Origin of the sequence: Streptomyces araujoniae (assembly GCF_050871195.1) — a bacterium.
Taxonomy (GTDB): Bacteria; Actinomycetota; Actinomycetes; order Streptomycetales; family Streptomycetaceae; genus Streptomyces; species Streptomyces bacillaris.
Genome location: NZ_CP194070.1, coordinates 852069 through 1082754, shown reverse-complemented (window position 1 = coordinate 1082754; position 230686 = coordinate 852069). Strand labels below are relative to the sequence as shown.

Below are 230686 nucleotides of genomic sequence, written 5' to 3'. Positions count from 1 at the left end.
AGCAGCCGGAGGCCGCGGCTCCGGTGGAGTCCGTGGAGCCGGTGCCGGTCGTGGAGGCTGAGCCTGAGGTGGAGGTGGAGGCCGAGGCCCAGGTGGAGCCGGAGCCCGTCGCTCAGCAGCCGGTCGCGGCCGAGGCGCCCGCAGAGCCGGTGCAGCCCGAGGCCCCGGTGGAGGCTCCGGTGGAGCCCGAGGTGATCGAGCCGGAGGCAGCCGCTCCTGCCGCGCCGGAGCAGCCGGTGGAGGGGGAACAGCAGCTGGACGAGCCGTTCGTCGGTCCCGAGGCTGTGGCCGGGGCCGGGGCCGAAGCAGAGATCCAGCCTGAGGCGAAGGTTCAGCCTGAGGCGGAGATTCAGCCCGAGGCTGTGGCCGGGGCCGAGCCGGTACAGCAGACGGCCCCTGAGGGAGCCCTCCCGGCGGAGACGGCCCCCGCAGAAGCCGAAGCAGAAACGGTCGTCCCCGAGGCGCCCACCGAGGCACCCGACGCCGAGACCCCGGCAGAGGCGGCGGTTCCGGCCGGGCTGCCCGCCGAGGCACCGGTGGAGACGCCCGAGGCGCCGCCCGTCCCGGCGGATGCGGCAGCCCCGGAGTCCCCGGCCCCGGCGGCCGAGGAGAGCCCGGAGCCCGGGCCGGCCACGGAGACCGGTGAGGCCCCCGTGGCTGAGGCCGCCCCCGAGGCCGGGGAGCCCGCGGTCACGGTGGAGCCGGTGGCGGAGGTCCAGGCTCCCGTCGCCCCCGTCCCCGTGCAGGCGGCTGCCGCCGAGCCCGCCCCGCAGCCCGGGGAGGCACCGGAAGCAGCGGCTCCGGAAGAGTCGGAACCGGCGACGGCGCAGCCCGCCGAGGCGCCGGCGGAGCCCGTACGGCCGACTCCGCCCCCGGCCGCCACCACCCCGGCGCCGGAGCCCGAGGCAGAGGACGGGACGGGCCCCGAGGTCATCGAGACCCCGGATCTGGCCGAGGAGCCGGTCGAACAGCCGGTGGCGGAGGCGGCCCCCGAGGAGCCCTTCACCCCGCCCGCGCCCGGCTACGACGACGCCGAGCGCGAAGCGGTGCTGCGGGTCATGCGCGAGCGCCGGGACATCCGCAACGGCTTCCGCAGCGACCCGATCCCGCACGAGGTCCTGCTCCGGGTGCTGGAGGCGGCCCACACCGCGCCCAGCGTGGGCCACTCGCAGCCCTGGGACTTCGTCGTCATCCGGTCCGCCGAGACGCGCCGTTCGATGCACGAACTGGCCCAGCGCCAGCGTGACGCCTATGCCAAGTCGCTCCCCAAGGGCAGGGCGAAGCAGTTCAAGGAACTGAAGATCGAGGCGATTCTCGACACCCCGGTCAACATCGTCGTCACCGCCGACCCGACCCGGGGCGGCCGGCACACCCTGGGCCGCCACACGCAGCCGCAGATGGCCCCCTACTCCTCGGCGCTGGCGGTGGAGAACCTGTGGCTGGCCGCCCGTGCGGAGGGCCTGGGCGTCGGCTGGGTGAGCTTCTTCGACGAGCGGGAGATGGTCCGCGCGCTCGGCCTGCCCGAGCACCTGCAAGTGGTCGCGTACCTCTGTGTCGGTTACGTCGACGAGTTCCCCGAGGAGCCCGAGCTGATGCAGGCGGGCTGGTCCAAGCGCCGCCCGCTCTCCTGGGTCGTCCACGAGGAGACGTACGGCCGGCGCGCGCTGCCCGGCGAGGAGCCGCACGACCTGCTCCAGGAGACCATCTCCGCCATCCGCCCGCTGGACGCCAAGGCGCTCGGGGAGGCGTGGGAGCGGCAGAAGCGGATGACGAAGCCCGCCGGTGCGCTCGGCATGCTGGAGATCATCTCCGCGCAGCTCTCCGGCCTCTCCCGGATGTGCCCGCCGCCGATCCCGGAGCCCGCGGCGGTCGCGATCTTCGCCGGTGACCACGGGGTGCACGCCCAGGGCGTCACGGCGTGGCCGCAGGAGGTCACCGCCCAGATGGTCGCGAACTTCCTGGGCGGGGGAGCGGTCTGCAACGCGTTCGCCGCGCAGGTCGGGGCGGAGGTCTGCGTCGTCGACGTCGGCGTCGCCACGGACCTGCCCGCGACCCCGGGCCTGCTGCCGCGCAAGGTGCGCAAGGGCACCGCGGACTTCACCACGGGCCCCGCCCTCACCCGGGAGGACGTCCTCGCCGCGATCGAGGTGGGCATCGAGACCGCCCGGGACCTGGTGGCGGCGGGCAACAAGGCGCTGCTCACCGGTGAGATGGGCATCGCGAACACCACCGCGTCGGCCGCGCTGATCTGCGTCTACACCGGGATCGACGCGTCCGAGGTGACCGGCCGGGGGACCGGCATCAACGACGAGATGCACGCCCGCAAGGTCGATGTCGTACGCCGTGCCCTCGACCTCCACCAGCCGGACCCCGCCGACCCGATCGGCGTCCTCGCGGCGGTCGGCGGCCTGGAGCACGCGGCGATGGTGGGCTTCCTCCTCGGCGGAGCCTCCCTGCGTACGCCGGTGGTCCTGGACGGCGTGAGCGCGGGCGCGGCGGCCCTGGTCGCCCGCGCCATCGCCCCCGAGGCCCTCGCGGCCTGCATCGCCGGGCACCGCAGCGCGGAACCCGGCCATGTGGCGGCCCTCAACAAGCTGGGCCTGCGCCCGCTGGTCGACCTGGACCTCCGCCTCGGCGAGGGCACGGGCGCGCTGCTGGCGCTCCCGATCGTGCAGAGCGCGGCACGGGCGATGCACGAGGTGGCGACGTTCGACGCGGCCGGAGTGACGGAGAAGTAGGCCGATCAGCCTCTCCGGCGTGTGAGGAGCGGGGTCCGGGGCGCCGCCCCGAACCCCGGCTCGTCCGCGCCCTTCCCGCGCATGCCGACAGTGCGGGGTCCGGGGCGGCGCCCCGCTTCCGGGAGGCGGCGGGCAGCGGGCCGGCCCGCCGCGGGTCCCCGCGCAGCCCCCGCCCCTCCCGGCGCCCGCACGCCCACGGCCCCCGCCCCCGGGCCCCGCCCCCCACCACCCCGTATCCTTTCCCCGACCCGGCAACCCCTACTTCCGCACGTCACAGCCGCTCCACAGTCGCAGCGGCCGCTACGCAGCACCCCGCCCGAGGAGCCCGCACCGCCATGGCCGAGCACGCAGACCACGCAGGTCACCCGGAGAGCGCCGGTCACGCCGAAAGCGCCGAAGGCGTCGCCGGTACCGGTCGCACCGAGAACGCCGACCACCCCGCGTACCCCGTAGGCCTGCGTCTTCACGGCCGCCGCACCGTGGTCATCGGCGGCGGCCAGGTCGCCCAGCGCCGGCTGCCGCAGCTCATCGCCACCGGGGCCGACATCACGCTGGTCTCCCCGTCCGCCACCCCCTCCGTCGAGGCCATGGCGGACGCGGGCGAGATCCGCTGGGAGCGCCGCCGCTACCAGGACGGCGACCTCGCGGACACCTGGTACGCCTTGGTCGCCTCCTCCGACACCGCCGCCAACGACGCGGCCTCCGCCGAGGCCGAGCGCACCCGCACCTGGTGCGTCCGGGCCGACGACGCCGAGGCCGCGACCGCCTGGACCCCGGCCACCGGCCGCATCGACAACATCACCGTCGCCGTCCTGAACGCCACCCCCCAGGGCCGCGACCCGCGCCACTCCGCCGCCCTCCGCGACGCCATCGTCGAGGGCCTGCGCGACGGCACCCTCGCCGCCCCGCACCACCGCACCCGCACCCCCGGCGTGGCCCTGGTCGGCGGCGGCCCCGGCGACCCGGACCTGATCACGGTGCGCGGCCGCCGCCTCCTCGCCGAGGCCGACGTGGTCATCGCGGACCGCCTCGGCCCCCGCGACCTGCTCGACGAACTCCCGCCGCACGTCGAGGTGATCGACGCGGCGAAGATCCCGTACGGGCGGTACATGGCCCAGGAGGCGATCAACCAGGCGCTGATCGAGCACGCCAGGGCGGGCAAGGCCGTCGTCCGGCTGAAGGGCGGCGACCCGTTCGTCTTCGGCCGGGGCATGGAGGAGGCCCAGGCGCTCGCCGCCGAGGGCATCCCCTGCACGGTCGTCCCCGGCATCTCCAGCACCATCTCGGTCCCCGGTGCGGCCGGTATCCCGGTCACCCACCGGGGGGTGGCCCATGAGTTCACCGTGGTCAGCGGCCATGTCGCCCCCGAGGACCCGCGCTCGCTGGTCGACTGGGCGGCCATCGCCCGGCTGCGCGGCACCCTCGTCCTGCTGATGGCGGTCGACAAGATCGGCGCCATCGCCGCCGCCCTGATCACCCACGGCAAGGACCCGGCCACCCCGGTCGCTCTGGTCCAGGAGGGCACCACCGCGGCCCAGCGCCGGGTGGACGCGACCCTCGCGGACGTCGGGGAGCGAGCGGTCGCCGAGGAGGTGCGCCCGCCCGCCGTGATCGTCATCGGCGACGTCGTCGCGGTGGGCCCGGACTCGGCACCCCCGTCGGACGACCCGTCGGCCGACTGAATCCGACCCCCACCGAGTAACCCGCGGTTACGCATCCCACCGCGGGCGTTGGCACCGCAGACCGGACAAGGCAGTATCACCCTGTGGCAGATCTCATCACCGTCGACGACCCCGACGACCCGCGCCTGAGCGACTACACCGGCCTGACCGACGTCGAGCTGCGGAGACGCCGCGAACCCGCCGAGGGCCTCTTCATCGCGGAGGGCGAGAAGGTCATCAGGCGAGCCCGGCACGCCGGGTACGAGATGCGCTCGATGCTGCTCTCCGCCAAGTGGGTCGATGTCATGCGGGACGTCATCGACGAGGTTCCGGCCCCGGTGTACGCGGTCGCGCCCGAGCTGGCCGAACGCGTCACCGGCTACCACGTCCACCGGGGGGCGCTCGCCTCCATGCAGCGCAAGCCGCTGCCCACCGCCGAGGAACTCCTCACCACCGCCCGCCGGATGGTGGTGATGGAGTCGGTCAACGACCACACCAACATCGGTGCGATCTTCCGCAGCGCGGCGGCCCTCGGCATGGACGCCGTCCTCCTCTCGCCGGACTGCGCGGACCCGCTCTACCGCCGCTCGGTCAAGGTCTCGATGGGCGCGGTCTTCTCCGTCCCGTACGCACGCCTCGAAGCCTGGCCCAAGGGGCTGGAGACCGTACGGGAGGCGGGCTTCCGGCTCCTCGCCCTCACCCCCGACGCCAAGGCCACCAGCATCGACGAGGCGGCCCCGCACCGGCTGGAGCGGGTGGCGCTGATGCTGGGCGCGGAGGGCGAGGGGCTCTCCACGAAGGCACTGGTGGCGGCCGACGAGTGGGTCCGCATCCCGATGGCGCACGGTGTCGACTCGCTGAACGTCGGTGCGGCGGCCGCGGTGGCCTTCTACGCGGTGGCGACGGGCCGTCCGGAGAGCTGAGACACCGGCACGGGACGGGCGCCGGAAGGACGGGGACAGCGGTACGGGACGCGAGCCGGAGCCCCCGGTACGACGAAGGCCGCCCCCGGACCCGGGCACCCGCTCTCCCTACACCCCCTGAGCGGACACCGGCACCTGCGCCTGTCCCCGCGTCAGCACCTGCTCCGGCGCACGTTCCCGTTCCCGCTCCTGCTCCGGCGCGCGCTCCCGCTTCCGCTCCTGCGACACGCTGACGGCATGCCCGCTCCCGCCGCCCAGTCCACGCGCCGGCCCCTGGCACCCCTGGGCCGCCGCGATCCCGAGGGCCACCAGCAGCGTCACCACCACGAAGACCACCAGCCGCTGGCGGAGCAGCCGCGGATTGGCCGGACGGCGTCCCGCCGACGTGGTACGGGCCCCGGGCCGGGTGCCCGGCCGTCCGCTGGTCGTGCTGCCCGGCCGCTTCCCGGAACCCGTGGTGCCGCGCGGCCGCTGCGGCCGGGACCCACCGGTGCGCGGCGCCCCCGAACGCGAGGGACCGGGGCGGCGGCCCTGCTGCGGGCGGCCGGCCGAGGACGGGCCTTCGGCGCGGCGGGTCTGCTGCTCGGTGTACGGGCCGTCGAGACGGCCGGTGGGCCGGTCCGCGTCCTGGGCCGAGCGCTGGACGGGGGGCCGCCCCTCGTGGAGGCCCTGGGCCTCGCGCGCCGCGATCTCCTTGAGCCGCATGGAGAGTTGGAGCGTGCTCGGCCGCTCCTCCGGGTCCTTGGCGAGGCAGGCGCGGATCAGGGGGGCCAGCGCGTCGTGCACCCCGTGGAGCTGCGCCTCCTCGTGCACGACGCGGTAGAGCATCACCTCGGAACTGCCGTGCCCGAAGGGGGAGTCGGCCATCGCCGCGTAGGCCAGGGTGGCACCGAGCGAGAAGACGTCCGTCGCAGGGGTCACCGCCGCGCCCCGGACCTGCTCGGGCGCGAGGAAGCCGGGCGATCCCACCGCCGTACCGACATGGGTCAGCGTGCTGGCCCCGGTCGCCCAGGCGATGCCGAAGTCGATGATGCGGGGGCCCTTGGGGGAGAGCAGGATGTTCGACGGCTTCAGGTCCCGGTGGACCACCCCGGCCTCGTGCACCGCGACCAGGCCCTCGGAGAGCGCCGCACCGATCGAGGCCACCTCGGCGGCGGACAGGGGCCCCTCCTCGGCCACCTTGTCGTGCAGCGAGGGGCCGGGGACGTACTGCGTGGCGAACCACGGGCGGTCGGCCTCCAGATCGGCGGCGACCAGCCGGGCCGTACAGCCACCGCGGATCCGCCGCGCCGCCGACACCTCGCGGGCGAACCGCGAACGGAACTCCTGGTCCTCGGCCAGGTCGGGCCGGATCACCTTGAGCGCCACCCGCTGACCGCGCCGGTCGGAGCCGAGGTAGACCACCCCCATGCCGCCGGCGCCGAGCCGTCGGTGCAGCCGGAACGAGCCGACGAGACGCGGGTCCTCGCGCCGGAGCCGCATCATCGCCATCGTCTGCCCATCCCCGCTGCCTGGTCCGCCTGACGAGGCACAGCTTACGTACCCCGCGCCCGGTGCGCTCAGAGGCCGCGCCCTCGCCGGGGATTCGATTGTCCGTGCCCGGCGGGAGAGGTGAAGGCCGGTCAGGGAGCGGCGGTTCCGGGTCCGTCGGCCCGAGCGGGGCGACAAGGGCCTTTCGAACAAGGGGTGTTGTATCAAGCCATCATGGCCGGTATAGGTCTGCCGGAGGGGGTGGGGTCATCGGCCGCGGGCCCACGACGACGGCTCCGGGAGGGCGCCGCGGAGCACCACACACCCTCCGAAGGAGGGTGCCCGGAGTGAGTGAAGTCACCCGCCGGGAGCCTCCCCCGGGGCGGTTTCCCCCTCCGTCCCCTCCGGGATGACCCCAAGGCCGGCCGGCCCGTCTCCACCCAGGGGAGTACGCGGACGGGTGACGGCTCATCCTCCGGGAGGCCCGGGATTGGGTACGCGGGCATGACGCCCGGTGCCCGCCGGTTACCTAATGTTGAGGTCAAGCGGCGGGCGCAGCACTCGTCCCCCGAGGTCACACGCCCGTCGCTCCCCATCAGGTCAGGAGAGGAACCATGTCGGACACGGCAACGCGGACCATGATCCGCACGCAGGGACGCAAGGCCTACGCCGCGTTCGGCGCCCGCCCGTCCGGCACGCGCCACCCCTTGGTGGCGACGGCCATGGTCCTTCCCCTGGCGGCCCTGCTCGCGGTCGTCTTCGGCGGCTGGGACGCGGTGGTCACACAGGCGTCGTCCGTGGCGGTGATGCTGGGGCGCTGAGCGGCGCCCAGGGTCCGGAAGAGCGGTCCGGACCCGGGTATCGGGCCAATAGCCCCGTGGGGACGGGGGTGCGGCGGACGGCAGCGTTTGTCCGGTCAGCTGGGGAGCTGACCGGACATCGCGCTGTCAGGGCCGGTTCCGCCGGGCGGACGCCCCGTTCCGCCCGCCGGACAGCCCGGCTCCGGCAGCCGGGCGGCCCTGCATCTCCTGCCGGGCAGCTCCGCTTTGTTCCGCCTGGTTGGGACTGCGCCTCCTGCCGGGGAGCCCTGCTTCTGTAGGCGTGCGGCCCTGGGCCTCCCGCCAGGCTGCGCCCCGTCTCCCGTCGGGCGGTCCTGCGCCTCCCGACGGGCGGTCCCGCGTCTCCCGGCGGGCGGTCCCGCCCCCCGTCGGGAGACCCGCGCCGGCGGTACGGGCCGCCCACCCCGGCCGTACGCACCTCACCTCACCCCACCTCACCCGGCGCCTCTACCGGCCTCCACCCCGCCTGCAGCGTACGCTCGACCGGTGACCGGCGGCAGGGCCGGGCCCGACCGACGCCGGGGGAACCGTTGCGTACCACCTCGCCCTCGACCTCAGACGACCGCGAACCCCCGTCCCCCGGAGCGGCGTCCCCTGGACCGGCGTCCCCCGGGGCAGGGCCCCCGGAGCCCCCGGCCCCCGCTCCGACTCCAGAACCCTCCACGCCCACCCCCACCCCCGCCCCCGTGATCCGCGAACTGGGCCTCCTCGCGCACCGTCTCCACCACCCGCCCGGCGCCCCCGGCGGCAGCTCCTGCGCCTGCGAGCCGCCGCGGCTTCTGGCGGACCGGGCGGACGGCACCGTCGTCCGCAGCGGGCCGGTCGTCGCCAAGGCGCACGCCGCGGACAGCGACCGCGAGGCCCTGGCGGCCCGGCTCGCCCTGGCCGCCGCGCCGCAGCTGACCGGCATCCTCCTCGCACCGCTCACCGCACCCGGCCCGGCCGGTACGGCGGAGACCGCCTCCCGGCCCGTCACCTTCTGGCCGTACGGAGCCCCCGTCGACCCCAAGGCTCCGCACGCCGCCCCCTGGTCCGGGGCCGCGACCCTCCTCGCCCGACTCCACCGGACCGTCCCGTCCCTGCCGGCCCCGCTCCCGCCGATGCGCGGTCCGGTCAAGGCGGCCCGGGCGGTCGCGCGGATGAACGCCGCACTGCCCGGGGGCGGCGCGACCCTCCCCGTACGGGCCGCGTGGTGTGCCCTGCCGGGGTGGGCCCGGGGCGAGGCCGCGCCCCCTGCCGGGCGGGCGCGCTTCCTCTGCCACGGAGACCTGCACCTCGGGCAGCTCGTGCGCCACCCCGCCCCGGACGGGCCCTGGCTGCTCATCGACGTGGACGACGCGGGGTGGGGCGACCCGGCCTGGGACCTGGCCCGGCCCGCCGCCTGGTACGCGGCCGGGGTGCTGGCCCCCGAGGACTGGCTGCTGTTCCTGGAGGCCTACCGGTCCGCCGGGGGACCCGCGGTGCCGGCCGAGGGCGACCCCTGGCCGCGACTCGACGTCCCCGCCCGCGCGCTGACGGTCCAGACGGCCGCCGTCGCCCTCGCCAAGTGCGCCGCGGAGGGGCGGGAGCCGGACGAGATGGAACAGCTGATGATCGATTCCTGTGCCCGAATCGCTACGTTCCCACCCGAGTTGGCGGCCGGGTCCGCGTCGTAGGCTGAACCGACCGCGGCCGGACGGGCATTCCGGCGGCGGCACGACGAGGGCGAGGAGCCGAGCCGAATGATGCAGTGCCCCAAGTGTCACGCGCAGATGCACACGTACAACCGCAACGGCGTCCAGATCGAGCAGTGCAGCGGCTGCCGGGGGATATTCCTCGACTACGGCGAGCTGGAGTCGCTGACCCGCCTGGAGTCGCAGTGGGCCCAGCAGGCCCCGCCCCCGCCGCCCGCCCCGCAGCAGCCCTACCCGCAGGCGGCCCCTCCCGTCCACGGCCCCGCCTGGGGCGCCCCGCAGCACGGTGCCGGTTACGGCGGGCACTACGGCCACCGCCGTCAGAAGGGCTTCGGCCGGATGCTCTTCTCGTCCTGACCGGCCACCGGCACGACGGAAGAACCCCCGGTCGTGGAGACGACCGGGGGTTCTCGGTGGTGCGCGATACTGGGATTGAACCAGTGACCTCTTCCGTGTCAGGGAAGCGCTCTCCCGCTGAGCTAATCGCGCGGGAATGACTCTGTGCGTACCGCTGTGTACTGCGTGCGCGATACTGGGATTGAACCAGTGACCTCTTCCGTGTCAGGGAAGCGCTCTCCCGCTGAGCTAATCGCGCGGGTGATCCTTACGGACCGGTGATCCTTGCGGATCAGTGGACGATACTGGGATTGAACCAGTGACCTCTTCCGTGTCAGGGAAGCGCTCTCCCGCTGAGCTAATCGTCCTTGGAGGTGGAGACGGGATTTGAACCCGTGTAGACGGCTTTGCAGGCCGTTGCCTCGCCTCTCGGCCACTCCACCAGGGATGGGAGTCCGGGAAGAACCCCCACCTTCTGCGAGCGGACGACCAGGTTCGAACTGGCGACCTCAACCTTGGCAAGGTTGCGCTCTACCAACTGAGCTACGTCCGCTTGTCTTTCCCGTTCCGCTTGCGCGTCCCGGCGACGTGTTGAACTCTAGCGGATTCCCGGGCCAGTACAAAAACGCGTTTGCGCAGATGGTCGCCGTACCGCCGCCGTCCGCCGCCGTGCCTTCGCCCCGACGCAGGTCACCGCGGGCGGTCCTAGACTCAGCAGAGTGTTCCCCCTCGCTCCCATGGCCCGCTTCGGCGGCCTCGTCGCCTCCGGTCTCCAGGACGTGACCAACGATCCCGCCGCTCTCGACTCGTCCGGCTTCTGGGCGGTCTGCGCGGATTTCGAGGGCCGTACGGTCTGCGCCCGCTTCTCCTCCGTACGCAGGGAGGAGGTGCCCGCCCCCGTGCCCGGAGCCTGGCGTGGGCCCGGGGGCGGGGAGTGGACGACCTCGCTGGACCGTGACGCCTACACGGCGGGGGTACGGCGGATCCGTGAACACATCGCGGCGGGCGAGGTCTACCAGGCCAATCTCTGCCGCGTCCTCTCCGCCCCGCTGCCCGAGGCCGAGCCCGGCCGGGCCGACGTGGACGCCCTGACCGCCCTGCTCGCGCGCGGCAACCCGGCACCGTACGCAGGAACGATCCGCCTCCCCGGCCACGGGGTGGAGGTCGCCACCGCGTCCCCGGAGCTGTTCCTGCGCCGGAACGGGCGGACCGTCGAGTCCGGGCCGATCAAGGGGACCGGGCGGACCGAGGCGGACCTGCTGGAGAAGGACCACGCCGAGAACGTGATGATCGTGGACCTGGTCCGCAACGACCTGGGCCGGGTCTGCGCCACCGGCAGCGTCACCGTCCCCGACCTCTGCGTGGTCGAGAAGCACCCGGGCCTCGTCCACCTCGTCTCCACCGTGCGCGGCGAACTGGCCGAGGGCGCGGGGTGGCCGGAGCTGCTCGCGGCGGCCTTTCCGCCCGGCTCCGTCACCGGCGCGCCGAAGTCCAGCGCGCTGCGGATCATCGAGGAGCTGGAGCGGTCCCCGCGCGGGCCGTACTGCGGTGCGGTCGGCTGGGTCGACGCCGACCGGGGGACGGCCTCCCTGGCCGTGGGCATAAGGACCTTCTGGATCGACCGGTCCGGCCCCGGGCCGCTTCTGCGGTTCGGGACGGGGGCCGGGATCACCTGGGGCTCCGACCCGGAGCGGGAGTGGGACGAGACCGAGCTGAAGGCGTCGCGGCTGCTGGCTGTAGCGTCGGGCACGTTCGAGCAGACCGGGTTCGGGCAGACAGGAAGGACCACGTCATGAGGATCTGGGTCAACGGCGGACTGCGGGACGCCGACGACGCCCGGCTGTCGGTGCTCGACCACGGGCTGACCGTGGGCGACGGCATCTTCGAGACGGTCCGCACCACCGGGGGCAGGCCCTTCGCGCTCACCCGCCACCTCGACCGCCTCACCCGCTCCGCGCGCGGCCTCGGCCTGCCCGCCCCGGACCTGGACGAGATCCGCCGGGCCGTGACGGCGGTCGTCGACGCCAACCCCGTCCCCCTCGGGCGGCTGCGGATCACCTACACCGGCGGCCTCTCCCCGCTCGGCTCCGACCGGGGCACCGCGGGGCCCAGCCTCGTCGTCGCGCTGGACGGGGTGAGCCGCCGCCCGGACACCACCGCGGTGATCACGGTCCCCTGGACCCGTAACGAACGCGGCGCGCTCACCGGGCTCAAGACCACCTCGTACGCGGAGAACGTCGTCGCCCTCGCCCGGGCCCGCGAGCGGGGCGCCTCCGAGGCGCTCTTCCCGAACACGGCCGGCCGGCTCTGCGAGGGGACCGGCTCCAACGTGTTCGTCGTGCTGGACGGCAGGATCCACACCCCGCCGGTCGCCTCCGGGTGCCTCGCCGGGATCACCCGCGCCCTGGCCGTGGAGTGGACCGGCGCCGAGGAGAGCGATCTGCCGATGGAGGTGCTGGCCGAGGCCGACGAGATCTTCCTGACCTCCACGCTCCGCGACATCCAGGCCGTGCACCGCGTGGACGACCGGGAACTGGCGCCGGAGCCCGGGCCGGTGACGGCGAAGGCCATGCGGATCTTCGACGAGCGGGCCGGGAACGACCTCGATCCGTAGGCCCGCCTCGCCCGTGGAACCTGGCCCGCGAGCCCCGACACGCGGCCCTGATGAGCCGGCCCGGCCGGTAGGCCCTTTCCGGTCGGGCCGGAAAAGCGCGTGACGTGCGCCCGTCCAGGGGATACAAACCCTTGGTGACCACGACACTCCGGCCGTCCGGGCCGCTTCAGGAAGGCGCCGCCGGGGCGCGGGCGCGCAGCTACGACGTCTGCGACAACGGCCTGCCCGTCGGCGCCGTATCGATCAGCACGGACGACGCGTTCGGCGCCTCGGCCGGGGTGGTGCGCTCCCTGAACGTCGACGAGGCGCGGCGTCGGCGCGGCCGGGGCACCATCGCCGTGCTCGCGGCCGAGGAGGTGCTGCGCGGGTGGGGCTGCACCCATGTGCGGACCGAGATCCCGGCCGAGAACGAGCCCGCCCGGCGGCTGGCGGCCGCCCTCGGCTACACCGAACGCAGCCGCAACATGGTCAAGACCCTCGGCCCGGAGAGCGTCCCGCTCCCCGAAGGGCTCGGCTCGCGCCCGATGAGCGAGCAGGAGTACGCGGAGTGGCTGGGCGAGGCGGTGCGCTCGTACGCCCAGGAATGGGTCGACCGGGGCGTGCCGCCCGAGCACGCCCGGCTCAAGTCCGAGGCCGACCACGCGGGGAACCTCCCGGACGGGCTGGCCACCGAGAACGTACGGTTCCGGGTGCTCGTCCACGGAGGCGCGGTGGTCGGCCACGTCTGGCTGGCCCTGCGGGAGCTGGAGCCGGGCCGGACCGCCGGGTTCGTCTTCGACGTCGAGGTGCGCGAGGAGCACCGGGGCCGCGGCTTCGGGCGGGCCCTGATGCTTCTGGCCGGGGACGAGACCCGCTCCTGGGGCCACGACCACCTCGGCCTGCACGTCTTCGCCGCCAACACCCCCGCGCTGCGCCTGTACGAGTCCCTCGGCTACGCGACGACGCGGTACAACCTGGCGAAGGCGCTGTAGCCGCTGCGGCCGGACGGCGGTGGCAGGGCGTACGGCGGAGCGCCTCCGGCCGGGGCGGCGGAGGGGCGGTGCGCAGCCGGGCTGCGGCGCGGCGGGGGTGGGGCGGTACGGCGCGGAGCCGGGGCGTCCGGCGTCAGCCCCGGTCGGCCAGGAGCCGGTCGACGATCTCCTCGATCCGCCCGCGCAGCCCCTCCTGGCTCGTGCCGCCGTCCAGCCGCTCGTCACCGACCACATAGGTGGGCGTGCCGGTGACCCCGATCGCCTTGCCCTCGGCCTGGTCGGCGTCGACGATCAGCAGGTGGCGGCCGTCGATGAGCGCGGTGTCGAACTCCTCCGCGTCCAGGCCCAGCTCACGCGCCACGTCGAGCAGCACCGGCTCACCGCCCTTGCCGAGGTCCTCGGTCCTGGCGAGCAGCGCCTCGATGTACGGCCAGTCCTGCCCCTGGGCGGCGGCCTCCTCGGCGGCCTGCGCGGCGGCGTAGGCGTACTTGTGCTTCTCCAGCGGGAAGTGCCGCAGCCGGATGTCGACACGGTCGCCGTACCGGGCGCGCAGGGCGCGGACGTCACCGAGGGCCCGGTGGCAGTCGGGGCATTGGAGGTCGCACCAGACGTCGAGGACGACCGGTGCCGCGGGGGTGGAATCGCTCATGCGGCCAGTCTTCCAGGCCGGGCCGACAACTCCCCATCCGCACCCGGGGCCGAGGGCCGTGACCGGCACCTGCGGAGGAGCCCGGCCCTGAAATGTCCCTGAAGTGGACCGGCGCCGTGGCCCCGGAGCCGGTCGTCGGTGCAGGATGGAAGGGACGTTTCCCCACGCGGCTGGAGGCCCCGATGCTTGCCGAGACCATCTGTTCCGCGGCGTCGGCGGCAGGCCTGGGCATCGCCGCGATCACCGCCTACCGCAAACGGTTCCTCACCGCGGCCAGGATCGCCGCCTACTCCCTCGTCCCGCTCGGGCTGGTCCTGACCGGGGTCGTCGCGTGGGTCTCGGGCATCGCGTTCAAGCCGAGCGTCTGGATCGGCTTCGGTGTGCTCGGCCTCTCCTGGCTGCTCTTCATGACCACCCGGGCGATCGAGCGCCGCAGCGGTACGACGCGCGCCGAGCGCAGGGCCGCACGCGCCGCCGAGCACGACGAGGCCGTCGCCCCGGGCGCCTCCACGCCCTCGCTCGGCGCGGGCTCCACCGCGGGCCAGGCCCGGCCGGCGGCCGGGGGAGCGGCGGCGAAGCCGAAGAGGCGGCAGGAGGCCGCGGCTCCCGCCGACGACTTCAGCGACATCGAGGCGATCCTCAAGAAGCACGGCATCTGAGACACGGCATCCGGAGCGGGCCGTTTCCGCGGCGGAGGCCCGAATGCCTGACGGCATCTCGGACGCCGGAGCGAATCCTGAGCACCACGGGACGGTGAACTCCCGCGGAAAGGGGGCAGGTTGATCGCCAACCGGGTCCCGGGTGCGTCATGATCGCCCCGAAATGGTGGACACATCCCGGGGCGAAGTCCCCGCACCCATGGCCGACCCCGCCGAAGAGCCCCGTGGCTGCCTCTTCGCGCTCTCCCAGCCACCCCTGATGATCTTCCTCACGGTGATCGGGAGCCTGCTGCTGATGGCGGCGCTGCACGACCTCTTCCTGTTATGAACCGGCCTCCCGGCGGCGGGCCCGGTAGGCGGCGACGTGGAGCCGGTTGCCGCAGGTGCGGCTGGAGCAGTAGCGGCGGGAGCGGTTGCGCGAGAGATCGACGAAGGCGCGGCCGCAGCCGGGCGCCTCGCACCGCCGCAGCCGCTCCTGCTCGCCGGCCACGATGATGAAGGCCAGGGCCATGCCGCAGTCGGCCGCGAGATGGTCGGCGAGCGAGGCGTCCGGCGCGAAGTAGTGCACATGCCAGTCGTAGCCGTCGTGGTCGGTGAGCTGGGGCGTGGTCCCGGCCGCGGCGACGAGCCGGTTGACCAGGTCGGCGGCGGTACGGGCGTCGGATGCGGCGAAGACCTCCGCGAACCGGCTCCGGACGTCCCGTACGGCTCCGAGGTCCTTCTCGCCGAGGGCGCCGACGCCGCTGATCTGGTGCTTCTCGGCGAAGGCGTACAGCGCCGCGACATCGTCGAGCCCGTCCTCCGGGCCGTCCACGAGTCCGTCCGCCGGGCCGTCCTCGGGCGGCTCGCTCTCCGGTGCGGTGTTCACCAGATCGACCACCGTGTCGAGGGCGATCCGGGTGTCGTGGGGGATCAGCACGCTTCGCTCCCTGGCCTCCGGCAGACGGGCGCCTGCCGATGGCGGCTGACTCTACTGGCTTGCCCGCCCCCGTTCCCCGGCCCGGTGCGGACCCGCGGGGGAGCGGGCACGCCCGCCGGACCCCGGGGCGCACGCCCGGGCGCCGCCGCCGCGGTGGGTTCCGCGGCGACGGCGCCTGGGTCAGCCCTATGCGGTTGTCCGCGCGACGCCGTCTCCCCGAGTCGGACGGCGTCGGCAGTTCTCGGCCTGGCTAGCTCTCGGCCAGGATGTGGGAGAGTTCCGTGTCGAGGTCGAAGTGCCGATGCTCGGTGCCGGGCGGAACCGCGGCGTCGGTTCTTTTCAGAAACGACTCCAGGGCTCGCGCCGGAGCCTCGAGCAGGGCTTCGCCCTCCGGGGAACTCAGTGCGATGCAGACGACGCCTTGGCCGTGACTCCGGGATGGCCAGACGCGGACGTCTCCGGTGCCGGTGGGCCGGTGCAGCCCCTCGGCAAGGAGGTCACGGGCGAAAACCCACTCGACCGTCTCCTCCGCTCCGGTGTGGAAGGTGGCGTGCACGGCATAGGGATCGGCCGTGTCATACCGCAGGCCCGCGGGAACAGGCAGTGAGGACTCGCTCGACACAACGAGGCGCAGGTGCAGCTCGCAGCTGACCGTGGTGTTCATAAGCGCCAGGGCCTTTCGCTCAGTGTGCGCTCGGGGATTCGCACGTCGGCGAAATCGACATGCCACCTACGGTGGCGTTGTAAACCCCTCTGACCCATTTGTGATGCTTCGGGTCCCTCGTCCAGCGGTGTGTAACTTTGAGTCATGCGTCCATTCAAGTGAAGGTGACGGTTCGGGTAGGTTGAGCTTCATGAACGCGGAGAGTGACGAGCGGACCGGGACCGCCGAACAGGCGGTCGCGGCCTCCGCCCCGGGGGGCACGGGCAAGGCGGAACGGGAGCTGGGATCGCGGGCGCCGGGCTTCATCAAGGCGTCGAGGCCGCTCCACCTGAGCTGGCAGGTCGGCGTCTTCGTCGTCGGCCTGGGCGTGGTCGTGGCCGGCGTGCTGATGCTGGTGCTGCCGGGGCCCGGCTGGCTGGTGATCTTCGGTGGCATGGCGATCTGGGCGACCGAGTTCGTCTGGGCCCAGCTGGTCCTGCGCTGGACGAAGCGCAAGGTCACCGAGGCCGCCCAGCGGGCCCTCGACCCCAAGGTCCGGCGGCGCAACATCATCCTCACCACCGTGGGCCTGGTGATCATGGCCGTGCTGGTCGGGATCTACGTCTGGAAGTTCGGGCTCGTCCTGCCGTGGACCATCGACGAGTAGCGCGCGGAAGCGGCGCCGGGGCGGTCGGGACCACCGCTGACATGGGGTAATGTTTGCCGTGCGCCCGGGCGATTAGCTCAGTGGGAGAGCGCTTCGTTCACACCGAAGAGGTCACTGGTTCGAACCCAGTATCGCCCACCCGGACAACGGCCCCCGAGACTTTCCGAAGTCTCGGGGGCCGTTGCGTTGCCCGCCCCCCCGTCGCACGGGGGGGGGCGGGCAACAGGGGCTCACCGCATCCGGCCCAGCACGTCCTTCAGCCTCCGCGCGTCCCGCAGCCGCTGCTCGTACGTGGCACCCACGGCCAGCAACAGCATTCCGGCCAGCGCCGGGGGCAGCCAGCGCGGCAGCGCACCGGCCACCTGGACGACGTACGGGGCCAGCTCGTGCAGGGTGACCAGGGCCAGGACGGCGCCGCCGAGCAGCAGCGGAGCCTGGACCCGGTACTTCGCCCCCAGCAGCGTGATCACCAGCGCCGCCACGCCCAGCAGCAGCGGCCGCTGCCAGTCGGGGTCGCCCCAGGCCACGGCCAGGCTCGGCAGCAGCGTCGCCGCGAGCCCCGGCCCGTACGCCGTCCAGGAGGACGCCTCGGGGTCCTTGCGCCGGCGCAGGACGCCGATCACCAGGGCGGGGACGGTCACGGGCAGGGTGTACGCCTCCGGGGCCGACACGTCCGACGCCGCCAGCCGCACCCAGGTCGCCGTCACGAACAGCACCGCCGCCAGGTATCCCGCCACGGGCCGCCGCTCCGGGCGCACCGCCGCCCCGGCCGCCAGCACCCCGCACAGGGCGAGCACCAGGGCCAGGAACGGCGCCCGGGGCACCGCGAGACCGATGGCCGCCAGCGCGCCCAGCCCGCCGGCCAGCTCCACCGGCAGCGCCACCGGGTGGTTCCGCAGCCGGGCCCCCAGCAGCACCGTCACCGCGGGCACCACGAGCAGCAGCGGGGCCGCCTCGTGCGGGGCGAGCCCCAGGGACCCGGCCACGCACCCGGTCAGGGCCGTGCCCCACACCACCGCGGCCACCGCGAGCACGGCCCGCTCCACCACCGGGCGCATCCGCAGCGCCGCCCCGGCGAAGAGCACCACCAGCGCCCCGAGCACCGCGTACGTCGCCCCCTCCGCCGCCAGCGACAGCAGCCCCAGGCTCACCGCCCCGCCGACCGCCAGCACCAGCGCGGTCACCGCCACGGCGGACGGACCGCGTCGGCCCGTCGCGCCACCGGGGCCGGCACCGGCACCCGCTGTCCCGGCGTACGGCTCCGAGCCACCCGCCGCCCCGCCGGGACCCGCACCCGAGCCGGAACCGGCACCAGGAACACCAGTACCGGCACCGGCCGCACCGGAACCGGCCCCAGCCATCCCCGCGCCCCGGCCGGCACCCAGTACCGCCACCGTCAGCAGCCCCGCCACGAGCACCGTCTCCAACGCCACCGCGACCGGGTACGGAACCCCCAGGGTCGCCGCCGCCAGCAGCACGGCGCCCCAGCCGAGGGCCAGCGCCCCCGCGCCCGCCGCGTCGCGCGCCTTCACGCCCGGGGCGGCCAGCGGAGCGGCGAGCCGCACCAGCGTCGGCCACCAGCGGTACGCGGCGCCCAGGCCTCCGGCCACCACCGCGAGGGCCAGTGGGGCCGCGGCCTGCTCCGGCCACGCCATCGCCTCGCCCAGCGCACCCCGGAACCCGTCCGGCGCCCCCGCCCACACCCCGGCCACCAGCTGGACCGGTCCCAGCAGCACCGCCGCGACCCCGGGCAGCGCCCACACCAGCGCACCGGCCACCACCGCACCCGACGCCAGCAGCACCCCGCGCCCGGCGGCGCGCGGCACCCGTACCCGTACGACGGAGAGCAGGGCCAGCCCGCAGAGCAGATACACCGGCACGTGCCACGCGCCCGGCACCGCCGCCCGCAGCACCCCGCCGGCCGCCGCCACCCCAGCCAGACCGGCCACCGCGCCGCCCAGCCGCGCGTAGCCGCCCGGGGCCCGCCATGCCCCGGCCAGCGCCGCCGCGGCGGCCGTCAGCAGCAGCAGGCCCGGCAGGACCGCGCCGAGCGTGCCGTCGGCCGTCAGTGACTCGCCGAGCCCCGTGAGCAGCGCGGCGGACCCCGTCACCGCCAGGCCGATGCCCGCCGTGACCCGTACGCCGAGACCCTTGCCCCACAGGACGATCGCCCCGTCCAGCACGGCCGTCGCCAGCAGCGCCCAGCCGACCACGAGCGCCGGCGCCCCGGCCGCCCCGGCGCCCAGCAGCAGCGGCCACTGGACGAAGAACACGGCGGCGGGCAGCGGCAGGTGCAGCTTGCCCAGCGACAGGCCGTAGGCCGTCCAGAGGGCCGCGAGCACCGCCGATGCGATGGCCGTGAACGTGAGCCCGTCGGCGTCCGGTGTCGCCACCGCGTGGATCGCGTACGCGTCCAGGAGCGTCAGCACCAGGGCGAGCGCGGCCAGCGCCTCCGCCGTGGCCGCAAGCTTCCGGCGCAGCAGGAGCGCGGGGGCCGCGAGGGCGGCCGCGGTCACCAGCGCCAGGACGGCCGCCCGGCCGCCGATGCCCATCGAGCCCCAGCTGACCAGGGTGAACGCGACGGCCGCGACCGTCAGCAGCAGCCCGCCCAGCGTCAGGAGCACGTTCTGCGCGCTGCGCGGCGTGGAGGGCTTCGCGGCCGTCGGGGCGGCCCCCCACGGCTGAGCAGGGGCCCAGCCGTGGCCCAGGGGCGGGGTGCTCCAGCGCGGGGCGTCCGGAGCCGTCGGCCGCAACGCGGCGACCAGCCAGGCGCGGCGGGTCAGCAACTGGGCGCGGCGGGCGTCGAGCTGGGCCAGTTCTCGGTCGAGGAGCGCCAGTTCCTCGGCGGGCGGCGGCACGTGTTCCATGTACGGGAGTGTGGCCCCGGCCCCCGGCCTCGTACATGCGCTCGGATACTCAGTTTCCGCGTTTCCGCGCCTGTGTACGTCCCCCGGCCGGCTCCTGGGCCGCGCGGGCGGAAGCGGTTTGAACGAAGCCCGCCGAGGCCTGTATGGTTCAACCCGTTCCCGGGCGATTAGCTCAGTGGGAGAGCGCTTCGTTCACACCGAAGAGGTCACTGGTTCGAACCCAGTATCGCCCACCGGGGAAAGCCGGTCCGCCAGCATCACGGCGGACCGGCTTTCGCATGTCCGGGCCGTCGGCCGGTTACGCGGCGGCGGGCAGCGCCGGGCGCAGCGGCCACGCCGGATCCACCGCCTCCGGGGTCCCGCTCTTGGTGAACCACGCCTCCAGGCCGCGCGCCTGGGCCGCGTGCCAGGTCGCCTGGAGGGTGTGCAGCTCGGCGGGGGAGAGCCGCTCCAGCCGCGAGGAGAAGCGCCGGCATATCGCCCGCACGAGAAGCAGGGAGGCCGTGGCGTCGGCCGCCGCGTCGTGGGCGCCGTCGAGCGGCACCTCGTACAGCTCGCACAGATCCTTGAGCGTGCGGCGGCCCTTGCGGTAGCGGTCCAGGTGCTTGTCCAGCACCCGGGGGTCGATCACGCGCAGCGGCACGTCCGCCAGGTACCCCGCCATCGACGAGGCGCGGTGCCGCTTCAGTTCGCGGTCCAGCAGGGTCAGGTCGAACGGCGCGTTCATCACGACCAGCGGCCGGCCCGTCGCGCAGCTCTCGGCCAGCGAACGGGCGACCTCGTCCACCACCGGCGCGGGCCAGCGGCCGTTGCGCTGCAGATGATCGTCCGTCAGACCGTGGATCTCGGTGGCCCCCACGGGCACCGGGATGCCCGGGTTGACCAGCCAGCGGGTGGTGCGGACGCGCCCGCCCGTCGTGTCCTGCGCGACGAGAGCGGCCGAAACGATCCGGTCCTGCTCGACGTCCACGCCTGTCGTCTCCGTGTCAAAAGCGGCCAGCGGCCCTTCGAACCAGTGCATCATCCCCGAACTCCTCGCACCTGCACGGCAGATGGAATGATTCCTCTGCCCGATATCGGTGATACCCGTGCCGTTTGCCTGATACGCCGTTTGCGGGCGTTCTCCTGCGGTGACAACACAGGTGAGGGGCAGGGGAGTTGCATCCCGGCCGTCTCCGGCGCACTTCTTCCCGGCGCCGTCTCCCTCCTCCGTCCTCTCCGACCTCGTTCCCGATCTCCCACCTCTGACGGCACGTCCGGAAGGCAACGGAGCCATGGCGCTCGCACAGCCCGACCCCGGGGGGCCGCCCGCCCGCGCCGAAGGGTTCGGGCCGGTGGAACGGCGCACCGCACCGCTGCGCGGCTCCCTCGCCACCACCGCCTGTATGGAGACCCTCCAGGTGGGCTATCTGCACGCCGTCGCCGCCGCGGCGGGCTGCTCGCTCTCCCAGCCCTTCCCCGACAACGGCATCGACTGGCACGTCAGCCACGGCGCCGCCGCCCACACCGTCGACGACGAAGTGACCATCAAGGTGCAGCTCAAGTGCACCTACCAGATACCGCCGCACCCGGCGGGCGGGGCGTTCTCCTTCACCCTCGACAACGCCCATCTCGTCAAGCTGGCCCGCACCCCGGTCGCGGTCCACAAGATCCTGGTGGTGATGATCGTGCCGCGCAGCCAGGACGAGTGGCTGCGCGCCGGGCCCGGCAGCCTTGACCTGCGGCACTGCTGCTACTGGACCAACCTGGCCGGCCACGCGGTGACGGGCCGGTACCGGACCACCGTGCGTATTCCGACCTCACGGGTCTTCGACGACCGCGCACTCTGCGACATCATGGCCCGGGTCGGGGCCGGAGGGAGACCCTGATGCACCGGTCGACGGACGAACCCCGGGGCCCGGTGGAGCTGCCCGGCGCCCGGTCGCATCCGGCCATGAGCAGGGAGTACGCCGACCCGGGCGGCGAGGGGAACCCGCTCCCGGACCCGGCCGTGCTCACCGCGCTCCTGGACCGGTACGGCTGGCAGCGGCGCGGCGGGGCGGCCGGGCGCTACAGCCGCTGGTCCCCGCCCGGCACGACCGCCGGCGCCGGCCTGCTCGTCCCGGAGAACGCGGCCTTCCCCGATGCCGACGACCTGCTCTCCGAGGCGCTCACCGCGCTCTCGCGCAGCGCCGCGCCCTCCGCCCGGGACGTCCTGGTGGCCCTGGCGGTGCCCAGCGACGAGATCCGCTGGTGGCGGGAGGTCCCCGAGACGGCGGCCGGGGCGGCGGGCGCCTCCGGGTGGGCGGAGGCGGAGGAGCTGCGCTCGGCGGCCCGGCAGATCCTCCTCGCCGGGGCGCTCGCGGCACGCGGCCGGGCCGGATACCACGGGGCCCGCCGCCGCGCGAAGGCCCGCGCGGCGGCGGACTCCGCTCTCATCGGGCCCGCGCCGGGCGGCCGCCGGATCACCGCGTTCGTCCCCGTCGACTCCGGGCGGGCCGTCGCCGTCCAGCTCTGCCACGCCCTGCACGCCACCCGGGAGGCGGTGGACTACCAGCGGGCGACCGGGGGCATGGAGGCGTTCGACAGCGCGGTGGCGGCGGGGGTCAGCCGGGAGCTGACCGAGGCGCTGGTGGCCCTGGTGCGCGGCACCGAGGGGGCCGGGATCGATGTGCGGTGGGCGCCCGCCGCCGGCACCCCGGACGGCTGCCCGGCCCGCCCCGCGCCCGTCGAGTTCTCCCCGGGCGACCTGCCCGCCCTGCGCTCCGCCGGGGCCCGCTACCTGCGCGAGGAGCCCGCCGTCCCGGTCCGGATCACCGGCGCGGTGGTCCGGCTGCGCCGCTCGGGGCCGCGCGGACCCGGGATCGTACGGCTGCGGGTGCTCGCGGGGGCGGAGGTCGCGCACGTGCGGGTGGAGCTGGACGAGGAGGCGTACCGCATCGCGGGCCACGCCCACCTGGTCGGGCTGCCGCTGCGGGTGGAGGGACGTCTTGAGCGGCGCGGCGGCTTCCGGCGGCTCACCGGGGCCTCGCAGGTCGCGCCCGTCCAGGTCGACGAGGCGGAGCGGGACCGGCTGATGAAGGCGCTCCAGGAGAACGTGGACTTCTTCGAGGAGGCGTGCGCGGGGGAGGAGCCGTAGGGCGGCCCGGAAGGCGTTCGCATCGGGGGCTGAGGGCTCGGTACGATTCGTCTTGCATTGCCAGATCAAGGCAGGCATCCCCCTCAGTCAGGAGAGACCGGTGTCAGACGTCCGTGTGATCATCCAACGCGATTCCGAGCGGGAAGAGCACGTGGTGACGACGGGCACGACCGCCGGTGAGCTCTTCCCCGGTCAGCGCACCGTCGTCGCCGCGCGCGTCGGCGGCGAGCTGAAGGACCTCTCGTACGTGCTCCAGGACGGAGAGAGCGTCGAGCCCGTGGAGATCTCCTCCCCGGACGGCCTCGACATCCTGCGCCACTCCACCGCGCACGTCATGGCCCAGGCCGTGCAGGAGCTGTTCCCCGAGGCCAAGCTCGGCATCGGCCCGCCGGTCAAGGACGGCTTCTACTACGACTTCGACGTCGAGAAGCCGTTCACCCCCGAGGACCTCAAGGCCGTCGAGAAGAAGATGCAGGAGATCCAGAAGCGGGGCCAGAAGTTCTCCCGCCGCGTGGTCTCCGACGAGGACGCCCGCGAGGAGCTGGCCGACGAGCCGTACAAGCTGGAGCTGATCGGCATCAAGGGCTCCGCCTCCTCCGAGGACGGCGCGAACGTCGAGGTGGGCGGCGGCGAGCTGACCATCTACGACAACCTGGACGCCAAGACCGGTGAGCTGTGCTGGAAGGACCTCTGCCGGGGTCCGCACCTGCCGACCACCCGGTTCATCCCGGCGTTCAAGCTGATGCGGAACGCGGCGGCGTACTGGCGCGGCAGCGAGAAGAACCCGATGCTCCAGCGCATCTACGGCACCGCCTGGCCCACCAAGGACGAGCTGAAGGCGCACCTGGAGTTCCTGGAGGAGGCCGCCAAGCGCGACCACCGCAAGCTCGGCAACGAGCTGGACCTCTTCTCCTTCCCCGACCAGATCGGCCCCGGTCTCGCGGTCTTCCACCCCAAGGGGGGTGTCATCCGCCGGGCCATGGAGGACTACTCGCGCCGCCGGCACGAGGAGGAGGGCTACGAGTTCGTCTACAGCCCGCACGCCACCAAGGGCAAGCTCTTCGAGCAGTCCGGCCACCTGGACTGGTACGCCGACGGCATGTACCCGCCCATGCAGCTCGACGACGGGGTGGACTACTACCTCAAGCCGATGAACTGCCCGATGCACAACCTGATCTTCGACGCGCGCGGCCGCTCCTACCGCGAACTGCCGCTGCGCCTCTTCGAGTTCGGCACGGTGTACCGGTACGAGAAGTCGGGCGTCGTGCACGGCCTGACCCGCTCGCGCGGCTTCACGCAGGACGACGCCCACATCTACTGCACCAAGGAGCAGATGGCCCAGGAGCTGGACCGCACGCTCACCTTCGTGCTGAACCTGCTCCGCGACTACGGGCTCACCGACTTCTACCTGGAGCTGTCCACCAAGGACCCGGAGAAGTACGTCGGCTCCGACGAGACCTGGGAGGAGGCCACCGAGACGCTCCGCCAGGTCGCCGAGAAGCAGGGCCTGCCGCTGGTCCCGGACCCGGGCGGCGCCGCGTTCTACGGCCCGAAGATCTCCGTGCAGTGCAAGGACGCCATCGGCCGCACCTGGCAGATGTCGACCGTGCAGCTCGACTTCAACCTGCCGGAGCGCTTCGACCTGGAGTACACCGGCCCGGACGGCTCCAAGCAGCGCCCGGTGATGATCCACCGCGCCCTGTTCGGGTCCATCGAGCGGTTCTTCGCCGTGCTCCTGGAGCACTACGCGGGCGCCTTCCCGGTCTGGCTCGCCCCGGTCCAGGCCGTCGGCATCCCGATCGGTGACACCCACATCCCCTACCTCCAGGAGTTCGCCGCCAAGGCGCGCAAGCAGGGGCTGCGGGTGGACGTGGACGCCTCCTCGGACCGGATGCAGAAGAAGATCCGCAACCAGCAGAAGAACAAGGTCCCGTTCATGATCATCGCCGGTGATGAGGACATGGCCAACGGTGCTGTCTCCTTCCGCTACCGCGACGGTTCGCAGGAGAACGGCGTCCCGGTCGACGAGGCCATCGCCAAGATCGCCAAGGCCGTCGAGGACCGAGTCCAGGTCTGATCCCGCCGCCGGTCGCGGCCCCCGGAGCGCTAACCCCGCTCCGGGGGCCGTTTCTCGTCCTCCCGGGCGAACACCTGGATCAGCCAGGACGAGAACGACCCCGTCACCGCGCCCAGCAGTGCCAGGCCGCACGCCATCAGCCCCGCCGCGACCACCCGCCCCCAGAACGTGACCGGGGTGGCGTCCCCGTAGCCGACCGTCGTGAGCGTCGCGCACGCCCACCACACCGCGTCCCCGAACGTACGGATCGAGGCGCCCGGGGCCCGGTGCTCCAGGTGGTAGACCGCGAGCGAGGCGGCGAAGCCGAGCAGGACGGCGGTCATGCCCGCGTACGCCATCACCCGCGCGTACAGGTCCAGCCGCGGCCGGTCGTGGCGCCGCTGCACCGCCTGGTAGACCTGCACCATCCGCAGCGGTCGCAGCAGCGGCAGGAGGAGGACCGCGGTGTCGAGCCAGTGGACGCGCGGGAAGCGGGAGCGCAGACCGCTGAGCCGCAGCCGCGTCACATAGTCGGCGAGGAAGAGCAGCCAGGTCGACCAGACCAGGGCCAGCGAGATGTCGTGCCACGGCTGGGCGTCGTGCGGGGCCAGCACCCGGACCGCGTACCCGGTGAGGAAGAGCAGCCCCGCGACGAACAGGGGCACCTCCGTGTGCTGCTCCCAGCGGGTCAGCCGCGCGGTCGCCTCGGGGCCGGGTCGGTCGCTCATCGCCTCAGCATCGCGGGCGGGGGAGCGGCGCGGCCCCGGCGACACGGTCCGTGCGGGTGACGCAATATGCTGATCGGCATGACGAGTGAGCCGGAGCAGCAGATCGGCGTGGGGACGCCGGACGCGTTTCAGCGTCTGTGGACACCCCATCGGATGGCGTACATCCAGGGCCAGGACAAGCCGAGCGGCCCGGGGGCCGAGGACGGCTGTCCGTTCTGTTCGATTCCGGCGAAATCCGACGAGGACGGGCTCGTGGTGGCGCGCGGCGAGCGCGTCTACGCGGTGCTGAACCTCTACCCGTACAACGGCGGGCACCTCATGGTCGTCCCCTACCGGCACGTGGCCGACTACACCGAGCTGGACGGTCCGGAGACGGCCGAGCTGGCGGACTTCACCAAGCGGGCGATGGCGGCCCTGCGCGCCGCCTCGGGGGCGCACGGCTTCAACATCGGGATGAACCAGGGTTCGGTCGCCGGGGCCGGGATCGCCGCCCATCTGCACCAGCACCTGGTGCCGCGCTGGGGCGGGGACACCAACTTCATGCCGGTCATCGGCCACACCAAGGTGCTGCCGCAGCTGCTGGGCGACACCCGGAAGATGCTGGCCGACGCCTGGCCGACGGGCTGAGCCCGCGGCCTACGGACGCGGAGGGGGCGGGCGAGCAGTCCCGTACCCGAGGAAGGGCCCCGCCGGTCGTGCCGGCGGGGCCCTTCCCGTTGCGTACGCGCCTTCGCTACGCGTCGTACACGTCGGCCTTGCGCGGGGCCGGGTCCTGGACGAGGCCGCTCAGGACCATCGAGCGGCTGTCGAAGCGCTCGGTGTCCACACCGTTCTCCTGCAGGACGCGCATCGCCGCCGAGTGGACCACCCGCAGCACCGGGGTGGCCGCCCGCATCGCGTCGTCCGCCATGAAGCGGTGGTTCCATGGCTTGGCGGCCCAGGCGTGCCGCAGTCCGAAGGGCTCCGGCAGCACTATCTTGCCGCCCAGGTAGTCCAGGATCGGCGGATACCAGGTGAAGGGCGCCCGCAGCGCCAGCCGGACGACCTCCCGCGCCTCCACGACCGGCAGCTGGATGTCCCGGGTCTCCCAGAACCGCACGGTCTTGTTGACCGTCTTCGTACGGGCGGCGGGCTTGGCGAAGAACAGCCCGTGCACCGGGCCCAGCGCATGGCCGGTGACCTCGATGCGCAGGGTCTCGTGGAGCACGGTGACCGTGATCATCATGGTGATGACCAGCTGGCCGTCCCAGAGCGTGAACTGCACGCCCAGATAGTGCCGGTCGCCGCTGCCGAACTGCTGGTGGTTGCAGATCCGCTGTATCTCGTGCGGCTTCACCTGGAAGGTCGCCACGTCCTCGCCGTCGGGGCGGGAGACGGAGTCGGCGTTCTCCCCGATGGGGGAGACGATCCAGTGCTTCACGGACGGCTTGGGGAAGCCGCCGGTGTTGAGCGGGCCGCGCTCCAGCATCTTCAGCTGGTCGTGGATGATCCGGACCAGGTCCCAGCTGCGGAACTGGTGGATCTCCTTCGTCGGGTCCTTCGGCGTCAGCTCCTCGGCCAGCTGCCAGCTGCCCCACCGGGTGCCCATGCCCAGGATGCCCTTGGGGCCGGCGTAGAAGACCGCGTTGGACTGCTGCTCCGCCGAGAGCTTCTCCAGCCCCTGGCGCAGCGCCTCGCGCGCGGTCTCGTTGGGGTTCTTCGGCACCGCCTCGGGGATCTTGGCGATCACCCCGGTGCCGGAGAGCAGCCCTTCCCAGCGGGCCCGCAGATCCTGGGCGGAGGTCTCCGCGACGCGCTTGGCGAGGAACCAGCCGATCACCGGGGCGACGATCGCCCCCCGGACGTAGAGCGGCCAGAAGCCGTCCGTCGGCAGCTTCCACAGCAGGATCAGCGCGCCCACCCCGAACGCGGCCAGCAGCACCGTGCCGACCGCCCGGAACGCGGCGTCCTTGGACTTGGCGAGCGCGTCCTTGATCCGGAACGCGATGACCCAGAGGATCATCCCCGGCAGGAACAGGAAGCCGAACACCCCGGTGATCAGCGTGAGCCGGGTGTCGCGCGCCTTACGGAGGTTGGTCGCCGAGAGGCAGTGCTCCACCACCGTCTGCGGATCGGTGCCGAAGGACTGGATGAGCGCGGCCCGGGAGCCGCCGAGCATCCGCGTCTGCACGGCCCGGGAGAACGCCTCCCCCAGATTCGGCTTGAAGTAGTCGGACTTGAAGAGCTTGGAGGCGCCCGCCTTCACCGACGACTTGTGCCACTCGCTGTTGGCGTCGAGGATCGCCTCCACCGGACTGTCCCGGTACGCGGCCGAAGCCAGGGCGTTGGTCGCCACCGACTGGCCGCCTGACCCCTGGATCGGGATCTGCGCCCCGGGTGAGAAGTCGAAAACGTCGTTGGCCACTGTGTCTGTCGCCCCCACTCGCCGCACGGTCTGCTCCTGCGGTGTGCCCAACTACCGTACGCGGCATACCTTCTGAGCTGCGACCACAGCGTATCGTCCGCGCCCCCGCACCGCCCGTCACCCGAAAGGACGCGGTCGGTGTTTGCGACAGTGCGCCGGTCACGCGCCGGGTGATCCCCCTCCCCGCTCCGCGCGCACCTTCTCCGCCAACTGCGGTGGCATCGCCTCGAACCGGGCGTGCGTCCGGTCGAACCGGCCGGTGCCATGGGTCAGCGAGCGCAGGTCCAGCGCGTATCTGCCGATCTCCGTCTCCGGCACCTCCGCCCGCACGAGTGTGCGCCCGCCGGGACTCTGCTCGGTGCCCACCACCCGGCCGCGCCGCCCCGACAGATCGCTCACCACCGGTCCCGCATAGTCGTCCGGGACCAGCACGGCGACCTCGCGGACCGGCTCCAGGAGCTGTATCCGGGCATCGGCGGCGGCCTCGCGCAGCGCGAGCGCCCCGGCGGTCCGGAAGGCGGCGTCGGAGGATTCCACCGAGTGGGCCCTGCCGACCAGCACCACGTTCCGTACGTCGGAGGGGTGGCCGGCCGCCGGTACGCCCCCGGCGGCCCCGGGGTGTGCGTGTGCCTTCTCGCCCATGGTGGGCCTCCCGGAGGGTGGCGCGGTGCGGGCGGGGCGACGAGGTGCCGACCGCCCGCGGATGTCCTTCTGCTCGGTTCTTCGAGCTTGGCACCCGGGCGTCGAGGCGTCCATGCGGCCCGCCCCCGGCCGCATCCGGGGGCCGGCCGGTGCGGTGACACCCCAGCCCGCGGGTGCCCGTCCGGTGAAGGGCACCGGTCGTGACTACGATGGGCCAGCCGGTGGCCGATGGGGCCGCTCGGCCAGCCGAACCCTCGGGAAAGCCATGCTGAACAAGTACGCGCGTGCATTTTTCACGCGTGTCCTCACACCGTTCGCCGCCCTGCTGCTCCGCCTCGGGGTCAGCCCCGACGCGGTCACCCTCATCGGCACGGCCGGAGTGATGGCGGGTGCGCTGGTCTTTTTCCCGATGGGGGAGTTCTTCTGGGGCACCATCGTCATCACCCTGTTCGTCTTCTCCGACCTCGTCGACGGCAACATGGCCCGGCAGGCCGGGATCTCCAGCCGGTGGGGTGCCTTCCTCGACTCGACGCTGGACCGGGTCGCGGACGGGGCGATCTTCGCCGGGTTCGCCCTCTGGTACGCGGGCCGGGGTGACGACACCATCCTCTGCGCGGTCGCGATCTTCTGCCTCGCCAGCGGTCAGGTGGTCTCGTACACCAAGGCGCGCGGCGAGTCGATCGGGCTGCCGGTCGCGGTGAACGGACTGGTGGAGCGGGCCGAGCGGCTGGTCATCTCGCTGGTCGCGGCCGGTCTCGCCGGACTGCACAAGTTCGGCGTCCCGCACATCGACATCCTGCTCCCGATCGCGCTCTGGATCGTCGCCGTGGGCTCCCTGGTCACCCTGATCCAGCGCGTGGTCACCGTACGCCGGGAAGCCGCCGAGGCCGATGCCGCCTCCGCCGCCGGCGGACCGGCCGACCGATGAGCGCGATCAAGGGCCGGATCACCGACGGGCTGTACGGGCTCGGCTGGGGCGCGGTCAAGAAGCTGCCCGAACCCGCCGCCGAGGCCCTGTTCCGCACGATCGCGGACCGGGCCTGGAAGCGGCGCGGCAAGAGCGTGCTGCGGCTGGAGTCCAACCTGGCCCGGGTGGTCCCGGACGCCGGCCCGGAGCGGCTGGCGGAGCTGTCCCGGGCCGGGATGCGCTCGTACATGCGCTACTGGATGGAGTCGTTCCGGCTGCCCACCTGGACCCCCGAGCGGATCCGGGCGAGCATCGACGTCACCGACGCCCACCTGCTCACCGAGGGCCTCGACAGCGGGCGCGGGGTCGTCCTGGCCCTGCCGCACCTCGGCAACTGGGACCTGGCCGGCGCCTGGGTCACCACGGACCTGAAGGTCCCCTTCACCACCGTCGCCGAGCGGCTGAAGCCCGAGTCCCTCTACGACCGGTTCGTCGCCTACCGCGAGGGCCTGGGCATGGAGGTGCTGCCGCACAGCGGCGGGGCGGCCTTCGGGACGCTGGCCCGGCGGCTGCGCGCGGGCGGCCTGGTCTGCCTCGTCGCGGACCGGGACCTCTCCGCCTCCGGGGTCGAGGTGTCGTTCTTCGGCGCCACCGCCCGGATGCCGGCCGGGCCCGCCCTGCTCGCCCAGCAGACCGGCGCGCTGCTGCTGCCGGTCATCCTCTGGTACGACGGCACGCCCGTGATGGGCGCCCGCGTCCACCCGGCGGTCGGGGTCCCGGAGGAAGGCACCCGTGCCGAGAAGACGGCGGCCATGACCCAGGCCCTGGCCGACGCCTTCGCCGGGGGCATCGCGGAACACCCGGAGGACTGGCACATGCTCCAGCGCCTCTGGCTGGACGACCTGGAGCCCCGGGGAGAGCGCACGTGAGGACCGATCCCCCGGGCGCGCCCGGCGCAACCGGACTCCGGGGAGAGCACACGAAGAACGGAAGCCGGGGAGAACACACGTGAAGATCGGCATCGTCTGCCCGTACTCCTGGGACGTCCCCGGCGGCGTCCAGTTCCACATCCGGGACCTGGCCGAACACCTCATCGGCCTCGGCCACACCGTCTCCGTCCTGGCCCCGGCCGACGACGAGACCCCGCTGCCGCCCTACGTCGTCTCGGCGGGCCGGGCCGTCCCCGTCCCGTACAACGGCTCCGTCGCCCGGCTGAACTTCGGCTTCCTCTCCGCTGCCCGGGTCCGCCGCTGGCTCCACGACGGCACCTTCGACGTCATCCACATCCACGAGCCGACCTCCCCCTCGCTCGGCCTGCTCGCCTGCTGGTCCGCGCAGGGCCCGATCGTGGCCACCTTCCACACCTCCAACCCGCGCTCCCGGGCCATGATCGCCGCGTACCCGATCCTCCAGCCCGCCCTGGAGAAGATCAGCGCGCGGATCGCGGTGAGCGAGTACGCCCGGCGCACCCTGGTCGAGCACCTGGGCGGGGACGCCGTGGTCATCCCGAACGGCGTCGACGTCGGCTTCTTCGCCAAGGCCGAGCCCAAGCCCGAGTGGCAGGGGCAGACCCTCGGCTTCATCGGCCGCATCGACGAACCCCGCAAGGGCCTCCCCGTCCTGATGAAGGCGCTCCCCGCCATCCTCGCCGCCCGCCCGGAGACCCGGCTGCTGGTCGCGGGGCGCGGGGACGAGGAGGAGGCGGTGGCATCGCTGCCGAAGGAGCTGCGCGGGCGCGTGGAGTTCCTCGGCATGGTCAGCGACGAGGACAAGGCCCGGCTGCTGCGCAGCGTCGATGTGTACGTGGCCCCGAACACGGGCGGCGAGAGCTTCGGCATCATCCTGGTGGAGGCCCTGTCGGCGGGCGCCCCGGTCCTCGCCAGCGACCTGGACGCCTTCGCGCAGGTGCTGGACCAGGGCGCGGCGGGCGACCTCTTCGCCAACGAGGACGCCGACGCGCTGGCCGCCGCCGCGATCCGGCTGCTGGGCGACCCGGAGCGCCGGGCCGGGCTGCGGGAGCGGGGCGAGGCCCACGTACGGCGGTTCGACTGGGCGACCGTGGGGGCCGACATCCTCGCGGTGTACGAGACGGTGACGGACGGAGCCGCCTCGGTCGCGGCGGACGAACGGTCCGGGTTGCGGGCGCGGTTCGGACTGGCGCGCGACTGAGGGCACGGGCCGTGGCGCGGGCTCCGGACCCGGGGGACGGGTTCCCGCGGGGGCCGGGGCGTTGCGCCTCTGCCGGGGCAGAGGCCCGGCCTCCCGTTGAAGGACCGGACCCCGGCGACGGTAGCGTGTGGGTCCGTGACCGTAACCCTCATCGTCTGGATCGTCGTCGCGCTCATCGCGATCGGCGTCTACCTCAGCTGGACCGCCGGCCGCCTGGACCGCCTGCACTCCCGGATCGACGCCGCCCGCGCCGCACTCGACGCCCAACTGCTGCGCCGCGCCTCGGTCACCCAGGAGCTGGCCACCTCCGGCGTCCTGGACCCGGCCGCCTCCATCGTCCTGTACGAGGCCGCCCACGCCGCCCGCCAGGCCGAGGAGGACCAGCGCGAGGTCGCAGAGAGCGAGCTGAGCGCCGCCCTGCGCGCCGTCTTCGGCGAACCGGCCCAGATGGAGGCGGTGAAGGAGGTCCCCGGCGGCCAGGACGCTGCCACCGAACTGGCCGCCGCCGTACGCCGCGTACCGATGGCCCGCCGCTTCCACAACGACTCCGTACGCGCCGCCCGGGCCCTGCGCCGGCACCGCACCGTACGGCTGTTCCGGCTGGCCGGGCACGCGCCCTTCCCGCTCGCCTTCGAGATGGACGACGCCCCTCCGGTGGCCCTCGCGGACCGTCCCGGCGCCTGAGCGGGGAGCGGACAGGGGGGCCAAAACGATCCACAGCCTCCCTATTGGCCCTTGCTGTGGACCGGTGGCACAGCGTTTCCTCGGTGGCGCAGTATCCAGCGTCTTTCATCGAGTGAGGTCCCGTGTCCACGCTTCCCAGCACCCCGCAGTCCGCCGCGTCCCCCGCCACCGGCACCGCCCGCGTCAAGCGCGGTATGGCCGAGCAGCTCAAGGGCGGCGTGATCATGGACGTCGTCGACGCCGAGCAGGCGAAGATCGCCGAGGACGCGGGCGCCGTGGCCGTCATGGCCCTGGAGCGGGTCCCGGCCGACATCCGCAAGGACGGCGGCGTGGCCCGGATGTCCGACCCCAACATGATCGAGGAGATCATCGGGGCCGTCTCCATCCCGGTCATGGCCAAGTCCCGCATCGGCCACTTCGTCGAGGCCCAGGTCCTCCAGTCCCTCGGCGTCGACTACATCGACGAGTCCGAGGTCCTCACCCCGGCCGACGAGGTCAACCACAGCGACAAGTTCGCCTTCACCACCCCCTTCGTCTGCGGCGCCACCAACCTCGGCGAGGCCCTGCGCCGCATCGCCGAGGGCGCGGCCATGATCCGCTCCAAGGGCGAGGCCGGCACCGGCAACGTCGTCGAGGCCGTCCGCCACCTGCGCCAGATCAAGAACGAGATCGCCAGGCTGCGCGGCTTCGACAACAACGAGCTGTACGCCGCCGCCAAGGACCTGCGCGCGCCCTACGAGCTGGTCAAGGAGGTCGCGGAGCTGGGCAAGCTGCCCGTCGTGCTCTTCTCCGCCGGTGGTGTCGCCACCCCGGCCGACGCCGCGCTGATGCGCCAGCTCGGCGCCGAGGGCGTCTTCGTCGGCTCCGGCATCTTCAAGTCCGGCGACCCGGCCAAGCGCGCCGCCGCCATCGTGAAGGCGACCACCTTCTACGACGACCCCAAGGTCATCGCGGACGCCTCCCGTAACCTGGGCGAGGCCATGGTCGGCATCAACTGCGACACCCTCCCCGAGTCCGAGCGCTACGCCAACCGCGGCTGGTAACCACTGATGAGCGACACCCCTGTGATCGGCGTCCTGGCGCTCCAGGGCGACGTACGGGAGCACCTGATCGCCCTGGCCTCGGCGGACGCCCTGGCCAGGCCGGTCCGGCGCCCCGAGGAACTTGCCGAGGTCGACGGCCTGGTCGTCCCGGGCGGCGAGTCGACCACCATGTCCAAGCTGGCCGTCCTCTTCGGCATGATGGAGCCGCTGCGCGAGCGGGTCCGGGCCGGGATGCCCGTCTACGGCACCTGCGCCGGGATGATCCTGCTGGCCGAGAAGATCCTTGACCCCCGCTCGGGCCAGGAGACCGTCGGCGGCATCGACATGATCGTGCGGCGCAACGCCTTCGGCCGGCAGAACGAGTCCTTCGAGGCGGCCGTCGCGGTCTCCGGGATCGAGGGCGGCCCGGTGGAGGGCGTCTTCATCCGCGCCCCCTGGGTGGAGTCCGTCGGGGCCGGGGCCGAGGTCATCGCGGAGCACGGCGGCCACATCGTGGCCGTACGGCAGGGGAACGCCCTGGCCACGTCGTTCCATCCCGAACTGACCGGCGACCACCGTATGCACGCCCTCTTCGTGGACATGGTGCGCGCGGTGAAGTGAGCGGACCCCGGTAGGATCTCTCGGGTTCGACTCGATTTTGGTGACGCGAAGGAGAAGGCAGATGTCCGGCCACTCTAAATGGGCTACGACGAAGCACAAGAAGGCCGTGATTGACGCCAAGCGCGGCAAGCTCTTCGCGAAGCTGATCAAGAACATCGAGGTAGCGGCCCGCTCCGGCGGCGTCGACCCCGATGGCAACCCGACGCTCGTCGACGCCATCCAGAAGGCGAAGAAGAGTTCCGTCCCGAACAAGAACATCGATTCCGCCGTCAAGCGCGGCGGCGGCCTCGAAGCGGGCGGGACCGACTACGAGACGATCATGTACGAGGGGTACGGCCCCAACGGTGTCGCGGTGCTCATCGAGTGCCTCACCGACAACCGCAACCGCGCCGCCTCCGACGTACGTGTCGCGATGACCCGGAACGGCGGCTCGATGGCCGACCCGGGCTCCGTCTCGTACCTCTTCAACCGCAAGGGCGTCGTCATCGTGCCCAAGGGCGAGCTGACCGAGGACGACGTCCTCGGCGCGGTGCTCGACGCGGGAGCGGAGGAGGTCAACGACCTGGGCGAGACCTTCGAGGTGGTCAGCGAGGCCACCGACATGGTCGCGGTGCGCACCGCGCTCCAGGAGGCGGGCATCGACTACGACTCCGCCGAGGCCAACTTCCTGCCGACGATGCAGGTCGAGCTGGACGAAGAGGGCGCGCGCAAGATCTTCAAGCTCATCGACGCGCTGGAGGACAGCGACGACGTGCAGAACGTCTTCGCCAACTTCGACGTGTCCGACGAGGTCATGGAGAAGGTCGACGCCTGAGGCGCGGCCGGCACAGCACGGTACGACGGGCCGACGGGGACACTCCCCGTCGGCCCGTCGTCTTCTGGTTGCGCGGGATTGTCGGTGCGAGCCGATAGCCTGCGGGAACAGATGAACGAGTGGGCGTGGCGAGCGGCGAGGACAGGGGGGCTCCATGCGGGTTCTGGGCATTGACCCGGGACTGACCCGGTGCGGTGTCGGCGTGGTCGAGGGGGTGGCGGGCCGCCCGCTGACCATGCTCGGCGTCGGTGTCGTGCGCACCCCGGCCGACGCGGAGCTGGGCGACCGGCTCGTCGCCGTGGAGCGGGGCATCGAGGCCTGGCTCGACGAGTACGCCCCGGGTTACGTGGCGGTGGAGCGGGTCTTCGCCCAGCACAACGTCCGTACGGTGATGGGCACGGCCCAGGCCAGCGCGGTGGCCATGCTCTGCGCCGCCCGCCGGGGCATCCCGGTCGCCCTGCACACGCCCAGCGAGGTCAAGGCGGCCGTCACCGGCTCCGGCCGCGCGGACAAGGCCCAGGTCGGCGCGATGGTGACCCGGCTGCTGCGGCTGGACGCCCCGCCCAAGCCCGCCGACGCCGCCGACGCCCTGGCCCTGGCCATCTGCCACATCTGGCGGGCCCCCGCGCAGAACAGGCTCCAGCAGGCGGTGGCGGCCCACCGTGCCCCGACGGCGCCCCGCAAGCCCGCCACCCCCCGTACCCCCGGCGCAGCCGCCGCCCCCCGCACCTCCCGCACGCTGAAAGGCCCCGCCGCATGATCGCCTTCGTCTCCGGCCCGGTGGCCGCTCTCGCCCCGACCACGGCCGTCATCGAGGTCGGCGGTGTCGGCATGGCCCTCCAGTGCACCCCGCAGACCCTCGCCGGGCTGCGGATCGGCCAGGAGGCCAGGCTCGCCACCTCGCTCGTCGTCCGGGAGGACTCCCTCACCCTGTACGGCTTCGCGGACGACGACGAGCGGCAGGTCTTCGAGCTGCTCCAGACCGCCAGCGGCGTCGGCCCCCGGCTCGCCCAGGCCATGCTGGCCACCCACAGCCCCGACGCGCTGCGCCTGGCCGTCTCCACCGGCGACGAGAAGGCGCTGACCGCCGTCTCCGGCATCGGCAAGAAGGGCGCCCAGAAGCTGCTGCTGGAGCTGAAGGACCGGCTCGGCGAGCCGGTCGGCGCGCACATCGGCCAGCAGGGCATCGGCACGCCCGCGACCTCCGGCTGGCGCGACCAGCTCCAGGCCGCGCTGATCGGCCTCGGCTACGCGAGCCGCGAGGCCGAGGAGGCCGTGACCGCCGTCGCCCCGCAGGCCGAGGCGGCAGTGGCCGAAGGCGCCGCACCCCCCGTGCCGCAGCTGCTGCGGGCCGCCCTGCAGACTCTCAACCGCGCCCGCTGACCGGCACCGAACCACCGAAGAGGCCCCGAAATGAACTGGGACGAGACCGGACCCGAGACCGACGAGCCGACCGGCCCGGTCTTCGACGACCGGCTGGTCGACGCGGACGCGGACGGCGAGGACACCGCGGTCGAAGCGGCCCTGCGCCCCAAGGACCTGGAGGAGTTCGTCGGCCAGGAGAAGGTCCGCGAACAGCTCGACCTGGTCCTCAAGGCGGCCCGCGCCCGCGGAGCCACCGCCGACCACGTGCTGCTCTCCGGCGCCCCCGGACTCGGCAAGACCACCCTCTCCATGATCATCGCGGCGGAGATGAACGCCCCGATCCGGATCACCTCCGGCCCCGCCATCCAGCACGCCGGCGACCTCGCGGCGATCCTCTCCTCCCTCCAGGAGGGCGAGGTCCTCTTCCTCGACGAGATCCACCGCATGTCCCGGCCCGCCGAGGAGATGCTGTACATGGCCATGGAGGACTTCCGCGTCGACGTCATCGTCGGCAAGGGCCCCGGCGCCACCGCCATCCCCCTCGAACTGCCGCCGTTCACCCTGGTCGGCGCCACCACCCGGGCCGGGCTGCTCCCGCCCCCGCTGCGCGACCGCTTCGGCTTCACCGGGCACATGGAGTTCTACGCCCCCGCCGAGCTGGAGCGCGTCGTCCACCGCTCCGCCCGCCTCCTGGACGTCGGTATCGACGCGGACGGGGCCGCCGAGATCGCCGGACGCTCCCGGGGCACCCCCCGTATCGCCAACCGCCTGCTGCGCCGGGTCCGGGACTACGCCCAGGTCAAGGCCGAGGGTGCGATCGACCGCGAGATCGCCGCCGCGGCCCTCAAGGTGTACGAGGTTGACGCCCGCGGACTCGATCGGCTGGACCGTGCGGTGCTCGGCGCGCTGCTGAAACTCTTCGGCGGCGGGCCGGTCGGCCTCTCCACCCTCGCCGTCGCCGTGGGGGAGGAGCGCGAGACCGTCGAGGAGGTCGCCGAGCCGTTCCTCGTACGGGAAGGGCTGCTGGCCAGGACGCCGCGCGGGCGGGTGGCCACCCCCGCCGCCTGGGCCCACCTGGGACTCGTTCCGCCGTCCCACGGCGTAAAGGGACAACAGGGTCTGTTCGGGGCGTGATACATCACAGGTTGACCCACAGCGGAACCAGGGTGCGATGCTGGGCGTTGTTCCATCGATGCGGACTCATCTAGACTCCGCCGATGCCGCCCTTACAGGTCGGTGTACCCACCCCCGTATATACAGGCCGCATTCCAGCGCGGTCGTGCGAAGGAATTCCCGTCCCGTGGATATCTTGACTCTCCTCCCCTTCATCGTGCTCATCGGGGCCATGTTCCTGATGACCCGCTCCGCCAAGAAGAAGCAGGCGGCGGCCGCGCAGATGCGCAACGACATGCAGCCCGGTACCGGCGTCCGGACGATCGGGGGGATGTACGCCACCGTCAAGGAAGTCCACGACGACACCGTCCTCCTCGAGGTCGCCCCGGGCGTGCACGCGATCTACGCGAAGAACGCGATCGGCGCCGTCCTGGACGACGCGGAGTACAACCGCATCGTCCACGGTGACGACGACCAGCTGGACGCGGACGGCACCGTCGTTCCGGACGACGCCTCCTCGCTCACCGGCGAGCCCGGCGCGGACAAGGCCGACATCGCCAAGATCGACCTGGGCAAGGACGAGGCGGCCGACGACGACGCCGAGTCCAAGGACGACGCGGCGGCCAAGGACGCCAAGGGCGAGGGCAAGGCCGACGGCGAGACCGGCACCAAGTAGTTCTCACACGGTCCCGGGGACGTCGCGCGCCCATCGGCGCGGGGCGTCCCCGGGACCGTCGAGGCCGTCTGGCGGGGGTGGGTCCCCACAACACTTCATGGCCGCCCGGGCGCGTACCCGGCGCAGGGCGGTTGGACAGGGAGAAACGAGAAGGTGGCAGCACCCAAGAAGGGACGAGGGCCGTCCGGCGGTCATGGGAGGCCGGGGCGTGCCCTGGCTCTGATCCTCATCGCCATGGTCGCGCTCACCGGCGGGATGTTCCTGTCCGGACACACCGCCCCCAGGCTGGGCATCGACCTGGCCGGCGGTACGTCGATCACACTCGAGGCACAGAACCAGCCCGGTAAGCCGAACGCGATCAACCCGACCAACATGGACACGGCGGTCGGGATCATCGAGCGGCGCGTCAACGGGCTCGGCGTCTCCGAGGCAGAGGTTCAGACCCAGGGCGATCGCAACATCATCGTCAACATCCCCAAGGGCACGGACTCCAAGCAGGCGCAGCAGCAGGTCGGTACGACCGCGCAGCTGTACTTCCGGCCCGTTCTGACGGTGGCGGCGAGCGGTCCCGCACCCTCCGCCTCCCCGACCCCCTCGGGCAGCGCCACGCCGAGCGGCGAGGCGTCCCCGAAGAGCGAGGACAAGGGCGAGGAGGCCACCGGCGAGGAGGCCACCCCCTCCCCGAGCTCCACCACCCAGGGCCGCGCGGTCACCGGGGCCCTGAAGGCCCCCACGCCGACCCCCACGGGATCCGGTGAGCCCGAGCCGTCCGGCACCCCGGAGGCCACGCCCTCCGCGGACCCGGCGACGGCCAAGCTCCAGGAGGAGTTCGCCAAGCTCGACTGCTCCGACCCCAAGCAGCGGTCCGAGGCGGGCAAGAACGCCAAGGCCACCGACTCCACGGTCGCCTGCGGCTCGAACGTCCCCGGCAGCTACGAGAAGTACATCCTGGGCCCCGCCGAGGTCTCCGGCAGCGACGTCGACGACGCCAAGGCCGCCATCGACCAGCAGACCGGCGAGTGGATCGTGTCGATGGAGTTCACCTCCGCCGGCGCCAAGAAGTTCCAGACGATCACCGGCCGGCTCTCCCAGCAGCAGCCGCCGATGAACCAGTTCGCGATCGTCCTCGACAGCGAGGTCGTCTCCGCTCCCTCGGTGCGCACCGCGCTCAGCAAGAACGCCCAGATCTCCGGCAGCTTCACCCAGCAGTCGGCCGAGGAGCTCGGCAACATCCTCTCCTACGGTGCTCTCCCGCTGACCTTCAAGGAAGCCAGCGTCACCACCGTCACCGCCGCCCTCGGCAGCGAGCAGCTCAAGGGCGGGCTGATCGCCGGTGCCATCGGTCTGCTGCTGGTCGTCATCTACCTGGTGGTCTACTACAGGGGCCTGTCCTTCATCGCGCTCCTGAGCCTCGTGGTCTCCGGTGTGCTGACGTACACGATCATGTCCTTGCTGGGCCCGGCGATCGGCTTCGCGCTGAACCTGCCGGCGGTCTGCGGGGCGATCGTGGCCATCGGCATCACAGCGGACTCGTTCATCGTCTACTTCGAACGTGTCCGCGACGAGATCCGCGAGGGACGCACGCTCCGCCCCGCCATCGAGCGGGCCTGGCCGCGCGCCCGGCGCACCATCCTGGTCTCCGACTTCGTCTCGTTCCTGGCCGCCGCCGTGCTCTTCGTCGTCACTGTCGGCAAGGTGCAGGGCTTCGCGTTCACGCTCGGCCTGACCACGCTGCTCGACGTCGTCGTGGTGTTCTTCTTCACCAAGCCCCTCATGACGCTGATGGGCCGGACGAAGTTCTTCTCCAACGGTGGTGCGTGGTCCGGTCTGGACCCGAAGCGGCTCGGCGCCCAGCCGCCGCTGCGCCGCTCGCGCCGTGTCAACGCCCCCATCGAACCGAAGGAGGCGTGAGATGTCGCGACTCGGCAATCTCGGCGCCCGGCTCTACCGCGGTGAGGTCGGCTACGACTTCATCCGCAACCGCAAGATCTGGTACGGCGTCTCGATCCTGATCACCATCACGGCCATCATCGGCGTGGCGGTGGGCGGTCTCCGCATGGGCATCGAGTTCCAGGGCGGCGCGGTCTTCACGACCGACACCAAGGCCAAGATCTCCACGGCCCAGGCCACCGACGTGGCGACCGAGGCCTCCGGCCACCTGGCCATCGTCCAGGAGCTGGGCAACGGCGGTCTGCGCATCCAGATCACCGAGGTCGACACCGCCAAGGCCAACGAGATCAAGGAGACCCTCTCCGACGAGCTCGGCATCCCCGCCGAGGAGATCAACGCGGACCTGGTCGGCCCCAGCTGGGGTGAGCAGATCGCCAACAAGGCCTGGACCGGTCTCGGGGTCTTCATGGTCCTGGTGGTGATCTATCTGGCCATCGCCTTCGAGTGGCGGATGGCCGTCGCCGCCCTCATCGCGCTGATCCACGACATCACCATCACGGTCGGTGTCTACGCCCTGGTCGGCTTCGAGGTCACCCCGGGTACGGTGATCGGTCTGCTGACCATTCTCGGTTACTCCCTGTACGACACGGTGGTGGTCTTCGACAGCCTCAAGGAGGGCCAGAAGGACATCACCAAGCAGACCCGCTTCACCTACAGCGAGATCGCCAACCGGTCGATCAACAGCACCCTGGTCCGCTCCATCAACACCACCGTGGTGGCGCTGCTGCCGGTGGCCGGGCTGCTCTTCATCGGTGGCGGTGTCTTCGGCGCCGGCATGCTGAACGACATCTCGCTCTCGCTGTTCGTGGGTCTCGCCGCCGGTGCGTACTCCTCGATCTTCATCGCCACCCCGCTCGTCGCCGACCTCAAGGAACGCGACCCGCAGATGAAGGCGCTGAAGAAGCGGATCCTCGCCAAGCGGGCGGCCGCGGCCGCCAAGGGCGAGTCCCCCGAGGACGAGGCTCCCGAGGAGCCGCGCGAGGACGCCGCGACGGCGGGCTCGGCCATCGGCAGCCCCCGCTCGCACGGCCGCACGCCGGGGAAGCGCTGATGACCAGCACCACCGGATCGACCAGGGAGCTGCTGCTCAGCCGGATCCGCGATGTCGCGGACTACCCGAAGCCGGGTGTGGTGTTCAAGGACATCACCCCGCTCCTGGCCGACCCGGTGGCCTTCACGGCGCTCACCGACGCCCTCGCGGAGCTGTGCGTACGGCACGGCGCCACGAAGATCGTCGGCCTGGAGGCCCGCGGCTTCATCCTGGCCGCGCCGGTCGCGGTCCGGGCGGGCCTCGGCTTCGTCCCGGTCCGCAAGGCCGGGAAGCTCCCCGGCGCCACGCTCGCCCAGTCCTACGAGCTGGAGTACGGCAGCGCGGAGATCGAGATCCACGCCGAGGACCTCACCGCCGAGGACCGGATCATGGTCATCGACGACGTCCTCGCCACCGGCGGGACCGCCGAGGCCTCGCTGGAGCTGATCCGGCGGGCCGGTGCCCAGGTCGCGGGCGTCTCGGTCCTCATGGAGCTGGGCTTCCTGGCGGGCCGGGCCCGGCTGGAGCCGGGGCTGCGGGGCGCTCCGCTGGAGGCCCTGATCACGGTCTGAGCACCTCCGTACAGGAAGGGCGGGCACCCGGGAACATCCGGGTGCCCGCCCTTCGTTCTCCAAGCTCTCACCGTCCCCGGGCGAGGACCTGCCGGGGGATCGTTACCATGGGCTCTCCGGGTACCCCGGATCCGCACGAGGAGCGCTCTTGCCAGACGAGGCCCAGTCAGCCGCCGCCCCGCAGCCCGACAAGCCCGCGGCGGCCCCCGCCACGCCCGCGAAGGCCGCGCCCTCGAACGCGCCGAAGCCCGCGCCCCCGGAGCCCGGCGCGTCCTCCGCGCGCCCCTCGGCCGCCGAGCCGTCCGGCCCGTCCGCCGGGAAACCGGCCGGCACCTCCCCGGCCCCCGCGAGCCCGGCCGCCGGGCCGACCGCCAAGCCCTCCGGCACGCCGCCGCCGAAGCCCCCGGCCCCCACCCCGCCGCCGGCCCCCGTGAAGCCCGCCGCCCCGGCCGGATCCGCCTCCCGCTCCGGCGGCTCCTCCAACCGGGTGCGGGCCCGCCTCGCCCGCCTGGGCGTGCAGCGCTCCAGCCCGTACAACCCGGTCCTGGAACCCCTCCTCCGTACGGTCCGGGGCAACGACCCCAAGATCGAGACGGCCACCCTCCGCCAGATCGAGCGCGCCTACCAGGTGGCCGAGCGCTGGCACCGGGGCCAGAAGCGCAAGAGCGGCGACCCGTACATCACCCACCCGCTCGCCGTCACCACGATCCTGGCCGAGCTGGGCATGGATCCGGCCACCCTGATGGCCGGGCTGCTCCACGACACCGTCGAGGACACCGAGTACGGCCTGGACACCCTCAAGCGCGAGTTCGGTGACCAGGTCGCCCTGCTCGTCGACGGCGTCACCAAGCTGGACAAGGTCAAGTTCGGCGAGGCCGCCCAGGCCGAGACCGTACGCAAGATGGTCGTCGCCATGGCCAAGGACCCCCGGGTCCTGGTCATCAAGCTCGCGGACCGCCTGCACAACATGCGCACCATGCGCTATCTCAAGCGGGAGAAGCAGGAGAAGAAGGCCCGCGAGACGCTGGAGATCTACGCCCCGCTGGCGCACCGGCTGGGCATGAACACCATCAAATGGGAGCTGGAGGACCTCGCCTTCGCGATCCTCTACCCCAAGATGTACGACGAGATCGTCCGGCTCGTCGCGGAGCGGGCCCCCAAACGCGACGAGTATCTGGCCATAGTGACCGACGAGGTCCAGGCCGACCTGCGCGCCGCCCGCATCAAGGCCACCGTCACCGGCCGCCCCAAGCACTACTACAGCGTCTACCAGAAGATGATCGTGCGGGGCCGCGACTTCGCGGAGATCTACGACCTGGTGGGCATCCGCGTCCTCGTCGACACCGTCCGCGACTGCTACGCGGCGCTCGGCACCGTCCACGCCCGGTGGAACCCGGTGCCCGGGCGGTTCAAGGACTACATCGCGATGCCCAAGTTCAACATGTACCAGTCGCTGCACACCACGGTGATCGGTCCCAGCGGCAAGCCCGTCGAGCTCCAGATCCGTACGTTCGACATGCACCGCCGCGCCGAGTACGGCATCGCCGCCCACTGGAAGTACAAGCAGGAGGCCGTCGCGGGCGCCTCCAAGGTCCGTACCGACGTCCCCAAGAACACCGGCCGTGGCCAGGACACCGTCAACGACATGGCGTGGCTGCGCCAGCTCCTGGACTGGCAGAAGGAGACCGAGGACCCCAGCGAGTTCCTGGAGTCCCTGCGCTTCGACCTCTCGCGCAACGAGGTCTTCGTCTTCACACCCAAGGGCGACGTGATAGCGCTGCCCGCCGGCGCCACCCCCGTCGACTTCGCGTACGCCGTCCACACCGAGGTCGGCCACCGGACCATAGGAGCACGCGTCAACGGGCGGCTCGTCCCGCTCGAATCGACCCTGGACAACGGCGACCTGGTGGAGGTCTTCACCTCCAAGGCGGCCGGGGCGGGCCCCTCCCGGGACTGGCTCGGCTTCGTCAAGTCACCGCGCGCCCGCAACAAGATCCGCGCCTGGTTCTCCAAGGAGCGCCGTGACGAGGCCATCGAGCAGGGCAAGGACGCCATCGCGCGCGCCATGCGCAAGCAGAACCTGCCGATCCAGCGCATCCTGACCGGCGACTCCCTGGTCACCCTCGCCCACGAGATGCGCTACCCCGACATCTCCTCGCTGTACGCGGCGATCGGTGAGGGCCACGTCGCGGCGGCCGGCGTCGTCCAGAAGCTGGTGCAGGCCCTCGGCGGCCACGACGAGGCCAACGAGGACCTGGCCGAAGCCACCCCGCCCTCGCACGGCGGCCGCAGCAAGCGCCGGGCCAACGCCGACCCCGGCGTCGTCGTCAAGGGCGTCGAGGACGTCTGGGTCAAGCTCGCCCGCTGCTGTACGCCGGTCCCCGGCGACCCGATCATCGGCTTCGTCACCCGGGGCAGCGGCGTCTCCGTGCACCGCGCCGACTGCGTCAACGTGGAGTCGCTCTCCCAGCAGCCCGAGCGGATCCTCGACGTGGAGTGGGCCCCCACCCAGTCCTCGGTCTTCCTGGTCGCCATCCAGGTCGAGGCGCTGGACCGCTCCCGGCTCCTCTCCGACGTCACCCGGATCCTCTCCGACCAGCACGTCAACATCCTGTCGGCGGCCGTCCAGACCTCCCGCGACCGGGTGGCCACCTCCCGCTTCACCTTCGAGATGGGCGACCCCAAGCACCTGGGCCACGTCCTGAAGGCCGTACGCGGCGTGGAGGGCGTCTACGACGTCTACCGGGTCACCTCGGCCCGCAGGCCGTGACAGCGGCGGCGGAAGCCCGCGGGCGGCCGTAGCGGCGGCAACGCGGAAGCCCGCGGGCCGTGACGGCGGCAACGCGGAAGTCCGCGGGCCGTGACAGCGGCAACGGAAGAAGCCCCGGTACGCAGCGCGCGTACCGGGGCTTCTCCACGGGGACGGGGCGTCAGCCGCCGAACTCCTCCAGGCCCTTCAGCGCCTGGTCCAGCAGCGCCTGGCGGCCCTCCAGCTCCCTGGCCAGCTTGTCCGCGCGGGCGTTGTTGCCCTGGGCGCGCGCCGTGTCGATCTGGCCGCGCAGCTTGTCCACCGCCGCCTGGAGCTGACCGGTCAGCCCCTCGGCACGGGCCCGCGCCTCCGGGTTGGTCCGGCGCCACTCGGACTCCTCGGCCTCCTGGAGCGCCCGCTCCACCGCCTGCATCCGGCCCTCGACCTTCGGGCGGGCGTCACGCGGCACGTGGCCGATGGCCTCCCAGCGCTCGTTGAGCCCCCGGAAAGCGGCCCGGGCCGCCTTCAGGTCCTTCACCGGCACCAGCTTCTCGGCCTCGGTGGCGAGCTCCTCCTTCAGCTTGAGGTTCTCGCCCTGCTCGGCGTCGCGCTCCGCGAAGACCTCGCCACGGGCGGCGAAGAACACGTCCTGGGCGCCGCGGAAGCGGTTCCACAGGTCGTCCTCGGCCTCGCGCTGGGCGCGGCCCGCCGCCTTCCACTCGGTCATCAGATCGCGGTAGCGCGCGGCCGTGCCCACCCAGTCCGTCGAACCGGAGAGCGACTCGGCCTCGGTGACCAGCTTCTCCTTGGCCTTGCGGGCCTCCTCGCGCTGGGCGTCCAGCGCGGCGAAGTGGGCCTTGCGCCGCTTGGAGAACGCCGAGCGCGCGTGCGAGAAGCGGTGCCACAGCTCGTCGTCCGACTTGCGGTCCAGACGGGGGAGACCCTTCCAGGTGTCCACCAGCGCCCGCAGCCGTTCACCGGCGGCGCGCCACTGCTCGCTCTTCGCCAGCTCCTCGGCCTCGGCGACCAGCGCCTCCTTGGCCTGCTTGGCCTCGTCGGTCTGCTTGGCCTTGAGGACCTTGCGCTCCTCGCGCCGCGCGTCGACCGTCGTCACGAGCGCGTCCAGCCGCTTGCGCAGCGCGTCCAGGTCGCCCACCGCGTGGTGCTCGTCCACCTGCTGCCGCAGGTGGTCGATCGCGGTCGTCGCGTCCTTCGCCGACAGATCGGTGGTCTTCACCCGCCGTTCGAGGAGGCCGATCTCGACCACAATGCCGTCGTACTTGCGCTCGAAATAGGCCAGAGCCTCTTCAGGCGAACCGGCCTGCCACGATCCGACGACCTGCTCGCCGTCGGCTGTACGCACGTACACGGTGCCCGTCTCATCGACGCGGCCCCACGGGTCGCTGCTCACAGCGCCTCCTCCACCTGATGCCTGCGAGGGGGTTCGCCCCCCGGGCATCGTCCACAGTTTCCTCGGGCGGGCCTCGCCCGCCCTGCACAACGCCAATCTAGGCGACCGGCCACCCGGCTGTCCGCACTCCGCGCGGCCGAAATTCTTCGCTCCCGCCCGGCGGCCCGGGACGCCGTACGCGCCCCGGGGCCGTACGCCCGGATCAGTCCTTCTCGACGGCCGCCTTCTTGATCTCCACGGCCTTCTTCGGCGCACCGTCACCGGCGCCGCCCTCGACACCCGCGGCGCCGACCGTCTCGACGACCTTCAGGGACTCCTTGTCGAGCTTGCCGAACGGGGTGTAGGTCGGGGGCAGCTTGGTGTCCTTGTAGACCAGGAAGAACTGGCTGCCGCCGGAGTCCGGCTGCCCGGTGTTGGCCATCGCCACCGTGCCCGCCGGGAACGTCACCGCACCGTCGTCGCCCGCCTTGCCGAGCGCGGTCAGGTTCTCGTCCGGGATGTTGTAGCCGGGGCCGCCCGTTCCGTCGCCCTTCGGGTCACCGCACTGGAGCACGTAGATGTTCTGCGTGGTGAGGCGGTGGCACTTGGTCCCGTCGAAGTAGCCCTTGTCCGCGAGCGCCTTGAAGGAGTTCGTCGTGTGCGGGGTCTTCGAGGCGTCCATGGCGAACGCTATGTCGCCCTGGCTCGTCCCCAGCGACATCGTGTACGCCGCCTTCTTGTCGATCGTCATCGGCGGCTCGGGCGCCTTGCTCTCGGTCTCCGAGGGCGTCGGCTCCGGGCTCTGGCTCGCGGCCGCCTCGCTCTTGCCGTCCTTGTCGTCGTCCTTGCCCGACAGCATGAACGCGCTCACGCCCACGACGGCGACCACGGCCACCGACGCCGCCACGATCGCGGTGATGCGCCTGGTCCGGCGACGGGCTTCCTCCCGGCGCTTCTGCTGGCGCTCGAACTTCTCCCGGGCGAGCTGCCGCCTCCGCTGTTCGCTGCTGGACACCGGTTGGGCTCCTTGTTACGTCGTGACGTCGGGGACACGTCGGGGGATTCGGGTCTGGACTGCCCGTACCGTATATGGGTTACCTGTGTCATGAGGAGCGCCGGTAGGCTCTGAACTGCTGCGACCCATGCCACCACCGCATCCTCCGGACGAACATTAAGGACGATCGTGCTCATTGCCGGGTTCCCCGCCGGGGCCTGGGGGACCAACTGCTATCTGGTCGCCCCCGCCGCCGGTGAGGAGTGCGTGATCATCGACCCGGGCCACCAGGCCGCCCAGGGCGTCGAGGAGACGCTGAAGAAGCATCGGCTCAAGCCCGTCGCCGTCGTGCTCACCCACGGCCACATCGACCATGTCGCCTCGGTCGTCCCGGTCTGCGGCGCCCATGACGTCCCCGCCTGGATCCACCCCGAGGACCGCTACATGATGAGCGACCCGGAGAAGGCGCTCGGCCGCTCGATCGGGATGCCGCTCATGGGCGAGCTGACCGTGGGGGAGCCGGACGACCTCAAGGAGCTGACCGACGGCTCGAAGCTGGCCCTGGCGGGGCTGGAGTTCGGCGTCTCGCACGCGCCCGGCCATACCAGGGGGTCGGTGACGTTCACGATGCCCGAGGCCGCGGACATCCCGCCGGTCCTCTTCTCGGGCGACCTGCTCTTCGCCGGCTCCGTCGGACGCACCGACCTGCCCGGCGGCGACCACGCCGAGCTGCTGAGGTCACTGGCCCGTGTGTGCCTGCCCCTCGACGACTCGACCGTGGTGCTGTCCGGCCACGGCCCCCAGACGACCATCGGCCGCGAGCGTGCCGCCAACCCGTTCCTGAACGGACTGGACGCGGCGCCGCGCCGAGGACTGTAGACGAGAGACCTATTTACGTGAGCACCTTCCAGGCCCCCAAGGGCACCTACGACCTGATCCCGCCGGACTCCGCGAAGTTCCTGGCGGTGCGCGAGGCCATCTCCGCGCCCCTGCGCGACTCCGGCTACGGCTACATCGAGACGCCCGGCTTCGAGAACGTCGAGCTGTTCGCGCGCGGTGTCGGCGAGTCCACCGACATCGTCACCAAGGAGATGTACACCCTCACCACCAAGGGCGGCGACCAGCTGGCGCTGCGCCCCGAGGGCACCGCGTCCGTCCTGCGCGCGGCCCTGGAGGCCAACCTCCACAAGGCCGGCAACCTCCCCGTCAAGCTCTGGTACTCCGGCTCGTACTACCGCTACGAGCGCCCGCAGAAGGGCCGCTACCGCCACTTCTCGCAGGTGGGCGCCGAGGCCATCGGCACCGAGGACCCGGTCCTGGACGCCGAGCTGATCATCCTGGCCGACCAGGCGTACCGCTCGCTGGGCCTGCGGCAGTTCCGCATCCTGCTGAACTCGCTGGGCGACAAGGAGTGCCGCCCGGTCTACCGCGATGCGCTCCAGACCTTCCTGCGCGACCTCGACCTGGACGAGGAGACCCGCCGCCGCATCGAGATCAACCCGCTGCGCGTCCTGGACGACAAGCGGGCCGACGTGCAGAAGCAGCTCACGGACGCGCCCCGGCTCCGCGACTACCTCTGCGACGCCTGCAAGGCGTACCACGAGGAGGTCCGCGCGCTGCTCACGGCGGCGGGCGTGGTGTACGAGGACGACGAGAAGCTGGTCCGCGGCCTCGACTACTACACCCGCACCACCTTCGAGTTCGTCCACGACGGCCTCGGCTCCCAGTCCGCGGTGGGCGGCGGCGGCCGCTACGACGGCCTCTCCGAGATGATCGGCGGCCCCGCGCTGCCGTCCGTCGGCTGGGCCCTCGGCGTGGACCGCACGGTCCTCGCCCTGGAGGCCGAGGGCGTCGAGCTGGACCTCCCCGTCACCACCAGCGTGTACGCGGTCCCGCTCGGCGACGAGGCCCGCCGGGCGCTCTTCGCGGTCGTCACCGGACTGCGCCGCGCGGGCGTCGCCGCCGACTTCGCCTTCGGCGGCCGGGGCCTCAAGGGCGCGATGAAGAGCGCCAACCGCTCCGGCGCGCGCTACACCCTGGTCGCGGGCGAACGCGATCTGGCCGAGGGCGTGGTCCAGCTCAAGGACATGGAGTCCGGCGAGCAGACGGCGGTGGCGCTCGCGGACGTGGTCGCGGAGCTGACGACCCGGCTCGGCTGAGCAGGCCGGCCGTACGGGGAGGACCCTGCGCGGCCGAGCGGCCGTACGGAGTGGACCCGGCACGGCCGTTGGGAGAGGGCGCGGGCGGGGGGCTTCAGGCCTCCGGTCCGCGCCCTCTCCGTGTGTGCGGGGCCTCCCAAGGCTCCGCGGCCGCCGCCCTCCGGCCGTGGCGGACCTCGCCCGCGTCAACACGGCAGCCGCCGATTCATCCTCGCGCCCGTCCACCCCGGGTTTCGCCGCGCACCCGGGCATCCTGCGGCGGAGGGCGCTTCCCGGCCACCGGTCGTACGCCTTTATGTCCATCGAACGGATGACCCGTCCGGGGGTGCGGCACAATGACCATGCCCGGCTGACCACTCAGTGATGGAACGGCGATATGACGACTGCAGCGGTAGACCACCAGCCCTCATCCGACCAGGAGGAGGACGGCGGCAAGCGCACCTTCGGGGCCGGACGGGGTCTCGCCCTGCTCCTGGTGATCACCGGCGCGGCCGGACTGCTGGCCTCCTGGGTCATCACGATCGACAAGTTCAAGCTGCTGGAGGACCCCTCCTTCACCCCCGGCTGCAGCCTCAACCCGGTCGTCGCGTGCGGCAACATCATGAAGAGCGAGCAGGCCTCGGCCTTCGGGTTCCCCAACCCGATGCTCGGCCTGGTCACGTACGGCATGGTCATCGCCATCGGTATGGGCCTGCTCGCCGGGGCCCGCTACCGCAGCTGGTTCTGGCTCGGCCTCAACGCGGGCACCCTGTTCGGCGTCGGCTTCTGCACCTGGCTCCAGTACCAGTCGCTGTACAACATCAACTCGCTCTGCCTCTGGTGCTGCCTCGCCTGGGTCGCCACGATCATCATGTTCTGCTACGTGACCACGCACAACGTCAAGCACCGCATCCTCCCCGCGCCCGCCTGGCTGCGGAACGGACTGACCGAGTTCCACTGGGTGCCGCCGGTGCTGTGGATCGGGATCATCGGCATGCTGATCCTGACCCGCTGGTGGGACTTCTGGACCAGCTGATCCCGACCGCCGAACCGACGCCCCCGGCCGCCTCTCCGCAGGCGGCCGGGGGCGTTGTCGGTGGGGTCGCATAGGCTTCATGACGTGGAGCCCGACCTCTTTACCGCAGCCGCCGAAGACCGCCAGGAGAAGGACCCGTCCGCCAGCCCCCTCGCTGTCCGGATGCGCCCCCGTGCCCTGGACGAGGTCGTCGGCCAGCAGCATCTGCTCAAGCCGGGCTCGCCGCTCCGCCGACTCGTCGAGGGGAGCGGCGGTCCGGCCGGCGCCTCCTCGGTGATCCTGTGGGGCCCGCCCGGCACCGGGAAGACGACTCTCGCGTATGTGGTCAGCAAGGCCACGAACAAGCGCTTCGTCGAGCTGTCCGCGATCACCGCGGGCGTCAAGGAGGTCCGGGCCGTCATCGAGAGCGCGCGCCGCGCCTCCGGCGGCTTCGGCAAGGAGACCGTCCTCTTCCTGGACGAGATCCACCGCTTCTCCAAGGCCCAGCAGGACTCCCTGCTCCCCGCCGTGGAGAACCGCTGGGTGACCCTGATCGCGGCCACCACGGAGAATCCGTACTTCTCCGTGATCTCGCCGCTGCTCTCACGCTCCCTGCTGCTCACCCTGGAGCCGCTGACCGACGACGACCTGCGCGATCTGGTGCGCCGGGCGCTGACCGACGAGCGCGGCCTCGGCGGGGCGCTCACGCTGCCCGAGGACGCGGAGGCGCATCTGCTGCGCATCGCGGGCGGTGACGCGCGCCGGGTGCTCACGGCTCTGGAGGCGGCGGCCGGTGCGGCGCTCGCCACGCACGAGGCGGAGATCACGCTGGAGACGGTCGAGACCACCGTCGACCGGGCCGCCGTGAAGTACGACCGGGACGGCGACCAGCACTACGACGTGGCCAGCGCGCTCATCAAGTCCATCCGCGGCTCCGACGTGGACGCGGCCCTGCACTATCTGGCCCGGATGATCGAGGCGGGGGAGGACCCCCGGTTCATCGCCCGGCGGCTGATGATCTCGGCCAGCGAGGACATCGGGCTCGCGGACCCCACCGCGCTGCCGACAGCGGTGGCGGCCGCCCAGGCCGTCGCCATGATCGGCTTCCCGGAGGCGGCGCTCACCCTGAGCCACGCCACGATCGCCCTCGCCCTCGCGCCGAAGTCCAACGCGGCGACGCTCGCGATCTTCGCCGCGCAGGAGGACGTGCGGAAGGGGCTCGCCGGCCCCGTCCCGGCCCATCTGCGCGACGGGCACTACAAGGGCGCCGCCAAGCTCGGCCACGCCCAGGGCTATGTCTATCCGCATGACGTCCAGGGCGGTATCGCCGCCCAGCAGTACGCCCCGGACGCGGTCCGCGACCGGCGGTACTACACCCCCACCCGGCACGGCGCCGAGGCGAGGTACGCGGAGGTGGTCGAGCGGGTCCGCGAGCGCCTGGGCCGCCAGGGCGGCGGCCCGGACACGTCGTCCTGAACCACCAGTGCTCCGTCCCGAACCACCCCGGTCCCGTCCGGAACCTGCGTCCCGCCCGGAGCCGCCCGGAGCGCGGTCAGGACGCGGCCGCCTCGAAGAGCGTGTGCATTGCCCGGCGCAGCTCGGTGACGTCCCGTACGGGCTCCGGAAACTCGAAGCGCGCGTCGAAGCACGACCCCTTGTCCTCCACGAAGCGCACCCGCAGCCCGAAGCGGTCCAGGGCCACGGGCACGGCGACCGGCCGGTGCGAGGCGTAGGCGCGGGCCGTGCGCTCCCCGAGCAGCGCGCACAGCGTGCGCATCTGGTCCTCGTGGGCGGCGTGCAGGTGCTGGAGCAGCTCCGCCTCGTGGCAGGCCAGCGGATCGGGGGAGGCGTCCCGGAAGTCCTCCGCGTCGATGTCCTCGGCGCCCCAGAGGTCGTCCACGTACGCCTCGCCGAACTCCAGGCGCAGCATCATCCGGCCGGGCGCCGCGAGCCCGGGTACGGAGGTGAGCCAGCCCGAGATCCAGGCCCGGCCCCGGATGCGGTGCGGTACGGAGACCGGGGCGACATCCGTGATCTCCAGCACGGCGGTCAGCTCGTCGCCCTGCGCGTGCGTCGCGGCCCGGACGGCCGGGGAGTCCGCGGGGAATTCGAGGAACAGATCGCCCTCGGGACCCACGCTCCGCGTGTCCGGCATCAGGGGTTCGGCGCGGGCCAGATCGAGCCCCGGTACGACCAGCAGCGCGGAGCAGGTACTCTGTACGAGAGTTCGTGTGCGCTCGGCTGCTGACGGCATCCGAGTGGTTTCAAGCCCGCTGGGACGCGGCTGACCACGATCAGATCGGCCTTCCGTCGTAGCAGCACCCTCTGAAGAGGTGCTGCCGCTGTCTGTGCTGTCCGTGACGTGAGTGGTGTTCCCAGGGCGAGACATGCGATCTCCTTGAGTAAGGTAAGCCTAACCTAACCTACAACGGAGGTCTGGAGAACGTGCCTAACCAGTCGCGTCCCAAGGTCAAGAAGTCGCGTGCCCTCGGCATCGCCCTGACGCCCAAGGCTGTCAAGTACTTCGAAGCGCGTCCGTACCCGCCGGGCGAGCACGGCCGTGGCCGCAAGCAGAACTCGGACTACAAGGTCCGTCTGCTGGAGAAGCAGCGCCTGCGTGCGCAGTACGACATCAGCGAGCGCCAGATGGCGCGCGCCTACGACCGCGCCAAGAAGGCCGAGGGCAAGACGGGCGAGGCGCTGGTCGTCGAGCTCGAGCGCCGTCTCGACGCCCTGGTCCTGCGTTCGGGCATCGCCCGCACCATCTACCAGGCCCGCCAGATGGTCGTCCACGGCCACATCGAGGTCAACGGCGGCAAGGTCGACAAGCCCTCCTTCCGCGTGCGTCCGGACGACATCGTCCAGGTCCGCGAGCGCAGCCGCTCCAAGGTCCCCTTCCAGGTGGCCCGCGAGGGTGGTTACGACACCGAGGGCGAGACCCCGCGCTACCTCCAGGTGAACCTGAAGGCCCTGGCCTTCCGCCTGGACCGGGACCCGAACCGCAAGGAGATCCCGGTGATCTGCGACGAGCAGCTCGTCGTCGAGTACTACGCCCGCTGATCCAGGCGTAGCCGCTCTCACCAGCGCTCAGGCCCGCCCCTCCCGTGTCATCCGGGAGGCGGCGGGCCTTCGCGTTCCCCCGGGCCCCGCCTCGGAAGCGGCCCCCGGCTCGGACGCGGCCCCCGCCTCGGAAGCGGCCCCCGGCTCGCTCCCGGAGTCCGGCCCGCTCCCGGAACCCGCTTCCGCCCCGGGCGTGTCGCGCCGCTCCCGTACGTCCTCACCGGCCTCGGCCCCGGCCGTCAGGGCCCGCGCCACCGCCGCGCCGCGCTCCAGCCGCCGCCCGGCCCGCACCCCCGCCTCGTACGCCGCGTCCCCCAGCTCACGCCGCACCCGCTGCTCGCACTCCGCGCGCGGCCGGCCGAAGTACACCGAGCCGAAGAGCTGGAGCCCGACCGACGGCCAGATCCGCGCCGCCGCCCCCTGGAGCACCGCGGCCTCCTCGCCGTCGCCCTCCACCGCCGTCACCAGCGCCAGCAGCTCCAGCGAGAGCGCGGTCGAGAGCAGATCGTCGAAGGTCCGGCCGATCACCAGGCACTCCCCGAGCATCCGCCGCGCCTGCTCCGGCCGCCCCCGCCGCAGCGCCGCGTAGGCCAGGACGTAGAGGGCGTACGCCAGCGCCCACCGCTCCCCGTGGTCCTCGCAGACCTCCCGGACCTCCTCGCAGATGGCCGCCGCCGCGTCCGGACCGCCCAGGAACGCCACCGCCATCGCCAGTTCGACCTGGGCCATCAGCACAGCGCTGTTCAGCTCACCGATCTCCCGGTAGCGGCCGAGCGCGTCCCGCAGCAGCTCCTCGGCGCGCGCCGGATCGTCCGTGACGAGCGCCAGGCAGCCCGCGCGGTGGACCGCGTACGCCAGCGCCGTGGAGTCCCCGGACCGCTCGGCCTCCTCCCGGCACTCCTGGAGGGCGGAGACCGCCCCGACCGGGTCCCCCTGGAGCACCGCCACATACCCCAGCACCCACAGCACCTTGAGCCGGGAGGCGTCGTACGGGGTCGGCTCCTCCAGTACGTGCTCCAGCCAGTACCGGCCTTCCGCGGGCCGGCCGCACCCCGCCCAGTAGAACCAGAGCGAGCCCGCCAGGTGCTGGGCGAGGTGCACCTCCTCCAGGCTCTCCATCGAGCACTCCATCGCCCGCCGGAGGTTCGGCAGCTCGCTGTGGATCCGGGCCGCCACCTCCGCCTGGCGCGGTGAGAACCAGTCCAGCTCGCACCAGGTGGCGAGCCCCAGGAACCAGTCCCGGTGGCGCCGCCGCATCCGCCCGGTGTCCCCGGCGGCCGCCAGCCACTCCGCCCCGTACTCGCGCACCGACTCCAGGAGCCGGTAGCGGGTGGTGCCAGCGGTGTCCTCGCGCTCCACCACCGACTGGGCGAGCAGCTCCTCCAGCACGTCGAGCACGGAATCGGCCGGCAGCCCCGCACCGCCGCAGACGTACTCGGCGGCCTCCAGGTCGAACTGCCCGGCGAAGACCGAGAGCCGCGCCCACAGCAACCGCTGCGCGGGCGTGCACAGCTCATGGCTCCAGCCGATCGCCGTACGCAGCGCCCGGTGGCGGGGCGGAGCGCCGCGGCTGCCGCCGGTCAGCAGCCGGAACCGGTCGTCCAGGCGCAGCAGCACCTGCTCGACCGAGAGGGCCCGCAGCCGTCCCGCCGCCAGTTCGAGCGCCAGCGGCACCCCGTCGAGGCGGCGGCACAGCTCCTCCGCCGCCGCCCGGTCCGCCGCCGTCGGCCGCCACTCCGGCCGCACCGCGCGGGCCCGCTCCTCGAACAGCTCCACCGCGTCCGCCTCGCACATAGGCGCGAGGGTGAACGTCACTTCACCGCTCACCAGGAGGGGGCGGCGCCCGGCCGCGAGCACCCGCAGGCCGGGTGCCCGGCGCAGCAACTCCCGTACGAGATCGGCGCAGGCGTCCACCAGGTGCTCGAAGCCGTCCAGCACCAGCAGGGCCCGGCGCCCGCGGAGGTGCTCGACGAGGGCGGCGCGGGGCGGCCTGCTGGTGTGGTCGGTCAGCCCCAGCGCCTCGGCCACGGCGTGTTCCAGCAGCTCGGGGTCGTGCACGGGGGACAGGTCGGTGAGCCAGACCCCGTCGCAGTACCGTTTCTCCAGCAGCGCGGCGACCCTGCTGACACAGCGGGTCTTGCCGACGCCCGCCGCCCCGACGGCGGTGACGAGTCTGGAGTCCTCCAACAGCCCGCGCAGCGCGGCCAGTTCGTCCGTGCGCCCCACGAACCGGTTCAGCTCCGCCGGGACGTTGCCGGCCGGGACGTCACGAGCCGGGGCGGAGGAGAGGGGGCCGGGAGGGTCCGGGTGCGTGGCACGGCGCTGCAGGTGTCGCATGAAACACGCAGAGTACTGACCCCGAAGCTCTCCGTGCAATCGCGTCGGCCGGCTCCCGTCCGTCCCGCCCGGAATGCCCCGGGGCCCGCCGGGAATGCGGTAGGGGAGGAGATGCCCGGCGCGATAGGCTCGTGGGACATGCCCCCGAGGGGGCCGAGCGACGAGCAGAGAGCGGTGCACAGTGTCCGGTGGAGAGGTGGCCGGGATCATCGTGGCCGTCTTCTGGGCGATCCTGGTCTCGTTCCTCGCCGTGGTGCTGGTGAGGCTGGCCCAGACGCTCAGGGCGACCACCAGACTCGTGGCGGAGGTGACCGAACAGGCCGTCCCGCTGCTGAGCGACGCCTCGGCGACGGTCCGGTCCGCGCAGACCCAGCTGGACAAGGTCGACGCCATCGCGAGCGACGTCCAGGAGGTCACCTCCAACGCCTCCGCGCTCTCCACGACCGTCGCCTCCACCTTCGGCGGACCGCTCGTCAAGGTCGCCGCGTTCGGCTACGGCGTCCGGCAGGCCCTCGGCCGCCGCACCGCTCCCGAACCGGAACCGGCCCGGGACCGCTCCTCCGGCCGCCGTACGGTGATCGTCGGCCGGACCGTCCCCTCGGCGCGCGGACGCAAGCGCGACCGCCGAAACCCCCGCGGACAGAAGGACTGATCCAGCGATGTTCCGCCGCACCTTCTGGTTCACCGCCGGCGCAGCCGCCGGTGTCTGGGCCACCACCAAGGTCAACCGCAAGCTCAGGCAGCTGACGCCCGAGAGCCTTGCCGCGCAGGCCGCGGACAAGGCGATCGAGACCGGCCACAAGCTCAAGGACTTCGCCCTCGACGTCCGCGAGAACATGGTCCGGCGCGAAGCCGAACTGGGCGGCGCGCTGGGCCTCGAGGCACCGGTCGACCCCGACCTCCCCGTACAGCGGCACTACGCCGTGGAAGCGTCGGCCGAGTCCGCCGCCCGCCCCGGCACGTACCGCACGCTTCCCTCCCCATCGAACAACCGGAATGAGGACCACTAATGGAGTCGGCTGAAATCCGCCGCCGCTGGCTGAGCTTCTTCGAGGAGCGCGGCCACACCGTCGTGCCTTCGGCGTCGCTCATCGCGGACGACCCGACTCTGCTGCTCGTCCCCGCGGGCATGGTCCCCTTCAAGCCGTACTTCCTCGGTGAGGTCAAGCCGCCCGCCCCGCGCGTCACCAGCGTGCAGAAGTGCGTCCGTACGCCGGACATCGAAGAGGTCGGCAAGACCACCCGCCACGGCACGTTCTTCCAGATGTGCGGGAACTTCTCCTTCGGGGACTACTTCAAGGAAGGCGCCATCCAGCTCGCCTGGGAGGCCCTGACCAACTCTGTCGAGGACGGCGGCTTCGGCCTGGAGCCCGAGAAGCTCTGGATCACGGTCTACCTCGACGACGACGAGGCCGAGGCCATCTGGCGCGACAAGATCGGCGTCCCGGCCGAGCGCATCCAGCGCCTGGGCAAGAAGGACAACTTCTGGTCCATGGGCGTCCCCGGCCCCTGCGGCCCGTGTTCGGAGATCAACTACGACCGCGGCCCCGAGTTCGGCGTCGAGGGCGGCCCGGCCGTCAACGACGAGCGGTACGTGGAGATCTGGAACCTGGTCTTCATGCAGTACGAGCGCGGCGCGGGCGACGGCAAGGAGGACTTCCCGATCCTCGGGGACCTGCCGTCCAAGAACATCGACACCGGTCTCGGCCTGGAACGCCTGGCGATGATCCTCCAGGGCGTACAGAACATGTACGAGACCGACACCCTGCGCGTCGTCATGGACAAGGCCACCGAGCTGACCGGCGTCCGCTACGGCGCCGAGCGGTCCACGGACGTCTCGCTCCGCGTCGTCGCCGACCACATCCGCACGTCGGTGATGCTCATCGGCGACGGTGTCACCCCGGGCAACGAGGGCCGCGGCTACGTGCTGCGCCGCATCATGCGCCGCGCCATCCGCAACATGCGCCTGCTGGGCGCCACCGGCACGGTCGTCAAGGACCTGATCGACGTCGTGATCGACACGATGGGGCAGCAGTACCCGGAGCTGATCACCGACCGCAAGCGCGTCGAGACGGTCGCGCTCGCGGAGGAGGCCGCCTTCCTCAAGGCCCTCAAGGGCGGCACCAACATCCTGGAGACCGCGGTCACCGAGACCAAGGCCGCCGGTGGCAAGGTCCTCGCCGGGGACAAGGCGTTCCTGCTCCACGACACCTGGGGCTTCCCGATCGACCTGACCCTGGAGATGGCCGCCGAGCAGGGGCTCTCCGTGGACGAGGACGGCTTCCGCCGCCTCATGCAGGAGCAGCGCGACAAGGCCAAGGCCGACGCCCGCGCCAAGAAGACCGGTCACGCCGACCTCTCCGCCTACCGCGAGGTCGCGGACACCTCCGGCGCCACCGAGTTCACCGGCTACACCAGCCTGGCCGGTGAGTCGACCATCGTCGGTCTGCTGGTCGACGGCGTGCCCTCGCCCGCCGCCACCGAGGGCGACGAGGTCGAGGTCGTCCTCGACCGCACCCCCTTCTACGCCGAGGGCGGTGGCCAGCTCGCGGACACCGGCCGCATCCGGCTCGACACCGGTGCCGTGATCGAGGTCCGCGACGTCCAGAAGCCGGTCCCCGGCGTCCACGTCCACAAGGGCGTCGTGCAGGTCGGTGAGGTCACGGTCGGGGCCCCCGTCTTCGCCTCCATCGACGCCACCCGCCGCCGGGCCATCGCCCGCGCCCACAGCGCCACCCACCTCACCCACCAGGCGCTGCGCGACGCGCTCGGCCCGACGGCCGCCCAGGCCGGCTCCGAGAACTCGCCGGGCCGCTTCCGCTTCGACTTCGGTTCGCCCGCCGCCGTCCCCGGCACGGTCCTCACCGACGTCGAGCAGCGGATCAACGAGGTCCTCTCGCGCGAACTCGACGTCCAGGCCGAGGTCATGTCGATCGACGAGGCCAAGAAGCAGGGCGCCATCGCGGAGTTCGGCGAGAAGTACGGCGAGCGGGTCCGGGTCGTCACCATCGGCGACTTCTCCAAGGAGCTGTGCGGCGGCACCCACGTCCACAACACCGCCCAGCTCGGCCTGGTCAAGCTGCTCGGCGAGTCCTCCATCGGCTCCGGCGTGCGCCGGATCGAGGCCCTGGTCGGCGTGGACGCGTACAACTTCCTCGCCAAGGAGCACACGGTCGTCGCCCAGCTCCAGGAGCTGGTCAAGGGCCGCCCCGAGGAGCTGCCGGAGAAGATCGCGGGCATGCTCGGCAAGCTGAAGGACGCCGAGAAGGAGATCGAGAAGTTCCGCGCGGAGAAGGTCCTCGCGGCCGCCGCCGGACTGGCCGACTCCGCCAAGGACGTCCGGGGCGTCGCCCTGGTCACCGGCCAGGTCCCCGACGGCACCTCCGCCGACGACCTGCGCAAGCTGGTCCTGGACGTGCGGGGCCGCATCCAGGGCGGCCGCCCGGCCGTCGTGGCCCTGTTCACCACGGCCAACGGCCGCCCGCTCACGGTCATCGCCACCAACGAGGCCGCCCGCGAGCGTGGCCTCAAGGCCGGTGACCTCGTCCGTACGGCCGCCAAGACGCTCGGTGGCGGTGGCGGCGGCAAGCCGGACGTGGCCCAGGGCGGCGGCACGAACCCGGCCGCCATCGGCGACGCCGTCGCCGCCGTCGAACGCCTCGTCACCGAGACCGCGTGACGGACGGGATGACACGGATGCGCCGCGGACGACGGCTCGCCGTCGACGTCGGGGACGCCCGGATCGGGGTCGCCTCGTGCGACCCCGACGGGATCCTGGCCACGCCGGTGGAGACCGTGCCGGGACGCGATGTCCCGGCCGCCCACCGGCGGCTGGCGGCCATCGTCGAGGAGTACGAGCCGATCGAGGTGATCCTCGGTCTGCCCCGCTCCCTCGGCGGCGGCGAGGGACCGGCGGCAGCCAAGGTCCGCGACTTCGCCCAGGTGTTCGCACGTTCGATCGCCCCCGTCCCGGTGCGGCTGGTGGACGAGAGGATGACCACAGTCACGGCCGCCCAGGGCATGCGCGCCTCGGGTGTGAAGTCCAAGAAGGGCCGGTCTGTCATCGACCAGGCTGCCGCTGTGGTGATCCTCCAGAACGCTCTGGAGTCCGAACGGGCGTCAGGCAGTCCCCCGGGAGAGGGCGTCGAAGTGGTTGTCTGATCGCGATACGGTAACGTTCCGCGCGATGCGGCGGTGGATTCGAACAAACACCGCTCAGCGAAGCGAAGAGACGGAACGTCGTCTCGCGGCTCTAGGGGATCGATGACTGAGTATGGCCGGGGCCCCGGCTCCGAACCGTGGCATCCCGAGGACCCCTTGTACGGGGACCAGGGATGGGAAGGCCGGCAGGCCGCCCACGGCCAGGGCCAGTACGGCGACCAGCAGCAGTCCTATCCGCAGGACCCGTACACCCAGCAGCACCAGAACCACCCGCAGCACCAGAACCACCAGCAGTACCCGCAGCAGCCGTCGTACGACCAGCACCAGCAGTACGGGCAGCAGCAGTACGACCCCTCGCACCAGCAGCACCAGCAGTACGGCACGCCGCAGCAGGACCCGTACGGTCAGCAGTCCTACCCCCAGCCGCAGTACGACGGCGGCTGGGACACCGGGCAGGGGACCGCCATGCCGTACGGGGCCGGGCCCCAGGACCCGTACGCCCAGCAGCAGGCGCACGGCTACGGTGAATCGCACGACTACTACGGCACGCCCGACGCCTACCCCCCGCCGCAGCCGCCGGGCCGCCGCGATGCCCCCGGGCAGCAGCAGTCCCCGCAGGCCCAGTCCCAGCAGACCCCCCAGCACGGGCAGCCCGAGCAGCAGGGGAAGCCGTCGACGGACTGGGACCCGGACGAGCCGCAGGAAGAGACGCATCCTTTCTTCACCGGCTCCGACGAACCCGCCGGCCGTGACTCCCGCGAGCCCCGCGACGGCGACGACGACCCGGACGACGACTCCTCGCGCGCCGCGCGCCGCGAGCGCGGCAGCGGGGAGCGCCGGGGCGGCAAGACCAAGAAGAAGAGCCGCAACGGCTGCGCCTGCCTGGTGGTCTCCCTCGTCCTGGTCGGCGGCCTCGGGGGAGTGTCGTACGTCGGCTACAACTTCTGGAAGGACAAGTTCGGCGCCCCGGCCGACTACGCCGGATCGGGCACGGACGAGCAGGTCGAGGTCGAGATCCCCGAGGGGGCGCTCGGCTACGACATCGCCAACATCCTGCGCAAGAAGGGCGTCATCAAGTCCTCCGACGCCTTTGTCGCGGCCCAGAACGACAACCCCAAGGGCAAGTCGATCCAGGCCGGCGTCTACCTCCTCAACAAGGAGATGTCGGGAGCCTCCGCGGTCGCCCTGATGCTCGACAACAAGAGCCAGAACCTCCTGGTGATCCCCGAGGGCACCCGCAACGTCACGGTCTACGAGAAGATCGACGCCCGGCTCGGCCTGGACAAGGGCAGCACGGAGAAGGTGGCCAAGACCAAGGCGGAGTCCCTGGGCCTGCCCGACTGGGTCGAGGACAACCCGGACGTGAAGGATCCGCTGGAGGGCTTCCTGTACCCGGCCGCGTATCCGGTGGCCAAGGGCTCGAAGCCCGAGGACGCGCTGAAGCGGATGGTCACGCGGGCCAACAAGGAGTACGACAAGCTCGACCTGGAGGCGGCCGCCAAGAAGTACCAGCTGGACGGCCCCTGGCAGGTGCTGACGGTGGCGAGTCTGGTGCAGGCGGAGGGTCTCACGCACGACGACTTCCGCAAGATGGCCGAGGTCGTCTACAACCGGCTCAAGCCCGACAACACGGTCACCAACCGCAAGGTCGAGTTCGACTCGTCGTTCAACTACCTCATGAAGCAGAGCAAGATCAAGATCAGCACCAAGGAGATCCGCTCCAACCCGGACCCGTACAACACGTACTACCACACGGGTCTTCCGCCGGGGCCGATCAGCAATCCGGGCGTCGACGCCCTCAAGGCATCGCTCAACCCGACGTCGAACGGCTGGATGTTCTTCATCTCGCTCGACGGCAAGAAGACCGAATTCACGAAGACCATCGACGAGCACGAGAAGCTGAACGACAAGTGGAAGGAGCAGCAGGGACTTGGCTGATATCCGCCGTCGGGCGGCCGTCCTCGGCTCGCCCATCGCCCACTCGCTCTCCCCGGTGCTGCACCGGGCCGCCTACGCCGAACTCGGCCTCGACGACTGGTCCTACGACCGGTTCGAGGTCGACGAGGCGGCGCTGCCCGGCTTCGTCGAGGCGCTGGACCCCGCGTGGGCGGGGCTGTCCCTGACCATGCCGCTCAAGCGGGCGGTCATCCCGCTGCTGGACGGGATCAGCCCGACGGCCGCCTCCGTGGAGGCCGTCAACACGGTCGTGTTCACCGAGGACGGGCGCCGGGTCGGTGACAACACGGACATCCCCGGCATGATCGCCGCCCTGCGCGAGCGCGGTGTCGAGAAGGTCGAGTCCGCCGCGATCCTGGGCGCCGGAGCCACCGCCTCCTCCGCCCTCGCCGCGCTCGCGGTGATCTGCGCCGGACCCGTCACCGCCTACGTACGCAGCAAGGAGCGCGGCGACGAGATGCGCGGCTGGGGGCAGCGGCTCGGCGTGGACGTCCGGGTCGCCGACTGGGCCGACGGCGGACGGGCGCTCGACGCGCCGCTGGTCATCGCCACCACCCCGGCGGGCACCACCGACGCCCTCGCCACCGGCGTGCCGGAGCGGCCGGGCATCCTCTTCGACGTGCTGTACGAGCCCTGGCCGACCCCTCTCGCCGCCGGCTGGTCGGCGCGCGGCGGAGCCGTCGTCGGCGGGCTCGACCTCCTCGTGCATCAGGCGCTGCTCCAGGTCGAGCAGATGACGGGCCTCTCCCCGGCCCCGCTGGCGGCCATGCGGCGGGCCGGGGAAGCGGCGCTCGCGGGGCGCTGACGCATTCGACCTGATGAACAGGCGTCCGGTTGCTGGACCGGCGGCCGGACACCGTCCACAGTCGTGGGAGGATCGACGGCGGCGGGCCGGGGCCGCGCACCCGGCCATGCCGTCGCATTTTTCAGGCGCGAGCATGAGGAGCACCGTTGAGCAGGTTGCGCTGGCTGACCGCAGGCGAGTCGCACGGTCCCGCACTGGTGGCGACGCTGGAGGGCCTTCCCGCCGGCGTCCCGGTGACGACGGAGATGGTCGCCGAGGCGCTCGCCCGGCGACGGCTCGGTTACGGCCGCGGGGCTCGGATGAAGTTCGAGCAGGACGAGGTCACCTTCCTCGGCGGCGTACGCCACGGGCTCACCATGGGCTCCCCGGTCGCCGTCATGGTCGGCAACACCGAGTGGCCCAAGTGGGAACAGGTCATGGCGGCCGACCCGGTCGACCCCGCCGTGCTGGCCGAGTCGGCCCGTAACGCCCCGCTGACCCGGCCTCGCCCCGGCCACGCCGACCTGGCCGGGATGCAGAAGTACGGCTTCGACGAGGCCCGGCCGATCCTGGAGCGCGCCAGCGCCCGGGAGACCGCCGCCCGCGTCGCCCTCGGGGCCGTCGCCCGCTCCTACCTCAAGGAGACGGCGGGCATCGAGATCGTCAGCCATGTCGTCGAGCTGGCCGCCGCGAAGGCGCCGTACGGGGTCTACCCGGTCCCCGCCGACGTGGCGAAGCTGGACGCCGACCCGGTCCGCTGCCTGGACGCCGACGCCTCCAAGGCGATGGTGGCCGAGATCGACCAGGCCCACAAGGACGGCGACACCCTCGGCGGGGTCGTCGAGGTGCTGGCGTACGGCGTGCCCGTCGGACTCGGCTCGCACGTCCACTGGGACCGCCGCCTGGACGCCCGGCTCGCCGCCGCGCTCATGGGCATCCAGGCCATCAAGGGCGTCGAGGTCGGGGACGGCTTCGAGCTGGCCCGGGTCCCCGGCTCGAAGGCGCACGACGAGATCGTCGCCACGGACGAGGGCATCCGGCGCGCCTCCGGGCGCTCCGGCGGCACCGAGGGCGGGCTCACCACCGGTGAACTGCTGCGCGTCCGCGCCGCGATGAAGCCCATCGCCACCGTCCCGCGCGCCCTGGCCACCGTGGACGTCACCACCGGTGAGGCCGCCAAGGCCCACCACCAGCGCTCCGACGTCTGCGCCGTCCCGGCCGCGGGCATCGTCGCGGAGGCGATGGTCGCCCTGGTCCTGGCCGACGCCGTCGCGGAGAAGTTCGGCGGCGACAGCGTGGCCGAGACCCACCGCAACGTGCAGTCGTACCTCGACCACCTCCAGATCCGATGAGCGGCCCCCTGGTCGTCCTCGTCGGCCCCATGGGCGTCGGCAAGTCCACCGTCGGTGAGCTGCTCGCCGCCCGGCTCGGCACCACCTACCGGGACACCGACGCGGACGTCGTCACCGAGGCGGGCAAGCCGATCGCGGAGATCTTCTACGACGAGGGCGAGGAGCACTTCCGGGCCCTGGAGCGCCGGGCGGTCACCGCGGCCGTCGCCGGACACGCGGGCGTCCTCTCCCTCGGGGGCGGGGCCGTCCTGGACGGGGCGACCAGGGAACTGCTGGCCGGCCACCCGGTCGTCTACCTCTCCATGGACGTGGACGAGGCGGTCCGCCGGGTGGGACTGGGCGCCGCCCGCCCCCTCCTGGCCGTCAACCCGCGCCGGCAGTGGCGCGAGCTGATGGACGCCCGCCGCCACCTCTACGAAGAGGTGGCCCGCACGGTCGTCGCCACCGACGACCGCACCCCCGAAGAGGTCGCCCAGGCGATCATCGACGCACTGGAACTGCCGGAGGGCGCAGCCGCCCCCGGCGTGGAGAGCACCGGCATGACGCAGCAGGCCCCCACCCGCATTCAGGTCGCAGGCTCGGCGGGCTCCGACCCGTACGAGGTCCTCGTCGGCCACCAGCTCCTCGGCGAGCTGCCCCAGCTCATCGGCGACCGCGCTAAGCGGGTCGCCGTCCTGCACCCCGAGGCGCTGGCCGAGACCGGTGAGGCGGTCCGCCAGGACCTCGCCGACCAGGGGTACGAGGCCATCGCCATCCAGCTGCCCAACGCGGAGGAGGCCAAGACCGTCGAGGTCGCCGCCTACTGCTGGAAGGCGCTCGGCCAGACCGGCTTCACCCGCACCGACGTGATCGTCGGCATCGGCGGCGGCGCCACCACGGACGTCGCCGGGTTCGTCGCCGCCAGCTGGCTGCGCGGGGTGCGCTGGATCGCGGTCCCCACCACCGTGCTCGGCATGGTCGACGCGGCCGTCGGCGGCAAGACCGGCATCAACACCGCCGAGGGCAAGAACCTGGTCGGCGCCTTCCACCCGCCCGCCGGGGTCCTCTGCGACCTCGCCGCGCTGGAGTCGCTGCCGGTCAACGACTACGTCTCCGGCATGGCCGAGATGATCAAGGCCGGTTTCATCGCGGACCCGGTCATCCTCGACCTGATCGAGTCCGACCCGGAGGCCGCCCGCACGCCCGCCGGGCCGCACACCGCCGAGCTGATCGAGCGCTCCATCCGGGTCAAGGCCGAGGTCGTCTCCAGCGACCTCAAGGAGTCCGGCCTCCGCGAGATCCTCAACTACGGCCACACGCTCGGCCACGCCATCGAGAAGAACGAGCGCTACAAGTGGCGCCACGGCGCCGCCGTCTCCATCGGCATGGTCTTCGCCGCCGAGCTGGGCCGGCTCGCCGGACGCCTCGACGACGCCACCGCCGACCGGCACCGCACCATCCTTCAGTCGGTGGGCCTGCCGCTCACCTACCGCGGCGACCAGTGGCCCAAGCTCCTGGAGAACATGAAGGTCGACAAGAAGTCCCGCGGCGACCTGCTGCGCTTCATCGTCCTGGACGCCCTCGGCAAGCCCACCGTCCTGGAGGGCCCCGACCCGGCCGTGCTGCTCGCCGCCTACGGGGAGGTCTCCGCGTGACCCGCAGGGTCCTCGTCCTCAACGGCCCCAACCTCGGCCGCCTCGGTTCCCGCGAACCCGACGTCTACGGAGCCACCTCCTACGCCGGACTCGTCGAGACCTGCACCGCGCTCGGCAAGGAGCTGGGCTTCGACGTCGACGTACGCGAGACGAACGACGAGGGCGAACTGATCCGCTGGCTCCACGAGGCGGCGGACGGTGCGATCCCGGTCGTCCTCAACCCGGGCGCCTTCACGCACTACTCGTACGGGATGCGGGACGCGGCAGCCCAGCGCACCGCCCCGCTGATCGAGGTGCACATCTCCAACCCGTACGCCCGCGAGGAGTTCCGCCACACCTCGGTGGTCGCCCCGGTGGCCACGGGCACGGTCGCCGGGTTCGGCATCGGCTCCTACCGGCTCGCCCTGCGCGCCCTGGCCGACGAACTGACGGACTGACACTCCCCGGTGCCCACGGGCACTCCGCACCCTCCCGGGCCGTTCCCCCTGAGACGGCCCGGGAAGGTACGGTAGCCGTCCCATCAGCGTCAGTCGCAGTTACGAGACGGAGTGGCCACCGGATGCAGCACCCAGTGGGGGCCCCGCTGCCGCCGCCCCAAGGACCCGGGCACGGTCTGCCGGGCCGGCCGCACCAGGAGCAGCACCCCGGCCCGCCCCCGATACCCCAGCAGCCACCGGTCGCGGGGCAGCCGCCGGTACACGGTCATGGCGCCCAGCCTCCGGCTCCCGGGCAGGTGCCGGGCTCTCCCGCGCCCGGTCAGGCCGTCCCGCCGCCCGCGCCCGGTCAGGCCCCGCAGGGACCGGCCCAGGGTCACCCGTCGCAGCCGCAGGCCCAGCCCTACGGCTGGGGCGGCACCGGGCCCACCCCGCCGCCCTCCGGCGGGCAGGCCACCGGACATGTCCAGCTGCCCCCGGGCGGGCCCGTCCCCCTGCCCGCGCCGCTCGCCGAGCCGGGCACCGGCAGTGCCACGCTCGCCGTGCTGCTGATCGGGCCGGCCGGTGCGGGCAAGACCACCGTGGCCCGGCTCTGGGCGGCCCGCCGCCGGGTGCCCACCGCGCATGTCTCCCTGGACGACGTCCGTGAGTGGGTCTGCTCCGGGTTCGCCGACCCGCAGGCGGGCTGGAACGACCACTCCGAGGCCCAGTACCGGCTGGCCCGCCGCACCTGCGGCTTCGCCGCCCGCAACTTCCTCGCCAACGGCATCTCCTGCATCCTCGACGACGCCGTCTTCCCCGACCGCCCGGTCGTCGGCCTCGGCGGCTGGAAGCGCCATGTGGGCCCCGGACTCCTCCCCGTCGTGCTGCTGCCCGGCCTGGAGGTCGTCCTGGAGCGCAACGCCGCCCGCAGCGGCAACCGCCGCCTCTCCGACGAGGAGGTCGCCCGCATCCACGGCCGGATGGCCGGCTGGTACGGCTCCGGCCTCCCGATCATCGACAACTCGACCTACGACGTCGAGACCACCGCCCGGGTCCTGGACGACGTGCTGGCCCGCTCCATCGCCTCCCCTCCCGCCTGGTAGCGCCCGGCCGGAGCGGCGGGCCCCCGCGCCCGTCCCCCCGGTCGGCTGCGCCGACCGAGCGAGGAGCCGCCCCCGCTCGTACGCTCGGAGCATGTCTGAGGTGCACGCCGTCCGACGCGGGCTGCTCCGCGACCGGTGCGCCGCCGCGGGGTCCGCGGCCGCGCTGGTCTCCCGCCCCGCCAACGTCCGCTATCTCGCGGGCGGAGCGCCCCCCGGGGCCGTGCTGCTGCTCGGCCCCGGCGAGGACGTCCTGCTCTGCCCCCGCGCGCCGAGCGGCGAGTCCGGCCACGGGCGCCCCGACGAGGCGCTCCGGGTCGACGTCCTGCCCGTACCGGACGGGGACCCGGTGGTGGAGGCCGCCGGCCTCGCCGCGTCCTTCGGCGTGGACTCGCTCGCCGTCGAGGAGCACGACCTGACCGTGGCCCGGCACCGGGCCATGGCGACGGCCGCACCGCGCCTGCTCCTGGCCGATCTGGGCTTCACCGTGGAACAGCAGCGGATCGTCAAGGACGAGGAGGAGATCGGCTGTCTGCGGATCGCCGCCGAGATCACCGACCAGGCCCTCGGCGAACTCCTCGAATCGATCCTGGTCGGCCGCACCGAACGCCATCTCGCCCTGGAGCTGGAGCGCCGCCTCGTCGACCACGGGGCGGACGGCCCCGCCTTCGCCACCTCCGTCGCCACCGGCCCCAACTCCGGCCAGGGGCGCCACCGTCCCTCGGACCGGCGGGTGGAGGAGGGCGATTTCCTCTCCGTGCGCCTCGGCGCGAGCTACCACGGCTACCGCTGCGAGATCGGCCGGACCTTCGTCATCGGCACCGCCCCCGCCGACTGGCAGATCGAGCTGTACGACCTCGTTTTCGCCGCTCAGCGGGGAGGCCGGGAGGCCCTCGCACCGGGCGCCGCCTACCGCGAGGTGGACCGCGCGGCCCGTCATCCGCTGGAGTCCGCGGGGTACGGGGAGGGCCTCCAGCCGTGGACCGGACACGGTGTGGGGCTGGAAATCGAGGAGGACCCGCAATTGGCACCGACAGCCATGGGTAAACTGGACGCTTGTGTGCCGGTCACCGTCGAACCGGGGGTCCACCTCCCGGGCCGGGGCGGTGTCCGGATCGATGACACGCTCGTCGTGCGCCCCGAGGCGGACGGCGGACCCGAGCTACTCACCATGACGACCAAGGAACTGCTCGCGCTCTAGCGCGCATCCCCGGTCGTTCCACCAGCTTCAGTCCAGGAGATTCCGCAACCGTGGCTTCCACGAACGACCTCAAGAACGGCCTGGTGCTCAAGCTCGACGGAGGCCAGCTCTGGTCCGTCGTCGAGTTCCAGCACGTCAAGCCCGGCAAGGGCCCCGCCTTCGTGCGCACCAAGCTCAAGAACGTGCTCTCCGGCAAGGTCGTCGACAAGACGTTCAACGCCGGCGTGAAGGTCGAGACGGCCACCATCGACCGCCGCGACATGCAGTTCTCGTACATGGACGGCGAGTACTTCGTCTTCATGGACATGGACACGTACGACCAGCTCATGGTCGACCGCAAGGCCGTCGGCGACGCCGCCAACTTCCTGATCGAGGGCTTCACCGCCTCCGTCGCCCAGTACGAGGGCGAGGTGCTCTACGTCGAGCTGCCCGCCGCCGTCGAGCTGACCATCCAGCACACGGACCCGGGCGTCCAGGGCGACCGCTCCACCGGTGGCACCAAGCCCGCCACCCTGGAGACCGGTTACGAGATCGGCGTGCCGCTCTTCATCACCACCGGCGAGAAGATCAAGGTCGACACCCGCACGGGCGACTACCTCGGCCGGGTGAACAGCTAACCGTGGCCGCCCGGAACAAGGCCCGCAAGCGCGCCTTCCAGATCCTCTTCGAGGCCGACCAGCGCGGCGAGTCCGTGCGCAGCGTCCTCGCGGACTGGGTCCGGCACTCGCGGACCGACGACCGTCAGCCGCCGGTCGGCGAATTCACGATGGAGCTGGTCGAGGGGTACGCGGAGTACGCGGACCGGATCGACGACCTCATCGTCACCTATGCCGTGGACTGGGAGATCGACCGGATGCCGGTCGTCGACCGCAACATCATCCGGCTCGGCGCCTACGAGCTGATCTGGATGGACGAGACCCCGGACGCCGTGGTGATCGACGAGGCGGTCCAGCTCGCCAAGGAGTTCTCCACCGACGACTCCCCGTCGTTCGTGAACGGCCTGCTGGCCCGCTTCAAGGACCTCAAGCCGAACCTCCGCCGGGAGCAGTAGCCCGCCCCGTGCGGGGCGGCTCCGCCACGCGCACGCCACGAAGGGCCCACGGTCAGCCGACCGTGGGCCCTTCGGCACGACGCACTGCCGGGACGACACGAAGACGCCGGGCCGGCGGTAGCCCGAAGGCTTCCGCCGGCCCGGCGGCACGTTTCTGCTGACGGGTCCGGTGCGAGCGGCCGACCCGGACCTCCCGGTCCCGGTCTCAGCTCTCGTCGTGGGAGACCGCGCGGCGCGCGTCCGCGTCCAGCACGCCCCAGCTGATCAGCTGCTCCGTGAGCACGGACGGCGACTGGTCGTAGATCACGGCGAGGGTGCGCAGGTCGTCCTGGCGGATCGAGAGCACCTTGCCGTTGTAGTCACCGCGCTGGCTCTGGATGGTCGCCGCGTAGCGCTGCAGCGGACCGGCCTTCTCCGGCGGGACGTGGGCGAGGCGCTCCAGGTCCAGGACGAGCTTCGGCGGCGGCTCCGCGGCCCCGCCCGGCGTCGTACCGGGCAGCAGCTCCTGCACCGGGACCCCGTAGAAATCCGCCAGCTCGGCGAGGCGCTGCACGGTCACGGCACGGTCGCCGCGCTCGTACGAACCGACCACGACGGCCTTCCAGCGACCCTGTGACTTCTCCTCCACGCCGTGGAGGGAGAGGCCCTGCTGGGTGCGGATGGCACGGAGTTTGGCCCCGAGCTGTTTTGCGTATTCGCTGGACATATGGCTCCCCGGACGCTGGAACAGTGTGCGGCTCCGCCGCGTGGCTGGTAACTCACTGTGAGGTTACGCAGCGTTACTTGGCTGCGTCAAGCCGAATGGGCCGGACCCGGTACCTCCCAGGGGGCGGGTCCAGGGCCTCACACAAGCCCTGATACCGTGGATGACGTAATTTCGACGTCCTTTAAGGTCCGTCCCGTGAGGCGGAGAAGGAGGTCCGTTTCTTATGGACGCACAGCACGACGACACCGGCAACGCGGCACGCCCCGTTCTCGAGGCCCCCGACATCGCCCGTGTTCTGACCCGTATCGCCCACGAGATCGTCGAACGCGCCAAGGGCGCCGACGACGTGGTGCTGCTCGGCATCCCGACGCGGGGCGTCTTCCTCGCCCGCCGCCTCGCCGACAAACTCGAAGAGATCACCGGCCGGAAGATGCCGGTCGGCTCCCTCGACATCACCATGTACCGCGACGACCTGCGGCTGCGCCCCGCCCGGGCCCTGGCCCGTACCGACATCCCCGGCGAGGGCATCGAGGGGAAGCTGGTCGTCCTCGTCGACGACGTGCTCTTCTCCGGCCGCACCATCCGCGCCGCCCTCGACGCGCTCGGCGACATCGGCCGCCCGCGCGCCGTGCAGCTCGCCGTCCTCGTCGACCGCGGCCACCGAGAACTCCCGATCCGCGCCGACTACGTCGGCAAGAACCTCCCCACGTCGCTGCGGGAGACGGTCAAGGTCCAGCTCGCCGAGGAGGACGGCCGCGACGCCGTGCTGCTCGGTGTCCAGCAGGCCGCGCCCGCGGACGAGCAGTAGCCCCACAGCCCGCCGTACGCCCTTCCGGGGGACGTACGAGCCGCTCCTGCGCGCCCGCACGCCTTCAGAACCCTCCTCCAGCCACCGGAGAACCCCAGATGAAGCGCCACCTCATCTCGGCCGCCGACCTCACCCGCGACGACGCCGTCCTGATCCTCGACACCGCCGAGGAGATGGCCCGGGTCGCGGACCGGCCGATCAAGAAGCTCCCGACCCTGCGCGGCCGGACCGTCGTCAACCTCTTCTTCGAGGACTCGACCCGGACCCGCATCTCCTTCGAGGCCGCCGCCAAGCGGCTCTCCGCCGACGTCATCAACTTCTCCGCCAAGGGCTCCTCCGTCTCCAAGGGCGAGTCCCTGAAGGACACCGCGCTGACCCTGGAGGCGATGGGCGCCGACGCCGTCGTCATCCGGCACGGCTCCTCCGGCGCCCCCTACCGGCTCGCCACCTCCGGCTGGATCGACGGAGCCGTGGTCAACGCCGGCGACGGCACCCACGAGCACCCCACCCAGGCCCTGCTGGACGCCTTCACCATGCGCCGCCGCCTCGTCGGGGCCGACGCCGGTCTCGGCCGCGACCTGGAAGGCCGCCGCATCACGATCGTCGGCGACATCCTGCACAGCCGCGTCGCCCGCTCCAACGTCCACCTGCTCACCACCCTGGGCGCCCACGTCACCCTGGTGGCCCCGCCCACCCTGGTGCCCGTCGGCGTCGAACAGTGGCCCTGCGACGTCAGCTACAGCCTGGACGACGTGCTGGCGACCTCCGATGCGGTGATGATGCTGCGTGTGCAGCGCGAACGGATGAACGCCGCCTACTTCCCGACCGAGCGCGAGTACTCCCGCCGCTACGGCCTGGACGGCCTGCGCATGGCCAAGATGCCCGAGCACGCCATCGTCATGCACCCCGGCCCGATGGTCCGCGGCATGGAGATCACCGCCGAGGTCGCCGACTCCGACCGCTGCACGGTCGTCGAGCAGGTCGCCAACGGCGTCTCCATCCGGATGGCCGTCCTCTACCTGCTGCTCGGCGGCTCCGACACCGCCCTGTCGGCCCCCACCCGTCCCGAAGGCTCTGCCCGTACCGAGAGCCCCGCCCGTACCGAGGCCCCCGCCCGTACCGAGGAGACCAAGTAACCATGAGCAAGATCCTTATCCGCGGTGCGCGCATCCTCGGCGGTGAGCCGCAGGACGTGCTGATCGACGGCGAGACCGTCGCCGAGGTCGGCACCGGCATCGAGGCCCCGGACGGCGCCACCGTCGTCGAGGCGGCCGGCCAGATCCTGCTGCCAGGCCTCGTCGACCTCCACACCCACCTGCGCGAGCCCGGCCGCGAGGACTCCGAGACCGTCCTCACCGGCACCAAGGCCGCGGCGGCCGGCGGCTTCACCGCCGTCCACGCCATGGCCAACACCTTCCCCGTGGCCGACACCGCCGGCGTCGTCGAGCAGGTCTGGCGGCTGGGCAAGGAGTCCGGCTACTGCGACGTCCAGCCCGTCGGCGCCGTCACCGTCGGCCTGGAGGGCAAGAAGCTCGCGGAACTCGGCGCGATGCACGACTCGGCCGCGGGGGTGAAGGTCTTCTCCGACGACGGCAAGTGCGTCGACGACGCGGTGATCATGCGCCGCGCCCTGGAGTACGTGAAGGCCTTCGACGGCGTCGTCGCCCAGCACGCCCAGGAGCCCCGCCTCACCGAGGGCGCCCAGATGAACGAGGGCATCGTCTCCGCCGAACTCGGCCTCGGCGGCTGGCCCGCCGTCGCGGAGGAGTCGATCATCGCCCGCGACGTCCTCCTCGCCGCCCACGTCGGCTCCCGCGTCCACATCTGCCACCTCTCCACCGCCGGCTCCGTGGAGATCGTCCGCTGGGCCAAGTCCAAGGGCTGGAACGTCACCGCCGAGGTCACCCCGCACCACCTCCTGCTCACCGACGAGCTGGTCCGCACCTACAACCCGGTCTACAAGGTGAACCCGCCGCTGCGCACCGAGGCCGACGTCATGGCCCTGCGCGAGGCCCTCGCGGACGGCACCATCGACTGCGTCGCCACCGACCACGCCCCGCACCCGCACGAGGACAAGGACTGCGAGTGGGCGGCCGCCGCCATGGGCATGGTGGGCCTGGAGACCGCGCTCTCCGTCGTCCAGCAGACGATGGTGGACACCGGCCTGCTGGACTGGGCGGGCGTCGCGGACCGCATGTCGTTCCGCCCCGCGGTCATCGGCCGGCTCGAAGGACACGGCCGTCCCGTCTCGGCGGGTGAGCCCGCCAACCTCACGCTGGTCGATCCGGCATACCGTGGAGCCGTGGACCCCGCGGGCTTCGCGTCCCGCAGCCGTAACACCCCCTACGAGGGGCGCGAGCTGCCGGGCCGCGTCACCCACACCTTCCTGCGGGGCCGTGCCACGGTCGTCGACGGGAAGCTCGCGTGACAACACTGACCCCCCTGTACCTCCTGGCCGCCGAGCAGAAGTCGGCGGAAGTGACGGACTGGTCCGCCCGCATCGCCTGGGTGATCGGCCTGCTGGTCTTCATCGCCCTGGTCTACTGGCTGATGCGCGAGGGCTGGAAATGGCGCGGACGGCTCCAGTCCGACCTGCCCGAGCCGGCCACCACACCCGAGGGCTTCGCCGATGACGAGATCCTGCTGACGCTGGAGGGGCGCTACCACGCCTCCACCACCGCCGGGCAGTGGCTCGACCGGATCGTCGCGCACGGCCTCGGCACCCGCAGCCGTGCCGAGCTGACGCTGACCGCCCGCGGCCTGGACGTCGTACGCCCCGGCGCGAACGACTTCTTCATCCCGGCCGAGTCCCTGCGCGAGGCCCGCCTCGACAAGGCGCTCGCCGGCAAGGTCCTCCCCGAGGGCGGCCTGCTGATCATCACCTGGGCGCACGGCGAGACCCTGATCGACTCCGGGTTCCGCTCCGACCACGCGGCCGAGCACCAGGCCTGGGTCGACGCCGTCAACAGCCTGGCCGGCGCTCCGGCCGCCACCGAACTCACCAGCACCACGACGGAAGGCACCGCACGATGACCCTCTCCACCCGGGGGGCACAGACCCCCGCCGTACTCGTCCTGGAGGACGGTCGCGCCTTCCGCGGCCGTGCTTATGGGGCTGTGGGGGAGACCTTCGGCGAAGCGGTGTTCTCCACCGGCATGACCGGCTACCAGGAGACGCTGACCGACCCCTCGTACCACCGCCAGGTCGTCGTCATGACGGCCCCGCATGTCGGGAACACGGGCGTCAACGATGAGGATCCGGAGTCGGGTCGTATTTGGGTTTCGGGTTATGTGGTGCGTGATCCTGCGCGTAAGGCGTCCAACTGGCGTGCGCAGCGGTCGCTGGATGAGGAGTTGGCGGCGCAGGGTGTGGTGGGGATCAGTGGTGTCGACACCCGTGCTCTCACCCGCCATTTGCGGGAGCGGGGTGCGATGCGGGTGGGGATCTTCTCCGGGAATGCGATCCCGGATGAGGGCACGCTTTTGGCGAGGGTGCGTCAGGCGCCGGAGATGACCGGCGCCGACCTCTCCGCCGAGGTGGCGACGAAGGAGGCGTATGTCGTCCCCGCGATCGGTACGAAGAGGTTCACCGTCGCCGCGGTGGACCTGGGGATCAAGGGGATGACGCCGCACCGGATGGCGGAGCGGGGTATCGAGGTGCATGTGCTGCCCGCGACCGCCACCCTGGAGGAGGTGTACGCGGTGAAGCCGGACGGCGTGTTCTTCTCCAACGGTCCTGGTGACCCGTCCACCGCCGATCACCCGGTGGCGTTGATGCGGGGCGTCCTTGAGCGGTCGACTCCGCTGTTCGGTATCTGTTTCGGCAATCAGATCCTGGGCCGGGCGCTCGGCTTCGGTACCTACAAGTTGAAGTACGGGCACCGTGGGATCAATCAGCCGGTGCAGGACCGCACCACCGGCAAGGTCGAGGTGACCGCGCACAATCACGGCTTCGCTGTCGACGCCCCGCTGGACCGGGTGTCCGACACGGAGTTCGGCCGTGCTGAGGTGTCCCATGTGTGTCTGAACGACCAGGTGGTGGAGGGGCTGCAGCTGCTGGACCGGCCGGCGTTCAGTGTTCAGTATCACCCCGAGGCGGCGGCCGGTCCGCATGATGCCGCTTACCTGTTCGACCGTTTCGTTTCTCTGATGGAGGGCCAGCGTGCCTAAGCGCTCCGATATCCAGTCCGTCCTGGTCATCGGCTCGGGTCCGATCGTCATCGGCCAGGCCGCCGAGTTCGACTACTCCGGCACCCAGGCCTGCCGGGTGCTGAAGGCCGAGGGGTTGCGGGTCATCCTGGTCAACTCCAACCCGGCCACGATCATGACCGACCCCGAGATCGCGGATGCCACGTATGTGGAGCCGATCACGCCGGAGTTCGTGGAGAAGATCATCGCGAAGGAGCGCCCTGATGCGCTTCTGCCGACCCTGGGTGGCCAGACCGCGCTGAACACGGCGATCTCGATGCATGAGCAGGGTGTGCTGGAGAAGTACGGGGTTGAGCTGATCGGCGCCAATGTGGAGGCGATCAACAAGGGCGAGGACCGCGACCTCTTCAAGGGCGTCGTCGAGGCGGTGAAGGAGAAGATCGGGTACGGGGAGTCCGCCCGGTCGGTGATCTGCCACTCCATGGACGACGTCATCAAGGGTGTCGACACCCTCGGTGGCTACCCGGTCGTCGTCCGCCCCTCCTTCACCATGGGCGGGGCAGGTTCCGGCTTCGCCCACGACGAGGAGGAACTGCGCCGCATCGCCGGCCAGGGCCTCACCTTGTCCCCGACCACGGAGGTGCTGTTGGAGGAGTCGATCCTGGGGTGGAAGGAGTACGAGCTGGAGCTGATGCGCGACAAGAACGACAACGTCGTGGTCGTGTGTTCCATCGAGAACTTCGACCCGATGGGTGTCCACACCGGTGACTCGATCACTGTTGCCCCGGCGATGACGCTCACGGACCGGGAGTACCAGCGGCTGCGGGATGTGGGTATCGCGATCATCCGCGAGGTCGGGGTGGACACGGGTGGCTGCAACATCCAGTTCGCGATCGACCCCACCGATGGGCGGGTCATCGTGATCGAGATGAACCCGCGCGTCTCGCGCTCCTCGGCGCTTGCCTCCAAGGCCACCGGTTTCCCGATCGCCAAGATCGCCGCCAAGCTGGCCGTCGGTTACACGTTGGATGAGATTCCGAACGACATCACGGAGAAGACCCCGGCGTCTTTCGAGCCGACGCTTGACTATGTGGTGGTGAAGGCCCCGCGGTTCGCGTTCGAGAAGTTCCCCTCGGCTGATTCGACGCTGACGACGACGATGAAGTCGGTGGGGGAGGCGATGGCGATCGGCCGGAACTTCACCGAGGCCCTCCAGAAGGCGCTGCGCTCTTTGGAGAAGAAGGGCTCGCAGTTCGCCTTCACCGGGCCGGTGGGGGACAAGGCGGAACTCCTCGCTGAAGCGGTACGTCCCACGGACGGCCGGATCAATACGGTCATGCAGGCGATCCGGGCGGGTGCCACCCAGGAGGAGGTCTTCGACGCGACGAAGATCGACCCCTGGTTCGTCGACCAGCTCTTCCTGATCAAGGAGATCGCCGACGAGCTGGCCGCCGCCGACAAGCTCGGCCCTGAGCTGCTCGCGGAGGCGAAGCGGCACGGGTTCTCCGACGCGCAGATCGGCGAGATCCGCAGCCTGCGCGAGGACGTCGTGCGCGAGGTCCGCCACGCGCTCGGCATCCGACCCGTCTACAAGACGGTCGACACCTGCGCCGCGGAGTTCGCGGCGAGGACGCCGTACTTCTACTCCTCCTACGACGAGGAGAGCGAGGTCGCGCCCCGGACCAAGCCCGCGGTGATCATCCTCGGCTCGGGTCCGAACCGGATCGGGCAGGGCATCGAGTTCGACTACTCCTGTGTCCATGCTTCCTTCGCCCTGTCCGACGCGGGCTTCGAAACGGTGATGGTCAACTGCAACCCGGAGACCGTCTCCACGGACTACGACACCTCCGACCGGCTCTACTTCGAGCCGCTCACCCTGGAGGACGTCCTGGAGATCGTCCACGCCGAATCGCTGGCCGGACCCATCGCCGGCGTCATCGTCCAGCTCGGCGGCCAGACCCCCCTCGGCCTCTCCCAGGCGCTCAAGGACAACGGCGTGCCCGTCGTCGGCACCTCCCCCGAAGCGATCCACGCCGCCGAAGACCGCGGCGCCTTCGGCCAGGTCCTCGCCGAAGCCGGACTGCCCGCGCCCAAGCACGGCACCGCCACCACCTTCGCGGCCGCCAAGGCCATCGCGGACGAGATCGGCTACCCCGTCCTCGTACGCCCCTCCTACGTCCTGGGCGGGCGGGGGATGGAGATCGTGTATGACGAGGCGCGTCTGGAGTCGTACATCGCGGAGTCCACCGAGATCAGCCCCACCCGCCCGGTCCTGGTGGACCGTTTTCTCGACGATGCGATCGAGATCGATGTCGACGCCCTCTACGACGGCACCGAGCTGTACCTCGGCGGTGTGATGGAGCACATCGAGGAGGCCGGGATCCACTCCGGTGACTCGGCCTGCGCCCTGCCGCCGATCACGCTGGGCGGGTTCGACATCAAGCGGCTGCGCGCCTCGACCGAGGCGATCGCCCGGGGGGTGGGGGTGCGCGGGCTGATCAACATCCAGTTCGCCCTGTCCGGGGACATCCTCTACGTCCTGGAGGCCAACCCCCGCGCCTCCCGCACGGTGCCCTTCACCTCCAAGGCCACCGCCGTCCCCCTCGCCAAGGCCGCCGCCCGCATCTCGCTGGGCGCCACCATCGCCGAGCTGCGCACCGAGGGCCTGCTGCCGAAGACGGGTGACGGGGGCACGCTGCCGCTGGACGCGCCGATCTCCGTCAAGGAGGCCGTGATGCCGTGGTCGCGGTTCCGTGACATCCACGGGCGGGGTGTGGACACGGTCCTGGGGCCGGAGATGCGCTCCACCGGTGAGGTCATGGGCATCGACTCCGTCTTCGGCACCGCGTATGCGAAGTCGCAGGCCGGGGCGTACGGGCCGCTTCCCACCCGTGGGCGGGCGTTCATCTCGGTCGCCAACCGGGACAAGCGCTCGATGATCTTCCCGGCCCGTGAGCTCGTCGCGCACGGGTTCGAGCTGATGGCGACCTCGGGGACCGCGGAGGTCCTCAAGCGCAACGGGATCAACGCCACGATCGTGCGCAAGCAGTCCGAGGGCACCGGTCCCAACGGTGAGAAGACGATCGTCCAGCACATCCACGACGGCGAGGTCGACCTCATCGTCAACACCCCCTACGGGACCGGCGGCCGGCTCGACGGGTACGAGATCCGTACCGCGGCCGTGGCCCGCTCCGTGCCGTGCCTGACCACCGTCCAGGCACTCGCCGCGGCCGTCCAGGGCATCGACGCCCTCAACGGCGGCGACGTCGGCGTCCGCTCACTCCAAGAACACGCCGAGCAGCTGACAGCGGCCCGCGACTAGCAGCCCAGCAGGGGGACACCGGAAACGGTGTCCCCCTCTCTGTGAGGACATCTCTCCATGTACAAGTTCTTCTTCCGCCTGGTCTTCAAGCGGATGGATCCCGAGAAGGCCCACTACACCGCCTTCCGCTGGATCTGCCTCGTCGCCCGCATCCCCGTCCTGCGCACCTTCGTCGCCGCCGCTCTCGCCCCCCGCTACAAGGAGCTGCGCACCGAGGCCCTCGGCCTGCGGATGCACGGGCCGTTCGGGCTGGCCGCCGGGTTCGACAAGAACGCGGTCGGGATCGACGGTATGGCGATGCTCGGGTTCGACCACGTCGAGATCGGCACCGTCACCGGCAAGGCACAGCCCGGCAACCCCAAGCAGCGGCTCTTCCGGCTCGTCGCGGACCGGGCGCTGATCAACCGCATGGGCTTCAACAACGAGGGCTCCGCCGCCGTGGCCGCCCGTCTCGCCTCCCGTAACCCGGTCTTCCGCACCACCGTCGGCGTCAACATCGGCAAGACGAAGGTCGTGCCGGAGGCCGAGGCCGCCGCCGACTACGTGAAGTCCACCGAGGCCCTCGCCGCCCACGCGGACTACCTCGTCGTCAACGTCTCCTCGCCCAACACCCCGGGGCTGCGCAACCTCCAGGCCACCGAGTCGCTGCGGCCGCTGCTCACCGCCGTCCGCGAGGCCGCCGACCGTACCGTCACCGACCGCCGCGTCCCGCTGCTCGTCAAGATCGCCCCGGACCTCGCGGACGAGGACGTGGACGCGGTCGCCGACCTCGCCGTGGAGCTGGGTCTCGACGGGATCATCGCCACCAACACCACCATCGCCCGCGAGGGGCTCGGCCTGACGTCCGATCCCGCGCTGGTGGCCGAGACCGGCGGACTCTCCGGCGCGCCCCTCAAGGAGCGCTCCCTGGAGGTCCTGAGCCGTCTGTACGCCCGTGTGGGGACCCGGATCACCCTGGTGGGCGTCGGGGGCGTCGAGAGCGCCGAGGACGCCTGGCAGCGCATCCTGGCCGGGGCCACCCTCGTCCAGGGCTACAGCGCCTTCATCTACGAGGGCCCCTTCTACGCCCGCGCGATCCACAAGGGCCTCGCCGCCCGGCTGGCCGCGTCCCCGTACGCCACCCTCGCCGAGGCCGTCGGCGCCGAGACCCGGAAGAAGGCCGCCCTGTGACCCCCGAACCCTTCGGCGCCCGGCTGCGTCACGCCATGGACACCCGCGGGCCGCTCTGCGTCGGCATCGACCCGCACGCCTCCCTGCTCACCTCCTGGGGGCTGAACGACGACATCGCCGGGCTCGAGCGCTTCACCCGGACCGTCGTGGAGGCGCTGGCCGACCGGGTCGCCGTCCTCAAGCCCCAGTCGGCGTTCTTCGAGCGGTTCGGGTCGCGCGGCATCGCCGTACTGGAGAGGGCCGTCGCGGAGGCGCGGTCCGCCGGGGCGCTGGTCCTGATGGACGCCAAGCGCGGTGACATCGGCTCCACCATGGGGGCGTACGCGGCGACCTACCTGGACCAGGACTCCCCGCTCTTCTCCGACGCCGTCACGGTCTCCCCGTACCTCGGGTTCGGTTCGCTGCGCCCGGCGCTCGACGCGGCCGCCGTCTCCGGCGCGGGCGTCTTCGTCCTCGCGCTCACCTCCAACCCGGAGGGCGCCGAGGTCCAGCGCGCCACCGCCGCCGACGGCCGCTCGCTGGCGCAGCTGATGCTCGACCACATGGCGGCGGAGAACGCGGGCGCGGCCCCGCTCGGGTCGGTCGGCGCGGTGGTCGGGGCGACGCTCGGCGACGCGGGGGTGGACCTGGCGATCAACGGACCGCTCCTCGCGCCCGGCATCGGTGCCCAGGGGGCGACCCCGGCGGACCTTCCGGGGGTGTTCGGGGCGGCGGTCGGCAACGTGGTGCCGAGCGTGAGCCGGGGCGTGCTGCGCCACGGTCCGGACGCGTCAGGGCTGCGCGAAGCAGCCGCGCGGTTCGCGGACGAGGTCCGCGATGCCGTCTCCGGCAGTTGACCCTGGCACGTTTACAGGCTGTTGACGAGTTACTGACGGGAAACCCGGTGGTTATGCGGTAAATGTCCTGGTCGGCCAAGGCTGACCAGGACTTTTCGTCTGTTCTCGCTGACTACGGCGGCCTTGGCCGCTAGTCTCCGTCGAGAGCAGCCGAGCACAGTGTGTTCGTCGCTCACCTGGTGGAGGGCGTCCGGCCTTCCCACCGGTCCGTATCCGACAGATCGACATCCGAGGTGACGTAGGCGTGGCTCTTCCGCCCCTTACCCCTGAACAGCGCGCAGCCGCGCTCGAAAAGGCCGCCGCGGCTCGCCGGGAGCGGGCCGAGGTCAAGAATCGACTCAAGCACTCCGGCGCCTCCCTCCACGAGGTCATCAAGCAGGGCCAGGAGAACGACGTCATCGGGAAGATGAAGGTCTCCGCCCTCCTGGAGTCCCTGCCCGGCGTCGGCAAGGTCCGCGCCAAGCAGATCATGGAGCGTCTCGGCATCTCCGAGAGCCGCCGGGTCCGGGGGCTCGGCTCCAACCAGATCGCGTCCCTGGAGCGCGAGTTCGGCGGCAGCGCCGCCTGACGTTCCGGCCTCCGTTCCGCCCGGCGTTCTCAGGCACCCCTGAGAACCTGGATAATCGGTCCATGGCTGCAACATCCCGGGGGACGTCCCCCGTACCCCCGGACGTCCGTCCGCGGCTGACCGTGCTCTCCGGCCCCTCCGGGGTCGGCAAGAGCACGGTCGTCGCCCACATGCGCTCCGTGCACCCCGAGGTCTGGCTCTCCGTGTCGGCCACGACGCGCAAGCCGCGCCCCGGGGAGCGCAACGGCGTCCACTACTTCTTCGTGGACGACGAGGAGTTCGACAAGCTCATCGCCAACGGTGAGCTGCTGGAGTGGGCCGAGTTCGCGGGCAACCGCTACGGCACGCCGCGCCGGGCGGTGCTCGACCGCCTGGAGGCGGGGGAGCCGGTCCTGCTGGAGATCGACCTCCAGGGCGCCCGGCTGGTCCGGCAGTCGATGGACGACGCGCGCCTGGTCTTCCTGGCCCCGCCGAGCTGGGAGGAGCTGGTCCGCCGGCTCACCGGCCGGGGCACCGAGGCGCCCGAGGTCATCGAGCGCCGGCTCGCCGCCGCCAAGATCGAACTGGCCGCCGAGGCCGAGTTCGATACGACGCTCGTCAACACCTCCGTCGAGGACGTGGCCCGCGAGCTGCTAGCCTTGATGCTTCAGGCTTAGATCTGCGTGATCGTTTCTTGGATCTGCGTGATCGTCCGGACCTCCTGGTCCCGGATCTCCTGATCTTTGATCCACACCCCCTTCGGAAGGCAGAGAGTGTCCTCTTCCATCACCACGCCCGAGGGCATCATCAACCCGCCGATTGATGAGCTCCTCGAGGCCACCGACTCGAAGTACAGCCTGGTCATCTACGCCGCCAAGCGCGCGCGCCAGATCAACGCGTACTACTCGCAGCTCGGTGAGGGTCTCCTCGAGTACGTCGGTCCGCTCGTCGACACCCACGTGCACGAGAAGCCGCTGTCGATCGCGCTCCGCGAGATCAACGCGGGCCTGCTGACCTCGGAGCCCATCGAGGGCCCCGCCCAGTAAGCAGGACGGCACGCACCTCGTTCCACCTCAGGCCCGGCGGCCCGCCCGCCGGGCCTGAGGTGTGTCCGGGGCCGGGTGAACACGCGCGGTGCGGTGAGGCAGCATGGGAGTCACGTTCTTACGTTGCCGAGTGCGGGGAGACGCAGTGGACAAGCCGAAGGTCGTCCTGGGGGTCAGCGGGGGCATCGCCGCCTACAAGGCGTGCGAGCTGCTGCGCCGGCTGACCGAGTCCGGGCACGATGTACGGGTCGTCCCGACCGCCGCCTCGCTGCACTTCGTCGGCGCCGCCACCTGGTCCGCGCTCTCCGGCCACCCCGTCTCCGACCAGGTCTGGGACGACGTCCACGAGGTGCCCCACGTACGGATCGGGCAGGGCGCCGATCTCGTCGTCGTCGCCCCCGCCACCGCCGACATGCTGGCCAAGGCCGCCCACGGGCTCGCCGACGACCTGCTCACCAACACGCTGCTGACCGCCCGCTGTCCGGTGGTCTTCGCCCCCGCCATGCACACCGAGATGTGGGAGCACCCGGCCACCCAGGAGAACGTGGCCACCCTGCGCCGCCGGGGCGCCGTCGTCATCGAGCCCGCCGTCGGGCGCCTCACGGGCGTCGACACCGGCAAGGGCCGGCTGCCCGACCCGGGCGAGATCTTCGAGGTCTGCCGCCGGGTGCTGGCGCGCGGGGTCACCGAGCCCGACCTCGCGGGCCGCCATGTGGTGATCAGCGCGGGCGGCACCCGAGAGCCCCTGGACCCGGTGCGCTACCTGGGCAACCGGTCCTCCGGCAAGCAGGGGTACGCGCTGGCGCGTACCGCCGTGGCCCGGGGCGCCCGCGTCACCCTGATCGAGGCCAACACCCAGCTGCCCGACCCGGCCGGGGCCGATGTCGTACGGGTGGGGACGGCGGTCCAGCTGCGCGAGGCGGTCCTCAAGGCGGCCGCCGACGCGGACGTCGTGGTCATGGCGGCGGCGGTGGCCGACTTCCGGCCCGCCGCGTACGCCCCCGGCAAGATCAAGAAGAAGGACGGCGAGGAGGCGCCCGCCGTCCCCCTGGTCCGCAACCCCGACATCCTCGCCGAGGTCGCCGCCGACCGGGCCCGGCCGGGTCAGCTCGTGGTGGGGTTCGCCGCCGAGACCGACGACGTCCTCGCCAACGGCCGGGCCAAGCTCCGCCGCAAGGGGTGCGACCTGCTCGTGGTCAACGAGGTGGGGGAGCGCAGGACCTTCGGCTCCGAGGAGAACGAGGCGGTCGTCCTCGGGGCGGACGGGACGGAGACCCCGGTGCCGTACGGACCCAAGGAAGCGCTCGCGGACACGGTCTGGGACCTCGTTTCGGGGCGGTTGCGGGAGATGTGACAATCACCCCCTCTCCGGCGAGCCGAAAGGACTCATAACGGGAGGGAACACCCGTCCGAACGGGTGGATTATCCTTCAGGTGTCCGCCGTGTCACGGGCTGTCGCGCTCCAAGGGGCGAGACGGACCCCCCGTCCGCCGGGCGTGACCGATAAACTGGTCGACGGTGTGTGCCGAGCGCAGCTCTCGGACGTACCGCCCATGATCAGCCAGCAGCCGCTGCAACCCCAGGGAGCGATGTGTCCCGCCGTCTCTTCACCTCGGAATCCGTCACCGAGGGTCACCCCGACAAGATCGCTGACCAGATCAGCGACACGATTCTCGACGCGCTCCTGCGCGACGACCCCGCCTCGCGCGTCGCCGTCGAGACCTTGATCACCACCGGTCTGGTGCATGTCGCGGGCGAGGTCACGACCAAGGCCTACGCCGACATCCCCAACCTCGTGCGCAACAAGGTGCTGGAGATCGGCTACGACTCCTCCAAAAAGGGCTTCGACGGTGCCTCCTGCGGCGTCTCCGTCTCCATCGGCGCCCAGTCGCCGGACATCGCCCAGGGTGTCGACACCGCGTACGAGAAGCGGGTCGAGGGCGATGAGGACGAGCTCGACAAGCAGGGCGCCGGCGACCAGGGCCTGATGTTCGGGTACGCCTGCGACGAGACCCCGGAGCTGATGCCGCTCCCGATCCACATCGCGCACCGCCTCTCGCGGCGCCTGTCCGAGGTGCGGAAGAACGGGACCATCCCCTACCTCCGCCCCGACGGCAAGACCCAGGTCACCATCGAGTACGACGGTGACAAGGCGGTCCGCCTGGACACCGTGGTCGTCTCCTCGCAGCACGCCAGCGACATCGACCTGGACTCGCTGCTCGCGCCCGACATCCGCGAGTTCGTCGTCGAGCACGTGCTCGCGCAGCTCGTCGAGGACGGCATCAAGCTGGACACCGAGGGCTACCGCCTCCTGGTGAACCCGACCGGCCGCTTCGAGATCGGCGGCCCGATGGGCGACGCCGGCCTCACCGGCCGCAAGATCATCATCGACACGTACGGCGGCATGGCCCGCCACGGCGGCGGCGCCTTCTCCGGCAAGGACCCGTCCAAGGTCGACCGCTCGGCGGCGTACGCGATGCGCTGGGTGGCGAAGAACGTGGTGGCCGCCGGGCTCGCCACCCGCTGCGAGGTCCAGGTCGCGTACGCGATCGGCAAGGCCGAGCCGGTCGGTCTCTTCGTCGAGACCTTCGGCACCGCCGCCATCGACACGGAGAAGATCGAGAACGCGATCGGTGAGGTCTTCGACCTCCGCCCGGCCGCGATCATCCGCGACCTCGACCTGCTCCGCCCGATCTACGCCCAGACCGCCGCGTACGGGCACTTCGGCCGCGAGCTCCCCGACTTCACCTGGGAGCGCACCGACCGCGTGGACGCGCTGCGCGCGGCCGCCGGTCTGTAAGGGCCGCACGGCGCCAGCAGCGAGCGACAGCGGGGCCCGGACACCGAACGCGGTGGCCGGGCCCCGCTGCTCTGCCCGCCTGCCGCACGCTGTCCGGGGAGCCGACGCTGTCAGTGCCTTCTGGTAGGAATGTGGCTGTGAGCAGCGAGAACGATCGGCCCGCCGACCCGGGCGCCGGGACGGACGGGCCCGGTGCCGGGGCGCCGGAGCAGCTTGCGCTGATCCGGGAGACCGTCCGCCGGGCCAAGGTGCCGCGCGCCAAACCCCGCACCTGGCGGGGGGCCGCGCTGGCCGAGCGGCTGCCCGTCGCCCGGGTGCTGGTCAACAAGGGCGTCCTGCACCTGGACCAGTACTTCGACTACGCGGTCCCGGCGGAGCTGGACGCCGAGGCGCAGCCGGGTGTGCGCGTGCGGGTGCGGTTCGGCGCCGGGCGGCGCAACGTCCAGGGCGGGCGGCGCGAGGGGGGCGGCCTGATCGACGGGTTCATCGTGGAGCGCCGCGCCGAGTCCGACTATCAGGGCGCGCTGGCCGCCCTCGCCTACGTGGTCTCCCCGGAGCCGGTCCTCGGGCCCGAACTGCTCGCCCTCTCACGGGCCGTGGCCGACCGGTACGCGGGCAGCCTCGCGGACGTCCTCCAGCTCGCCGTCCCGCCCCGCAACGGCCGCGCCGAGTCCAAGCCGTCCCCGGAGCCGCTGCCGCCGCCCCCGCCCCCGGAGCCGGGCACCTGGGAGCGGTACGGCCAGGGCCCCGCCTTCCTGCGCGCCCTGGCCGAGGGCGGTGCCCCCCGAGCCGTCTGGACGGCCCTGCCCGGCCCCCACTGGCCCGCCGAGATCGCCCGTGCCGTCGCCGCCACGCTCTCCTCCGGGCGCGGCGCGCTCGTCGTCGTCCCGGACGGGCGGGCCGCGGGGCGCGTCGACGCCGCCCTGACCGAGGTCCTCGGCACCGGCCGGCACGCCCTGCTCACCGCCGACTCCGGCCCCGAGAAGCGCTACCGCCAGTGGCTCGCGGTGCGCCGCGGCTCGGTCCGGGCGGTGGTCGGCACCCGCGCCGCCATGTTCGCCCCCGTCCGGGATCTGGGCCTGGTCGCCGTCTGGGACGACGGGGACTCCAGCCACAGCGACACCAACGCCCCCTTTCCCCACGTCCGCGAGGTGCTTGAGCTGCGCGCCGCCCAGGGCCGGTGCGCCTTCCTGCTCGGCGGGCTCGGCTGCACGGTCGAGGCCGCCCAGCTCGTGGAGAGCGGCTGGGCACTGCCCCTCCTCGCGGACCGGGAGCAGCTGCGGCGGGCCGCGCCCCTGATCCGTACGGTCGGCGACGGCGAGCTGGCCCGGGACGGCGCCGCCCGCTCCGCCCGGCTGCCCAGCCTCGCCTGGCAGACCGTGCGCGAGGGCCTGCGCACCGGCCCGGTCCTGGTCCAGGTCCCCCGCCGGGGGTACGCGCCCCGCCTCGCCTGCGAGCGCTGCCGCACCCCCGCCCGCTGCCGCCACTGCGCCGGGCCCCTGGAGGCCCCGGACCAGCAGGATCTCAACTGCGCCTGGTGCGGGCGGGCCGAGCGCGCCTGGAGTTGCGGGGAGTGCGGTGCGCAGCGCCTGCGGGCCCGGATCGTCGGCGCCCGCCGCACCGCCGAGGAGCTGGGCAGGGCCTTCCCCGCCGTGCCCGTCCGCACCTCGGGGCGTGACCACATCCTGGACGCGGTGCCCGCCGCCCCCGCCCTGGTCGTCTCCACACCCGGCGCCGAGCCCGTAGCCGAGGGCGGCTACGCGGCGGCGCTCCTCCTGGACGGCTGGGCCATGCTCGGCAGGCCCGACCTGCGGGCGGGGGAGGAGGCGCTGCGCCGGTGGACTGCGGCCGGGGCGCTGGTGCGTGGCCAGGACGAGGGCGGCACGGTGGTGATCGTCGCCGAGCCGACGCTGCGCCCGGTGCAGGCCCTGGTCCGCTGGGACCCGGCCGGGTTCGCCCGCCGGGAGCTGGCGGACCGGGCCGAGCTGCGCTTCCCCCCGGTCTCCCGGATGGCCTCGGTGACCGGCCCCGCCGAGGCTCTGGCGACCTTCCTCACCATGGCCGCCCTGCCGCCGGAGGCCGAGCTCCTGGGCCCGGTCCCGGTTCCGTCCGCCGAGCCCGGCCGCCCCCGCCGCCCCTCGGACGCCCCGGCGGGCGAGAGCTGGGAGCGCGTCCTGATCCGGGTGGTGCCGGGGCGCGGAGCAGCGCTCGCGGCGGCTCTGAAGGCGGCCCAGGCGGCGCGTACGGCCAAGGGCGGGGGAGAGCAGGTGCGGATCAGGATCGATCCGCCGGACATCGGGTGAGCCGACGGGTGGCCGGTCCTGCCGTGGGGCCCGCTCGGACGGGCCCGCGGCCTGGGCCCGGTCCGCGGCAGCGGCGGAGGAGAACCCGGCCGGTCCCGCCGGGAGCGGGGCGGTGACCGGGCGGGCGTCGGCCGGGGCGCCGGGGGATGACCGTCGTCGGCATGGGGTCCGCCACCTCCGCCGGTCCGAGGCCCGGGCGGTACGCAGTACGACGACGTCGGCGTGCGGGCGGGGCAAAACCCGGTACACCGAGACACCGGGCCTCGACCGCGCCCGCGCACGGAATGACCCTGGGCGGTCCGGGCCAGGAGAGCCGGGAACACAGGACGGTGGCCGGGCGGCGGGCAGGCGGATCCTGAGCGATGCCGGCCGGGGCGCCGGGCAGGGCCTGTCCCGGCTGACGCGCCCCGCCGGTCCGGGCAGGGAGGACCGCGAACCGGGCGAGGGCCGAGCAGGCCGACCGGAGCCGTGGCAGCCGAGGCCCGGAGACACATCCGGCAGACGGGCGGGAGCGTCTCCTGGAGCAGCCAGGAGAGTCCGGAGCAACAGGCGGGTGGGGCGGCGGGCCGGGGAGACCGCCGCTCCGGGGGGCTTACGTGACAGGCCCTGCGGTCAGCCGTTGCGCGGGCCGGGGAAGGCTCCGGGGCGCAGCTCCTCGCGGATCGGCTGGACCGCCGACGGCTGCGGCGGCATCGAACGGGCCGCCGGCACCGTGGGTACGGGCGATCCCGCGCCGGGGCCCACGGCGACCGGGCGGGGGGCCGTCGTGGTGTCGCCCTTCGTCTCGGCGTTCCCCGACTGAGCGGAGGCCCGGCGCGTGCCGTAACGGCGGTGCACCGCCTGCTTGGTGACTCCCAGCGCCGAGCCCACCGCGTCCCAGGAGAAGCCGAGTGAGCGGTCGAAGTCCACCGCCGCGGTGACCAGGGTCTCGACGCTGTCCCGCAGTTCCTGGGCGAGGCGGACGGTGGGGGCCGGGGCCCTGCCGTAGACGACGAAGCCCGCGGAGGGGCCGGAGCGGCGCGGGCGGTAGACGTTGCCCAGCTGGGCGGTGAGTGTGCGCAGCGCGTCCACCTGCCGCCGCACCCGCTCGATGTCCCGCACCAGAAGATGCAGGCTGGCCCGCGCTTGGGCGTCGTGGGTTGCGTGGTCGGCCATGAAGAAGCCTCTCGAACCGGCGTTGAAAGGGATCGGGCCGCATCCGGGCGACCCGCTTCGGTCAATCTCCTTTGACCAACGCCCGAGCCGGGTATGTGGTCACGCTATCGGGGCGTATGTGCATATGTACGGGGCGTGCGCGGCGCACGTGCGCCCCCTGATCGCCGGGCGGGCGGAAAGGGATGAGCCCCCTGGGGCACCGACGCGCCCAGAGCTGCCGCTCTCCTGGTCAGCGGTGTGCTCGCGGCCCTCCGTGCGCCCCCGGGGCCACCCCCTAGACTGGTGTGCTGCTCGTCACCGTACGTCCTGGCCCGCCCGCGCGGCGCAGGAGTCCGAGAAGCCCGAGAGGCAGTCAGCCACCCATGAAGCTCGTCTTCGCCGGCACCCCCGAGGTCGCCGTCCCCGCCCTGGACGCCCTGATCGCCTCCGACCGCCACGAGGTGGCCGCCGTCGTGACCCGGCCCGACGCCCCCGCCGGGCGCGGTCGCCGGCTGGTGGCCAGCCCGGTCGCCGAGCGGGCGGCCGAGGCCGGGATCGAGGTGCTCAAGCCGGTGAAGCCCAGGGACGAGGATTTCCTCGCCCGGCTGCGCGAGATCGCCCCGGACTGCTGCCCCGTCGTCGCCTACGGGGCCCTGCTGCCCAAGGCGGCCCTGGACGTGCCCGCCCGCGGCTGGGTCAACCTGCACTTCTCGCTGCTGCCCGCCTGGCGCGGCGCCGCGCCCGTACAGCACTCCCTGATGGCCGGGGACGAGGTGACCGGTGCCTCGACCTTCCTGATCGAGGAGGGGCTCGACTCCGGGCCGGTCTACGGGGTCCTCACCGAGGAGATCCGCCCCACCGACACCAGCGGTGACCTGCTCACCCGGCTCGCCTTCGCCGGGGCCGGGCTGCTCGCGGCCACCATGGACGGCATCGAGGACGGCACCCTGCACGCCGTGCCGCAGCCGCACGAGGGCGTCACCCTGGCTCCCAAGATTACCGTGGAGGACGCCCAGGTCGACTGGTCCGCCCCCGCTCTGCGGGTCGACCGCGTGGTGCGCGGCTGCACCCCCGCGCCCGGTGCCTGGACCCTCTTCCGGGGCGAGCGGCTCAAGCTCGTCCAGGCCACGCCGGTGCTGGACCGCACCGACCTGGCGCCCGGCGAGCTGTCGGCGGCGAAGAACAACGTGTACGCGGGCACCGGCTCGCACGCCGTCGAGCTGCTCTGGGTCCAGCCGCAGGGCAAGAAGCCGATGAAGGCCGCCGACTGGGCGCGCGGCGTCCGGATCGCTCCCGGCGAGCTGCTGGGTATCTGAGGGCCCTGCCCGCCCCGGCGAGCTGCCGGGCCCTGAGAGCGCTGTCCGCCCTCGTCGTGGTGCTGGGCCCGTGAGAGCCCCGCTTCCGGGTTCCGGGCGCCCGTTCGGGCGCCCGGTGGCGGCGACGTACGCTGGGAGGGTTCGTCCCCTCACCCTCAGCGGAGCACCTTCCACGTGAACGACCAGCCGCGTCGCCGTCCCGCCAAGCCCCACCGCCGCCCCAAGAAGGACCCCGTCCGCTTCCTCGCCTTCGAGGCGCTGCGGGCCGTCGACGAGCGGGACGCGTACGCCAACCTCGTGCTGCCCCCGCTGCTGAAGAAGGCCCGCGCCAAGGGCGACTTCGACGGCCGGGACGCGGCGCTGGCGACCGAGCTGGTCTACGGGACGCTGCGCCGCCAGGGCACGTACGACGCGATCGTGGCGGCCTGCATCGACCGGCCGCTCCGCGAGGTCGACCCGCCGGTGCTGGACGTGCTGAACATGGGCGTCCACCAGCTGCTGGGCACCCGCATCCCCACCCACGCGGCGGTCTCCGCCAGCGTGGAGCTGGCCCGGGTGGTGCTGGGCGAGGGGCGGGCGAAGTTCGTCAACGCGGTGCTGCGCAAGGTCTCCGCGCACGACCTGGACGGCTGGGTGGAGAAGGTCGCCCCGCCGTACGAGGAGGACGCCGAGGACCACCTCGCGGTCGTCCACTCCCACCCGCGCTGGGTCGTCTCGGCGCTCTGGGACGCGCTCGGCGGCGGCCGGGCGGGCATCGAGGACCTGCTGGAGGCCGACAACGAGCGGCCCGAGGTGACGCTGGTGGCCCGCCCCGGCCGCTCCACCACCGAGGAGCTGGTCAAGGCGCTCGGCGAAGAGAACGCGCTGCCGGGCCGCTGGTCCCCGTACGCCGTACGGATGGCCGAGGGCGGCGAGCCCGGGGCGCTGACGGCGGTCCAGGAGGGCCGGGCGGGCGTCCAGGACGAGGGCAGCCAGCTGGTCGCCGCCGCGCTGGCCGCCGTCCCCGTGGAGGGCCGGGACACCCGCTGGCTGGACGGCTGCGCGGGCCCCGGCGGCAAGGCCGCCCTGCTGGCCGCGCTCGCCGCCGGGCGGGGCGCCACCCTGCTGGCCGCCGAGAAGCAGCCGCACCGGGCCCGGCTGGTCGAGCGGGCGCTCGCCGGCAACCCGGGTCCGTACCAGGTGATCACCGCCGACGGCACCCGCCCGCCGTGGCTCCCCGGCACCTTCGACCGCATCCTGATGGACGTGCCGTGCTCCGGCCTGGGCGCGCTCCGCCGCCGCCCCGAGGCCCGCTGGCGGCGCCGCGCGGAGGACCTGGAGGCCTTTTCGCCGCTCCAACGCGCCCTGCTGCGCGAGGCGTTGAAGGCCGTACGGGTCGGGGGCGTGGTCGGCTACGCCACCTGCTCGCCGCATCTCGCGGAGACCCGGGTGGTCGTCGAGGACGTCCTGAAGGGGCGCGGCGGCGAGCCGGTGGAGGCCGAGTGGGTGGACGCCCGGCCGCTGATGCCGGGGGTGCCCGCCCTCGGCGACGGACCCGACGTCCAGCTCTGGCCGCACCTGCACGGGACCGACGCCATGTATCTCGCTCTGCTGCGCAGGACCGGCTGAATATCGCCCTGACAAACGGTCGCTTCCGGTCCCGCCACACGGCAAAAGAAAAGTAAAGCGCTGGCAAAATGCGCAGAATGTGCGAACTGTGATGGCCGGGTGAGCCTTTGGCGACCGCCGAGGCGAGGAACCGGCGCGGAACATGGCAGGCTTGGGGCATGGCGCAGATCAACCCCAGCATCCTGTCCGCCGATTTCGCCCGTCTCGCCGAGGAGGCGAAGGCCGTCGAAGGCGCGGACTGGCTCCATGTCGACGTGATGGACAACCACTTCGTGCCCAACCTGACCCTCGGCGTGCCGATCGTCGAGGCGCTGGGCAAGGCCACGGACACCCCGCTGGACTGCCACCTCATGATCGAGGACCCGGACCGGTGGGCCCCGCAGTATGCGGAGGCGGGCGCCGGTTCGGTCACCTTCCACGTCGAGGCCGCCGCCGCGCCGGTGCGCCTGGCGCGGGAGATCCGGGCGAAGGGGGCGCGGGCGTCGATGGCGCTCAAGCCCGCCACGCCCATCGAGCCGTACGAGGACCTGCTCCCCGAGCTGGACATGCTGCTGATCATGACCGTCGAGCCGGGCTTCGGCGGCCAGGCCTTCCTGGACATCATGCTGCCGAAGATCCGCCGCACCCGGGAACTGATCGGCAAGCACGGTCTGGAGCTGTGGCTCCAGGTCGACGGCGGGGTCTCGGCCACCACGATCGAGCGGTGCGCCGAGGCGGGCGCCGACGTCTTCGTCGCGGGATCGGCGGTCTACGGGGCCGACGACCCGGCGGGCGCGGTGCGAGGTCTGCGGGCCCAGGCGGAGGCGGCCACGGCCGCCGCACCCTGGGCATGCGGCCACTGAACAAAGGGCAGATGAACGCGGCCCGACGGGGCTGATCAAGGATCGCCGGATCTGACAGGATGACGGCGTATCGGGCGTGTGAACAGCAGTGAGGAGATCGCGGTGTCTGGCATCTCGGCGGGTCGGTCAGCCATGCGGATGGGACCCGCGGAGCTGGTGCAGGCGGCGGCCATGGCCCGCCGGTTCTACCTGGAGGGCAAGTCCAAGATCCAGATCGCCGAGGAGTTCGGCGTCAGCCGCTTCAAGGTGGCCCGGGTCCTGGAGACGGCCCTGGAACGTGATCTCGTACGGATCGAGATCCGGGTGCCGGCCGAGCTGGACGCCGAACGCTCCGACGCGCTCCGGGCCCGCTACGGGCTGCGCCACGCGGTCGTCGTCGAGTCCCCGGCCGAGGAGCAGGACGACGCCCCCGACCCGGAGAACCTGGGCGAGGTCGCGGCCGACCTCCTCGGCGAGCTGGTGGCCGAGGGCGATGTGCTCGGCCTGGCCTGGGGCCGCTCCACCATCCACATGGCGGCGGCGCTCGACCGCCTCCCGCCCTGCACGGTCGTCCAGCTGACCGGGGTGTACGACGCGGGCACCGCCGAGCGAGGCTCGGTCGAGGCGGTCCGCCGGGCCGCCCAGGTCTCCGGCGGCGAGGCCCACCCGATCTACGCCCCGATGCTCCTGCCCGACCCGGCGACGGCCGCCGCGCTGCGCGAGCAGACGGGCATCGCCCGCGCCTTCGAGTACTTCGACAAGGTGACGGTCGCCGCCGTCTCCATCGGCTCCTGGGAGCCGGGCATCTCCACGGTCCACGACATGCTCTCCGACGAGGAGCGCGCCCACTACGCCTCGCTCGGCGTCGCCGCCGAGATGTCCGCGCACCTCTTCGACGCCGACGGCCGCCGGGTCGGGCGCGACCTGGGCGAGCGCTGCATCACCGTGGAGGCGGACCGGCTGCGCCGGATCCCCGAGGTGGTGGCCATCGCGGGCGGTCTGCGCAAGGCCGCCGCGATCGGGGCCGTACTCCGGTCCGGTCTGGTCACCAGCCTGGTGACGGACACCGCCGCCGCCGACTATCTGCTCACCGAGTCGGCCGCCGGGGTGCGCCCGGCGCTGGAGCGGGCGGACCCGGACGGGGAGTGACCCCGGCGCACACGGCGGAGGAGGCCGGACACCCGTCGGGGTGCCCGGCCTCCTCCCGTAGCGCGTAAGGCCTCGGTGCCGCGGATCCGGCGAGCGGCCTCGGCGCTTCACACCTGGCGCGGGGCCTCCGCGGCGCAGGCCTGGCGCGGGACCTCCGCCGCGCCCGGTGCTGCCTCCGCGTGGTCGGGCGCTATGCCCAGCACGGTCTCCTCCAGATACTGCTCGGGCTCCTCGTACTGGCCCACGTCGGCCGGGTTGTAGCGCGGGGTCAGGCGCGACCAGTCCAGGTTCCCCCGCATCCAGCTGCGCATCCCCTCCAGATAGGGCACCAGCAGCCCGATCAGCTCCGGATAGAGCTCCAGCAGCTCGTCCTCGGCGGTCAGGAACCGCTCCGTCTCCAGCGCCAGCCGCTCCGCGACATGGTCCAGCGCCTGCTGCTCGCCGAGGCCCCGGTGATGGCGGACCAGGTGGACGAGGTTGTGGATCTCGCCGAGCACCTGCTCCTTCTCGAAGGAGTAGACGTCGTTGGCCCAGCAGACATGGTTGCAGGCGGCTTCCAGGGCGGTGATGAACCGGGGGTCGTTGTGGAGCGACTCCGGCGCCTCGATCCGGGCGACGATCTCTATGAGGTCCATGCAGACGTGGATGGCCCCGGTGTGCCGCCGCTTGGCGATGTACGTCTCCTCGGACGGCACCACGCCCTCGGCACGGTTGCCCGCCTCCCAGGTGGTGGCCGTCGTGAGGTACGTGACCAGATGCCAGGCGAACCGGGTCCGCCAGTGGGGGGCCGCGTTCGGCGTCGTACGTTCCCACAGGTCCATCAGGGCGATCACGGCGGCGGGCAGCTCCTCGCCCTGCAGGGGCGCCGGGGCGGTGCCGTCCACCACGGCCCGCATCCGGTCCACCACGGCGCGTACCAGCTCGGGGGAGCGGCCGAGGTGGCCGTCGTCGAGCTGGTCGTCGACGAGGAAGAGCCAGACGAACCAATCGGCCACCAGATCGAGGTGTTCCGGATCGGCCGTCGGGTAGACCATGCCGACGAACGCGCCGAAATCGGCTTGTTCGAAGCGGTTCATCGCGGACTCGCGGTGCACCAGACCCGTCTGTCTGACCCAGGCGGCCAGATGGCCACGGACGTGCCCGACGTGCGGGTTCGTCCGCTGGGGGAACGGGCAGTAGATGTCCGGCAGTTCGCTGTCCACAGGCGGATCTGGATCCTCTCCGGTCAAACGGTGTGCCGAGGCCGCCGATGTGCCGGAGCGGCACCTCGGACACCCCCGAGACCTGCGGCTTTGAAGCTACCTGACCCGTTGTCACCGGGTCCAGGGATGGTGATCACGAATGATTCGAATCCCGTTCGGGTAGAGTCCGTGGGTAAGGCAGGTTCCACTTGCCCGGGGCCCCCGGCCACCTCTCAGGAGGCCTCCAGGATCGTTTTGGAGGAACGGACGAACGCGGGGGTCCATTGCTGTGTCTTCGTGGAAACGACCTGCGCCGTTTCGTATGAAAAAATGATATTTATGCGCTTTCTTGAGCCGGGCACCGGTCGCTACACAGACTCCTCCGTGGTTCCGTACGACCTCACGTACGACGACGTCTTCATGGTTCCGGGCCGCTCCGCCGTCGGCTCCCGCCAGGCCGTGGACCTCTCCTCGCCGGACGGGACCGGTACCACCATCCCGCTCGTGGTCGCCAACATGACCGCCATCGCGGGCCGCCGGATGGCCGAAACCGTCGCCCGGCGCGGCGGGCTCGTCGTCATCCCCCAGGACATCCCGATCGAGGTCGTCACCGACGTCATCACCTGGGTCAAGACGCGCCACCTCGTCCTGGACACCCCGATCGAGCTGGCCCCCGGCCAGACCGTCGCCGACGCGCTCTCCCTGCTGCCCAAGCGGGCGCACGGGGCGGGCGTCGTCGTGGACGCGGAGCGCCGCCCGGTCGGCGTCGTCACCGACCACGACCTGACCGGTGTCGACCGCTTCACCCAGCTCTCCGAGGTCATGTCCAAGGACCTGGTCCTGCTGGACGCGGACATCGACCCGCGCGACGCCTTCAACAAGCTCGACGGCGCTAATCGCAAGCTCGCCCCCGCCGTGGACGAGGACGGCCGGCTCGTCGGCATCCTCACCCGCAAGGCCGCCCTGCGTGCCACCCTCTACACCCCCGCCACCGACGCCCAGGGGCGCCTGCGCATCGCGGCCGCCGTCGGTATCAACGGCGACGTGGCGGGCAAGGCCAAGCAGCTCCTGGACGCGGGTGTCGACACCCTCGTCGTGGACACCGCCCACGGCCACCAGGAATCCATGATCGCCGCGGTGAAGGCGGTACGCGCCCTGGACCCGCGGGTCCCGATCGTCGCGGGCAACATCGTCGCCGCCGAGGGCGTGCGCGACCTGATCGAGGCGGGCGCCGACATCATCAAGGTCGGCGTGGGCCCCGGCGCCATGTGCACCACCCGCATGATGACCGGCGTCGGTCGGCCGCAGTTCTCCGCCGTCCTGGAGTGCGCCGCCGAGGCGAAGAAGCACGGCAAGCACGTCTGGGCGGACGGCGGTGTCCGCCACCCGCGCGACGTGGCCATGGCGCTCGCCGCCGGCGCCTCCAACGTGATGATCGGCTCCTGGTTCGCGGGGACGTACGAGTCGCCCGGCGACCTCCAGCAGTCCGCCGACGGCCGCTCCTACAAGGAGTCCTTCGGCATGGCCTCGGCGCGCGCCGTGAAGAACCGCACCTCGGACGAGTCCGCGTACGACCGGGCCCGCAAGGCGCTCTTCGAGGAGGGCATCTCCACCTCGCGGATGTTCCTCGACCCGGCCCGCCCGGGCGTCGAGGACCTGATCGACTCGATCATCGCGGGCGTCCGCTCCTCCTGCACCTACGCCGGTGCCGCCTCCCTGGAGGAGTTCGCGGAGAAGGCCGTCGTCGGCGTCCAGAGCGCCGCCGGCTACGCCGAGGGCAAGCCGCTGCACGCCAGCTGGAGCTGATCCTCCCCGCCCCCGGCACCCCTGCCCCTTCCGGTCATGCGTACCGGGAGGGGCAGCGGCGTTCCGGGACCCCGGCGGGGGTCCTGGCGAGATGTCCCTCTGGGGTGGCCTTCCGGGAGCCCCTCGACGGGCCCTTCCCAGGTGGCCGGGATCCCGCTTCAACTCTGTTGAAAGCTCAGTAATATGAACCGCAATCAGCTGCCTCCCTCTCTGCGGTAAGGGATCTCATGTCCTTCTTCACTGACCTGGCCCATCAGTACATCGACGGCGAGTGGCGGCCGGGGAAGGGGTCCTGGGACATCATCGACTTCAACCCCTTCGACGGGGAGAAGCTCGCCTCGATCCCCGTGGCCACCGCCGAGGAGGTCGACCAGGCCTACCGCGCCGCCGAGCGCGCCCAGCAGGCGTGGGCCGACACCAACCCGTACGCCCGGCGCACGGTCCTGGAGAAGGCGCTGCGGATCGTCGAGGAGCGCGAGCCGGAGATCGCCGCGGCCATCGTCGCGGAGCTGGGCGGCACCCACCTGAAGGCCGCCTTCGAACTGCACCTGGCCAAGGAGTTCCTGCGCGAGGCCATCCAGCTCGCCCTGCGCCCGGCCGGCCAGATCCTCCCCTCGCCCACCGAGGGCAAGGAGAACCGCGTCTACCGGGTGCCCGTCGGGGTCGTCGGCGTCATCAGCCCCTTCAACTTCCCCTTCCTGCTCTCCCTCAAGTCCGTCGCCCCCGCCCTCGCCCTCGGCAACGCGGTCGTCCTCAAGCCGCACCAGAACACCCCCATCTGCGGCGGCACCCTCCTGGCCAAGGTCTTCGAGGACGCCGGACTGCCCGCCGGGCTGCTCAACGTCGTCGTCACCGACATCGCGGAGATCGGTGACACCCTGCTGGAGCACCCCGTACCGCAGGTCATCTCCTTCACCGGCTCCGACAAGGTCGGCCGGCACGTCGCCACCGTCTGCGCCGCCAACCTCAAGCGCGCCGTCCTCGAACTCGGCGGCAACAGCGCCCTGATCGTGCTCGACGACGCGGACGTGGAGTACGCCGTCGACGCGGCGGTCTTCAGCCGTTACGTCCACCAGGGCCAGGTCTGCATGGCCGCCAACCGCATCCTGGTCGACCGGGCGGTCGAGGCCGAGTTCACCGAGAAGTTCGTCGCCAAGGTCGCCTCCCTCACCGTCGGGGACCCGGCCGACCCGGCCACCCAGATCGGCCCGCTGATCAACTCCTCGCAGGCCGAGTCCATCTCCCGGCTCGTCGACGAGACCGTCGAGTCCGGTGCCACCGCGCTGCTGCACGGCCGCGCCGACGGCAACCTGGTCAGCCCCTCCGTCCTCACCGACCTGCCCGCCGACTCGCCCGTCCTCCGGCAGGAGATCTTCGGCCCGGTCGCCCTGATCGTCCCCTTCGACGGCGAGGACGAGGCCGTCCGCATCGCCAACGACACCCCGTACGGCCTCAGCGGCGCCGTCCACACCGGCAACATCGAGCGCGGCGTCCGGGTCGGGCAGCGCATCCACACCGGCATGATCCACATCAACGACGGCACCGTCCACGACGAGCCGATCGTCCCCTTCGGCGGCGAGAAGGGCTCGGGGCTCGGCCGGCTGAACGGCGAGTCGATGGTGGAGGCCTTCACCACCCAGAAGTGGATCTCCGTCCAGCACGGCCGCTCGCAGTTCCCCTTCTGACCCACGGGCCACCCGCCCGGCGCACGGGCCTTCCCCTGCGCCGGGCACGCCCCCGGCGGCGGCTCATGGTCTACTGCGGGAGGCGGCACACCCGCCGCCTCCCGCAGCCCGACCCATCGCAGAGAAGTGAACCGCCCGACGTGCGCCTGAACGACCTCGACGAACGCATCGTCCACGCCCTCGCCGAAGACGCCCGGCGCTCCTACGCCGACATCGGCGCCGTCGTCGGCCTCTCCGCCCCCGCCGTGAAACGCCGCGTCGACCGGCTCCGCGCCGAGGGTGCGATCACCGGCTTCACCGTCCGCGTCGACCCGGCCGCGCTCGGCTGGGAGACCGAGGGCTTCATCGAGATCTACTGCAGCCGCAACACCTCCCCGGACGCGATCAAGCAGGGCCTCGCCCGCTACCCGGAGATCGCCTCGGCCTCCACCGTCACCGGTGAGGCCGACGCGGTGGTCCAGGTCTTCGCCGCCGACATGCGCCACTTCGAGCAGGTGCTGGAGCGGATCGCGGGGGAGCCGTACGTCGAACGGACCAAGTCCGTCCTGGTCCTCTCCCCGCTCCTGCGCCGCTATTCGGCGGAGGCCCCGCCGGCCTGATCAGGGGCCCGTACAGCGCCCCGGGAGGTGGCGCACATCACCCCGCTGACCTGCGGTGATGGCCGACGCAACATTTCGCCGCCGGCGGGCCCCGGGGCGCAACGAATCGACGGTCGATGCGCAACACTCGCGCCTTGTCCGGGCCGAGCGGCGACACGTACCTTCGATACGTCTCCCCACCCCGCCCGCACCGTCCGAGGTCAGCCATGCCCCCGTTGCGCACCGCCCTGCTCCAGAGTTCCGGCCGGCCCGGCGCCGTCGAGGCGAACCTGAAGACGCTGGACGAGGCCGCCGCGCGCGCCGCCGCCGCCGGGGCCCGGCTGCTGGTGGCCCCCGAGCTGTTCCTGACCGGTTACGCCATCGGGGACGCCGTCCCCGAGCTGGCCGAGCCCGTCGACGGCCCCGGCGCGCGGGCCGCCGCCGGAATCGCCGAACGCCACGGCCTCGCGGTCCTCTACGGCTACCCGGAGCGCGACGGCGAGCGGATCTTCAACTCCTCCCAGCTGATCGGCCCCGACGGCACGCGCCTGGCGAACTACCGCAAGACCCACCTCTTCGGCTGCTTCGAGCAGGAGTGGTTCACCCCGGGCGAGGAGACCGTGGTCCAGGCGGAGCTGGACGGCGTCCGGATCGGCCTGCTGATCTGCTACGACGTCGAGTTCCCGGAGAACGTACGGGCGCACGCCCTGGCCGGCACCGATCTGCTGCTGGTGCCCACCGCACAGATGCACCCCTTCCAGTTCGTCGCCGAATCCGTCATCCCCGTACGGGCCTTCGAGAGCCAGCTGTACGTGGCGTACGTCAACCGGACCGGCCCGGAAGGCGAGTTCGAGTTCGTCGGGCTGAGCTGCCTGGCCGGCCCCGACGGCACCGTGCGCACCCGCGCCGGCCGCGGCGAGGAACTGGTGATCGGAGAGGTGGACCCGGAGTTCCTGGCCGCCTCCCGCGCCGCCAACCCGTATCTGGGCGACCGCCGCCCCGGCCTCTACGGCTCCGTCGCCTGAGCCCGACCCTCCCCGAACTTCCGTACCGCGCAAGGAGTCCGTACCCCATGACGTCCACGGTGCCCAACGCCGTCCAGCACACCGACGCCACCGCCCCGCCGATCACCATGTTCGGGCCGGACTTCCCGTACGCGTACGACGACTTCCTCGCCCACCCGGCCGGCCTCGGCCAGATACCGGCGACCGAGCACGGCCAGGAGGTCGCCGTCATCGGCGGCGGGCTCTCCGGCGTCATCGCCGCGTACGAGCTGATGAAGATGGGCCTCAAGCCCGTCGTCTACGAGGCCGACCGGATCGGCGGCCGGCTGCGGACCGTCGGCTTCGACGGCTGCGACCCCTCGCTCACCGCCGAGATGGGCGCCATGCGCTTCCCGCCGTCCTCCACGGCGCTCCAGCACTACATCGACCTGGTCGGCCTGGAGACCCGCGCGTTCCCCAACCCCCTCTCCCCGGCCACCCCCTCCACCGTCGTGGACCTCAAGGGCGAGTCGCACTACGCCGAGACCGTCGACGACCTGCCGCAGGTCTACCGCGATGTGGCCGACGCCTGGAGCGCCTGTCTGGAGGAGGGCGCCGACTTCTCCGACATGAACCGGGCGCTGCGCGAGCGCGACGTCCCGCGCATCCGCGAGATCTGGTCGCAGCTCGTCGAGCGGCTCGACAACCAGACCTTCTACGGCTTCCTCTGCGACTCCGAGGCCTTCACGTCCTTCCGCCACCGCGAGATCTTCGGCCAGGTCGGCTTCGGCACCGGCGGCTGGGACACCGACTTCCCCAACTCCATCCTGGAGATCCTGCGGGTCGTCTACACCGAGGCCGACGACCACCACCGCGGCATCGTCGGCGGCAGCCAGCAGCTCCCGCTGCGCCTGTGGGACCGCGAGCCGCAGAAGATCGTCCACTGGCCGCTCGGCACCTCGCTCGCCTCCCTGCACGGCGGCGAGCCGCGCGGCGCGGTCACCCGGCTGACCCGTACGGCGGGCAACCGCATCACGGTCACCGACGCCACCGGCGACATCCGCACCTTCCGGGCCGCCGTCTTCACGGGCCAGTCCTGGCTGCTGCTCTCCAAGATCGACTGCGATGACGCGCTCTTCCCGATCGACCACTGGACGGCGATGGAGCGCACCCACTACATGGAGTCGTCCAAGCTGTTCGTCCCCGTCGACCGGCCGTTCTGGCTGGACAAGGACGAGACCACCGGCCGCGACACCATGTCGATGACGCTCACCGACCGGATGACCCGGGGCACGTACCTCCTGGACGAGGGCCCGGACAAGCCCGCCGTCATCTGCCTCTCCTACACGTGGTGCGACGACAGCCTCAAGTGGCTGCCGCTCTCCCCGAAGGAGCGCATGGAGGTCATGCTCAAGTCGCTCGGCGAGATCTACCCGAACGTCGACATCCGCAGCCACATCATCGGCAACCCGGTCACCGTCTCCTGGGAGAACGAGCCCTGGTTCATGGGCGCGTTCAAGGCCAACCTGCCCGGCCACTACCGCTACCAGCGGCGGCTGTTCACCCACTTCATGCAGGACCGGCTGCCCGAGGACAAGCGCGGGATCTTCCTCGCCGGGGACGACATCTCCTGGACGGCGGGCTGGGCCGAGGGCGCCGTACAGACCGCGCTCAACGCGGTGTGGGGCGTCATGCACCAGTTCGGCGGGGCCACCGACCCGACCAACCCCGGTCCCGGCGACCTCTACGACGAGATCGCGCCGGTGGAACTGCCGGAGGACTGAGCCGGGAGCCACACGGGCGCGCGGGCGTCGGCGGCCGGGGTGAGCAGGAAGCGCACCACGAGCCCGGCGCCCGCCTCCGTGCGCTCCCTGAACTCCCCGGCCAGCGCCGGGGATCCGCGCAGATGGCAGAGCACCCGGGCCGCCGACCAGGCCGCCTCACGGGCCCGCTCCAGGCTCCACGAGCTCACCAGATGGGTGAGCGGGTCCGTGATCCGGAGCAGGTCGGGGTCCGGCATCAGCTCGTCGTGGATCCGTTCCTCCAGCAGCGTGAGGAGATCGCCCACCCGCTCGAACTCCCCTTCCAGCGCGGCCGGTTCGCAGTCGCGCGCACGGCAGGTGTCCACCACGGCCAGGGCCAGGTCGTGCGCGATGTGCGCATGGAGACCGGCGAGCGCGAACTGTACGGGGCGTACGCCGGGGTGGTGGCGGTACTGGAACAGCGGCCGCCGGCACTCCGGCGTACACCCGCCCGCCTCCGCCGCGTCGAGCGCCGCCAGATACCGCTCCGCGAGCCGTGCCTCCAGGGAACCGCCGCCTCGGTGCTCCGCCCCGACGACCGCCCCCCGTACGTCGTGGAACACCCCGATCCCGTCTCCGGGCGGCCACCGGTGGAGGCGGGAGCGCACTGCCGGTTCCATGGACTGTTCGGTCTGCGTCATGTGCGGAGCGTCCCAGTCCCGGGCCCGGCACGGCACCGACCGGCGGGAGGTTCATCGGAACGGACGAACGGCCGTGCCGGAAAAGGGGTTCGAGGAGCGCCGGGCGCCCGCTCAGGCCTGCTCGGAGCGTCCGGGCTTACCGCCGTCCCCGGGCTTCCCACTGTCTCCGGGCTTCGTGCCGGGTTCTGCGCCCTCGACGGTCCCGGTCCCCTCGTCGTACGCCGACGTCCCCGCGTCCAGCAGCGGTTCCTGGGTCTTGAGGTGGGCCGGGGCGAAGGCGCGCAGCACGTGGTAGCCGGTGATCACGACGAGGGTGCCGAGCGCGATGCCGCCCAGCTCGAAGTTGTCGGTGATCTTCAGGCTGACCCCGCCGACGCCGATGATGATGCCCGCCGCGGCCGGGACCAGGTTGAGCGGATTGCGCAGGTCCACCCGGCCGTTGAGCCAGATCTGCGCACCGAGCAGGCCGATCATCCCGTACAGGATCACGGTGATGCCGCCGAGCACCCCGCCCGGGATCGCCGCCACGACCGCGCCGAACTTGGGGCAGAGGCCGAAGAGCAGGGCGAAGCAGGCGGCGGCCCAGTAGGCGGCCGTGGAGTAGACGCGAGTGGCCGCCATCACGCCGATGTTCTCGGAGTACGTGGTGTTGGGCGGGCCGCCCACGGCGGTGGAGAGCATGGAGGCCGCGCCGTCCGCCGCGATGGCGGTGCCGAGCTTGTCGTCCAGCGGGTCGCCGGTCATCTCGCCCACGGCCTTCACATGGCCCGCGTTCTCCGCGACCAGCGCGATCACCACGGGCAGGGCCACCAGGATGGCGGACCACTCGAAGGCCGGTGCGTGGAAGGACGGCAGCCCGATCCAGTCGGCCTGGCCGACGGCGGAGAGGTCCAGACGCCAGTGGTCGACGGCCTCCGCGCCGCCCGCCGGGGAGTGGATCTTGCCGAAGACCAGGTCCAGCACCCAGGAGAGCAGATAGCCGAAGACCAGCCCGAGGAAGATCGCGATCCGGGAGAGGAAGCCGCGCAGACAGACCACGGCCAGGCCGGTGAAGAGCATCACCAGCAGCGCGGTCCACTGGTCCTGCGGCCAGTACGTCGAGGCGGTCACCGGGGCCAGGTTGAACCCGATCAGCATCACGACGGCGCCGGTCACCACCGGCGGCATCGCGGCGTGGATGATCCGCGCGCCGAACCGCTGGACCGCCAGGCCCACCAGGAACAGCGCCGCGCCGACCACCAGCACCGCACCCGTGACGGTCGCGCTGTCACCGCCGCTCGCCCGGATGGTGGCCGCGACCCCGACGAAGGAGAGGGAGCAGCCGAGATAGCTGGGCACCCGGCCCTTGGTGGCCAGCAGGAAGATCGCGGTCGCGACCCCGGACATCATGATCGCGAGGTTCGGGTCGAGGCCCATCAGCACCGGGGCGACGAAGGACGCCCCGAACATCGCCACCACGTGCTGGGCGCCGAGTCCGAACGTACGGGGCCAGGAGAGCCGCTCGTCGGGGCGGACCACCGCCCCGGGCGCGGGGGTCTTCCCGTCCCCGTGCAAGGTCCAGCGCACGCCGAGGCTCATGGTTGCTCCCTGAAGGTCTGCTCGGTGTGCCGGCCGGTCCGCGACGCTGCGCGACCAGGTGTTCGGTGTTCACCTGCGGAAAAGATCAGCGCCATGGTAGTGGTGCGCCGGGGCCTTCCGCCGCCGGGGCGGCCCCGGCCCCGGGCGGGCCGGAGCCGGGACGGCCGGGGTGTGCTGGCAGGGCCGGGCCCACCCCGTGGGCCGGAACCGGGACCTCCGTGTGTTCTGGCAGGGCCGGCCTTCCCGGCGGGCCGGAGCCGGGACGGCTGGATGCTCTGCCGGTGGGCGGGGGCCGGCCGCCGGTGGTCCGGGGTGCGGCCCCGCGGCGGGCCGTATCCCGCCACCCGCCCGGGCGAGCCTCAGCCGCCCACCGGGCTCTTCGCCGCCGTACCGCCCGCCGCCGTACCGCCCGTCCCCGCGCCGCCGGCCGCCGGGCCGGAGCCGGTGCCCTTCCGGTCGCCCGCCCGCAGTACCCCGGCGCCCGCCACCAGGCCGAACGCCAGCGCGGTCACCACGCCGAAGGAGGCCACCAGCGAGGTAGTCTCGGCCAGTGCGCCGATCGCCGAGGGGGCGATCAGGCTGGAGGTGTACGTGATGGTGGCGACGCCCGCGATGGCCTGGCTCGGGTTCGGTCCGCTGCGCCCGGCCGCCGCGAAGGCCAGCGGCACCACGACCGCCACGCCGAGCCCCAGCAGCCCGAATCCGCCCATCGCCGCCGCCGGGGAGGGCGAGAACACCACGAGCAGTCCGCCCGCCGTGGCCAGCGCCCCGCCCACCCGTACGGTCCGCACCGCGCCGAACCGGTCCACGATCCGGTCCCCGGCCAGCCGCGCCACCGCCATCGTCAGGGCGAAGGCCGTGGTCGAGGCGGCCGCGACCCCGTCCGAACTGCCCAGGACGTCCCGCAGATAGACCGCCGACCAGTCCAGGCTCGCGCCCTCCGCGAAGACCGCGCAGAACCCGACGGCCCCGATGACCAGCGCCGACTTCGGCGGCAGGGTGAAGCGCGGCGGCGGCTCCTCGTCCGGCTCGCCGCGCAGGTCCAGCACGCCCCGGCAGGCGGCCAGTCCCAGGGCCGTCAGCACCAGCGCGGCCAGCGTGTGGTGGAGCCTGGCGTCGGCGCCGACGTGCGCGGCCACCGTGCCCGCGGCCGAGCCGATCAGCGCGCCCACGCTCCACATGCCGTGCAGCCCCGACATGATCGACTTGTCGAGGCGGTTCTCCACCTCCACGCCCAGCGCGTTCATCGCCACGTCGGACATCCCGGCGGTCGCCCCGTAGACGAAGAGGGCGGCGCAGAGCGTCAGGAGGTTCGGCGCCAGGGCGGGCAGGATCAGCGCCAGCGTCCACAGGGCCAGCAGTCCGCGCAGGGCGGTCCGGGCGCCGAACCGGTGGCTGATCCGGCCCGCCAGCGGCATCGCGATCGAGGCGCCGATCGCGGGGAAGGCCAGCGCCAGGCCGAGCTGGCCCGCGCTCACCCCGGCATGGTCCTGGATCCACGGCACCCGGGTCGCGAAACTGCCGGTCACCGCCCCGTGCACCGCGAAGACGGCGGCGACGGCGACCCTGGCCCGCTTCACCTGCTCCAGGCTGTGGACCGCGGCGGCGGTCGGTTCCTTCGTCATACGGGCTGTGCCCTCCCCTGAGAGTGCCGCGTGCGTCGTGAGCCCTGAGAGTGCCGCGTGCGTCGCGAGGCGGCCGGACTGCGTCGCGTAAACTATCAGGAACCCTGCCTGATAAATAGTTCTTTCGGGCGGCCCCTCTCCGCCGACCCGGGAAAGGGGCCCCGTGGCGGTCTGGAAGGATCCCGGTATGCCCGCATCACCGAGCACGGCTCGGGCCATCAACGACCGCCTCGCCCTGCAACTGCTCCAGCAGGACGGTCCGTTGACGGCCGCACAGCTCAAGACCCTGACCGGACTCTCCCGCCCGACCGTGGCCGACCTGGTCGAACGGCTGCAGGGCGCCGGTCTGATCCATGTCGTCGGGGAGTCCGGCGCCGTCCGCCGGGGACCCAACGCCAAGCTGTACGGGATCGTCGCCGACCGGGCCCGGCTCGCCGCCCTAGACGTGCGCACCGGAAGCGTCTCCGTGGTCGTCGCCGACCTGCTGGGGGCCACCCTCGCGGAGGCCGCCCTGCCCATCACCGACGAGGCCGGGACCGGGCCCGCCGTCGAACAGGCCGTGGCCCTCCTGGAGCGCACCGCCCGCGAGGCGGGGTCCGTCCCCCTGCACAGCGTCGGCGTCGGGGCCCCGGGCCTGATCGACCCGGCCACCGGCGAACTGCGCGACACCTCCAAGCTGCCCGCCTGGCACCGGGCCCTGGTCCGGGTCCTCCAGCAGCGGCTGCCGGCGACCGTCCTCGTCGAGAACGAGACCAACCTCGCCGCCGTCGCGGAGCACCGGGCCGGGGCCGCCCTGGACCGGGAGACCTTCGTCCTCATCTGGCTGGGCCAGGGCATCGGGGCCGCCGTGATGCTGGACGGCAGGCTGCGGCAGGGCGCCTCCGGGGGTGCGGGCGAGATCGGCTTCCTGCCGGTGCCGGGCGTGAGCGGACTGCCCTCGGCGGTCGACTGCGCGGGCGGCTTCTACTCCCTCGCCGGTTCGGCGGCCCTCTGCGAACTGGCGGTCCGGCACGGCATCGAGCTGCCCGACGGCGCGGCCCCCGACGCCACCGCCGTGGCGGCCGTGCGCACCGCGCTGGCGGCGGGGGAGCGGGGGGAACCGTTCCTGGACGAGCTGGCCGACCGGCTCGCCCTCGGGGCCGCGGCCGTCGTCTCGGTCCTGGACCCCGGCTGCGTCCTCCTGGCGGGCGCGGTCGGCGAGGCGGGCGGTGCCCCGCTCGCGGCCCGGGTCGAGGAGCGCCTCGCCGTGATGTCCCCGCTGCGCACCGAGGTCCGGGCGGGCTCGCTGGGGGACGGGGCGGTCCTGCGCGGGGCGCTGCTCACCGCCCGGGACGCCGCCCAGGAGGCGCTGTTCGCCCCCGTGGGCTGAGAGCCGGACGCGGGGCAGGGGCGTCCGGCCCGTACCGCACGGAGGGCACGGAGGGCACGGACGGTCGCACGGCCCGTACAGCCCGGACGGTCGCACGGCCCGGACGGTCGCACGGCCCGGACGGTCGCACGGCCCGGACGGCACGCACGGCCCGCGCGGTCGCACGGCCCGTACGCGAGCCGGGGCGGCACGGTTCCGGCGGGCCCTTCGGGCTCGGGCGCGGCCGGCAACGGGTGAAGCCCCGGCAGTGGCTGCCGGGGCTTCACGCGTGGTGCGGGGAGGTCACGGGGGCGATGCGCTCACCCCCGTAGGCGGACTAGCAGGCGCCCTGGTCCTTCCAGACGCCCCACTGGCCGGTGGTGCCGGGCTTCTCGCCCTTCGTCCACCACGAGGCCTTCCAGGTGTGGCCGTCCTGGCTGACGACGGCGCCGCCCTGGTACTCGGTGCCCGCGTTCCACGCCGGGGCCGAGCAGGTGCCGCCCGGCTGCGTCGGGGTCGGGGTGGGAGTGGGGGTGGGACCGGTCGGGTCCGGGGTCGGGGTCGGCGTCGGGTTGGTGCCGGTGCCGGGCTCGACCAGCGTGGTGCCGCGGGCCAGGTCACCGGCGAGGGCGTAGGACTTCCCGCCGAAGGTCACGGTCCAGTTGGACGGCGTCGAGGTGGGCAGGTAGTAGACGAAGTCCAGCTCCACCGAGGCGCCGGGGGCCAGGGTCTGCCAGGCCGGGAGCTTCAGGGAGACCCGGTTGTAGGGGCCCTTGAGCCCGCCGATGTTGTTGGCGGCGGTGTGGTCGCTGCGGACGATCGACGTACCGAAGCCGGACTGGTCCTTGGCGTTGGCCGGGGCGGAGGTGGCGTAGTCGAACTGGAACTCCGTGCCGCCGGGCAGCGTCGCCTGGGTCTTGTTGGTGATCTTCAGCTTGGGGCTGATCGGGTAGTTGGAGTCACCGAGGGCGAACTGGCCGAAGGAGACGTCGATGTTCACGGCCTGGGTGGGCAGGTCGACCGTGGAGCGCTTCGCGCCGTACGGGGCCGCCGTCTTGAAGGCGTCGTACATCGCGGTGGTCAGCGTGTTGCCGTTCTCGTACTGGCCCTTGGCCGCGTTCCACTGGTAGTCGCCCGCCAGCTCCCAGATCATCGTGCCGCCGATGCCCTGGTCGACCACGTAGTCGGCCTTGCGCTTCACCGACTGCTCGTCCTCGGTGGAGAGGAAGACCTTCTTCTGGGCGTTCCACAGCCACGGGGCGACCAGCGTCGAGTCGTAGTTGCGGACGTAGGTGCCGGTCAGCTGGGTGTTCGCGGGGAAGCCGTAGTCGGTGAGGTAGTCACCGGCGATGCCCTTCTCCAGGTTCTTCGCGTGCCACATCGGGTTCGAGCCGGCCGGGGCCTCCTGGCCGTTGTCGTCCTTGTCGTGCCACAGGTTGTCGATGCCGACCGCGCCGTCACCGCACTTGGTCAGACCGGAACCGGCCGGGCAGCTGGTCGCGGCGGCCTTGCCCCACAGGCCGTTGGTGCCGCCCTGGACGTTCTTGAAGCCGCGGGTGTAGTACGGCAGACCGATGTTGATCCGGCCGGCCGGCATGGAGCCGCGGAAGTAGTGGAAGGCCCAGTCGGTGTTGAGGTAGCCGACCCCGCCGTACTGCGAGGTGGTGTACACACCGGCCTGCGCCAGCTCGTTGTCCTTGCCGTCGTCGAACAGCTGGGCGTTCGGGCCGACGTACTCGTTCCAGGCGCCGTGCAGGTCGTAGGACATGATGTTGACGTAGTCCAGGTACTTCTGCATCTGGTACGTCTCCATGCCCCGCAGCAGGTAGCCGGAGGACGGGGCGGCGACGGTGAGCAGGTAGTGCTTGCCGTCGGCGGCGCCCGCGCGGTCGAGCTTCTCGCGCAGGGTCTTCATGAGGGCGTCGTAGCCCTTGACCAGGCCCGCGCGGCGGCCGTTGGCCAGCGCGTGGTCCATCGGGTTGCCCGCGTCCTTCATGGACGTGGCGTACTCGTAGTCGATGTCGACGCCGTTGAAGCCGTACTTGCGGACGAAGTCCACGGCCGAGTCGGAGAAGGTGTTGATGCCCGCCGTGTTGACCGAACCGTCGGCGTTGGTGGCCATCGAGTAGAAGCCGCCGGAGTTGACGCGCTTGCCGTCCGGGCCGAAGTAGCCGCCGGTCTCGGCCCAGCCGCCCACGGAGACCAGGGTCTTCACGTCCGGGTACTGCTTCTTGTACTTCGTCAGCAGGTTGAAGTGCCCCTTGTAGGGCAGCGACGGGTCCATCTCGGCGCCTGCGACACCCGGCCAGGTCATGCCGGTGGAGGCGTTGTCGGGGCTGTCGGGCCCGACCGAGAGCTTGTTGGCGCTGTCGACGTGCGCGAAGGCGTAGTTGAGGTGGGTGACCTTGGTCCAGGGGATGTTCGGGACCAGATAGGGGTCCCGGCCGTCCTTGCCGGTACGCCAGTTGGTGAAGTAACCGATGACGCGGCGCTGGTGGTCGTCGCCCATCTTCTCGCGGCCGTCGGTGTCGTAGACGGTGCAGTACGGGGTGTCGACGCCGGGGGTCTTGTACAGCCCGTCCGGGCGACAGGACTCGTGGTCGGTGGCGGCCGCCGACGGAGTGGCGGCGAGGGAGGTCATCAGCAGGCCGGCGATGGCGGCGCCTGCGGCGAGGAGCGTGGCTCTCGCTCTGGTGGGGGACAGCATGTGGTCGTTCCTCCTGGGGAGGTCGGCAGAACACAACTGGCTGAAAAAAGGGGGTGGGTCTGTCGGGGTCCCGGTGTGCGCACACCGTGGGACCGAACCTCCGAGGTGACGCAGAGATTAAGAGGACTAGACCAGTGCGTCAATAGGTCTGGACCTTTATCGTGCGACTTTCTGGATGACTACGTTGTCGACCACCTTGTCGGGTTTCGCTCCGACGGTTTTGCGCCAGTTGTCCGCGCCCGCCCCGGCTCCTCCGCACCCGTGCCCGCGGCCCCGCTCCCGCGCTCCGGCCCCTCGCTCCTGTGACCCAGCCCACAGAACTCACCCGCCTGGCCGAGGGGAGTCCGTGGCAGACTGGTTGCGTACCAGTAGCAGCGCACTCCGGGGTCGGTGCAATTCCGAACCGGCGGTTATAGTCCGCGACCCGTCCGCAGCCAGCGGCCGGTTGACCAGGTGAGATTCCTGGACCGACGGTTAAAGTCCGGATGGGAGGCAGTGCGCGGCGGTTCGTCATCGGGTACGCCGCCGTCGGCGGACGCATGGCCGGGTTTCGCCGGACCCCTGCGTCCTCTCTTCGGTTTCCGGCGTTTCCCCTGGTGAGCCGCTTCATCTGTCGTCATCGACAGGCCCCGGAGTCCGTGCCCGAAGAGGCAGGAGGACCCGGTGGCCACCGCAGCCGACATCACCGCCATGGGCCGAGCGATCGCGCTCGCCGCCCGCGGTCTCGGCTCCACCAGCCCGAATCCGGTCGTCGGATGTGTGATCACCGACGCCTCCGGAGCCGTGGCCGGAGAAGGCTTCCACCAGCGCGCCGGAGGGCCGCACGCCGAGGTCCACGCCCTGCGCGCGGCCGGCGGGCGGGCCCGGGGCGGCACCGCCTACGTCACCCTCGAACCGTGCAACCACACCGGCCGCACCGGCCCCTGTGCCCAGGCCCTGCAAGCGGCCGGGATCAGCCGGGTCGTCTATGCGGTCGGCGACCCGAACCCGCAGGCCACCGGGGGTGCCGACACCCTGCGCGCGGCCGGAATCCGGGTCGAGCAGGGGCTCCTCGCGGAAGAGGCCGAGGCGGGCAACGCCGCCTGGCTCACCTCGGTGCGCCTCGGCCGCCCGCACGTCCTGTGGAAGTACGCCGCCACCCTCGACGGCCGCATCGCCGCCGCCGACGCCACCAGCCGCTGGATCACCTCGCCCGAGGCCCGCGCCGACGTCCACCGGCTCCGTGCCGAGGCCGACGCGGTGATCGTGGGCTCCGGCACCGCCCGCGCCGACGACCCCCAGCTGGGCGTGCGCGGCATCGACGGCGCCACCCAGCCGCTGCGCGTCGTCGTCGACACCGGCGCCACCGCCGTCCGGCCCGGCGCCCGGGTCCTCGACGGCACGGCCCCCACCCTGGTCGCCGTCGCGGAGGACGCCGCCGCCGGCCACCTCCCCGAGGACGTCGTCCTGCGGCTGCCCCGCGCCGCCACCGGCTCCGGCCTGGACGTCGACGCCCTCCTCGCCGCCCTGCACACCCGCGGCATCCGCTCCGTACTCCTCGAAGGCGGCCCGACCCTCGCGGGGGCCTTCGTCGCCGCGGGAAGGGTCGACAAGGTCGTCGGCTATCTCGCCCCGGTCCTGCTCGGGGCCGGCCCCGCCGCCCTCGGTGACGCCGGAATCACCACGATCGCGCAGGCGTTGCGCCTCCAGGTGACCGAGACCGTCCCGATCGGCCCCGATCTGCGCATCACCGCCGCCCCCGCCCCTGCTCGGAAGGGAAACTGAGTGTTCACCGGAATTGTCGAAGAACTGGGTGAGGTCACCGCCGTCGAGCAGCTCGACGACGCCTCCCGCTTCCGGCTGCGCGGCCCCCTCGTCACCGAGGGCGCGAAGCACGGCGACTCCATCGCGGTGAACGGCGTCTGCCTCACCGTCGTGGACACCGGCGACGGCGAGTTCACCGCCGATGTGATGGCCGAGACCCTCAAGCGCTCCAGCCTCGGCGCCCTCACCACCGGCTCCCGGGTCAACCTGGAGCGCCCGATGGCGCTCGGCGGGCGGCTCGGCGGACACATCGTCCAGGGCCATGTGGACGGCACCGGCACCATCGTCGGGCGCACCCCCTCCGAGCACTGGGAGATCGTCAAGGTCTCCCTGCCGCCCGAGCTGACCCGGTACGTCGTCGAGAAGGGCTCCATCACGGTCGACGGCGTCAGCCTCACCGTCGTCGAGGCGGCGGCCGACTTCTTCACCATCAGCCTCATCCCCACCACCCTCGCCCTGACCACGCTCGGCCGCAAGCAGCCCGGCGACCCGGTGAACCTGGAGGTGGACGTCATCGCCAAGTACGTCGAGCGGCTGCTGGGCGACCGGTCCGGGCAGGACCCGCGATGAACGCCGTCTCCTGGCTCAACTCCGAGGCCTTCACCGTCTTCGGCCAGCACATCAAGTGGTCGGACATGATCGGCAACGTCATCGGCCTCACCGCCCTCGCCCTCGGCTGGCGGCGCTCCATCTGGACCTGGCCCGCCCAACTGCTCTCCGGCGCCATCCTCCTGGTCGCCTTCGCCTCCGCCCACCTCTCCGGCAGCGCGGGCAAGCAGCTCGTCGTCATCGTCGTCGCCCTCTGGGGCTGGTGGTCCTGGAACCGGGGCAAGCAGCAGGCCCAGGACGGCTCCATCGCCGTCCGCTTCGCCACCTGGCGCGAGCGCGCCGTGCTGATCGGCGCCGCGGCCCTCGGCACCCTCGCCGTCGGCGGCCTGTTCACCGCCTTCCCCTCGCTCTCCTGGGACCCGTGGCCGGACGCGTACATCTTCGTCGGCACGATCGTCGCGATGTACGCCCAGGCCAAGGGCATGGTCGAGTTCTGGTTCGCCTGGCTCCTGGTCGACCTGGTCGGCGTCCCCCTCAACTTCGCCAACGGCTTCGCCTTCTCCGGCTTCGTCTACATCATCTACGGCGCCCTCGTCCTGTGGGGCATGCGCGACTGGTGGCTGCGTACGCGGACACCCGCTCTGGAAGGAGCCACGGCATGACTGCCCAGCCCACCTGGCTGCACCCCGGCCACGACCCGCTCTCCGAGGACCTCGCCCTGGACCCGGTCGAGCAGGCCATCCGCGACATCGCCGCCGGCCGCCCCGTCGTCGTCGTGGACGACGAGGACCGCGAGAACGAGGGCGACCTCGTCATCGCCGCCGAGATGGCCACCCCCGAGATCGTCGCCTTCATGATGAGCGAGTGCCGCGGCCTGATCTGCGCCCCCATGGAGAGCGACGAGCTGGAGCGGCTCGAACTCCCGCAGATGGTCGCGGACAACACCGAGTCGATGCAGACCGCCTTCACCGTCTCCGTCGACGCCTCCGCCGCCCACGGTGTCACCACCGGCATCTCCGCCGCCGACCGCGCCACCACCCTCCGGATGCTCGCCGGTGGTGTCGCGGGCCCCGCCGACTTCGTCCGCCCCGGCCACATCTTCCCGCTGCGCGCCCGCTCCGGCGGCGTCCTCGTCCGCAACGGCCACACCGAGGCCGCCGTCGACCTCGCCCGGCTCGCCGGACTCCGCCCCGCCGGGGCCATCGTGGAGATCGCGGGGGAGGACGGCACCATGCTGCGCCTGCCCGAGCTGGTCCCCTTTGCCCGCAAGCACGGCCTGACGATCATCTCCATCGAGGACCTGATCGCCTACCGCCGCAGCGCCGAGCCCACCGTCCGCCGCGAGGCCACGACCCGGCTGCCCACCCAGTTCGGCGACTTCACCGCGTACGGCTACCGCTCCACCGCCGACGGCGTCGAACACGTCGCCCTCGTCCACGGCGACCTCACGGAGAACGGCGGCGAGGACGTCCTCGTCCGCATCCACTCCGAGTGCCTGACCGGCGACATCTTCCAGTCCCAGCGCTGCGACTGCGGCCCCCAGCTGCACGCCTCCATGCGGCGCATCACCGAGGAGGGCCGGGGCGTCGTCGTCTACCTCCGGGGCCACGAGGGGCGCGGCATCGGCCTGCTCTCCAAGCTCCGCGCGTACGAACTCCAGGAGCGCGGCGTGGACACCCTCGACGCCAACCTGGAGCTGGGCCTGCCCGCCGACGCCCGCGACTACGCGGCGGGCGCGCAGATCCTCCAGGACCTCGGCGTACGCAGCCTCCGGCTGATGACCAACAACCCCGAGAAGACCGACGCCGTGCTGCGCCACGGACTCGCCGTCACCGGCCGGGAACCCATGCCCGTCCAGGCCGGCGAGCACAATCTGCGCTACCTGCGCACCAAGCGCGACCGCATGGGCCACGATCTGCCGTGGCTCGACGGAACCCCGGCGTCGACCTGCGCCAACCAGTAACGAACACCTCTCTTAACCAGCAACAGGAGAACCATGAGCGGCAAGGGTGCACCCGAACTGTCCGTACGCAACTGCGCCGACCTGCGGGTGGCCGTCATCGCGGCCCAGTGGCACGAGCAAGTCATGGACGGTCTCGTCGACGGCGCCCTGCGCGCCCTGCACGAGCTGGGCATCGACGAGCCGACGCTCCTCCGCGTCCCCGGCTCCTTCGAGCTGCCCGTGGTCGCCAAGGTGCTCGCCGGCCGCGGCTACGACGCGATCGTCGCCCTCGGCGTGATCATCCGGGGTGGTACCCCCCACTTCGAGTACGTCTCCCAGGGCGTCACCGTCGGCCTCACCCAGGTCACCGTCGACACCGGCGTCCCCGTCGGCTTCGGCGTACTGACGTGCGACACCGAGGGGCAGGCCCTCGACCGGGCCGGCCTCGAAGGGTCCAACGAGGACAAGGGGCACGAAGCGGTCACCGCCGCCGTGGCCACCGCCGCCACGCTGCGGACCGTCAGCGAACCCTGGCGCTGAGTGCCCTCCGGCGACCCCGTATTCTGAGGACCATCATGGCGAACAAAACCTTCGAAGAGCTCTTCGCCGAGCTCCAGCTCAAGGCCGCCGAGGGCGACCCCTCGACCTCGCGCACCGCCGAACTGGTGGACAAGGGCGTCCATGCCATCGGCAAGAAGGTCGTCGAGGAGGCCGCCGAGGTCTGGATGGCCGCCGAGTACGAGGGCAAGGAAGCCGCCGCCGAGGAGATCTCCCAGCTGCTGTACCACGTCCAGGTGATGATGGTCGCCCGCGGGATCTCGCTCGACGACGTCTACGCCCATCTCTGAGCACACGCCTCTCCGAGCACGCCCCGAGCACCGCACGTCACAGCCCTGCTTCCCCCTCCGCACAAAGGAACCTGACCCCATGCTGCGCATCGCCGTCCCCAACAAGGGTGCACTCTCCGGCTCTGCGATGGCCATGCTCCATGAGGCCGGGTACCAGCAGCGCAAGGAGTCCAAGGAGCTGGTCCTGGTCGACCCGTCGAACGAGGTCGAGTTCTTCTACCTCCGCCCCCGGGACATCGCGATCTACGTGAGCTCCGGCCGGCTCGACATCGGCATCACCGGCCGCGACCTGCTCCTGGACTCCGGCGCCGACGCCGAGGAGATCCTCCAGCTCGGCTTCGCCCGCTCCACCTTCCGCTACGCCACCAAGCCCGGCACCGCCGCGGGCCCGCAGGACTTCGACGGCATGACGATCGCCACCTCCTACGAGGGCATCGTCGCCGCCCACCTCAAGGAGTCCGGCGTCAAGGCGTCCATCGTCCACCTCGACGGCGCGGTCGAGACCGCCATCGAACTGGGCGTCGCGCAGATCATCGCGGACGTCGTCGAGACCGGCACCAGCATGCGCAACGCCGGACTCGAGGTGATCGGCGACCCGATCATGACCTCCGAGGCCGTCGTCATCCGCCGCAACGGCGCCCCGACCGACGACCCCAAGGTCCAGCAGTTCCTCCGCCGCCTCCAGGGCGTCCTGGTCGCCCGGTCCTACGTGATGATGGACTACGACTGCCGCGTCGAGCACCTGGAGCGCGCCGTCGCCCTCACCCCCGGCCTGGAGTCCCCGACCATCTCCCCGCTGCACCACGAGGGCTGGGTCGCCGTCCGCTCCATGGTCGCCGCCAAGGAGGCCCAGCGGATCATGGACGACCTGTACGAGCTGGGCGCCCGCGCCATCCTCACCACGGCCATCCACGCCTGCCGCCTCTGACGGCCCCCGGGCGCCCCGGCCCGGGGTGCCCCTCCGGCCACCGCACACCCCCGCGAGAGAAGACCCCGATGTCTGCGCCCCGGCCCGAAGCCCCCGCCCTCCCCGTCGTCTTCCGGCCCACCCTCACCCGGGTGGTCCTGCTGAGCGTGGGGCTGGCGATGTTCCTCGTCATCACCGTCGTCGCGCTGATGCTGGAGCGGCTCAACGTGGCGGAGCGGATCAGCTTCGTCTTCGTCGCCGTGCTCTTCTTCGGCGTCCTGGCCCTGCTCAGCAGGCCCAAGGTGGAGGCCGACGAGGCCGGGGTCACCGTCGTCAACCTCACCCGCACCCGCAGGCTGGCCTGGGAGGAGATCCTCCGCGTCAACCTGCGCTCCGGCGACCCCTGGGTCTTCCTCGACCTGAGCGACGGCACCAGCCTGCCCGCCCTCGGCATCCAGCCCGGCATGGCCAAGCAGCAGGCCATCCGCGACGCCCGCGCCCTGCGCGCCCTCACCGAGGCCCGGTCCGCGGGCGACGGCACCCCCTGACCGACGCGCCGCCCACACCGGGCGCAGGACCCCGGACCGCCCGGCTCCCGCCGGTGCCGGCAGGCCTCCGCTCCCGGCCCGCCCCGGCCGGGGCTCAGACCCCGCCCGGCTCCTGCTGCCCCCGGCCCACCGGGCCGCGCCCGGACAGCACCTCGCCGTAGGCCTGCATCAGGTCGGGCAGCCGCAGCGTGGACAGGTCCTCCCGGCTCGGCATGCCGCTGTACCCGGAGAGGCGCAGATCGCGGTAGGCGCAGCTCTTCTCGTACAGCGTGCGCAGGAAACGGCCGTTGCCCAGCTCGTCGATCCACCCCTGGTCCACCACATGGCCGCTGATGGAGCGCAGCTCGTCGACCGCCTCCTCGTCCCACACGTCGTCGTTCTCGGCGGCCAGCACGCTCCCGATCGCGGTGAGTTCGAGCGGGCGGTAGCTCGGGAAGTCGACCCGGGTGGTGAAGCGGGAGGAGAGCCCCGGGTTGGTGGCGAGGAGCCGGTCCATGCCCTCCGGGTACCCGGCGAGGATGACGACGAGGTGGTCCCGGTTGTCCTCGGCCCGCTTCAGCAGGACCTGGAGCGCCTCGTCGCCGTACGCGTCGCCCTTGCTGTAACCGGAGTTGGCCAGGCTGTACGCCTCGTCGACGAAGAGCACCCCGCCGAGCGCCGAGTCGATCAGCTCATTGGCCTTCACCGCCGTCTGCCCCAGGAACTCGCCCACCAGATCGGAGCGTTGGGCCTCGATCAGATGGTCGCCGCCGAGCAGCCCCAGGGCGTAGAAGACCCGCCCCAGGATCCGCGCCACCGTCGTCTTGCCCGTGCCGGACGGGCCGGAGAAGACGAAGTGCCGCTTGGGTGGCTGGACCGGGAGCCCCTGCTCGGCCCGGAGCCTGGCCATGTTCAGCTGCGCGGAGAGCGCCTTCACCTGCCGCTTCACGGGCTCCAGACCGACCATCCGCTCCAGCTGGGCCAGCGCCTCGGCCAGCAGCACGGGATCGCTCGGCCCGGCCGGGAAGGGCGGCGGCTTACGGATCCGGGTGCGGCGTAACCCCTCGACCGGGGCGGTCGGCACGGGCTCCGGCCCCTCGTCGAGCAGCCCGGCCTCCCCGACCGGCCACGGTTCGCGGCCGTCCACCAGCTCCGTGACCGGCGCGGTGTCGCCGTCCGGCAGCACCTCCGCCCCCGTACCGCCGGCGCCGCCCGAGCCGATGCCGGTCAGCAGGACGGCGGCCAGATCGGCGGAGTCGTCGTAGCCGTCGCCCTCCGAGATCGCCGCCAGCCGGGCCGAGGTGTCCATGAACGCCGGATCGACCCGGTGCACCGCCCGGTAGAGCGGCAGGGCCGCCGCGCTGCGCCCGGTGCCCTCGTGGGCCCGCGCCAGCCAGTAGCGCAGCTCCTTGCGCTGCGGCTGCTCGCTGCGACAGCGCATCAGGGCGGCGGCGAGCAGCGGTTCGGCCTGCCCGTACATCTCCAGCCGCACCCGGGCCATCCCGCCGAAGAGCCCCGCCTCGATGCCCAGCATCGGGTCGTCGACCAGCTGCTCGGTGTACCGCACGAGCTGCTCCCAGTCCTTGACCAGGTACGAGCGGCAGGCGTGCAGGAACCGCACCTGCGGATCGGTGTCCACCGGCGGCAGCCCCGCCAACGCCCGGTCCAGCTCCGGCACATGGCGTCCGTCCAGCCAGTGCGAGGCGTGCGCGAGGAGCAGGTCGCGCGGGCTCTCCAGCAGCGGCTGAACCCACCAGCCCAGCCAGTACCAGGAGTTGAGCGGACGGCGGTGCCGGGCCCGCTGCTCGCCGAAGCGGTCGCGGTGCCGGTACATGCGCAGCAGCGCGGTGGCGGTGTCGATGCGCAGCGCGTGGAGGCCGAGCCAGCCGTCCGCCATGCCGGGATCGATCCGTACCGCAGCTCTGAACTCCTCCTCGGCCTGCGGGTAGGCGCCCATCGTGTAGGCGTCCATGCCGCGCAGCCAGGCGAGGTCGGCGGGGGCTTGTGCGCCCTGTGTGCCGATGTCCATCAGGTCCCCCACGCCAACTGTTCCCCCAGGATGTCCCGCCCGCACAGCATGCCCACCGGAGCGTGCCGAATCACTGCGTGGGGGAAGGGAATTGACCACACCGAGGTGCATCGTACCTGCGCAGGTGGGAGCGGTCCGGTCAACAGGGGATCATGCGGTCGGTGACCGAGGGTGAGCGAATCGCTCTGCGTGGTCGCCGGGCGGCGGTGTGCGCACAGGACGAAGCCCCCGGTCACGGGGGAACAACCGGGGGCTTCGCGTCTGTGGGGGCTCCGAAAAGCCGCACAATGAGAACGTAAGACCAGTAAGGCCCCCCGGTCAAGCGGAGTTGAGGCACTTCCGGGCCGATTTCCGACTGCTCAGTACGGAGGCGGTGTCCGCCTACCCTCGGTGACGAAACGGTTCACCGCCGCGTTCGCACCGGGCCCCTCCAACCACATGTATCCCTCGGACATCTGACGTACCAGCACATCGGCGTGCGGCCGCGACGGGTCCGCCGCGAAGTGCCGCTCCTCGGCGGCCGTCCAGCCGTCCCAGAACTCCGTGAGCCCGGCACCGTCCCGTGCCCGGCCACGCCCCCAGGACTCCGCCGGACCCAGCTCCATCCAGCAGAGCGCCGCCAGCCACGGCCGCACCTCCCGGCGCCCCGCTCCGACTCCCTCCACCAGGACCACCGGGGCCGCCTCCAGCGTCCGCGCCGGACCGAAGCGCCGCTCGGCCCAGTCGTACGGCGCGTACCGCCCGTCCTCGCCGCGCGCGAGCGGCCGCAGCACCTGGTCCCGCAGCCGCCCCGTCCAGCCGAACAGCTCCTCGTGGGTGGCGAGATCGTCCAGATGGAGCACCGGCGCACCGCCGAGCGCCGCCGCCAGCCGCCCGGCGAACGTGCTCTTCCCCGACCCCGCGTGCCCGTCCACCGCCACGAGCCGGACCGGCCCGCAGGAGGCGGGCAGCGAGCGCAGGGTGTCGGCGTGGCGGGCCAGGTCGTCCATGACCCCAGCGTACGGGCCCCGCCCCGGCGCCCCCGGCCGCGCGGAACCCGGTCCACCGCAGGTCACGCCAGTGGTCCGGACCTCTGGCGGTGACCCGGATGACGGCCCGGGCAGTTTGGCGACGGCCCCGCCGCGGGAACCGGCATAGAGGGCGCGTCACCCGGCGCGGCGACCGTTCCACCCCACCCGGCCGACCGGTCCACCCACGGCCCGCTCCCACCCATGACTCGGGGGTCTCGTCCATGACCAGTCCGACCACGCGCAGAACCGTCCTGACCGCCGCACTCGCGGCAGCGGCCGGAGCGGGCACCGCGGCCGCCGCCGTGCCCGCCGCCGCCGTCCCTGCCGCCGCCGCACCGGCACCCTCCGCCCCCCGCCCCTCCGCACCCCAGGCAGCCTCCCCCCTCGTGGACAACCGTTTCTGGCACACGTACACCGACTGGCGCCACGGCTCCGCCAACGGCACCCGGGTCCTCGCGGGCCCCCGCCCAGGCCTGGCCATCGCCACCCCCGCCGGCCGCACCGACTACACCGACCCGCACACCGGGGGGACGGCCGCCTGGGAGTACGCCACCTGGACCTCGCCCGCCCACCGCTCCGCCGTCCCCGCCACCGAGCTGATCACCTCCTGGAACGCCCGTACACCCGCGGGCACCTGGATCGCGGTCGAACTGAGCGCCGCCTACGCGGACGGCACCACGACACCCTGGTTCGTGATGGGCCGCTGGGCCTCGGGCGACGGCGACATCCGCCGCACCTCGGTGGACGGCCAGGGGGACGCGCACAGCTCGGTGTGGACCGACGTGCTCTCGGTGGACGACGCGTCGACCGGCGTACGGTTCACCTCGTACCGCATCCGCGTCACCCTCCACCGCACCCCCGGCAGCCGCCTCACCCCCACCCTCTGGCGCGTCGGCGCGATGGCCTCCGCCGTCCCCGACCGCTTCGAGGTCCCGGCGTCGACCCCGGTCCACTCCCGCGAACTGCGGGTCCCGCGCTACTCCCAGAACGTCCACATCGGCCAGTACCCCGAGTACGACAACGGCGGCGAGGCCTGGTGCAGCCCCACCTCCTCGCAGATGATCATCGAGTACTGGGGCCGCGGGCCCACCGCCGAGGACCTCGCCTGGGTCCGGCCGGGCCTGCCCGACCCCCAGGTCTGCCACGCCGCCCGCTCCACCTACGACCACCAGTACGGCGGCTGCGGCAACTGGCCCTTCAACGCCGCCTACGCCGCCACCTACCGGGACCTGAACGCGGTCGTCACCCGGCTCGGCACGCTCACCGACCTGGAACGGCTGGTGCGCGCCGGGATCCCCGTCATCACCTCGCAGTCCTTCCTGGAGGAGGAACTGACCGGCGCCGGCTACGGCACGGCGGGCCACCTGATGACGGTGGTCGGCTTCACCCCCACCGGCGACGTGATCGCCAACGACCCCGCGTCCCCGGACAACCCGGCGGTGCGCCGCGTCTACCGGCGCCGGGAGTGGGAGAACATCTGGCTCCGCACCAAGCGCTACGACGCGACCGGCCGGGTCAGGAGCGGTTCGGGCGGGGTCTGTTACGTCTTCTGGCCCCAGGACCCGACACCGGCCCAGCGGCTGGTGCTCCGCTCGCTGGGACTGCTCTGACCCACCGGGCCCGGCGGGCAGCCGCGCCGGGCCCGGTCCTGTCCGCTCCGGACAACGGGGACAACCGAGGGCAACACGTCGCCGGCACCGGGGAGTTACGGGTGTTGCGCTACGTTGACGGAGTGACCGACACCGAATCGCGCATCGACACGTCCCGGCCGCACACCGCCCGGATATGGAACTACTGGACCGGCGGCAAGGACAACTACCCGGTCGACCGGGAAGCCGGCGACCGGATCGGTGAACTGCACCCCGGCATCGGGGAGTACGCGAAGGCGGACCGGCTCTTCCTGGGGCGGGCCGTGCGGTACCTGGCCCAGGAGCAGGGCATCCGGCAGTTCCTGGACATCGGTACGGGGCTGCCGAGCGCGGACAACACGCACGAGGTCGCCCAGCGCATCGCCCCCGACTCCCGGGTGGTGTACGTGGACAACGACCCGCTCGTCCTCGCCCACGCCCGGGCCCTGCTGGTCGGCACGCCCGAGGGGCGCACCGACTACCTGGACGCCGACCTGCGGGACATCGACACGATCCTGGCCGCCGCGGCGAAGACCCTCGACCTCTCGCAGCCGGTCGCCCTGATGCTGCTCGGTGTCGTCATCTTCATCGAGGACGACGAGGAGTCGTACGCCGTCGTCCGCCGGCTCATGGACGCGCTCGCCCCCGGCAGCCACCTCGTCCTCTCCCACACGGTCACCCACCCCGGCATGCCGGACGTCGACGAGGCGGTGGCGTTCTGGAACGAGCACGGCACCCCGAAGCTCACCCAGCGGACGCCCGCCGCCGTCGCGCGCTACTTCGACGGCCTGGAACTGCTGGAGCCCGGGGTGGTCTCCTGCTCCGCGTGGCGGCCGGAGACCCCGAGCGTGGATGTGGCGATGTACGCGGGCGTCGCCCGCAAATGAGAGGGGCGGGGGCCGCCCGGCCGGAGTGATCCGGGCCGGGAGGCCCCCGTACGGCCCGCCCGTGGAGGAGCCGTCCGCACGGCCTGTCCGGGGCCGGCCCTCAGGCGGTACGCCGCCGGCGCACCGCGCCCACCACCGCGTCGACCACCAGGAACCCGGCCAGGGTCACCCCCAGCACCGGCAGCGCCCAGCCGAGGGCGACGACCGCCGGGATGCCCAGGACCAGGACCGGCAGCGGGAGCCGCCGCCACGCCCCGGGCTCGGGTGCCCGGCCGACGAGCGCCCGGCGGTCGGCGCGGGTGGGGCGCCGCTGCCACCACATGCGGTAGCCCCAGACGGTCACCGCCGTCAGGCCGACGGCGACGATCGCCAGCGCGATCTGGTTGACCACCCCGAACAGCACGCCCATGTGCCCCTGCACACCGAGCTTGCTCAGCTTGCTCAGGGCCGGGTGGTCGGCCCATCGGGTGCGCGAGGTGACCTCGCCGGTGCTCGCGTCCACGGCGACCCGGTCGTAGTGCACCGGCCAGACGTTGTCGTTCTGCGCCACGGTCCAGGCGCTCGCCGCGTCCGCCGCGGGCGTGACCACCACCGTGCCGCCGAGCCCCGCGTTCCGGGCCGCCGCGAGGGCGGTGTCGAAGCCGGCCGGGTCGGCGTCGGCCGTCGCTCCGCCGGAACCGCCGTGCCCGGCGTGCTCGGAGTGGTCCTCCGCGGGGGCCTCGGCGCCCGGGAGCGTGGTGTCGAGGGCGGGGGCGTTGCCGTTCACCGCGTCCAGCAGCCGCCCGAACCGCTCACCCGCGTAGTTCGACCAGGTCAGCCCGGTGGCGCTGAGGAAGAGCAGCCCCAGGGCCAGCCACACCCCGGTGACCGCGTGCCAGCCGCGCGTCCGCCGCACTCCGCGCGCGCCGCGCTCGGGCAGCAGCACGCCCCGGGCCGACTTCGGGCGCCGGCCCCGGCTGCGCCGCCCGATCCAGAGGACCAGCCCGCCCGCCACGGCCACCCACAGCCAGCTCGCGGCGACCTCGGAGTACAGGCGGCCCGTCTCGCCCAGGTGGAGGTTGCGGTGGAGGTCGTCGAGCCAGGTGGTGAGCGGCGTCGACCCGAACCAGGTCGTCAGCTCACCCCGTACCTCGGCGGTGTACGGGTCCACGAAGACCGTGCGCTGCTTCTCGCCCAGCTCGGGCACCGCGAGCACCACCCGCGTGGTGTCCTCGGGCCCCGGCGGGGTGACCACCGACGCCGTGGTGCCCTCCGGGTAGGCGGCCCGCGCGGCGGCTATCTGCTCGGAGAGCGGCCGGACCGTCTCCCCGACCCGCTCGACCCGGAGCCGGTCGCCGTAGACGAGCTGGTCGAGCTGGGGCGTGAGCGTGTACGCCAGCCCGGTCAGGGCCGCCACCAGCAGGAAGGGGGCGACGAGCACGCCCGCGTAGAAGTGCAGCCGGGCCAGGAGATGCCGTACGGCCTCCCAGGAGCGGCCCGGCGGCTGTCCGGGACCGGGTTTCACGGGGCTGCCCGCGCCGCCGGTGTCCGCGCCGCCGGTCTCCGGGCCTGCGGCCTCCGGACCGTCGGTGTTCTGGTTCGTGGTGTCTTCGGGTCTGTGCGAAGTCTGAGACATGGGTGCTCCTCGGAGGGCAGGCCGGAGGAGGCTCCGTGCACCTGCCGATGGGAACCGGGTCCTGCCCGGGTGAAGGGAAGCGAGAGGCCGTCAGGCCACGGCTGCCGACGGTGGCCCGCGCCGACGGCGGGACCGGGCGAGGAGCGCCCCGAAGCGCATGGGGACGACCCCCGGCGGCGCCGGGCGCGACCGGGGGAGACCCGGGAGCGGGGAGGGGACCGGCCGGAGGGCGAGGCGGGGGAGGAACAGGGCGGCGAGACGGCGCAGCACCCGCTCCCCGTGGATCGCGCAGAGGGCCGTCCCGAGGGTGGCCGCCGCATGGGCCAGGGTCATCCCGGCGTCCATGACGTGACCGTCACCGGCATCCGGGGACCCGGCCATGTGGTGACCGTGCTCAGGGCCGTGACCGTGCCCGGACGCCGTCGCCGGGCGGTGGGCCCCGCCCGGGGAGGACAGGACGTGGAAGGCCTGGTGCAGCGCGAACTGCGTCCCGCCCAGCACCAGCGTCACGACGTCGAAGCGCCGCCGTCCCCCGCCGAAGAGCAGCGCCCCCTGCACCGTCAGGGCGGCGAACAGCAGGCCGAGCACCCCCGCGCCGGGCAGTCGTCCGCCTGCGGCGACATGGCTCACGGCGCCGAGAATCAGACATGCGGCACCGCAGAGCAGACCCCTGGCCGCCCGTGTCGGCCAGCTGCCCGGTGCACGCATGGAGACAAAATAGCCAGCCCAGGGCCCGCTCTCGCCCGTGGGGTGTGCGTCCTGGTCTCTTCCCATGCGGCAGTAGTCGGCCAGCTGGCCGAAAAAGTTCCCATGCATTTTCAGCCAGACGAAGAGCCGGGCGGGCCCTCGCGGGAAACGCCGCAGGGGTGGGGTGCCGGCCCGGCATCCCACCCCTGCGCCCCCGTACCCGTGCGGGCTAGCTGATCGCCTTGATCAGCTCACCGTTCTGGGTGTCTCCGCTCAGCTCCCAGAAGAACGTGCCTCCCAGGCCCTGGTCGTCCTTGTACGCCATCTTGGTGCCGATGGTCTCCGGGGTGTCGTAGCTCCACCAGTTGGTGCCGCAGTGGGCGTACGCCGTACCGGCCACCGTGCCCGTGACGGGGCAGCTGTCCTTGAGGACCTTGTAGTCCTCGATGCCCGCCTCGTACGTCCCCGGCGCCGCCCCGGTCGCGCTGCCGCCCGGCTCGGACTGGGTCACCCCGGTCCAGCCCCGGCCGTAGAAGCCGATGCCCAGCAGCAGCTTCTCCGACGGGATGCCGAGCGACTTCAGCTTCGAGATCGCGGCGTCGGAGTTGAAGCCCTCCGTCGGGATGCCCGGGTAGGAGGTCAGCGGGGAGTGCGGGGCGGTCGGCCCCTGGGCCGCGAAGGCGCCGAAGAAGTCGTACGTCATCGGCAGGTACCAGTCGAGATGCTTCGCCGCCCCGGCGTAGTCCACCGCGTCGATCTTGCCGCCGTCGGAACCGTCCGCGGTGATCGCGGAGGTGATCAGGTTGTCGTTCCCGAAGGCCTTGCGCAGCTCGCCCAGCAGCTCGCCGTAGGCGTCCCGGCCGCTGGTGTCACAGGTCAGGCCGCAGGCGTTGGGGTACTCCCAGTCGATGTCGATGCCGTCGAAGACATCGGCCCACCGGGGGTCCTCGACCAGGTCGTAGCAGGACTTCGCGAAGGCGGCGGGGTTCTGGGCGGCCTCACCGAAACCGCCCGACCAGCTCCAGCCGCCGAAGGACCAGAGGACCTTGATGTCCGGGTGGAGTTCCTTGAGCTTGCGCAACTGGTTGAAGTTGCCGCGCAGTTCCTGGTCCCAGGTGTCCGCGACCCCGTCGACCGACTCCTCCGCGGTGTACGCCTTCTCGTAGTCGGCGTAGGCGTCACCGATGGTGCACTTGCCGTTCTGCACGTTGCCGAACGCGTAGTTGATGTGGGTGAGCTTCTCGGCCGAACCCGACGTCACGATGTTCTTGACGTGGTAGTTCCGGTCGTAGACACCCCAGTTGGTGAAGTAGCCGATCACCTTGTCGCCGGCCGCCGTGGGGGAGGCGGTGGCCGCGGCCGGCCGGTCGGCGGGGGCCGCTCCGGCGGGGGACGTGCCCGCGACGCCGAGCAGGGTGGCGCCGAGGGCCGCCGTACAGGCGGCCGCGGCGAGCGCCCGGAGCCGGGCGCGGGGACGGTGCAGTCTGAGCATCGTGGCTCCTCGTGGGGGAGGGCTGGTGCGTGGGGGGGGTGCAGGGCCGGACTCCGGGCCGTACGCGCCCGGTTTGGCATGAACGCGGTAAGGCGTTCGTGGGGGAAACCGTAGGAGGACTAGACCAGTTGGGTCAATGGTTCGGACCAATTCCCTGATCAACGCGGTGGTCCCCATCCCCTCTGACCAGCACGTCACCCCGTGACGGGACGCATTCGATCGGGCATACTCAACCCGCCACAGCCGCTGACCCACGCCCCCCGAGACCCGGGCGGGCAGGATCGGCTGGGCAGTCTGTTTCCTCCCGGTCCCGCACCGGGAAGAGATCACCCGGCGGCGCCTCTCACACCCCGAGCGCGCGCCCGTCGCAACGCCCGACAGGGAGGAGAGCGCCGTCATGTCCGACCGTGCCCCGCAGCCGGTGGAACGCCGTCTGCCCACCGAGGAGTCCCGGCAGCTCGTCGCGCTCGTCCGCGACATCGTGTCCAAGGAGATCGCTCCCCGGGCGGCCGAGGAGGAGGAAGCCGGCCGCTTCCCGCGCGAGGTCTTCACCCTCCTCTCCGAATCAGGCCTCCTCGGGCTTCCCTACGGCTCCGGCCACGGCGGCGGTGACCAGCCCTACGAGGTCTACCTCCAGGTGCTGGAGGAGCTGGCCGCCGCCCGTCTCACCGTCGGCCTCGGCGTCAGCGTCCACTCCCTGGCCTGCCACGCCCTCGCCGGATACGGCACCGACGCGCAGCGGGCCGCACACCTCACGGAGATGCTCTCCGGCGGTCTGCTGGGCGCCTACTGCCTCTCCGAGCCCGCCTCCGGCTCCGACGCCGCCTCCCTGCGCACCAAGGCCGTGCGCGACGGCGACGACTGGGTCGTCACCGGCACCAAGGCGTGGATCACCCACGGCGGTATCGCGGACTTCTACACCGTGCTCGCCCGCACCGGCGTCGAAGGGCCGCGCGGCATCACGGCCTTCCTCGTCCCCGGCGACGCCGAGGGGCTGAACGCCGCGCTCCCCGAGAAGAAGATGGGCATGAAGGGCTCGCCCACGGCCCAGCTCAACTTCGACGGCGTACGGGTCGGTGACGACCGCCGCATCGGCGAGGAGGGCCAGGGCTTCGCCATCGCCCTCTCCGCGCTCGACTCCGGCCGCCTGGGCATCGCCGCCTGCGCGATCGGGGTCGCCCAGGCGGCCCTGGACGCGGCCGTCGCGTACGCCACCGACCGCCGCCAGTTCGGCCGCCCCATCGCGGACTTCCAGGGACTGCGCTTCATGCTGGCCGACATGGCCACCCAGATCGAGGCCGGCCGGGCGCTCTACCTGGAGGCGGCCCGGCTGCGCGACGCGGGCGAGCCCTTCTCCCGCCAGGCGGCCATGGCGAAACTCTTCTGCACGGACGCGGCCATGCGCGTGACCACCGACGCCGTCCAGGTCCTCGGCGGCTACGGCTACACGCAGGACTTCCCGGTCGAGCGGCTGATGCGCGAGGCCAAGGTCCTGCAGATCGTCGAAGGCACCAACCAGATCCAGCGCATGGTCATCGCGCGCCACCTCGCGGGTCCGGAGACCCGCTGACCCTCGGCGGCCGGTCCGGCCGGACGGGCAGCGCGGCGGCCCGGGCCCACTCCGGGTCGCGGTGGCCCGGCACGGTCCGGCCGCTGCTCCGCCAATGCCGCAGCAGGTCGCTGTAGATGGGCGGATCGAGGGGAGAGGCGGTCGGGGAGTCACCGGTCGGGCGAGGCGGGGGCAGCGGCTGCTGAACCGATTCTTCGGAGACCGGAGGGGCGAGCCGGCGGCGGCCCGAGCCGACGGGTGAAGGCAGCGTGGTCATACGGGGTGAACGCGCCGGGCCGGGCCGGGGTCACTGCCCGTCCGATCCGAGTGCCAGTTCGGCGGGTGCCCGCGGGCGGAGCGCCGGCGCGGAGGATGTGCTCTGCGGGCACCACGGCGGACGGGCCGTCGTGGTGCGGGCAGACAGCGGGCCACCCCGTGTGCGGCGGAGGGGCCGGAATCGCGGTGATGTCGTCAGTGCTACGGCCGCGGGCGGCGGCTCAGGCGGCCTCGCGCCGCATCCGGTCCATGCGCAGCGGACGGGAGCCGGGGCCCCCGGCGTGGGAGAACGGCTGCATCCGCCAGTCCAGTCCCTGGGGAAGCGTCAGCAGCAGCCCCGCCTCCTGCTCCTGGGGGTCCAGCGTCTCGTCGGCGGGCCGGGCGTCGGCCGCCGTACGGCCGGTGCCGGAGCAGACCGTGAGGCCGAACGGGTTCCACGGCGAGGGGCACCGGGCGTGCTCGGGCAGGACGTCCTCGTCGGCCAGCAGGGCGATGGGCTGGGCGCAGTCCGGGCAGACCACCCGGAACATCTCGAACATGTCGTACACATCGGCGCCTTCGTCCTCGTCGGGATCGACGGGCTCCGGTTCGGTACGCGCGGTGAGCTTCGTGCTCTGCATGGGATCTTCCCCCCTCGGGTGGGCCGGCACAGCGCCACGGCCTCGACCACAGCAAGCACTTCCCTCCGCGCGCGGCCGATAACCGCGAGTGGCCCCGCTACCGACCCGTAGGTCTGTGGCGTTCGTCACATGCTGCCCGCAGGTGCCGAACCGTGACCCGCGCGACTGTGCCGATGGGCGTCCGGGGCCATAGGTTGATCCGCATGGAGGAGCTGGACCGTCAGATCGTTGAGTTGCTCGTCAAGGACGGGCGGATGAGCTACACCGACCTGGGCAAGGCCACGGGCCTGTCCACCTCGGCCGTTCATCAGCGCGTCCGCCGGCTCGAGCAGCGCGGGGTGATCCGCGGCTATGCCGCCGTCGTCGACCCCGAGGCCGTCGGGCTGCCCCTGACCGCGTTCATCTCGGTGAAGCCGTTCGACCCCAGCGCGCCCGACGACATCGCCGAGCGGCTGGCCGGGGTGCCCGAGCTGGAGGCCTGCCACAGCGTCGCCGGGGACGAGAACTACATCCTCAAGGTGCGGGTCGCCACGCCCCTGGAGCTGGAGCACCTGCTCACCCGCATCCGCTCGCTGGCCGGCGTCTCGACCCGGACGACCGTGGTGCTCTCCACCCCGTACGAGGCCCGGCCGCCGCGCGTCTGAGGGGGGCGCGGGAAGGGCGGCTCCCGGCAGGCGCGAGACTGGTTCCATGACCGAGAGCACCGCCCCCCAGAGCGCCCCCGACCACCGCACCCTGCTGCTGCGCGGGGGAGACGTCCACAGTCCCGCCGATCCGTTCGCCACCGCGATGGTGGTGGAGCGCGGGCAGGTCGCCTGGGTGGGCTCCGAAGGGGCCGCCGACGCCTTCGCGAGCGGCGTCGACGAGGTCGTCGACCTGGAAGGGGCCCTGGTCACCCCGGCGTTCACCGACGCCCATGTGCACACCACCGCGACCGGTCTGGCCCTCACCGGCCTCGACCTCTCCGGCGCCCGTACGCTCGCCGAAGCCCTCGGCCTGGTCCGTGCGTTCGCGAACCGGCACGGCGCCGGGGACGTCCTGCTCGGCCACGGCTGGGACGCCGCGCGGTGGCCCGAGCGCCGCTACCCCTCGCGCGCCGAACTCGACGAGGCGGCCGGCGGCCGGGCCCTCTACCTGCCCCGGATCGACGTGCACTCCGCCGTCGTCACCACCGCCCTGCTGGACCTCGTCCCGGGCGTCACCGAGCTGGCCGGATACCACCCCGACGCCCCCCTCACCGGCGACGCCCACCACGCCGTACGGGCCGCCGCGCACGCCGCCCTCACCCCGGCCCAGCGGACCGCCGCCCAGCGCGCCGCGCTCGACCACGCGGCCTCCCTCGGCATCGGCACCCTCCACGAGTGCGGCGGGCCCGAGATCTCCGACGAGGAGGACTTCACCGGGCTCCTCGCCCTCGCCGCCGAGCGGCCCGGCCCCCGGGTGTTCGGCCTCTGGGCCGAGGAGATCGCGGACGGAAAGGGTGCCCGCCGCATCCGGGAGCTGGGCGCGATCGGCGCGGCCGGCGACCTCTTCGTGGACGGCTCCCTCGGCTCGCACACCGCCTGCCTCCACCAGCCGTACGCCGACGGGGAGGGGACCGGCACCGCCCACCTGGACGCCGCCCGGATCGCCGCCCACGTCACCGCCTGCACGGAGGCCGGGCTCCAGGCGGGGTTCCACGCCATCGGGGACGCGGCCGTCACCGCTGTCGTGGCGGGCGTCCGCGCCGCCGCCGAGACGCTTGGCCCGGCCCGGGTCCGCGCCGCCCGCCACCGCGTCGAGCACGCCGAGATGCTCACCCCCGAGACCATCGCCGCCTTCGCCGAGCTGGGCCTCACCGCCTCCGTCCAGCCCGCCTTCGACGCCGCCTGGGGCGGCCCGGAGGGCATGTACGCCCAGCGCCTGGGCGCGGAGCGGGCGGCCACCCTGAACCCGTACGCCGCCCTCCTGCGCGCCGGGGTCCCGCTCGCCTTCGGCTCCGACGCCCCGGTCACCCCGCTCGACCCCTGGGGCACCGTGCGGGCCGCCGCCCACCACCGCACCCCCGAGCACCGGATCTCCGTCCGGGCCGGGTTCACCGCCCACACCCGGGGCGGCTGGCGGGCCATCGGCCGCGACGACGCCGGGCTCCTGGTGCCGGGCGCCCCGGCCGACTACGCCGTCTGGCGGACCGCCGAACTCCTGGTCCAGGCGCCCGACGACCGGGTCGCCCGCTGGTCCACCGACCCGCGCTCCGGCACACCCGGTCTGCCGGACCTGACCCCCGGGGCCGAACTGCCGGTCTGCCTGCGGACGGTGGTCTCCGGACAAACGGTCTACGTACGCCCGAACGAGTGACGTCGGTGGATTCCGTACCGCCGATCGATGGCTCACTCCCGCGTGCGCGACCTGCGCATCCCCGGCACTGACCAGGCAATTTGGGCAAAAGCCGCAGGTCGCACGGGTGTTGACAGAACGCGCCCACGGGCCGGTAGGTTCGGCCGGGTCCACCACAGGACGTCCGACCGGTGAAGCCACCACGCAGTCGTCGAACGCCGCTGGGTCATGGGGTGGTGTGCCGCACCGGCGCACCGCCACTGACAGCCAGGTTCAGCGCCCGCGCCTCGGGGGCGAGGGAAGGTTTCAGCCGGACGGAGGGTGCGACCCGGGTGGGGCCCGGACGTTCAGTAGACAACGGCTCTCGGTCGACCCGCAGCCAGCGGGTCCCAGGTCGGCCCGAAGGGCGCCGGGCCCCGATCCGCAGTTCCGTCCGCCTGTCCGAATCCCGCGCGAATCCGCGGTTCCGCCCGGATTCTGTCCACGGTTCCGTCCGTCTGACCGGCCTGTGCCACGCGAGACACGACCGCGCAGGCCCCCGGTGGCTGTGTGCTGGATATGGTGTCCCTCTGTGTACGGACTCTAAGGGGCAGTAGTGAACGACGGCGGTCAGAGGCAGTTCGGCCCGCTCGGCAAGGTGCTGGTGATCATCCCGACCTACAACGAGGTCGAGAACATCGGGCCGATCGTCGACCGGGTGCGCACGGCCGTGCCGGATGCCGACATCCTGGTGGCCGACGACAACAGCCCCGACGGCACGGGCAAGGCGGCCGACGAGATCGCCGCGGCCGACGACCAGGTCCACGTCCTGCACCGCAAGGGCAAGGAAGGGCTCGGCGCCGCCTATCTCGCGGGCTTCGCCTGGGGCACCGAGCACGGCTACGGCGTCCTCGTCGAGATGGACGCCGACGGCTCCCACCAGCCCGAGGAGCTGCCCCGGCTGCTCACCGCGCTCAAGGGCGCCGACCTCGTCCTCGGCTCCCGCTGGGTGCCCGGCGGCCGGGTGGTCAACTGGCCCAAGAGCCGCGAGGTCATCTCCCGGGGCGGCAGCCTCTACTCCCGCGTGGCCCTCGGCCTCTCCGTCCGCGACGTCACCGGCGGCTACCGAGCCTTCCGCACCGAGACCCTCAAGGGCCTCGGACTCGACGAGGTCGCCTCGCAGGGGTACTGCTTCCAGGTGGACCTGGCCCGCCGCTCGGTCGAGGCCGGCTACCACGTCGTCGAGGTCCCCATCACCTTCGTGGACCGCGAGGTCGGCGACTCCAAGATGAGCCGGGACATCCTCGTCGAGGCGCTGTGGCGGGTCACCGGCTGGGGCATCAGCTCCCGCGCCAACAAGGTCCTGGGCCGCAAGAAACCCTGACGGCCGCCCGAGGCTCCGTCGGCGTTCGTACGGGGGCGGGTCGCGGTCACCCGGCTCCGCGTCGCGGTGACGACTCCGCGTCGCGGTGACGGCTCGGCGGGGCGGTCCATGATCACCCCCTTGCGCCGCTTCCACCTCCGTACGGGCACACTGGATGCATGACGACCGGCACCCCGCCCCCGATCCGTCCCCGGCGCTCACGCGTCCGTAGATTCCTGCCCCTGGCCCTCGCCGCCTGGCTGGTCCTGGAGATCTGGCTCCTGACCCTGGTCGCCTCGGCCACGAACGGGCTCACCGTCCTGCTGCTCCTGGTGGCCGGGGCGGTCCTCGGCACCGTGGTGATCAAGCGCGCCGGGCGCCGCGCCTTCAAGAACCTCACCGAGACCCTCCAGCAGATGCCGGGGCAGCCCGGCGCCGCGGAGGCCCCGCAGGTCGCCGGCGGCAAGGGCGGCCGGGGCAACGGACTGCTGATGCTCGGCGGGCTGCTCCTCCTGATCCCCGGCCTGGTCTCGGACGCGGCCGGTCTCCTCCTGCTGGTGCCCCCGGTCCGCACCCTGATCAGCCGCCGGGCGGAGCAGTCCCTGGAGCGCCGGATGCGGGCCGCGTCCCCCGGCAGCTTCTCGGACGCCTTCCAGCAGGCCCGGATCCACCGGCCGGACGGAAAGGTCGTCCAGGGCGAGGTCATCCGCGAGGACGGCACACGGCCCCCCTCCGGTCCCGACGACGGCCCCCGGGACCCGCGTCCGCCGCTCACCCCCTGAGGCCGCGCGCTGCGGCGCCCTGCATGTGACCAGAGGTACACGTGACAAGAGCCGCGGGCCGTGACACATGTTCTGTGTCACGGCCCGCGGCTCTGATGCTGTGCTGTTGTCGCGCTCGGTGCGCTCTCCCGCGGAGTGCGGGATCACGCTGCGGTGGTACGCGGTCGAGGGTCAGGCAGACTTCCTGCTGTCCCGCGGGTGCACGGCGATGTTCATGGCGCCGGAGCGCAGGACGGCCAGCCTCTCGGCCAGCACCTCCTCCAGCTCCTCGCGGGTACGCCGCTCCATGAGCATGTCCCAGTGCGTACGCGCAGGCTTGCCCTTCTTCTCCTCGGGGCCATCCCCGTCCACCAGGAGTGCCTGGGCGCCGCACGCCTTGCACTCCCACTCCGGCGGAATCTCCGCCTCCACCGAGAACGGCATCTCGAACCGATGTCCGTTCTGGCATGCGTACTCCACCGCCTGGCGCGGGGCCAGATCGATGCCGCGGTCCGTCTCGTAGCTGGTAACCACAAGTCGCGTGCCGCGAAGAGCTCGCTCACTCATGAATCGTGCCTCCCGGGCTTGTCGCCCACAGGACAAAATGTCGCTGTCGTCGTCATCCGGTCAACGTCCGGTCGGTGGCAAAGATTCCCGTCGCCGGTCATGCGTCGCCCGTTCGTGCCGCTGCTGTATCTGGGTTGAGTACCCACCCTTGCCCGGTTTGTCACCTCTCGTGGGTGTTGTCACCCAACGGTCGAGCCTCTTCCACTCGCAGTAACGGTCCTCCGGGCAGGCCAAAGGCGTACACTACCGGCCTTTGACTTCGACGTCTAAATCCGTCCGGGTACCGGGTTGCCCGCGGCCTCGATCGCCCGCCGCACCGGCACCCTCGCGAGCAGCACCGCGCCGAGGGCGAAGAACACGATCAGCGAGATGATCGCCTCCCGGTAGCTGCCGGTCAGCTGGTACGCCAGACCGAACACCAGGGGCCCCAGCCAGCTCAGACCCCGGTCGCTCATCTCGTAGGCCGAGAAGTACTCCGCCTCCTTGCCGCGCGGCACCAGATGGGAGAAGAGGGAGCGGGACAGGGCCTGGCTGCCGCCCAGCACCAGCCCGATGGCCGCCGCCAGGACGAAGAAGAAGACGGGCGCGTCGGAGGGCAGCAGATAGGCGGCGACCAGGATCGCGGTCCAGACGACGAGCGAGCCCAGGATCGTGCGCTTGGCGCCGTACACCCGGGCGAGCCGGCCCATCCCGAGCGCCCCCGCCACCGCCAGGACCTGTACCAGCAGCACGGCGACGATCAGGGTCGACTGGTCGAGCCCCAGCTCCTCGGAGCCGTACAGGGACGCCTGGGAGATCACCGTCTGGATCCCGTCGTTGTAGACGAGATAGGCGAGCAGGAACGAGAGCGTCAGCGGATGGCGCCGCATGTCCTTGAGGGTCGCCATCAGCTGCTTCCAGCCGGAGCCGACGGCCCCCTCCCCGTCCGGCGCGACCCGCCGGTCGCGCAGCCTGCGCAGCGGTACGAGGGTGAACGCGCCCCACCACACACCCGCCGACGCCAGACAGATCCGTACCGCGTCGGACTCCGTCAGCCCGAAGGACTCGTGGCCGGTGTAGAGGATCAGGTTGAGGACGAGCACCAGGGCGCCCGAGGTGTAGCCGAAGGCCCAGCCGCGCGAGGAGACCGCGTCGCGCTCCTCGGGGGTGGCGATCTGCGGCAGATAGGCGTTGTACAGGACCATCGACACCGAGATCGACGCGTTCGCCACGATCAGCAGGAACGCGCCCAGCAGATAGCGGTGGCCGTCCAGGAGGAACATCCCGGCCGTCGCCGCCGCCCCCGTGTAGGCGGCCGCCGCCAGCAGCGGCTTCTTCCGTCCCGTACGGTCCGCCGCCGCGCCCACGATCGGCATCAGGATCACGGCCACCACGATGGAGGCCGAGACGGAGTACGCGAAGAGCGAGCCCGCGCGGACGGGGATGCCCAGGGGGTGGACGAAACCGTCGGGGTCGGCCGCCGCCTTGGCGATCGACGTCAGATAGGGACCGAGGAAGACGGTCAGCACGCTGGTGGAGTAGACGGAACAGGCGAAGTCGTAGAAGTACCAGCCGCGCTGTTCCCGTTTGCGGGCGGTCGCCGTCGCGTCGCCCGGCGGTCGGCCGGCCGGTTCGGCTGTTCCTGTGGTGCCGGTGCTCAACCCGCGCCCCCTCGGTTCTCGCGTGCGGACGCGGACGGACCCGGCGTCAGGACCAGGCCCCCCGCTCGCTCAGCACCGTACGCAGCGTCTCGATGTGATCGGTCATGATGCCATCCACCCCGAGGTCCAGGAGCCTCCTCATCCGATCCGGTTCGTTGACCGTCCAGACGTGCACCTGGAGCCCCCGCGCGTGCGCGGTGCGGACGAAGCGGGCGTCGACCACGGGGATGCCGCCCTGGCGTTCGGGAACCTGCGCGCAGACCGCCCCCGTGCGCAGTGCCGCCGGGATGCCCCAGGAGCGCAGCCGCAGCCCCAGGACGCCGCGTACGCCGTACGAGGTGGCCAGGCGCGGGCCCGCGATGCGGTGCGCGCGGGCGACCCGGGCCTCGGAGAACGAGCCGACGCAGACCCGGTCCCAGGCGCCGGTCCGGTGGATCAGCTCCAGGAGAGGTGCCAGGGCGGGCTCCGCCTTGAGGTCCACGTTCCAGCGGGCCTCGGGGAACTCCTCCAGCAACTCCTCGAAGAGGGGGAGGGGTTCGGTGCCGCCGACCCTGGCCCGGCGCACCTCGCTCCAGGGCAGGGCGGAGATCCTGCCAGTGGCGTCGGTGACCCGGTCCAGGGTGGCGTCGTGGAAGGCCACGAGGCGGCCGTCCGCCGTGGTGTGGACGTCGGTCTCGAAGTAGCGGTAGCCCGCCGCGGCCGCCCTGCGGAAGGCGGCCGCGGTGTTCTCCACGCCGTCCGCCGCCCCGCCGCGGTGGGCGAAGGCGAGCGGTGTCGCGTGGTCGAGATAGGGGTGGCGGCTCGGTTTCACTGCGGCAGTATGGCCTGCCCGGATGGAGGGGTGGCAACAGGGGCGGGTCCGGCGGGCGGCGTGGGGGTGGCCGCCCCGGTGGGCGGAGTGAGGGGCGACGGTCCGCTGGCCGCCGGGGCGGGCGCCGGGAGCTGGAAGACCCGCAGGAAGAGCTGGGCCAGCGGGCCGATCGCCAGGGCGTACAGGACCGTACCGGCCCCGAGCGAGCCGCCGAGCAGGAAGCCGGTGACCACGACGGCCACCTCGATCGCCGTCCGGACCAGCCGGATCGAGCGGCCCGTGACCCGGTTCAGCCCGGTCATCAGCCCGTCGCGCGGGCCCGGGCCGAAGCGGGCCGCGATGTAGAGGCCGGTCGCCACCCCGTTGAGCACGATCCCCAGGACCATCACCGGTATCCGGGCCCCGAGGCCGTCCACCTCCCCGACGAAGGCGAGCGTCCCGTCCATCGCCAGGCCCACCACGAAGACGTTCGAGACCGTGCCGAGCCCCGGCCGCTGCCGCATCGGGATCCAGAGCAGCAGCACGATCGCGCCCACGATGATCGAGACGACCCCGATCGAGATGCCGGTCAGCTCCGCGAGGCCCTGGTGCAGGACGCCCCACGGCTCCAGACCGAGTCCGGCGCGGACCAGCAGCGCCGAACTCGCCCCGTACAGCGTCAGACCGGCGTACAGCTGGACCAGCCGCCGGGTGAGATGAGTGGGCCTCCGGTCGGTGGTCCTGGACACGCGTTGCCCCCTGGTGTGGTGGTAGTGGACTGCTGCGTGTCACTCTGTGGCAGGGGATCGGCCACCAGATATGGCCAATTCGAGGAAGGTGGACTGATTTCGATGGCGCAGTGGACTTCGACCGTGGGGGCGGCCCAGCTCGCCCGGCAGCTCCAGGCCCAGCAGCCCCGGCCCACCGGTCCCGGCGGACGGAAGCCGCCCGCCTACCGCGCGCTGGCCGACGGCGTGCGGCTGCTGGTGCTGGAGGGCCGGGTCCCGGTCGCCGCCCGGCTGCCCGCCGAACGCGAACTGGCTCTCGCCCTCGCCGTCAGCCGCACCACCGTCGCCGCCGCCTACGAGGCGCTGCGCGCGGAAGGGTTCCTGGAGTCGCGGCGCGGGGCGGGCAGCTGGACCGCCGTCCCGGCCGGCAACCCGCTGCCCGCCCGCGGCCTGGAACCGCTGCCCCCGGAGTCGCTCGGCTCCATGATCGACCTGGGCTGCGCCTCCCTGCCCGCCCCCGAGCCCTGGCTGACCCGGGCCTTCCAGGGGGCGGTCGAGGAACTGCCCCCGTACGCCCACACGCACGGCGACTATCCGGCCGGGCTGCCCGCCCTGCGGCGGATGATCGCCGAGCGCTACACGGCACTCGGCATCCCCACCATGCCCGAACAGATCATGGTCACCACCGGGGCGATGGGCGCCATCGACGCCATCTGCCACCTCTTCGCGGGCCGCGGCGAACGGATCGCGGTCGAGTCGCCCAGTTACGCCAACATCCTCCAGCTGATGCGCGAGGCGGGCGCCCGGCTCGTCCCGGTCGCGATGGAGGAGGGCATCGGCGGCTGGGACATGAACCGGTGGCGCCAGGTGCTGCGCGACTCGGCGCCCCGGCTCGCCTATGTGGTGGCCGACTTCCACAACCCGACCGGCGCGCTCGCGGACGAGCAGCAGCGCCGCGACCTGGTCGACGCCGCCCGCTCGGCCGGCACCGTCCTGGTCGTCGACGAGACCATGAGCGAACTCCGCCTCGACCCCGACACCGCCATGCCCCGCCGGGTCTGCGCCTTCGACCCGGCCGGCAGCACCGTGCTCACCGTCGGCTCGGCCAGCAAGGCGTTCTGGGCCGGGATGCGGATCGGCTGGGTCCGGGCGGCCCCCGACGTCATCCGCTCCCTGGTCTCCGCCCGCGCCTACGCGGACATGGGCACCCCGGTCCTGGAACAGCTCGCCATCAACTGGCTGATGGGCACGGGCGGCTGGGAGCAGGCGGTGGAGATGCGGCGCGACCAGGCACGGGAGAACCGCGACCAGCTGATCGCGGCGGTGCGCCGGGAACTGCCGGAGTGGGAGTTCGCGGTGCCGCGCGGCGGGCTGACCCTCTGGGTGCGTACGGGAGGGCTCTCCGGCTCCCGGCTGGCGGTGGCGGGCGAGCGCGTCGGCGTACGGGTGCCGTCGGGGCCGCGGTTCGGGGTGGACGGGGCGTTCGAGGGCTATGTGCGGCTGCCGTTCACGGTGGGCGGCCCGGTCGCGGAGGAGGCGGCGGTCCGGCTGGCGGCGGCGGTGGAGCTGGTGCGGTCGGGCGCGGGCGCGGGGGCGGACGCACCGCGGAGCTTCGTGGCCTGAGGGTCGCGACGGCCCTGAGGGTCTCGACGGGTTCGACCGGCCTGAGGGAGCCGAGGTGGCCGGACCGGGGGCGTCCGCGCCGGGCGCGCGGGACCTGCGCGGCCCGAGAGGTTCCACGGCGCATGAGGACGGGCGGGGAGCGGCCGTCCGGCCCGCTCCCCGCCCGTCCTGTCTCCGTCCGTCCCTGCGTGCGGGGCCCGTTCACCCCTCCGCGATGGCCGCCTTCGCCTTGGCCAGCTGCCCGGCCGGTACGGCCTCGACCGCCACCGGCACCTCGGCGGTGTCCCGGTCGTCGTGGGCGTCCACGGCGGCGGGCGCGTCGTCCGGCCGCGGGGCGGCGACCGGCCGTTCGTCCCCCGGCCGCTCCGGCAGCACGTCGAGCACCGCCTGCCGGTGGGCCTCGCTCGCGTCCTCGTCGTACGGGTCCGGGGTCGCCGGGACCTGGAGCCGCAGCACCGGCCCGGTGCCCAGGCGGGCGTAACCGCGTCCGGGCGGGACCTCCGCCGGCGGGGTGGTGTTCGGCCCGGCGCCCAGCACGGCGGTGATCTGCTCGGGCGAGGCCGGGCCGAGGACGACCCGGGCCCGGGTGTGGGTCCGTACGGTCTCGCCCAGCGTCTCCAGGGCGTCGAACTGGTCGGCCAGGACGACGGTGACCCCGGCCGCCCGCCCGTGCCGCAGCGGCACCTGGAGCAGCTCCTGCGGGTCGGGCCTGCCGTCGGCCGCCGCGAGATGGCCGAGGACGCCGGGGCGGTCCAGCAGGATCCAGAGCGGGCGCTTGATGTCCTCGGGGAGGGGGTGGCCGCCCTGGCGGGCCCGGTTGGCGAAGATCAGCCGCCGCTCCGTCTCGTGGGCCGCCCACTCCAGGGTGGCCAGCGCCCCGCCGAGGCCGGACTCGACGGCGAGGACCCCGGCGCGGCCGACGAGTGCGCCGTACTCACCCGTGCCGCTGCCGTCCACGACGAGGACGTCGCCCTGCTGGAGGGCCTGGAGGGCGATCGAGCGGATCAGGGTGGTGGTGCCGCTGCCGGGCTGGCCGACCGCCAGCAGGTGGGGCTCGGTGGAGCGGCTGCCGGTCCGCCAGACGACGGGGGCGGCGTCCACGGTGGTGTCGCCGTCCCGGACCGGGACCGTACGGCGTACCGCGTCCGGGTCGGTGAAGCCGAGGACCGTCTCGCCGGGGGCGGTGACGAAGCGCTGGGCGGCGACGGCGGTGGAGAGCGGTCCGAGCACGGTCATCACCAGGCGGTTCGCCTCCTCGTCCCAGGCGAAGTGGTACTCGCGGCCGCGCCCCGACTTGGTGTGCAGCAGCTGCTCGATCCGGGCCCGCGCGGCGGCCTCGCCGTCGGTGAAGTAGGCCGGGTAGGAGACCTGGAGGCGGACGAGGCGCCCGTCGTCGTCGAAGGCGTAACCGGAGAAGGCCTTCTCCCAGTCGCCGCCGTGGGCGAAGAGCGGTTCGGGGTCGTCGGCCACCGAGAAGTACGGCACGAGCGCCTCGTACAGGGCGCGCAGGCGGGTGGACTCCGCCTCGTCCGGGCCGGTCTTCACGGGGGTCCGCTCCCGCCCCTTCCACGCGGCGGCGCCCATCACCGTGATCAGGGCCAGGATCGGCCCGTACGGCACGAGCGCCACGGCGAGCAGACAGGCCGCGGCCAGGAACAGCTTGGGACCACGCCGTTCCTTGGGGGTCGCGACCCACTTCTGCCGGCCGGAGACGGCCAGCAGCCGCAGACCACGGACGATCGTGATCAGCGGGTGGAGCACATCGGTGGCACTGTCGGCGGCCGTGCGCGCGATCTCTCTGCTGCGAGTGATCGAGGCGCTGCCGCTGCTCAGAATGCGGGGGAGTGGTCGCCGGGCCACAGCTGTCTCCTGAAGGGGTGGGAGCGGTCGTGGAGCGTCAGAACTTGATCCCGCCCAGCAGGCCGGCGAGGCTCGCCCCGCCTGCCGTGATGCTCGGCGCGATCGCGGTGCCGGCCAGGTAGAAGCCGAACAGCGCGCAGACGATGGCGTGGGATGCCTTGAGCCCGTCCTTCTTGAAGAACAGGAAGACGACGATGGCGAGCAGGACCACGCCCGAGATGGAAAGGATCATGAGTGGATCTCCTGGTTGAGGGGACAGTCACCATGAGTCCTTCCAGGATCACGCGAAGTATCTATACGATAAAAGGTGCAATCAGGTGAATAAAGCGCTTTTTCACTGGAGTGGCGGAGCGTGACCCGTGGCCCGCGCGCGGTATTTCGCCGCCCGTGCCGGGCAGGAACCACCCGCGGTGATCTTTTGCCGCAACCGGGCCCGGTCATGTGCGACCCGGAGCAGTACCCTGTCGATTCACTCGTACGGCCCCCCGCCGTACACCCCCCGGTCAACCACGGCGGCCCCGGCCGCCCGCACGGTCAAGGAAAGGCGGCCCGCGCAATGAGCGAAACTCCCGATCCCGAGGTGGTCGAGCTGGCGACCAAGGTGTTCGACCTGGCCCGCACCGGCGGGACCGAGGCGCTCACCGCGTACGTCGACGCGGGCGTCCCAGCCAACCTCACCAACGACCGGGGGGACTCGCTGCTCATGCTCGCCGCCTACCACGGGCACGCCGAGGCCGTCACCGCCCTCGTCGCCCGCGGCGCCGACCCGGACCGGGCCAACGACCGCGGGCAGACGCCGCTGGCCGGAGCCGTCTTCAAGGGCGAGGCCGCCGTCATCGACGCCCTGCTCGCCGCGGGCGCCGACCCGGCCGCCGGAACGCCCTCCGCGCGGGACACGGCGCAGATGTTCGGCAAGGCCGACCTGCTGGAACGCTTCGGTGCCCGTTGAGCGGGCGGTGGGCGCGCCCGCGGGCGTGTCCGCCGAGGGGTCCGCTGACCGGTCCGTCGTAAATGTGGTCGCGGTGGCGAAATGGCTGGGTCATCATGACGTCGCGGGTCCGTTTCGGGCCACCGACGAGAGGCAGAGGAAGATGCTCTACACCAAGCGGAAGACGGCGGTCGGCCGATCATGTCACTGCGCGGCGTAGGGGTGTCCCCGTACACCCCCCTCGTGCCCACCGGCACGGGGCACTGCACAGTCCCGGTTGCGTCGACAGCTTGATGTGAGGCCTTCTCCCATGTTCGATCCATTCATAGCGCCGAGCGGCACCCTGCTCGGCCTGCTGCAGAGGGGCCGCGGCGACGGCACGCTCCACGCGCTCGCCGCACCGCGCCCCGAAGCCCTCGCCGCCCTCAACCACTGCGTGGTGAGCGACCCCCGGCACGACTGGCAGGTGGAGAACCGCTCCCTCTACTACGCCCGTCTCTACCTGGATCTCGACGGCGGCATCGAGGAGATCGAGCGCCACCTCGGTGACCCCGACGACCACACGGACACCGACGACTCCCGTACCGGACTCGCGCTCTCCGTCCTCGGCCACCTCGCCTCCTACGGGCGCGACGACGCCCTGGCCCTGCTCCGCCGCTACGCGGCCACCGGGGCCAACTGGGCCTGGGCCCTGGACGAGCTGGCCCTGCGCGACGACGACGCGGGCCTGCGCTCCCTCGCCCTCCCCGTCCTGGGTCGCTTTCCGGCCACCGAGGAAGGTACCGCCGCACTGGCCGCCGCCGTCCGCGACTCCTTCGAGCCGCGCCCCTGGCGGCTCTGGGCCGACGACCCGCGCGAAGCGGTCGGCGCCCGGGTGCGGGCCGCCACCGAACAGGGCTCGTTCGACCGCTGGCAGCGCCAGATGCGCTCCGGCGGCCCCCGCCCCGGCTGGAGCGTCGAGGCCGTCTTCGACTGGGCCCAGCAGGCCCTGGAGCGCGGCAGCGCCCTGCACGTCCCCGCGGCCCGCTGCCTCTCCGCCGTCGCCGGACCCGAGGACCGTCCCCGGATCCTCCTGGCCGCCCGCGACGGTTCCGAAGGCGCCCGCTGCGCCGCCCTGCACTACCTGGCCGAGGCGGCCGACCCCGCCGTGCTCGACCTCATCGAGACCGCCGCCACCGGCCCCGCCCGCACGGTGGCCGACGCCGCCGTCGCCGCCTTCGAGCGGATGACCGGGGACGAGGCCGTGGAGCGCGCCCGCCGCTGGGCCCGCCGCCCCGACGCCCTCGGCGCCTCCGCCGCCGGGATCCTCGCCTGCCGAGGCACCGCCCAGGACGCTCCCCAAGTCCTCGGCGCCCTCCGGGAGGCCGTGCGCGGCGACGGACCCGACGCCCCCCGGCTCTGGTGCCTGGTCGACGGGGCCGGCCGCCTCGGCATCGGCTGCGCCGCCCCCGTCCTGCGCCACATCTACCGGGAGACGTCCTCCTCGCACCTGCGCGGCCGGACCGCCCGCGCCCTCGCCGCCACCGACCCCTCCTTCCCGACCGGGTTCGCGGTCGAGTGCCTGTGGGACTGCGAGGAGACCACCCGCGAGGTGGCCGCCCTGCACGCCGAGACCGGGGACATCCGCGTCGCCGAACGGCTGCGCCGCCTCGCCGCCGACCCGGCCGAGGAGGCCGAGGTGCAGACGGCGGTCCGCAGCCGGATCGGACCCGACGCACCGGCCCTCTGACCGGGCGGTCCGCGGAGGGGAGGGGGCGTTGTCAGACCCCCCTCCTACGCTTCTCACCATGGACATCAACGAGTGGTGGGGGCTCGTCGAACGGGCCCGCGAGGCGGCCGGGGACCGGGCGGACGACCGGGACGCGCCGGACGACCCCCTGCCCGACGCGCTGACCGAGGTGCTCGCGGCCCTGGAGCCCGCGCGGATCGTGGACTTCGCCGTGACGGCGTACGGGGTGACCGCCTCGGCCTACCGGTGGCCGTTGTGGAACGCGGCGTATCTGATCGAGGGCGGCTGCGGCGACGACGGCTTCATGGACTTCCGCGACGGGCTCGTCCTGCTCGGCCGGGAGGTCTTCACCCGCGCGGTGGCCGACCCGGACTCCCTGGCGGAGCTGCCCGTCGTGGTCCGGATGAGCCGGGGCGAGCGCGGCTGGATCGGCTACGAGACGCTGGAGGGACCGGTCAGGGAGGCGTACGCGCGCGCCGGGGGCGCGGCCGAGGGATTCCACGCCGCCGTGGAGAGCGCCCACGGTGGCCGGATACCGACCCGGGAGCCGGGCGGGGAGACCTGGGACGTGGAGGACGCCGACGCCACGCGCCGCCGGCTGCCCCGGCTGGCGGCGCTCTTCGAGGAGTAGGCCCCCGCTCTGCCTGCGGGTTCGCGCCCGCAGGCAGAGAATGGCGCCATGACCGGACGCTGGGAGTTCTGGATCGACCGGGGCGGCACCTTCACCGACGTCGTGGGCCGCCGCCCCGACGGTCGGCTGGTCACCCGCAAGCTCCTCTCCCACGACCCCGGGCGCTACGACGACGCCGCCGTGGCCGGAATCCGGCTCCTCCTCGGCCTCCGTGACGGCGAGCCGGTGCCCGCCGACCGGGTCGCCGCCGTCCGCATGGGCACCACCGTCGCCACCAACGCCCTCCTGGAGCGCAGGGGCGAGCCCACCGTCCTGCTCGTCACCGAGGGCTTCCGGGACGCGCTGCGGATCGCGTACCAGAACCGGCCCCGCCTCTTCGACCGCCACATCGTCCTCCCGGAGCCCGTCCACGAGCGCGTGATCGAGGTCCCCGAACGGACCGATGCCGAGGGCCGCACCGTACGGCTCCTCGAACTCGACTCCGTACGCGAGCGGTTGCGGGCCGCCCACGCCGACGGGCTGCGCAGCGCCGCCGTCGTCCTCCTGCACGGCTACCGCCACCCCGCCCACGAACAAGCCGTCGCGGAGGCCGCCCGCGAGGCCGGGTTCACCCAGGTCAGCACCTCCCACGAGGTCAGCCCGCTCATCAGGCTGGTGCCCCGGGGCGACACCACCGTCGTCGACGCCTATCTCTCACCCGTGCTCCGCCGGTACGTCGACGAGGTCGCCGCCCGACTCGAAGGCATCCGGCTGCTCTTCATGCAGTCCAACGGCGGACTGCGCGAAGCCGCCGCGTTCCGGGGCAAGGACGCCGTCCTCTCCGGCCCGGCCGGGGGCGTCGTCGGCATGGCGCGCACCTCGCGGCAGGCCGGCCACGACCGGGTCATCGGCTTCGACATGGGCGGCACCTCCACCGATGTGTCCCACTACGCCGGGGAGTTCGAACGGGAGCTGGGCACACAGGTCGCCGGGGTGCGGATGCGCGCCCCGATGATGAGCATCCACACCGTCGCGGCGGGCGGCGGCTCGCTGCTCCACTTCGACGGCCGCCGCTACCGGGTCGGCCCGGACTCCGCGGGCGCCGACCCGGGACCCGCCTGCTACCGGAAGGGAGGCCCCCTCACCGTCACCGACGCCAACGTCATGCTCGGCCGCATCCAGCCCGCCCACTTCCCCGCCGTCTTCGGCCCCGACGGCGACCGGCCGCTCGACGCCGACGTCGTACGCGACCGGTTCGCGGAGCTGGCCGACGAGATCGGGCGCGCCACCGGACAGCGGCCCACCGAGGCCGATGCGGCGGCGGGCTTCCTGGAGATCGCCGTCCTCAACATGGCCAACGCCGTCAAGAAGATCTCCGTGCAGCGCGGCCACGACATCACCCGCTACGCCCTCACCGGCTTCGGCGGCGCCGGTGGCCAGCACGTCTGCGCCGTCGCCGACGCCCTGTCCATCGACACCGTCCTGATCCCCCCGCTCGCCGGGGTGCTCTCCGCGTACGGCATCGGCCTGGCCGACGCCACCGCGATGCGCGAGCAGTCCGTGGAGGCCGAGCTGGACGAGACCGTACGGGAGCGCGTCGAGCAGCTCCGCGCGGAGCTGGCCGACCGGACCCGGGACGACCTGCGGGCCGACGGAGTGCCCGATTCCGCGATCGGCACCCGGGCCCGGATCCTGCTGCGGTACGCGGGGACGGACGCGGCGCTCGCCGTGGAGCCGGGCTCCGTGGCCGCGATGACCGAGGAGTTCGGCGCCGCGCACCGCACCCGGTTCGGCTTCACCATGGACCAGCCGATCGTGGTCGAGACCGTCTCCGTCGAGGCCACGGGCACCACCGGCGAGCACCGCGCGAGCCCCCTCGGCCCCGGACCGCGCGAGGGCCCCCTCCGCCCCCGCGCCACCGTGACCCTCTACGCCGAGGGGCGTGAGCGGCAGGCGCCCCTCCACCGGCGCGAGGACCTCCGCCCGGCCGACACCGTCACCGGGCCCGCCGTCGTCGCCGAGGACGACGCCACCACCGTCGTCGACCCCGGCTGGCAGGCGACGGCCGCCCCCACCGGCCACCTGGTGCTCACCCGGGCCAGGCCCCGGCCCGCCCGGACGGCCGTCGGCACCCGGGTGGACCCCGTGCTGCTGGAGGTCTTCAACAGCCTCTTCATGTCGATCGCCGAGCAGATGGGCGTCCGCCTGGAGAACACCGCCCACTCCGTCAACATCAAGGAGCGCCTCGACTTCTCCTGCGCCCTGTTCGACGCCGACGGCAACCTGATCGCCAACGCCCCGCACATCCCGGTCCACCTCGGCTCCATGGGGGAGTGCGTCAAGGAGGTGCTCCGGCGCAACCGGGACACCCTGCGCCCCGGGGACGTGTACGCCGTCAACGACCCGTACCACGGCGGCACCCACCTCCCCGACATCACCGTGGTCACCCCCGTGTTCGACGAGGGGACGCTCCGGTTCCTCGTCGCCTCGCGCGGCCACCACGCCGAGATCGGCGGCACCACCCCCGGCTCCATGCCCGCCTTCAGCCGGACGGTCCACGAGGAGGGCGTGCTCTTCGACAACTGGCTCCTGGTCCGCGACGGGCACCTCCGGGAGGCCGAGACCCGCGAACTCCTCGCCTCCGCCCCGTACCCCTCCCGCTCCCCGGACACCAACCTCGCCGACCTCCGCGCCCAGATCGCGGCCAACGAGAAGGGCATCGCGGAACTCCGCCGCATGGCCGGCGAGTTCGGCACGGACGTCGTCACGGCCTACATGGGACACGTCCAGGACAACGCGGAGGAGTCCGTACGCCGGATCGTCGCCGGGCTCCAGGACGGCAGCTTCCGGTACGAGACCGACGGCGGGGCCGAGATCCGGGTGGCGCTCACCGTCGACCGGGAGGCCCGCAGCGCGGTGATCGACTTCACCGGCACCTCCCCGCAGCAGCCCGGCAACACCAACGCGCCCCGCTCCGTGGTGACGGCCGCCGTCCTGTACGTCTTCCGCACCCTCGTGGGGGAGGACATCCCGCTCAACAGCGGCTGCCTGAAACCCCTGGACGTACGGATCCCGCCCGGATCGATGCTCGACCCGGCCTACCCGGCGGCCACCGTCGCGGGCAACGTGGAGACCTCGCAGGCCGTCACCGGGGCGCTGTACGGGGCGCTCGGCGGCCAGGCCGAGGGGTCCGGCACCATGAACAACCTCACCTTCGGCAACGACCGCGTCCAGTACTACGAGACCATCGCCTCCGGCTCCGGGGCGGGCGACGGCTTCGACGGCACCGACGCCGTACAGACCCATATGACCAACTCCCGCCTCACCGACCCCGAGATCCTGGAGTGGCGGCTGCCCGTACGCCTGGAGAGCTTCACGGTCCGCGAGGACAGCGGTGGCGCGGGGCGGTGGCACGGCGGCGGGGGAGTGGAGCGCCGCCTCCGCTTCCTGGAGCCGGTCACGGTGACGCTGCTCTCCGGGCACCGCCGGATCCCGCCGTACGGGGCCGGGGGCGGGAGACCGGGGGCGCTCGGGGAGCAGTACATCGAGCGGGCGGACGGCGGGACGGACCCGCTGCAGGGGTGCGACACCGCGGAGCTCGCCGCCGGCGACGTACTCGTGGTGCGGACGCCGGGCGGCGGGGGGTACGGGGATGCGGGCGCGTAGCTCCGAATCGTGGTGGCGCGGTCCGGCCGCCGCGGTGCCCTCCGGCGCCGGTCGCATAAACGCCGTTTCGACCGTTGTCAGTGCGAGGACCTAATCTGTCCCTCGTGACTTCGCCTGCCGACACGGACATCGCCGCGCCGCAGCTCAGCGCGGGGCCGAGGCCTGCCCCGGGCCCCGCCGCCGACGAGGGGCTCGCCCGTCGGCTGCGCGCGCTCGCCTGCACGGCGCCGCTGCACGACCTCGACGCGCGCAAGGCGAACCTGGCCGGGGAGTACACGGTCTACGCCATGGCGGAGGTCGCCCTCGCCGCGATCGACCACGTCACGCTCAACATGGACTTCGACACCGGGGCCGACCACGACCAGATAGTGGCCAGGCTGCTGCCCCGCGTCGCCGCCCAGGCCCCCGGCCGCCCCGCCGCCGAGCACGAACGGGTCGCCCGCTGGGTCCTGGAGAACCTGATCAACGTCGGCAGCGTCGACCGGGGCTTCCGCGCCGTCTACGGCACCTTCGGCCCCGACGGTGTCTACATCCGCCGGGACTACGACTTCAAGCTGATCGAGGAGGTCCCCGGCTACGGCGGCACGGTCTATCTGCGCGCCACCGACGAAGCGGTCAACGTCCTCGTCGGCGCCCTCGACACCGATGTCACCAGCGCCCAGATCGCCGCCGAGGTCAAGCTGGAGGTTCTGATCAGCCGGGGCCGCCTCGCGGACGCCCAGCTCGCCGCCGAACAGGCCCGCTACCGCACCGTGCAGTACGCCGAGACGCTGCGCCGCACCCTGGAGGCCACCCGGCGCAACGTCCGCGCGGTCGACTGGCTCAACACCGTCCCGGACATGATCGCCGAGGCCCTGGACCACGTGGCCGACCGCTACCGCCACGAGAACGCGATCCTCACCAACATCCGCAAGGCGCGCGACGAGGCCGAGGAGCCCGAGCACAAGCGCCGCGCCGCCGAGCTGGTCGACATCGTCAAGGACTGCATCCGCCGCCACACCCAGCTCCAGTCCCGGCTGCTGGAGGCCGGGCCGCTCTTCCGCGCCGAGCAGGACCGGCAGGCCTTCGCCACCCCCGCCGCCCACGCGGGCCTCGATCTGTACGGGCAGCTCCTCGCCCCGCTCCTGCCGCTCCCCGTCGAGCAGTCCACCCGCGCCACCGACGCCTTCTTCGCCCACGGCACCGGGCTGCGCACCCCCGCCTCCGTCCGCGTCGGGGACCTGGTCGACATGCTGCTCACCCCGCCCCTGGAGCGGGAGCACCTGGGAATGGAGATGCCCGAGCCCGACCTGATCGCCACCCCGGACGACAGCCGCTTCAGCGACGCCCAGCTGGCGAGCGCCATGGCCCTGCTCGACCTGGAGCACGACGCCCCGCGCCGGCTCTCCGGGCTGCTCGCGGAGGCCCGCCGCAGCGACCCCGACCTGCCCTACCTGGTCGCCCTGCTCGCCGTGCACGCCGCCAGCCCGCCCGTCGGCACCGCCTACCGCCAGGGCGAGCGCCGCCTGCTCTTCGCGGTGGACGACGGTACGCAGCTGGAGGACCCGGAGTTCGGCGGCGCCGACCTGATCGTGGGCACCGCCCTGCTGGACGCCGTCGGCATGGCCGCGGACCGCCAGGAGGCCTCATGAGCGGCCCCGCGCACCGCACCGCCCCGGCCGCCGGCCCCGCCGCCCGCTCCCCCCACCCGCACCACCCTTTCCGTACCGAGGAGTCCCAGCCGTGAGCGACCACGACGCCGAGCGCCCCGACGCGTGGACCGAGCCCTCCGCGCACGCCCCCTCCCCGACGCCGTACGCGGGCCCCTCCGCCCCGCCCCACCCGGGCCCCTCCACCCCGTACGCGGGCGACTCCGCCCCCGCGCACCCTGACGGACCCACCGGCCAGCCGTCCGTCACCCCGGCCGACGCCGCCGACGCCGCCCGCCTGGTCTCCTTCGGCCTCCAGCCCAAGCTGCTGCCCGCCCGCGACGCCGAGTACGCCGAGCTGCTCCGCCGCTACCGGGAGGACAGCGCCTTCGCCCGGCTCGCGGACGCCGTCGCCACCGGGCTCGGCCTCATCGTCCTGGAGGTCTCCCCGCGCGCCGGGATGGCCGTCACCGCCGCCGAGGACTCCGTCTTCGCCGTCCGCATGGGCGACTACGCCCGCCGCGCCTCCTCCGACTCCGCCGACCGCTTCCTCCACGGCCTCGCCCACCTGGCCGTCGCCGCCCTCGCCTTCCCCCGCCCCGAGGACCTCGCGGACGACGCGTACATCGGCCGCATCACGGTCAACGGCGTCGACGCCTTCGTACGCCAGGCCTGCAGGCGCCTGGAGGAGCGCGCCGAGGAACAGGGCGACAACACCGACCCCGCCACCGGCACCCCCGGCCTCGAATCCGGCTGGCGCGTCTACGCCCGCCGCAGCGCCACCGGCGCCACCAAGGACGCCCGCCGCCTCGCCGGATCCACCACCGGCATCATCGGCAAGGCCGTCGCCTTCCTCACCGACTCCGGCTTCCTCCAGCGCACCGGCGACGACGCGGGCGGCGCCTACCGCACCACCGCCCGCTACCAGCTCCAGGTCCGCGACATGGCGGGCAGCGCCGCCATGGCCGAGCTGCTGGAGCTGGGCGTCGTCCCCGTCACCGACGGCTCCGCCACCCTGCTCCCGCCGCCCGACGCCGACGACCTGGAGCTGGCCGCCGACGCGGGCCTGCCCTTCCACGCCTCCTGACCCGCCCGCGCCCGCCGCCCCACCGCCACGATCTGCCGCTCCACCACCGCTTCTCCGAACGACGAGAGTCCGCCGCCATGTACGAGCTGTCCCGGGTCCGCCTCTACTCCATCGGGCCTGCCGGTGCGCGCTACGCCGACACCGTCCTCGACCTGCGCGGCGTCGGCGAACCCGTCCCCCACCCGGCCCCCGCGCAGGCGGAGTTCTTCGAGGACGAGCCCGTCGGTCCGCCCCGCCGCCCCGCCCCGGCGGGCGTGCTCTTCCTGGAGAACGGCGGCGGCAAGTCCGTCCTGCTGAAGCTGATCTTCTCGGTGATGCTCCCCGGCCACCGCAACACCCTCGGCGGCGCCAGCTCCGGCGTGCTCCGCAAGTTCCTGCTCGCGGACGACTGCGGCCATGTCGCCCTGGAATGGCAGCACACCCTGACCGGTGAGTGCGTCGTGGTGGGCAAGGTCAGCGAGTGGCGCGGGCGGCAGGTCTCCAACGACCCCCGGAAGTTCGCCGAGGCGTGGTACTCCTTCCGCCCCGGCCCCGGACTCAGCCTGGACAGCCTGCCCGTCGCGGAGGCCACCGCCGTCGGCCGACCCGCCGAAGGGGTCTCCGGCGCCCGGGGCAGGCGCCGCACCATGAAGGGGTTCCGCGACGCCCTGGTGGACGCGGGCAAGTTCTACCAGCACCTCGACGTGCACTGGGAAGAGATCCACGACCGCTGGAACGAACACCTCGGTGACCTCGGGCTCGACCCCGAACTCTTCCGCTACCAGCGCGAGATGAACGCCGACGAAGGCGAGGCCGCCGGACTCTTCGCGGTCAAGAAGGACTCCGACTTCACCGACCTCCTGCTCCGCGCCGTCACCGACACCCGCGACACCGACGGCCTGGCCGACCTGGTCAGCGGCTTCGGCAGCAAGCTGGGCCGCCGCGCCGAGCTGACCGCCGAACGCGACTTCACCGCGGGCTCCGTGGACCTCCTCGGCCGGATCGTCGAGGCCACCGACACCCGCGCCCGCGCCCGCGACATCCACGCCGCGGCCGAGCGCCGCACCCGCACCCTGGCCCGCCGCCTCTCCGCCCGCGCCGCCGAGGAGCGCGGCCGCACCGCCGAGCTGGCCGAGCGGGTCACCGCCGCCGCCCACACCGTCACCGAGGCCGAGACCGCCCGCGGCCGCCGCTCCCTCATCGCCGCCGAACTCGCCTACCGCCACGCCTCCCTGGCCCTGGCCGGAGCCGAGAAGAGCGCCGCCGCCGGACGCAAGGAGCTGGCCGAGGCCCGTACGCTGCACGCCGCCTGGCAGGCCGCCGAAGCCGTCCTGCGCCACCGCGCCGCCGCCGACCGCTCCGCCAGGGTCGCCGCCGCCATCCGCGAGGCAGAGCGCGACGCCGCCCCCGCCCTCGCCGCCCGTGCCACCGCCGCCGCCGACCTCGTACGGGCGCTGCACCTCGCCGCCGAGGACGGCGAGCGCGTCGCCAACGAACAGGAGGAGCGCGCCGAGACCCTCCAGGCCACCGGCGAGCGCGCCCACCGCGACGCCACCACCGCCGCCACCGAGGCCCAGCGCGCCCGCAGCGAGGCCGGACATCTGCGCCAGCGCCTCGCGGAGGTCGAGCAGGAGACCGGCGAGGCCGTCCGGGCCGGCTGGCTCGACAACACGGCACCCGACGCCGACCCGGCCCGCGCCGCCCTCGCAGCCAGCGACGCCGAACAGGCCGCCGTCGCCGCCTGGGACACCGCCCGCGAGGCCGCCCGCACCGCCGCCGACCACGCGCGCGAGGCGGCCGCAGCCGAGAGCCGCGCCGAGCTGGCCGCCGCCCGCGCCGCCGACGGGGCCAAGGCCGCGGAGCAGAGCCACGAGGACGAGCTGAGGGCCGCCGCCTCCATCGCCGCCGACCCGCGCCTCGCGGACCTGCTCGGCCTGCCCACCGGCCCGGGCGTCCCGCACCCCCGCCGGGAAGCCGCCGACGAGCCGCCCGCGCCGGACCGGGGCGCCCCCTCCCGTACGGCGTCGCCGGGCGACGACGGCACCGGAACGAGCCCGGCGGAAGAGGCCCCGGACAGCGCGGTCGCCCTGGCCGACCAGCCCACCGCCGTCCACCAGCCGCTCAGCGCCGAGGAGTTCGACCGCAGCGCCGACGAACTGCGCGAGCTGCTCGACCAGTCCGTCGCCTCCGCCGAGCGCCGCCTCTTCGACCTGCGCACCGCCGCCGCCGACGACGCCCGCATCCTCGGCGCCCTCGGCGAGGGCGGACTGCTGCCCCCGAGCCCCGACGTCCTCGCCACCGTCGAATACCTGGGCGAACACGGCATCCCGGCCCTGCCCGGCTGGCGGTACCTCGCCCAGGCCGTCGACCCGGCCGACCACGCCGCCGTCCTCGCCGCCCGCCCGGAACTGGTCGACGGCGTGGTCATCACCGACCCCGACGCCCACACCCGTGCCCGCGAAGTCCTGGGCGGCGCGGCCCTGTTGCCCCGCTCGGCCGTCGCCGTCGGCACCGCCGCCGCCCTCCTGGCCCCCGTCCCGGACCCGGCCACCGGCTCCGACGCCCAGCACGACGGAGTCTTCCTCGTCCCGCCGAACCCGGCCATGCACGACGAGCACGCCGCCGACGAGGAGCGCCACGCCCTGCGCTCCCGCGCCGCCGCCCGCGACGAGGACATCCGCACGCTCGCCGCCCGGCTCTCCGGCGACCGCGCCCTCGCCGCCCGCATCGGCTCCTGGCGCGCCGACTGCCCGCCCGGCATGCTCGCCGAGCTGGCCGAGGCCGCCGCCACCGCCCGTACGGCCGCCGAGAGCGCCGAAGCCGCCCTCGCGGAGGCCCGTACCGCCCGCGCCGAGGCCGACGAGGCCGCCGCCGACACCGCCCGGGTCCGCGACGAGCGCCAGGAGGCCGCCCAGCGCGCCCGCCGGGTCGCGGACGCGCTGGCCGGACTCGCCCACCGGCTGCGGGAGCGGGCCCGCTGGCAGGTCCGCCTCCGCGAACTGGCCGACGAGACCGCCGAGGCCGAGGCCCGCGCCGCGGTCTGCCTGGACCTGGCCCGCTCCGCCGACGAGGACCGCAGGGCCGCCCAGCGCGCCGGGGACGACGCCCGCCGCACCGCCCGCGCCCTGCGCGCCGAACGCGCCGAGATCGCCGGCGCCCCGGAGGCCCTCCCGGAGCCCGACGAGACGAAGCCCCGCACGGCGCTGCCCACCCTCCGCGAGGCCTACCGGGCCGCATCCCAGCTCTACGAGAAGGTCGGCGTCGGCGCCGACCTCCGCGCCGAGCAGGCCCGCGCCGAGAGCGACGAGAGCGCCGCCCTCGCGGAGCTGGACCGGCTCACCAACAAGGTCCGCACCCGCGCCGCCCAGCTCCTGGAAGGCACCGACGGCGCCGACGGCCCCTCCCGCCAGGCGGCGGCCGCCCGCGCCGAGTCCCACGTACAGCTCCTGGAGACCCGGGCCTCCACCGCCAGTGAGCAGCTGGGCCGGTTCCGGGGCGAGGCCGAACGGCTGGCCCCCGGGGACGAGCGGCCGCACCACACCGAACTGCCCGACGAGCTGGTCCCGGCCGACGCCGAGCAGGCCCAGGCCTTCCTGCGGACGGCCACCGCCGAGCTGGCCGCCGCCACCGCGGCCCTGGAGACCGCCCGCGCCGCCCACAGCGAGCTGCTCCACGCCCACCGCACCGCCGAGGACTCGGCGGGCGGCTTCGACGAGACCGCCGCCCTCCTGCGCGACCTGCTCCGCGACCACGGCACGGAGGAGCCCACCGAGGCCCCCGAGCCGTACCCGGGCACCCTGGAGGAGGCCCGGCACTCCGCCGCCGAGGCCCGCCGCTCCCTGCGCGGCTGCGCCACCGACCTCTCGGCCGCCGAGAGCGCCGTACGGGAGGCGAGCGACGTCCTCGTACGGCACGCCAACTCCACCCGCTACGAGCAGGTCCGCACCCCGGCCCGCCAGCAGATCCGCGAACTGCCCGCGTTGGCGCTTCCGGAGCACGCCCAGAAGTGGGCCGACGCCTTCGCCCCCCGGCTCCGCGTCCTCACCGACGAGCTGGTCCAGCTGGAGCGCAACCGCGACTCCATCGTCGACCGGCTGCGCGGCCTGGTCGAGTCGGCCCTCGCCACGCTCCGCTCCGCCCAGCGGCTCTCGCAGCTCCCCGAGGGGCTGGGGGAGTGGTCGGGGCAGGAGTTCCTCCGGATCCGCTTCGAGGAACCCGACCAGGCCACCCTCACCGAGCGTCTCGGGGAGGTCATCGACGAGGCGACGCGCGCCGCCCTCAAGAAGAACTCCGACCTGCGCCGGGACGGCATGTCCCTGCTGCTGCGGGGCGTCGAGGCGGCCCTGCGGCCCAAGGGCATCGCCGTGGAGATCCTCAAGCCGGACGCCGTGCTCCGCGCCGAGCGGGTCCCGGTCGGGCAGATGGGCGACGTCTTCTCCGGCGGCCAGCTCCTCACCGCCGCCATCGCCCTCTACTGCACGATGGCGGCGCTGCGCAGCAACGACCGGGGCCGCGACCGGCACCGGCACGCGGGCACGCTGTTCCTGGACAACCCGATCGGCCGGGCCAACGCCACGTATCTGCTGGAACTCCAGCGCGCGGTCTCCGACGCGCTGGGCGTCCAGCTGCTCTATACGACCGGGCTCTTCGACACGACCGCGCTCGCCGAGTTCCCACTGGTCATCCGCCTGCGCAACGACGCGGACCTGAGGGCCGGGCTGAAGTACATCAGCGTGGAGGAGCACCTGCGCCCCGGGCTGCCCCAGCAGGACCCGGAGGGCGAGACGGTCCACGGCGAGATCACGGCGACCCGCATGTTCAAGCGGAGCGCACCGCAGTCCGAGGAGCCGCGGCCCCCGTCCCAGCCGCAGCCGGAGGCGTAACCTCCCGCTGCCGCGGGCCCGATGACCCGATCAGGTGCCACCGGGCCCGCGGATGAGGTGTGATCGGGCCCGGCAGCGGCCTCACGCGAGAGACCGGCCGGGAGACCACGCCCGCGCGCGACCACGCCGGGCAAGAGCGACGCCGGAAATCCGACGCCGGGAAGCCGAAGCCCACGCGAGGTCACACCGGGCACAGGGCAGACCCGGGAAGCTCACGCCCGCGAGAGATCCCCGGCCCCCCGCCGCCCCCGTATCCTGCCGTCCGCCTCGTCCCGCTCCGCCGCTCGCGCCGCCCGCTGGGCCCGCCGCCGCTCCCTGCGCATCTGCCGGGCCGTGCTGCTCGGCGCGGAGACCACGCCGTGCCGCTGGTTCCACACCTGCCGGGTGACCCACACGTCCAGCACCGCCCAGGTGGCGACCACCGTGCTGGCCACGCTGCTGAGCACCATCGGGAAGGCCAGCCAGGAGCCGGCCAGCGTGCACAGGAAGGCGATCACCGCCTGGATGATCGTCAGCGCCATGACGAGCACGGCGCGCACCGCCGCCGTCCGCACGGCGTCCGGCATCCGCCGTGTTCCCGCCGGCTCCTCCACCCACAACTGCCGCGGAATCCGTGCCTCGTCCACGGCGTCCGCTCTCGCGGTGCCGACCGGTGCTCCGGCGCTTCCGCGCTCCTGCGTGCTCACGTCCTTCAACTCCCCACCACTGTCCGACTTCAGGGTGGCTGCCCGGCTTGCGCCGGTTCTACGCGGGCGGACGAGCTCGTACTGCCGCGCGTGCCCCGTCGTGCGTCTACCCCGTACATATGGACGAACCAACCGCCCCGAAGATTCCCCCTGAAAGCCGCCTCTGGGCCCAGAAGGCTACGGAACGAATAATTCCAGCCAACTGATATGGGCCCCTGAGCGGGGGGTCGTTGGGTATCCTCTGCCGCTTTCGCGAACTTCATCTCTGGGAATACCGGGGCAACCCACCACCAAATCCCGTTCGGACGGCTGAAAATCATCCGGACGTGTCTTCGAGTTGTCTCTGTGTCAGTAGTAGGCTCGCGCCGTTTATTGACGTAGGACGGACCCTCGCCCGCGTCGGTCCGATGCGCACCGGTGGATGCGGGGCGAACGTCGGGGCAGGGTCGAGGGACGACCGGGAGAAGACCACCCCCGCGGAGCGGGGTCGATCTGGGGGAGGCCATGCGCTTTCGCGGGAAGTCCATCCGCAGGAAGATCGTGGCGTTGCTGCTGGTGCCGCTCGTCTCGCTCACGGGCCTCTGGGGCCTGGCCACCTACGTCACCGGCCGTCAGGCGGTCGAGCTGATCAACGTCGGCAACACGGTGGAGAAGGTCGCGGGGCCCCTGGAGGAGGCGGTCCGCACCGTCCAGGCCGAGCGCCGCCAGACCCTCGTCTTCCTGGCCGATCCCCGCGCCTCCGACGCCCTCCCCCTCCTGCTGAGCCGGCGCGCCGACACCGACCGGATCGTGGCCGAGGTCAGGGAGAGCGCCGGGCGGGACGACGTCCGAGAGGCGCTGGACCCCGAGTCCCGGACCCGTCTCGACGCGATCCTGACCGCCGTCGACGGCCTGGGATCGCTGCGCGATTCGGTCGAGAGGCGCACCATCGGCCGGGCCAAGGCGCTGGACTTCTACAACCGTCTCGTCGACCCGGCGTACCGTTTCCTCAACGGTCTCCACACCACGAAGAACGGTTCGCTGGACAAGGAGATGCGGGCGCTGGTCGGGATATCCCGGGCCCGCGAGATGCTGTCGCGGGAGGACGCCCTCATCGCCTCCGGCCTCATCGCGGGCCGCTTCACCACCGCCGAACTCCGCCAGATATCCGGCCTGGTGGCCCAGCGCCGGCTGCTGTACGACGTCAGCCTGGAGAACCTCCCCGCCGCCGAACGCCGCCGCGTCGAGCAGTTCTGGAGCAGCCCGGACGCCGAACCGCTGCGGACCGCCGAGGACGCCCTGATCGCGGCCGGACCCACCAAGCGCCCGGGCGCCGTCGACACCGCACGCTGGCAGGAGGCCGCCCCGCCCGTCCTCGACCGGCTCGCGGCCGACTCCACGGAGATGGCCGACCGTTTCCAGGACCGTTCGGAACCGGCCGGGTACCGGGTCCTCGCCCTGGCCGGGGTCGCCGGGGTCCTGGGCTTCCTGGCCCTGATCGTCTCGATCTTCGTCTCCGTACGGATCGGCCGTGAGCTGGTCCGCGACCTCTCCCGGCTCCGCAAGGACGCCCACGAGGTCTCCGGTGTCCGGCTGCCGAGCGTCATGCGCCGGCTGGCCGCCGGTGAGCAGGTCGACGTCGAGACCGAGGCCCCGCACCTCACCTACGACCGCGACGAGATCGGCCAGGTCGGCCAGGCGCTCAACACCCTCCAGCGCGCCGCCGTCGAGGCCGCCGTCAAGCAGGCGGACATGCGGCGCGGCGTCTCCGAGGTCTTCGTCAACCTCGCCCGCCGCAACCAGGTCCTCCTGCACCGCCAGCTCACCCTGCTGGACGCGATGGAGCGCCGCACCGAGAACAGCGACGAACTGGCCGACCTGTTCCGGCTGGACCACCTCACCACCCGCATGCGCCGCCACGCCGAGGGGCTCGTGATCCTCTCCGGCGCCGCCCCGTCCCGCCAGTGGCGCAAGCCGATCCAGCTCATGGACGTCGTACGGGCCGCCGTCGCCGAGGTCGAGGACTACGAGCGCATCGAGGTCCGGCGGCTGCCCCGGATCGGCGTGGGCGGCCCCGCCGTCGCCGACCTCACCCACCTCATCGCCGAACTCCTGGAGAACGCCACCGTCTTCTCGCCCCCGCACACCGCGGTCCACGTGCACGGCGAGCGCGTCTCCAACGGCTTCACCCTCGAAATCCACGACCGAGGGCTCGGCATGGCCCCCGAGGTCCTGCTCGACGCCAACCTGAGGCTCGCGGAGACCCCCGACTTCGAACTCTCCGACACCGACCGCCTCGGCCTCTTCGTGGTCAGCCGCCTCGCCCAGCGCCAGAACGTCCGGGTCTCCCTGCAGAAATCGCCGTACGGGGGCACCACCGCGGTCGTCTTCATCCCCGCCGCCCTCCTCACCGAGGCCCCCGACACCCACGGCACCGGCTTCCGGCTCGACCGCCGGGCCGAACGGGCGATCGGCAGCGGCCGGGGCGCCGACCCCGGGCGGAGGGCGGAGGAGACCGCGTCGTCGGGCGGGGAGCGCAGGGCCAACGGGAGGTCCGCCGTCCTCTCCCCGGTCCCCACCGGCCTCACCGGTCCGGCGGTGCTCGACGGCCCGGTCGAACTGGAGGCCCCGATCGGCCCCCTGGACCTCGCCGGAGACCCGCTGGACCGCGCCTCCGACCCGGCCCTCGACCCCGCTCTGGGACCCGTGCTCGACGGGGTCTCCGACCTGGAGGACACCGAGAGCGAACGCGGCGGCATCTTCCGCGCCCGTGACCTGCGCCGCGAGGACGGCCGCGACCCGTTCCACGACCACGACGGGGGTACGCGCCGCGGCGGGGGCGGTGGCACGCGCCGCACGGACGACGACCGGGACGGACGGGGCTCCGACCGCGACGACGAGGCCTGGGACGCCCGCCGCGACCAGCACCAGCAGGCCCGCGACCACGACGGTGAGGGCCGCAAGGCCGAGGTCCGCCCGATGCGCCCCAGGGGCCCCGTGCCGCTGCCCCGCCGTACGCCGCCGACCCTGGTCACCGACCGCGGCCGCCGCGTGGACGACCCGGCCCCGGACGCCCGCCCGGCCACCGCCGACGGGCCGCCCGCCGCCGTGCCCCGCACCCCGACCGGCCCGGTCGCGCACACCACCCCCTGGGCCGCCCGTGCCGCCCGGCGCAACCCCGTACCGCTCACCGAGGCCGAGCCGCCGCACACTCCGGAACCACCCCGCACCACCGTCGAGGCCGAGCGCGACACCGCCCCCGACACCGTGGGCGGGCTGCCCCGGCGGGTCCGGCAGGCCAGCCTCGCCCCCCAGCTCCGTGAGGACTCCGCCGACCGGACTCCGTACCGGGCGCCCGCCGAGACGGTCGACGACTTCGACCGGGACGCGGACGAAGTACGCAATCGCATGGCATCACTCCAGCGCGGCTGGCAGCGCGGTCGTCGGCAGAACGCCGAGGACGCGGCCGGCTCCGAGGGAACAGCACCAGGAACCACTCCGGGAGGGAACGGTCGATGACCGCACCGAACGCCGCAGCACCCGACTCCGCACGCCAGGGCTCGGGCGAACTCAACTGGCTGCTGGACGAACTCGTCCAGCGCGTCGCCAGCATCCGCAAGGCGCTGGTGCTCTCCAGCGACGGTCTGGCCACCGGCGCCTCGCAGGACCTGACCCGGGAGGACAGCGAGCACCTGGCCGCCGTCGCCTCCGGGTTCCACAGCCTCGCCAAGGGCGTGGGACGCCACTTCGACGCGGGCCGGGTCCGCCAGACCGTCGTCGAACTCGACGAGGCGTTCCTCTTCGTCACGGCGGCCGGGGACGGCAGCTGTCTCGCCGTCCTGGCCGACGCGGACTCCGACGTGGGCCAGGTGGCGTACGAGATGACGCTCATGGTCAAGCGCGTGGGGGCCCACCTGGCCAACGCCCCGCGGACGACCGGTCAGCCCGCCGGAGGGTGAGGGGCGGGCATGAGCGCTGACTCCCCCCGCGACCCGGCCACCGGCTCCGGCACGGACGGCGGGGCCGGGAGCCCCGACGCTCCGTCGGCCACCGCCGCCGACCCCCGGTCCTCGCGCTGGTACGACGCCGAGGCCGGCCCCGTGGTCCGCCCGTACGCCATGACCCGGGGGCGCACCAGCAGCGCCTCCCGGCACCGGCTCGACCTCATCGCGCTCGTCGTGCCCGAACCGGCGGCCGAGGACCCGGGCCGGGACCAGACGCTCTCGCCCGAACACGTCGCCATCGTCGAACTCTGCAGCGACGCGCCCCAGTCGATCGCCGAGCTCGCCGCCGAACTCGACCTCCCGGTAGGGGTGGTACGGGTCCTGGTGGGCGATCTCGTCGAGGACGAGCTGGTGCACGTCACCCGCCCCGTTCCGCCGGCCGAACTGCCGGACGTGAACATTCTCCGTGAGGTGATCAATGGCCTTCGGGCGCTCTAGCCGCGCCAAGCAGCGGCCCGTCGAGCCCATCACCCTGAAGATCCTGGTGGCGGGAGGCTTCGGGGTGGGCAAGACGACCGCCGTCGGCGCGGTCAGCGAGATCCGGCCCCTGCGCACCGAGGAACGCCTCACCGAGGCGGGCCGCCCGGTCGACGACCTCGCGGGCGTCGAGTCCAAGACGACCACCACGGTCGCCATGGACTTCGGCCGGATCACGCTCCGCGAGGACCTGGTCCTCTACCTCTTCGGCACACCGGGCCAGGACCGCTTCTGGTTCCTCTGGGACGAGCTGGCCCAGGGGGCCCTGGGCGCGGTGGTCCTCGCGGACACCCGCCGCCTGGAGGACTGCTTCGCGGCGGTCGACTACTTCGAGCGCCGCCGGATCCCGTTCACCGTGGCCGTCAACTGCTTCCAGGGGGCGGGCCGGTTCCCCGCGCAGACCGTGCGGGCCGCGCTCGATCTCGACCCCGGGGTCCCGGTGCTGCTGTGCGACGCGCGGGACCGTGCGTCGGTCCGTGACGTCCTGGTCGCGGTGGTCGAGCACGCCCTGGAGCGCGCGGCGCGGGACCGCCCGCCCGTGACCACCTGAACACCTGACGGCCGGGGTACGCGTGCGGCCCGTACCCCCGCCGACAGGGGTACGGGCCGCACGTCGTCCGGCGGACCGGGCTGTGAGTGTTCTGCGATCGTGACGCCCCGTCAAGCCATGGTTATACGAAAAGAGATCCCCTGGGCGCCGCTCCGGAGCGATGCGCCCAAGACGGCCCCCGGCGTGGCTCCCCGACGCACCCCCTGACGCGGAGCCCCGACGCGACGTCCCGACGCGACGTCCCGACGCGACGTCCCGACGCGACGTCCCGACGCGACGTCTCGACGCGGCGCCCCGGCGGAGCTTCTCAGCGGACGGCGATCACCGCCGAACCGTGCCCGAACAGACCCTGGTTGGCCGTGATGCCCACCCGGGCGCCCGGCACCTGGCGGCCCCCGGCCCGCCCCCGCAACTGCTGGGTCAGTTCGCACACCTGGGCGATGGCCTGCGCGGGCACGGCCTCGCCGAACGAGGCCAGCCCGCCGCTCGCGTTGACCGGGACGCGCCCGCCCAGCGCGGTCACTCCCTCCCGTACCAGCGCGGCCCCCTCACCCGGAGCGCAGAGCCCGATGTCCTCGTACCAGTCCAACTCCAGTGCCGTGGACAGGTCGTAGACCTCCGCCAGCGACAGATCCTCCGGCCCGACCCCCGCCTCCTCGTACGCGGCCCGCGCGATCGACGCCCGGAAGCCCACCGGCGAGGGCTCCACGGCCACCGCCGAGTCCGTGCCGATGTCCGGCAGATCGAGGACGGCCCTCGGGAAGGTCGGCGTCACGGTGGAGACCGCCCGGATGCGCACCGGATCGGCCACCCCCCGCCGCCGCGCGAACTCCATGCCGCACAGCACCAGCGCCGCCGCCCCGTCGGAGGTGGCGCAGATGTCCAGCAGCCGCAGCGGATCCGCGACGACGGCCGAGGCCGCAACCTCCTCCGCCGTCACGCGAGTCCGGTAGCGGGCGTACGCGTTGAGCGCCCCCGCCGCCGCGTTCTTCACCTTGACCAGCGCGAAGTCCTCCGGCGAGTCCCCGTACACCGCCATCCGGCGCCGCGCGTACAGCCCGAAGTACGCGGGGTTCGTCGCCCCGAGCACCCGGAACCGCAGCCAGTCCGGGTCGTCCGGCCGCTCCCCGCCCGCCGGGGCGAAGAACCCCTTCGGCGCCGCGTCCGCCCCCACCACCAGCACCACGTCGGCCATCCCCGCCAGGATCTGCGCCCGCGCGGCCTCGATGGCCTGCGCGCCCGACGCGCACGCGGCGTAGACGGAGGTCACCCGCGCCCCCTGCCACCCCAGCGCCCGCGCGAACGTCGCCCCGGCCACGTACCCCGGATAGCCGCCCCGGACCGTCTGCGCGCCCACCACCGACCCCACCTCGGGCCACCCGATGCCCGCGTCGGCGAGAGCGGCGTGCGCGGCGGCCCGCCCGTACGCGACGAAGCCGCGCCCCCACTTGCCCCACGGATGCATCCCGGCCCCGAGCACGGCCACATCGCCGCTCACGGCAGCGCCTTCGCCGCCACGGGCCGCCAGTGCCAGGTCGTGTGCACGGTGCCGGCCGCCGCGTCCTCGTCCAGCACGCCCGGCACCACCTCCACCACCGACCCCACGGGCAGATCCGCCACGCCCACCCCGGGCATCGCCTGCCCCAGGACCACCATGCGCTCGGCCGCCAGCTCCACGGCGACCAGCGTGTACGGCACCCAGGGCACGGCGGGGTCGCTGACGTACGGGGGAGGGGGCCGGTACCGCCCGTCGGTGCAGGACCACACCGTGCCCCGCTTCGACAGCGCCACCTCCGCCAACTCCCCGCCTGGGCAACCGGGGTTGCGGCAGTGGCCGTCCTCCCGGGGGAAGTACACCGTCCCGCACGCCGAGCAGCGGGTGCCCAGCAGTCGGAACTCCTCATCGGTGGCGCCCTCGGTGAACCAACCGGCCACGACGGGTACCCGCGTCTGCGACAAAGCCCCTCCCCGACACCTGATCTGACGGAACGTCAGAAGTGTGCCACGGGCGTCCGCGCACGGCGAGGGCCAGGACGGAACCTCCGGGCCCTCCCGGAGCTCAGTCGCTGCCGTGCTCGGCCAGCCACTTCGCCGCCGTCTCCGCCAGCTCCGCGTCGCGGCCCGCCAGCATCATCCGGATCATCTGCGCGTCCCCGCGCAGCGACCACGCCGGATGCCCGAAGGTCGCCGGGTTGTTCTTCTCGATCAGGAAGTGGGCCGGCCAGGCCGTGCCGTACCCGATCAGCGGCAGCGCCGCCAGATACCGCTTCCGTCCCCGCGCCAGTCCGTAGACGGAGATCGCGAGCCCGGTCAGCGTGCCGGTCAGATGGACCCAGCGCGTGGCGGCGCGGGAGTGCATCGCGACGTAGTACGGCCAGAATTCCTCGTACGAATCGAACGTCTGCTGTGACATACGGGCACCGTAGCCGCCCGATCGGCAACCGAACACGCCCCTTGCGCGTCCGAAAGGGAGAACGGGCGGGCCGGAGCCCACGGGGGTGGTCCCGGTCCGCCCGTTCACCACCCCCGCCGAACCCCTCTTCCGTACCGCCCCCTCACCGCCCCGCGACCGCCCGGCGGTCCACCGGGAAGTCGAAGTAGGTGTCCGGGAACAGCTCGGGCCTGTGGGTGAAGTGCCACCACTCCTCGGGCAGGTTCACGAACCCCACCTCGGCCAACGTCCGCCTCAGGAACTGCCGGTTGGCCCGCTGCACCCCCTGGATCCGGGGATCGTCCGTGTGCGAGAGGGTGTCGAAGCAGTCGTAACCGGTGCCCATGTCCACCGAGTTGTCGGGAAACCGCTCGCTCTTCGGCGCGAAGCAGGGCGTCAGCCTCTCGCCCGGACGGTACGGCCTGGTCGGCGGCGCCGGCAGCCGGACCAGCGTCAGGTCCACCGTGCTGCCCCTGCTGTGCCCGGACTTCTCCGCGATGTAACCGTCCTCGAAGAGCCGGGACTTGTCGACCCGCGGATAGAACTCCCCCTTCGTGGACTGGTCGTCGAGGTCCCTCGCCCAGCGCACGAAGTGGTCCACGGCCCGCTGCGGCCGGTAGCAGTCGTACACCTTCAGCGCATAGCCCTGCCGCAACAGCCGCTGCTGCGCCCGGTGCAGCGCCTGGGCGGCGGGCCGGGTGAGAATGCAGACCGGCTGCCGATAGCCGTCGACCCGCTCACCGAGGAAGGTGTGCGCGGTGGTGTAGCGCATCTCCTGGATGATCGTCGGATCCACCGCGCGCAACGCCACGAACCCCTCCGGCGCCTTCGCGGGCGGGGTGCGGGCCTGCGCGGGCGCGGGGGAGAGGGCCGTGCCGGCCAGCAGGGCAGTGGCGGCGGCAGCGGTGGCCAGGGCGCGGAGAGCGGTACGCATTCCTGTCATGGCCACACCGTCTATCAGCTTCCCGCCCCCGGCGGAAGGACGATCGGCTACAGTCCGCCCGTGTCCGAGCCCACCAGCAGCCCCGTCCCGCCGCCCGCCGGAGGACCGTCCCCGTACGTCAGGGACTCCCACTGCTCCACCTGCGGAGCCCCGTACACCGCCCTCGCCGCTCCCGGCACCTGGCCGCGCACCTGCGCCCGCTGCGGCACCACCGCCTACCGCAACCCGCTCCCGGTCGCCGTGGCCCTGCTCCCCGTGACCGGCCCCGGCCCGACCGGACTCGTCGTCATCACGCGCACCATCGAACCGCAGAAGGGCGGCACGGCCCTCCCCGGCGGCTTCGTCGACCACACGGAGGACTGGCGCGACGCGGTCGTCCGGGAACTGCGCGAGGAGACCGGCATCGAGGCGGCGGCCCGGGACGTCCGCCTCGCCGACGCCCTCAGCGACACCGCAGGCCACCTCCTGCTCTTCGGGCTCCTCCCACCCCGCCCCCTGTCGGGCCTGCCGCCCTCCGTCCCCACGCACGAGACATCGGGGTACGAGATCCTCCCCGCCCCGCGCCCGCTGACGTTCCCGCTGCACACGGAGGCGGCCAATGCCTGGTTCGCGGGCCGCTACGGCTGAGGCTCCGGGTCCGGTACGGCCCCCGGGACGTACCGGACCCGGATCGCTCAGCCCTCCGCCCCCTCCACCACCCCGCGCACCCGCACCGGGAGACCGACCGCCGGGCCCCCCTCACCGCCGCCGTCCCGCTCCACCACCACGCGGTCCCCCTCCCACCGCGCCACATACCGTTCGAGCCCGGCCTCCGCCCACCCGTCACCCGGGTCCCGGACCACCAGCCCGCCCCCGGACCGCCCCGGAGCCGGGGCCCACACCTCCAGCTCCAGCTCCCCGTCCGCGTCCCGTACCGGAATCACCGCCCCCGCCCGGGCCAGCACCGGAATCCGCGAGAGCGGCGCCTCCACCACCACCGGCCCCGGCCCCTCGTACGCCCGCCCGGTCACCGTGTCGTACCAGCGCCCCCGGGGCAGCCGCACCACCCGCCGGTCCGCCCCCTCCTCCAGCACCGGCGCCACCAGCAGCGCGTCGCCCAGCAGGAACGCGTCCTCGCACCCCCGCAACCCCCGGTCGCCCGGCGCCGTCCACCACACCGGCCGCACATAGGGCGCCCCCGACAGCCGCGCCACATGGGACAGCGTCACGAAGTACGGGTGCAGCCGCTCCCGCTCCACCAGCGCAGCCCGCGCGTGCTCCAGCACCTCGGGCCCGAACTCCCACGGCTCCCGCCGCCCCGCGTCGATCGCCGAGTGCGTACGGAACAGCGGCAGATACGCGCCCAGCTGGAACCACCGCAGATACAGCTCCGGTGACGGCGACCCGTCGAACCCGCCCACGTCCGGACCCGAGTACGGCACCCCGCACAACCCGAGGCCCAGCACCAGCGAGAGGGAGGCCCGCAGCCCCGGCCACCCGGTCGACACGTCACCGGACCAGGTGCCCCCGTACCGCTGCAGCCCCGCCCACCCCGACCGGGAGAAGAGGAACGGCCGCTCCTCGGGGCGCAGCCGGAGCAGCCCCTCGTATCCGGCACGGGCCATCGCCAGCCCGTACACGTTGTGCGCCTCGCGATGGTCGCCGCCCGCGCCCTCCAGCACATGCCGGGCGGAACGGGGCAGCGACGGGTCACCGAACGCGGCGAACGACACCGGCTCGTTCATGTCGTGCCAGACCCCCGAGAAGCCCTGCGAGAGCCGCTCCTCATACAGAGATCCCCACCATTCCCGCACAAGCGAATCAGTGAAATCCGGATAGACGCAGGCCCCGGGCCACACCTCGCCCACCACCACCCGCCCCCGCGCGTCCCGCACGTACGCCCCACGCTCCCCGACCGCCAGCCCCGCGTCGAACACCGCGTCCCCCGGCTCGGCCTTCACCGCCGGGTCCACGATCGACACCAGCCGCACCCCCTCCGCCCGCAACTCCTTCGCCAGCCCGGGCAGACCGGGGAACCGCTCGCGGTCGACCGTGAACACCCGATGGCCGTCGTAGTGGTCGATGTCCAGATGCAGCACGGAGAGCGGAAGCCCCCGCTCCCGGTACCCGGCCACCACCCGCCGCACCTCCCGCTCGCCGCCGAACCCCCAGCGGGCGTGCTGCGGCCCCAGCGCCCAGGACGGCGGCACCGCGGGCGCGCCCGTCAACGCCGTCCACCCGCGCAGCACCCGGGCCGGCGTCCCCGCCACCACCCAGCACCGCAGCGGCCCGCCCTCCATCCGCACCTCGCACGTGCCCGGCCGGTCGTGCCCCGAGCCCGCCCCCTCCGCGCCCTCCCGCACCACCACCCGCCCCGCCCAGGTGTTGTCGTGGAACGCCAGATGCGTCCCCGCGTCCGAGACCACCACCTGCACCGGCATCGTCAGATACAGCGGGTCGTCCCCCGGCCCGAACCGGCCGCCCGGATCGGTGTTCCACAGCCCGTACGCCCCGTCCCGCAACCGGGGCCCCGACGCCCGCCCGCCCAGCCCGAAGAACCGGGCGTCCGCCGGCACCTCCGACCGCTGCACCCACCGCACCGTGCCCCCGTCCACCGGCTCCCACCAGCGCGGCGGCAACTCCCGCCGCAACAGCACCCCGCCCGGCGTGCGCAGCTCCACCGCACCCGTCCGCGAGACCACCACCGTCAGCCGCTCGGAGACCACCTGCCAGCCACCGTCCTGGCCCGGCTCCAGCACCGCCCGCGGATCGGCCGCGGGCACCTCGCCCGCCAGCGCGTACGACGGCAGCGGATCGGCCCCGTCCCACGCCCAGAACACCGCACCGCCCACCGCCACCCGCACCCGCAGCTCCGAACGGGCGAACCTCACCACGCCCCCGCCCGGCCCGGGCTCCGCCCCCACCAGAGCACCGGGCACCCGGGCCCGCTCCGCACCGCGCGTGGGCAACGCCTTCGCATCCGCCGACCGGCGGCGCCAGGCCGCGCGCAGCGTGCGCAGCCCCCGTACCGAACCGACCCAACTCACCCGACGCACCAGGTCACGACCGTCCATGGCGCACACCATGCCACCCGCCCGGACCGCAGAACCTCCCGTTCAACTCCCGTTCACCCGCTCCGCCGCGCAACCGCCCCGCCCCACCGACGTCCCGGCACCCCCCGCAGGCCCACCCCCGCCGAGCCCCGCGTCACGCCGACCCACCCTGGTGCCGAAGACGATCACATGGCATCGTCCGTGTCAGCCGCTCACGCGCACACCCCAGCCCGTGCGCGCCGACACGCCACCCGCGTACCCGTCCAGCCAGGGAGCCGCCCCATGACCGCAGCCACGCCCGACGCCCCCCTCTGGGAGCCGAGCCCGGACCGCATCGCCGCTGCCGCCGTCACCCGCTTCCAGAGCTGGGCAGCCGACTGCTTCGGCGCCCCGGCCGAGGGCGGGTACGCGGCCCTGCACCGCTGGTCCGTCGACGAGCTGGACACCTTCTGGCAGGCGGTGGCGGAGTGGTTCGACATCCGCTTCTCCACGCCGTACGAGAGCGTCCTCGGCGACCGCGCGATGCCCGGCGCCACCTGGTTCCCCGGCGCCACCCTCAACTACGCCGAGCATGCCCTGCGCACCGCCGAGGACCCGGCCCGCGCCGACACCCCGGCCCTCCTCTACGTGGACGAGACCCACACCCAGCTCCCCATCAGCTGGTCCGACCTCCGCCGCCAGGTCGGCGCGCTGGCCGCCGAACTCCGCGCCCTCGGCGTCACCCCCGGCGACCGCGTCAGCGGCTACCTCCCCAACATCCCGCAGGCCGTCGTCGCCTTCCTCGCCACCGCGGCCGTCGGCGGCGTCTGGACCTCCTGCGCCCCCGACTTCGGCGCCCGCAGCGTCCTCGACCGGTTCCAGCAGATCGAACCCGTCGTCCTCTTCACCGTCGACGGCTACCGCTACGGCGGCAAGGAGCACGACCGCACGGAGACCGTCGCCGAACTCCGCCGCGAACTGCCCACCCTGCGCGCGGTCGTCCACATCCCGCTGCTCGGCACCGACGCCCCCGAAGGCGCCCTCGCCTGGGCCGCCCTCACCTCCGCCGACACCGAGCCGGTCTTCGAGCAGGTCCCCTTCGACCACCCGCTCTGGGTCCTCTACTCCTCCGGCACCACCGGGCTGCCCAAGGCCATCGTGCAGTCCCAGGGCGGCATCCTGCTCGAACACTTCAAGCAGCTCGGCCTGCACTGCGACCTCGGCCCCGAGGACCGCTTCTTCTGGTACACCTCCACCGGCTGGATGATGTGGAACTTCCTCGTCTCCGGCCTCCTCACCGGCACCACCGTCGTCCTCTACGACGGCAGCCCCGGCTATCCGGATGTCAGCGCCCAGTGGCGGGTCGCCGAACAGACCGGCGCCACCCTCTACGGCACCTCCGCCGCCTACGTCATGGCCTGCCGCAAGGCCGACATCCACCCCGGCCGCGACTTCGACCTCTCCCGCATCCAGTGCGTCGCCACCACCGGCTCCCCGCTCCCGCCCGACGGCTTCCGCTGGCTCCACGACGAGGTCGCCGCCGACCTCTGGATCGCCTCCGTCAGCGGTGGCACCGACGTCTGCTCCTGCTTCGCCGGAGCCGTCCCCACCCTCCCCGTCCACATCGGGGAACTCCAGGCCCCCTGCCTCGGCACCGACCTCCAGTCCTGGGACCCCTCGGGCAAGCCCCTCACCGACGAGGTGGGCGAGCTGGTCGTCACCAACCCGCTCCCGTCCATGCCGATCCGCTTCTGGAACGACCCCGACGGCAGCCGCTACCACGACAGCTACTTCGACATGTACCCCGGCGTCTGGCGCCACGGCGACTGGATCACCATCACCGGCCGCGGCTCGGTGGTCATCCACGGCCGCTCCGACTCCACCCTCAACCGCCAGGGCGTCCGCATGGGCTCCGCCGACATCTACGAGGCCGTCGAACGGCTCCCCGAGATCCGCGAGTCCCTCGTCATCGGCCTCGAAGAGCCCGACGGCGGCTACTGGATGCCGCTCTTCGTCCACCTCGCCGACGGCGCCACCCTCGACGACGGCCTCCGCGCCGCCATCAAGGCGACCATCCGCGAGAACCTCTCCCCGCGCCACGTCCCGGACGAGGTCATCGAGGTCCCCGCCATCCCCCACACCCTCACCGGCAAGCGCATCGAGGTCCCGGTCAAGCGCCTGCTCCAGGGCACCGAACTGGCCAAGGCGGTCAACCCGGGCTCGGTCGACAACCTCGACCTCCTCCACTTCTACGCCGAACTGGCCGCGAGCCGCCGCCGGTAAGCCGTCCCGGACCGGTTGTCAGTCCCCCTGATTACGCTGAGTGAGCAAGGATTCACCGCGCACAGGGGGACATGACACATGGCGCAGAAGGACAACACCAAGCACAGCCCGAAGCACGACAAGAAGCACGGCACCACCACACACGGCACCACCCTGCGACGCACCCTGCGCCGCGAAGCCCCCAGCACCGTCGCCCTCCTGGCCGACGAGCAGGACTTCGCGGCCATGCGCCGCTACCGCACCTTCCCCTTCGACGACCACACCGCCTACCTCCACCAGGTGGAGACCCTGCTCAAGAGCCTCACGGCCCAGGGCATCCACACCACGGTCGCCCTCTTCGACCCCGAGGAGTACGCCGAGTTCTGCGCGGAGTCCGGGCTCGACGCCGACACCGGCGCCTGCCGCAGCCGCTTCACCGCCGAGATCGCCGCCGCCGGCGCCACCGTCACCTACACCGGCCAACGCCTGACCGACCTCATCCCGCTCCTGGTCTCCCGCGCGGCCCGCCAGGCCACCTGGGAGTACGCCACCCTCCTCCTCGCGGACCTCGGCGCCTGCGCCGACTGCGGCCAGGACATCGGACGCGCCGCCTTCGACCGGGCCTCCCACCTCCTCACCCGCCTGCTGGAGGCGGCGGGCCCGGGCACGCACCACCTGGTCTGCTCCACCCCCACGGAGAGCGACCAGCTCCTGGCGGTCCTCAACACCCACCGCGACGCGACAGGACCGGCACGCCTCGACGCCACGGAGGGCGCAGAGTTCGCCAGCGTCCTCGCGGTGGCCATCGCCCTGGAGACACCCGGGGGAGTGGTCCTCCGCACCAGCGCCCCCGACACCCCGGACCGCGTCCACGGCTGGCGCCTGGCGTACGGCGCCCTCGCCCCGCTCACCGCGGGCGAGGTCTTCAACGCCTACTGCACCGACGCCGACACCGGGGAGCCCGTCTCCCCGGAATCCGGCGTGGAGTACTGCGCGGGGTTCGACATCGGAGCCGACCCGGCGGAACCGCACCGCTGACACCACACACGGCAGGAGGGGCTCCCCGCCCCTCGGCGGAGAGCCCCTCCTGCACACACAACAACCGCGGCGTGCCTACTCGCCGGACAGCACCGCCTGAGCGGCCTTGCGGGCCTCATCCGCGGAGTCGGCCGACCGGGCGGCGTTCGCCGCGCGCTCGCACTGCGCCAGCGTGTACTTGGCCAGCGTGGCGCGCACATAAGGAATGGACGCGGCGCCCATCGAGAGCGAGGTGACCCCCAGCCCCGTCAGCACACAGGCCAGCAGCGGGTCCGAAGCGGCCTCACCGCACACGCCACAGCTCTTGCCCTCGGCGCGGGCGGCCTCGGCGGAGAGCGCCACCAGGTCCAGCAGCGCGGGCTGCCACGGATCCTGGAGCCGCGACACCGCACCCACCTGACGGTCGGCGGCGAAGGTGTACTGCGCCAGGTCGTTGGTGCCCAGCGACAGGAACTCCACCTCCTGGAGGATCGACCGCGCCCGCAGAGCGGCCGACGGAATCTCCACCATCGCGCCGAACTTGGCCCGCAGCCCCGCCTCACGGCACGCGTCCGCGAACGCCTTGGCGTCGGTGCGGTCGGCCACCATGGGCGCCATGACCTCCAGGTAGACCGGCAGACCCTCGGCCGCCTTGGCCAGCGCGGTCAGCTGGGTACGCAGCACCTCCGGGTGGTCCAGCAGACTCCGCAGCCCCCGCACGCCCAGCGCCGGGTTCGGCTCGTCGGCCGGTGTCAGGAAGTCCAGCGGCTTGTCGGCGCCGGCGTCCAGTACGCGCACGACGACGCGCCCCTCGGGGAACGCCTCCAGCACCGCGCGGTAGGCCGCGACCTGCTTCTCCTCGGAAGGAGCCTGCTTGCTGTCGTCCAGGAAGAGGAACTCGGTGCGGAACAGCCCCACACCCTCGGCCCCCGCCTCGACGGCCGCGGGCACATCGCCCGGACCGCCGACATTGGCGAGCAGCGGCACCTTGTGCCCGTCGGAGGTGGCACCGGGACCGGTGGACGCGGACAGCGCGGCCTTACGGGCGGCAGCGGCGCTCTCCATCTCCTCCCGCTTCTCGGCACTCGGGTTCACGAAGATCTCGCCCGTGGAGCCGTCCACCGCCACGACCGTGCCCTCGGCCAGCTCACCGGCGCCGGGCAGAGCCACCACGGCCGGCACACCGAGCGCCCGCGCCAGGATCGCGCTGTGGCTGGTCGGCCCGCCCTCCTCGGTCACGAAGCCCAGCACCAGGGTCGGGTCCAGCAGCGCCGTGTCGGCCGGCGCCAGGTCGCGCGCGATCAGCACATACGGCTCGTCGCTGTCCGGCACCCCGGGCATCGGCACCCCGAGCAGCCGCGCCACGATCCGGTTCCGTACGTCGTCGAGGTCGGCGACCCGGCCCGCGAGGTACTCCCCGGCGTTGGCCAGCAGCGCCCGGTACGCGGCGAACGCGTCGTACACCCCGCGCTCGGCGGTGCTGCCCACGGCGATCCGCCGCTCGACATCGGACATCAGCTCGGGGTCCTGCGCCATCATGGCCTGCGCCTCGAGCACATGCTGTGCCTCGCCGCCGGCCAGGTTGCCGCGCGCGATCAGATCGGCGGCCACGGCCTCCACCGCCTGGCGGGCGCGCCCCTGTTCGCGCTCGGCCTCCTCGGCGGGAATCGATTTGGCGGGCGGCTCCAGCACCGCCGTACCCATGTGCCGAACCTCGCCGATGGCCACACCGTGGCTCACGCCGACGCCTCGCAGCGTTGTCTCCATTTCACCCGTCTCCGGTTGTGCGGTGACCGTGTCACCGCGGTGGTTGTGCAACTGCCTTGTCACTGCGCCCGAGGGGTCACTGCCAGCCGAACAGCGCGTCGCCGACCTTCACGTCCCCGTCCTCACGGACGTCGGAGAGCGATTCGGCGGTGGCCTCCAGGGCCACGATGGGGCAGATGGGTGACTTGCCGGCGGCCTCGACGCCCGCCGGGTCCCAGCGAACGATGCTCTGACCGCGGGAGACCGTGTCCCCCTTGTTCACGAGAAGCTCGAAGCCCTCGCCGTTGAGCTGGACGGTGTCGATACCGAGGTGCGTCAGCACCCCGTGTCCGTCGGCGTCGACGACGACGAACGCGTGGGGGTGGAGGGAGACGACGATGCCGTCGACGGGGGATACGGCCTCGGAGGGCTCACGTACGGGGTCGATGGCGGTACCGGGACCGACCATCGCGCCGGAGAAGACCGGGTCGGGAACCTCGGTGAGTCCGATGGCGCGGCCGGCAAGAGGGGACGTCACGTTGGTCATGGGGAGCCTCCCAGGGGGTGGAGATTCAGGTGTCGCCGCCGCGGCTGATGTGGGGACGGCGTACTGCTCAGCAGAGTAAGTCATATGAAGTCCCGGTTCCGCCCGAGACCGCCCGGTTGACAGGCCTAGGGGTGCACCGCAAGCGATTTGCCTCGGTCCCCGGCGGCCTGTACTGTCGTACTCCTGCCTGACCCCAACACGACTTTGAGTCGGGGGTCGGCGGCGACCTTCAAGCCCAGATCCTAACAATGAACCCTCCTTCGGCATGCCCGCAGGACGTGGTCAAGGAAACGGAAAAGGCCTGATAGAGTCGGACTCGCCGGAAAGGGAAAAGCGCGAAAGCGAAGAGCCCTGGAAAGCGAGGAGCAGGACCCGCTTCGACCGGGTTCGGACGCTGGAAAGCGTCTGATAGAGTCGGAAACGCAAGACAGCAGGACAGAGAAGTGAATGAAGGGAAGCGCCCGGAGGGGCCCGGTGATACGGGACCGAAGGAAGCGTCCGTTCCTTGAGAACTCAACAGCGTGCCAAAAGTCAACGCCAGATATGTTGATACCCCGGCCTGTTTCGGCAGGTTGGTGGTTCCTTTGAAAAGTCCTACGGTCACCATGTGGTGGTGGTAGGCGATACACAGCGAGGACGCTGTGAACGACGGGTCTTATTCCGACCTTGTTGTTCCGCTCTCGTGATGTGTGCACCCGATTACGGGTAAACATTCACGGAGAGTTTGATCCTGGCTCAGGACGAACGCTGGCGGCGTGCTTAACACATGCAAGTCGAACGATGAAGCCTTTCGGGGTGGATTAGTGGCGAACGGGTGAGTAACACGTGGGCAATCTGCCCTTCACTCTGGGACAAGCCCTGGAAACGGGGTCTAATACCGGATAATACTTCTGCCTGCATGGGTGGGGGTTGAAAGCTCCGGCGGTGAAGGATGAGCCCGCGGCCTATCAGCTTGTTGGTGGGGTAATGGCCTACCAAGGCGACGACGGGTAGCCGGCCTGAGAGGGCGACCGGCCACACTGGGACTGAGACACGGCCCAGACTCCTACGGGAGGCAGCAGTGGGGAATATTGCACAATGGGCGAAAGCCTGATGCAGCGACGCCGCGTGAGGGATGACGGCCTTCGGGTTGTAAACCTCTTTCAGCAGGGAAGAAGCGCAAGTGACGGTACCTGCAGAAGAAGCGCCGGCTAACTACGTGCCAGCAGCCGCGGTAATACGTAGGGCGCAAGCGTTGTCCGGAATTATTGGGCGTAAAGAGCTCGTAGGCGGCTTGTCACGTCGGATGTGAAAGCCCGGGGCTTAACCCCGGGTCTGCATTCGATACGGGCTAGCTAGAGTGTGGTAGGGGAGATCGGAATTCCTGGTGTAGCGGTGAAATGCGCAGATATCAGGAGGAACACCGGTGGCGAAGGCGGATCTCTGGGCCATTACTGACGCTGAGGAGCGAAAGCGTGGGGAGCGAACAGGATTAGATACCCTGGTAGTCCACGCCGTAAACGTTGGGAACTAGGTGTTGGCGACATTCCACGTCGTCGGTGCCGCAGCTAACGCATTAAGTTCCCCGCCTGGGGAGTACGGCCGCAAGGCTAAAACTCAAAGGAATTGACGGGGGCCCGCACAAGCAGCGGAGCATGTGGCTTAATTCGACGCAACGCGAAGAACCTTACCAAGGCTTGACATATACCGGAAAGCATCAGAGATGGTGCCCCCCTTGTGGTCGGTATACAGGTGGTGCATGGCTGTCGTCAGCTCGTGTCGTGAGATGTTGGGTTAAGTCCCGCAACGAGCGCAACCCTTGTTCTGTGTTGCCAGCATGCCTTTCGGGGTGATGGGGACTCACAGGAGACTGCCGGGGTCAACTCGGAGGAAGGTGGGGACGACGTCAAGTCATCATGCCCCTTATGTCTTGGGCTGCACACGTGCTACAATGGCCGGTACAATGAGCTGCGATGCCGTGAGGCGGAGCGAATCTCAAAAAGCCGGTCTCAGTTCGGATTGGGGTCTGCAACTCGACCCCATGAAGTCGGAGTTGCTAGTAATCGCAGATCAGCATTGCTGCGGTGAATACGTTCCCGGGCCTTGTACACACCGCCCGTCACGTCACGAAAGTCGGTAACACCCGAAGCCGGTGGCCCAACCCCTTGTGGGAGGGAGCTGTCGAAGGTGGGACTGGCGATTGGGACGAAGTCGTAACAAGGTAGCCGTACCGGAAGGTGCGGCTGGATCACCTCCTTTCTAAGGAGCACTTCTTACCAGGCTTTGCCTGGTCAGGGGCCAGTACACCGGCGAGTGTCCGGTGCTGGTTGCTCATGGGTGGAACGTTGACTATTCGGCACGGTCTATCGGTTTCTGTCAGTACTGCTTCGGCGTGGAACACAGGAGTTGAGGGATCGTGTCGGGCACGTTGTTGGGTGTCTGAGGGTGCGGCCGTTTGGTCTGCCTTCTGATCCGGTCCCAGTGAACTTGCCCCTGTTGGGGTGGGGTGGTGGGTGGCTGGTCGTTGTTTGAGAACTGCACAGTGGACGCGAGCATCTGTGGCCAAGTTTTTAAGGGCGCACGGTGGATGCCTTGGCACCAGGAACCGATGAAGGACGTGGGAGGCCACGATAGTCCCCGGGGAGCTGTCAACCAAGCTTTGATCCGGGGGTTTCCGAATGGGGAAACCCGGCAGTCGTCATGGGCTGTCACCCGCTGCTGAACACATAGGCAGTGTGGAGGGAACGAGGGGAAGTGAAACATCTCAGTACCCTCAGGAAGAGAAAACAACCGTGATTCCGGGAGTAGTGGCGAGCGAAACTGGATGAGGCCAAACCGTTTACGTGTGATACCCGGCAGGGGTTGCGTATGCGGGGTTGTGGGAGTTCTCTTTCACAGTCTGCCGGCTGTGAGGCGAGTCAGAAACCGTTGGTGTAGGCGAAGGACATGCGAAAGGTCCGGCGTAGAGGGTAAGACCCCCGTAGCTGAAACATCAACGGCTCGTTTGAGAACCACCCAAGTAGCACGGGGCCCGAGAAATCCCGTGTGAATCTGGCGGGACCACCCGCTAAGCCTAAATATTCCCTGGTGACCGATAGCGGATAGTACCGTGAGGGAATGGTGAAAAGTACCGCGGGAGCGGAGTGAAATAGTACCTGAAACCGTGTGCCTACAAGCCGTGGGAGCGTCGCACATCGAGCTTGCTCGGTGTGTCGTGACTGCGTGCCTTTTGAAGAATGAGCCTGCGAGTTAGCGGTGTGTAGCGAGGTTAACCCGTGTGGGGAAGCCGTAGCGAAAGCGAGTCCGAACAGGGCGTTTGAGTTGCACGCTCTAGACCCGAAGCGGAGTGATCTAGCCATGGGCAGGTTGAAGCGGAGGTAAGACTTCGTGGAGGACCGAACCCACCAGGGTTGAAAACCTGGGGGATGACCTGTGGTTAGGGGTGAAAGGCCAATCAAACTCCGTGATAGCTGGTTCTCCCCGAAATGCATTTAGGTGCAGCGTCGTGTGTTTCTTGCCGGAGGTAGAGCACTGGATAGGCGATGGGCCCTACCGGGTTACTGACCTTAGCCAAACTCCGAATGCCGGTAAGTGAGAGCGCGGCAGTGAGACTGTGGGGGATAAGCTCCATGGTCGAGAGGGAAACAGCCCAGAGCATCGACTAAGGCCCCTAAGCGTACGCTAAGTGGGAAAGGATGTGGAGTCGCAGAGACAACCAGGAGGTTGGCTTAGAAGCAGCCACCCTTGAAAGAGTGCGTAATAGCTCACTGGTCAAGTGATTCCGCGCCGACAATGTAGCGGGGCTCAAGCGTACCGCCGAAGTCGTGTCATTCATACACATATCCTCAACGGGAGTATGGATGGGTAGGGGAGCGTCGTGTGCCGGGTGAAGCCGCGCCGGAAGGCAGTGGTGGACGGTTCACGAGTGAGAATGCAGGCATGAGTAGCGATACACACGTGAGAAACGTGTGCGCCGATTGACTAAGGGTTCCTGGGTCAAGCTGATCTGCCCAGGGTAAGTCGGGACCTAAGGCGAGGCCGACAGGCGTAGTCGATGGACAACCGGTTGATATTCCGGTACCCGCTTTGAAACGCCCAGTACTGAATCAGGCGATGCTAAGTCCGTGAAGCCGGCCCGATCTCTTCGGAGTTGAGGGTAGTGGTGGAGCCGATGAACCAGACTTGTAGTAGGTAAGCGATGGGGTGACGCAGGAAGGTAGTCCAGCCCGGGCGGTGGTTGTCCCGGGGTAAGGGTGTAGGACGCACGGTAGGCAAATCCGTCGTGCATATAGTCTGAGACCTGATGCCGAGCCGATTGTGGTGAAGTGGATGATCCTATGCTGTCGAGAAAAGCCTCTAGCGAGTTTCATGGCGGCCCGTACCCTAAACCGACTCAGGTGGTCAGGTAGAGAATACCGAGGCGTTCGGGTGAACTATGGTTAAGGAACTCGGCAAAATGCCCCCGTAACTTCGGGAGAAGGGGGGCCACGCCTGGTGATCGGACTTGCTCCGTGAGCTGGGGGTGGCCGCAGAGACCAGCGAGAAGCGACTGTTTACTAAAAACACAGGTCCGTGCGAAGCCGTAAGGCGATGTATACGGACTGACGCCTGCCCGGTGCTGGAACGTTAAGGGGACCGGTTAGCTGCTCTTCGGGGTGGCGAAGCTGAGAACTTAAGCGCCAGTAAACGGCGGTGGTAACTATAACCATCCTAAGGTAGCGAAATTCCTTGTCGGGTAAGTTCCGACCTGCACGAATGGCGTAACGACTTCTCGACTGTCTCAACCATAGGCCCGGTGAAATTGCACTACGAGTAAAGATGCTCGTTTCGCGCAGCAGGACGGAAAGACCCCGGGACCTTTACTATAGTTTGATATTGGTGTTCGGTTCGGCTTGTGTAGGATAGGTGGGAGACTGTGAAGCGGCCACGCCAGTGGTTGTGGAGTCGTCGTTGAAATACCACTCTGGTCGTGCTGGATGTCTAACCTGGGTCCGTGATCCGGATCAGGGACAGTGTCTGATGGGTAGTTTAACTGGGGCGGTTGCCTCCTAAAGAGTAACGGAGGCGCCCAAAGGTTCCCTCAGCCTGGTTGGTAATCAGGTGTTGAGTGTAAGTGCACAAGGGAGCTTGACTGTGAGACCGACGGGTCGAGCAGGGACGAAAGTCGGGACTAGTGATCCGGCAGTGGCTTGTGGAAGCGCTGTCGCTCAACGGATAAAAGGTACCCCGGGGATAACAGGCTGATCTTCCCCAAGAGTCCATATCGACGGGATGGTTTGGCACCTCGATGTCGGCTCGTCGCATCCTGGGGCTGGAGTCGGTCCCAAGGGTTGGGCTGTTCGCCCATTAAAGCGGTACGCGAGCTGGGTTTAGAACGTCGTGAGACAGTTCGGTCCCTATCCGCTGTGCGCGTAGGAATATTGAGAAGGGCTGTCCCTAGTACGAGAGGACCGGGACGGACGAACCTCTGGTGTGCCAGTTGTTCTGCCAAGGGCATGGCTGGTTGGCTACGTTCGGAAAGGATAACCGCTGAAAGCATCTAAGCGGGAAGCCTGCTTCGAGATGAGTATTCCCACCTCCTTTGAGGGGTTAAGGCTCCCAGTAGACGACTGGGTTGATAGGCCAGATGTGGAAGCCCTGTGAGGGGTGGAGCTGACTGGTACTAATAGGCCGAGGGCTTGTCCTCAGTTGCTCGCGTCCACTGTGTTGGTTCTGAAATAATGAACGGCCGTGTTTATGTCCGGTGTTCATAGTTTCATAGTGTTTCGGTGGTCATTGCGTTAGGGAAACGCCCGGTTACATTCCGAACCCGGAAGCTAAGCCTTTCAGCGCCGATGGTACTGCAGGGGGGACCCTGTGGGAGAGTAGGACGCCGCCGAACAATTTTTGTGGGAAAGCCCCGCACCGTATGGTGCGGGGCTTTTCTGCGTTCCGGACCTCTCCAGCGCTCTGCCGCCACCCCTGTGCGGGTGGCGACCGAGGGTGAGGGTAAGGTCGGGGGGCATCATTCGCACGTTCTTCACAGGAGGCCCCCGGGTGGAGGTCCAGGAGACTCGGGTCCAGACGGATCGGGTCCTCACCATCCCCAACATCCTCAGCATGGCTCGCCTTGTCGGGGTACCGCTCTTCCTGTGGCTGATTCTCCGCCCTGTGTTCGGTGGCCCCAACAGCGACGGCTGGGCGCTGCTGGTGCTGATGCTCAGCGGTATCAGTGACTACCTGGACGGCAAGCTCGCCCGGCGGTGGAACCAGATCAGCAGTCTCGGCCGGCTCCTGGACCCGGCCGCCGACCGGCTCTACATCCTCTCCACCCTTCTGGGTCTCACCTGGCGCGAGATCCTGCCGCTCTGGCTCACCGCCGCCCTGCTGGCCCGTGAGCTGATGCTCCTCGTGATGGTGGCAATCCTGCGACGCCACGGCTATCCGCCGCCGCAGGTCAACTTCCTCGGAAAAGCTGCAACCTTCAACCTGATGTACGCCTTCCCCTTGTTGCTGCTCAGCGACGGGAGTGGTTGGCTGGCTACTGTGGCAGCCGTTTTCGGATGGGCGTTCGCAGGATGGGGTACAACTCTGTATTGGTGGGCAGGGATCCTCTACGTGGTCCAGGTCCGCCGACTCGTCAAGGCGGATGCAGTAGCCGATCCAGCTCGTTGACGTGGTGCCGTGCAGTGTGGCCGGCCCCTGGTCTGATGTCTTGAGTGCATGATGCCCCGACGGGCGAAATCGGCTGACCGTCGTCTCTTCTAGGAGGACGTTTCCGACATGAAGGCCGTCGTGATGGCTGGTGGCGAAGGCACACGCCTGCGCCCCATGACCTCGAGCATGCCCAAGCCGCTCCTGCCCGTGGCCAATCGGCCGATCATGGAGCACGTACTGCGGCTTCTCAAGAGGCATGGGCTCAATGAGACCGTAGTGACCGTCCAGTTCCTCGCCTCCCTCGTCAAGAACTACTTCGGGGACGGCGAGGAGCTCGGGATGGAGCTCACCTATGCCAACGAGGAGAAGCCACTCGGCACCGCGGGGAGTGTGAAGAACGCCGAGGAGGCGCTGAAGGACGACACCTTCCTCGTCATTTCCGGTGACGCGCTCACCGACTTCGACCTCACCGATCTCATCGCCTTCCACAAGGAGAAGGGCGGACTCGTCACGGTCTGTCTGACCCGGGTCCCCAATCCGCTGGAATTCGGCATCACCATCGTGGACGAGGACGGCCAGGTCGAGCGCTTCCTGGAGAAGCCCACCTGGGGCCAGGTCTTCTCCGACACCGTGAACACGGGCATCTACGTCATGGAGCCCGAGGTCTTCGACTACGTCCAGGCCGACACCTCCGTCGACTGGTCCGGTGATGTCTTCCCCCAGCTGATGAAGGAAGGCAAGCCGATCTACGGCTATATCGCCGAGGGCTACTGGGAGGACGTGGGCACGCACGAGAGCTATGTGAAGGCCCAGGCCGACGTCCTGGAGCGGAAGGTCGACGTCGAGATCGACGGCTTCGAGATCTCGCCCGGCGTATGGGTCGCCGAGGGAGCGGAGGTCCACCCCGACGCCGTGCTCCGCGGACCGCTGTACATCGGTGACTACGCCAAGGTCGAAGCGGACGTGGAAATCCGTGAGCACACGGTCGTGGGCTCCAACGTCGTCGTCAAGACGGGTGCCTTTCTCCATAAGGCCGTGGTCCACGACAACGTCTACATCGGGCAGCACAGCAACCTCCGCGGCTGCGTCGTCGGGAAGAACACCGACATCATGCGGGCGGCCCGGATCGAGGACGGCGCTGTCATCGGAGACGAATGCCTGGTCGGCGAGGAGTCGATCATCCAGGGCAATGTGCGGGTGTACCCGTTCAAGACCATCGAGGCCGGCGCGTTCGTCAACACCTCGGTGATCTGGGAGTCCCGGGGCCAGGCCCACCTCTTCGGGGCGCGCGGCGTCTCCGGCATCCTGAACGTCGAGATCACCCCGGAGCTGGCGGTCCGGCTGGCGGGCGCCTACGCCACCACCCTCAAGAAGGGCTCGACGGTCACCACCGCCCGTGACCACTCCCGAGGCGCCCGGGCGCTCAAGAGGGCCGTGATCTCGGCCCTCCAGGCCAGCGCCATCGACGTACGCGACCTGGAGAACGTACCGCTGCCCGTCGCCCGGCAGCAGACGGCGCGGGGGAGCGCGGGCGGCATCATGATCCGTACGTCGCCGGGGGTGCCCGACTCGGTGGACATCATGTTCATCGACGAGCGGGGCGCCGATCTCTCCCAGGCGCAGCAGCGCAAGCTGGACCGGGTCTACGCACGGCAGGAGTACCGCAGGGCGTTCCCCGGCGAGATCGGGGACCTGCACTTCCCGTCCAGCGTCTTCGACTCGTACACCGGCTCCCTCCTCCGCAACGTCGACATCGCCGGCATCGCCGACTCCGGGCTCAAGGTCGTCGTGGACGCCTCCAACGGGTCGGCCGGGCTCGTCCTGCCCAGCCTCCTCGGGCGGCTCGGTGTGGACGCCCTGACGATCAACCCCGGGCTCGACGAGTCGCGGCCCACCGAGTCCGCAGAGACCCGCCGCGCCGGCCTCGTACGCCTCGGGGAGATCGTCTCCTCGGCGCGGGCCGCCTTCGGCGTGCGGTTCGACCCGGTCGGTGAGCGGCTCTCCCTCGTGGACGAGCTGGGCCGGATCATCGAGGACGACCGGGCCCTGCTGGTGATGCTGGACCTCGTCGCGGCCGAGCGGCGCAGCGGACGGGTCGCCCTGCCGGTGACCACCACGCGGGTGGCCGAGCAGGTGGCCGCGTACCACGGCACACAGGTGGAATGGACGACCACCTCGCCCGACGACCTGACCAGGGTGGGCCGCGAGGAAACCACCATCTTCGGGGGAGACGGGCGCGGCGGGTTCATCGTTCCCGAATTCAGCAGCGTCTTCGACGGGACGGCCGCCTTCGTCCGGCTGATCGGTCTCGTCGCGCGGACCCAGCTCACCCTGAGCCAGATCGACGCCCGCATTCCCCGGGCCCATGTCCTGCGCCGGGACCTCGCGACGCCCTGGGCGGTCAAGGGGCTCGTCATGCGCCGGGTCGTGGAGGCGGCCGGGGACCGCAGCGTGGACACCACCGACGGCGTCCGGGTGGTCGAGGCGGACGGACGGTGGATCATGGTGCTGCCGGACCGGGCGGAGGCCGTCACCCATCTGTGGGCGGAGGGCCCGGACGACGCCTCGGCGCAGGCGCTGCTCGACGAGTGGTCCGCCGTCGTGGAGAGCGCGGGCGAGTGACCTGCTGAGGCCGGTGCGCCGGAACTCCCCGTCGGGGGCGTTCCGGTGCACCGGTGGGGCCATTCGGCGGCAGCCGTGGTGACGTGCGACGATGTGCGGCATGTCGCAGCAGCCCCCCGATCGGAGCACATCCTCGCCGCCCGCACGCCCCGACGCCTCCATGTCGCTGCTGAACAACGTGATGGACCACAGCCTCGACGAGGGGTACGCGGAGGCCTCGGCCCGCCGCAAGGCCGACGGGAGCGCCGGGCTGCCCCGCACGCTCAGGTCGAAGCTGTGGCTCGCCGCCGGTCTGGTGGTGGCCGCCCTCGTGGTGACCCTCGGTGCCGCCGAGGCGCGGGTCTCCGCCCCGGTCGTCGCCAAGGAGCGCGAGGAGCTGATCGACCGGATCAACGCCGAGACGCGGGCCGCCGACACCCTGGAGTCCGAGGTCGACGGGCTCCGCCACGATGTCGGCGAGCGGCAGCGCAAGGCCCTGGAGCGGCACGGCGGGGACCAGGGGGAGCTGGTGGCCCTGCTCTCCGGGGCGACCCCGGTGGAAGGGCCCGGGGTCAAACTCGTCGTGGACGACGCCAAGAACACCGACCAGGGCGGTGGCGGGCCCCGGGAGTCGTCGAGCTTCGCCGACACCGGCCGGGTCCGCGACCGGGACATGCAGCGGGTCGTCAACGGTCTCTGGGAGGCCGGCGCCGAGGCCATCGCCATCAATGGGCAAAGGCTGACGGCACTGTCGGCGATCCGCGCCGCGGGCGACGCCATACTGGTCGACAACCGACCGCTGGTCCCGCCGTACACGGTGCTCGCGGTGGGGGACGGGAAGAACCTCGCCGCCGCGTTCCGGGAGACCGCCGACGGCCAGTACCTCAACGCGCTCAAGGAGAGCTTCGACATCCGCACCAGCTTGTCCGATCAGGCGAAGGTGCGGCTGCCCGCAGCCCCCAGCCTGATCGTCCGTACAGCAGAGCCGAAGGCCGCCGGCAGTGATGCGGCAGAATCAGGGAAGGGCACATCGTGATCGCCGTACTGGGCCTCGTCGTGGGAGTCGTGGTCGGACTGTTGGTCCGGCCCGAGGTACCGGCGGTGGTCGAGCCCTATCTCCCGATCGCCGTGGTCGCCGCGCTGGACGCGGTCTTCGGAGGTCTGCGGGCCATGCTCGACGGCATCTTCGTCGACAAGGTCTTCGTGGTGTCGTTCCTCTCCAACGTCGTCGTCGCCGCGCTGATCGTGTTCCTCGGCGACAAACTGGGTGTCGGCGCTCAGCTCTCCACCGGTGTGGTGGTCGTGCTCGGCATCCGGATCTTCTCCAACGCCGCCGCGATCCGCCGGCACGTCTTCCGGGCTTGAGGCCGATGAACCACGACGAGAACCCCCGCGGCGAACAGCCGGAACAGCCGAAAGCCGTCCCGCCCGCCGCTCAGGACGCCCCCGCGCGGCCGCCCGCGGCCGAGGAGGTCTCGGGACGCCAGCGCCTGCTGGCGGGCCTGTGGCCGCCGCGGGTGAGCCGGGCCCAACTCATCGTCGCCGTGCTGCTGTTCGGGCTCGGTCTGGGGCTGGCCATCCAGGTGCGGTCCACCGGGGACGACAGCGCCCTGCGCGGGGCGCGCCAGGAGGACTTGGTCCGGATCCTCGACGAGGTCGACGACCGCACCCAGCGCCTGGAGGACGAGAAGCAGCGCCTGGACGACCAGCGCACCGAGCTGGAGAACAGCTCCGACCAGGCCGAGGAGGCCCGGAAGCAGACGCTGGAGAAGGAACGGCAGCTGGGGATCCTCGCGGGTACGGTGGCGGCCCAGGGGCCCGGGATCACGCTGACGATCGGCGACCCGTCCGGCGCGGTCGCGGCCGACAAGCTCCTCGACACCGTCCAGGAGCTGCGCGCGGCCGGGGCCGAGGCCATCGAGGTCAACGGGGTCCGCGTGGTGGCCGATACGTACTTCGCCGGTGAGGGGGGTGACATCCAGGTGGACGGCAAGAAGATCGAAGCACCGTACGAGTTCAAGGTCATCGGCAAGCCGCAGGACCTGGAGCCCGCCCTCAACATTCCCGGCGGTGTGGTGCAGACGCTGGAGAAGGAGCAGGCCACCGCCGTGGTGGAGCGCTCCGAGGACATCGTCGTCGACGCCTTGCGAGCGGCGAAGCGGCCTGACTACGCTCGGTCGTCGTCCCCGTGATCGCGCCGGGCCGGAGTGCCGGTCGACGAGGGCGGGGGGTTGCGGGGGGTCGGCGCACCGGATTGGTGGTGCGTGGTGGAAACTGTCGGGTGGATACGGACGTTGTGAAGATGTCCGGGTCGGCAGGTGTGTTCATTCAGGGTTCGTCCTGCCCCACGGGCGGGTCTATGTCGGTCAAGGGGAATCGCCCGTGAAGTTGTTTGCGAAGTTGTTCGGGAAGAGCGCACGCGAGGACAGCAACAGTGCTGCCCGCCACCGCGCTCCGCGCCACGGCCAGGGCGGGGAGCAGGAGGCGGAGCGCCCGCTCTTCCGCGATGAGGTGTCCGGTGGCGGTGCTCCGGGTGCTCCCGGCGTGTCGTCCGTTGACCCTGCCGGTGCCGGGCGCATAGGTTTCGGCGAACCATCAGCCGCGAGTACGGGTGGAGGGTTCACCCCGGAGGGCTCGTCGATGCCGGTCTGTACGAGGTGCGGCCACCGCAACGCGGAGGCCAGCCGATTCTGCTCCAACTGCGGTACGCCGCTGCGGGGCGGTGTCCCCGAGCGTGCCTCGGAGACGACGTCCACGATCTCGATCTCCGGTCTCGAGGCGTACGACGCCGAGGCGACGGGCCAGACGGCCCTGCCCTCGCTCTCCCCGGAGGCCCAGGCCGCCGTCGACGCGCTCCCCGGTGGCTCGGCGCTCCTGGTCGTGCGCCGCGGCCCGAACTCCGGCAGCCGTTTCCTGCTCGACAGCGATCTCACGACCGCCGGCCGGCACCCCCAGAGCGACATCTTCCTCGACGACGTGACCGTGTCGCGGCGTCATGTGGAGTTCCACAGGGGTCCGGACGGTAGCTTCACCGTGGGTGACGTCGGCAGTCTCAACGGCACCTATGTCAACCGTGAGCGCATCGATTCGGTCCTGCTGTCCAACGGCGACGAAGTCCAGATCGGGAAGTACCGCCTGGTCTTCTATGCGAGCCCGCGGGGCGTGTGACCAGCCCTCGGAACCGTCCGGGGGGACCCCCAGGAAGGCCCATGCTGCGAACACCGACAGGCGGTGCCGGTGACGGCACCGCCACCGCGGACGCGCGCTGGGTGAGCATCGGTACGGTGCTCACCCGGCTGCGCGAAGAGTTTCCGGAAGTCACGATCTCCAAGATCCGCTTCCTGGAGGCCGAGGGGCTCGTCGAGCCGCAGCGGACTCCGTCCGGCTACCGGAAGTTCGCCCCCGGTGACGTGGAGCGGCTGGCCCAGGTCCTCCGGATGCAGCGGGACCACTATCTGCCGCTCAAGGTCATCCGGGAGCACCTGGACGCCCTGGCCCGGGGTGAGCAGCCCGTGTTGCCCTCACCGGGCACACAGCGGGATCTGGGCGAGGGTGTGTGGGAGTCCGGACCCGGGGCGGCGACCGCCGCCCGGATCGGGCGTCCCGAGCTGCTGGCGGCCGCCCAGGTCGACGAGGAGCAGCTGGCGGAGTGGGAGTCCTACGGGCTCATCGTCGCGGCTCCCGAGGGCGGCTACGACGCCGAGATGGTGACCGTGGCGCGGCTGGTGGCCGACCTCGGCCGCTTCGGCCTGGAGCCGCGCCATCTGCGGGCCATGCGGGCCTCCGCCGACCGTGAGGCCGGTCTGGTCGAGCAGCTGGTCGCGCCGCTGCGCCTGCACCGCAATCCGCAGACCAGGGCGCACGCCGAGGCGACGGCGAACGAGCTGGCGGAACTCTCCGTACGGCTGCACGCCGCGCTCGTCCAGACCGCTCTGCGCAGCCGTCTGCACTGAGGTCGGCGGAGCCCGACTACCCAAACATGGCGAGCACGTCCTAGGGTTGCTGTGTGAACGAGCTCGACGTTGTCGGTGTCCGGGTGGAAATGCCCTCCAACCAACCGATCGTTCTCCTGCGTGAAGTGGGAGGCGACCGGTACCTCCCCATTTGGATCGGTCCGGGGGAGGCGACCGCCATTGCCTTCGCCCAGCAGGGCATGGCTCCGGCCAGGCCGCTGACCCATGACCTGTTCAAGGATGTGCTCGAGGCCGTGGGCCAGGAGCTGACCGAGGTCCGGATCACGGACCTCCGCGAAGGGGTCTTCTACGCGGAGCTGGTCTTCGCCAGCGGGGTCGAGGTGAGCGCCCGGCCGTCCGACGCCATAGCGCTCGCCCTGCGCACCGGCACGCCGATCTACGGCAGTGACGGTGTGCTGGACGACGCCGGCATCGCGATCCCCGACGAGCAGGAGGACGAGGTGGAGAAGTTCCGCGAATTCCTCGACCAGATCTCACCGGAGGACTTCGGGACCAACAGCCAGTGACGCTCCCGCAGGGGGTTTTGTCAGCGCATTCGAGAAGCCTTTCCCGGAAGCCGGACACGGGAAACCACCCTCAGGGTGATTATCACTCGGCGTGCCGAGTGTGGCGATCGTTGACGCACCCCCAGTGACTGCCTACCTTCGAGTGGGCAGGTCAAGGACGGAGGTCGGCGTGAGAAGCAGCGGCGACGGTACGGCGGCGGGTGGGCCGTATCCGCAGCACGGCAGTGGAGCCGACCACGCCATCAGGCAGCCGGCTGCGCCGGCCGCGGTGGCGACGGACGGCGTGGCAGCGGCGAGCGATATCGGCTATCGCGGACCGACGGCGTGCGCGGCGGCGGGGATCACCTACCGCCAGCTGGACTACTGGGCGCGTACGGGGCTGGTGGAGCCGAGCGTCCGGCCGGCCTACGGGTCGGGGACCCAGCGTCTCTACAGTTTCCGGGACGTGGTCCTCCTCAAGATCGTCAAGCGGTTCCTGGACACCGGGGTCGCGCTGCAGAACATCCGCACCACGGTCCAGCACCTGCGGGCCCGGGGCTTCCAGGACCTCGAACGCATGACGCTGATGAGCGACGGGGCGACGGTCTACGAGTGCTCCTCGCCGGACGAGGTCGTCAGCCTCCTCCAGGGCGGTCAGGGAGTCTTCGGGATCGCCGTGGGCGTCGTCTGGCGGGATGTGGACACGGCGCTCTCCCAGCTCCACGGCGAGCGGGTCGACACCGGTGAGACCCTCATCGGGCACAACCCGGCCGACGAGCTGGCCCGGCGCCGCAACCGCGCCGGATGAGCCGCTGAGCGGACGGAACGGAAACGGGGCGGCCCGGCACTCCACGGAGTGCCGGGCCGCCCCGTTGTCAGTGGCGTAGGGCAGCATCGGAGGTGTGAGACCCGCGCCGACCATCCTCCACCTGGACATGGATGCCTTCTACGCCTCGGCGGAGCAGGCGGCCAAGCCCAGCCTGCGCGGGAAGGCCGTCGTCGTGGGCGGTCTGGGCCCCCGGGGCGTGGTCGCCACCGCCTCGTACGAAGCACGTGTCCTCGGCGTCCACTCCGCGATGCCGACGGCCCAGGCGCGGCGGCTCGCGCCGAACGCCGCCTATCTGGTGCCCCGCTTCCAGCTGTACCGGTCGGTGAGCGAGCAGGTCATGGAGCTGCTGGGGCGGCTCTCGCCGCTGGTCGAGCCGCTGAGCCTGGACGAGGCCTTCGTCGACCTGGAGGCGGGCGGGACCGCCGACGACTCGGCCTCGGCCCGCGGCACCGGGGAGCGGCTGCGTACGGCCATCCGGGCGGTGACCGGGCTGAGCGGATCGGTCGGTCTCGCCGGCTCCAAGATGCTCGCCAAGATCGCCTCCGAGCAGGCCAAGCCGGACGGGCTGGTGCTCATAGAGCCCGGCACCGAGCGTGAGCTGCTGGCCCCCATGCCCGTACGGACGCTGCCCGGCGTCGGCCCCGCCACCGGGGACCACCTCCGGCGCGCCGGGATGACGACGGTCCACGACCTGGCGGAGGCGGGCGAGGACGAGCTCGTACGGCTGGTCGGCAAGGCCCATGGGCACGGGCTCTACCGGATGGCGCTCGGGCTCGACGACCGGCCGGTGGTCGCCGAGCGGGACGCCAAGTCCGTATCGGTCGAGGACACCTTCGACGTGGACCTGCACGACCGGGTGCGGGTGCGCGCGGAGGTGGAGCGGCTGGCCGTGCGGTGCGTGGAGCGGCTGCGGGCCGCCCACCGGTCGGGGCGCACGGTGGTGCTCAAGGTCCGCCGGTACGACTTCTCCACCCTGACCCGCTCCGAGACCCTCCGGGGCCCCACGGACGACCCCACGGTGGTCCGTGAGGCGGCCGGGCGGCTGCTGGAGGCCGTCGACACCACCGGGGGCGTACGGCTGCTCGGGGTGGGCGTCACGGGGCTCGCGGACTTCACCCAGGAGGATCTGTTCGCACAGGCCGCGGACGCCCGGGAGCTGGCCGAGCGGGTGCGGGAGCCGGAGCGGCAGGCTCCGGAGAGCGGCGCGGAAGGGGCCGGGCCCGCCGCCGACGAGGAGCCCGAGAGCGCCGAGCAGCTCGCCGCCCGGCGCTGGCCCGCCGGACACGACGTCCACCACGCGGCGCACGGGCACGGCTGGGTGCAGGGGAGCGGGGTGGGGCGGGTGACCGTGCGGTTCGAGGAGCCCGGCGGGCCGGTCGGCCGGGTCCGCACGTTCCGGATCGACGACCCGGAGCTGACGCCGGCCGACCCGCTGCCGCTGGTCCGCGACCCGGTCGACTACTCCTCCTGGCCGGCCAGCCTGCCGAAGTCGCGGTCGGGACCGGTCTCCGCGGCCGGGGAGGAGTCCAGACCGTAGTGCCGGTAGAGCTGCAGCTCCTGCTCCGGGGAGAGGTGCCGGCCGACGCCGAAGTCCGGGGCGCCCTTGATCAGCGCGCGGTCGAAGGGGATCCGCAGGGTGTCGTCGACGAACTCGCTGGGTTCCAGCGGGACGAACGCGTCCCGGCTGAAGAGGCCGGTGCGCACGGCCGCCCACTCGGGCACACCGGTCGCGTCGTCCAGATAGACCTCATCCACCGTTCCGATCTTGGTGCCCTTGCGATCGAACGCCTTGCGGCCGATCAGGCGGCGCGGATCGATATCGGTCTGCACGGTGCCTCCCACTGGTCGCCACTGCTCAAGGGTGGTTCCCGGTCCCTCCAGGGGCCCCTCTCGCTCCACCAGGACCAAGACAAGTGCAGATCCGTGGCGTCGGCCACTCGAGGACTCCGCGGGGATGGCCGCTGGTAGGCTGGCACGTGGCTGCTGACCCCGTGCGGGAGAGTCCTCCGGTGCAGAATCCGGAGGCGCCGAAGGAGCAAATCCTCCCCGGAATCTCTCAGGCCCCCGTACCGCACGGACGAGGTCACTCTGGAAAGCAGGGCGGGTTCGTGCGGGCGCAGGCCGGGACGGACTCGACCCTCACCGACGGTGAAAGCCGGCACGCCCCCCGGGCGGGCCGGTGAAGCTCTCAGGTTGAGATGACAGAGGGGGAGGCCGTCCGGGCACCCGCGCCGTGGTGCCCCTCGCAGGTCGTGACAGACCAGGAGGCCTCCACCATGACCCCCCGTCGCACTCCGCTCTCCCAGCTGGAGCAGGGCATTCCGTTCGAGCAGCGCCACATAGGCCCCGACGCCGGGGCCCAGGCGAAGATGCTCGCCCAGGTCGGCTACGGCTCCCTCGACGAGCTGACCGCCGCCGCGGTGCCCGATGTGATCAAGAGTGCGGAGGCCCTGGACCTTCCCTCGGCCCGCACCGAGGCGGAGGTGCTGGCCGAGCTGCGCTCGCTGGCCGACCGCAACAAGGTCCTCGCCCCGATGATCGGCCTCGGCTACTACGGCACCTTCACGCCGCCGGTCATCCTGCGCAACGTCATGGAGAACCCCGCCTGGTACACGGCCTACACGCCGTACCAGCCGGAGATCTCCCAGGGCCGCCTGGAGGCCCTGCTCAACTTCCAGACGGTGGTCGCCGACCTCACCGGGCTGCCCACCTCCGGCGCCTCCCTGCTCGACGAGGGCACCGCCGCCGCCGAGGCCATGGCGCTCTCCCGGCGCGTGGGCAAGGTCAAGAACGGCGTCTTCCTGGTCGACGCCGACACCCTGCCCCAGACCGTCGCGGTGATCCAGACCCGCGCCGAGCCGACCGGTGTCGAGGTCGTCGTCGCGGATCTCAGCGAGGGCATCCCCGCCGAGATCGCGGAGCGCGGCGTCTTCGGCGTCCTGCTCCAGTACCCGGGCGCCTCCGGGGCCGTCCGCGCCATCGAGCCCGTCATCGAGCAGGCCCACGAGCTGGGCGCGATCGTCACCGTCGCCGCCGACCTGCTGGCCCTCACCCTGCTGACCTCGCCCGGCGCGCTCGGCGCCGACATCGCGGTCGGCACCACCCAGCGCTTCGGCGTGCCCATGGGCTTCGGCGGCCCGCACGCCGGCTTCATGGCCGTCCGCGAGAAGTTCGCCCGCTCCCTGCCCGGCCGCCTCGTCGGTGTCTCCGTCGACGCGGACGGCAACAAGGCCTACCGCCTCGCCCTCCAGACCCGCGAGCAGCACATCCGCCGCGAGAAGGCCACCAGCAACATCTGTACGGCACAGGTGCTGCTCGCCGTCATGGCCGGGATGTACGCCGTCTACCACGGCCCCGACGGGCTGCGCACGATCGCCCGCCGCACCCACCGGTACGCCACGATCCTCGCCGAGGGCCTGCGTGCCGCCGGTGCGGAGGTCGTGCACGGTTCCTTCTTCGACACCCTGACCGTGCGGGTGCCCGGCAAGGCCGCCGACGTCGTCGCGGACGCCCGTGAACGCGGGGTCAACCTCCGCCGCATCGACGCCGACCACGTCTCCGTCGCCTGCGACGAGACCACCACCCGCGCCCAGATCGCCGCCGTGTGGGCCGCCTTCGGCGCCGACGGCGACATCGAGGCGCTGGACGGCTCGGCCGCCGACGCGCTGCCCGGGACGCTGCTGCGCTCCGACGACATCCTGACCCACCCGGTCTTCCACCAGCACCGCTCCGAGACCGCGATGCTGCGCTACCTGCGCAAGCTCGCCGACCGCGACTACGCGCTGGACCGGGGCATGATCCCGCTCGGCTCCTGCACCATGAAGCTGAACGCGACCGCCGAGATGGAGTCCATCACCTGGCCCGAGTTCGGCGCGCTGCACCCCTTCGCCCCGGCCGACCAGGCCCAGGGCTTCCTCACGCTCATCCGTGAGCTGGAGGAGCGCCTGGCCGAGGTCACCGGTTACGACGCCGTCTCCATCCAGCCCAACGCCGGCTCCCAGGGCGAGTTCGCGGGCCTGCTCGCCGTGCGCGCGTACCACCGGGCCAACGGAGACGACCAGCGCACCGTCTGCCTGATCCCCTCCTCCGCGCACGGCACCAACGCCGCCAGCGCGGTCATGGCCGGCATGAAGGTCGTCGTGGTGAAGACCGCCGACGACGGCGAGGTCGACGTCGCGGACCTGCGCGCCAAGATCGAGCAGTACCGCGACGAGCTGGCCGTCCTCATGATCACCTACCCGTCGACGCACGGCGTCTTCGAGGAGCACGTCGCGGACATCTGCGGCGAGGTGCACGACGCGGGCGGCCAGGTCTACGTGGACGGCGCCAACCTCAACGCGCTCGTCGGGCTCGCCAAGCCCGGCAAGTTCGGCGGCGACGTCTCGCACCTGAACCTGCACAAGACCTTCTGCATCCCGCACGGCGGCGGCGGCCCAGGCGTCGGCCCGGTGGGCGTCCGCGCCCACCTCGCCCCGTACCTTCCCAACCACCCGCTCCAGCCCGCCGCGGGCCCGGAGACAGGTGTGGGCCCGATCTCGGCCGCCCCGTGGGGCTCGGCGGGCATCCTGCCGATCTCGTGGGCGTACGTCCGGCTGATGGGCGGCGAGGGGCTCAAGCGCGCCACACAGGTGGCGGTGCTGGCGGCCAACTACATCGCCAAGCGCCTGGAGCCGCACTACCCGATCCTCTACACCGGCCCGGCCGGGCTCGTCGCCCACGAGTGCATCGTGGACCTGCGGCCGATCTCCAAGGCGACCGGCGTCTCCATCGACGATGTCGCCAAGCGCCTGATCGACTACGGCTTCCACTCGCCGACCATGTCGTTCCCGGTGGCCGGCACGCTGATGATCGAGCCGACCGAGAGCGAGGACCTCGCGGAGCTGGACCGGTTCTGCGACACCATGATCGCGATCCGCGCCGAGATCGAGAAGGTCGCCTCCGGCGAGTGGAGCGCGGACGACAACCCGCTGGCCAACGCCCCGCACACCGCCGCCGCGCTCGGTGGCGACTGGACGCACGGCTACAGCCGCGAGGAGGCCGTCTTCCCGGCCGGTGTCTCGGCCACCGACAAGTACTGGCCGCCGGTGCGCCGGATCGACGGTGCCTTCGGTGACCGGAACCTGGTCTGCTCCTGCCCGCCGCTGGAGGAGTACGACGGCTGACCCTCCGGGGTCGGGCGCTGACATTCATGCGTCGGGGCCGGTGCGGGGAGTTCCCCGGGCCGGCCCCTTCTCCGTACCGCGCTGTCCCTGCGGTGCGGTCGGTACCGCTACGTCGTCCGTGCGGCCGCCGTCAGGCGGCCTTCACCACGCTGCCCGTCGCCAGCGGCCGGTGCGGTGCGATGATCTGCCCGTCAGGCAGTAGCTCGCCGGTGTCCTCGAAGAGCAGGACGCCGTTGCACAGAAGGCTCCACCCCTGTTCCGGGTGGTGGGCCGTCAGGCGGGCCGCCTCCCGGTCGGGGGAGTCGGCGGTGGGGCAGGGTGGCTGGTGTTGGCACATGGCTGCGTTCTTTCGCTGCGTCGAGTCGAGTGTCCTGCGGCTGGATGAGAGGTTCATGGCCGCCCCCGTATCAGTCGGTCCGGTCCCAGTGTTGCCCCACGGGGATGATTCCGCAGGGATTTCGCTCCAGCTCCCTTACTCCTCCCATGACGCGTCACCCGCGCGGACGGTTCACCGCAACTGCACTGTCCCTTCGGGTGGTTCGGGGTGGCCGGATGGGGCTAGTCCGAGTGGGTAGGGGAAAGCCCCCGTGGTGCTCCGCCCCGTCACGGGGCGGAGCACCACGGGGGCTGTGTCCTCCCCGGCCGCCGGTCAGGCGGAGCTGAGCAGCGGTCCCGGCCCCACGCGCAGGGTCATGACGGGCAGCAGGTCGGCCACCCGGTGCGGCCGGTGCGCGGCGATGCCCGGGGGCGCCGGGGCCAGCGGCACCAGGACGTCGGCCGGGGCGAGCACCCCGGTGGAGGCGTCGTCCTCGGTGTCGTCGTGCAGCCAGAGGGTGAGCATGTACAGCTCGGGGATGGAGAGAAGTCTCGCCTGGTACGCGGTGGGCGAGGCCTCCGCCTGACGGACCGCCAGCTCCGTCGAGGCGAGGTAGGGGCCCTCGAAGAAGTGCGAGAAGCTCCAGCCGTCCGGGGTGAGCATGATGTCGGCGGCGGCGATCGCGCGGCCCTCGCTCCGGATCAGGAAGCGCCACGCCGCCAGGCGGGTCCGGGGCACGGTCCCGGTCGGGGCGATGCGGTCCAGGACATGGACGGGCAGGGGCAGTTCGGGGCTCAGCGGTCCCTGGGCGGACCGGAGGGCGGAGGTGCGGGCCTGGCGGACCGCGGTGGGAGAACCGAGGGCCGCGGACACGCTGCGCAGGGCGGGCGCGGGAGCCGAGGGGACATGCAGCGGCATGGTGGGTCGCCTCTCACTTCGGAGACACGGTGATACGGGGCGGGTGCGGTGCAGACGGCGCTGTCGGCATGCGGGGCCGGATGAGGCCGATGACGGGCCGGTTGCGTCAACTCTCTGCCTCGTCAGGCGGAGTTTATACGACGGGTGTTCACACAGTGTTTCCGCTAGCCGTCGGGGATATTTCGCACAAGGCGACATCCGGACTTCGGAACGGGGTTTTCCTGGCGATTTGTTCGGCCGTTTACCGCCCCTGCCTGGGCTTCTTTCGGTGGAGCGGTAGGCCGAAACTCGCCGGTGTTTCCGAGGGGCACTTTCCGGGGGGAAATGCCGTCCGTCGCATGCCACCGGAATGTGCCCCAGGTCTCCTTCATCCAGCCTAGCGGGTTTCCGGTGGCGTGTGGGGCGTTACGGATCACTCCCGCTGGGCATTATCGATCGTGATGCGAGCGGCCCGGTCGGCGGGCCGACCACTGGAGGAGGGACCCCTCGATGGGGGAGAAGGTCGTGGCGGGCGCCGTTGACCTGTCCGATCGGCAGGCATACCGCACCAAGCTCAACCAGTGTCTGGAGGGGCTGGGAAGACTCCTGGCGGAGCGGAGGTTCGACCGGCCCCGAAACCTGATGGGGCTGGAGATAGAGCTGAATCTCGCGGGAACCGACGGTCTGCCGCGGATGATGAATCAGGAAGTGCTCCAACGCATCGCGAGCCGGGATTTCCAGACCGAACTCGGGATGTTCAATCTGGAAGTAAATATCGTTCCGCACCGGCTCGGCGGCAGGGTATTCGATCAGCTCTCGGAGGAGCTGCGGACCGGTCTCGCCTATGCGCACCGCAAGGCCGGTGAGGTGGACGCGGGGATCGTCATGATCGGAATCCTGCCCACGCTCGGCGAGCACGACGTGGTCTCGGCCAATCTCTCCGACGTGGACCGCTACACCCTGCTCAACGATCAAATGGTGGCCGCCCGGGGGGAGGATTTCGCCCTGGATATCGAAGGCGTCGACCACCTGGTCTGCTCCTCGCCCTCGATCGCCCCCGAATCGGCCTGCACCTCGGTGCAGTTGCACCTCCAGGTGACGCCCGACCGGTTCGCGGACGTGTGGAACGCGGCCCAGGCGGTCGCCGCCGTACAGATCGCGCTGGGCGCCAACGCCCCGTTCCTCTTCGGCAAGGAGCTGTGGCGCGAGTCGCGGCCCCCGCTGTTCCAGCAGGCCACCGACGTCCGGCCGCCGGAGCTGGCCAACCAGGGGGTACGGCCCCGGACCTGGTTCGGGGAGCGGTGGATCACCTCCGCCTACGAGCTGTTCGAGGAGAACCTGCGCTACTTCCCGCCGCTGCTGCCGATCTGCGACGACGAGGAGCCGCTGCGGGTCCTCGACGAGGGCGGGGTGCCGGAGCTGGCCGAGCTGGTCCTCCACAACGGCACGGTCTACCGCTGGAACCGCCCGGTGTACGGCACGGTCGACGGCGTCCCGCACCTGCGGGTGGAGAACCGGGTGCTCCCGGCCGGCCCCACCGTCACCGACGTGATCGCCAACTCCGCCTTCTACTACGGGCTCGTACGGGCGCTCGCCGAGGAGTCCCGGCCGGTCTGGAGCAAGCTGCCGTTCGAGGCCGCCGCGGAGAACTTCACCGAGGCGTGCCGCCACGGCATCGAGGCCGAACTGCTCTGGCCGCGCCCCGGCCGCGCGGGCGGACTGGCGAAGATCCCCGCCGTCCAGCTCGTACGGGAGGAACTGCTGCCGCTCGCCGCGGCCGGGCTGGACGCCTGGCAGATCGAGCCCGCCGACCGGGACCGCTACCTCGGGGTCATCGAGGAGCGGTGCAAGCGGCGGGTCAACGGAGCCTCCTGGCAGGTCGCCACCTACCGCCGGGCCCTGGAGGCCGGACTCGGCCGGGACGCGGCCCTGGCGGCGACCACCCGGCGCTATGCCGAGCTGATGCACGCGGGGGAGCCGGTGCACACCTGGCCGGTGGGGTTCCCGGCGCCCTGAGCGGGGGCGGCCGGCGTGTCCGCGTCCGGGGGCGTGTTCCCGTACGCCGGGAGCGCCCCCGTACTGCGGGGCGCGCGCTCGTACGGGAGAGCGCGATTCCGTACGACTGCGGGGCGCGGTCCCGTATACGGGTCGGGCCGACGGCTTCCGTACGCGGACGGAAGCCGCGGAGCGCCGGACGTGCGCGGAGCGGGCCGCCCCGCCGCACCCCGCCGTACGCCGCCGCCCTCACTCTTGGGCGGCGCGCCCGTTCTGTCCGGCCGCCATGATGGCCTGGAAGATGACGGCCTGGATCTCCGCCGGGTCGCTCACCTCGTAGCCGTCGCCGCCGGTGATCCGGGCGATCTCGGCCACCTCCTCGCGGTCGGCGTCCGGCCCCACGGCGATGGCGATGACCGGCACCGGGCGCTCGGGATCGGCCAGCTCCTTCAGCCGTGAGGTCAGCGCGCTCCGGGAGATGCCGTCGTCGTCCTGGTTCGAGCCGTCGGTGAGGATCACCAGGGCGTTGAACTTGCCTTTCACATAGGTCGACCGGGCCTCCTCGTACGAGGCCAGCACCGTGTCGTACAGCCCCGTCGCCCCGCCCGGCACGGGCTGCAGCCCCGCGAACGCAGCTGACAGCTTCTCCCGGTGGGTCGAGCCGCCCTGGGCCGGGTCGCCCAGCCGCCGGGTGGGCATCAGCTTCCGGTAGTCCTTCGTGCCGTCCAGCGTCGTGGCGAACTCCCACAGCCCGATCTCGTCGTCCGGTGTGAACTGGGCGAGCGCCTGGATCAGCGACTCCTTCGTGACGTCCATCCGGGACTGGCCGCGCCCGGGCACCGGGGTGGACATGGAGCCCGAGGCGTCGACCACCGTGGTCAGCCGGGCGCTCTGGACGGTGATCGTCCACATTCCCAGCATCTCCTGGAGCTGCTTCGCCGACGGGGCCTCGGCCGCCGATGTGGCGTACGGCTGCGGTGATCTGGCGCCCGCCGACGCGGCCACCGCGTCCTCGGCCGACCCGTCCGCCGGGCGGAACCCGTACCGCGCGAACACCGCCCGCGCACCCTTGTCGTTGAGCAGGGTCATGAAGCGCAGGGCCGCCCGGGACTGGGTGAGGGTCAGCTCCTCCTCGTCGACCAGGGTGTACGGGTAGTCCAGCAGCGGGGTGCCGTCCTCGGGGTGGAACAGGTTCAGCCGACCGCTGTCGGCGGCCTCCGCGTTGTGGGTGAAGGCGGCCTGCTCGGATATGAGGACCGCCTGGTTGCGTTGGGGGTTGCCCTCCTCGGCGCCTGAGCCGCTGCGCGCCACGGTCTCCCGCACCTGCGCGTCGCTGTCCGACATCCGCTCGGCCAGCACCTTCGCCGTCTCCGCGACACGGGTGTCGCTGTCCCCGCCCTGCCGCGCGGACGAGCCGCCGATGCTGGTCAGGGCGAGCAGACCGGTGGCGCTGCGCGCCGGATCGGCCGCGCCGAGGCGGATCTTCTCCGTCCCGATGGCCGTGGCGACCAGCTCGGCCCAGGAGTATGTCTTCTCCGGCCAGCCCAGACGCCCGGCCGCCGACGGCACCATGGCGACCACCACCGGCGAGGAGGCGATGGAGTCCGAGGGGGAGACGGGGACGCCCGTACCGAGGCCTTCGGCGCGGTCCAGCCAGAGGTCGGAGTCGGGCAGCCAGACCTGGAAGCCGGGCGGCCCGCCGCCCGCGAGTGCCTCGGCCACCTTGGAGGAGTCGCGGGCGACCACCTCCACGTCGAGGCAGTGGCCGTCCGACTTCACCTCGTCCGCCCGGGTCCGCTCGGCGATCTCCCGGACCGCCGGTGCGATGTCGGGGGAAGCGGCGAGCGTGAGGCGCACGGCGGAGTCCCCGCAGGACTCGGAGAACGACAGCAGTCCGCCCTTGACCGCAACCCCGGCCCCCGTCGCCACCGCGAGGACGAGCAGGGTGGCGACGGCGATCGTGCGACGCCTGCGCCGTGGAGACGCCTCCCCGCGTTCTTCCGGCGCGTAGGCGTCGGGCAAGCTGTGACGTCCCATGTCGGTGGAGCCCCCCTGAAGGCGAAAGACGAACGGTGAGCAAGGAAAAAAAGGGGGACCGCACCATCGGTGATGGTGGTCGTCCCCCGGCCTGTCGCGCATGATCTTCGTACCTGCATTCGAGACCCTAGCGGGACGGTGGGCGGGATGAGACGCGATTGCAGAACAGAAGGCAGGTGGACCGGTGAAGGGTGGGCGCGTGGCTGATTCTTATCCCCAAGTGGGCGATTCGCGAAGGATCCTGCGGTCGGAGACGGTGCTGGTCCTGGCCCTCTCCCTGGGCGCGAGTGCCGTCTCCTCGCTCATCAGTTTTGTCGGATCGCTGACGAAGCCGGGGGGGTTGAAGGACCAGGCGGCGACGCTCAACGGTTCCTACGCGCCGGGCCGTCCATGGCTTGATCTGGCTTGGCAAATGTTCGGGATCGCAACGGCTCTGGTGCCGGTCGCCCTGGTGGCGCATCTGCTGATCCGGGAGGGGGCGGGGCTGCGGACCATCGGGTTCGACCGCACCAGGCCGTGGTCCGACCTCGGCCGCGGGACGCTGGTCGCGGCCGGCATCGGCAGCGCCGGGCTCGCCTTCTACCTGGTCGCCCGGGCGAGCGGCTTCAACCTCACCGTCGTACCGGAGTCGCTGCCCGACGTCTGGTGGAAGTTCCCCGTCCTCATCCTCTCGGCGGCGGAGAACTCCGTGGTGGAGGAGGTGATCGTCGTCGCGTATCTGCTGCGCAGGCTGGACCAGCTCGGCTGGAGCCCGATGGCCTCGCTGGTCGCCAGCTCCGTGCTCCGCGGCTCGTACCACCTCTACCAGGGCATCGGCGGCTTCATCGGCAACATGGTGATGGGCGTCGTCTTCGTCCTGCTGTACCGGCGCTGGGGGCGGGTGGGGCCGCTCGTGGTCGCCCATACGCTGCTCGACATCGGGGCGTTCGTCGGGTACGCGCTGCTCGCGGGGAAGGTGGACTGGCTGCCGACGCCGTAGGGGCGGTTCCGGTCGCGGGCTCAGGTGCAGCGGCCCGGTCGCGGGCTCAGGCGCATTGGGCGGGTCGGCCGGTCGCGGGCTCAGAGAGTGGTCAGCAGCTCGCCGTCGATCACGGTGACCGCGTTGCCGGTCAGCAGGGTGCGCTCGCCGCGCAGAGCGGTGCGTACGAGGCCGGAGCGGGCGGACGCCTGGAGTCCGGTGAGGTCGTCCCGGCCCAGTCGGGCCGACCAGAAGGGGGCCAACGCGGTGTGGGCGCTGCCGGTCACCGGGTCCTCGTCGATGCCGACGCCCGGGAAGAAGCCGCGCGAGACGTAGTCGTAGCCACGGGCGGGGTCGTCGGCGGCGGCCGTGGCGATGATGCCGCGCCGCGCGTGGGCGACGAGGGCGGCGAAGTCCGGGGCCAGTCCCCGTACGGTCGCCTCGTCGCGCACCTCGACGAGGAGGTCGCCGACGTGCTCACCGGTGTCGTGGACCGAGACGGGTTCCGTGCCCAGCGCCTCCGCGAGACCGGGCGGCGCCGCGGCCTCCTGGAGCGGGGCGGTGGGGAAGTCGAGTGTGAGGGTGCCGTCCGGGTGGGCGGTGGCGGTGAGGAGTCCGCACCGTGCGGTGAACCGTACGGTGCCGGTGGCCCGCCCCGTGGTGTGCAGGACGTGCGCGGTGGCGAGCGTGGCGTGCCCGCACATGTCGACCTCGGTGGCCGGGGTGAACCAGCGCAGCGCCCAGTCGGCCTCGCCACCGGGCGGCAGCGGGTGGGCGAAGGCCGTCTCGGAGAGGTTGACCTCGGTGGCGATCTCCTGGAGCCGTTCGGCGTCGGGGAAGGCTGCGGAATCCAGTAGCAGGACCCCTGCCGGGTTGCCGGAGAAGGGGCGGTCGGTGAACGCGTCGACGATACGAATCCTCATGGGGCGACCGTAGGACGCCCGCGCCTCCGGGGACCACGGCCAATCGGGGGTCACTGGCCCCTGTCCGCCGTCGGTGCGGCGGTCGGCGCAGGTCGCACAGGGGCGGGCGTCGCCGGGGGAGAGGGCGGGGCTCCGGTGTGCCTGGCTCATGGCGGTGCTTCCGGTGGGCGCCGGGGGAGCCCTCGCCGTCGGTGCCGGGCTCCGGACGGGAGAGGAGGGCCGGGGCCGGATCGGGGACGCCTTGCCGGACGATAGTTTCCGATATATCGTTGAGGCATCGCGATGGATCGACGATGGAAGGAGCACGGTCATGCGTTCACAGGGATTCGAGCACCAGCAGGGGTACGGGCCGGGGCACTACGGGCCCGGTCATCAGGGTCGTCACGGTCGGGGTGGTCCCGACGGGCGCCGGGCCGCCTTCGGGCCGTTCGGGCCGCCGTTCGGTGGCGGGCCCTTCGGGGGCGGGCGTGGCCGGGGCGGCGGTCGGGGGAGGGCGCGGCGCGGTGACGTGCGGGCGTCGATCCTGGCCCTGCTGAAGGACCGTCCGATGCACGGGTACGAGATGATCCAGGAGATCGGCGAGCGCAGCGGCGGGGCCTGGAAGCCCAGCCCCGGTTCGGTCTACCCCACCCTCCAGATGCTGGAGGACGAGGGGCTGATCGTCAGCGCGAGCGAGGGCGGCAAGAAGCTCTTCGCGCTCACCGAATCCGGGCGCGGCGAGGCCGAGTCCGGGCCCGAGGCTCCCTGGGAGGAGGCCGGGCGGGGTGTGGACTGGGAGGGTGTCAACGAGATCCGCCAGGCCGGGTTCGGGCTGATGGAGGCGTTCGGGCAGGTCTGGAAGACCGGCTCTCCCGACCAGCGGCAGAAGGCGCTGGCCGTGATCAACGACGCCCGTAAGAAGCTCTATCTGATCCTGGCCGACGAGCACTGAGCCGGTGGATTCCACGTGTCCGGTCGCCGGGGACGTCGGGGGCCCCGCAGGCCGCGGGGCCCCCGACGGGTCTGCTCGGTGACCGTCAGGGGGTGACCAGGCCGTCGAGCCTGCGCAGCGACTCCTGGAGCGCCGCCGTCGCGGAGTCCTTGAGCCTGCCGCCCATCATCGACACAGCCGCACCGGTGAACTCCCCCTCGATGCGCACCGTGGTGGCCTCCCCGTCCGGGGCGGGGGTGAGCGAGTAGCGCATGGTCAGGGCGACCCCCATCGGGCCCTTGCCCCGGGTCGTCAGCAGCCGGCCGCTCTCCAACTCGTCGACCGTCCACGTCACTTCGGCGGGAAAGCCCATGAGCTTCATGTTCTCCTCGTAGGCCGCCCCCTTCTCCAGCGTGGCCGGCCCGCCCCGGGGGAAGCTGGTGTGGGTCGCGTTCCACTCCCCGTACGAGGAGAAGTCCGTCAGTTGCGCCCAGACCTTCCCGGCGGGTGCCTCCATACGTGCCTCCGCGCTGACTTCGGCCATGCGACCACCCCTGGTTCGTCCGGTAACGGTGTCACGGTGTCGCGGAACGTAACGGCGGCGGCTCCAACATTCAATACTGATGTACCGTCAGATCTGCTGGGGCTGCCGGTTCCGCCAGATCTCGGCCGCGTCGAAGCGGTCCGACGCGCGCGGGTGCGGGCCGTCGTCATGGCAGTGGAAGGCGGCCCAGAACAGATCGGCGGGGAGGGCGTCGTCCGGCGCGTACACGCGGTAGACGTACTGCATCCCGTCCTCCGCGAGCAGCGCGACCATCCAGAACACCCGTGGTTCCCTCCGCCCGGAGCCGATGTGCGCCGTTGCCCTACACGCGTTGCCTCGCGTCGCCTGCTGTTGTGCCCTGTGGTGTGAGGGACGTCCGCGCGGGGGATGGCGGTTGCCCGGGGGAGTGCGGCGCAAGGCGGCGCGCCCCCCTGACAGTCATGGTTGTACGCCTCGGGGGGATCTCATCCGCAAGGAGGAGGGGGCGTTCCGGCGGGCCCACCTTGGGTGGGACGCGTGAATGGGCCGCCCTGCCGATGCTTCCGCGGCCCGGGACTGATGGGGTGGAGTAGTGCAAAACCGGACGCCGCGGATCCCTGAGCAACCCGCCCCGAACCCCGTCGGACCCCACGGGCCCGACAGCCCCGAGGACCGATTCACCGTCGAACTGGCCACGGTGGTGACGGGTGCGCGCCGACGCGCGCTGCGCGACGGTGACCGGCAGATCGACACCGCCCACCTGCTGCACTCCCTCGTCGAGAGTGACCCCGAGGTCCGTGAAGTCTTCGATGGAGGACCGCAGTTGGCGAAGGTTCTCGGCTACCTCGTACAGCGCAGCATCGGTTACGGGCTCCGCTGGCAGGGATCGGTGGAGGACTCCGGAACCGTGCCAGTCGTCCGGGACCCGGCGCGGGATCCGGCGGCGTGCGCCGAGGGGTGGTCACCGTCCGCCCTCGCCGCGATGGAGGGGGCGCTGCACCGCGCAGGTCTCCGCGGGGAGCGGCGGGCCCGGGGCCTCGACCTCCTCGCCGCCCTGGCCGCCGACGGGGAGTGCCGTGCGGTGGAGGTGCTGGGCCGGGCCGGTGTGGACGCGCGGTGGCTGGGGGAGCGGGCGGAGGAACGTACGACGGAGGCGTCCTGGTGGGGATGACGGTGCGGCCGGCGGGGCTTCGGGTGCGGGGCGCGGCTTCCGCGTGACCGTGGCGGGGCGGGCTGCTGTGTGGGGGCGCCCGGGTGGGGTGGCTGTGTGAGGGTGCGGCGTGCGGGGCGCGTGTCTCGGCAGGTGCCCCAGGGGCGCGCGTCTGGGCAGGTGTGACCCAGGTACGCGTCTCGTCAGGTGTCACAGAGATGACGGTACTGTCGCGTGCTGTCATGATGTCCCGATGCACGCGTCTCGGGGTACCCAGAGGAGAAGCGCAGGCCTGGGGCTCGCCCTTCTGTCGGCCTTCGCGTTCGGCGGTTCCGGAGTGGCCGCCAAGCCGCTGATCGAGGCGGGGCTCGACCCGCTGCACGTGGTGTGGCTACGGGTGGCGGGCGCCGCCCTCATCATGCTGCCGGTCGCCTGGCGCCACCGGAATCTCGTACGCGAGCGGCCCGTGCTGCTCGCCGGGTTCGGGCTCTTCGCCGTGGCCGGTGTGCAGGCCTGCTACTTCGCCGCCATCTCCCGTATCCCGGTCGGGGTGGCGCTCCTCGTCGAGTACCTGGCCCCCGCGCTGGTCCTCGGCTGGGTCCGGTTCGTCCAGCGCAGGCCCGTCACCCGGGCGGCCGCCGTCGGCGTGGTCCTGGCGGTCGGCGGCCTCGCCTGTGTCGTCGAGGTCTGGGCCGGGCTCGGCTTCGACGCCCTCGGCCTGCTGCTCGCCCTCGGCGCGGCCTGCTGCCAGGTGGGGTACTTCGTCCTCTCCGACCACGGCGGCCAGGAGGGCAGGGGCAGTGACGGGCGGCGCGTCGAACCTCCGCATCCGCTGGGCGTCATCGCGTACGGACTGATCGTCGGAGCCCTGGTCCTCACCGTCGTCGCGCGGCCGTGGGGCATGGACTGGTCGCTGCTCGGCGGAAGCGCCGGCATGGACGGCGATGTGGTCCCCGCCTGGGTGCTGCTCGGCTGGATCGTGCTCGTCGCCACCGTGCTCGCGTACGGCACCGGCGTCGTCTCCGTCCGGATGCTCTCGCCGCAGGTCGCCGGGGTCGTCGCCTGCCTGGAAGCCGTCATCGCGACCGTGCTGGCCTGGGTGCTGCTCGGCGAACACCTCTCCGCCCCGCAGCTCATCGGCGGGTTCGTCGTTCTGACCGGCGCGTTCATCGCCCAGTCGGCCACGCCGAGGCCGCCCGCGGGGCCGGTGGCCGCGGGGGTGGGAGCGGCGGCGGGCGCCGCCGAGAGCGAGTTGTCCGCCGGGCGGCCCGCACCTTAGTGTGTGGGCCATGCATCTGACCGTGCTTCCGCCGCCTGCCGCCTAGCGCGGGCGGCCACTCCTGACGAAGACCGGGCTCGGGCAGTCCCCGAGCGGTCCGTCGCTGCCCGCGTGCGGAGTCGAGCGACCACCACCCGCTGTCTTCCTCTGGAGAAGTCACATGGCCATGCCCGGTGTTCCCGCTCTGCCCGTGGGGCGGAGCCTGCTGTATCTCGTCGTCGCCGGAGTCGCCTGGGGCACCGCCGGTGCGGCGGCCTCCCTGATCTTCCGGATCAGCGACCTCGGCCCCCTCGCCCTCTCCTTCTGGCGTTGCGCCGGGGGCCTCGTCCTGCTGGCCGGGGCGCTCGCCCTGCGTCCCCGCCGTACGCCCCGGCCGGTCGAGCGCCGGAGCCGCCGGCTGCTGCGCATCCTCGGTACGGGCGTGGGGCTGACCGTGTTCCAGAGCGCCTACTTCGCGGCGGTGGACGCCACCGGTCTCGCGGTCGGGACCGTCGTCACCCTCGGCGCCGGGCCCGTCCTGATCGCCGTCGGTGCGCGGGTGCTGCTCGGGGAACGCCTCGGCCCGGGCGGTCTCGCCGCCGTGGCCGGTGCGCTGGCCGGGCTCGCGGTGCTCGTCCTGGGCGGTGAGGGCGGTGAGGTCGTGCCGGCCGGGGTGCTGCTCGCGCTGCTGTCCGCCGCCGGGTACGCGGCGATCACCCTGCTCACCCGGTGGCTCGGGCGGGACGGCGGGGGCGGTGACGCGCTGACCACCAGCGCCTGGGCGTTCGGCATCGGAGCGGTGGGGCTGCTGCCCATGGCGGCGGTCGAAGGGCTCGTGCCGCACACCGCCGAGACCGGGCAGGTGCTGTGGCTGCTCGTCTACGTGGCCGCGGTCCCCACCGCACTCGCGTACGCCCTCTACTTCGCGGGGGCGGCCGCCGTCCGTTCGGCCACCGTCTCCGTGATCATGCTCCTGGAGCCGGTGAGCGCGGCCGTCATCGCGGTGACCCTCCTGGGGGAGCGGCTGACGGCGGCCACCGTCGTCGGCACCCTGCTCCTGCTGACCGCGGTGGCCGGGCTGGCGCTGGCCGAGGCGCGGGGCGCGGCTGTCACGCGGCGGCGGGCGGCTGAAGCCGAGCCCGGGGCCGTGGCGGTGTAGGGGGTCGGGCGGGGAAGGGGCCGGAGCCGGTGCCGGTTCTCCGGCCCCGGTCCCTCGCCCCGTCCCTCTCCTCTGGTCCGGCCTTCCGCGGCCGGTCGGCGTCAGAGCGCACGCAGATAGTCCGGTACGCCGATGGCCGGGTCCAGGTCGTCCGCCGGGACCGGGGACCCGTAGCCCCGGGTGAGCGGCACGATGCCGGTCCAGTGGGGGAGGGCGAGGTCCTCCGGCTCGTCGTTGGGGCCGCCGGTGCGGACCTTCGCGGAGACCTCGTCGAGGTCCAGCCGGATCACCGCCGTGGCGGCCAGCTCCTTGGCGTCGGCCGGACGGGCGTCCCGCGAGCGGCCGGGGACGGCCTGGTCGACGATCGCGTCGAGGGCGATGCGCCGCTCCTCGGGGTCGGTCACGGTCGTCGCCGTGCCGTGGACCACCACCGAGCGGTAGTTGATCGAGTGGTGGAAGGCGGACCGGGCCAGCACCAGGGCGTCGACGTGGGTGACGGTCAGGCAGACCGGCAGCCCCGGGCCGGCGGCGGTCCGGGCGTTGCGCAGCGGGCGGGAGCCGGTCGATCCGTGGACGTACAGGCGCTCTCCGACCCGCCCGTACAGGGTCGGCAGCACGACGGGCGCCCCGTCCCGGACGAACCCGAGGTGGCAGAGGCAGGCGGCGTCGAGTATCGAGTGGACCAGCTCGCGGTCGTAGGAGGCGCGCTCCTTGGCCCGGGTCGGTACGGTGCGGGCGGTGGGGGTGTAGGGGGCGGCGCTGTCCCGGTCCGTGGGGGTGGGCGGTGCGGTGTCCTGCATGATGCGTCCCTTGCCGATCTCATTGCACTAGTGCATAGTGTTGTTTGTGCTAGGAGAGTATCGGATCAGTGGGCGGCGTGCAGCGGAGATTGCCGCCAGCGTGGAGCGCGGGGTCGGCTCCGGCGAGCTGCCGCCCGGCCATGTCCTGCCCCCGATGCGGGAGTTGGCCGCGCATCTGGAGGTCAACCCGAATACGGTGGCGGCCGCCTACCGGACGCTGCGCGAGCGCGGAGTGATCGAGACGGCGGGGCGCCGGGGGAGCCGGGTCCGGTCGCGTCCGGCCAGCACCCCCCGCGGCTCCCTGCGCATCGAGGCGCCGCCGGGCGTCCGTGACCTCGGCGAGGGCAACCCGGATCCCGAGCTGCTGCCCGCCCTCGGCCCGGCGCTCGCCGCGGCGGCCGCGGTCGACGCGGAGCACCCCGGGCTCTACGGCGAGGCGCCCGTGGTCCCCGAGTTCGCCGCGTACGCGCGCACCGCGATGGACGCCGACGGGGTGCCGGAGGGTCCCGTCGCGGTGACCTCGGGCTCCCTCGACGCCATCGAGCGGGTGCTCGCGGCGCATCTGCGGCCGGGCGACGCGGTGGCGGTGGAGGACCCGGGCTGGGGCAGCGTGCTCGACCTCGTCCCCGCGCTCGGGCTGCGCGCCGTGCCGGTCGGGGTGGACGACGACGGGCCGGTGGCCGCGGACGTGGAGCGGGTGCTGCGGGCCGGGGCGCGGGCGCTCGTCGTCACCGGCCGCGCGCAGAACCCGACCGGCGCCTCGATGGGCGCGGGCCGCGCCCGGGAGCTGCGGGCGGTGCTCGCCCGCCACCCGGACGTGCTGCTGATCGAGGACGACCACGGCCACGCCATCGTCGACCTGCCCCTGCACCCGCTGGCTGGCACCACGGACCACTGGGCCCTCGTCCGCTCGGCCGCCAAGGCGTACGGTCCCGACCTGCGGGTCGCCGTGCTCACCGGGGACGCGGTCACGGTCGACCGGGTGGCGGGCCGGCAGCGGCTGGGCCCCGGTTGGGTGAGCCGGCTGCTCCAGCGCGCCGTGCTCCACCTGTGGACCTCGGGCGCCGTCGACACCGCCGCCGTCGCCCGGTCCTACGGGGAGCGTCGTGACGCCCTCGTCCACGCCCTGGCCGAACGCGGGGTGACGGCGTACGGGCGCAGCGGGATGAACGTGTGGGTGCCCGTCAGCGACGAGACCGGGGCCGTCGCGCGGCTCCTCCACGCGGGCTGGGCCGTGGCACCCGGGGCACGCTTCCGGATGTCCACGCCCCAGGCGGTGCGGCTCACCGTCTCCCGGCTGACGGCGGCGGACATCGGGCCGCTGGCGGACGCGGTGGCGGCGGCGGCCGGAGTCGCGCGGCCGGTCACGTACGGCTGAGGCGTTCCGGCCGGGTGTCCGCCGCACGGAACCGGGTCCGGGGCCGGAACCGGGGCCCGGGGCGGTTGGCCGTGGTCGACGGGCGGCTCTGGGTCAGGGCCGCTCCGGCCAGCACGATCACCGCGCCCACCGGGGTGTTCCAGGTCAGCTGCTCGCCGAGCAGGGCGACGCCCGCCGCGGTGGCGATCACCGGGATGAAGTACGTGACCATCTGCCCGGTCGTCGGGCCGACCTCCTGGACCAGCCCGTACTGGAGCAGCACGGCGAGCCCCGTGCCGAGTGCGCCGAGGGCCAGCACGGAGAGCGTGGGCAGCACCGGGAACGTGTCCGGGGCGGAGGTGAACACCGGGGTCACCACGGCCAGTTGCAGCGTGCCGACGAAGAGCTGGCTGCCGGTGAGGGTGAGCGTCGAGGAGCCGGTGCCCGCCAGCGTACGGCGGACGTAGATCCAGCCGACCGCGTAGCTGAACGAGGCCAGCAGCGCCATCCCCGTACCGGGCAGGTCCAGGCCGGAGAAGCCCTGCCAGGCGCCCAGCACGGTCAGCACCCCGAGGAAGCCGACGCCCAGGCCCGCGACGCGGCGGCGGGTCGGGCGGTCCTCGGAGAGGGCGACCACCGAGAGGGCCATGCCCCACAGGGGCGAGGTCGCGTTGCAGATCCCGGCGAGGGTGGAGGGGATGGTCAGCTCGGCGTACGAGAAGAGCGAGAACGGCAGGGCGTTGAGGAAGAACGCCGCGACCGTGATGTGCCCCCAGGTCCGGGGTGAGCGCGGCAGCCGCTCCCGGCGCATCGCCATCGCGACGGCCAGGACGGCGGTCCCGGCCAGGAGCCGCCCGAGGGTGACCTGGAACGGCGCGAACCCCTGAGTTCCCACCTTGATGAGCAGGAAGCTGAACCCCCAGATGAGGGAGAGCGCGGCGAACCGGATCCGCCAGTCGACGGCCGGGCGCGGCACGGTGGCGGTGGGAGTGGCCGGCAGGGGGACGGCGGTGGCCGGCGGGGCGAAGGGGGCGGCCGCGGGGGTGGTGGGCTGCTGGCAGGGGGCGCTCATGGCTCCACGATGACGAACAGCACTCCTTAGAACAAGCGAGAGTTTCTGTGCTTGTTCGCGTAGCATCGCTTATATGTCGAACCTGGAGCGGACATGTTGAATCTGGAGCGGCTGCGCACCCTGGACGCCCTCGCCCGGCACGGCTCGGTGAGCGGGGCCGCCGGGGGCCTGCACGTCACCACGTCGGCGGTCTCGCAGCAGATGGCCAAGCTGGAGCGCGAGGTCGGGCAGCAACTGCTGGCCAGGAACGGCCGGGGGGTCCGCCTCACCGACGCGGGCCGCCTCCTCGCGGACCATGCGGCGCGGATCCTGTCACAGGTGGAGCTGGCCCAGTCCGACATCGAGGCCCAGCGCGGTGAGGTGGTCGGCCAGGTGACGCTCTCCGCTTTCCCTACGGCGGCCCGGGGGCTGCTGCCCGGCACTCTCACCGCTCTGCGCGCGGATCACCCCGAACTGAAGGTGCGGACCAGGGAACTGGAGCCGGAGCAAGGGCTCCAGGCCGTGCTGCGCGGCGACGTCGACGTGGCCGTGGCGCTCGACTGGAGCAACAAGCGGCTGCCCGTCCCCGGTGGCCTCGCCAAGGTCGAACTCCTCGACGACGCACCGGACATCGCCATGCCGGCCGGGCATCCGCTGGCCGGGCGGTCCGAAGTGGAGCTGGAGGACTTCGCGCAGGACGAGTGGGTCTCCTGGCCGGAGGGTGAATTCTGTTACGAATGGCTCATGTTCACCCTGCGCTCCCGGGGGATCGAGCCGCGCATCTCCCATCTGGCCGGTGAGCATCACACCCAACTTGCTCTGATCGCCGCCGGGTTCGGCGTCTGTGTGGCGCCGCGGCTGGGCCGGGGCCCCGTTCCCGAGGGCGTCTCCCTGGTTCCCGTACGGCAGACCATGCGCCGCCACATCCACGCGGTCTGGCGCACGGACGCCGACCGCCGCCCCTCCGTCCGGGCCGCGGTCGACGCCTTGCGGGCGGCGGCGGAGCAGGTGGCGTCCGAAGCCTCCGGTTCCCCCGAGCTCTCCGGATCCCCCATGGCCTCCGCTTCCTCCGAGGCTTCCGGGCCCTTCGAAGCCGCCGGGCCTTTCGAAGTCTCCAAACCCTCCGCGGGCTCCACCGGCGGGTGACCGCCGACCTGGCGGCGCGGGTCGACTACCGCCCCAGGTCCGCCAGTTTGCGGAAGTCCCACGAGGTGACGGTGGACGGGGTGAGCCGCAGCCAGGCGTGCCGACCGTCGTGCGGCATCTCCGTCATCCCGAAGTACTTCGCGGGGAACAGCCGTTCCGGTACGTCGAGTTCGGGGCACGGCTCACCCGTGCGCGGGGCCTCGCCGACGAACTCCGCCGTACCGGAAAGCTCCACGCCGCGCAGCTCGTCGTACGCCTCCCCGTCGTCGACCACCACGGCGATCCGCGGGTCCTCGCGCAGCTGGGACCAGCGCAGGCTGCGGGTGATGGAGTAGAGCCAGAGCGAGGTGCCGTCCCAGACGAACCAGAGCGCGCCGATGTGCGGCGGGCCGTCGGCGGCGAGCGTGGCGACCCGGCAGGTGCGCTGTTCGCGGAGGTAGGCGTCCCGTTCCCCGGGGGTCATCATGATCCGGCGGCCGCGCCGCTGGGTGTCGGTCACGCGCTGTCCTCCCCTTGCTCCTTGTCATCTGACGTACTGTCAGAAATCATGGGGCCTTCCTCTCCCCGACGCAACGGGAGCAGACCGCAGGAGGAGCGCCGTGGTGTCCGGCCAGTCCCAGGAACAACTCGCCGCCCTGCTCGACCCCGCCACCACCGTACTGCTGACCGTCGAATGTCAGCAGGGGGTCGTGGGGCCGGGCAGCGCACTGCCCGAACTCGCGCGCGTGGCGCGGTCGTCGGGGGCCCTCGGCAACATCGCCCGACTGGTCGCCGCCGCCCACGGGAGCGGGGCCCAGGTCATGCACGCCGTCGCGGAGAGCCGCCCCGACGGGCGCGGGGCCAACCGCAACGCCCGCCTCTTCCGCGCCGTCGGCCGGCTTCCCGTGCAGCAGCACACCGGCACCACGGCCGTACGGATCGCGCCGCCCATCGAGGTGGCTGAGGAAGACCTCGTGGTACGACGGCTGCACGGGCTGTCGCCGCTCGCCGGGACCGATGTGGACGCCCTCCTCCGCAACCTCGGCTGCCGGACCCTCGTCGTCACCGGGGTCTCGGCCAACGTCGCGATCCCCAACGCCGTGTTCGACGCCGTCAACCTCGGCTACACGGCCGTCGTCCCGTCCGACGCCATCGCGGGGGTGCCGGCCGACTACACCCCCGCGATGATCCGCAACACCCTCGCCCTGGTCGCCACCATCACGACCACCGACGCGGTCCTGGGCGGGTGGAAGGCCCCCCGCAGACGGAACGGACCCGCCTCTACGCCAGGGTGATCGCCCCGTTCTCCACCGAGATCTCGCGTGCGGGCAGCGGCTGGGTGGCGGGCCCGGCGGTGGGGCTGCCGGTCTCCGCGTCGAACGTCGAGTTGTGGCACGGGCAGGTGATCACGTTGTCCGTGACGCCCCTGACAGCGCACCCCTGGTGGGTACACGTGGCCGAGAACGCCTTGAACTCACCGGCCCTCGGCTGCGTCACCACCACCTTCTGCGCCGCGAAGACGACGCCGCCGCCCTCGGGGATGTCCGCCGTCTTCGCCAGGACGGCCCCGCCCGCCCCGCCGCTCCCCGGCTGCTCGACCGGGTCCGTACCGCCCGAGCCGCCGCCCGGCCCGTCCGAACCCCCGCAGGCGGTGAGTGCGGCGGCCGCCCCGACCGCACCCACCGCCAGGACGAGCGTGCGGCGTTCGACGGTCCGGTGCTCCTGCGCTGCGCTCATCGCGGCCGTTCCCTTCATCGGTGTCCATGGCAATGGCTTCGGCCATGGGTACGGGGGAGGGCGCGCGCGTGTTCATCGGTGCGGAGGCCGATCGCGTACGGAGACGGATTCACGGCTACGGCCCCTGCGGCTCCGGGCGTGCGGCTCCGGGCGTGCGGCTCCGGCCAGGCGGCTCCGGCCATGCGGCTCCGGGCGTTGCGGGGAGGAGGGGGCGCCGACGTGTCCGTACGAGGGCGGGCGCGGGCGCGGGTAAGGTCATGCGCCTCCGGGCGGGCGGGGGCGAGGTGGGTGCCGGCGCGTCCGTACGGGGGGCTGTCGCGGATAAGGGCATGCGGCCGGGCGGCGGGTCACCCTGCCCCGCCGCCCGGCCTTCCCCCTGCGTGCCGGTCAGTGCGCGTCGACCAGCACGCGTCCGTCGGCCGGGGTGAGCGAGGCGGCTCCACGGCCCGCGTACGCGGACTCGACGCGGGACCGCTCGGCCGCGTTGGGCACCGAGTTCTTGCAACTGGTCCCGGCGCTGGAGCCCGACATCAGTTGGGAGCACGGGCCGGGCTTGGTGTCCGGCAGGCCGAGGTTGTGGCCGATCTCGTGGGCGGCGATGCGGGTCTTGTCGTGTCCGTCGGTGACCGCGAGGCTGCCGAGTTCCACCCGGGCCTGGCCGCCGGGGCGGACCGGGCCGAGCGTCGCCTGCGGCCAGCCGTTGGTGGCGATGATCTGGATCTCGGCACGGGTGCCGGGCTGTGCCTTGGCCAGCTTCACGTTGGCGACGTTCGCGTTCCACGAGGCGACCCCGGCGGTGATGGCCGCTTCCCAGCCGGCGGCCCGGGTGGAGTCGTAGTAGAGGGTCGTGACCGCGGCGGCGCGGGCCGGTGCGGTCTGCGAGGGCGCGGAGACGGCGTGGGTCGCCGGGGCCATGAGCATGGTGATGGCGGCGGCGGTACCGGCCGCCGCGAACCACTTGGAGCGGGGCATGGCTGTCCTTTCGCTGGGCTGTTCCCTGGCGGGAGGGCGGGTGGCCCTCCCGCGGTTCTCGTCCATCGGCAGTGTTGTCGGTGGACTGTCAATTCGTCTGGTCGGGAGTATGCGGGTCTCCCGCCGGTCTGTGCTCATGTCGGCCGGCCATCACGTGCGTGGATGGCCGGTTCGTTGCCGTCGTCCGGCCGGTCCGCTCAGCCGGGCTCGACGCAGCGGGCGCTGAAGGCGTCCCGGACGAGACCGAGCAGGAGAGGGCGGGAGGCGATCAGGGGCGAGTCGCGGTGCAGGGCCAGCAGATGTCTCCCGAGCAGGGGGTCGCCCGCGAGTCTTCGCATGACCACTCCCTCGCGCGCCCGGGCCGACCCCTGGGCCAGGGTGAGGCCGACGCCCTGGGCGACCAGGTCGCACAGGATGCTCAGATCGCCGATCCGGTGCGGCGAGAACCGTGGCACGAATCCGGCCGTCGCACAGGCGTGGACCAGCGCCCCGTAGTCGTCGCAGCCGGGGTCGTGCGGGGGCAGGAGCCAGGTCTCGTCGGCCAGGCCCGCCAGGTCGATCCGGGTCTCGCCGGCGAGGGCGTGCCCGGCGGGGAGGATCACCACCACCGGTTCGAGGCCGATGACGTCGACGACGACGCCGTCGGCCGGTGTCGTACCGAAGCCCTCCAGATCCACCAGGCACGCCGCGTCGATGGACCGGTCCCCGAGGCGGCTCATGGCGTCCCCGGTGGCCGGGAACTGGACGAAGGTGACCGGATTGCTCAGGACGGCGGGCAGGTGGAGGGTGAGATGGCTCAGCAGCGGCCCCGAACTGCCGCCGACCGTCACCGGCTCCGGGCCCGGTGCGGGCCGGAGCCGGTAGCTGCGGATCCGGTCGGCGCTGACCACCGCGTCCCGGGCGTGCGAGATGACGAGTTCGCCCGCCCGGGTGGGCACCACTCCACGCGCCGACCGCTCGAAGAGCGGCTGGCCGAACGACGCCTCGATCCGCCGGAGTTGTGTGGTCATGGCCGGCTGGGACAGCATCAGGGCGGCGGCTGCCCTGGTCAGGCTGCCCGCCTCGGCTATCGCCAGCAGAATGCGGAGGTGCCGCAGTTCCAGGTCCATGGCTGATTGAGGCTAGTTCACTCACGTATGGCATGTCCATGCGCGAGGCATGAGGTGGTTCGCGGTGGTTCCGGGGTGGCCGGGGTGGGGGCCCGACCGCCCCGGAACCACCAGGCCGGACGCGGACCCGGGTGCCCCGGGGGCCGCCGTTCCGGGCCCGGGCGCAACGGGCTCGGGGCGCCGCTGTGCCGGGTCCGGGTCGGAGTCCCCGGGGAACCTTCGAGTCGGGTCCGGGATCAGGACGCCGGGGAGACCGTGGTTCCGGGCCCGGGCTCAGGACGCCCGGGGAACCGTCCCTCCCGGCCCGGGTCGGAGCCCCCGGGAGCTGCCGTGCCGGGGACCGGCTCAGAGCGCCCCGGTGTACTGCTCGATCCAGGACCGCCAGGCGGCCACGTCCGTGTAGACCGCGCCGCCGACTCCGCAGGTGGTGCTGTTGGAACCGCTGCGGCTGGTGGCGCCGGCCAGTTCGAGGCGCCCGTTCCGGTTCACCAGGGCGGGGCCGCCGGAGTCGCCGTAGCAGGCGGTGTTGGAGGTGGTGCCCGCGATGCACAGCTCGCGGCTGTTCACCATCCCGAGGCAGGAGCTGTCGGGCAGCACCTTGGTGTCGAGCTGCTTGAGGTAGCGGGGCGCGCCGGTGGAGCAGCCGCGCTGCGGGCAGGTCTGGCCCCACCCGAGCAGCCGGGTGGCGGTGTTGTCGGGCGGGGTGGTGGCGGTGATGGGCACGGGGGTGTTGGCGACCTGGCTGCTGAGGCGGAGCAGGGCTATGTCCTGGCCCGGCATGCTCTGGCTGTTGGAGGGGCGGACGATCTGCGAGACGCTCGCCAGGGTGCCGCCGCTGAGGTGGTCGTTGGAGCCGATCCGGACGCGGAGGGCGGAGGGCGGGAGCGCGCCGTTGCCGTACGTACAGTGCAGCGCCGTCACCATCCAGCCCGGGGAGATCAGCGAAGCGCCGCAGTAGTGGCCGCCGTTGACCTGGATGGAGCCCATGAAGGAGTACGTGGTGGTGGCCTGTCCGCCGCCGACGATGGGGTTCGGGGCGGCGGTCGCGGTGCCGGTGAAGGCCGGGGCGGCGACGGCCATGCCGAGGGCGAGGCCGACGGCGAGCAGGGGCCTGGGGAGAGGCATGGGGGTCCTTCGTGTGGGAGGTGTGGGAGGTGCGGAGGCGCCGGGTCCACTGGCCTTTCGGGGTTGTTCGTGGCCCGTCAACCTGCCGTCCACAGGAGTATGTGAGGGGCCGTGCGGGTGCGCCAATGTCGGCGGCCCATAACATCCGCGAGTACCGGGCGGTAGTTCCGGCGGCTCGCCTCGGGTCCGCCCTTGCGGCTGGCCTCCGGCCCGTCTCGGACCCGTCTCCGCCCTGCCTCTGCGGACCCCCTCCGGCCCGTCTCGGACCGCCCCTGCGGCCCGCTCCGTAGGGGTGGCGACCCACTGGAGAGGTCACCCCATTCAGGCCATCCCTCTTCTTCTCCCGTCGTCAATCAGTAGATTTGGGAGCTTTGACGCCCGGTGGACCAGTCGCTTTTCAGCCAGTCCGGCGCGGGGGGTCTTGTGTGGGCGCACAGGCCTGTCCAGCATGAAACAACATTGTCAGGGACACGTCGGCCTGATCACCTGACTCCTGATGACGTGTCATGGGCGTCCACCCAACGCCCCGAGTTCCCCCCACGATCTGGAGGACTTGCAGTGCGACTCTCCCACCCCCACAGCATGTCGAGACGAGCACGACTCATCGCCGGGGCAACCGCCCTCGCCGCCGCCGCGGCACTCGCCGTACCCGCCGCCACGGCGGCCGCCCAGCCCGCCCCGAAGACGTTCAGCGCCACCCAGCTCAGCCAGACGGCCGACTCCGTCCGTACCGCGGACATCGGCGGCACCGCCTGGTACGTCGACGCCGAGTCGGGCAAGGTCGTCGTCACCGTCGACAGCACGGTCACCAAGGCCGAGATCGCGAAGATCAGGAGCGAGGCCGGCACGAACGCCGACGCTCTCGAGGTCAAGCACGCGCCCGGCAAGTTCAGCAAGCTCATCGCGGGCGGCGAGGCCATCACGACCGGCGGGGCCCGGTGTTCCCTCGGCTTCAACGTGCAGGACGGCGCGGGCACCAAGTTCGCCCTGACCGCGGGCCACTGCACCAACATCGGCAGCTCGTGGTCGATCGGCACCACGACCGGATCCAGCTTCCCCGGCAACGACTACGGCATCATCCGGCACTCCGACCCGAACGCGGCCGACGGCCGTGTCTATCTCTACAACGGCAGCTACCAGGAGATCGACGGCGCCGCGGACCCCTCGGTCGGCCAGTCGGTCCAGCGCAGCGGCTCCACCACCGGCCTGCACGGCGGTTCGGTCACGGGCCTCAACGCCACCGTCAACTACGGCGCCGACGGCATCGTCACCGGTCTGATCCAGACCAACGTCTGCGCCGAGCCCGGTGACAGCGGCGGCGCGCTCTTCTCCGGGAGCACCGCTCTGGGCCTCACCTCCGGCGGCAGCGGCAACTGCTCCTCCGGCGGCACCACGTTCTACCAGCCCGTCACCGAGGCGCTCAGCGTCTACGGCGTGAGCATCATCTGATCCCCGCACCGAACAGGGGCCTTCACCGTCGGCCCTGAGCACTGTCCCCGCCGGTCCGCCGGCGGGGACAGTGTCGGTTCCGGGGCCGTTCCCCGTGATGGCCTCCGTCACGTCCCGCCGGCATCCGGCAGGAACGGCTCGACGGAGGACCGGCCCCCGAGCCGTCCGGTGAACGGCGGCACGCCACCCCGGCGAAGGAGGGCGGAGCCGGCTGCGGTGACCCCACGGCAAGCGTGTCAACTGCTTGACACAGTTGGATTCTCTGAGTGATTGTGTCAGGTAGTTGATACAGCTGGTGCTGGGGAAGGGGGGTGGCATGTCGGCTGCCGCAGGAACGGAACGCACGTGGCGGGTGGGTCCGGACACCCCTGTCCGATGGGCAGGCGTGGCGACCGGCCTGGCCGCCAACGTGCTGGTGACCTTCAGCTCCGAGCCTGTCGTGGACCTGCTCTACGGATTTCCCGTGTTCGGTCTCTGTGTCATGGCCGGCCTGTTCGCGGCGGACATGATCGGGCGGCCGGAGCCCCGTTGGCTGAGAGCGGCCGACATGACGCCGCGCCGCATCCGCGACTACGTGCCCCGATCCCTGACGGTCGCACTCGCCGTGCAGGCCGTCGCCCTGCTGGTCCTGCTGACCGTCGCCGCCGCCATGGCCTCGGCCGACTCCGAGGGCCGCCCCGGGCGGGCCCTCTCCGTCACCTGCCCGGCCGGCACCTACCTGCTCTCACCCTGGCCCGGCTCCGTCCACGCCTGGCCGGTCCTGGGCGGTCTCGCCGTCGGTACGGTTGCCTGCGCGCTGCTCCTGCGCCGGATCACCGCGCGCTCGGGGGACGACGGCCAACGCCGCGTCAAAGTCCGGGCGGCTGTGGGGGCGTGGGGAGTGCTGGTGAGCGCTCCTCTCTTCGCCGTCTCCGCGATGATGGGCCTCGGGGCGCTGAGTGTGCCCTGCCAGGGCGCGACGAACGGCGGCGCGATCTCGGGACTGGCGGTCGCCGTCCTCATCTCCGCGACGACCGCGGGTCACTGTCTCTGCGTGCTGTTGCTGCCGCAGGCCTACATCAAGGCTGGGTCATGACCGCCGACGGCATCAGTATCGGCGTGAACCACGCGTCCCCCGTCCCGCCGTACGAGCAACTCCGCGCGCAACTGGCCGATCTCATCGCGGTCGGCCGGCTGGGCCAGGGGGCCAGACTGCCGTCCGTACGCCAGTTGGCCTCCGACCTCGGACTGGCCAACAACACCGTGGTGCGGGCCTACCGCGAACTCGAGGCCGCAGGCCTGGTCAAAAGCCGCCGCGGCTCCGGCACCCAGGTCATCGCCCCGTCGGCCACCACCGACATCGAGGTGAAGCTCGCGGAGCACGCAAGCGCCTACGCCGCCGCCGCCAGACAGCTCAACGCCACCAACGACGAGGCGCTCGCCGCGATCCGGTACGCCCTCGCACATCTCGACAGACCGTAGCCGAGCCGTGCCCCGACAGGTCACCCCGTCCGTACCCCAGGTCGAGAACAGCCTCCTGGAGAAGGGAATCACGCCGCATGACCACGCGTCCGTACGCCGGATGCCGTGTGCGACCGCCCCGGCCGTGCGACATCGGCCGTACCGCGTCAGCTGTGTAGTGCATGTTTTCAGAGATCCACCGAGCATGGGGAGTTGCGCTATGTCCGAGCTGGAAGCCCTGAAGCGGGTCGATGCCCTCCTGGACAACGTCCTGCCTCCGCCGCGCGTGCGCGCCCAACTGCGCCTCGCCGCCGGCCTCACACAGAAGGACGTCGCGGACGCGGTCGGCGTGCAGCGCCTCGCCGTGGTGCGCTGGGAGCTGGGCCAGTCCCATCCCCGGCGGCCACACCGCGATGCCTACGCCCACCTGCTCCAGCGGCTCGCGGAACGCTTCCCGCATGCTGCTGAGCCCCCGAAGGGGAACGCCGACGCAGCCCTCCGATGAGGGGGTGGGACAACCCCTTTCCACTCCGCCCGCACCGGCGCGCGTGAAAACCTGAAGCTCAGCGACTTGGCCAAGCCGGTGCGGGCCGCGAAATCGCCACCGGCGTGAACGCCGGCGTCGCCTGGCGCTCGTGGCTGCCGCAGTCGGGCCCGAGATCGCGGCCGCTTGCTCGCCAACCCAGCAGGCTGTGCAGAAATCGCCGCTGAAATCGGAACTGGTGGAGCAGCCGGGGGGAGCCTGCCGCGTACCAGCCCAGGCGGGTATGGTGGAATTGCCTCCAAAATCGACGGTTGGCTTCGAGAGGGCACCCTATCCAAGATTCCGAGTGATTTCGGTCCCATGAAACCTACAAGGAAGGGGACGGGGTTTCGCTGGTCGGGGCCGAAGCGGGACGGAATTAGAATCGACAAGGGCAACCCGAATAACCCTCAGTCCTTCCAGGATTTGGATCACGCTGTAGTCAACTCCGGTGGTCGAATCATTGGACGTGATGGAAATCCAATCCGCGGTACCATCAAGGATTTGGAGTACGGGGCGATGATGGCGCATATTCCCTTGGGGGGGCGAAGTGGGAGAATTGGAACAGTCCTCAGTGAAGCTGGGGGGTGTGGAATTCTCTGACGCGCGAATCCATGTGTCTGCAGCCTTGCAGTCACTTGGGGACGAGGAATATCAATCAAGAGTTTGGATCGCGAAGGATTTCCCGAAGGGGGGAGCTTCGGACGATCTGTCGCTTGTCATTCATATCCTCTATGACGACTTTCGAGTGCTTGAGGATCCGGAGGCCGCGCTAGGGGAAGTGCTTCGAAACCGGCGGGAGGTAGCGGCCATGAGGCGGCTGGCTGACCTCATGGACCCCTTGATCGAAGAGCTAGGGGATGCGCCCGACGAAACCTACTTGGCCGCACCCTCCTGGGGCCTGGTCGTCCGGGCGGCGCGGGCTGCCCTGGACGCAATGGAAGCCTTCGCTGGCTAAGGGCTCCGATCTGGTTCCGTAATTTCAATTTGCGAAACCAGGCCGGAGATCGTCATCGTGGAGGCAACGTAGGATGTGCAAATGAGTCTGAACTTTACGGGCCTGCGAAGAATCGCCGATGAAGAGCTGCCGTCGAAGGGAACTCGATATTTGGCGCTGGTTGAGGTTAATCTCATAGCTCTGTATCGCCGTTGGGGTCGACCCGATGTCGGGATGGATGATTTGGGCGAGTGGTTGTGCTTCGCCTTCGCGTTGCCCGACGGAGGGAAGTTCGTACTGCAGCGCGAGGCATACAATCCGCCTACGCACGGATTCCTTCTCAGTGCGACCAAGGAACTCTTCTCGGCGGAAGCGGCGGAGTGGATAATTGGAGCGCTTGAGATTCCCGAAGCAGTCGTGGTTGAATTGAGTGACGAAGTGCTCAACTGACCTCGATCTTCCGTGACGGCCCGCCGACAAGCCGGCGGGCCGTCACGATTTATGATGCTGGCGGTGGACTTCCGGAGTGATTGCGATTCATTTTGCTCGGTCTGGAATGCAAGGGGGACCTCGCTACCCCGGTTCGGAATACTCCACACCGATGAAACCCCTCGGCTACCGTGCTCACTCGATGCCGGAACCCGGCAGCAAGGGGCGTGCCACCGCCGACGGTCCGCTCATGGAGCGTAAGGCTGAAGAGATAGATGGTTTGGGAAAGTGCTGGAGGAAGTTGCAGCGACGCGCTATGTCACGCCCCTGCCGGAGGGCGGGTCGCTCCCGGGGGATCGTCGAGGCCGTTGGCCTTGGTACGTACGTCTTCAAGCTGCCTACCACGGTGTGGCGCTGACCTGTCCTGATTCGGTTGTGACCGCCCTTGACCCGCGCTGATAGATCTTTCAGCGTCCTTCGTGATCGTGATGTGTCACGCGGTCCATTCTCTCCACGCGCTCCCCGGGGCCGGCGGTACTCCCCTGACTCCCGTGGCTGGCGGACGGCCTTCAACTCTTCTCGACGTAGTAGGGCGCGTGCGGACCAGGGCTTGGGTGCCGGCCGGTGGTCGGCCTTGACCGAACGAGGGCGCGGACTCCCCGCATCGTCTGCCGGTCGGCGGCGTCGGCGCGATGGGGTACTGCTTCTCGCCGTATTCGGCGGTTGAAGCCGACAAGGTGGTGGGCTGCGGCGGCAAGAAGGTCCAGCGAGGCCATCGGCTCACCTCCGCTCGCGCGGAGAGCGCGGGCCACGCTGGGAACGGAGCGGGACCGGCCGCCGGATCCTGGCCGGAGGTCGATCTGGTGGGGCGTGCCGTCACCGCGTACGCGGCGCCCCCCCCGTGCTCAGGCGAACATGTCGAGGTAGTGCTGCTGGTGGGCCGGGTAGTAGTCGCCGAAGTCGATGGATGCCGGGTCGCCTCCGGCCTCGGCGACGACCAGCCGGTCGAGGTAGTAGTCCCAGCCGGGGCCGACTCCGCCCGCCATCGCCGGGTCGTCGCCGACGGACTGTGTGAAGGTGAGCGTGGTGATTCCCTCGTGCTCGACGAGCGAGAGAGTGATGTGCCAGACGATTTCCTCGCCAGGCACCTGTGAGGTGAGAACAAGGCGTTCGGGAGCCTCGCACTTCTGGATGGTGAAACGTTCGGCCGGGTGCTCGTCGCCCTCGTAGAGCATGCGGAAGTCGACCGAGCCGCTGGACGGGTCGCCGGTCCATTCACCGATCCATCGGGCCAGACGGTCCGACTCGGTGACTGCCGCCCACACATCCTCGATGCCGGCCCGGAAGGTGCGGTCGAAGGCGATGCTGTCCAGGCCGTCGATGGTCGTGCGACGCCCGGTGGGGGTGCTGGTCATGCGGATTCCTCCTGAGGTCTTCCGGTACCGGTGTCGGCACCGGTCCGGCGGTCGTGGACGGTTCTGCGCACCTCCAGATCGAGGGCGTCGAAGGCGCTCTCGGGGATCGGGGCGCGGCGCCCGGCGAGTTCGTCGAGCAGGGCGCGGACCGGGGCGAGGCCCGAGCGGGCGAGCGCGTAGTGGCGCTCGCGGCCGCGGTCCTCGGCAGTCACCAGCCCTGCCTCGGCGAGCAGGCGCAGATGCTTGCTCACCGCGGGGCGGCTGATCGGATGCCGGGCCGCGAGGTCGACCACCCGGGCCGGGCCCGAGGCAAGGGCGCGCAGCAGGTCACGGCGTACGGGGTCGGCCAGCGCGGTGAAGGGGTCCACCCTCTTATTGGTAACCGATTGGTTTCCAATCTGCAAGTGGTCGAACCGGGGGCCGCCGGAGCGCGCGGGGTGCCGTCCCGCGCCCGGCAGTAGGTACGCGGCGGCGCGGGCGTTACGACTCACTGTGCGGGAGGGCGGGCCTGCGCGCTCTCTGGCGGCGCGGCACCGGATCTTTCTCCGCAGGGAAGTCTCCTGGGTGATGGGTGCACTGCGGCCCGGGAGGCAGGTGTGCGGCCGCGCGGTCCTGTTGCCGTCGCGGCGCGCCGCCCATCGGCCTCGAACTGCCTGTCGGGCGGGGCTGCTTCCCTTGGTGGAGTGCTTGCCGGCCATGCGGGGGCAGTCCGATACGCGTCACCGCCCATCTGGGGGCGGTCCTGAAGGCTGCCGCCTTCTTTGGAGGCTGTCCCGTGCAAGGTGGTCGTTCGGGATTCGATGATCAGTCGATGGCCCGGGCACTCCTCGCCGACGATCACCCTCGATTACGATGTTCCCTTCATGCCGGAGGCCGGCAGCAAGGGGCGCGGCGCGTTCGACGGTCTGCCGGGGGGAGAAGGGGAGACCGGCTCATCGGCCGACACTCCCCGGATTCTCCCCAGGGTCATCGACCGGAGGTCTCAGCCGCGATGCCCCACAGAGGCGTTCCGTGAAGTGCAAGGCCGAAAAGATAGGTGGCCTGGGAAAGTGCTGGAAGAAGTCGTAGCGACCCGCTATGTCACACCCCTGCGGGAGGGCGGGTCGCTCCCCGGAATCGTCGAGGCCGACGACCTCGGTACGTACGTCATGAAGTTCACCGGGGCCGGTCAGGGCCGCAAGACGCTTGTTGCGGAGGTCATCTGCGGCGAGCTGGGGCGGCGGCTGGGGCTGCGGGTGCCGGAGCTGGTGACCATCGAGCTCGACCCGGTCATCGGGCTCGCCGAGCCCGACCAGGAGGTGCAGGAGCTGCTGAAGGCGAGCGGCGGGCTGAACCTGGGGATGGACTACCTGCCGGGCTCGCTCGGGTTCGACCCGCTCGCCTACGCGGTGGGTCCGGCCGAGGCGGGGCGGGTCGTCTGGTTCGACGCGCTGATCAACAACGTCGACCGGTCGTGGCGCAACCCCAACCTGCTGGTCTGGCACGGCGACCTCTGGCTCATCGACCACGGCGCCACCATGATCTGGCACCACAACTGGCCGGGCGCGGAGGTCTCGGCGGCGAAGCCGTACAACGCCTCCGACCATGTGCTGGCCCCCTTCGCCCCGGACATCGCCGCGGCGGCCGCCGAGCTCGCCCCGCTGGTCACCGAGGAGCTGCTCACCGACGTGGCCGCCGACGTCCCCGACGTATGGCTGGAGGACGAGCCCGGGTTCTCGTCCGCCGACGCGGTGCGCCGGGCCTATGTGGCTCCGCTGCTCGCCCGGGCCGCCTCCATCCATGAGCGGATCACCCTCGGCGCGCCGACCGCGGACCGGCCCTCCCAGGCCCCCGGCTGGCTCACCGACCGGCTGCCGCCCCGGCCGAAACCGGCCGAAGGCGATTCCGCCGGGACCGCCGCACCTGCCGGCCGGGAGGGCGACCGATGACGCGCCGCGATGTCTTCGAGTACGCGCTCCTGCGGGTCGTCCCCCGGGTCGAGCGCGGGGAGTGCTTCAACGCGGGGGTGATCGTCTACTGCCGGGCCCACTCGTTCGTCGCCGCCCGTACGCATCTGGACGAGGCGAAGCTCAGGGTGCTGGACCCGGACGCCGACGTCGTGGGCGTACGGGCCGCCCTCCGCGCGGTGGAAGGGGTCTGCGGCGGCGGTGAGGGGGCCGGGCAGGCGGCCGGTGACGATCCCGGGCGGCGCTTCCGCTGGCTGATCGCCCCGCGCTCCACGGTGGTCCAGCCCGGGGCCGTGCACAGCGGGCTCACCACCGATCCGGCCGGTGAGGTGGAGCGGCTGCTCGATCTGCTGGTGCGCTGAGTCGCCTGTCCGGTGCTTGGTGCTTGGTGCTTGCTGCTCGATGCCGGGTGGTTGGTGACCGGGTGCCGGGTGTCCGGTGCGGGTGGTTGGCGGTCGGATGCCCGATGCGGGTGACTGGTGGTCGGGTGTCGGGTGCCGGGTGTCTGGTGCGCGTGGTCGGTGGTCGGGTGCTCGGTGCCGCGTACACCGGTCGGTACCACAAGGGGCCACCGGCCGGTGTGACGTGCGGCCCCCTGCGTCGCGTGCCGTTGACACCGGGTGTCAGGGCTTCTAGCGTCTCGTCTGCTGAAGGTACTAAGCGGTTGCTCAGCCATCGGGTCTCCCGGACAGGGAGGCGCTCCGACGTCCGCTGAGCCGCGATTCCAAGGGCGAGGAGAACCAAGCATGTCCACCACCGAGCAGCGCGTCGCCATCGTGACGGGAGCGGCGCGGGGCATCGGCGCCGCCACCGCCGTACGCCTGGCGGCCGAGGGCCGCGCCGTCGCCGTACTCGACCTCGACGAGGCGGCCTGCAAGGACACCGTCGAGAAGATCGCCGCCGCCGGGGGCACCGCGCTCGCCGTCGGCTGCGACGTGTCGGACGGTGCCCAGGTGGAAGCCGCCGTCGCGCGGGTCGCCGCCGAGCTGGGGGCACCGACGATCCTGGTGAACAACGCGGGCGTCCTCCGTGACAACCTGCTGTTCAAGATGAGCGAGTCCGACTGGGACATCGTGATGAACGTCCACCTCAAGGGCGCGTTCCTGATGGCGAAGGCCGTCCAGGCGCACATGGTGGAGGCCAAGTTCGGCCGGATCGTCTCGCTCTCCTCCTCCTCGGCCCTCGGCAACCGCGGCCAGGCCAACTACTCCGCCGTGAAGGCGGGGCTCCAGGGGCTCACCAAGACCCTCGCCAAGGAGCTGGGCAAGTTCGGCGTCACCGCCAACGCCGTCGCCCCCGGTTTCATCGTCACCGAGATGACCGCGCAGACCGCCGCCCGCGTCGGCATGGGCTTCGAGGAGTTCCAGGCGGCCGCCGCCACCCAGATCCCCGTGCAGCGCGTCGGGCGTCCCGAGGACGTCGCCAACGCGATCGCCTTCTTCGCGGGCGACGACGCGGGCTTCGTCTCCGGCCAGGTCATGTACGTGGCCGGCGGACCCCTCAACTGATCCGAAGGGCAGCGGACATCATGACGGTGCAGGACAGCGGAAAGGTCGCCCTCATCACGGGCGCCAGCCGGGGGATCGGCTACGGGGTCGCCGAGGCGCTCGTGGCGCGCGGCGACCGGGTCGCCATCACCGGGCGGGGCGAGGACGCCCTCAAGGAGGCCGTGGAGCGGCTCGGCGCCGACCGGGTCATCGGCATCCCCGGCAAGGCCCACGACGAGGCCCACCAGGCGGCCGCGGTCGAGCGGACCATGGAGGCGTTCGGCCGGGTCGACTACCTGGTGAACAACGCGGGCACCAACCCGGTCTTCGGCCCCATGGCCGAGATGGACCTCAACGTGGCCCGCAAGGTCTACGAGACCAACGTGATCTCGGCGCTCGGCTTCGCCCAGCAGACCTGGAAGGCCTGGCAGAAGGAGAACGGCGGGGCGATCGTCAACATCGCCTCCGTCGCCGGGGTCTCGCCCTCGCCGTTCATCGGCGCGTACGGGATGTCCAAGGCGGCCATGATCAACCTGACGCTCCAACTGGCGCACGAGTTCGCGCCGGTGGTCCGCGTCAACGCGATCGCGCCCGCCGTGGTCAAGACGAAGTTCGCCCAGGCGCTCTACGACGGCCGTGAGGCGGAGGCGGCCGCCGCCTATCCGCTGGGCCGGCTCGGCGTGCCCGAGGACATCGGGGGCGCCGCCGCCTTCCTGACCTCGGCGCAGTCGGACTGGATCACCGGGCAGACGCTGGTGGTCGACGGAGGGATTTTCCTCAACGCCGGTGTGGGCTGAGAGTGGCCTGAACCGGTTTGGCCCGATTGACTCGGGTGCCCCGCCGGACCGACGGATCGCTCCGGCGGGGCGCTGCGGTATGGTCTGCCGACCCATGGCTGATCGAGGAGCGTGCACGTGTTCTACCGGGCCAGTCTGCAGGCTGCTGCAGCCCTAGCTTCCCTTTCTCTGCTGGCCGGCTGCGGTCTTCTTTCCGACAGCGGATCGGAAGAAGATCAGAAGATAGTCGTCGGGACGACCAGCTCCCCCTCGACGCTGGATCCCGCCGCGGCCTGGGACGGCTCCTGGGAGCTGATGCGGAACATCTACCAGACGCTGATGAGCTTCCCGACCGGCAGTACGAGCCCCGAGCCGGACGCGGCCGACACCTGCACGTTCACCGACGCCACGAGCATGGCCTACCGGTGCACGCTCAAGAAGAACCTCAAGTTCTCCAACGGCGAGAAGATCGACGCCCAGGCCGTGAAGTACTCCATCGACCGGGTCGTGGACATCCACTTCAAGGGCGGCCCGGCCGGACTCCTGGGCTCCCTCGACCGGATCGAGACCAAGGGTGACGACACCGTCATCTTCCACCTGAACAAGTCCGACGCCACCTTCCCGTTCATCCTGGCCACGCCCGCCATGTCGCTCGTCGCCCCCGGCGACTACCCCAAGGACAAGATCCGCGACGACGGCAAGGTCACCGGCTCCGGGCCCTACCTCCTGGAGTCCTACGAGGCCGGGGCCGCCGCCGAGCTGACGAAGAACCCCGACTACAAGGGCTTCGCCAACCGGAAGAACAACGCCGTCACCATCAAGTACTTCGACAAGTCCGCCCAGATGGTGGCCGCCCTCAAGGCCAAGGAGATCGACGCCACCTACCGCGGTCTGACCGCCGAGGAGGTCGTCGGACTGGAGGACAAGAAGGAGGGCAACGACGGCCTCCAGATCATCGAGACCACCGGTGCGGACATCCGCTTCCTGGTCTTCAACCCCAAGGACCCGGCCGCCTCCAAGCCCGCCGTCCGCAAGGCCATCGCCCACGTCGTGGACCGTGACGCCCTGGTCGCCAAGGTCTACCGGGGCACCGCAGAGCCCCTCTACTCGATGATCCCCAAGGGCATCTCGGGCCACACCACCAGCTTCTTCGACACCTTCGGCGACCCGAACGTGAAGAAGGCGAAGAAACTCCTCACCGAGGCCGGGATCACCGAGCCGGTGAAGATGACCTTCTGGTACACCACCGACCGCTACGGCTCCTCCACCCAGCCCGAGTTCGAGGAACTGGAGCGGCAGCTGGAGGACTCCGGGCTCTTCGACATCACGCTGGAGAGCGCCCCCTGGAAGACCTTCCAGGAGGGCTTCACCCAGGGCGACTACCCGGTCTTCGGCCGTGGCTGGTTCCCGGACTTCCCGGACCCGGACAACTTCATCGCCCCCTTCGTCGGCGAGGAGAGCGTCACCGGAACCCCGTACCGCAACAAGGAGATCACCCAGCAACTGATCCCCGCAACCCGGCAGGAGAGCGACCGGGGCGCGGTCAGCAGGCAGTTCGAGCGGGCGCAGCAGATCCTCGTCGAGGACGTCCGGCTGCTGCCGCTCTGGCAGGGCAAGCTGTACGTCGCCTCGGGCGAGGACATCGGCGGCGGCGAGCGCGCACTGGACCCGCAGACCGTCATGCAGATGTGGGAGCTGTACCGCAAGGCCAGCTGGTAGTACCGCTCGGCGGTACGCGTACGGGCCCGGGGAGTCGGTCTCCCCGGGCCCGTTGTCAGTGGCGGGCGGTAGGTTCTGGGATCAAGAACTTGTTGCTCACCGGAGGTTGTGGACGTGACCGATATCGACCTGCTGCCCGAGTCCTGGCGCGGCGTCCTCGGCGAAGAACTGCAGAAGCCGTACGTCAAGGAGCTGGCGGACTTCGTCGAGGAGGAGCGGGCCAAGGGACCCGTCTACCCGCCCCGCGAGCAGGTCTTCGCCGCCCTGGACGCCACTCCGTACGAGAAGGTCAAGGTCCTCATCCTCGGTCAGGACCCCTACCACGGCGAGGGCCAGGGACACGGGCTCTGCTTCTCCGTGCGGCCCGGCGTGAAGACGCCGCCCTCCCTGCGCAACATCTACAAGGAGATGCAGCAGGAGCTGGACCTGCCCATCCCCGACAACGGCTATCTGATGCCGTGGGCCGAGCAGGGCGTCCTCCTGCTGAACGCGGTCCTCACCGTGCGTGCGGGCGAGGCCAACTCCCACAAGGGCAAGGGCTGGGAGAAGATCACCGACGCGGTGATCCGGGCCGTCGCCGAGCGCCCCGACCCCGCCGTCTTCGTACTCTGGGGGAACTACGCCCAGAAGAAGCTCCCCCTGATCGACGAGGAGCGCCACGTCGTGGTGAAGGGCGCCCACCCCTCGCCGCTCTCCGCGAAGAAGTTCTTCGGCTCCCAGCCCTTCACCCAGATCAACGAGGCCGTCGCCGCCCAGGGGCACCAGCCGATCGACTGGCGCATCCCGGACCTCGGCTCGGCGGGCTGAGCGGCCGAGCGGGCCGAGCCACGGGGGGCGGTACGGCTCGGCCCTGCTCGACCGGCCCTGCTCGACCGGCCCTGCTCGACCGGGCCGAGCCGATCGCCCGTGTCTGAGCGGGATTGCGGACCACCGGCGTTAGCGTCGAAGGACCGCGACCGGCTGGACGGGCCAGAGGAGACCGCAGTGGTGGAGCAGCAGGAGGCGTCCGAGGACGCCGTCATGACCAGGATCGGCCAGGCGGTCATGCTGCTCCACGCCGGCGACCGCGAGGAGGCCCGCAACCGTTTCGGCCTTCTCTGGGCGGAGCTGGGCACCGACGGCGAGGCCCTGCACCGCTGCACCCTCGCGCACTACCTGGCCGACACCCAGGACGACCCCGGCGACGAGCTGGCCTGGGACCTGCGGGCCCTGACGGCCGCCGAGGCACTGCGGGGCGAGCGGCCGGCCGACCACCGGGACACCCTGGCGGTCCGGGCCTTCACTCCCGCGCTGCACCTCAATCTGGCGGCGGACTATCTGAAGCTCCAGCGCCCCGACGCGGCCCGTATCCACCTCCGCCAGGCCCGCGATGCGGCGGACGCCCTGGAGGAGGGCGGCGGCGGTGCCGGTCATGAGGGGCACGGCGAGGGCGTCCGGGCCGCCATCGAGCAGTTGGAGCTGCGGATCCGGGGCATGTGACCGCCTGCCCCGGACAGGGCGGGCGGCCGTCTCGCGCGCCCGGTACGTCTCTCAGCGGCCGTACGTCTTCTCGCAGATCCGGTTCTCCCGGGAACCCGCGGGCCAGCCCCCGTATCCCCGGCCCAGCGCGCACACGTCGTGCAGACCGCCGCGGGCCCGGGGGAGGGCCGGCAGGACGCCGGACGGGGCGAGGAGGGGCGGAGTGAGTCCCGGGACCCGGTGGGACGGTGTCCGGCGCGGTGGCGGTGCCGCCCGCTCCGGTGACCGGGGCGCCGACGGGGGCCCCGCCCGCCGGGCCTCCGGAGCGGTCCCGGAGGGCGGCGCGGGCCGGGCGGGCCTGCCGGGCGACGGGCTCGGCTCCACGACGGCCTCCAGCGCCTCGCGGCCGGGCGGCTGCACGATCTGCGGGATCACGTCCTGCGCCGGTCCGCCGCTCTCCGCCCGCGGCGGCCGCACGGGCCCCGGCTGCGGATCGACCGACACACACCCGGAGACGGCGGCCACGGCCACCCCGATCAGGAGACTCGTGGTGAATCTGGTTCGCTGCACACGGGCAACTCTGGGGTGCGGGCCGCCGCTCGGGCAGCCCGAGGGCGAGGAATGGCCCGCACGAGTGACCCGGTCAGCACGGCGCCACGCCCTGGGGCCCGCATCGGCACCGGCTCCGGGGGGAGGCGTGCGGCCCGGGCACCGGACGGCAGTGTGCGGGCACGGGCGCAGGGAATGCGCCGCCCTGCGGGGAACGCGCCGCCGCGCAGGGAACGCGCCGGGCCGCAGGGAGCGTGCCCGGCCGCGGGGAACGTTCCGGTCCGCTGGAGGCGTGCCCGGCCGCAGGAAGCGTGCCTGGCAGCGGGGGCGTTCCCGCCCGCTGGAAATGAGCCCGGCCCGGGGGACGCGTGCCCGGCCGCAGGGAGCGCGCCGGCCCCGGGGGACGCGGCCGCCCGCCGGGAACGGTCAGACGCCCGTGGCGCCGTCGACGCGCTCCCGTACGAGGTCCGCGTGGCCGTTGTGCCGGGCGTACTCCTCGATCATGTGCGTGTAGATCCAGCGCAGGTTGAACGGCCTGCCCGCCGAGCCGACGCCCTGGGAGAGGTCGTCCAGCCGGTGGCCGGCCGCCACCTTCCGGGCCGCGGCCATCTCCGCCCGCCAGACGGACTCGGTCCCGGCCCAGGTGTCCGACTCCGTCACGGTGAAGTCCCCGTCCGGCTCCTCCTCCGTGCAGTAGAGGTCCGGCAGCTCCTCGCCCGCCAGGATCTCCCGGAACCAGAAGCGCTCCACCTCGGTCAGGTGCCGTACGAGACCGAGCAGGGTGAACGCGGAGGGCGGGACCGACGCCTCGCGCAGCTGCGCGTCCGTCAGCCCCGCGCACTTCGTGGCGAGCGTCTCGCGGTGGTAGTCCAGCCACCCTTCCAGCATGGGGCGTTCGGCGGCGTCGATGGCGGGCTCGGAGCGTTCCGGGGGAGTCATGCCGGTCATCCTGGGCCACGATCACGATCCTGGCCAGGTATTTCCCTGCCGGACGGCCGATGGGAGCGGGCCGCCGACCGCCCCGTATGCTGCCGGGAAACGCACCTCCGGAAGTCCGGGGCCTCGGGACCTCGGGACCTCGGGAGTTCAGGACTTCGGGACTTCGGAGAACGGCAGGACTTCGGAGACTCCGGTACTTCGGCACGGCGAGAGGGAGACCCCTGTGAAGGTCGGTTGCATCGGGCTCGGCGACATCGCGCAGAAGGCATATCTGCCGGTGCTGACGGCCGTTCCGGGCGTCGAGCTGCACCTCCAGACCCGTACGCCCGCCACGCTCGACGCGGTCGGCGACACCCACCGCATCCCGGCGGGCGCCCGCCACACCACCCTCGACTCGCTGCTCGCCCAGGGGCTGGACGCGGCCTTCGTGCACGCTCCGACCGCCGTGCACCCGGAGATCGTGGAGCGGCTCCTCGACGCCGGGGTCGCCACCTATGTCGACAAGCCGATCGCGTACACGTACGCGGAGTCCGAGCGGCTGGTGAACCTCGCGGAGGAGCGCGGGGTCGGTCTCGCCGTCGGCTTCAACCGCCGCTTCGCGCCCGGCTACGCCCAGTGCGCGGAGCACCCGCGCGAGCTGATCCTCATGCAGAAGAACCGGGTCGGGCTGCCCGAGGACCCCCGGGCCCTGGTGCTCGACGACTTCATCCATGTCGTCGACACCCTGCGCTTCCTGGTCCCCGGGCCCGTCGACCACACCACCGTCCGCGCCCGGATCGTCGACGGTCTGATGCACCACGTCGTGCTCCAGCTCTCCGGCGACGGCTTCACCGCGATCGGGATGATGAACCGGCTGAACGGTTCCACCGAGGAGATCCTGGAGGTCTCCGGCCGGGACACCAAGCGCCAGGTCCTCAACCTGGCCGACATCGTCGACCACAAGGGTCAGCCCAGCGTGCGCCGGCGCGGTGACTGGGTGCCGGTGGCCCGCCAGCGCGGCATCGAGGCGTGCGTCCACTCCTTCCTGGACGCGGTCCGCGGGGGCGAAGTGCTCAGCGCCCGGGACGCCCTGGCCACCCACGAACTGTGTGAGCGGATCGTCAGGGACGCCCTGGAGCAGGCCTCCTCCTGAGCGCCCGCAGCCCCTCGGCCCCGCACAGGGCGGCCAGTACGGCGAGCGCCCCGTACACCGCCCAGTCGCCGAAGCGGCCGTAGAGCGTGGTGCCGCGCGTCAGCGGTACGTCGTACACGGCCGCCGCGCTCGCCTCCGTACCGAGCGGCTCACCGATCCGCTCCCCGCGCGGCCCGTGCACGGCGCTGATGCCGGTGAGCGTCGCGTGCACCATGGGGCGGCCGTTCTCGGCGGCGCGCAGGGCGCCCAGGGAGGCGTGCTGGGCGGGGGCCCAGCTCTCCTGGAAGGTGGAGGTGGCGGACTGGGCGACGAGTACCTGGGCGCCGTCCCGGACCAGCCGCCTGCTCATGTCGGGGAACGCCGACTCGAAGCAGACCAGCGGGCCGATCCGCAGCCCCCGGTCGCCGTCGGGCAGGACCATCACCACCTGCCGGTCGCCGCGCAGCCGGTCCTCACCCGCCGCCCTGCCCACGGAGGTCGCCCAGCCGAGCAGGGCGCGCGCCGGGACGTACTCACCGAACGGCACCAGGCGCATCTTGTCGTACCGGTCCCCGGTCGGGCCGTCCGGCCCCACGAGCACCGCCGACTTGAAGATCCCGCTCCGGCCCGAGCCGTCCTCCTGCCGGGCGTCCACGTTGACCAGCAGGTCGGCCCCGGTCTCCCGGGAGAGCGCCGCGAGCCGCCGGGCGGTCCCCGGGGCCTGCCAGGCGCCCGCCCCGATGCTGCTCTCGCCCCAGACGACGAGGTCCACATCCCGGCCCGCGACCGTACGGGTCAGCTCCTCGCCCCGGGCGAGACGCCGCTCGACGCTGTCCGGGCCCGCGATGACCCCCGGCTGGACGACGGCGATCCTGGCCGTCCCCGTGATCACCGGCTGCGGGGCCCAGACCCCCACCCCGGCCACGGCCAGGGCGCACGCGACCAGCAGGCCCCCGGCCGCCGTCCGGGCGCCGGTCAGCGCGGCCACCAGCAGGACGAGCCCGGTGTTGACCGCCACCACCAGCAGGCTCACCAGCCACACCCCGCCCACCGACGCCACCCGCAGCGCCGGGGCGACCTCCCACTGGCTCGCCCCGAGCAGCCCCCAGGGCCCGCCGAGCCCCTCCCAGGAGCGGACCAGCTCGATCGCCAGCCACCCCGAGGGCACGGCCACCACCGCGGCGGCGGCCCGCCGCACCGAGGGCCTGCCCCCGAGCAGCCGCCGGGCCAGGATGCCCCAGGGGGCCCACAGCAGTCCGAGCAGCGCACCCAGCAGCACGATGAAGACGTGCAGGCTCGGCATCAGCCAGTGGTGCACGGCGATGACGAAGCCGATCCCGCCGATCCAGCCGTCCAGCGCCGCCCGCCGCACGGTCCCCGCCGAGCGGATCAGCAGCAGCCAGGGGACGAGCGCGCCATAGGCCAGCCACCAGAGCGAGGGCGCGGGGAACGTGAGCGCGGGCAGCGCCCCGGCGAGCAGGGCGGCCAGCCAACGGACCCAGCCGGAGGCGGGGAACGACCGGTGGGCGGAGGCGGCGGGGGGAGGCGCGTCTCCGGGGTACCGGTCCGGCGGTGGCCCGCCTGCTGGTGGCCCGTCCGGTGTCGTTCCGTACGGCGGGGGGCCGCTCGGCGGTGGCCCGCCTGCTGATGGCCCGTCCGGTGGTGTCCCGTCCGGTGGCGTCCCGTATGGCGGGGGGCCGATTGGTGGTGGTCCGGCCGTCCCGTGCGATCCGTCCGGTGGTGTTCCGCCCTCCGGGGCACTGCCCGGTGGCGGTCCGCCGGGTGGCGGTCCGCCGGGTGGCGGTCCGCCGGGTGGAGTCCCGTCCTGCGCGGGCCCGCTCCCCGTCCGTCCGCCGGACGCCGGACGCTCTCCGGCCCACCACCTCCGCATGCCGTGCCTCCTCGTCCCGCGCGGGTGAGCAGGCGCGTGACCTGCCGGATCAGCTCTCTGTACCCAGTGTGAGGGAGGTGATCCCCACCGGAGGCGGGACGCGGCCGGGGCTCGCCCGAGGTGTGCGGATCAGGCCGGACCGGGGGTGCGGCGCCACTTCTCGTGGACGGTGACCGTACGGATCCGCCAGCCCGGCTCCGTACGGTCCAGCTCGAAGACGTACCGCCCGCCGAAGACGAAGTCCGGGGCCGTGTCACCGGTCCCCGAGGTCTCGCCCTCCCGGGCCAGGCGCATCGGGTTGAGGTAGTCGGCCCGCACCCGCGCCCGGTCGCCCGGATAGCCGCCCAGGTCCTCCAGCTCGATGCGGCGGTTGACGATCAGGTGCTGGCGGACCGGGAAGAGGCGCATCGTCCCGGTCAGCCACCGCGCGATCTCGCCCGCCGGGCCCTCCGCCCCGCCCGCTCCCGTGTAGTCCGCGCGGCCGTCCGGGGTGAACAGGGCTTCGTACGCGCTCCAGTCGCCGTCGTCCACGGTCACGGCGTACCCGGTGATCACATCATCGATGGCGAGCCGGTCCATCACGGTCGCGAGTGCCACACGCTGTGTCATCGGTCAAGTCTCGGCCAGGCGGACCGTCCCGCCAAGAGGGCTGCACGGGCGTCAAGAGAGCTGTGTGATGGGGGAGTTCACGGCGTGGAACCCTCAGCAGGGTACGACGGCGACCGGCCCCAGCGCATGCGTGAGCGTCGTCTGCGCGACCGGGGAGAGGCCCAGGCCGAGCGACTCCCCGCCCCTGCGGCGGCCGATCACGGTCAGCGCCGCCGTGGCCGAGGCCGTCACCAGGGTGCGCGAGGCGGAGCCGTTGACCGGCTCCCGGACGACCTCCACCTGCGGATACCGCTCC

At 72.1% G+C, this 230686-nt stretch carries 197 protein-coding genes, 7 tRNA genes, 3 rRNA genes, 3 pseudogenes and 2 riboswitches (2 of these 212 only partly in view); of the genes and pseudogenes, 143 read left to right on the top strand and 67 right to left on the bottom strand.

Going from position 1 to position 230686, the window contains the following annotated elements; genetic code table 11:
- The 3 genes from cobT to ACQ9ZG_RS04470 all read left to right on the top strand — a co-directional run.
- A protein-coding gene (gene cobT, locus ACQ9ZG_RS04480; protein WP_499279949.1) for a nicotinate-nucleotide--dimethylbenzimidazole phosphoribosyltransferase crosses the window boundary here: on the top strand, nt 1–2738 show its 3' portion. The gene continues 898 nt to the left of window position 1, outside the view; only the last 2738 of its 3636 coding nucleotides appear in the window; its start codon lies beyond the left edge, outside the window; its stop codon occupies nt 2736–2738.
- Nucleotides 2739–3073: 335 nt separating this feature from the next.
- Complete coding sequence (cobA, locus tag ACQ9ZG_RS04475) at nt 3074–4420, top strand: uroporphyrinogen-III C-methyltransferase (RefSeq protein WP_499279948.1); 1347 nt, start codon at nt 3074–3076, stop codon at nt 4418–4420.
- A gap of 83 nt (nt 4421–4503) precedes the next feature.
- Nucleotides 4504–5322, top strand: a complete 819-nt coding sequence (locus ACQ9ZG_RS04470) for a TrmH family RNA methyltransferase (protein ID WP_109914075.1) — start codon at nt 4504–4506, stop codon at nt 5320–5322.
- Nucleotides 5323–5430: 108 nt separating this feature from the next.
- On the opposite strand, the gene ACQ9ZG_RS04465 is transcribed toward ACQ9ZG_RS04470, so the two are convergent.
- Nucleotides 5431–6813, bottom strand: coding sequence for a protein kinase domain-containing protein (locus ACQ9ZG_RS04465; RefSeq protein ID WP_499279946.1), 1383 nt, complete (start codon nt 6811–6813; stop codon nt 5431–5433).
- Between the two features lie 593 nt (nt 6814–7406).
- On the opposite strand from ACQ9ZG_RS04465, the gene ACQ9ZG_RS04460 reads away from it, so the two are divergent.
- The 3 genes from ACQ9ZG_RS04460 to ACQ9ZG_RS04450 all read left to right on the top strand — a co-directional run bounded on the left by ACQ9ZG_RS04460 (nt 7407) and on the right by ACQ9ZG_RS04450 (nt 9661).
- On the top strand, nt 7407–7613 hold the full coding sequence (locus ACQ9ZG_RS04460; protein WP_018490464.1) for a hypothetical protein: 207 nt from the start codon (nt 7407–7409) through the stop codon (nt 7611–7613).
- A 704-nt stretch (nt 7614–8317) separates the two neighbouring features.
- On the top strand, nt 8318–9286 hold the full coding sequence (locus ACQ9ZG_RS04455) for a phosphotransferase (protein ID WP_499279945.1): 969 nt from the start codon (nt 8318–8320) through the stop codon (nt 9284–9286).
- A gap of 66 nt (nt 9287–9352) precedes the next feature.
- Nucleotides 9353–9661: a TFIIB-type zinc ribbon-containing protein gene (locus ACQ9ZG_RS04450; protein ID WP_018490462.1), complete on the top strand. Its 309-nt coding sequence runs from the start codon at nt 9353–9355 to the stop codon at nt 9659–9661.
- Between the two features lie 57 nt (nt 9662–9718).
- Here the strand turns inward: ACQ9ZG_RS04450 and ACQ9ZG_RS04445 are convergent.
- From ACQ9ZG_RS04445 to ACQ9ZG_RS04425, 5 genes are all read right to left on the bottom strand, one after another.
- Nucleotides 9719–9793, bottom strand: a tRNA-Val gene (locus ACQ9ZG_RS04445).
- Nucleotides 9794–9827: 34 nt separating this feature from the next.
- Nucleotides 9828–9899: transfer RNA gene (locus ACQ9ZG_RS04440), tRNA-Val, on the bottom strand.
- Nucleotides 9900–9936: 37 nt separating this feature from the next.
- Nucleotides 9937–10008, bottom strand: a tRNA-Val gene (locus ACQ9ZG_RS04435).
- A 1-nt stretch (nt 10009) separates the two neighbouring features.
- Nucleotides 10010–10083, bottom strand: a tRNA-Cys gene (locus tag ACQ9ZG_RS04430).
- 37 nt (nt 10084–10120) lie between these two features.
- A tRNA-Gly gene (locus ACQ9ZG_RS04425) sits at nt 10121–10193 on the bottom strand.
- Between the two features lie 184 nt (nt 10194–10377).
- On the opposite strand from ACQ9ZG_RS04425, the gene ACQ9ZG_RS04420 reads away from it, so the two are divergent.
- The 3 genes from ACQ9ZG_RS04420 (at nt 10378) to ACQ9ZG_RS04410 (ending at nt 13225) form a co-directional block, all read left to right on the top strand.
- Nucleotides 10378–11436, top strand: a complete 1059-nt coding sequence (locus ACQ9ZG_RS04420) for a chorismate-binding protein (RefSeq protein ID WP_084996349.1) — start codon at nt 10378–10380, stop codon at nt 11434–11436.
- The gene (locus tag ACQ9ZG_RS04415) at nt 11433–12254 is read left to right on the top strand and encodes an aminotransferase class IV (RefSeq protein ID WP_109916589.1); all 822 of its coding nucleotides are present in this window, start codon (nt 11433–11435) and stop codon (nt 12252–12254) included. The genes ACQ9ZG_RS04420 and ACQ9ZG_RS04415 overlap by 4 nt, the downstream gene beginning before the upstream one ends.
- Nucleotides 12255–12388: 134 nt before the next feature.
- Nucleotides 12389–13225: a GNAT family N-acetyltransferase gene (locus ACQ9ZG_RS04410; protein WP_109916588.1), complete on the top strand. Its 837-nt coding sequence runs from the start codon at nt 12389–12391 to the stop codon at nt 13223–13225.
- Nucleotides 13226–13358: 133 nt separating this feature from the next.
- On the opposite strand, the gene ACQ9ZG_RS04405 is transcribed toward ACQ9ZG_RS04410, so the two are convergent.
- Nucleotides 13359–13874, bottom strand: a complete 516-nt coding sequence (locus ACQ9ZG_RS04405; RefSeq protein ID WP_109914704.1) for a DsbA family protein — start codon at nt 13872–13874, stop codon at nt 13359–13361.
- Nucleotides 13875–14056: 182 nt separating this feature from the next.
- Here ACQ9ZG_RS04405 and ACQ9ZG_RS04400 point away from each other — a divergent pair, with 182 nt between their 5' ends.
- Nucleotides 14057–14533 carry a hypothetical protein gene (locus tag ACQ9ZG_RS04400; RefSeq protein WP_084997246.1) on the top strand — a complete coding sequence of 159 codons (477 nt, stop codon included), beginning with the start codon at nt 14057–14059 and terminating at the stop codon, nt 14531–14533.
- Between the two features lie 163 nt (nt 14534–14696).
- Nucleotides 14697–14861: a hypothetical protein gene (locus ACQ9ZG_RS04395; protein ID WP_165272149.1), complete on the top strand. Its 165-nt coding sequence runs from the start codon at nt 14697–14699 to the stop codon at nt 14859–14861.
- Here ACQ9ZG_RS04395 and ACQ9ZG_RS04390 read toward each other — a convergent pair.
- Entirely contained in the window at nt 14856–15452 is a 597-nt protein-coding gene (locus ACQ9ZG_RS04390; RefSeq protein ID WP_109914609.1) for a CGNR zinc finger domain-containing protein, read from the bottom strand. The two genes, ACQ9ZG_RS04395 and ACQ9ZG_RS04390, sit on opposite strands and share 6 nt — an antisense overlap.
- A 250-nt stretch (nt 15453–15702) precedes the next feature.
- The gene (locus ACQ9ZG_RS04385; RefSeq protein WP_003959770.1) at nt 15703–16116 is read right to left on the bottom strand and encodes an SsgA family sporulation/cell division regulator; all 414 of its coding nucleotides are present in this window, start codon (nt 16114–16116) and stop codon (nt 15703–15705) included.
- A 190-nt stretch (nt 16117–16306) separates the two neighbouring features.
- Between ACQ9ZG_RS04385 and ACQ9ZG_RS04380 the strand changes: the two genes are divergently transcribed.
- Nucleotides 16307–16762, top strand: coding sequence for a TIGR02611 family protein (locus tag ACQ9ZG_RS04380; RefSeq protein WP_018490276.1), 456 nt, complete (start codon nt 16307–16309; stop codon nt 16760–16762).
- 66 nt (nt 16763–16828) lie between these two features.
- A tRNA-Val gene (locus ACQ9ZG_RS04375) sits at nt 16829–16900 on the top strand.
- A 92-nt stretch (nt 16901–16992) separates the two neighbouring features.
- Here the strand turns inward: ACQ9ZG_RS04375 and ACQ9ZG_RS04370 are convergent.
- Complete coding sequence (locus ACQ9ZG_RS04370) at nt 16993–19629, bottom strand: SCO7613 C-terminal domain-containing membrane protein (protein ID WP_499279944.1); 2637 nt, start codon at nt 19627–19629, stop codon at nt 16993–16995.
- 161 nt (nt 19630–19790) lie between these two features.
- Here ACQ9ZG_RS04370 and ACQ9ZG_RS04365 point away from each other — a divergent pair.
- A tRNA-Val gene (locus ACQ9ZG_RS04365) sits at nt 19791–19862 on the top strand.
- 65 nt (nt 19863–19927) lie between these two features.
- Here the strand turns inward: ACQ9ZG_RS04365 and ACQ9ZG_RS04360 are convergent.
- Entirely contained in the window at nt 19928–20653 is a 726-nt protein-coding gene (locus tag ACQ9ZG_RS04360) for a 3'-5' exonuclease (RefSeq protein ID WP_109914081.1), read from the bottom strand.
- 250 nt (nt 20654–20903) lie between these two features.
- Here ACQ9ZG_RS04360 and ACQ9ZG_RS04355 point away from each other — a divergent pair, with 250 nt between their 5' ends.
- The 3 genes from ACQ9ZG_RS04355 to thrS all read left to right on the top strand — a co-directional run bounded on the left by ACQ9ZG_RS04355 (nt 20904) and on the right by thrS (nt 24824).
- On the top strand, nt 20904–21497 hold the full coding sequence (locus ACQ9ZG_RS04355) for a DUF4365 domain-containing protein (RefSeq protein ID WP_084996355.1): 594 nt from the start codon (nt 20904–20906) through the stop codon (nt 21495–21497).
- Entirely contained in the window at nt 21497–22747 is a 1251-nt protein-coding gene (locus tag ACQ9ZG_RS04350) for a hypothetical protein (RefSeq protein WP_499279942.1), read from the top strand. The genes ACQ9ZG_RS04355 and ACQ9ZG_RS04350 overlap by 1 nt, the downstream gene beginning before the upstream one ends.
- A gap of 100 nt (nt 22748–22847) precedes the next feature.
- Nucleotides 22848–24824 carry a threonine--tRNA ligase gene (gene thrS / locus ACQ9ZG_RS04345; protein WP_084996357.1) on the top strand — a complete coding sequence of 659 codons (1977 nt, stop codon included), beginning with the start codon at nt 22848–22850 and terminating at the stop codon, nt 24822–24824.
- A 29-nt stretch (nt 24825–24853) separates the two neighbouring features.
- Here the strand turns inward: thrS and ACQ9ZG_RS04340 are convergent, their stop codons facing one another.
- Nucleotides 24854–25531: a potassium channel family protein gene (locus tag ACQ9ZG_RS04340; protein ID WP_109917179.1), complete on the bottom strand. Its 678-nt coding sequence runs from the start codon at nt 25529–25531 to the stop codon at nt 24854–24856.
- A 66-nt stretch (nt 25532–25597) separates the two neighbouring features.
- Here ACQ9ZG_RS04340 and ACQ9ZG_RS04335 point away from each other — a divergent pair, with 66 nt between their 5' ends.
- Nucleotides 25598–26158, top strand: coding sequence for an HIT family protein (locus tag ACQ9ZG_RS04335; RefSeq protein ID WP_028420073.1), 561 nt, complete (start codon nt 25598–25600; stop codon nt 26156–26158).
- A gap of 106 nt (nt 26159–26264) precedes the next feature.
- On the opposite strand, the gene ACQ9ZG_RS04330 is transcribed toward ACQ9ZG_RS04335, so the two are convergent.
- Nucleotides 26265–27935, bottom strand: coding sequence for an AbeC-like domain-containing protein (locus ACQ9ZG_RS04330; RefSeq protein WP_028420074.1), 1671 nt, complete (start codon nt 27933–27935; stop codon nt 26265–26267).
- A 159-nt stretch (nt 27936–28094) separates the two neighbouring features.
- Nucleotides 28095–28547, bottom strand: a pseudogene (locus ACQ9ZG_RS04325) (hypothetical protein); the annotation flags it as partial.
- Nucleotides 28548–28842: 295 nt separating this feature from the next.
- On the opposite strand from ACQ9ZG_RS04325, the gene pgsA reads away from it, so the two are divergent.
- The 15 genes from pgsA to ACQ9ZG_RS04250 all read left to right on the top strand — a co-directional run bounded on the left by pgsA (nt 28843) and on the right by ACQ9ZG_RS04250 (nt 44270).
- Nucleotides 28843–29505, top strand: coding sequence for a phosphatidylinositol phosphate synthase (pgsA, locus tag ACQ9ZG_RS04320; RefSeq protein ID WP_018490286.1), 663 nt, complete (start codon nt 28843–28845; stop codon nt 29503–29505).
- The gene (locus ACQ9ZG_RS04315) at nt 29502–30413 is read left to right on the top strand and encodes a phosphatidylinositol mannoside acyltransferase (RefSeq protein ID WP_499279941.1); all 912 of its coding nucleotides are present in this window, start codon (nt 29502–29504) and stop codon (nt 30411–30413) included. The genes pgsA and ACQ9ZG_RS04315 overlap by 4 nt, the downstream gene beginning before the upstream one ends.
- 79 nt (nt 30414–30492) lie before the next feature.
- Entirely contained in the window at nt 30493–31653 is a 1161-nt protein-coding gene (locus ACQ9ZG_RS04310) for a glycosyltransferase family 4 protein (protein WP_019765393.1), read from the top strand.
- A 135-nt stretch (nt 31654–31788) separates the two neighbouring features.
- Complete coding sequence (locus ACQ9ZG_RS04305) at nt 31789–32337, top strand: membrane protein (protein ID WP_018490289.1); 549 nt, start codon at nt 31789–31791, stop codon at nt 32335–32337.
- Nucleotides 32338–32459: 122 nt separating this feature from the next.
- A complete protein-coding gene (gene pdxS, locus ACQ9ZG_RS04300; RefSeq protein WP_018490290.1) occupies nt 32460–33380 on the top strand; it encodes a pyridoxal 5'-phosphate synthase lyase subunit PdxS in 921 nt (306 codons plus the stop codon).
- A gap of 6 nt (nt 33381–33386) precedes the next feature.
- Complete coding sequence (gene pdxT, locus ACQ9ZG_RS04295) at nt 33387–33980, top strand: pyridoxal 5'-phosphate synthase glutaminase subunit PdxT (RefSeq protein WP_109916851.1); 594 nt, start codon at nt 33387–33389, stop codon at nt 33978–33980.
- Nucleotides 33981–34041: 61 nt separating this feature from the next.
- A complete protein-coding gene (locus ACQ9ZG_RS04290) occupies nt 34042–34794 on the top strand; it encodes a YebC/PmpR family DNA-binding transcriptional regulator (RefSeq protein WP_006123225.1) in 753 nt (250 codons plus the stop codon).
- A 154-nt stretch (nt 34795–34948) separates the two neighbouring features.
- Complete coding sequence (gene ruvC, locus ACQ9ZG_RS04285) at nt 34949–35554, top strand: crossover junction endodeoxyribonuclease RuvC (protein WP_499279940.1); 606 nt, start codon at nt 34949–34951, stop codon at nt 35552–35554.
- A complete protein-coding gene (gene ruvA, locus ACQ9ZG_RS04280) occupies nt 35551–36177 on the top strand; it encodes a Holliday junction branch migration protein RuvA (protein ID WP_499279939.1) in 627 nt (208 codons plus the stop codon). The genes ruvC and ruvA overlap by 4 nt, the downstream gene beginning before the upstream one ends.
- A 30-nt stretch (nt 36178–36207) precedes the next feature.
- Nucleotides 36208–37293, top strand: coding sequence for a Holliday junction branch migration DNA helicase RuvB (gene ruvB / locus ACQ9ZG_RS04275; RefSeq protein ID WP_018490295.1), 1086 nt, complete (start codon nt 36208–36210; stop codon nt 37291–37293).
- Between the two features lie 166 nt (nt 37294–37459).
- On the top strand, nt 37460–37948 hold the full coding sequence (yajC, locus tag ACQ9ZG_RS04270) for a preprotein translocase subunit YajC (RefSeq protein ID WP_018490296.1): 489 nt from the start codon (nt 37460–37462) through the stop codon (nt 37946–37948).
- A gap of 153 nt (nt 37949–38101) precedes the next feature.
- Nucleotides 38102–39859, top strand: coding sequence for a protein translocase subunit SecD (gene secD / locus ACQ9ZG_RS04265; RefSeq protein WP_109917041.1), 1758 nt, complete (start codon nt 38102–38104; stop codon nt 39857–39859).
- A gap of 1 nt (nt 39860) precedes the next feature.
- The gene (gene secF / locus ACQ9ZG_RS04260) at nt 39861–40949 is read left to right on the top strand and encodes a protein translocase subunit SecF (protein ID WP_018490298.1); all 1089 of its coding nucleotides are present in this window, start codon (nt 39861–39863) and stop codon (nt 40947–40949) included.
- A complete protein-coding gene (locus ACQ9ZG_RS04255; protein ID WP_018490299.1) occupies nt 40949–41500 on the top strand; it encodes an adenine phosphoribosyltransferase in 552 nt (183 codons plus the stop codon). Before secF ends, ACQ9ZG_RS04255 begins: the two co-directional genes overlap by 1 nt.
- A gap of 148 nt (nt 41501–41648) precedes the next feature.
- Entirely contained in the window at nt 41649–44270 is a 2622-nt protein-coding gene (locus ACQ9ZG_RS04250) for a RelA/SpoT family protein (RefSeq protein ID WP_028420082.1), read from the top strand.
- Between the two features lie 160 nt (nt 44271–44430).
- Here the strand turns inward: ACQ9ZG_RS04250 and ACQ9ZG_RS04245 are convergent, their stop codons facing one another.
- Nucleotides 44431–45660, bottom strand: a complete 1230-nt coding sequence (locus ACQ9ZG_RS04245; RefSeq protein ID WP_109914368.1) for a DUF349 domain-containing protein — start codon at nt 45658–45660, stop codon at nt 44431–44433.
- Between the two features lie 202 nt (nt 45661–45862).
- On the bottom strand, nt 45863–46654 hold the full coding sequence (locus ACQ9ZG_RS04240) for a peptidylprolyl isomerase (RefSeq protein ID WP_028420084.1): 792 nt from the start codon (nt 46652–46654) through the stop codon (nt 45863–45865).
- Between the two features lie 168 nt (nt 46655–46822).
- Between ACQ9ZG_RS04240 and ACQ9ZG_RS04235 the strand changes: the two genes are divergently transcribed.
- The 4 genes from ACQ9ZG_RS04235 to ACQ9ZG_RS04220 all read left to right on the top strand — a co-directional run bounded on the left by ACQ9ZG_RS04235 (nt 46823) and on the right by ACQ9ZG_RS04220 (nt 51262).
- On the top strand, nt 46823–47512 hold the full coding sequence (locus ACQ9ZG_RS04235; protein WP_084996370.1) for an MBL fold metallo-hydrolase: 690 nt from the start codon (nt 46823–46825) through the stop codon (nt 47510–47512).
- Between the two features lie 17 nt (nt 47513–47529).
- A complete protein-coding gene (hisS, locus tag ACQ9ZG_RS04230) occupies nt 47530–48792 on the top strand; it encodes a histidine--tRNA ligase (protein ID WP_109914369.1) in 1263 nt (420 codons plus the stop codon).
- Nucleotides 48793–49168: 376 nt separating this feature from the next.
- On the top strand, nt 49169–49807 hold the full coding sequence (locus tag ACQ9ZG_RS04225; protein ID WP_028420087.1) for a vitamin K epoxide reductase family protein: 639 nt from the start codon (nt 49169–49171) through the stop codon (nt 49805–49807).
- A gap of 84 nt (nt 49808–49891) precedes the next feature.
- The gene (locus tag ACQ9ZG_RS04220; protein ID WP_109914370.1) at nt 49892–51262 is read left to right on the top strand and encodes a replication-associated recombination protein A; all 1371 of its coding nucleotides are present in this window, start codon (nt 49892–49894) and stop codon (nt 51260–51262) included.
- Between the two features lie 76 nt (nt 51263–51338).
- Here ACQ9ZG_RS04220 and ACQ9ZG_RS04215 read toward each other — a convergent pair whose 3' ends face one another.
- Nucleotides 51339–52040 carry a DUF2470 domain-containing protein gene (locus tag ACQ9ZG_RS04215; RefSeq protein WP_109914371.1) on the bottom strand — a complete coding sequence of 234 codons (702 nt, stop codon included), beginning with the start codon at nt 52038–52040 and terminating at the stop codon, nt 51339–51341.
- A 191-nt stretch (nt 52041–52231) separates the two neighbouring features.
- Between ACQ9ZG_RS04215 and rpsD the strand changes: the two genes are divergently transcribed.
- Nucleotides 52232–52846 carry a 30S ribosomal protein S4 gene (gene rpsD / locus ACQ9ZG_RS04210; RefSeq protein WP_006123201.1) on the top strand — a complete coding sequence of 205 codons (615 nt, stop codon included), beginning with the start codon at nt 52232–52234 and terminating at the stop codon, nt 52844–52846.
- 17 nt (nt 52847–52863) lie between these two features.
- Here rpsD and ACQ9ZG_RS04205 read toward each other — a convergent pair.
- Nucleotides 52864–55183 (bottom strand): annotated as a pseudogene (locus ACQ9ZG_RS04205) (ATP-binding protein).
- A gap of 196 nt (nt 55184–55379) precedes the next feature.
- On the opposite strand from ACQ9ZG_RS04205, the gene ACQ9ZG_RS04200 reads away from it, so the two are divergent.
- From ACQ9ZG_RS04200 to aroQ, 9 genes are all read left to right on the top strand, one after another.
- Nucleotides 55380–55835 carry a DUF948 domain-containing protein gene (locus tag ACQ9ZG_RS04200; RefSeq protein WP_109915411.1) on the top strand — a complete coding sequence of 152 codons (456 nt, stop codon included), beginning with the start codon at nt 55380–55382 and terminating at the stop codon, nt 55833–55835.
- 7 nt (nt 55836–55842) lie between these two features.
- On the top strand, nt 55843–56193 hold the full coding sequence (locus ACQ9ZG_RS04195; RefSeq protein ID WP_109915410.1) for a hypothetical protein: 351 nt from the start codon (nt 55843–55845) through the stop codon (nt 56191–56193).
- Entirely contained in the window at nt 56193–58862 is a 2670-nt protein-coding gene (gene alaS / locus ACQ9ZG_RS04190; protein WP_028420092.1) for an alanine--tRNA ligase, read from the top strand. The genes ACQ9ZG_RS04195 and alaS overlap by 1 nt, the downstream gene beginning before the upstream one ends.
- An 8-nt stretch (nt 58863–58870) precedes the next feature.
- A complete protein-coding gene (gene ruvX, locus ACQ9ZG_RS04185) occupies nt 58871–59344 on the top strand; it encodes a Holliday junction resolvase RuvX (protein ID WP_181398237.1) in 474 nt (157 codons plus the stop codon).
- Nucleotides 59345–59446: 102 nt separating this feature from the next.
- The gene (gene mltG, locus ACQ9ZG_RS04180) at nt 59447–61282 is read left to right on the top strand and encodes an endolytic transglycosylase MltG (protein ID WP_109915409.1); all 1836 of its coding nucleotides are present in this window, start codon (nt 59447–59449) and stop codon (nt 61280–61282) included.
- Nucleotides 61275–62105 carry a shikimate dehydrogenase gene (locus ACQ9ZG_RS04175; protein WP_028420094.1) on the top strand — a complete coding sequence of 277 codons (831 nt, stop codon included), beginning with the start codon at nt 61275–61277 and terminating at the stop codon, nt 62103–62105. The genes mltG and ACQ9ZG_RS04175 overlap by 8 nt, the downstream gene beginning before the upstream one ends.
- Nucleotides 62106–62251: 146 nt before the next feature.
- Nucleotides 62252–63436: a chorismate synthase gene (gene aroC / locus ACQ9ZG_RS04170; RefSeq protein WP_028420095.1), complete on the top strand. Its 1185-nt coding sequence runs from the start codon at nt 62252–62254 to the stop codon at nt 63434–63436.
- Nucleotides 63433–65070 carry a 3-dehydroquinate synthase gene (gene aroB / locus ACQ9ZG_RS04165; protein WP_109916790.1) on the top strand — a complete coding sequence of 546 codons (1638 nt, stop codon included), beginning with the start codon at nt 63433–63435 and terminating at the stop codon, nt 65068–65070. Before aroC ends, aroB begins: the two co-directional genes overlap by 4 nt.
- Nucleotides 65067–65507 (top strand): type II 3-dehydroquinate dehydratase, encoded by a 441-nt coding sequence (gene aroQ, locus ACQ9ZG_RS04160; RefSeq protein WP_084996376.1) that lies wholly within the window; start codon nt 65067–65069, stop codon nt 65505–65507. The genes aroB and aroQ overlap by 4 nt, the downstream gene beginning before the upstream one ends.
- Nucleotides 65508–65596: 89 nt before the next feature.
- Here the strand turns inward: aroQ and ACQ9ZG_RS04155 are convergent, their stop codons facing one another.
- Nucleotides 65597–65776, bottom strand: a complete 180-nt coding sequence (locus ACQ9ZG_RS04155; protein WP_181398334.1) for a hypothetical protein — start codon at nt 65774–65776, stop codon at nt 65597–65599.
- A gap of 27 nt (nt 65777–65803) precedes the next feature.
- Here ACQ9ZG_RS04155 and ACQ9ZG_RS04150 point away from each other — a divergent pair, with 27 nt between their 5' ends.
- The 4 genes from ACQ9ZG_RS04150 to nusB all read left to right on the top strand — a co-directional run bounded on the left by ACQ9ZG_RS04150 (nt 65804) and on the right by nusB (nt 68838).
- The gene (locus ACQ9ZG_RS04150) at nt 65804–66589 is read left to right on the top strand and encodes an AAA family ATPase (RefSeq protein ID WP_499279936.1); all 786 of its coding nucleotides are present in this window, start codon (nt 65804–65806) and stop codon (nt 66587–66589) included.
- A 91-nt stretch (nt 66590–66680) separates the two neighbouring features.
- Nucleotides 66681–67787: a M24 family metallopeptidase gene (locus ACQ9ZG_RS04145; protein ID WP_028420099.1), complete on the top strand. Its 1107-nt coding sequence runs from the start codon at nt 66681–66683 to the stop codon at nt 67785–67787.
- A gap of 50 nt (nt 67788–67837) precedes the next feature.
- The gene (efp, locus tag ACQ9ZG_RS04140; RefSeq protein WP_018490319.1) at nt 67838–68404 is read left to right on the top strand and encodes an elongation factor P; all 567 of its coding nucleotides are present in this window, start codon (nt 67838–67840) and stop codon (nt 68402–68404) included.
- 2 nt (nt 68405–68406) lie between these two features.
- Nucleotides 68407–68838, top strand: a complete 432-nt coding sequence (gene nusB, locus ACQ9ZG_RS04135) for a transcription antitermination factor NusB (protein ID WP_019764385.1) — start codon at nt 68407–68409, stop codon at nt 68836–68838.
- 205 nt (nt 68839–69043) lie between these two features.
- Here the strand turns inward: nusB and bldD are convergent, their stop codons facing one another.
- Nucleotides 69044–69544: a transcriptional regulator BldD gene (gene bldD, locus ACQ9ZG_RS04130; RefSeq protein ID WP_006123181.1), complete on the bottom strand. Its 501-nt coding sequence runs from the start codon at nt 69542–69544 to the stop codon at nt 69044–69046.
- Between the two features lie 223 nt (nt 69545–69767).
- Here bldD and pyrR point away from each other — a divergent pair, with 223 nt between their 5' ends.
- The 14 genes from pyrR to ACQ9ZG_RS04060 all read left to right on the top strand — a co-directional run bounded on the left by pyrR (nt 69768) and on the right by ACQ9ZG_RS04060 (nt 86524).
- The gene (pyrR, locus tag ACQ9ZG_RS04125; protein WP_018490321.1) at nt 69768–70352 is read left to right on the top strand and encodes a bifunctional pyr operon transcriptional regulator/uracil phosphoribosyltransferase PyrR; all 585 of its coding nucleotides are present in this window, start codon (nt 69768–69770) and stop codon (nt 70350–70352) included.
- A 98-nt stretch (nt 70353–70450) separates the two neighbouring features.
- A complete protein-coding gene (locus ACQ9ZG_RS04120; protein WP_028420100.1) occupies nt 70451–71488 on the top strand; it encodes an aspartate carbamoyltransferase catalytic subunit in 1038 nt (345 codons plus the stop codon).
- Between the two features lie 2 nt (nt 71489–71490).
- On the top strand, nt 71491–72780 hold the full coding sequence (locus tag ACQ9ZG_RS04115; RefSeq protein WP_084996378.1) for a dihydroorotase: 1290 nt from the start codon (nt 71491–71493) through the stop codon (nt 72778–72780).
- The gene (locus ACQ9ZG_RS04110; protein ID WP_109915316.1) at nt 72777–73385 is read left to right on the top strand and encodes a PH-like domain-containing protein; all 609 of its coding nucleotides are present in this window, start codon (nt 72777–72779) and stop codon (nt 73383–73385) included. Before ACQ9ZG_RS04115 ends, ACQ9ZG_RS04110 begins: the two co-directional genes overlap by 4 nt.
- Complete coding sequence (carA, locus tag ACQ9ZG_RS04105) at nt 73382–74521, top strand: glutamine-hydrolyzing carbamoyl-phosphate synthase small subunit (RefSeq protein ID WP_109915315.1); 1140 nt, start codon at nt 73382–73384, stop codon at nt 74519–74521. Before ACQ9ZG_RS04110 ends, carA begins: the two co-directional genes overlap by 4 nt.
- The gene (gene carB, locus ACQ9ZG_RS04100) at nt 74514–77822 is read left to right on the top strand and encodes a carbamoyl-phosphate synthase large subunit (protein WP_499279934.1); all 3309 of its coding nucleotides are present in this window, start codon (nt 74514–74516) and stop codon (nt 77820–77822) included. The genes carA and carB overlap by 8 nt, the downstream gene beginning before the upstream one ends.
- A 57-nt stretch (nt 77823–77879) precedes the next feature.
- A complete protein-coding gene (locus ACQ9ZG_RS04095; RefSeq protein ID WP_109914236.1) occupies nt 77880–78992 on the top strand; it encodes a quinone-dependent dihydroorotate dehydrogenase in 1113 nt (370 codons plus the stop codon).
- On the top strand, nt 78989–79828 hold the full coding sequence (pyrF, locus tag ACQ9ZG_RS04090; protein WP_499279933.1) for an orotidine-5'-phosphate decarboxylase: 840 nt from the start codon (nt 78989–78991) through the stop codon (nt 79826–79828). Before ACQ9ZG_RS04095 ends, pyrF begins: the two co-directional genes overlap by 4 nt.
- Before the next feature lie 244 nt (nt 79829–80072).
- The gene (locus ACQ9ZG_RS04085; RefSeq protein ID WP_014157387.1) at nt 80073–80396 is read left to right on the top strand and encodes an integration host factor; all 324 of its coding nucleotides are present in this window, start codon (nt 80073–80075) and stop codon (nt 80394–80396) included.
- A gap of 62 nt (nt 80397–80458) precedes the next feature.
- Nucleotides 80459–81052: a guanylate kinase gene (gene gmk, locus ACQ9ZG_RS04080; protein ID WP_026237915.1), complete on the top strand. Its 594-nt coding sequence runs from the start codon at nt 80459–80461 to the stop codon at nt 81050–81052.
- A 96-nt stretch (nt 81053–81148) separates the two neighbouring features.
- A complete protein-coding gene (rpoZ, locus tag ACQ9ZG_RS04075; protein ID WP_015607348.1) occupies nt 81149–81421 on the top strand; it encodes a DNA-directed RNA polymerase subunit omega in 273 nt (90 codons plus the stop codon).
- Nucleotides 81422–81566: 145 nt separating this feature from the next.
- Entirely contained in the window at nt 81567–82775 is a 1209-nt protein-coding gene (gene coaBC, locus ACQ9ZG_RS04070; RefSeq protein WP_099218179.1) for a bifunctional phosphopantothenoylcysteine decarboxylase/phosphopantothenate--cysteine ligase CoaBC, read from the top strand.
- Between the two features lie 237 nt (nt 82776–83012).
- Nucleotides 83013–84221, top strand: coding sequence for a methionine adenosyltransferase (metK, locus tag ACQ9ZG_RS04065; RefSeq protein ID WP_018490200.1), 1209 nt, complete (start codon nt 83013–83015; stop codon nt 84219–84221).
- A gap of 137 nt (nt 84222–84358) precedes the next feature.
- Nucleotides 84359–86524, top strand: coding sequence for a primosomal protein N' (locus ACQ9ZG_RS04060; RefSeq protein ID WP_499279931.1), 2166 nt, complete (start codon nt 84359–84361; stop codon nt 86522–86524).
- A gap of 612 nt (nt 86525–87136) precedes the next feature.
- On the opposite strand, the gene ACQ9ZG_RS04055 is transcribed toward ACQ9ZG_RS04060, so the two are convergent.
- Entirely contained in the window at nt 87137–87679 is a 543-nt protein-coding gene (locus tag ACQ9ZG_RS04055; protein ID WP_109917133.1) for a hypothetical protein, read from the bottom strand.
- A 362-nt stretch (nt 87680–88041) separates the two neighbouring features.
- Between ACQ9ZG_RS04055 and fmt the strand changes: the two genes are divergently transcribed.
- The 4 genes from fmt to ACQ9ZG_RS04035 all read left to right on the top strand — a co-directional run bounded on the left by fmt (nt 88042) and on the right by ACQ9ZG_RS04035 (nt 92552).
- Nucleotides 88042–88974: a methionyl-tRNA formyltransferase gene (fmt, locus tag ACQ9ZG_RS04050; RefSeq protein WP_109917134.1), complete on the top strand. Its 933-nt coding sequence runs from the start codon at nt 88042–88044 to the stop codon at nt 88972–88974.
- Nucleotides 88975–89148: 174 nt separating this feature from the next.
- Nucleotides 89149–90582, top strand: a complete 1434-nt coding sequence (locus ACQ9ZG_RS04045) for an RsmB/NOP family class I SAM-dependent RNA methyltransferase (protein WP_499279930.1) — start codon at nt 89149–89151, stop codon at nt 90580–90582.
- A gap of 158 nt (nt 90583–90740) precedes the next feature.
- Nucleotides 90741–91424 carry a ribulose-phosphate 3-epimerase gene (rpe, locus tag ACQ9ZG_RS04040; RefSeq protein WP_028419764.1) on the top strand — a complete coding sequence of 228 codons (684 nt, stop codon included), beginning with the start codon at nt 90741–90743 and terminating at the stop codon, nt 91422–91424.
- Between the two features lie 132 nt (nt 91425–91556).
- Nucleotides 91557–92552 carry a sugar-binding transcriptional regulator gene (locus tag ACQ9ZG_RS04035; RefSeq protein WP_018490194.1) on the top strand — a complete coding sequence of 332 codons (996 nt, stop codon included), beginning with the start codon at nt 91557–91559 and terminating at the stop codon, nt 92550–92552.
- A 107-nt stretch (nt 92553–92659) separates the two neighbouring features.
- On the opposite strand, the gene ACQ9ZG_RS04030 is transcribed toward ACQ9ZG_RS04035, so the two are convergent.
- Nucleotides 92660–93754: a terpene synthase family protein gene (locus tag ACQ9ZG_RS04030; protein ID WP_109916354.1), complete on the bottom strand. Its 1095-nt coding sequence runs from the start codon at nt 93752–93754 to the stop codon at nt 92660–92662.
- A 318-nt stretch (nt 93755–94072) separates the two neighbouring features.
- Between ACQ9ZG_RS04030 and ACQ9ZG_RS04025 the strand changes: the two genes are divergently transcribed.
- From ACQ9ZG_RS04025 to ACQ9ZG_RS04005, 5 genes are all read left to right on the top strand, one after another.
- Nucleotides 94073–95539, top strand: coding sequence for a GuaB1 family IMP dehydrogenase-related protein (locus ACQ9ZG_RS04025; RefSeq protein ID WP_028419762.1), 1467 nt, complete (start codon nt 94073–94075; stop codon nt 95537–95539).
- Nucleotides 95540–95766: 227 nt separating this feature from the next.
- Nucleotides 95767–97224, top strand: coding sequence for an aldehyde dehydrogenase family protein (locus ACQ9ZG_RS04020; RefSeq protein WP_109916355.1), 1458 nt, complete (start codon nt 95767–95769; stop codon nt 97222–97224).
- 140 nt (nt 97225–97364) lie between these two features.
- Nucleotides 97365–97823 (top strand): Lrp/AsnC family transcriptional regulator, encoded by a 459-nt coding sequence (locus ACQ9ZG_RS04015; RefSeq protein WP_018490190.1) that lies wholly within the window; start codon nt 97365–97367, stop codon nt 97821–97823.
- 206 nt (nt 97824–98029) lie between these two features.
- Nucleotides 98030–98827 (top strand): carbon-nitrogen hydrolase family protein, encoded by a 798-nt coding sequence (locus ACQ9ZG_RS04010; RefSeq protein WP_109916356.1) that lies wholly within the window; start codon nt 98030–98032, stop codon nt 98825–98827.
- Between the two features lie 47 nt (nt 98828–98874).
- A complete protein-coding gene (locus tag ACQ9ZG_RS04005) occupies nt 98875–100569 on the top strand; it encodes a flavin monoamine oxidase family protein (RefSeq protein WP_109916357.1) in 1695 nt (564 codons plus the stop codon).
- Here the strand turns inward: ACQ9ZG_RS04005 and ACQ9ZG_RS04000 are convergent.
- The 3 genes from ACQ9ZG_RS04000 to ACQ9ZG_RS03990 form a co-directional block, all read right to left on the bottom strand.
- Complete coding sequence (locus ACQ9ZG_RS04000; RefSeq protein ID WP_499279926.1) at nt 100530–101228, bottom strand: DUF5995 family protein; 699 nt, start codon at nt 101226–101228, stop codon at nt 100530–100532. The two genes, ACQ9ZG_RS04005 and ACQ9ZG_RS04000, sit on opposite strands and share 40 nt — an antisense overlap.
- A gap of 111 nt (nt 101229–101339) precedes the next feature.
- Nucleotides 101340–102806, bottom strand: a complete 1467-nt coding sequence (locus ACQ9ZG_RS03995) for a uracil-xanthine permease family protein (RefSeq protein ID WP_109917693.1) — start codon at nt 102804–102806, stop codon at nt 101340–101342.
- Between the two features lie 359 nt (nt 102807–103165).
- The gene (locus tag ACQ9ZG_RS03990) at nt 103166–104431 is read right to left on the bottom strand and encodes an MFS transporter (RefSeq protein ID WP_165273611.1); all 1266 of its coding nucleotides are present in this window, start codon (nt 104429–104431) and stop codon (nt 103166–103168) included.
- 187 nt (nt 104432–104618) lie between these two features.
- Here ACQ9ZG_RS03990 and ACQ9ZG_RS03985 point away from each other — a divergent pair, with 187 nt between their 5' ends.
- Nucleotides 104619–105800, top strand: a complete 1182-nt coding sequence (locus ACQ9ZG_RS03985) for an ROK family transcriptional regulator (protein ID WP_084996392.1) — start codon at nt 104619–104621, stop codon at nt 105798–105800.
- Between the two features lie 316 nt (nt 105801–106116).
- Here ACQ9ZG_RS03985 and ACQ9ZG_RS03980 read toward each other — a convergent pair whose 3' ends face one another.
- Nucleotides 106117–108486, bottom strand: a complete 2370-nt coding sequence (locus ACQ9ZG_RS03980; protein ID WP_109916916.1) for a chitinase C-terminal domain-containing protein — start codon at nt 108484–108486, stop codon at nt 106117–106119.
- 372 nt (nt 108487–108858) lie between these two features.
- Nucleotides 108859–108989, top strand: a riboswitch (FMN riboswitch).
- A gap of 160 nt (nt 108990–109149) precedes the next feature.
- Here ACQ9ZG_RS03980 and ribD point away from each other — a divergent pair.
- The 8 genes from ribD to ACQ9ZG_RS03940 all read left to right on the top strand — a co-directional run bounded on the left by ribD (nt 109150) and on the right by ACQ9ZG_RS03940 (nt 115083).
- A complete protein-coding gene (gene ribD, locus ACQ9ZG_RS03975; protein WP_499279925.1) occupies nt 109150–110250 on the top strand; it encodes a bifunctional diaminohydroxyphosphoribosylaminopyrimidine deaminase/5-amino-6-(5-phosphoribosylamino)uracil reductase RibD in 1101 nt (366 codons plus the stop codon).
- Complete coding sequence (locus tag ACQ9ZG_RS03970; protein ID WP_109916327.1) at nt 110251–110859, top strand: riboflavin synthase; 609 nt, start codon at nt 110251–110253, stop codon at nt 110857–110859. It begins immediately after the preceding gene.
- Nucleotides 110856–111500, top strand: a complete 645-nt coding sequence (locus ACQ9ZG_RS03965; RefSeq protein WP_018490180.1) for a nicotinamide mononucleotide transporter family protein — start codon at nt 110856–110858, stop codon at nt 111498–111500. The genes ACQ9ZG_RS03970 and ACQ9ZG_RS03965 overlap by 4 nt, the downstream gene beginning before the upstream one ends.
- Entirely contained in the window at nt 111497–112801 is a 1305-nt protein-coding gene (locus ACQ9ZG_RS03960) for a bifunctional 3,4-dihydroxy-2-butanone-4-phosphate synthase/GTP cyclohydrolase II (protein WP_099218169.1), read from the top strand. The genes ACQ9ZG_RS03965 and ACQ9ZG_RS03960 overlap by 4 nt, the downstream gene beginning before the upstream one ends.
- 33 nt (nt 112802–112834) lie before the next feature.
- Nucleotides 112835–113320, top strand: a complete 486-nt coding sequence (gene ribH / locus ACQ9ZG_RS03955; protein ID WP_109916326.1) for a 6,7-dimethyl-8-ribityllumazine synthase — start codon at nt 112835–112837, stop codon at nt 113318–113320.
- Between the two features lie 35 nt (nt 113321–113355).
- Nucleotides 113356–113628, top strand: coding sequence for a phosphoribosyl-ATP diphosphatase (locus ACQ9ZG_RS03950; RefSeq protein ID WP_018490177.1), 273 nt, complete (start codon nt 113356–113358; stop codon nt 113626–113628).
- Between the two features lie 79 nt (nt 113629–113707).
- The gene (hisG, locus tag ACQ9ZG_RS03945; protein ID WP_028419749.1) at nt 113708–114556 is read left to right on the top strand and encodes an ATP phosphoribosyltransferase; all 849 of its coding nucleotides are present in this window, start codon (nt 113708–113710) and stop codon (nt 114554–114556) included.
- Between the two features lie 68 nt (nt 114557–114624).
- Nucleotides 114625–115083, top strand: a complete 459-nt coding sequence (locus ACQ9ZG_RS03940) for a PH domain-containing protein (RefSeq protein ID WP_028419748.1) — start codon at nt 114625–114627, stop codon at nt 115081–115083.
- 94 nt (nt 115084–115177) lie between these two features.
- On the opposite strand, the gene ACQ9ZG_RS03935 is transcribed toward ACQ9ZG_RS03940, so the two are convergent.
- Together ACQ9ZG_RS03935 and ACQ9ZG_RS03930 are read right to left on the bottom strand one after the other, a co-directional pair.
- The gene (locus ACQ9ZG_RS03935) at nt 115178–117091 is read right to left on the bottom strand and encodes an AAA family ATPase (RefSeq protein WP_499279923.1); all 1914 of its coding nucleotides are present in this window, start codon (nt 117089–117091) and stop codon (nt 115178–115180) included.
- A gap of 359 nt (nt 117092–117450) precedes the next feature.
- On the bottom strand, nt 117451–118080 hold the full coding sequence (locus ACQ9ZG_RS03930; protein WP_499279921.1) for a uridine kinase family protein: 630 nt from the start codon (nt 118078–118080) through the stop codon (nt 117451–117453).
- A 242-nt stretch (nt 118081–118322) separates the two neighbouring features.
- On the opposite strand from ACQ9ZG_RS03930, the gene ACQ9ZG_RS03925 reads away from it, so the two are divergent.
- Nucleotides 118323–119711, top strand: coding sequence for a C39 family peptidase (locus ACQ9ZG_RS03925; RefSeq protein ID WP_499279920.1), 1389 nt, complete (start codon nt 118323–118325; stop codon nt 119709–119711).
- Between the two features lie 122 nt (nt 119712–119833).
- Nucleotides 119834–120616, top strand: coding sequence for an SAM-dependent methyltransferase (locus tag ACQ9ZG_RS03920; protein ID WP_109917676.1), 783 nt, complete (start codon nt 119834–119836; stop codon nt 120614–120616).
- 100 nt (nt 120617–120716) lie between these two features.
- Here the strand turns inward: ACQ9ZG_RS03920 and ACQ9ZG_RS03915 are convergent, their stop codons facing one another.
- The 3 genes from ACQ9ZG_RS03915 to ACQ9ZG_RS03905 form a co-directional block, all read right to left on the bottom strand.
- Nucleotides 120717–122231, bottom strand: a complete 1515-nt coding sequence (locus ACQ9ZG_RS03915; RefSeq protein WP_499279919.1) for a PepSY-associated TM helix domain-containing protein — start codon at nt 122229–122231, stop codon at nt 120717–120719.
- Nucleotides 122232–122321: 90 nt separating this feature from the next.
- A complete protein-coding gene (locus ACQ9ZG_RS03910) occupies nt 122322–122861 on the bottom strand; it encodes a hypothetical protein (RefSeq protein ID WP_109917377.1) in 540 nt (179 codons plus the stop codon).
- 286 nt (nt 122862–123147) lie between these two features.
- Nucleotides 123148–124410 carry a glycoside hydrolase family 18 protein gene (locus tag ACQ9ZG_RS03905; protein ID WP_499279918.1) on the bottom strand — a complete coding sequence of 421 codons (1263 nt, stop codon included), beginning with the start codon at nt 124408–124410 and terminating at the stop codon, nt 123148–123150.
- 397 nt (nt 124411–124807) lie between these two features.
- Here ACQ9ZG_RS03905 and ACQ9ZG_RS03900 point away from each other — a divergent pair, with 397 nt between their 5' ends.
- The gene (locus tag ACQ9ZG_RS03900; RefSeq protein WP_109914378.1) at nt 124808–125980 is read left to right on the top strand and encodes an acyl-CoA dehydrogenase family protein; all 1173 of its coding nucleotides are present in this window, start codon (nt 124808–124810) and stop codon (nt 125978–125980) included.
- Nucleotides 125981–126456: 476 nt separating this feature from the next.
- Here the strand turns inward: ACQ9ZG_RS03900 and ACQ9ZG_RS03895 are convergent, their stop codons facing one another.
- The gene (locus ACQ9ZG_RS03895; RefSeq protein WP_018490166.1) at nt 126457–126855 is read right to left on the bottom strand and encodes a hypothetical protein; all 399 of its coding nucleotides are present in this window, start codon (nt 126853–126855) and stop codon (nt 126457–126459) included.
- Between the two features lie 203 nt (nt 126856–127058).
- Here ACQ9ZG_RS03895 and ACQ9ZG_RS03890 point away from each other — a divergent pair, with 203 nt between their 5' ends.
- From ACQ9ZG_RS03890 to fxsA, 4 genes are all read left to right on the top strand, one after another.
- Nucleotides 127059–127499: an Lrp/AsnC family transcriptional regulator gene (locus ACQ9ZG_RS03890; RefSeq protein ID WP_018490165.1), complete on the top strand. Its 441-nt coding sequence runs from the start codon at nt 127059–127061 to the stop codon at nt 127497–127499.
- A gap of 46 nt (nt 127500–127545) precedes the next feature.
- Nucleotides 127546–129192, top strand: coding sequence for an amidohydrolase (locus ACQ9ZG_RS03885; protein WP_499279917.1), 1647 nt, complete (start codon nt 127546–127548; stop codon nt 129190–129192).
- 574 nt (nt 129193–129766) lie between these two features.
- Complete coding sequence (locus tag ACQ9ZG_RS03880) at nt 129767–130534, top strand: polyprenol monophosphomannose synthase (RefSeq protein ID WP_028419738.1); 768 nt, start codon at nt 129767–129769, stop codon at nt 130532–130534.
- A gap of 158 nt (nt 130535–130692) precedes the next feature.
- Complete coding sequence (gene fxsA, locus ACQ9ZG_RS03875; protein ID WP_109915715.1) at nt 130693–131295, top strand: FxsA family membrane protein; 603 nt, start codon at nt 130693–130695, stop codon at nt 131293–131295.
- Between the two features lie 171 nt (nt 131296–131466).
- On the opposite strand, the gene ACQ9ZG_RS03870 is transcribed toward fxsA, so the two are convergent.
- The 4 genes from ACQ9ZG_RS03870 to yczE form a co-directional block, all read right to left on the bottom strand.
- Nucleotides 131467–131841: an RNA polymerase-binding protein RbpA gene (locus ACQ9ZG_RS03870; protein WP_003959706.1), complete on the bottom strand. Its 375-nt coding sequence runs from the start codon at nt 131839–131841 to the stop codon at nt 131467–131469.
- A 266-nt stretch (nt 131842–132107) separates the two neighbouring features.
- On the bottom strand, nt 132108–133481 hold the full coding sequence (locus ACQ9ZG_RS03865) for an MFS transporter (protein WP_028419736.1): 1374 nt from the start codon (nt 133479–133481) through the stop codon (nt 132108–132110).
- A gap of 46 nt (nt 133482–133527) precedes the next feature.
- A complete protein-coding gene (locus ACQ9ZG_RS03860; RefSeq protein WP_109915716.1) occupies nt 133528–134292 on the bottom strand; it encodes a glycerophosphodiester phosphodiesterase family protein in 765 nt (254 codons plus the stop codon).
- The gene (gene yczE / locus ACQ9ZG_RS03855) at nt 134289–135020 is read right to left on the bottom strand and encodes a membrane protein YczE (protein WP_109915717.1); all 732 of its coding nucleotides are present in this window, start codon (nt 135018–135020) and stop codon (nt 134289–134291) included. The genes ACQ9ZG_RS03860 and yczE overlap by 4 nt, the downstream gene beginning before the upstream one ends.
- A 102-nt stretch (nt 135021–135122) precedes the next feature.
- Between yczE and ACQ9ZG_RS03850 the strand changes: the two genes are divergently transcribed.
- Nucleotides 135123–136622 (top strand): SCO1417 family PLP biosynthesis transcription factor, encoded by a 1500-nt coding sequence (locus tag ACQ9ZG_RS03850; protein ID WP_165273604.1) that lies wholly within the window; start codon nt 135123–135125, stop codon nt 136620–136622.
- A gap of 201 nt (nt 136623–136823) precedes the next feature.
- On the opposite strand, the gene ACQ9ZG_RS03845 is transcribed toward ACQ9ZG_RS03850, so the two are convergent.
- The gene (locus ACQ9ZG_RS03845; protein ID WP_499279915.1) at nt 136824–138482 is read right to left on the bottom strand and encodes a hypothetical protein; all 1659 of its coding nucleotides are present in this window, start codon (nt 138480–138482) and stop codon (nt 136824–136826) included.
- A 37-nt stretch (nt 138483–138519) separates the two neighbouring features.
- Entirely contained in the window at nt 138520–138714 is a 195-nt protein-coding gene (locus ACQ9ZG_RS03840; RefSeq protein ID WP_003970432.1) for a hypothetical protein, read from the bottom strand.
- Between the two features lie 324 nt (nt 138715–139038).
- Here ACQ9ZG_RS03840 and ACQ9ZG_RS03835 point away from each other — a divergent pair, with 324 nt between their 5' ends.
- From ACQ9ZG_RS03835 to ACQ9ZG_RS03805, 7 genes are all read left to right on the top strand, one after another.
- A complete protein-coding gene (locus tag ACQ9ZG_RS03835) occupies nt 139039–139431 on the top strand; it encodes an ankyrin repeat domain-containing protein (RefSeq protein ID WP_109917057.1) in 393 nt (130 codons plus the stop codon).
- Nucleotides 139432–139720: 289 nt separating this feature from the next.
- The gene (locus ACQ9ZG_RS03830; RefSeq protein WP_499279914.1) at nt 139721–141139 is read left to right on the top strand and encodes a HEAT repeat domain-containing protein; all 1419 of its coding nucleotides are present in this window, start codon (nt 139721–139723) and stop codon (nt 141137–141139) included.
- 58 nt (nt 141140–141197) lie between these two features.
- On the top strand, nt 141198–141770 hold the full coding sequence (locus ACQ9ZG_RS03825; RefSeq protein WP_028419729.1) for a DUF4240 domain-containing protein: 573 nt from the start codon (nt 141198–141200) through the stop codon (nt 141768–141770).
- Nucleotides 141771–141818: 48 nt separating this feature from the next.
- Nucleotides 141819–145415, top strand: a complete 3597-nt coding sequence (locus ACQ9ZG_RS03820; protein WP_499279913.1) for a hydantoinase B/oxoprolinase family protein — start codon at nt 141819–141821, stop codon at nt 145413–145415.
- A 104-nt stretch (nt 145416–145519) separates the two neighbouring features.
- A complete protein-coding gene (locus ACQ9ZG_RS03815; RefSeq protein WP_028419727.1) occupies nt 145520–147046 on the top strand; it encodes a hypothetical protein in 1527 nt (508 codons plus the stop codon).
- 91 nt (nt 147047–147137) lie between these two features.
- Nucleotides 147138–148130, top strand: coding sequence for a membrane protein (locus ACQ9ZG_RS03810; protein WP_028419726.1), 993 nt, complete (start codon nt 147138–147140; stop codon nt 148128–148130).
- 77 nt (nt 148131–148207) lie between these two features.
- Nucleotides 148208–152992 (top strand): hypothetical protein, encoded by a 4785-nt coding sequence (locus ACQ9ZG_RS03805; protein WP_499279911.1) that lies wholly within the window; start codon nt 148208–148210, stop codon nt 152990–152992.
- Nucleotides 152993–153204: 212 nt separating this feature from the next.
- Here the strand turns inward: ACQ9ZG_RS03805 and ACQ9ZG_RS03800 are convergent, their stop codons facing one another.
- Entirely contained in the window at nt 153205–153678 is a 474-nt protein-coding gene (locus ACQ9ZG_RS03800) for a hypothetical protein (RefSeq protein ID WP_375138341.1), read from the bottom strand.
- Between the two features lie 504 nt (nt 153679–154182).
- Here ACQ9ZG_RS03800 and ACQ9ZG_RS03795 point away from each other — a divergent pair.
- From ACQ9ZG_RS03795 to ACQ9ZG_RS03780, 4 genes are read left to right on the top strand one after another with little or no spacing between them, the layout of a single operon-like run.
- Nucleotides 154183–157176: a sensor histidine kinase gene (locus ACQ9ZG_RS03795; RefSeq protein WP_499279910.1), complete on the top strand. Its 2994-nt coding sequence runs from the start codon at nt 154183–154185 to the stop codon at nt 157174–157176.
- Nucleotides 157173–157616 (top strand): roadblock/LC7 domain-containing protein, encoded by a 444-nt coding sequence (locus ACQ9ZG_RS03790; protein ID WP_028419723.1) that lies wholly within the window; start codon nt 157173–157175, stop codon nt 157614–157616. Before ACQ9ZG_RS03795 ends, ACQ9ZG_RS03790 begins: the two co-directional genes overlap by 4 nt.
- A gap of 9 nt (nt 157617–157625) precedes the next feature.
- Entirely contained in the window at nt 157626–158099 is a 474-nt protein-coding gene (locus tag ACQ9ZG_RS03785) for a DUF742 domain-containing protein (RefSeq protein WP_499279909.1), read from the top strand.
- Nucleotides 158080–158688: a GTP-binding protein gene (locus ACQ9ZG_RS03780; protein WP_109917673.1), complete on the top strand. Its 609-nt coding sequence runs from the start codon at nt 158080–158082 to the stop codon at nt 158686–158688. Before ACQ9ZG_RS03785 ends, ACQ9ZG_RS03780 begins: the two co-directional genes overlap by 20 nt.
- A gap of 307 nt (nt 158689–158995) precedes the next feature.
- Here the strand turns inward: ACQ9ZG_RS03780 and ACQ9ZG_RS03775 are convergent, their stop codons facing one another.
- The 4 genes from ACQ9ZG_RS03775 to ACQ9ZG_RS03760 form a co-directional block, all read right to left on the bottom strand.
- Nucleotides 158996–160186 (bottom strand): lipid-transfer protein, encoded by a 1191-nt coding sequence (locus tag ACQ9ZG_RS03775; protein ID WP_499279908.1) that lies wholly within the window; start codon nt 160184–160186, stop codon nt 158996–158998.
- Nucleotides 160183–160623, bottom strand: a complete 441-nt coding sequence (locus ACQ9ZG_RS03770) for a Zn-ribbon domain-containing OB-fold protein (RefSeq protein WP_109916661.1) — start codon at nt 160621–160623, stop codon at nt 160183–160185. The genes ACQ9ZG_RS03775 and ACQ9ZG_RS03770 overlap by 4 nt, the downstream gene beginning before the upstream one ends.
- A gap of 124 nt (nt 160624–160747) precedes the next feature.
- Nucleotides 160748–161101 carry an Mpo1-like protein gene (locus tag ACQ9ZG_RS03765; protein WP_028419719.1) on the bottom strand — a complete coding sequence of 118 codons (354 nt, stop codon included), beginning with the start codon at nt 161099–161101 and terminating at the stop codon, nt 160748–160750.
- 142 nt (nt 161102–161243) lie between these two features.
- A complete protein-coding gene (locus ACQ9ZG_RS03760; protein WP_109916660.1) occupies nt 161244–162053 on the bottom strand; it encodes a M15 family metallopeptidase in 810 nt (269 codons plus the stop codon).
- Between the two features lie 69 nt (nt 162054–162122).
- Here ACQ9ZG_RS03760 and ACQ9ZG_RS03755 point away from each other — a divergent pair, with 69 nt between their 5' ends.
- Nucleotides 162123–162689, top strand: a complete 567-nt coding sequence (locus ACQ9ZG_RS03755) for an NUDIX domain-containing protein (RefSeq protein WP_084996417.1) — start codon at nt 162123–162125, stop codon at nt 162687–162689.
- A gap of 47 nt (nt 162690–162736) precedes the next feature.
- On the opposite strand, the gene ACQ9ZG_RS03750 is transcribed toward ACQ9ZG_RS03755, so the two are convergent.
- Nucleotides 162737–165115, bottom strand: a complete 2379-nt coding sequence (locus ACQ9ZG_RS03750; RefSeq protein WP_499279904.1) for a glycoside hydrolase family 31 protein — start codon at nt 165113–165115, stop codon at nt 162737–162739.
- A 261-nt stretch (nt 165116–165376) separates the two neighbouring features.
- On the opposite strand from ACQ9ZG_RS03750, the gene ACQ9ZG_RS03745 reads away from it, so the two are divergent.
- Complete coding sequence (locus tag ACQ9ZG_RS03745; RefSeq protein ID WP_499279902.1) at nt 165377–167356, top strand: acetoacetate--CoA ligase; 1980 nt, start codon at nt 165377–165379, stop codon at nt 167354–167356.
- A gap of 78 nt (nt 167357–167434) precedes the next feature.
- Nucleotides 167435–168373, top strand: a complete 939-nt coding sequence (locus tag ACQ9ZG_RS03740) for a DUF8829 domain-containing protein (RefSeq protein ID WP_109916365.1) — start codon at nt 167435–167437, stop codon at nt 168371–168373.
- 75 nt (nt 168374–168448) lie between these two features.
- On the opposite strand, the gene ptsP is transcribed toward ACQ9ZG_RS03740, so the two are convergent.
- Both ptsP and ACQ9ZG_RS03730 read right to left on the bottom strand, forming a co-directional pair.
- Nucleotides 168449–170119 (bottom strand): phosphoenolpyruvate--protein phosphotransferase, encoded by a 1671-nt coding sequence (gene ptsP, locus ACQ9ZG_RS03735; RefSeq protein WP_018490134.1) that lies wholly within the window; start codon nt 170117–170119, stop codon nt 168449–168451.
- A 76-nt stretch (nt 170120–170195) separates the two neighbouring features.
- Nucleotides 170196–170645 carry a PTS sugar transporter subunit IIA gene (locus ACQ9ZG_RS03730; RefSeq protein ID WP_018490133.1) on the bottom strand — a complete coding sequence of 150 codons (450 nt, stop codon included), beginning with the start codon at nt 170643–170645 and terminating at the stop codon, nt 170196–170198.
- A 712-nt stretch (nt 170646–171357) separates the two neighbouring features.
- Here ACQ9ZG_RS03730 and ACQ9ZG_RS03725 point away from each other — a divergent pair.
- The 13 genes from ACQ9ZG_RS03725 (at nt 171358) to ACQ9ZG_RS03665 (ending at nt 186686) form a co-directional block, all read left to right on the top strand.
- Nucleotides 171358–172883, top strand: a 16S ribosomal RNA gene (locus ACQ9ZG_RS03725).
- Between the two features lie 301 nt (nt 172884–173184).
- Nucleotides 173185–176310, top strand: a 23S ribosomal RNA gene (locus ACQ9ZG_RS03720).
- 78 nt (nt 176311–176388) lie between these two features.
- Nucleotides 176389–176505: ribosomal RNA gene (gene rrf / locus ACQ9ZG_RS03715) — 5S ribosomal RNA — on the top strand.
- Together the 16S, 23S and 5S rRNA genes form the textbook arrangement of a ribosomal RNA operon.
- Nucleotides 176506–176660: 155 nt before the next feature.
- Nucleotides 176661–177278, top strand: a complete 618-nt coding sequence (clsA, locus tag ACQ9ZG_RS03710; protein ID WP_018492679.1) for a cardiolipin synthase ClsA — start codon at nt 176661–176663, stop codon at nt 177276–177278.
- Between the two features lie 108 nt (nt 177279–177386).
- Nucleotides 177387–179882 (top strand): mannose-1-phosphate guanyltransferase, encoded by a 2496-nt coding sequence (locus ACQ9ZG_RS03705; protein ID WP_028419016.1) that lies wholly within the window; start codon nt 177387–177389, stop codon nt 179880–179882.
- A gap of 100 nt (nt 179883–179982) precedes the next feature.
- Nucleotides 179983–180897 (top strand): DUF881 domain-containing protein, encoded by a 915-nt coding sequence (locus ACQ9ZG_RS03700; RefSeq protein WP_109914700.1) that lies wholly within the window; start codon nt 179983–179985, stop codon nt 180895–180897.
- On the top strand, nt 180894–181226 hold the full coding sequence (locus ACQ9ZG_RS03695) for a small basic family protein (protein WP_003970459.1): 333 nt from the start codon (nt 180894–180896) through the stop codon (nt 181224–181226). Before ACQ9ZG_RS03700 ends, ACQ9ZG_RS03695 begins: the two co-directional genes overlap by 4 nt.
- A 5-nt stretch (nt 181227–181231) precedes the next feature.
- Nucleotides 181232–182053 carry a DUF881 domain-containing protein gene (locus ACQ9ZG_RS03690; RefSeq protein ID WP_109914701.1) on the top strand — a complete coding sequence of 274 codons (822 nt, stop codon included), beginning with the start codon at nt 181232–181234 and terminating at the stop codon, nt 182051–182053.
- A gap of 190 nt (nt 182054–182243) precedes the next feature.
- Nucleotides 182244–183029 carry an FHA domain-containing protein gene (locus ACQ9ZG_RS03685; protein ID WP_026238345.1) on the top strand — a complete coding sequence of 262 codons (786 nt, stop codon included), beginning with the start codon at nt 182244–182246 and terminating at the stop codon, nt 183027–183029.
- 41 nt (nt 183030–183070) lie between these two features.
- On the top strand, nt 183071–183814 hold the full coding sequence (gene ftsR, locus ACQ9ZG_RS03680; RefSeq protein ID WP_028419013.1) for a transcriptional regulator FtsR: 744 nt from the start codon (nt 183071–183073) through the stop codon (nt 183812–183814).
- 53 nt (nt 183815–183867) lie between these two features.
- Nucleotides 183868–184341: a bifunctional nuclease family protein gene (locus ACQ9ZG_RS03675; RefSeq protein WP_006123076.1), complete on the top strand. Its 474-nt coding sequence runs from the start codon at nt 183868–183870 to the stop codon at nt 184339–184341.
- A 169-nt stretch (nt 184342–184510) separates the two neighbouring features.
- Entirely contained in the window at nt 184511–185128 is a 618-nt protein-coding gene (locus ACQ9ZG_RS03670; protein WP_018492672.1) for a MerR family transcriptional regulator, read from the top strand.
- 94 nt (nt 185129–185222) lie between these two features.
- A complete protein-coding gene (locus tag ACQ9ZG_RS03665; protein ID WP_499279892.1) occupies nt 185223–186686 on the top strand; it encodes a DNA polymerase IV in 1464 nt (487 codons plus the stop codon).
- Here the strand turns inward: ACQ9ZG_RS03665 and ACQ9ZG_RS03660 are convergent.
- Nucleotides 186608–186979, bottom strand: coding sequence for a PRC-barrel domain-containing protein (locus ACQ9ZG_RS03660; protein ID WP_028419011.1), 372 nt, complete (start codon nt 186977–186979; stop codon nt 186608–186610). The two genes, ACQ9ZG_RS03665 and ACQ9ZG_RS03660, sit on opposite strands and share 79 nt — an antisense overlap.
- A 154-nt stretch (nt 186980–187133) precedes the next feature.
- Nucleotides 187134–187231, top strand: a riboswitch (glycine riboswitch).
- A 194-nt stretch (nt 187232–187425) separates the two neighbouring features.
- Here ACQ9ZG_RS03660 and gcvP point away from each other — a divergent pair.
- On the top strand, nt 187426–190311 hold the full coding sequence (gene gcvP, locus ACQ9ZG_RS03655) for an aminomethyl-transferring glycine dehydrogenase (RefSeq protein ID WP_109914130.1): 2886 nt from the start codon (nt 187426–187428) through the stop codon (nt 190309–190311).
- 130 nt (nt 190312–190441) lie between these two features.
- Here gcvP and ACQ9ZG_RS03650 read toward each other — a convergent pair whose 3' ends face one another.
- Together ACQ9ZG_RS03650 and ACQ9ZG_RS03645 are read right to left on the bottom strand one after the other, a co-directional pair.
- The gene (locus ACQ9ZG_RS03650) at nt 190442–190648 is read right to left on the bottom strand and encodes a DUF5999 family protein (RefSeq protein WP_018492668.1); all 207 of its coding nucleotides are present in this window, start codon (nt 190646–190648) and stop codon (nt 190442–190444) included.
- Between the two features lie 312 nt (nt 190649–190960).
- The gene (locus ACQ9ZG_RS03645) at nt 190961–191545 is read right to left on the bottom strand and encodes a hypothetical protein (RefSeq protein ID WP_109914129.1); all 585 of its coding nucleotides are present in this window, start codon (nt 191543–191545) and stop codon (nt 190961–190963) included.
- A 489-nt stretch (nt 191546–192034) separates the two neighbouring features.
- Between ACQ9ZG_RS03645 and ACQ9ZG_RS03640 the strand changes: the two genes are divergently transcribed.
- A complete protein-coding gene (locus ACQ9ZG_RS03640; RefSeq protein WP_028419009.1) occupies nt 192035–193540 on the top strand; it encodes a glutamate-cysteine ligase family protein in 1506 nt (501 codons plus the stop codon).
- 228 nt (nt 193541–193768) lie between these two features.
- Here ACQ9ZG_RS03640 and ACQ9ZG_RS03635 read toward each other — a convergent pair whose 3' ends face one another.
- Complete coding sequence (locus ACQ9ZG_RS03635) at nt 193769–195556, bottom strand: substrate-binding and VWA domain-containing protein (protein ID WP_181398042.1); 1788 nt, start codon at nt 195554–195556, stop codon at nt 193769–193771.
- A 199-nt stretch (nt 195557–195755) separates the two neighbouring features.
- Here ACQ9ZG_RS03635 and ACQ9ZG_RS03630 point away from each other — a divergent pair, with 199 nt between their 5' ends.
- Nucleotides 195756–196535, top strand: coding sequence for a CPBP family intramembrane glutamic endopeptidase (locus ACQ9ZG_RS03630; protein WP_109914127.1), 780 nt, complete (start codon nt 195756–195758; stop codon nt 196533–196535).
- 80 nt (nt 196536–196615) lie between these two features.
- Here the strand turns inward: ACQ9ZG_RS03630 and ACQ9ZG_RS03625 are convergent, their stop codons facing one another.
- On the bottom strand, nt 196616–197437 hold the full coding sequence (locus ACQ9ZG_RS03625; RefSeq protein ID WP_109914126.1) for a PhzF family phenazine biosynthesis protein: 822 nt from the start codon (nt 197435–197437) through the stop codon (nt 196616–196618).
- Nucleotides 197438–197747: 310 nt separating this feature from the next.
- Here ACQ9ZG_RS03625 and ACQ9ZG_RS03620 point away from each other — a divergent pair, with 310 nt between their 5' ends.
- Nucleotides 197748–198368, top strand: coding sequence for a PadR family transcriptional regulator (locus ACQ9ZG_RS03620; protein ID WP_499279890.1), 621 nt, complete (start codon nt 197748–197750; stop codon nt 198366–198368).
- An 85-nt stretch (nt 198369–198453) separates the two neighbouring features.
- On the opposite strand, the gene ACQ9ZG_RS03615 is transcribed toward ACQ9ZG_RS03620, so the two are convergent.
- Together ACQ9ZG_RS03615 and ACQ9ZG_RS03610 are read right to left on the bottom strand one after the other, a co-directional pair.
- Complete coding sequence (locus ACQ9ZG_RS03615) at nt 198454–198891, bottom strand: type II toxin-antitoxin system Rv0910 family toxin (RefSeq protein WP_028419004.1); 438 nt, start codon at nt 198889–198891, stop codon at nt 198454–198456.
- A gap of 87 nt (nt 198892–198978) precedes the next feature.
- Entirely contained in the window at nt 198979–199173 is a 195-nt protein-coding gene (locus ACQ9ZG_RS03610; RefSeq protein WP_018492660.1) for a hypothetical protein, read from the bottom strand.
- A 289-nt stretch (nt 199174–199462) separates the two neighbouring features.
- Between ACQ9ZG_RS03610 and ACQ9ZG_RS03605 the strand changes: the two genes are divergently transcribed.
- From ACQ9ZG_RS03605 to ACQ9ZG_RS03595, 3 genes are all read left to right on the top strand, one after another.
- Nucleotides 199463–200041: a peptidase gene (locus ACQ9ZG_RS03605; RefSeq protein WP_499279888.1), complete on the top strand. Its 579-nt coding sequence runs from the start codon at nt 199463–199465 to the stop codon at nt 200039–200041.
- A gap of 232 nt (nt 200042–200273) precedes the next feature.
- A complete protein-coding gene (locus tag ACQ9ZG_RS03600) occupies nt 200274–201299 on the top strand; it encodes an EamA family transporter (RefSeq protein ID WP_109914537.1) in 1026 nt (341 codons plus the stop codon).
- 160 nt (nt 201300–201459) lie between these two features.
- Nucleotides 201460–202437, top strand: coding sequence for a DMT family transporter (locus tag ACQ9ZG_RS03595; RefSeq protein ID WP_499279886.1), 978 nt, complete (start codon nt 201460–201462; stop codon nt 202435–202437).
- Nucleotides 202438–202538: 101 nt separating this feature from the next.
- On the opposite strand, the gene ACQ9ZG_RS03590 is transcribed toward ACQ9ZG_RS03595, so the two are convergent.
- Nucleotides 202539–203237, bottom strand: a complete 699-nt coding sequence (locus ACQ9ZG_RS03590) for a pyridoxamine 5'-phosphate oxidase family protein (RefSeq protein WP_109914671.1) — start codon at nt 203235–203237, stop codon at nt 202539–202541.
- Between the two features lie 46 nt (nt 203238–203283).
- On the opposite strand from ACQ9ZG_RS03590, the gene ACQ9ZG_RS03585 reads away from it, so the two are divergent.
- Nucleotides 203284–204615 (top strand): aminotransferase class I/II-fold pyridoxal phosphate-dependent enzyme, encoded by a 1332-nt coding sequence (locus ACQ9ZG_RS03585; RefSeq protein ID WP_499279885.1) that lies wholly within the window; start codon nt 203284–203286, stop codon nt 204613–204615.
- Here the strand turns inward: ACQ9ZG_RS03585 and ACQ9ZG_RS03580 are convergent.
- Entirely contained in the window at nt 204602–205666 is a 1065-nt protein-coding gene (locus tag ACQ9ZG_RS03580; protein ID WP_109916686.1) for a DMT family transporter, read from the bottom strand. The genes ACQ9ZG_RS03585 and ACQ9ZG_RS03580 overlap by 14 nt on opposite strands.
- Nucleotides 205667–205759: 93 nt before the next feature.
- On the opposite strand from ACQ9ZG_RS03580, the gene ACQ9ZG_RS03575 reads away from it, so the two are divergent.
- Nucleotides 205760–206791 carry a LysR family transcriptional regulator gene (locus ACQ9ZG_RS03575; RefSeq protein WP_109916687.1) on the top strand — a complete coding sequence of 344 codons (1032 nt, stop codon included), beginning with the start codon at nt 205760–205762 and terminating at the stop codon, nt 206789–206791.
- A gap of 25 nt (nt 206792–206816) precedes the next feature.
- Here the strand turns inward: ACQ9ZG_RS03575 and ACQ9ZG_RS03570 are convergent, their stop codons facing one another.
- A complete protein-coding gene (locus ACQ9ZG_RS03570) occupies nt 206817–207290 on the bottom strand; it encodes a pyridoxamine 5'-phosphate oxidase family protein (protein WP_109916688.1) in 474 nt (157 codons plus the stop codon).
- A gap of 100 nt (nt 207291–207390) precedes the next feature.
- On the opposite strand from ACQ9ZG_RS03570, the gene ACQ9ZG_RS03565 reads away from it, so the two are divergent.
- The gene (locus tag ACQ9ZG_RS03565; RefSeq protein ID WP_109916689.1) at nt 207391–208065 is read left to right on the top strand and encodes a cysteine hydrolase family protein; all 675 of its coding nucleotides are present in this window, start codon (nt 207391–207393) and stop codon (nt 208063–208065) included.
- Here the strand turns inward: ACQ9ZG_RS03565 and ACQ9ZG_RS03560 are convergent.
- From ACQ9ZG_RS03560 to ACQ9ZG_RS03545, 4 genes are all read right to left on the bottom strand, one after another.
- Nucleotides 208052–208507, bottom strand: a complete 456-nt coding sequence (locus ACQ9ZG_RS03560; RefSeq protein WP_109916690.1) for a Rieske (2Fe-2S) protein — start codon at nt 208505–208507, stop codon at nt 208052–208054. The genes ACQ9ZG_RS03565 and ACQ9ZG_RS03560 overlap by 14 nt on opposite strands.
- Before the next feature lie 387 nt (nt 208508–208894).
- Nucleotides 208895–209479 carry a snapalysin family zinc-dependent metalloprotease gene (locus ACQ9ZG_RS03555; RefSeq protein WP_018492649.1) on the bottom strand — a complete coding sequence of 195 codons (585 nt, stop codon included), beginning with the start codon at nt 209477–209479 and terminating at the stop codon, nt 208895–208897.
- Nucleotides 209480–209676: 197 nt separating this feature from the next.
- Nucleotides 209677–210588 carry a LysR family transcriptional regulator gene (locus ACQ9ZG_RS03550; RefSeq protein WP_028418992.1) on the bottom strand — a complete coding sequence of 304 codons (912 nt, stop codon included), beginning with the start codon at nt 210586–210588 and terminating at the stop codon, nt 209677–209679.
- A gap of 345 nt (nt 210589–210933) precedes the next feature.
- Nucleotides 210934–211713 (bottom strand): S1 family peptidase, encoded by a 780-nt coding sequence (locus ACQ9ZG_RS03545; protein ID WP_018492647.1) that lies wholly within the window; start codon nt 211711–211713, stop codon nt 210934–210936.
- A gap of 558 nt (nt 211714–212271) precedes the next feature.
- Here ACQ9ZG_RS03545 and ACQ9ZG_RS03540 point away from each other — a divergent pair.
- From ACQ9ZG_RS03540 to ACQ9ZG_RS03510, 7 genes and pseudogenes are all read left to right on the top strand, one after another.
- On the top strand, nt 212272–213162 hold the full coding sequence (locus ACQ9ZG_RS03540; protein WP_109916299.1) for a S1 family peptidase: 891 nt from the start codon (nt 212272–212274) through the stop codon (nt 213160–213162).
- 385 nt (nt 213163–213547) lie between these two features.
- Nucleotides 213548–214237, top strand: a complete 690-nt coding sequence (locus tag ACQ9ZG_RS03535) for a hypothetical protein (protein ID WP_258312247.1) — start codon at nt 213548–213550, stop codon at nt 214235–214237.
- A complete protein-coding gene (locus ACQ9ZG_RS03530; protein WP_018492644.1) occupies nt 214234–214623 on the top strand; it encodes a GntR family transcriptional regulator in 390 nt (129 codons plus the stop codon). Before ACQ9ZG_RS03535 ends, ACQ9ZG_RS03530 begins: the two co-directional genes overlap by 4 nt.
- Nucleotides 214624–214822: 199 nt before the next feature.
- Nucleotides 214823–215107 (top strand): helix-turn-helix transcriptional regulator, encoded by a 285-nt coding sequence (locus tag ACQ9ZG_RS03525; RefSeq protein WP_109916301.1) that lies wholly within the window; start codon nt 214823–214825, stop codon nt 215105–215107.
- 607 nt (nt 215108–215714) lie between these two features.
- Entirely contained in the window at nt 215715–216083 is a 369-nt protein-coding gene (locus ACQ9ZG_RS03520) for an SCO4402 family protein (protein WP_258312248.1), read from the top strand.
- An 81-nt stretch (nt 216084–216164) separates the two neighbouring features.
- On the top strand, nt 216165–216512 hold the full coding sequence (locus ACQ9ZG_RS03515) for a hypothetical protein (protein ID WP_258312249.1): 348 nt from the start codon (nt 216165–216167) through the stop codon (nt 216510–216512).
- 267 nt (nt 216513–216779) lie between these two features.
- Nucleotides 216780–216885 (top strand): annotated as a pseudogene (locus tag ACQ9ZG_RS03510) (HipA family kinase); the annotation flags it as partial.
- Between the two features lie 511 nt (nt 216886–217396).
- On the opposite strand, the gene ACQ9ZG_RS03505 reads toward ACQ9ZG_RS03510, so the two are convergent.
- Both ACQ9ZG_RS03505 and ACQ9ZG_RS03500 read right to left on the bottom strand, forming a co-directional pair.
- Nucleotides 217397–217906 carry an SRPBCC family protein gene (locus ACQ9ZG_RS03505; RefSeq protein ID WP_109916304.1) on the bottom strand — a complete coding sequence of 170 codons (510 nt, stop codon included), beginning with the start codon at nt 217904–217906 and terminating at the stop codon, nt 217397–217399.
- On the bottom strand, nt 217903–218274 hold the full coding sequence (locus tag ACQ9ZG_RS03500; RefSeq protein WP_109916305.1) for an ArsR/SmtB family transcription factor: 372 nt from the start codon (nt 218272–218274) through the stop codon (nt 217903–217905). Before ACQ9ZG_RS03500 ends, ACQ9ZG_RS03505 begins: the two co-directional genes overlap by 4 nt.
- A 681-nt stretch (nt 218275–218955) precedes the next feature.
- Between ACQ9ZG_RS03500 and ACQ9ZG_RS03495 the strand changes: the two genes are divergently transcribed.
- The 7 genes from ACQ9ZG_RS03495 (at nt 218956) to ACQ9ZG_RS03465 (ending at nt 225313) form a co-directional block, all read left to right on the top strand.
- Entirely contained in the window at nt 218956–219834 is an 879-nt protein-coding gene (locus ACQ9ZG_RS03495; protein WP_181398293.1) for a HipA family kinase, read from the top strand.
- Complete coding sequence (locus ACQ9ZG_RS03490; protein ID WP_028418984.1) at nt 219831–220214, top strand: DUF3037 domain-containing protein; 384 nt, start codon at nt 219831–219833, stop codon at nt 220212–220214. Before ACQ9ZG_RS03495 ends, ACQ9ZG_RS03490 begins: the two co-directional genes overlap by 4 nt.
- A 384-nt stretch (nt 220215–220598) precedes the next feature.
- On the top strand, nt 220599–221360 hold the full coding sequence (fabG, locus tag ACQ9ZG_RS03485; protein ID WP_109916306.1) for a 3-oxoacyl-ACP reductase FabG: 762 nt from the start codon (nt 220599–220601) through the stop codon (nt 221358–221360).
- 20 nt (nt 221361–221380) lie between these two features.
- Nucleotides 221381–222136, top strand: a complete 756-nt coding sequence (locus tag ACQ9ZG_RS03480; RefSeq protein WP_018492637.1) for an SDR family oxidoreductase — start codon at nt 221381–221383, stop codon at nt 222134–222136.
- 294 nt (nt 222137–222430) lie between these two features.
- Nucleotides 222431–223834, top strand: coding sequence for an ABC transporter substrate-binding protein (locus ACQ9ZG_RS03475; protein ID WP_258312250.1), 1404 nt, complete (start codon nt 222431–222433; stop codon nt 223832–223834).
- Nucleotides 223835–223948: 114 nt separating this feature from the next.
- On the top strand, nt 223949–224641 hold the full coding sequence (locus tag ACQ9ZG_RS03470; protein WP_028418981.1) for a uracil-DNA glycosylase: 693 nt from the start codon (nt 223949–223951) through the stop codon (nt 224639–224641).
- A 177-nt stretch (nt 224642–224818) separates the two neighbouring features.
- Nucleotides 224819–225313: a hypothetical protein gene (locus tag ACQ9ZG_RS03465; protein WP_109916308.1), complete on the top strand. Its 495-nt coding sequence runs from the start codon at nt 224819–224821 to the stop codon at nt 225311–225313.
- A 51-nt stretch (nt 225314–225364) separates the two neighbouring features.
- Here the strand turns inward: ACQ9ZG_RS03465 and ACQ9ZG_RS03460 are convergent, their stop codons facing one another.
- Both ACQ9ZG_RS03460 and ACQ9ZG_RS03455 read right to left on the bottom strand, forming a co-directional pair.
- Nucleotides 225365–225862, bottom strand: a complete 498-nt coding sequence (locus ACQ9ZG_RS03460) for a hypothetical protein (protein WP_499279882.1) — start codon at nt 225860–225862, stop codon at nt 225365–225367.
- Between the two features lie 405 nt (nt 225863–226267).
- On the bottom strand, nt 226268–226789 hold the full coding sequence (locus ACQ9ZG_RS03455; protein ID WP_375138304.1) for a DinB family protein: 522 nt from the start codon (nt 226787–226789) through the stop codon (nt 226268–226270).
- 214 nt (nt 226790–227003) lie between these two features.
- On the opposite strand from ACQ9ZG_RS03455, the gene ACQ9ZG_RS03450 reads away from it, so the two are divergent.
- Nucleotides 227004–227912, top strand: coding sequence for a Gfo/Idh/MocA family protein (locus tag ACQ9ZG_RS03450; RefSeq protein WP_109915352.1), 909 nt, complete (start codon nt 227004–227006; stop codon nt 227910–227912).
- Here ACQ9ZG_RS03450 and lnt read toward each other — a convergent pair.
- From lnt to ACQ9ZG_RS03435, 3 genes are all read right to left on the bottom strand, one after another.
- Nucleotides 227881–229380, bottom strand: coding sequence for an apolipoprotein N-acyltransferase (lnt, locus tag ACQ9ZG_RS03445; RefSeq protein WP_499281570.1), 1500 nt, complete (start codon nt 229378–229380; stop codon nt 227881–227883). The genes ACQ9ZG_RS03450 and lnt overlap by 32 nt on opposite strands.
- Before the next feature lie 531 nt (nt 229381–229911).
- Complete coding sequence (locus ACQ9ZG_RS03440; RefSeq protein ID WP_109917617.1) at nt 229912–230391, bottom strand: nuclear transport factor 2 family protein; 480 nt, start codon at nt 230389–230391, stop codon at nt 229912–229914.
- Between the two features lie 93 nt (nt 230392–230484).
- Nucleotides 230485–230686 carry the end of a universal stress protein gene (locus tag ACQ9ZG_RS03435; protein ID WP_109917616.1) on the bottom strand. The gene runs 665 nt beyond the window's last position, so only the last 202 of its 867 coding nucleotides appear in the window; its start codon lies off the right edge, out of view — the gene reads right to left on this strand; the stop codon is at nt 230485–230487.

Coding starts and splice junctions, on each gene's coding strand:
- cobA (WP_499279948.1), top strand. CDS start 3,074: ATGGCCGAGCACGCAGACCACGCAGGTCACCCGGAGAGCGCCGGTCAC.
- ACQ9ZG_RS04465 (WP_499279946.1), bottom strand. CDS start 6,813: ATGGCGATGATGCGGCTCCGGCGCGAGGACCCGCGTCTCGTCGGCTCG.
- ACQ9ZG_RS04460 (WP_018490464.1), top strand. CDS start 7,407: ATGTCGGACACGGCAACGCGGACCATGATCCGCACGCAGGGACGCAAG.
- ACQ9ZG_RS04450 (WP_018490462.1), top strand. CDS start 9,353: ATGATGCAGTGCCCCAAGTGTCACGCGCAGATGCACACGTACAACCGC.
- ACQ9ZG_RS04420 (WP_084996349.1), top strand. CDS start 10,378: ATGGCCCGCTTCGGCGGCCTCGTCGCCTCCGGTCTCCAGGACGTGACC.
- ACQ9ZG_RS04415 (WP_109916589.1), top strand. CDS start 11,433: ATGAGGATCTGGGTCAACGGCGGACTGCGGGACGCCGACGACGCCCGG.
- ACQ9ZG_RS04405 (WP_109914704.1), bottom strand. CDS start 13,874: ATGAGCGATTCCACCCCCGCGGCACCGGTCGTCCTCGACGTCTGGTGC.
- ACQ9ZG_RS04400 (WP_084997246.1), top strand. CDS start 14,057: ATGCTTGCCGAGACCATCTGTTCCGCGGCGTCGGCGGCAGGCCTGGGC.
- ACQ9ZG_RS04395 (WP_165272149.1), top strand. CDS start 14,697: ATGGTGGACACATCCCGGGGCGAAGTCCCCGCACCCATGGCCGACCCC.
- ACQ9ZG_RS04385 (WP_003959770.1), bottom strand. CDS start 16,116: ATGAACACCACGGTCAGCTGCGAGCTGCACCTGCGCCTCGTTGTGTCG.
- ACQ9ZG_RS04380 (WP_018490276.1), top strand. CDS start 16,307: ATGAACGCGGAGAGTGACGAGCGGACCGGGACCGCCGAACAGGCGGTC.
- ACQ9ZG_RS04370 (WP_499279944.1), bottom strand. CDS start 19,629: ATGGAACACGTGCCGCCGCCCGCCGAGGAACTGGCGCTCCTCGACCGA.
- ACQ9ZG_RS04360 (WP_109914081.1), bottom strand. CDS start 20,653: ATGATGCACTGGTTCGAAGGGCCGCTGGCCGCTTTTGACACGGAGACG.
- ACQ9ZG_RS04355 (WP_084996355.1), top strand. CDS start 20,904: ATGGCGCTCGCACAGCCCGACCCCGGGGGGCCGCCCGCCCGCGCCGAA.
- ACQ9ZG_RS04350 (WP_499279942.1), top strand. CDS start 21,497: ATGCACCGGTCGACGGACGAACCCCGGGGCCCGGTGGAGCTGCCCGGC.
- ACQ9ZG_RS04340 (WP_109917179.1), bottom strand. CDS start 25,531: ATGAGCGACCGACCCGGCCCCGAGGCGACCGCGCGGCTGACCCGCTGG.
- ACQ9ZG_RS04335 (WP_028420073.1), top strand. CDS start 25,598: ATGCTGATCGGCATGACGAGTGAGCCGGAGCAGCAGATCGGCGTGGGG.
- pgsA (WP_018490286.1), top strand. CDS start 28,843: ATGCTGAACAAGTACGCGCGTGCATTTTTCACGCGTGTCCTCACACCG.
- ACQ9ZG_RS04315 (WP_499279941.1), top strand. CDS start 29,502: ATGAGCGCGATCAAGGGCCGGATCACCGACGGGCTGTACGGGCTCGGC.
- pdxT (WP_109916851.1), top strand. CDS start 33,387: ATGAGCGACACCCCTGTGATCGGCGTCCTGGCGCTCCAGGGCGACGTA.
- ACQ9ZG_RS04290 (WP_006123225.1), top strand. CDS start 34,042: ATGTCCGGCCACTCTAAATGGGCTACGACGAAGCACAAGAAGGCCGTG.
- ruvC (WP_499279940.1), top strand. CDS start 34,949: ATGCGGGTTCTGGGCATTGACCCGGGACTGACCCGGTGCGGTGTCGGC.
- ruvA (WP_499279939.1), top strand. CDS start 35,551: ATGATCGCCTTCGTCTCCGGCCCGGTGGCCGCTCTCGCCCCGACCACG.
- ruvB (WP_018490295.1), top strand. CDS start 36,208: ATGAACTGGGACGAGACCGGACCCGAGACCGACGAGCCGACCGGCCCG.
- secF (WP_018490298.1), top strand. CDS start 39,861: ATGTCGCGACTCGGCAATCTCGGCGCCCGGCTCTACCGCGGTGAGGTC.
- ACQ9ZG_RS04255 (WP_018490299.1), top strand. CDS start 40,949: ATGACCAGCACCACCGGATCGACCAGGGAGCTGCTGCTCAGCCGGATC.
- ACQ9ZG_RS04225 (WP_028420087.1), top strand. CDS start 49,169: ATGACGACTGCAGCGGTAGACCACCAGCCCTCATCCGACCAGGAGGAG.
- ACQ9ZG_RS04215 (WP_109914371.1), bottom strand. CDS start 52,040: ATGCCGTCAGCAGCCGAGCGCACACGAACTCTCGTACAGAGTACCTGC.
- ACQ9ZG_RS04195 (WP_109915410.1), top strand. CDS start 55,843: ATGTTCCGCCGCACCTTCTGGTTCACCGCCGGCGCAGCCGCCGGTGTC.
- alaS (WP_028420092.1), top strand. CDS start 56,193: ATGGAGTCGGCTGAAATCCGCCGCCGCTGGCTGAGCTTCTTCGAGGAG.
- ruvX (WP_181398237.1), top strand. CDS start 58,871: ATGACACGGATGCGCCGCGGACGACGGCTCGCCGTCGACGTCGGGGAC.
- mltG (WP_109915409.1), top strand. CDS start 59,447: ATGACTGAGTATGGCCGGGGCCCCGGCTCCGAACCGTGGCATCCCGAG.
- aroB (WP_109916790.1), top strand. CDS start 63,433: ATGAGCGGCCCCCTGGTCGTCCTCGTCGGCCCCATGGGCGTCGGCAAG.
- ACQ9ZG_RS04155 (WP_181398334.1), bottom strand. CDS start 65,776: ATGACCGTGTACCGGCGGCTGCCCCGCGACCGGTGGCTGCTGGGGTAT.
- ACQ9ZG_RS04145 (WP_028420099.1), top strand. CDS start 66,681: ATGTCTGAGGTGCACGCCGTCCGACGCGGGCTGCTCCGCGACCGGTGC.
- bldD (WP_006123181.1), bottom strand. CDS start 69,544: ATGTCCAGCGAATACGCAAAACAGCTCGGGGCCAAACTCCGTGCCATC.
- pyrR (WP_018490321.1), top strand. CDS start 69,768: ATGGACGCACAGCACGACGACACCGGCAACGCGGCACGCCCCGTTCTC.
- ACQ9ZG_RS04120 (WP_028420100.1), top strand. CDS start 70,451: ATGAAGCGCCACCTCATCTCGGCCGCCGACCTCACCCGCGACGACGCC.
- ACQ9ZG_RS04115 (WP_084996378.1), top strand. CDS start 71,491: ATGAGCAAGATCCTTATCCGCGGTGCGCGCATCCTCGGCGGTGAGCCG.
- carA (WP_109915315.1), top strand. CDS start 73,382: ATGACCCTCTCCACCCGGGGGGCACAGACCCCCGCCGTACTCGTCCTG.
- ACQ9ZG_RS04095 (WP_109914236.1), top strand. CDS start 77,880: ATGTACAAGTTCTTCTTCCGCCTGGTCTTCAAGCGGATGGATCCCGAG.
- gmk (WP_026237915.1), top strand. CDS start 80,459: ATGGCTGCAACATCCCGGGGGACGTCCCCCGTACCCCCGGACGTCCGT.
- ACQ9ZG_RS04055 (WP_109917133.1), bottom strand. CDS start 87,679: ATGGCCGACCACGCAACCCACGACGCCCAAGCGCGGGCCAGCCTGCAT.
- fmt (WP_109917134.1), top strand. CDS start 88,042: ATGAAGCTCGTCTTCGCCGGCACCCCCGAGGTCGCCGTCCCCGCCCTG.
- rpe (WP_028419764.1), top strand. CDS start 90,741: ATGGCGCAGATCAACCCCAGCATCCTGTCCGCCGATTTCGCCCGTCTC.
- ACQ9ZG_RS04035 (WP_018490194.1), top strand. CDS start 91,557: ATGCGGATGGGACCCGCGGAGCTGGTGCAGGCGGCGGCCATGGCCCGC.
- ACQ9ZG_RS04025 (WP_028419762.1), top strand. CDS start 94,073: ATGCGCTTTCTTGAGCCGGGCACCGGTCGCTACACAGACTCCTCCGTG.
- ACQ9ZG_RS04020 (WP_109916355.1), top strand. CDS start 95,767: ATGTCCTTCTTCACTGACCTGGCCCATCAGTACATCGACGGCGAGTGG.
- ACQ9ZG_RS04010 (WP_109916356.1), top strand. CDS start 98,030: ATGCCCCCGTTGCGCACCGCCCTGCTCCAGAGTTCCGGCCGGCCCGGC.
- ACQ9ZG_RS04005 (WP_109916357.1), top strand. CDS start 98,875: ATGACGTCCACGGTGCCCAACGCCGTCCAGCACACCGACGCCACCGCC.
- ACQ9ZG_RS04000 (WP_499279926.1), bottom strand. CDS start 101,228: ATGACGCAGACCGAACAGTCCATGGAACCGGCAGTGCGCTCCCGCCTC.
- ACQ9ZG_RS03995 (WP_109917693.1), bottom strand. CDS start 102,806: ATGAGCCTCGGCGTGCGCTGGACCTTGCACGGGGACGGGAAGACCCCC.
- ACQ9ZG_RS03990 (WP_165273611.1), bottom strand. CDS start 104,431: ATGACGAAGGAACCGACCGCCGCCGCGGTCCACAGCCTGGAGCAGGTG.
- ACQ9ZG_RS03985 (WP_084996392.1), top strand. CDS start 104,619: ATGCCCGCATCACCGAGCACGGCTCGGGCCATCAACGACCGCCTCGCC.
- ACQ9ZG_RS03980 (WP_109916916.1), bottom strand. CDS start 108,486: ATGCTGTCCCCCACCAGAGCGAGAGCCACGCTCCTCGCCGCAGGCGCC.
- ACQ9ZG_RS03965 (WP_018490180.1), top strand. CDS start 110,856: ATGAACGCCGTCTCCTGGCTCAACTCCGAGGCCTTCACCGTCTTCGGC.
- ACQ9ZG_RS03960 (WP_099218169.1), top strand. CDS start 111,497: ATGACTGCCCAGCCCACCTGGCTGCACCCCGGCCACGACCCGCTCTCC.
- ribH (WP_109916326.1), top strand. CDS start 112,835: ATGAGCGGCAAGGGTGCACCCGAACTGTCCGTACGCAACTGCGCCGAC.
- ACQ9ZG_RS03950 (WP_018490177.1), top strand. CDS start 113,356: ATGGCGAACAAAACCTTCGAAGAGCTCTTCGCCGAGCTCCAGCTCAAG.
- hisG (WP_028419749.1), top strand. CDS start 113,708: ATGCTGCGCATCGCCGTCCCCAACAAGGGTGCACTCTCCGGCTCTGCG.
- ACQ9ZG_RS03940 (WP_028419748.1), top strand. CDS start 114,625: ATGTCTGCGCCCCGGCCCGAAGCCCCCGCCCTCCCCGTCGTCTTCCGG.
- ACQ9ZG_RS03935 (WP_499279923.1), bottom strand. CDS start 117,091: ATGGACATCGGCACACAGGGCGCACAAGCCCCCGCCGACCTCGCCTGG.
- ACQ9ZG_RS03930 (WP_499279921.1), bottom strand. CDS start 118,080: ATGGACGACCTGGCCCGCCACGCCGACACCCTGCGCTCGCTGCCCGCC.
- ACQ9ZG_RS03925 (WP_499279920.1), top strand. CDS start 118,323: ATGACCAGTCCGACCACGCGCAGAACCGTCCTGACCGCCGCACTCGCG.
- ACQ9ZG_RS03915 (WP_499279919.1), bottom strand. CDS start 122,231: ATGTCTCAGACTTCGCACAGACCCGAAGACACCACGAACCAGAACACC.
- ACQ9ZG_RS03905 (WP_499279918.1), bottom strand. CDS start 124,410: ATGCTCAGACTGCACCGTCCCCGCGCCCGGCTCCGGGCGCTCGCCGCG.
- ACQ9ZG_RS03900 (WP_109914378.1), top strand. CDS start 124,808: ATGTCCGACCGTGCCCCGCAGCCGGTGGAACGCCGTCTGCCCACCGAG.
- ACQ9ZG_RS03895 (WP_018490166.1), bottom strand. CDS start 126,855: ATGCAGAGCACGAAGCTCACCGCGCGTACCGAACCGGAGCCCGTCGAT.
- ACQ9ZG_RS03890 (WP_018490165.1), top strand. CDS start 127,059: ATGGAGGAGCTGGACCGTCAGATCGTTGAGTTGCTCGTCAAGGACGGG.
- ACQ9ZG_RS03885 (WP_499279917.1), top strand. CDS start 127,546: ATGACCGAGAGCACCGCCCCCCAGAGCGCCCCCGACCACCGCACCCTG.
- fxsA (WP_109915715.1), top strand. CDS start 130,693: ATGACGACCGGCACCCCGCCCCCGATCCGTCCCCGGCGCTCACGCGTC.
- ACQ9ZG_RS03870 (WP_003959706.1), bottom strand. CDS start 131,841: ATGAGTGAGCGAGCTCTTCGCGGCACGCGACTTGTGGTTACCAGCTAC.
- ACQ9ZG_RS03850 (WP_165273604.1), top strand. CDS start 135,123: ATGGCGCAGTGGACTTCGACCGTGGGGGCGGCCCAGCTCGCCCGGCAG.
- ACQ9ZG_RS03840 (WP_003970432.1), bottom strand. CDS start 138,714: ATGATCCTTTCCATCTCGGGCGTGGTCCTGCTCGCCATCGTCGTCTTC.
- ACQ9ZG_RS03835 (WP_109917057.1), top strand. CDS start 139,039: ATGAGCGAAACTCCCGATCCCGAGGTGGTCGAGCTGGCGACCAAGGTG.
- ACQ9ZG_RS03830 (WP_499279914.1), top strand. CDS start 139,721: ATGTTCGATCCATTCATAGCGCCGAGCGGCACCCTGCTCGGCCTGCTG.
- ACQ9ZG_RS03825 (WP_028419729.1), top strand. CDS start 141,198: ATGGACATCAACGAGTGGTGGGGGCTCGTCGAACGGGCCCGCGAGGCG.
- ACQ9ZG_RS03820 (WP_499279913.1), top strand. CDS start 141,819: ATGACCGGACGCTGGGAGTTCTGGATCGACCGGGGCGGCACCTTCACC.
- ACQ9ZG_RS03805 (WP_499279911.1), top strand. CDS start 148,208: ATGTACGAGCTGTCCCGGGTCCGCCTCTACTCCATCGGGCCTGCCGGT.
- ACQ9ZG_RS03795 (WP_499279910.1), top strand. CDS start 154,183: ATGCGCTTTCGCGGGAAGTCCATCCGCAGGAAGATCGTGGCGTTGCTG.
- ACQ9ZG_RS03790 (WP_028419723.1), top strand. CDS start 157,173: ATGACCGCACCGAACGCCGCAGCACCCGACTCCGCACGCCAGGGCTCG.
- ACQ9ZG_RS03785 (WP_499279909.1), top strand. CDS start 157,626: ATGAGCGCTGACTCCCCCCGCGACCCGGCCACCGGCTCCGGCACGGAC.
- ACQ9ZG_RS03780 (WP_109917673.1), top strand. CDS start 158,080: ATGGCCTTCGGGCGCTCTAGCCGCGCCAAGCAGCGGCCCGTCGAGCCC.
- ACQ9ZG_RS03765 (WP_028419719.1), bottom strand. CDS start 161,101: ATGTCACAGCAGACGTTCGATTCGTACGAGGAATTCTGGCCGTACTAC.
- ACQ9ZG_RS03760 (WP_109916660.1), bottom strand. CDS start 162,053: ATGCGTACCGCTCTCCGCGCCCTGGCCACCGCTGCCGCCGCCACTGCC.
- ACQ9ZG_RS03750 (WP_499279904.1), bottom strand. CDS start 165,115: ATGGACGGTCGTGACCTGGTGCGTCGGGTGAGTTGGGTCGGTTCGGTA.
- ACQ9ZG_RS03745 (WP_499279902.1), top strand. CDS start 165,377: ATGACCGCAGCCACGCCCGACGCCCCCCTCTGGGAGCCGAGCCCGGAC.
- ACQ9ZG_RS03740 (WP_109916365.1), top strand. CDS start 167,435: ATGGCGCAGAAGGACAACACCAAGCACAGCCCGAAGCACGACAAGAAG.
- ptsP (WP_018490134.1), bottom strand. CDS start 170,119: ATGGAGACAACGCTGCGAGGCGTCGGCGTGAGCCACGGTGTGGCCATC.
- ACQ9ZG_RS03730 (WP_018490133.1), bottom strand. CDS start 170,645: ATGACCAACGTGACGTCCCCTCTTGCCGGCCGCGCCATCGGACTCACC.
- ACQ9ZG_RS03705 (WP_028419016.1), top strand. CDS start 177,387: ATGAAGGCCGTCGTGATGGCTGGTGGCGAAGGCACACGCCTGCGCCCC.
- ACQ9ZG_RS03700 (WP_109914700.1), top strand. CDS start 179,983: ATGTCGCAGCAGCCCCCCGATCGGAGCACATCCTCGCCGCCCGCACGC.
- ACQ9ZG_RS03690 (WP_109914701.1), top strand. CDS start 181,232: ATGAACCACGACGAGAACCCCCGCGGCGAACAGCCGGAACAGCCGAAA.
- ftsR (WP_028419013.1), top strand. CDS start 183,071: ATGCTGCGAACACCGACAGGCGGTGCCGGTGACGGCACCGCCACCGCG.
- gcvP (WP_109914130.1), top strand. CDS start 187,426: ATGACCCCCCGTCGCACTCCGCTCTCCCAGCTGGAGCAGGGCATTCCG.
- ACQ9ZG_RS03650 (WP_018492668.1), bottom strand. CDS start 190,648: ATGTGCCAACACCAGCCACCCTGCCCCACCGCCGACTCCCCCGACCGG.
- ACQ9ZG_RS03645 (WP_109914129.1), bottom strand. CDS start 191,545: ATGCCGCTGCATGTCCCCTCGGCTCCCGCGCCCGCCCTGCGCAGCGTG.
- ACQ9ZG_RS03640 (WP_028419009.1), top strand. CDS start 192,035: ATGGGGGAGAAGGTCGTGGCGGGCGCCGTTGACCTGTCCGATCGGCAG.
- ACQ9ZG_RS03635 (WP_181398042.1), bottom strand. CDS start 195,556: ATGGGACGTCACAGCTTGCCCGACGCCTACGCGCCGGAAGAACGCGGG.
- ACQ9ZG_RS03625 (WP_109914126.1), bottom strand. CDS start 197,437: ATGAGGATTCGTATCGTCGACGCGTTCACCGACCGCCCCTTCTCCGGC.
- ACQ9ZG_RS03620 (WP_499279890.1), top strand. CDS start 197,748: ATGCGTTCACAGGGATTCGAGCACCAGCAGGGGTACGGGCCGGGGCAC.
- ACQ9ZG_RS03615 (WP_028419004.1), bottom strand. CDS start 198,891: ATGGCCGAAGTCAGCGCGGAGGCACGTATGGAGGCACCCGCCGGGAAG.
- ACQ9ZG_RS03600 (WP_109914537.1), top strand. CDS start 200,274: ATGCACGCGTCTCGGGGTACCCAGAGGAGAAGCGCAGGCCTGGGGCTC.
- ACQ9ZG_RS03595 (WP_499279886.1), top strand. CDS start 201,460: ATGGCCATGCCCGGTGTTCCCGCTCTGCCCGTGGGGCGGAGCCTGCTG.
- ACQ9ZG_RS03590 (WP_109914671.1), bottom strand. CDS start 203,237: ATGCAGGACACCGCACCGCCCACCCCCACGGACCGGGACAGCGCCGCC.
- ACQ9ZG_RS03580 (WP_109916686.1), bottom strand. CDS start 205,666: ATGAGCGCCCCCTGCCAGCAGCCCACCACCCCCGCGGCCGCCCCCTTC.
- ACQ9ZG_RS03575 (WP_109916687.1), top strand. CDS start 205,760: ATGTTGAATCTGGAGCGGCTGCGCACCCTGGACGCCCTCGCCCGGCAC.
- ACQ9ZG_RS03560 (WP_109916690.1), bottom strand. CDS start 208,507: ATGAGCGCAGCGCAGGAGCACCGGACCGTCGAACGCCGCACGCTCGTC.
- ACQ9ZG_RS03555 (WP_018492649.1), bottom strand. CDS start 209,479: ATGCCCCGCTCCAAGTGGTTCGCGGCGGCCGGTACCGCCGCCGCCATC.
- ACQ9ZG_RS03550 (WP_028418992.1), bottom strand. CDS start 210,588: ATGGACCTGGAACTGCGGCACCTCCGCATTCTGCTGGCGATAGCCGAG.
- ACQ9ZG_RS03545 (WP_018492647.1), bottom strand. CDS start 211,713: ATGCCTCTCCCCAGGCCCCTGCTCGCCGTCGGCCTCGCCCTCGGCATG.
- ACQ9ZG_RS03530 (WP_018492644.1), top strand. CDS start 214,234: ATGACCGCCGACGGCATCAGTATCGGCGTGAACCACGCGTCCCCCGTC.
- ACQ9ZG_RS03525 (WP_109916301.1), top strand. CDS start 214,823: ATGTCCGAGCTGGAAGCCCTGAAGCGGGTCGATGCCCTCCTGGACAAC.
- ACQ9ZG_RS03515 (WP_258312249.1), top strand. CDS start 216,165: ATGAGTCTGAACTTTACGGGCCTGCGAAGAATCGCCGATGAAGAGCTG.
- ACQ9ZG_RS03505 (WP_109916304.1), bottom strand. CDS start 217,906: ATGACCAGCACCCCCACCGGGCGTCGCACGACCATCGACGGCCTGGAC.
- ACQ9ZG_RS03490 (WP_028418984.1), top strand. CDS start 219,831: ATGACGCGCCGCGATGTCTTCGAGTACGCGCTCCTGCGGGTCGTCCCC.
- fabG (WP_109916306.1), top strand. CDS start 220,599: ATGTCCACCACCGAGCAGCGCGTCGCCATCGTGACGGGAGCGGCGCGG.
- ACQ9ZG_RS03480 (WP_018492637.1), top strand. CDS start 221,381: ATGACGGTGCAGGACAGCGGAAAGGTCGCCCTCATCACGGGCGCCAGC.
- ACQ9ZG_RS03475 (WP_258312250.1), top strand. CDS start 222,431: ATGCGGAACATCTACCAGACGCTGATGAGCTTCCCGACCGGCAGTACG.
- ACQ9ZG_RS03455 (WP_375138304.1), bottom strand. CDS start 226,789: ATGACCGGCATGACTCCCCCGGAACGCTCCGAGCCCGCCATCGACGCC.
- ACQ9ZG_RS03440 (WP_109917617.1), bottom strand. CDS start 230,391: ATGACACAGCGTGTGGCACTCGCGACCGTGATGGACCGGCTCGCCATC.